206 protein-coding genes, 2 tRNA genes, 1 other RNA gene and 1 pseudogene (1 of these 210 running past the window's edge) are annotated in these 230,686 nt (G+C 43.1%); 128 read left to right on the top strand and 82 right to left on the bottom strand.

Annotation, left to right across the window (positions count from 1 at the left end):
- The first annotated feature begins 52 nt into the window (after window positions 1–52).
- The 4 genes from topA (at window position 53) to ffs (ending at window position 6,989) form a co-directional block, all read left to right on the top strand.
- Window positions 53–2,683, top strand: a complete 2,631-nt coding sequence (gene topA, locus ABUE20_RS01295) for a type I DNA topoisomerase (RefSeq protein WP_408617988.1) — start codon at window positions 53–55, stop codon at window positions 2,681–2,683.
- Window positions 2,684–2,936: 253 nt separating this feature from the next.
- On the top strand, window positions 2,937–4,973 hold the full coding sequence (locus ABUE20_RS01290; RefSeq protein WP_408617987.1) for a hypothetical protein: 2,037 nt from the start codon (window positions 2,937–2,939) through the stop codon (window positions 4,971–4,973).
- Between the two features lie 658 nt (window positions 4,974–5,631).
- Window positions 5,632–6,594: a 6-phosphofructokinase gene (gene pfkA / locus ABUE20_RS01285; protein WP_408617986.1), complete on the top strand. Its 963-nt coding sequence runs from the start codon at window positions 5,632–5,634 to the stop codon at window positions 6,592–6,594.
- 298 nt (window positions 6,595–6,892) lie between these two features.
- An RNA gene (ffs, locus tag ABUE20_RS01280) (signal recognition particle sRNA small type) lies at window positions 6,893–6,989 on the top strand.
- 188 nt (window positions 6,990–7,177) lie between these two features.
- Here ffs and ABUE20_RS01275 read toward each other — a convergent pair.
- Window positions 7,178–7,861 (bottom strand): FadR/GntR family transcriptional regulator, encoded by a 684-nt coding sequence (locus tag ABUE20_RS01275; RefSeq protein WP_408617985.1) that lies wholly within the window; start codon window positions 7,859–7,861, stop codon window positions 7,178–7,180.
- Between the two features lie 479 nt (window positions 7,862–8,340).
- Here ABUE20_RS01275 and ABUE20_RS01270 point away from each other — a divergent pair, with 479 nt between their 5' ends.
- The 4 genes from ABUE20_RS01270 to ABUE20_RS01255 are packed head-to-tail and all read left to right on the top strand — an operon-like array spanning window position 8,341 to window position 12,548.
- Window positions 8,341–9,483: a mandelate racemase/muconate lactonizing enzyme family protein gene (locus ABUE20_RS01270; RefSeq protein WP_408617984.1), complete on the top strand. Its 1,143-nt coding sequence runs from the start codon at window positions 8,341–8,343 to the stop codon at window positions 9,481–9,483.
- Window positions 9,484–9,507: 24 nt separating this feature from the next.
- Window positions 9,508–10,566, top strand: a complete 1,059-nt coding sequence (locus tag ABUE20_RS01265; RefSeq protein WP_408617983.1) for a tripartite tricarboxylate transporter substrate-binding protein — start codon at window positions 9,508–9,510, stop codon at window positions 10,564–10,566.
- Between the two features lie 5 nt (window positions 10,567–10,571).
- Window positions 10,572–11,039, top strand: a complete 468-nt coding sequence (locus ABUE20_RS01260) for a tripartite tricarboxylate transporter TctB family protein (RefSeq protein ID WP_408617982.1) — start codon at window positions 10,572–10,574, stop codon at window positions 11,037–11,039.
- Window positions 11,040–11,051: 12 nt separating this feature from the next.
- The gene (locus ABUE20_RS01255; protein WP_408617981.1) at window positions 11,052–12,548 is read left to right on the top strand and encodes a tripartite tricarboxylate transporter permease; all 1,497 of its coding nucleotides are present in this window, start codon (window positions 11,052–11,054) and stop codon (window positions 12,546–12,548) included.
- 181 nt (window positions 12,549–12,729) lie between these two features.
- On the opposite strand, the gene ABUE20_RS01250 is transcribed toward ABUE20_RS01255, so the two are convergent.
- A complete protein-coding gene (locus ABUE20_RS01250) occupies window positions 12,730–14,655 on the bottom strand; it encodes an oxidoreductase (protein ID WP_408617980.1) in 1,926 nt (641 codons plus the stop codon).
- A 482-nt stretch (window positions 14,656–15,137) separates the two neighbouring features.
- Here ABUE20_RS01250 and ABUE20_RS01245 point away from each other — a divergent pair, with 482 nt between their 5' ends.
- From ABUE20_RS01245 to ABUE20_RS01225, 5 genes are all read left to right on the top strand, one after another.
- Window positions 15,138–15,890, top strand: a complete 753-nt coding sequence (locus ABUE20_RS01245; protein WP_408617979.1) for an SDR family NAD(P)-dependent oxidoreductase — start codon at window positions 15,138–15,140, stop codon at window positions 15,888–15,890.
- 335 nt (window positions 15,891–16,225) lie between these two features.
- Window positions 16,226–17,080, top strand: a complete 855-nt coding sequence (locus ABUE20_RS01240) for an AraC family transcriptional regulator (protein WP_408618225.1) — start codon at window positions 16,226–16,228, stop codon at window positions 17,078–17,080.
- 78 nt (window positions 17,081–17,158) lie between these two features.
- Window positions 17,159–17,914: an AzlC family ABC transporter permease gene (locus tag ABUE20_RS01235; RefSeq protein WP_408617978.1), complete on the top strand. Its 756-nt coding sequence runs from the start codon at window positions 17,159–17,161 to the stop codon at window positions 17,912–17,914.
- The gene (locus ABUE20_RS01230) at window positions 17,911–18,228 is read left to right on the top strand and encodes an AzlD domain-containing protein (RefSeq protein WP_408617977.1); all 318 of its coding nucleotides are present in this window, start codon (window positions 17,911–17,913) and stop codon (window positions 18,226–18,228) included. The genes ABUE20_RS01235 and ABUE20_RS01230 overlap by 4 nt, the downstream gene beginning before the upstream one ends.
- 201 nt (window positions 18,229–18,429) lie before the next feature.
- Window positions 18,430–19,245, top strand: a complete 816-nt coding sequence (locus ABUE20_RS01225; RefSeq protein ID WP_408617976.1) for an HAD family hydrolase — start codon at window positions 18,430–18,432, stop codon at window positions 19,243–19,245.
- Window positions 19,246–19,628: 383 nt separating this feature from the next.
- On the opposite strand, the gene ABUE20_RS01220 is transcribed toward ABUE20_RS01225, so the two are convergent.
- Window positions 19,629–20,321, bottom strand: a complete 693-nt coding sequence (locus tag ABUE20_RS01220) for a pirin family protein (RefSeq protein WP_408617975.1) — start codon at window positions 20,319–20,321, stop codon at window positions 19,629–19,631.
- Between the two features lie 9 nt (window positions 20,322–20,330).
- On the bottom strand, window positions 20,331–20,771 hold the full coding sequence (locus ABUE20_RS01215) for a DoxX family protein (RefSeq protein WP_408617974.1): 441 nt from the start codon (window positions 20,769–20,771) through the stop codon (window positions 20,331–20,333).
- 161 nt (window positions 20,772–20,932) lie between these two features.
- Between ABUE20_RS01215 and ABUE20_RS01210 the strand changes: the two genes are divergently transcribed.
- Window positions 20,933–21,820: a LysR family transcriptional regulator gene (locus tag ABUE20_RS01210; RefSeq protein ID WP_408617973.1), complete on the top strand. Its 888-nt coding sequence runs from the start codon at window positions 20,933–20,935 to the stop codon at window positions 21,818–21,820.
- A 186-nt stretch (window positions 21,821–22,006) separates the two neighbouring features.
- Window positions 22,007–22,912: a GTP cyclohydrolase FolE2 gene (gene folE2 / locus ABUE20_RS01205; protein WP_408617972.1), complete on the top strand. Its 906-nt coding sequence runs from the start codon at window positions 22,007–22,009 to the stop codon at window positions 22,910–22,912.
- 82 nt (window positions 22,913–22,994) lie between these two features.
- On the opposite strand, the gene ABUE20_RS01200 is transcribed toward folE2, so the two are convergent.
- The 3 genes from ABUE20_RS01200 to ABUE20_RS01190 form a co-directional block, all read right to left on the bottom strand.
- Complete coding sequence (locus ABUE20_RS01200; RefSeq protein ID WP_408617971.1) at window positions 22,995–23,402, bottom strand: GFA family protein; 408 nt, start codon at window positions 23,400–23,402, stop codon at window positions 22,995–22,997.
- A 105-nt stretch (window positions 23,403–23,507) separates the two neighbouring features.
- Window positions 23,508–24,884, bottom strand: coding sequence for an aminotransferase-like domain-containing protein (locus ABUE20_RS01195; protein WP_408617970.1), 1,377 nt, complete (start codon window positions 24,882–24,884; stop codon window positions 23,508–23,510).
- Window positions 24,885–24,984: 100 nt separating this feature from the next.
- Window positions 24,985–26,814 (bottom strand): DUF3413 domain-containing protein, encoded by a 1,830-nt coding sequence (locus ABUE20_RS01190; protein WP_408617969.1) that lies wholly within the window; start codon window positions 26,812–26,814, stop codon window positions 24,985–24,987.
- A gap of 635 nt (window positions 26,815–27,449) precedes the next feature.
- Here ABUE20_RS01190 and ABUE20_RS01185 point away from each other — a divergent pair.
- Window positions 27,450–28,349, top strand: coding sequence for an EamA family transporter (locus ABUE20_RS01185; RefSeq protein ID WP_408617968.1), 900 nt, complete (start codon window positions 27,450–27,452; stop codon window positions 28,347–28,349).
- Window positions 28,350–28,409: 60 nt separating this feature from the next.
- Here the strand turns inward: ABUE20_RS01185 and ABUE20_RS01180 are convergent, their stop codons facing one another.
- The 8 genes from ABUE20_RS01180 to ABUE20_RS01145 are packed head-to-tail and all read right to left on the bottom strand — an operon-like array spanning window position 28,410 to window position 35,903.
- Window positions 28,410–28,706, bottom strand: coding sequence for a YciI family protein (locus ABUE20_RS01180; protein WP_408617967.1), 297 nt, complete (start codon window positions 28,704–28,706; stop codon window positions 28,410–28,412).
- 3 nt (window positions 28,707–28,709) lie between these two features.
- Window positions 28,710–29,261 (bottom strand): septation protein A, encoded by a 552-nt coding sequence (locus ABUE20_RS01175; RefSeq protein ID WP_408617966.1) that lies wholly within the window; start codon window positions 29,259–29,261, stop codon window positions 28,710–28,712.
- 56 nt (window positions 29,262–29,317) lie between these two features.
- On the bottom strand, window positions 29,318–30,127 hold the full coding sequence (gene trpA, locus ABUE20_RS01170; protein ID WP_408617965.1) for a tryptophan synthase subunit alpha: 810 nt from the start codon (window positions 30,125–30,127) through the stop codon (window positions 29,318–29,320).
- On the bottom strand, window positions 30,124–31,317 hold the full coding sequence (gene trpB, locus ABUE20_RS01165; RefSeq protein WP_408617964.1) for a tryptophan synthase subunit beta: 1,194 nt from the start codon (window positions 31,315–31,317) through the stop codon (window positions 30,124–30,126). The genes trpA and trpB overlap by 4 nt, the downstream gene beginning before the upstream one ends.
- 34 nt (window positions 31,318–31,351) lie before the next feature.
- The gene (gene trpCF, locus ABUE20_RS01160; protein ID WP_408617963.1) at window positions 31,352–32,731 is read right to left on the bottom strand and encodes a bifunctional indole-3-glycerol-phosphate synthase TrpC/phosphoribosylanthranilate isomerase TrpF; all 1,380 of its coding nucleotides are present in this window, start codon (window positions 32,729–32,731) and stop codon (window positions 31,352–31,354) included.
- On the bottom strand, window positions 32,728–33,732 hold the full coding sequence (gene trpD, locus ABUE20_RS01155; RefSeq protein ID WP_408617962.1) for an anthranilate phosphoribosyltransferase: 1,005 nt from the start codon (window positions 33,730–33,732) through the stop codon (window positions 32,728–32,730). Before trpD ends, trpCF begins: the two co-directional genes overlap by 4 nt.
- Before the next feature lie 16 nt (window positions 33,733–33,748).
- The gene (locus ABUE20_RS01150; protein WP_498038919.1) at window positions 33,749–34,330 is read right to left on the bottom strand and encodes an aminodeoxychorismate/anthranilate synthase component II; all 582 of its coding nucleotides are present in this window, start codon (window positions 34,328–34,330) and stop codon (window positions 33,749–33,751) included.
- A complete protein-coding gene (locus ABUE20_RS01145; protein WP_408617960.1) occupies window positions 34,323–35,903 on the bottom strand; it encodes an anthranilate synthase component 1 in 1,581 nt (526 codons plus the stop codon). Before ABUE20_RS01145 ends, ABUE20_RS01150 begins: the two co-directional genes overlap by 8 nt.
- Window positions 35,904–36,125: 222 nt before the next feature.
- Here ABUE20_RS01145 and ABUE20_RS01140 point away from each other — a divergent pair, with 222 nt between their 5' ends.
- The 6 genes from ABUE20_RS01140 to ABUE20_RS01115 all read left to right on the top strand — a co-directional run bounded on the left by ABUE20_RS01140 (window position 36,126) and on the right by ABUE20_RS01115 (window position 40,548).
- Complete coding sequence (locus tag ABUE20_RS01140) at window positions 36,126–36,962, top strand: PHP domain-containing protein (RefSeq protein ID WP_408617959.1); 837 nt, start codon at window positions 36,126–36,128, stop codon at window positions 36,960–36,962.
- A gap of 11 nt (window positions 36,963–36,973) precedes the next feature.
- Window positions 36,974–37,594, top strand: a complete 621-nt coding sequence (locus ABUE20_RS01135; protein WP_408617958.1) for an L-threonylcarbamoyladenylate synthase — start codon at window positions 36,974–36,976, stop codon at window positions 37,592–37,594.
- Between the two features lie 23 nt (window positions 37,595–37,617).
- A complete protein-coding gene (locus ABUE20_RS01130; protein ID WP_408617956.1) occupies window positions 37,618–38,454 on the top strand; it encodes a segregation and condensation protein A in 837 nt (278 codons plus the stop codon).
- Window positions 38,444–39,004 (top strand): SMC-Scp complex subunit ScpB, encoded by a 561-nt coding sequence (scpB, locus tag ABUE20_RS01125; RefSeq protein ID WP_408617955.1) that lies wholly within the window; start codon window positions 38,444–38,446, stop codon window positions 39,002–39,004. Before ABUE20_RS01130 ends, scpB begins: the two co-directional genes overlap by 11 nt.
- 26 nt (window positions 39,005–39,030) lie before the next feature.
- Entirely contained in the window at window positions 39,031–39,885 is an 855-nt protein-coding gene (gene rluB, locus ABUE20_RS01120) for a 23S rRNA pseudouridine(2605) synthase RluB (RefSeq protein WP_408617954.1), read from the top strand.
- A gap of 237 nt (window positions 39,886–40,122) precedes the next feature.
- Entirely contained in the window at window positions 40,123–40,548 is a 426-nt protein-coding gene (locus tag ABUE20_RS01115; protein WP_408617953.1) for an Hsp20/alpha crystallin family protein, read from the top strand.
- Between the two features lie 57 nt (window positions 40,549–40,605).
- Here the strand turns inward: ABUE20_RS01115 and ABUE20_RS01110 are convergent, their stop codons facing one another.
- Window positions 40,606–41,202: an isochorismatase family protein gene (locus tag ABUE20_RS01110; protein WP_408617952.1), complete on the bottom strand. Its 597-nt coding sequence runs from the start codon at window positions 41,200–41,202 to the stop codon at window positions 40,606–40,608.
- Between the two features lie 102 nt (window positions 41,203–41,304).
- On the opposite strand from ABUE20_RS01110, the gene ABUE20_RS01105 reads away from it, so the two are divergent.
- A complete protein-coding gene (locus ABUE20_RS01105; RefSeq protein WP_408617951.1) occupies window positions 41,305–41,889 on the top strand; it encodes a cysteine hydrolase family protein in 585 nt (194 codons plus the stop codon).
- 361 nt (window positions 41,890–42,250) lie between these two features.
- Here ABUE20_RS01105 and ABUE20_RS01100 read toward each other — a convergent pair whose 3' ends face one another.
- Window positions 42,251–43,612, bottom strand: a complete 1,362-nt coding sequence (locus ABUE20_RS01100; protein WP_408617950.1) for a Fic family protein — start codon at window positions 43,610–43,612, stop codon at window positions 42,251–42,253.
- 273 nt (window positions 43,613–43,885) lie between these two features.
- Here ABUE20_RS01100 and ABUE20_RS01095 point away from each other — a divergent pair, with 273 nt between their 5' ends.
- The gene (locus ABUE20_RS01095; RefSeq protein WP_408617949.1) at window positions 43,886–44,272 is read left to right on the top strand and encodes a DUF4870 family protein; all 387 of its coding nucleotides are present in this window, start codon (window positions 43,886–43,888) and stop codon (window positions 44,270–44,272) included.
- 7 nt (window positions 44,273–44,279) lie between these two features.
- Here the strand turns inward: ABUE20_RS01095 and ABUE20_RS01090 are convergent, their stop codons facing one another.
- Both ABUE20_RS01090 and ABUE20_RS01085 read right to left on the bottom strand, forming a co-directional pair.
- Window positions 44,280–46,112, bottom strand: a complete 1,833-nt coding sequence (locus tag ABUE20_RS01090) for a sensor domain-containing phosphodiesterase (RefSeq protein ID WP_408617948.1) — start codon at window positions 46,110–46,112, stop codon at window positions 44,280–44,282.
- Window positions 46,113–46,355: 243 nt separating this feature from the next.
- Complete coding sequence (locus ABUE20_RS01085; protein WP_408617947.1) at window positions 46,356–47,534, bottom strand: sugar efflux transporter; 1,179 nt, start codon at window positions 47,532–47,534, stop codon at window positions 46,356–46,358.
- Between the two features lie 1,218 nt (window positions 47,535–48,752).
- Between ABUE20_RS01085 and ABUE20_RS01080 the strand changes: the two genes are divergently transcribed.
- Window positions 48,753–50,921: a methyl-accepting chemotaxis protein gene (locus ABUE20_RS01080; protein ID WP_408617946.1), complete on the top strand. Its 2,169-nt coding sequence runs from the start codon at window positions 48,753–48,755 to the stop codon at window positions 50,919–50,921.
- Window positions 50,922–51,042: 121 nt separating this feature from the next.
- Window positions 51,043–51,393, top strand: a complete 351-nt coding sequence (bamE, locus tag ABUE20_RS01075) for an outer membrane protein assembly factor BamE domain-containing protein (protein ID WP_408617945.1) — start codon at window positions 51,043–51,045, stop codon at window positions 51,391–51,393.
- Window positions 51,394–51,450: 57 nt separating this feature from the next.
- On the opposite strand, the gene ABUE20_RS01070 is transcribed toward bamE, so the two are convergent.
- On the bottom strand, window positions 51,451–53,370 hold the full coding sequence (locus tag ABUE20_RS01070) for a methyl-accepting chemotaxis protein (RefSeq protein WP_408617944.1): 1,920 nt from the start codon (window positions 53,368–53,370) through the stop codon (window positions 51,451–51,453).
- Window positions 53,371–53,621: 251 nt separating this feature from the next.
- On the opposite strand from ABUE20_RS01070, the gene ABUE20_RS01065 reads away from it, so the two are divergent.
- The 4 genes from ABUE20_RS01065 (at window position 53,622) to ABUE20_RS01050 (ending at window position 58,209) form a co-directional block, all read left to right on the top strand.
- Window positions 53,622–54,116 (top strand): GNAT family N-acetyltransferase, encoded by a 495-nt coding sequence (locus ABUE20_RS01065; RefSeq protein ID WP_408617943.1) that lies wholly within the window; start codon window positions 53,622–53,624, stop codon window positions 54,114–54,116.
- 313 nt (window positions 54,117–54,429) lie between these two features.
- On the top strand, window positions 54,430–55,692 hold the full coding sequence (locus tag ABUE20_RS01060) for a hypothetical protein (RefSeq protein WP_408617942.1): 1,263 nt from the start codon (window positions 54,430–54,432) through the stop codon (window positions 55,690–55,692).
- Window positions 55,693–55,803: 111 nt separating this feature from the next.
- Window positions 55,804–56,937, top strand: a complete 1,134-nt coding sequence (locus tag ABUE20_RS01055) for a 5-methyltetrahydropteroyltriglutamate--homocysteine S-methyltransferase (RefSeq protein ID WP_408617941.1) — start codon at window positions 55,804–55,806, stop codon at window positions 56,935–56,937.
- Between the two features lie 240 nt (window positions 56,938–57,177).
- Window positions 57,178–58,209 carry a LacI family DNA-binding transcriptional regulator gene (locus ABUE20_RS01050; RefSeq protein ID WP_408617940.1) on the top strand — a complete coding sequence of 344 codons (1,032 nt, stop codon included), beginning with the start codon at window positions 57,178–57,180 and terminating at the stop codon, window positions 58,207–58,209.
- Window positions 58,210–58,247: 38 nt separating this feature from the next.
- Here the strand turns inward: ABUE20_RS01050 and ABUE20_RS01045 are convergent, their stop codons facing one another.
- From ABUE20_RS01045 to ABUE20_RS01025, 5 genes are all read right to left on the bottom strand, one after another.
- A complete protein-coding gene (locus tag ABUE20_RS01045) occupies window positions 58,248–59,330 on the bottom strand; it encodes an ABC transporter ATP-binding protein (RefSeq protein WP_408617939.1) in 1,083 nt (360 codons plus the stop codon).
- Window positions 59,323–59,520: a hypothetical protein gene (locus ABUE20_RS01040; protein ID WP_408617938.1), complete on the bottom strand. Its 198-nt coding sequence runs from the start codon at window positions 59,518–59,520 to the stop codon at window positions 59,323–59,325. The genes ABUE20_RS01045 and ABUE20_RS01040 overlap by 8 nt, the downstream gene beginning before the upstream one ends.
- Window positions 59,520–60,332 carry a carbohydrate ABC transporter permease gene (locus tag ABUE20_RS01035; protein WP_408617937.1) on the bottom strand — a complete coding sequence of 271 codons (813 nt, stop codon included), beginning with the start codon at window positions 60,330–60,332 and terminating at the stop codon, window positions 59,520–59,522. Before ABUE20_RS01035 ends, ABUE20_RS01040 begins: the two co-directional genes overlap by 1 nt.
- A gap of 1 nt (window position 60,333) precedes the next feature.
- On the bottom strand, window positions 60,334–61,212 hold the full coding sequence (locus ABUE20_RS01030) for a carbohydrate ABC transporter permease (protein ID WP_408617936.1): 879 nt from the start codon (window positions 61,210–61,212) through the stop codon (window positions 60,334–60,336).
- Window positions 61,213–61,275: 63 nt separating this feature from the next.
- The gene (locus ABUE20_RS01025; protein ID WP_408617935.1) at window positions 61,276–62,541 is read right to left on the bottom strand and encodes an ABC transporter substrate-binding protein; all 1,266 of its coding nucleotides are present in this window, start codon (window positions 62,539–62,541) and stop codon (window positions 61,276–61,278) included.
- 367 nt (window positions 62,542–62,908) lie between these two features.
- Between ABUE20_RS01025 and ABUE20_RS01020 the strand changes: the two genes are divergently transcribed.
- From ABUE20_RS01020 to ABUE20_RS01005, 4 genes are all read left to right on the top strand, one after another.
- Window positions 62,909–63,523 (top strand): methyltransferase domain-containing protein, encoded by a 615-nt coding sequence (locus ABUE20_RS01020; protein ID WP_408617934.1) that lies wholly within the window; start codon window positions 62,909–62,911, stop codon window positions 63,521–63,523.
- 186 nt (window positions 63,524–63,709) lie between these two features.
- Complete coding sequence (locus ABUE20_RS01015) at window positions 63,710–64,132, top strand: DsrE/DsrF-like family protein (protein ID WP_408617933.1); 423 nt, start codon at window positions 63,710–63,712, stop codon at window positions 64,130–64,132.
- A 1,126-nt stretch (window positions 64,133–65,258) separates the two neighbouring features.
- Window positions 65,259–67,445 (top strand): AAA family ATPase, encoded by a 2,187-nt coding sequence (locus ABUE20_RS01010; protein ID WP_408617932.1) that lies wholly within the window; start codon window positions 65,259–65,261, stop codon window positions 67,443–67,445.
- 1,183 nt (window positions 67,446–68,628) lie between these two features.
- The gene (locus tag ABUE20_RS01005; protein ID WP_408617931.1) at window positions 68,629–69,552 is read left to right on the top strand and encodes a hypothetical protein; all 924 of its coding nucleotides are present in this window, start codon (window positions 68,629–68,631) and stop codon (window positions 69,550–69,552) included.
- 318 nt (window positions 69,553–69,870) lie between these two features.
- Here the strand turns inward: ABUE20_RS01005 and ABUE20_RS01000 are convergent, their stop codons facing one another.
- Together ABUE20_RS01000 and ABUE20_RS00995 are read right to left on the bottom strand one after the other, a co-directional pair.
- The gene (locus tag ABUE20_RS01000) at window positions 69,871–70,212 is read right to left on the bottom strand and encodes a hypothetical protein (protein ID WP_408617930.1); all 342 of its coding nucleotides are present in this window, start codon (window positions 70,210–70,212) and stop codon (window positions 69,871–69,873) included.
- Window positions 70,212–70,526 carry a tlde1 domain-containing protein gene (locus tag ABUE20_RS00995; RefSeq protein WP_408617929.1) on the bottom strand — a complete coding sequence of 105 codons (315 nt, stop codon included), beginning with the start codon at window positions 70,524–70,526 and terminating at the stop codon, window positions 70,212–70,214. Before ABUE20_RS00995 ends, ABUE20_RS01000 begins: the two co-directional genes overlap by 1 nt.
- Before the next feature lie 1,156 nt (window positions 70,527–71,682).
- On the opposite strand from ABUE20_RS00995, the gene ppnP reads away from it, so the two are divergent.
- From ppnP to ABUE20_RS00970, 5 genes are all read left to right on the top strand, one after another.
- Window positions 71,683–71,964: a pyrimidine/purine nucleoside phosphorylase gene (gene ppnP / locus ABUE20_RS00990; RefSeq protein WP_408617928.1), complete on the top strand. Its 282-nt coding sequence runs from the start codon at window positions 71,683–71,685 to the stop codon at window positions 71,962–71,964.
- 345 nt (window positions 71,965–72,309) lie between these two features.
- Window positions 72,310–72,738 carry a MarR family winged helix-turn-helix transcriptional regulator gene (locus ABUE20_RS00985; protein ID WP_408617927.1) on the top strand — a complete coding sequence of 143 codons (429 nt, stop codon included), beginning with the start codon at window positions 72,310–72,312 and terminating at the stop codon, window positions 72,736–72,738.
- Between the two features lie 4 nt (window positions 72,739–72,742).
- Window positions 72,743–73,579 (top strand): alpha/beta fold hydrolase, encoded by an 837-nt coding sequence (locus ABUE20_RS00980; RefSeq protein WP_408617926.1) that lies wholly within the window; start codon window positions 72,743–72,745, stop codon window positions 73,577–73,579.
- A 323-nt stretch (window positions 73,580–73,902) separates the two neighbouring features.
- Entirely contained in the window at window positions 73,903–74,736 is an 834-nt protein-coding gene (locus ABUE20_RS00975) for an SUMF1/EgtB/PvdO family nonheme iron enzyme (RefSeq protein ID WP_408617925.1), read from the top strand.
- Window positions 74,737–74,848: 112 nt separating this feature from the next.
- Window positions 74,849–75,373 (top strand): carbapenem self-resistance protein CarG family protein, encoded by a 525-nt coding sequence (locus tag ABUE20_RS00970; protein ID WP_408617924.1) that lies wholly within the window; start codon window positions 74,849–74,851, stop codon window positions 75,371–75,373.
- Window positions 75,374–75,437: 64 nt separating this feature from the next.
- Here ABUE20_RS00970 and ABUE20_RS00965 read toward each other — a convergent pair whose 3' ends face one another.
- Window positions 75,438–75,605 carry a hypothetical protein gene (locus ABUE20_RS00965; RefSeq protein ID WP_408617923.1) on the bottom strand — a complete coding sequence of 56 codons (168 nt, stop codon included), beginning with the start codon at window positions 75,603–75,605 and terminating at the stop codon, window positions 75,438–75,440.
- A gap of 80 nt (window positions 75,606–75,685) precedes the next feature.
- Here ABUE20_RS00965 and rbsD point away from each other — a divergent pair, with 80 nt between their 5' ends.
- The 6 genes from rbsD to ABUE20_RS00935 all read left to right on the top strand — a co-directional run bounded on the left by rbsD (window position 75,686) and on the right by ABUE20_RS00935 (window position 81,633).
- Complete coding sequence (rbsD, locus tag ABUE20_RS00960) at window positions 75,686–76,105, top strand: D-ribose pyranase (RefSeq protein WP_408617922.1); 420 nt, start codon at window positions 75,686–75,688, stop codon at window positions 76,103–76,105.
- 40 nt (window positions 76,106–76,145) lie between these two features.
- The gene (gene rbsA, locus ABUE20_RS00955) at window positions 76,146–77,675 is read left to right on the top strand and encodes a ribose ABC transporter ATP-binding protein RbsA (protein WP_408617921.1); all 1,530 of its coding nucleotides are present in this window, start codon (window positions 76,146–76,148) and stop codon (window positions 77,673–77,675) included.
- The gene (gene rbsC / locus ABUE20_RS00950) at window positions 77,672–78,649 is read left to right on the top strand and encodes a ribose ABC transporter permease (protein WP_408617920.1); all 978 of its coding nucleotides are present in this window, start codon (window positions 77,672–77,674) and stop codon (window positions 78,647–78,649) included. The genes rbsA and rbsC overlap by 4 nt, the downstream gene beginning before the upstream one ends.
- A gap of 48 nt (window positions 78,650–78,697) precedes the next feature.
- The gene (rbsB, locus tag ABUE20_RS00945; protein ID WP_408617919.1) at window positions 78,698–79,573 is read left to right on the top strand and encodes a ribose ABC transporter substrate-binding protein RbsB; all 876 of its coding nucleotides are present in this window, start codon (window positions 78,698–78,700) and stop codon (window positions 79,571–79,573) included.
- A gap of 115 nt (window positions 79,574–79,688) precedes the next feature.
- Entirely contained in the window at window positions 79,689–80,621 is a 933-nt protein-coding gene (gene rbsK, locus ABUE20_RS00940) for a ribokinase (RefSeq protein WP_408617918.1), read from the top strand.
- A 4-nt stretch (window positions 80,622–80,625) separates the two neighbouring features.
- Window positions 80,626–81,633: a substrate-binding domain-containing protein gene (locus tag ABUE20_RS00935; protein WP_408617917.1), complete on the top strand. Its 1,008-nt coding sequence runs from the start codon at window positions 80,626–80,628 to the stop codon at window positions 81,631–81,633.
- A 29-nt stretch (window positions 81,634–81,662) separates the two neighbouring features.
- Here the strand turns inward: ABUE20_RS00935 and ABUE20_RS00930 are convergent, their stop codons facing one another.
- Window positions 81,663–83,048 (bottom strand): SLC13 family permease, encoded by a 1,386-nt coding sequence (locus ABUE20_RS00930; protein WP_408617916.1) that lies wholly within the window; start codon window positions 83,046–83,048, stop codon window positions 81,663–81,665.
- A 74-nt stretch (window positions 83,049–83,122) separates the two neighbouring features.
- Here ABUE20_RS00930 and ABUE20_RS00925 point away from each other — a divergent pair, with 74 nt between their 5' ends.
- The gene (locus tag ABUE20_RS00925; protein ID WP_408617915.1) at window positions 83,123–83,929 is read left to right on the top strand and encodes an AraC family transcriptional regulator; all 807 of its coding nucleotides are present in this window, start codon (window positions 83,123–83,125) and stop codon (window positions 83,927–83,929) included.
- 118 nt (window positions 83,930–84,047) lie between these two features.
- Here ABUE20_RS00925 and ABUE20_RS00920 read toward each other — a convergent pair whose 3' ends face one another.
- A complete protein-coding gene (locus ABUE20_RS00920) occupies window positions 84,048–86,462 on the bottom strand; it encodes a putative inorganic carbon transporter subunit DabA (protein WP_408617914.1) in 2,415 nt (804 codons plus the stop codon).
- Window positions 86,462–87,832, bottom strand: a complete 1,371-nt coding sequence (locus ABUE20_RS00915; RefSeq protein WP_408617913.1) for an NADH-quinone oxidoreductase subunit L — start codon at window positions 87,830–87,832, stop codon at window positions 86,462–86,464. Before ABUE20_RS00915 ends, ABUE20_RS00920 begins: the two co-directional genes overlap by 1 nt.
- Before the next feature lie 99 nt (window positions 87,833–87,931).
- On the opposite strand from ABUE20_RS00915, the gene ABUE20_RS00910 reads away from it, so the two are divergent.
- The 3 genes from ABUE20_RS00910 (at window position 87,932) to ABUE20_RS00900 (ending at window position 92,501) form a co-directional block, all read left to right on the top strand.
- A complete protein-coding gene (locus ABUE20_RS00910) occupies window positions 87,932–88,834 on the top strand; it encodes a LysR family transcriptional regulator (protein ID WP_408617912.1) in 903 nt (300 codons plus the stop codon).
- Window positions 88,835–89,091: 257 nt separating this feature from the next.
- A complete protein-coding gene (locus ABUE20_RS00905) occupies window positions 89,092–91,500 on the top strand; it encodes a glycyl radical protein (protein ID WP_408617911.1) in 2,409 nt (802 codons plus the stop codon).
- Window positions 91,501–91,571: 71 nt separating this feature from the next.
- Window positions 91,572–92,501: a glycyl-radical enzyme activating protein gene (locus ABUE20_RS00900; RefSeq protein WP_408617910.1), complete on the top strand. Its 930-nt coding sequence runs from the start codon at window positions 91,572–91,574 to the stop codon at window positions 92,499–92,501.
- Here the strand turns inward: ABUE20_RS00900 and ABUE20_RS00895 are convergent.
- Together ABUE20_RS00895 and ABUE20_RS00890 are read right to left on the bottom strand one after the other, a co-directional pair.
- Complete coding sequence (locus tag ABUE20_RS00895; RefSeq protein WP_408617909.1) at window positions 92,457–93,539, bottom strand: helix-turn-helix domain-containing protein; 1,083 nt, start codon at window positions 93,537–93,539, stop codon at window positions 92,457–92,459. The genes ABUE20_RS00900 and ABUE20_RS00895 overlap by 45 nt on opposite strands.
- A gap of 6 nt (window positions 93,540–93,545) precedes the next feature.
- Window positions 93,546–94,772, bottom strand: coding sequence for a sensor histidine kinase (locus ABUE20_RS00890; RefSeq protein WP_408617908.1), 1,227 nt, complete (start codon window positions 94,770–94,772; stop codon window positions 93,546–93,548).
- 867 nt (window positions 94,773–95,639) lie between these two features.
- Here ABUE20_RS00890 and ABUE20_RS00885 point away from each other — a divergent pair.
- The 3 genes from ABUE20_RS00885 (at window position 95,640) to ABUE20_RS00875 (ending at window position 98,404) form a co-directional block, all read left to right on the top strand.
- Entirely contained in the window at window positions 95,640–96,179 is a 540-nt protein-coding gene (locus ABUE20_RS00885) for an RBBP9/YdeN family alpha/beta hydrolase (RefSeq protein WP_408617907.1), read from the top strand.
- Window positions 96,180–96,240: 61 nt separating this feature from the next.
- A complete protein-coding gene (locus ABUE20_RS00880) occupies window positions 96,241–96,861 on the top strand; it encodes a LysE family translocator (RefSeq protein WP_408617906.1) in 621 nt (206 codons plus the stop codon).
- 496 nt (window positions 96,862–97,357) lie between these two features.
- A complete protein-coding gene (locus ABUE20_RS00875) occupies window positions 97,358–98,404 on the top strand; it encodes a pectate lyase (protein ID WP_408617905.1) in 1,047 nt (348 codons plus the stop codon).
- A 92-nt stretch (window positions 98,405–98,496) separates the two neighbouring features.
- Here the strand turns inward: ABUE20_RS00875 and aguA are convergent, their stop codons facing one another.
- From aguA to aguB, 3 genes are read right to left on the bottom strand one after another with little or no spacing between them, the layout of a single operon-like run.
- The gene (gene aguA / locus ABUE20_RS00870; protein WP_408617904.1) at window positions 98,497–99,594 is read right to left on the bottom strand and encodes an agmatine deiminase; all 1,098 of its coding nucleotides are present in this window, start codon (window positions 99,592–99,594) and stop codon (window positions 98,497–98,499) included.
- Window positions 99,591–100,985 (bottom strand): APC family permease, encoded by a 1,395-nt coding sequence (locus tag ABUE20_RS00865; RefSeq protein WP_408617903.1) that lies wholly within the window; start codon window positions 100,983–100,985, stop codon window positions 99,591–99,593. The genes aguA and ABUE20_RS00865 overlap by 4 nt, the downstream gene beginning before the upstream one ends.
- Window positions 100,978–101,871 (bottom strand): N-carbamoylputrescine amidase, encoded by an 894-nt coding sequence (gene aguB, locus ABUE20_RS00860; RefSeq protein WP_408617902.1) that lies wholly within the window; start codon window positions 101,869–101,871, stop codon window positions 100,978–100,980. Before aguB ends, ABUE20_RS00865 begins: the two co-directional genes overlap by 8 nt.
- Before the next feature lie 264 nt (window positions 101,872–102,135).
- Between aguB and ABUE20_RS00855 the strand changes: the two genes are divergently transcribed.
- Together ABUE20_RS00855 and ABUE20_RS00850 are read left to right on the top strand one after the other, a co-directional pair.
- A complete protein-coding gene (locus ABUE20_RS00855; protein ID WP_408617901.1) occupies window positions 102,136–103,038 on the top strand; it encodes a LysR family transcriptional regulator in 903 nt (300 codons plus the stop codon).
- 325 nt (window positions 103,039–103,363) lie between these two features.
- On the top strand, window positions 103,364–104,386 hold the full coding sequence (locus ABUE20_RS00850) for a PfkB family carbohydrate kinase (protein WP_408617900.1): 1,023 nt from the start codon (window positions 103,364–103,366) through the stop codon (window positions 104,384–104,386).
- Between the two features lie 130 nt (window positions 104,387–104,516).
- Here ABUE20_RS00850 and ABUE20_RS00845 read toward each other — a convergent pair whose 3' ends face one another.
- Window positions 104,517–105,653, bottom strand: coding sequence for a hypothetical protein (locus ABUE20_RS00845; protein WP_408617899.1), 1,137 nt, complete (start codon window positions 105,651–105,653; stop codon window positions 104,517–104,519).
- 395 nt (window positions 105,654–106,048) lie between these two features.
- Between ABUE20_RS00845 and ABUE20_RS00840 the strand changes: the two genes are divergently transcribed.
- The 4 genes from ABUE20_RS00840 (at window position 106,049) to ABUE20_RS00825 (ending at window position 109,356) form a co-directional block, all read left to right on the top strand.
- Window positions 106,049–106,393: a DUF4405 domain-containing protein gene (locus ABUE20_RS00840; protein WP_408617898.1), complete on the top strand. Its 345-nt coding sequence runs from the start codon at window positions 106,049–106,051 to the stop codon at window positions 106,391–106,393.
- Window positions 106,394–106,625: 232 nt separating this feature from the next.
- Complete coding sequence (locus ABUE20_RS00835) at window positions 106,626–107,555, top strand: LysR family transcriptional regulator (protein WP_408617897.1); 930 nt, start codon at window positions 106,626–106,628, stop codon at window positions 107,553–107,555.
- 77 nt (window positions 107,556–107,632) lie between these two features.
- Window positions 107,633–108,679 (top strand): putative urea ABC transporter substrate-binding protein, encoded by a 1,047-nt coding sequence (locus ABUE20_RS00830; RefSeq protein ID WP_408617896.1) that lies wholly within the window; start codon window positions 107,633–107,635, stop codon window positions 108,677–108,679.
- Entirely contained in the window at window positions 108,676–109,356 is a 681-nt protein-coding gene (locus tag ABUE20_RS00825; protein WP_408617895.1) for a cysteine hydrolase family protein, read from the top strand. Before ABUE20_RS00830 ends, ABUE20_RS00825 begins: the two co-directional genes overlap by 4 nt.
- On the opposite strand, the gene ABUE20_RS00820 is transcribed toward ABUE20_RS00825, so the two are convergent.
- The gene (locus ABUE20_RS00820; protein WP_408617894.1) at window positions 109,346–110,287 is read right to left on the bottom strand and encodes a LysR family transcriptional regulator; all 942 of its coding nucleotides are present in this window, start codon (window positions 110,285–110,287) and stop codon (window positions 109,346–109,348) included. The two genes, ABUE20_RS00825 and ABUE20_RS00820, sit on opposite strands and share 11 nt — an antisense overlap.
- A 102-nt stretch (window positions 110,288–110,389) precedes the next feature.
- On the opposite strand from ABUE20_RS00820, the gene ABUE20_RS00815 reads away from it, so the two are divergent.
- From ABUE20_RS00815 to ABUE20_RS00780, 8 genes are all read left to right on the top strand, one after another.
- On the top strand, window positions 110,390–110,851 hold the full coding sequence (locus ABUE20_RS00815) for a DMT family transporter (protein ID WP_408617893.1): 462 nt from the start codon (window positions 110,390–110,392) through the stop codon (window positions 110,849–110,851).
- A 4-nt stretch (window positions 110,852–110,855) separates the two neighbouring features.
- Window positions 110,856–111,326: a DMT family transporter gene (locus tag ABUE20_RS00810; RefSeq protein ID WP_408617892.1), complete on the top strand. Its 471-nt coding sequence runs from the start codon at window positions 110,856–110,858 to the stop codon at window positions 111,324–111,326.
- 381 nt (window positions 111,327–111,707) lie between these two features.
- Window positions 111,708–112,355: a hypothetical protein gene (locus ABUE20_RS00805; RefSeq protein WP_408617891.1), complete on the top strand. Its 648-nt coding sequence runs from the start codon at window positions 111,708–111,710 to the stop codon at window positions 112,353–112,355.
- Window positions 112,356–112,490: 135 nt separating this feature from the next.
- The gene (locus tag ABUE20_RS00800) at window positions 112,491–113,432 is read left to right on the top strand and encodes a hypothetical protein (RefSeq protein ID WP_408617890.1); all 942 of its coding nucleotides are present in this window, start codon (window positions 112,491–112,493) and stop codon (window positions 113,430–113,432) included.
- A 268-nt stretch (window positions 113,433–113,700) separates the two neighbouring features.
- Window positions 113,701–114,276 (top strand): DapH/DapD/GlmU-related protein, encoded by a 576-nt coding sequence (locus ABUE20_RS00795; RefSeq protein ID WP_408617889.1) that lies wholly within the window; start codon window positions 113,701–113,703, stop codon window positions 114,274–114,276.
- A 136-nt stretch (window positions 114,277–114,412) separates the two neighbouring features.
- Complete coding sequence (locus tag ABUE20_RS00790; RefSeq protein ID WP_408617888.1) at window positions 114,413–114,877, top strand: acyltransferase; 465 nt, start codon at window positions 114,413–114,415, stop codon at window positions 114,875–114,877.
- A gap of 37 nt (window positions 114,878–114,914) precedes the next feature.
- On the top strand, window positions 114,915–115,340 hold the full coding sequence (locus tag ABUE20_RS00785) for a GFA family protein (protein WP_408617887.1): 426 nt from the start codon (window positions 114,915–114,917) through the stop codon (window positions 115,338–115,340).
- Between the two features lie 76 nt (window positions 115,341–115,416).
- Window positions 115,417–116,004, top strand: a complete 588-nt coding sequence (locus tag ABUE20_RS00780) for a hypothetical protein (RefSeq protein ID WP_408617886.1) — start codon at window positions 115,417–115,419, stop codon at window positions 116,002–116,004.
- Between the two features lie 83 nt (window positions 116,005–116,087).
- On the opposite strand, the pseudogene ABUE20_RS00775 reads toward ABUE20_RS00780, so the two are convergent.
- Both ABUE20_RS00775 and ABUE20_RS00770 read right to left on the bottom strand, forming a co-directional pair.
- Window positions 116,088–116,260, bottom strand: a pseudogene (locus ABUE20_RS00775) (IS982 family transposase); the annotation flags it as partial.
- Window positions 116,261–116,451: 191 nt separating this feature from the next.
- A complete protein-coding gene (locus ABUE20_RS00770; protein WP_408617885.1) occupies window positions 116,452–116,916 on the bottom strand; it encodes a superoxide dismutase family protein in 465 nt (154 codons plus the stop codon).
- Window positions 116,917–117,393: 477 nt separating this feature from the next.
- Between ABUE20_RS00770 and ABUE20_RS00765 the strand changes: the two genes are divergently transcribed.
- Together ABUE20_RS00765 and ABUE20_RS00760 are read left to right on the top strand one after the other, a co-directional pair.
- A complete protein-coding gene (locus tag ABUE20_RS00765) occupies window positions 117,394–118,092 on the top strand; it encodes a hypothetical protein (RefSeq protein WP_408617884.1) in 699 nt (232 codons plus the stop codon).
- A gap of 171 nt (window positions 118,093–118,263) precedes the next feature.
- Entirely contained in the window at window positions 118,264–120,489 is a 2,226-nt protein-coding gene (locus ABUE20_RS00760) for a YgiQ family radical SAM protein (protein WP_408617883.1), read from the top strand.
- 86 nt (window positions 120,490–120,575) lie between these two features.
- Here the strand turns inward: ABUE20_RS00760 and ABUE20_RS00755 are convergent, their stop codons facing one another.
- Window positions 120,576–121,196, bottom strand: a complete 621-nt coding sequence (locus ABUE20_RS00755) for a LysE/ArgO family amino acid transporter (RefSeq protein WP_408617882.1) — start codon at window positions 121,194–121,196, stop codon at window positions 120,576–120,578.
- 147 nt (window positions 121,197–121,343) lie between these two features.
- Here ABUE20_RS00755 and ABUE20_RS00750 point away from each other — a divergent pair, with 147 nt between their 5' ends.
- Window positions 121,344–122,243, top strand: coding sequence for a LysR family transcriptional regulator ArgP (locus ABUE20_RS00750; protein ID WP_408617881.1), 900 nt, complete (start codon window positions 121,344–121,346; stop codon window positions 122,241–122,243).
- A gap of 230 nt (window positions 122,244–122,473) precedes the next feature.
- On the opposite strand, the gene ABUE20_RS00745 is transcribed toward ABUE20_RS00750, so the two are convergent.
- A complete protein-coding gene (locus ABUE20_RS00745) occupies window positions 122,474–122,680 on the bottom strand; it encodes a YaeP family protein (protein ID WP_408617880.1) in 207 nt (68 codons plus the stop codon).
- Between the two features lie 199 nt (window positions 122,681–122,879).
- Here ABUE20_RS00745 and ABUE20_RS00740 point away from each other — a divergent pair, with 199 nt between their 5' ends.
- From ABUE20_RS00740 to ABUE20_RS00720, 5 genes are all read left to right on the top strand, one after another.
- Window positions 122,880–123,434: a sugar O-acetyltransferase gene (locus tag ABUE20_RS00740; RefSeq protein ID WP_408617879.1), complete on the top strand. Its 555-nt coding sequence runs from the start codon at window positions 122,880–122,882 to the stop codon at window positions 123,432–123,434.
- A 318-nt stretch (window positions 123,435–123,752) separates the two neighbouring features.
- On the top strand, window positions 123,753–124,256 hold the full coding sequence (locus tag ABUE20_RS00735) for a P-loop nucleotide/nucleoside kinase family protein (RefSeq protein WP_408617878.1): 504 nt from the start codon (window positions 123,753–123,755) through the stop codon (window positions 124,254–124,256).
- Between the two features lie 374 nt (window positions 124,257–124,630).
- A complete protein-coding gene (locus ABUE20_RS00730) occupies window positions 124,631–125,182 on the top strand; it encodes a hypothetical protein (RefSeq protein ID WP_408617877.1) in 552 nt (183 codons plus the stop codon).
- A gap of 100 nt (window positions 125,183–125,282) precedes the next feature.
- Complete coding sequence (locus ABUE20_RS00725) at window positions 125,283–125,666, top strand: YybH family protein (protein ID WP_408617876.1); 384 nt, start codon at window positions 125,283–125,285, stop codon at window positions 125,664–125,666.
- Between the two features lie 197 nt (window positions 125,667–125,863).
- On the top strand, window positions 125,864–126,334 hold the full coding sequence (locus ABUE20_RS00720; protein ID WP_408617875.1) for a 2-thiouracil desulfurase family protein: 471 nt from the start codon (window positions 125,864–125,866) through the stop codon (window positions 126,332–126,334).
- A gap of 137 nt (window positions 126,335–126,471) precedes the next feature.
- Here the strand turns inward: ABUE20_RS00720 and ABUE20_RS00715 are convergent, their stop codons facing one another.
- Window positions 126,472–127,221, bottom strand: coding sequence for an outer membrane protein OmpK (locus ABUE20_RS00715; protein ID WP_408617874.1), 750 nt, complete (start codon window positions 127,219–127,221; stop codon window positions 126,472–126,474).
- Between the two features lie 769 nt (window positions 127,222–127,990).
- Window positions 127,991–128,452, bottom strand: a complete 462-nt coding sequence (locus ABUE20_RS00710) for an Lrp/AsnC family transcriptional regulator (protein WP_408617873.1) — start codon at window positions 128,450–128,452, stop codon at window positions 127,991–127,993.
- A gap of 163 nt (window positions 128,453–128,615) precedes the next feature.
- Here ABUE20_RS00710 and ABUE20_RS00705 point away from each other — a divergent pair, with 163 nt between their 5' ends.
- From ABUE20_RS00705 to ddlA, 3 genes are all read left to right on the top strand, one after another.
- The gene (locus ABUE20_RS00705) at window positions 128,616–129,629 is read left to right on the top strand and encodes a 1-aminocyclopropane-1-carboxylate deaminase (protein ID WP_408617872.1); all 1,014 of its coding nucleotides are present in this window, start codon (window positions 128,616–128,618) and stop codon (window positions 129,627–129,629) included.
- A gap of 150 nt (window positions 129,630–129,779) precedes the next feature.
- On the top strand, window positions 129,780–130,679 hold the full coding sequence (locus ABUE20_RS00700) for a homocysteine S-methyltransferase family protein (protein WP_408617871.1): 900 nt from the start codon (window positions 129,780–129,782) through the stop codon (window positions 130,677–130,679).
- A 200-nt stretch (window positions 130,680–130,879) separates the two neighbouring features.
- Window positions 130,880–132,019: a D-alanine--D-alanine ligase gene (ddlA, locus tag ABUE20_RS00695; protein ID WP_408617870.1), complete on the top strand. Its 1,140-nt coding sequence runs from the start codon at window positions 130,880–130,882 to the stop codon at window positions 132,017–132,019.
- A 67-nt stretch (window positions 132,020–132,086) separates the two neighbouring features.
- Here the strand turns inward: ddlA and ABUE20_RS00690 are convergent, their stop codons facing one another.
- From ABUE20_RS00690 to ABUE20_RS00670, 5 genes are all read right to left on the bottom strand, one after another.
- Entirely contained in the window at window positions 132,087–132,581 is a 495-nt protein-coding gene (locus ABUE20_RS00690; RefSeq protein ID WP_408617869.1) for a GNAT family N-acetyltransferase, read from the bottom strand.
- 73 nt (window positions 132,582–132,654) lie between these two features.
- Window positions 132,655–133,446: a PhzF family phenazine biosynthesis protein gene (locus ABUE20_RS00685; protein ID WP_408617868.1), complete on the bottom strand. Its 792-nt coding sequence runs from the start codon at window positions 133,444–133,446 to the stop codon at window positions 132,655–132,657.
- Window positions 133,447–133,590: 144 nt separating this feature from the next.
- Entirely contained in the window at window positions 133,591–134,307 is a 717-nt protein-coding gene (locus tag ABUE20_RS00680) for a haloacid dehalogenase type II (RefSeq protein ID WP_408618224.1), read from the bottom strand.
- A gap of 401 nt (window positions 134,308–134,708) precedes the next feature.
- A complete protein-coding gene (locus tag ABUE20_RS00675; protein ID WP_408617867.1) occupies window positions 134,709–136,037 on the bottom strand; it encodes a Na+/H+ antiporter NhaC family protein in 1,329 nt (442 codons plus the stop codon).
- A 244-nt stretch (window positions 136,038–136,281) separates the two neighbouring features.
- A complete protein-coding gene (locus tag ABUE20_RS00670) occupies window positions 136,282–137,154 on the bottom strand; it encodes an AraC family transcriptional regulator (protein ID WP_408617866.1) in 873 nt (290 codons plus the stop codon).
- A gap of 192 nt (window positions 137,155–137,346) precedes the next feature.
- On the opposite strand from ABUE20_RS00670, the gene ABUE20_RS00665 reads away from it, so the two are divergent.
- Entirely contained in the window at window positions 137,347–138,474 is a 1,128-nt protein-coding gene (locus ABUE20_RS00665; RefSeq protein WP_408617865.1) for an NADH-dependent flavin oxidoreductase, read from the top strand.
- A gap of 136 nt (window positions 138,475–138,610) precedes the next feature.
- Here the strand turns inward: ABUE20_RS00665 and ABUE20_RS00660 are convergent, their stop codons facing one another.
- Window positions 138,611–139,543 (bottom strand): LysR family transcriptional regulator, encoded by a 933-nt coding sequence (locus ABUE20_RS00660; RefSeq protein ID WP_408617864.1) that lies wholly within the window; start codon window positions 139,541–139,543, stop codon window positions 138,611–138,613.
- Between the two features lie 136 nt (window positions 139,544–139,679).
- On the opposite strand from ABUE20_RS00660, the gene ABUE20_RS00655 reads away from it, so the two are divergent.
- The 4 genes from ABUE20_RS00655 (at window position 139,680) to htpG (ending at window position 144,905) form a co-directional block, all read left to right on the top strand.
- On the top strand, window positions 139,680–140,900 hold the full coding sequence (locus tag ABUE20_RS00655) for an MFS transporter (protein WP_408617863.1): 1,221 nt from the start codon (window positions 139,680–139,682) through the stop codon (window positions 140,898–140,900).
- A gap of 21 nt (window positions 140,901–140,921) precedes the next feature.
- A complete protein-coding gene (gene menC / locus ABUE20_RS00650) occupies window positions 140,922–142,034 on the top strand; it encodes an o-succinylbenzoate synthase (protein WP_408617862.1) in 1,113 nt (370 codons plus the stop codon).
- Between the two features lie 330 nt (window positions 142,035–142,364).
- Window positions 142,365–142,844, top strand: coding sequence for a hypothetical protein (locus ABUE20_RS00645; protein WP_408617861.1), 480 nt, complete (start codon window positions 142,365–142,367; stop codon window positions 142,842–142,844).
- A gap of 147 nt (window positions 142,845–142,991) precedes the next feature.
- On the top strand, window positions 142,992–144,905 hold the full coding sequence (htpG, locus tag ABUE20_RS00640) for a molecular chaperone HtpG (RefSeq protein ID WP_408617860.1): 1,914 nt from the start codon (window positions 142,992–142,994) through the stop codon (window positions 144,903–144,905).
- 310 nt (window positions 144,906–145,215) lie between these two features.
- On the opposite strand, the gene ABUE20_RS00635 is transcribed toward htpG, so the two are convergent.
- From ABUE20_RS00635 to ABUE20_RS00610, 6 genes are all read right to left on the bottom strand, one after another.
- Window positions 145,216–146,004: a phosphotransferase gene (locus ABUE20_RS00635; RefSeq protein WP_408617859.1), complete on the bottom strand. Its 789-nt coding sequence runs from the start codon at window positions 146,002–146,004 to the stop codon at window positions 145,216–145,218.
- 506 nt (window positions 146,005–146,510) lie between these two features.
- Window positions 146,511–148,505, bottom strand: coding sequence for a methyl-accepting chemotaxis protein (locus ABUE20_RS00630; protein WP_408617858.1), 1,995 nt, complete (start codon window positions 148,503–148,505; stop codon window positions 146,511–146,513).
- A gap of 154 nt (window positions 148,506–148,659) precedes the next feature.
- Complete coding sequence (locus ABUE20_RS00625) at window positions 148,660–149,082, bottom strand: GNAT family N-acetyltransferase (RefSeq protein ID WP_408617857.1); 423 nt, start codon at window positions 149,080–149,082, stop codon at window positions 148,660–148,662.
- A 210-nt stretch (window positions 149,083–149,292) separates the two neighbouring features.
- Window positions 149,293–149,369: transfer RNA gene (locus ABUE20_RS00620), tRNA-Pro, on the bottom strand.
- A 96-nt stretch (window positions 149,370–149,465) separates the two neighbouring features.
- On the bottom strand, window positions 149,466–151,292 hold the full coding sequence (locus ABUE20_RS00615) for a DUF3413 domain-containing protein (RefSeq protein ID WP_408617856.1): 1,827 nt from the start codon (window positions 151,290–151,292) through the stop codon (window positions 149,466–149,468).
- A gap of 22 nt (window positions 151,293–151,314) precedes the next feature.
- On the bottom strand, window positions 151,315–151,545 hold the full coding sequence (locus ABUE20_RS00610; RefSeq protein WP_408617855.1) for a DUF1414 domain-containing protein: 231 nt from the start codon (window positions 151,543–151,545) through the stop codon (window positions 151,315–151,317).
- 73 nt (window positions 151,546–151,618) lie between these two features.
- On the opposite strand from ABUE20_RS00610, the gene yejK reads away from it, so the two are divergent.
- A complete protein-coding gene (gene yejK / locus ABUE20_RS00605) occupies window positions 151,619–152,644 on the top strand; it encodes a nucleoid-associated protein YejK (protein WP_408617854.1) in 1,026 nt (341 codons plus the stop codon).
- A gap of 63 nt (window positions 152,645–152,707) precedes the next feature.
- Here yejK and ABUE20_RS00600 read toward each other — a convergent pair whose 3' ends face one another.
- The gene (locus ABUE20_RS00600) at window positions 152,708–154,057 is read right to left on the bottom strand and encodes a dihydroorotase (protein WP_408618223.1); all 1,350 of its coding nucleotides are present in this window, start codon (window positions 154,055–154,057) and stop codon (window positions 152,708–152,710) included.
- An 82-nt stretch (window positions 154,058–154,139) separates the two neighbouring features.
- Here ABUE20_RS00600 and ABUE20_RS00595 point away from each other — a divergent pair, with 82 nt between their 5' ends.
- The 6 genes from ABUE20_RS00595 to ABUE20_RS00570 all read left to right on the top strand — a co-directional run bounded on the left by ABUE20_RS00595 (window position 154,140) and on the right by ABUE20_RS00570 (window position 160,068).
- Window positions 154,140–155,015, top strand: coding sequence for a 6-pyruvoyl trahydropterin synthase family protein (locus ABUE20_RS00595; protein WP_408617853.1), 876 nt, complete (start codon window positions 154,140–154,142; stop codon window positions 155,013–155,015).
- A gap of 258 nt (window positions 155,016–155,273) precedes the next feature.
- The gene (locus ABUE20_RS00590) at window positions 155,274–155,615 is read left to right on the top strand and encodes an HIT domain-containing protein (RefSeq protein WP_408617852.1); all 342 of its coding nucleotides are present in this window, start codon (window positions 155,274–155,276) and stop codon (window positions 155,613–155,615) included.
- Window positions 155,616–155,834: 219 nt separating this feature from the next.
- Complete coding sequence (gene nagZ / locus ABUE20_RS00585; protein ID WP_408617851.1) at window positions 155,835–156,845, top strand: beta-N-acetylhexosaminidase; 1,011 nt, start codon at window positions 155,835–155,837, stop codon at window positions 156,843–156,845.
- Window positions 156,846–157,096: 251 nt separating this feature from the next.
- Entirely contained in the window at window positions 157,097–157,672 is a 576-nt protein-coding gene (ycfP, locus tag ABUE20_RS00580; protein ID WP_408618222.1) for an alpha/beta hydrolase YcfP, read from the top strand.
- Window positions 157,673–158,138: 466 nt separating this feature from the next.
- Window positions 158,139–159,458: an NAD(P)/FAD-dependent oxidoreductase gene (locus ABUE20_RS00575; RefSeq protein ID WP_408617849.1), complete on the top strand. Its 1,320-nt coding sequence runs from the start codon at window positions 158,139–158,141 to the stop codon at window positions 159,456–159,458.
- A 76-nt stretch (window positions 159,459–159,534) separates the two neighbouring features.
- A complete protein-coding gene (locus tag ABUE20_RS00570) occupies window positions 159,535–160,068 on the top strand; it encodes an NUDIX domain-containing protein (RefSeq protein WP_408617848.1) in 534 nt (177 codons plus the stop codon).
- Window positions 160,069–160,072: 4 nt separating this feature from the next.
- Here the strand turns inward: ABUE20_RS00570 and ABUE20_RS00565 are convergent, their stop codons facing one another.
- The 3 genes from ABUE20_RS00565 to ABUE20_RS00555 are packed head-to-tail and all read right to left on the bottom strand — an operon-like array spanning window position 160,073 to window position 164,997.
- Window positions 160,073–160,915, bottom strand: a complete 843-nt coding sequence (locus ABUE20_RS00565) for a peptidoglycan binding protein CsiV (RefSeq protein ID WP_408617847.1) — start codon at window positions 160,913–160,915, stop codon at window positions 160,073–160,075.
- Window positions 160,908–164,381, bottom strand: coding sequence for a transcription-repair coupling factor (gene mfd, locus ABUE20_RS00560; RefSeq protein WP_408617846.1), 3,474 nt, complete (start codon window positions 164,379–164,381; stop codon window positions 160,908–160,910). Before mfd ends, ABUE20_RS00565 begins: the two co-directional genes overlap by 8 nt.
- Before the next feature lie 46 nt (window positions 164,382–164,427).
- Window positions 164,428–164,997, bottom strand: coding sequence for a PilZ domain-containing protein (locus ABUE20_RS00555; RefSeq protein ID WP_408617845.1), 570 nt, complete (start codon window positions 164,995–164,997; stop codon window positions 164,428–164,430).
- A 134-nt stretch (window positions 164,998–165,131) separates the two neighbouring features.
- On the opposite strand from ABUE20_RS00555, the gene ABUE20_RS00550 reads away from it, so the two are divergent.
- The 3 genes from ABUE20_RS00550 to lolE are packed head-to-tail and all read left to right on the top strand — an operon-like array spanning window position 165,132 to window position 168,248.
- Window positions 165,132–166,313, top strand: coding sequence for a lipoprotein-releasing ABC transporter permease subunit (locus ABUE20_RS00550; RefSeq protein WP_408617844.1), 1,182 nt, complete (start codon window positions 165,132–165,134; stop codon window positions 166,311–166,313).
- Entirely contained in the window at window positions 166,306–167,004 is a 699-nt protein-coding gene (gene lolD, locus ABUE20_RS00545) for a lipoprotein-releasing ABC transporter ATP-binding protein LolD (protein ID WP_408617843.1), read from the top strand. The genes ABUE20_RS00550 and lolD overlap by 8 nt, the downstream gene beginning before the upstream one ends.
- A complete protein-coding gene (lolE, locus tag ABUE20_RS00540; protein ID WP_408617842.1) occupies window positions 167,001–168,248 on the top strand; it encodes a lipoprotein-releasing ABC transporter permease subunit LolE in 1,248 nt (415 codons plus the stop codon). Before lolD ends, lolE begins: the two co-directional genes overlap by 4 nt.
- A gap of 73 nt (window positions 168,249–168,321) precedes the next feature.
- Here lolE and ABUE20_RS00535 read toward each other — a convergent pair whose 3' ends face one another.
- Window positions 168,322–168,837 carry a DUF2062 domain-containing protein gene (locus ABUE20_RS00535; RefSeq protein ID WP_408617841.1) on the bottom strand — a complete coding sequence of 172 codons (516 nt, stop codon included), beginning with the start codon at window positions 168,835–168,837 and terminating at the stop codon, window positions 168,322–168,324.
- Window positions 168,838–168,871: 34 nt separating this feature from the next.
- Here ABUE20_RS00535 and ABUE20_RS00530 point away from each other — a divergent pair, with 34 nt between their 5' ends.
- From ABUE20_RS00530 to dsbD, 15 genes are all read left to right on the top strand, one after another.
- Entirely contained in the window at window positions 168,872–171,118 is a 2,247-nt protein-coding gene (locus ABUE20_RS00530; protein WP_408617840.1) for a DNA internalization-related competence protein ComEC/Rec2, read from the top strand.
- 52 nt (window positions 171,119–171,170) lie between these two features.
- Window positions 171,171–172,925: a lipid A ABC transporter ATP-binding protein/permease MsbA gene (gene msbA / locus ABUE20_RS00525; RefSeq protein WP_408617839.1), complete on the top strand. Its 1,755-nt coding sequence runs from the start codon at window positions 171,171–171,173 to the stop codon at window positions 172,923–172,925.
- Entirely contained in the window at window positions 172,912–173,898 is a 987-nt protein-coding gene (gene lpxK / locus ABUE20_RS00520; protein ID WP_408617838.1) for a tetraacyldisaccharide 4'-kinase, read from the top strand. Before msbA ends, lpxK begins: the two co-directional genes overlap by 14 nt.
- Entirely contained in the window at window positions 173,882–174,070 is a 189-nt protein-coding gene (locus ABUE20_RS00515; RefSeq protein ID WP_408617837.1) for a Trm112 family protein, read from the top strand. Before lpxK ends, ABUE20_RS00515 begins: the two co-directional genes overlap by 17 nt.
- On the top strand, window positions 174,067–174,813 hold the full coding sequence (gene kdsB / locus ABUE20_RS00510; protein WP_408617836.1) for a 3-deoxy-manno-octulosonate cytidylyltransferase: 747 nt from the start codon (window positions 174,067–174,069) through the stop codon (window positions 174,811–174,813). The genes ABUE20_RS00515 and kdsB overlap by 4 nt, the downstream gene beginning before the upstream one ends.
- A gap of 467 nt (window positions 174,814–175,280) precedes the next feature.
- Window positions 175,281–177,230 (top strand): FTR1 family iron permease, encoded by a 1,950-nt coding sequence (locus tag ABUE20_RS00505; protein ID WP_408617835.1) that lies wholly within the window; start codon window positions 175,281–175,283, stop codon window positions 177,228–177,230.
- Between the two features lie 15 nt (window positions 177,231–177,245).
- The gene (locus tag ABUE20_RS00500) at window positions 177,246–177,767 is read left to right on the top strand and encodes an iron transporter (RefSeq protein ID WP_408617834.1); all 522 of its coding nucleotides are present in this window, start codon (window positions 177,246–177,248) and stop codon (window positions 177,765–177,767) included.
- Window positions 177,768–177,839: 72 nt separating this feature from the next.
- The gene (locus tag ABUE20_RS00495) at window positions 177,840–179,234 is read left to right on the top strand and encodes a Fe-S-containing protein (RefSeq protein ID WP_408617833.1); all 1,395 of its coding nucleotides are present in this window, start codon (window positions 177,840–177,842) and stop codon (window positions 179,232–179,234) included.
- Between the two features lie 2 nt (window positions 179,235–179,236).
- Window positions 179,237–180,526 carry an ABC transporter permease gene (locus tag ABUE20_RS00490; RefSeq protein ID WP_408617832.1) on the top strand — a complete coding sequence of 430 codons (1,290 nt, stop codon included), beginning with the start codon at window positions 179,237–179,239 and terminating at the stop codon, window positions 180,524–180,526.
- Complete coding sequence (locus ABUE20_RS00485; RefSeq protein WP_408617831.1) at window positions 180,513–181,649, top strand: FtsX-like permease family protein; 1,137 nt, start codon at window positions 180,513–180,515, stop codon at window positions 181,647–181,649. The genes ABUE20_RS00490 and ABUE20_RS00485 overlap by 14 nt, the downstream gene beginning before the upstream one ends.
- Before the next feature lie 2 nt (window positions 181,650–181,651).
- Window positions 181,652–182,329, top strand: coding sequence for an ABC transporter ATP-binding protein (locus tag ABUE20_RS00480; protein ID WP_408617830.1), 678 nt, complete (start codon window positions 181,652–181,654; stop codon window positions 182,327–182,329).
- The gene (locus ABUE20_RS00475) at window positions 182,316–182,807 is read left to right on the top strand and encodes a TlpA family protein disulfide reductase (RefSeq protein WP_408617829.1); all 492 of its coding nucleotides are present in this window, start codon (window positions 182,316–182,318) and stop codon (window positions 182,805–182,807) included. The genes ABUE20_RS00480 and ABUE20_RS00475 overlap by 14 nt, the downstream gene beginning before the upstream one ends.
- Before the next feature lie 34 nt (window positions 182,808–182,841).
- Window positions 182,842–183,249: a copper chaperone PCu(A)C gene (locus ABUE20_RS00470; protein ID WP_408617828.1), complete on the top strand. Its 408-nt coding sequence runs from the start codon at window positions 182,842–182,844 to the stop codon at window positions 183,247–183,249.
- Window positions 183,250–183,258: 9 nt separating this feature from the next.
- Complete coding sequence (locus ABUE20_RS00465) at window positions 183,259–184,059, top strand: FMN-binding protein (RefSeq protein ID WP_408617827.1); 801 nt, start codon at window positions 183,259–183,261, stop codon at window positions 184,057–184,059.
- Window positions 184,060–184,116: 57 nt separating this feature from the next.
- Window positions 184,117–185,847: a protein-disulfide reductase DsbD gene (gene dsbD / locus ABUE20_RS00460; RefSeq protein WP_408618221.1), complete on the top strand. Its 1,731-nt coding sequence runs from the start codon at window positions 184,117–184,119 to the stop codon at window positions 185,845–185,847.
- A gap of 92 nt (window positions 185,848–185,939) precedes the next feature.
- Here the strand turns inward: dsbD and folD are convergent, their stop codons facing one another.
- On the bottom strand, window positions 185,940–186,800 hold the full coding sequence (gene folD / locus ABUE20_RS00455; protein WP_408617826.1) for a bifunctional methylenetetrahydrofolate dehydrogenase/methenyltetrahydrofolate cyclohydrolase FolD: 861 nt from the start codon (window positions 186,798–186,800) through the stop codon (window positions 185,940–185,942).
- Window positions 186,801–187,086: 286 nt separating this feature from the next.
- Here folD and ABUE20_RS00450 point away from each other — a divergent pair.
- Window positions 187,087–187,163 (top strand) — tRNA-Arg (locus tag ABUE20_RS00450).
- Window positions 187,164–187,437: 274 nt separating this feature from the next.
- Here the strand turns inward: ABUE20_RS00450 and ABUE20_RS00445 are convergent.
- Window positions 187,438–188,394, bottom strand: a complete 957-nt coding sequence (locus ABUE20_RS00445) for an integron integrase (protein WP_408617825.1) — start codon at window positions 188,392–188,394, stop codon at window positions 187,438–187,440.
- A 352-nt stretch (window positions 188,395–188,746) separates the two neighbouring features.
- Here ABUE20_RS00445 and ABUE20_RS00440 point away from each other — a divergent pair, with 352 nt between their 5' ends.
- The 6 genes from ABUE20_RS00440 to ABUE20_RS00415 all read left to right on the top strand — a co-directional run bounded on the left by ABUE20_RS00440 (window position 188,747) and on the right by ABUE20_RS00415 (window position 195,213).
- Window positions 188,747–189,796, top strand: a complete 1,050-nt coding sequence (locus tag ABUE20_RS00440; RefSeq protein ID WP_408617824.1) for an SH3 domain-containing protein — start codon at window positions 188,747–188,749, stop codon at window positions 189,794–189,796.
- A 140-nt stretch (window positions 189,797–189,936) separates the two neighbouring features.
- Window positions 189,937–190,413 carry a hypothetical protein gene (locus ABUE20_RS00435; protein WP_408617823.1) on the top strand — a complete coding sequence of 159 codons (477 nt, stop codon included), beginning with the start codon at window positions 189,937–189,939 and terminating at the stop codon, window positions 190,411–190,413.
- Window position 190,414: 1 nt separating this feature from the next.
- Window positions 190,415–190,771, top strand: a complete 357-nt coding sequence (locus tag ABUE20_RS00430; protein WP_408617822.1) for a hypothetical protein — start codon at window positions 190,415–190,417, stop codon at window positions 190,769–190,771.
- Window positions 190,772–191,245: 474 nt separating this feature from the next.
- Window positions 191,246–192,223 carry a transposase gene (locus tag ABUE20_RS00425; protein WP_408617821.1) on the top strand — a complete coding sequence of 326 codons (978 nt, stop codon included), beginning with the start codon at window positions 191,246–191,248 and terminating at the stop codon, window positions 192,221–192,223.
- Between the two features lie 651 nt (window positions 192,224–192,874).
- A complete protein-coding gene (locus ABUE20_RS00420; RefSeq protein WP_408617820.1) occupies window positions 192,875–193,843 on the top strand; it encodes a transposase in 969 nt (322 codons plus the stop codon).
- Between the two features lie 500 nt (window positions 193,844–194,343).
- Window positions 194,344–195,213 carry an aldo/keto reductase gene (locus ABUE20_RS00415; RefSeq protein ID WP_408617819.1) on the top strand — a complete coding sequence of 290 codons (870 nt, stop codon included), beginning with the start codon at window positions 194,344–194,346 and terminating at the stop codon, window positions 195,211–195,213.
- A 106-nt stretch (window positions 195,214–195,319) separates the two neighbouring features.
- Here ABUE20_RS00415 and ABUE20_RS00410 read toward each other — a convergent pair whose 3' ends face one another.
- From ABUE20_RS00410 to ABUE20_RS00400, 3 genes are all read right to left on the bottom strand, one after another.
- A complete protein-coding gene (locus tag ABUE20_RS00410; protein WP_408618220.1) occupies window positions 195,320–195,955 on the bottom strand; it encodes an alanyl-tRNA editing protein in 636 nt (211 codons plus the stop codon).
- Window positions 195,956–195,975: 20 nt separating this feature from the next.
- The gene (locus tag ABUE20_RS00405) at window positions 195,976–196,548 is read right to left on the bottom strand and encodes a helix-turn-helix domain-containing protein (protein WP_408617818.1); all 573 of its coding nucleotides are present in this window, start codon (window positions 196,546–196,548) and stop codon (window positions 195,976–195,978) included.
- Window positions 196,549–196,905: 357 nt separating this feature from the next.
- On the bottom strand, window positions 196,906–198,369 hold the full coding sequence (locus ABUE20_RS00400) for a UbiD family decarboxylase (RefSeq protein ID WP_408617817.1): 1,464 nt from the start codon (window positions 198,367–198,369) through the stop codon (window positions 196,906–196,908).
- Between the two features lie 685 nt (window positions 198,370–199,054).
- On the opposite strand from ABUE20_RS00400, the gene ABUE20_RS00395 reads away from it, so the two are divergent.
- The 7 genes from ABUE20_RS00395 to ABUE20_RS00365 all read left to right on the top strand — a co-directional run bounded on the left by ABUE20_RS00395 (window position 199,055) and on the right by ABUE20_RS00365 (window position 204,998).
- A complete protein-coding gene (locus ABUE20_RS00395) occupies window positions 199,055–199,492 on the top strand; it encodes a MarR family winged helix-turn-helix transcriptional regulator (RefSeq protein ID WP_408617816.1) in 438 nt (145 codons plus the stop codon).
- A 186-nt stretch (window positions 199,493–199,678) separates the two neighbouring features.
- Window positions 199,679–200,299 (top strand): nitroreductase family protein, encoded by a 621-nt coding sequence (locus ABUE20_RS00390; RefSeq protein ID WP_408617815.1) that lies wholly within the window; start codon window positions 199,679–199,681, stop codon window positions 200,297–200,299.
- 17 nt (window positions 200,300–200,316) lie between these two features.
- The gene (locus tag ABUE20_RS00385; protein ID WP_408617814.1) at window positions 200,317–201,123 is read left to right on the top strand and encodes an arylamine N-acetyltransferase family protein; all 807 of its coding nucleotides are present in this window, start codon (window positions 200,317–200,319) and stop codon (window positions 201,121–201,123) included.
- A gap of 271 nt (window positions 201,124–201,394) precedes the next feature.
- Entirely contained in the window at window positions 201,395–202,303 is a 909-nt protein-coding gene (locus ABUE20_RS00380) for a DMT family transporter (protein WP_408617813.1), read from the top strand.
- Window positions 202,296–202,886 (top strand): Crp/Fnr family transcriptional regulator, encoded by a 591-nt coding sequence (locus ABUE20_RS00375; RefSeq protein WP_408617812.1) that lies wholly within the window; start codon window positions 202,296–202,298, stop codon window positions 202,884–202,886. The genes ABUE20_RS00380 and ABUE20_RS00375 overlap by 8 nt, the downstream gene beginning before the upstream one ends.
- Window positions 202,887–203,112: 226 nt before the next feature.
- Entirely contained in the window at window positions 203,113–203,334 is a 222-nt protein-coding gene (locus ABUE20_RS00370; RefSeq protein ID WP_408617811.1) for a hypothetical protein, read from the top strand.
- Between the two features lie 257 nt (window positions 203,335–203,591).
- Window positions 203,592–204,998 carry a DUF1593 domain-containing protein gene (locus ABUE20_RS00365; protein ID WP_408617810.1) on the top strand — a complete coding sequence of 469 codons (1,407 nt, stop codon included), beginning with the start codon at window positions 203,592–203,594 and terminating at the stop codon, window positions 204,996–204,998.
- Window positions 204,999–205,108: 110 nt separating this feature from the next.
- On the opposite strand, the gene ABUE20_RS00360 is transcribed toward ABUE20_RS00365, so the two are convergent.
- On the bottom strand, window positions 205,109–205,633 hold the full coding sequence (locus ABUE20_RS00360) for an NAD(P)H-dependent oxidoreductase (RefSeq protein WP_408617809.1): 525 nt from the start codon (window positions 205,631–205,633) through the stop codon (window positions 205,109–205,111).
- 31 nt (window positions 205,634–205,664) lie between these two features.
- Entirely contained in the window at window positions 205,665–205,979 is a 315-nt protein-coding gene (locus ABUE20_RS00355; RefSeq protein ID WP_408617808.1) for a DUF1330 domain-containing protein, read from the bottom strand.
- Between the two features lie 235 nt (window positions 205,980–206,214).
- Between ABUE20_RS00355 and ABUE20_RS00350 the strand changes: the two genes are divergently transcribed.
- Both ABUE20_RS00350 and ABUE20_RS00345 read left to right on the top strand, forming a co-directional pair.
- Window positions 206,215–207,183, top strand: a complete 969-nt coding sequence (locus ABUE20_RS00350; RefSeq protein ID WP_408617807.1) for a LysR family transcriptional regulator — start codon at window positions 206,215–206,217, stop codon at window positions 207,181–207,183.
- A gap of 156 nt (window positions 207,184–207,339) precedes the next feature.
- Window positions 207,340–207,672 carry an STN domain-containing protein gene (locus ABUE20_RS00345; protein WP_408617806.1) on the top strand — a complete coding sequence of 111 codons (333 nt, stop codon included), beginning with the start codon at window positions 207,340–207,342 and terminating at the stop codon, window positions 207,670–207,672.
- Between the two features lie 72 nt (window positions 207,673–207,744).
- Here ABUE20_RS00345 and ABUE20_RS00340 read toward each other — a convergent pair whose 3' ends face one another.
- Both ABUE20_RS00340 and ABUE20_RS00335 read right to left on the bottom strand, forming a co-directional pair.
- The gene (locus ABUE20_RS00340) at window positions 207,745–210,819 is read right to left on the bottom strand and encodes an efflux RND transporter permease subunit (RefSeq protein WP_408617805.1); all 3,075 of its coding nucleotides are present in this window, start codon (window positions 210,817–210,819) and stop codon (window positions 207,745–207,747) included.
- A gap of 1 nt (window position 210,820) precedes the next feature.
- The gene (locus ABUE20_RS00335; RefSeq protein ID WP_408617804.1) at window positions 210,821–211,954 is read right to left on the bottom strand and encodes an efflux RND transporter periplasmic adaptor subunit; all 1,134 of its coding nucleotides are present in this window, start codon (window positions 211,952–211,954) and stop codon (window positions 210,821–210,823) included.
- A 330-nt stretch (window positions 211,955–212,284) separates the two neighbouring features.
- Here ABUE20_RS00335 and soxR point away from each other — a divergent pair, with 330 nt between their 5' ends.
- Window positions 212,285–212,761, top strand: coding sequence for a redox-sensitive transcriptional activator SoxR (soxR, locus tag ABUE20_RS00330; protein ID WP_408617803.1), 477 nt, complete (start codon window positions 212,285–212,287; stop codon window positions 212,759–212,761).
- Window positions 212,762–212,939: 178 nt separating this feature from the next.
- On the opposite strand, the gene ABUE20_RS00325 is transcribed toward soxR, so the two are convergent.
- From ABUE20_RS00325 to ABUE20_RS00305, 5 genes are all read right to left on the bottom strand, one after another.
- Window positions 212,940–214,244, bottom strand: a complete 1,305-nt coding sequence (locus tag ABUE20_RS00325) for a methyl-accepting chemotaxis protein (RefSeq protein WP_408618219.1) — start codon at window positions 214,242–214,244, stop codon at window positions 212,940–212,942.
- 413 nt (window positions 214,245–214,657) lie between these two features.
- Complete coding sequence (locus ABUE20_RS00320; RefSeq protein WP_408617802.1) at window positions 214,658–215,611, bottom strand: class I SAM-dependent methyltransferase; 954 nt, start codon at window positions 215,609–215,611, stop codon at window positions 214,658–214,660.
- 51 nt (window positions 215,612–215,662) lie between these two features.
- Complete coding sequence (locus ABUE20_RS00315; protein ID WP_408617801.1) at window positions 215,663–216,601, bottom strand: DMT family transporter; 939 nt, start codon at window positions 216,599–216,601, stop codon at window positions 215,663–215,665.
- Window positions 216,602–216,899: 298 nt separating this feature from the next.
- A complete protein-coding gene (locus tag ABUE20_RS00310; protein ID WP_408617800.1) occupies window positions 216,900–217,613 on the bottom strand; it encodes a helix-turn-helix domain-containing protein in 714 nt (237 codons plus the stop codon).
- Window positions 217,614–217,783: 170 nt separating this feature from the next.
- Window positions 217,784–218,713 carry a LysR family transcriptional regulator gene (locus tag ABUE20_RS00305; protein ID WP_408617799.1) on the bottom strand — a complete coding sequence of 310 codons (930 nt, stop codon included), beginning with the start codon at window positions 218,711–218,713 and terminating at the stop codon, window positions 217,784–217,786.
- 173 nt (window positions 218,714–218,886) lie between these two features.
- Here ABUE20_RS00305 and ABUE20_RS00300 point away from each other — a divergent pair, with 173 nt between their 5' ends.
- Window positions 218,887–220,086 carry an MFS transporter gene (locus ABUE20_RS00300; RefSeq protein WP_408617798.1) on the top strand — a complete coding sequence of 400 codons (1,200 nt, stop codon included), beginning with the start codon at window positions 218,887–218,889 and terminating at the stop codon, window positions 220,084–220,086.
- A 158-nt stretch (window positions 220,087–220,244) separates the two neighbouring features.
- On the opposite strand, the gene nqrM is transcribed toward ABUE20_RS00300, so the two are convergent.
- The 4 genes from nqrM to ABUE20_RS00280 form a co-directional block, all read right to left on the bottom strand.
- On the bottom strand, window positions 220,245–220,454 hold the full coding sequence (gene nqrM, locus ABUE20_RS00295) for a (Na+)-NQR maturation NqrM (RefSeq protein WP_408617797.1): 210 nt from the start codon (window positions 220,452–220,454) through the stop codon (window positions 220,245–220,247).
- A 269-nt stretch (window positions 220,455–220,723) separates the two neighbouring features.
- Complete coding sequence (locus ABUE20_RS00290) at window positions 220,724–222,364, bottom strand: phosphoethanolamine transferase (RefSeq protein WP_408617796.1); 1,641 nt, start codon at window positions 222,362–222,364, stop codon at window positions 220,724–220,726.
- 313 nt (window positions 222,365–222,677) lie between these two features.
- Entirely contained in the window at window positions 222,678–223,175 is a 498-nt protein-coding gene (locus tag ABUE20_RS00285) for a DUF4865 family protein (RefSeq protein ID WP_408617795.1), read from the bottom strand.
- Window positions 223,172–223,564, bottom strand: coding sequence for a tautomerase family protein (locus ABUE20_RS00280; protein ID WP_408617794.1), 393 nt, complete (start codon window positions 223,562–223,564; stop codon window positions 223,172–223,174). Before ABUE20_RS00280 ends, ABUE20_RS00285 begins: the two co-directional genes overlap by 4 nt.
- Before the next feature lie 123 nt (window positions 223,565–223,687).
- On the opposite strand from ABUE20_RS00280, the gene ABUE20_RS00275 reads away from it, so the two are divergent.
- Window positions 223,688–224,581 carry a LysR substrate-binding domain-containing protein gene (locus tag ABUE20_RS00275; RefSeq protein ID WP_408617793.1) on the top strand — a complete coding sequence of 298 codons (894 nt, stop codon included), beginning with the start codon at window positions 223,688–223,690 and terminating at the stop codon, window positions 224,579–224,581.
- A gap of 57 nt (window positions 224,582–224,638) precedes the next feature.
- Here ABUE20_RS00275 and ABUE20_RS00270 read toward each other — a convergent pair whose 3' ends face one another.
- The gene (locus tag ABUE20_RS00270) at window positions 224,639–224,935 is read right to left on the bottom strand and encodes a Dabb family protein (protein ID WP_408617792.1); all 297 of its coding nucleotides are present in this window, start codon (window positions 224,933–224,935) and stop codon (window positions 224,639–224,641) included.
- Window positions 224,936–226,089: 1,154 nt separating this feature from the next.
- Between ABUE20_RS00270 and ABUE20_RS00265 the strand changes: the two genes are divergently transcribed.
- Together ABUE20_RS00265 and ABUE20_RS00260 are read left to right on the top strand one after the other, a co-directional pair.
- The gene (locus tag ABUE20_RS00265; protein ID WP_408617791.1) at window positions 226,090–227,217 is read left to right on the top strand and encodes an efflux RND transporter periplasmic adaptor subunit; all 1,128 of its coding nucleotides are present in this window, start codon (window positions 226,090–226,092) and stop codon (window positions 227,215–227,217) included.
- A gap of 267 nt (window positions 227,218–227,484) precedes the next feature.
- Window positions 227,485–228,336: an aldo/keto reductase gene (locus tag ABUE20_RS00260; RefSeq protein WP_408617790.1), complete on the top strand. Its 852-nt coding sequence runs from the start codon at window positions 227,485–227,487 to the stop codon at window positions 228,334–228,336.
- A gap of 93 nt (window positions 228,337–228,429) precedes the next feature.
- Here ABUE20_RS00260 and ABUE20_RS00255 read toward each other — a convergent pair whose 3' ends face one another.
- Both ABUE20_RS00255 and ABUE20_RS00250 read right to left on the bottom strand, forming a co-directional pair.
- Window positions 228,430–229,764 (bottom strand): amidohydrolase family protein, encoded by a 1,335-nt coding sequence (locus ABUE20_RS00255; RefSeq protein ID WP_408617789.1) that lies wholly within the window; start codon window positions 229,762–229,764, stop codon window positions 228,430–228,432.
- 19 nt (window positions 229,765–229,783) lie between these two features.
- A protein-coding gene (locus tag ABUE20_RS00250) for a purine-cytosine permease family protein (RefSeq protein ID WP_408617788.1) crosses the window boundary here: on the bottom strand, window positions 229,784–230,686 show its 3' portion. The gene runs 465 nt beyond the window's last position; the window shows 903 of its 1,368 coding nt (coding positions 466–1,368); the start codon falls outside the window, past its right edge; its stop codon occupies window positions 229,784–229,786.

Raw genomic sequence — 230,686 nt, 5'->3', positions numbered from 1 at the left:
TCCTTTTTAGAGTGGCCTGCCCGGTATGTGTAGGCTAATGGTATTTGAGAGCATGAGTAAATCACTGGTTATTGTGGAATCGCCAGCCAAAGCGAAAACCATCAATAAATATCTTGGCAATCAGTATGTTGTAAAATCGAGTGTAGGTCACGTACGAGACTTACCCACAAGTGGTTCGACAGGTGCCAAGAAAAAAACTGAACCCCTGGCAACCAAAGGTTTATCTGTTGAAGCGAAAGCGCAGTTAAAGAAGCAGCGTGAACAGCAGTCTTTGGTGACCCGGATGGGTGTTGATCCACTTCATGACTGGAAGGCCAACTATCAAATTGTTCCGGGCAAAGAAAAGGTCGTCAATGAGCTAAAACAATTAGCGGCTAAAGCTGATACGATTTATCTGGCGACGGACTTGGACCGCGAGGGGGAGGCCATTGCCTGGCACCTGCGGGAAATTATCGGTGGTGATGACAGCCGTTTTAAACGTGTTGTGTTTAATGAAATTACAAAAACAGCGATTCAGCAGGCTTTTGCTAACCCAGGCGAATTGAATACTGATCGTGTGAATGCCCAACAAGCCCGGCGTTTTTTGGACCGTGTTGTGGGATATATGGTGTCACCCCTGTTATGGAAAAAGATTGCCCGAGGGTTATCTGCAGGTCGAGTACAGTCAGTTGCAGTTCGGCTGGTTGTTGAACGAGAACGAGAAATTAAAGCCTTTGTTCCTGAAGAATACTGGAACATATTTGCGGATCTATCGACGGCTCAGCAAGCACAGTTACGGATGCAACTGAGTAAATATCAGGGAAAAACCTTTAGCGCGCATAGTAAAGAACAAGCTGATATTGCGGTTGCTGTACTAAAAGCAGCTTCTTATCAGGTCGTAAATCGCGAAGATAAACCTACTCAAACCAAGCCTCGAGCGCCATTTATTACCTCCACATTGCAACAGGCCGCTAGTGTGCGTTTGGGGTATGGTGTGCGACGGACAATGATGCTGGCTCAGCGTCTTTACGAAGCGGGTTACATTACGTATATGCGTACCGATTCGACTAATTTGAGTCAGGATGCTTTAAATGCGGTACGTGAATTTATCGGTAGTCGCTATGGGGAGCGTTATTTACCCAACAAGCCCGTGCACTATTCTAGTCAGGAAGGGGCGCAAGAAGCCCATGAAGCGATTCGTCCAAGTGATGTAAACCTCGTTTCTGGTGACTTGCAGGGTATTGAAGCTGATGCGAAAAAACTCTATGAATTGATCTGGCGTCAGTTTGTCGCTTGTCAGATGACACCTGCCGAATATGATTCAACAACATTAACGGTGCAGGCAGGGGACTATGAACTGCGAGCTCGGGGACGCATTCTGAAATTTGATGGGTGGACTCGGGTACAACCTCAAGCCAGTTCTAAAAAAGAGGAAGATAACCAGCTCCCATCGGTTCAACGTGGTGACTTCTTGGAATTAGAGGCTATTGATCCTCAACAGTTATTTACCAAGCCCCCAGCTCGTTTTAATGAAGCTTCATTAGTTAAAGAATTAGAAAAACGAGGGATTGGTCGTCCTTCCACTTACGCATCAATCATCTCAACGATTCAGGATCGTGGCTATGTGCATGTTGAAAACAGACGCTTTTATGCGGAAAAAATGGGAGAAATTGTCACAGACCGTCTGTGTGAGAATTTTTCAAATTTATTGAGTTACGATTTTACGGCTAATATGGAAGCCGAGTTAGATGCAATCGCAGAAGGCGAACAAAACTGGAAACAAACACTGGATCAATTTTATGATGATTTCAGTCAGAAGTTGCGGATGGCGGAAGATGATACCCAAGGTATGCGGACCAATGTTCCGGTTCTGACCGATATCGATTGCCCTGAATGTGGTCGTAAAATGGGGATTCGAACTGCAAGCACCGGCGTTTTCCTAGGGTGCAGCGGTTATGCGTTACCACCGAAGGAACGTTGTAAATGTACCATTAACTTGATTCCTGGCGAAGAAGTGATTACCGCGGATGAAGAGGAGATGGAGACCGAAGCACTCCGAGCCAAAGAACGTTGTCCTAAATGCGGTACAGCCATGGACAGTTATTTGATTGATGAACATCGTAAGCTTCATGTGTGTGGTAATAACCCCGACTGTGACGGTTACTTGATCGAAAACGGGAATTTTAAAATTAAAGGGTATGATGGTCCGGTTGTTGAGTGCGATAAATGCGGCCATGACATGCAATTGCGTACGGGGCGTTTTGGTAAATATATGGCTTGTACCAACGCCGATTGTAAGAATACCCGGAAAATACTCAAAAATGGTGAAGTGGCACCACCCCGGGAAGATCCGGTTCCGTTACCGGAGCTACCTTGCGCCAACAGTGATGCTTATTTTGTCCTCCGAGATGGAGCATCTGGACTCTTTTTGGCCGCGAATACATTTCCTCAATCACGTGAGACCAGAGCACCTCAAGTGGCAGAATTGCAGCGATTTGCAGATAAAATATCGCCTAAGTTTAAATACTTAACAGAGGCTCCAGCTCAGGATCCTGATGGTAATCCAGCTATTGTGCGTTATAGCCGTAAAAATAAAGAACAATATGTCATGACTGAGATCGATAAAAAGGCCACAGGCTGGAGCGCCCATTATGTGGGAGGAAAGTGGCAAGTGAGTGACAAACGTAAAAAAAGTAGTAAATAGTTTTTTAAACTTAAAAAGTTAAAGATAAAAATCCAATATCACCAGCGGGTATTGGATTTTTTATTTCATTGTTTTTGGAATGGATGATCCAAATAATCTAGCGTTTGGGTTCATAATCATTACCAGATGAGACCTATCGCTAAAATCGCCAAAATATTAGTATGTTAGGCGTAGAAAGCTTGCACAATAGCTATTTATAGGTCTTAATATAGTACATGGATTATCAGGAAATGCTCGACATAAGGATGATTAGATGAGCTCAGATAACCTCCCTATTGAACATCTTTATTTCACTGAAACGAATCTGGAACAGATCCTCGAAAACCTCGATGTGGTTCGTCAGCAGATATATCCTCGGTTACCTACTGAGGAAGCCTTAGAAAAAGAGCAAAATTTCCCATCCGTCTGTTTGATCGGGTTGGGGCGATGTGGTTCTAATATTGCTCTGGATGTGGCCACGCTGGTTTTTAATGCCCGAACTAGTTATATCCATGAAATGGAGTACCAGGAAAAAGTTGCCCAAGAACGGGAATTTGAACCGGTGCGTTGGATCCGTAAGCATCTTCCCATTGAAGACAAAAATCGGACAAAACCTGTCTTTTTGATAGAGCCGATTGTGATGCTGGGAGATTTAGATAAAGATATTGAAGGTCGGATCCGCTTTTCAAATCAGCAAGGGCGAGCTCGTTTTTTGAATGAGTATCGCAAGTTGCAGATTATGGATTTGTCAGAAGTTCATGCCGGTGGTGCCGGTAATGCCCCTATTTTAGGGCAGTATCTGGCCAAAATTATCTTAAATAAAGATACCGCTAGCTTTCAAAATGACAGTTGGCGACGGATGCATTCCTATTTAGTGGATTCTTGTGGCATTAAGGCTAACCAGTCTCGATTATATTTTTATATTTTCAGTGCTGGGGGGGGAACTGGATCGGGGATGGCCTCTGAATTCGGTTTAGCGCAGCAATTTTCATATCTGAGCAAAACGTTTGATTATCGCTCCGTTCAGGAACAGTCGTCAGATAAACGACATAGTTTTGTATTTGAACCTATTTTTACTTCTGGGATTTGTATTTTACCGAATATATCTGGGCATAATTTAGATATTTCTGAGGCGTTACACATTAATGCGGGGCGTTTGTTAACGAAATACATCTCAGAAGAGTGGAATTTTTCATACAACGAAGAGCGTGAGGATGATGAGATCCCTGCGGATGTGATGAAACGGATCCGTCCTTGGAATGCCATGATGTTGATATCGAATGATATTATGCGTTATGCCGAAGAGGAAAAAGGGACTGAGTCGGTTGATATTGATGTCAACACGATGGAGAAATATGCCAATCAGTATATTTCGCAGCAAATCTTTAATATTTTGACGGCTCAGGCAGTGACTTCCGATTATGACGAAGATTATTTCCGTCGAGCTGGTATTGATATTGCTGAAACCATTCGCTTAGACGCCAACGATTTATTCATGAGTTTGGCAGGGCCAGTTGCTGTAGCCTATGCCGAAAGTGTAGTGAGTGATTCAACACAGACTGAACATGTTGATATTGATGATTTATTCTGTCGTTCGATTGATTTACCTCACTTTAACAGTGAAACCTCAGCCATTGAGGGAATTAGTATTTTGCCGATAGAATCGGATCGTTATCGGGATGCGATTCGTGAATTTCGGGAAAAACAATTTGATGCTGATTATCTCAATCAACTGCATTTCTTCAAAAATTGTTCTTCAATTGTTTCGATTATCTCATTACCACGGGATTATAAACTGTCGTTTACTGCCTTAAATCAGTTAAAAGTGCATTTGAATCGGTTATGTCCAAATACAACATTGAAACGCTACGCCTTAGTGATTGGGGCTTCCGCTAACTTGTCTCTGACAACATTGATCGCTAAAAGTCCATGTTTAAGCGATGATTTTTTGACTTTGATGGTCGCTTACATGAAACGTTGCTTTGCGAAAGATGAATATCGCTATAGTGATGATATCGATAAGGCTGTGATCGATATGATTCGATCTAATGATTTTGATGATAGCCATGTTGAGAAATTTTTTAACACTTACGAAAACCCAGCCAAAATCTTAGATACTAACTGGTATGCCATTAAACCTATGTATGAGAAAAAATATCGCGAGTTGATAGAAGAGCAAGAACGCTTTGTTTCTATTAATGATATTCGTTTAGACATTACTAACGTTAAAAATGCGATTAAGTACCTTAGAGAGATTTATCGACATCGGATTAGTAAAACAAATATTTTGTCATTGAATGATGAAATGTGAATCGTGTGTTAAAATAAATAATAAAAAGGGTGATTAATTTCACCCTTTTTATTTAGGAAGAACAATAGATAAGGACATCAATGAGCTAGAGCTGTTGCTCTTCCATGGTTGATTTTGATTCAACTAAAGCGCTTTTTGAACAAGGTGCGTTCACTGGCTGGATGGGCTGAATGAGTTAAGTGCATAGGGAACAATCCAGTTCGGAAAGTTGTATTGAAACTTTAAGACAATTTGAGCTTGCGTGATTTGGGGGCAGATTGTGTTCAGGAGAAAGAGTGGGGTAGGTACAACGGTTGACTTATCTCAATCGGGTTCAAACTGCTGTAAAAATAACCATGAAAGATCGATAACTATTAGATTTTTATTTTATGATTTGGAGAAATTTGATCCAGTTTCGGATGAGATGCAAATTGTCGAGCAAAAATGATCGGAGCAATGTAATATTCTTACCATATTGTAAATATAGTTGTTTCTAGTCATGACAGTTCATCTGTTTCTATGGCAATATAGCACCATATTAATTGTGGGGTTAATAGGGTTTTGTTATCTATTTTCAGTAATGAAATGATTAAAGTTTAAGCTTACAAAATTTCGCGATAGGTAACAGGTGTAGTATTTTTTCAAAATTTCCAAATTGACTGATATTGAGAGGAAACCAATGGTCAAAAAAATTGGAGTGCTAACCAGTGGTGGAGATGCGCCGGGAATGAACGCTGCGATTCGAGCAGTGGTCCGTACCGCATTATCTTATGATATAGAAATTTATGGTGTCTACGATGGATACTTGGGATTGCATCAGGATCGTATTCAGAAACTGGAACGGCAAAGTGTTTCTGATGTTATTAACCGGGGTGGAACTTTTTTAGGGTCGGCTCGTTTCCCAGAATTTAAAGAAGAGCATGTTCGGGCTGAAGCTGTTGAAAACATGAAAAAACATGGGATCGATGCTTTGGTCGTTATCGGTGGTGATGGTTCTTATATGGGGGCTAAAAAACTGACCGAAATGGGATTCCCATGTATTGGTATCCCTGGAACAATTGATAATGATATTGCCGGTACTGATTATACAATTGGTTTTGATACTGCATTAAATACCGTTATTGATGCGATTGACCGTATTCGTGATACTTCCTCATCACATAATCGAATTTCTGTTATCGAAATTATGGGACGTCACTGCGGTGATTTGGCGTTGCAAGCAGCCATCGCTGGCGGTGCTGAATATTTGATCATCCCTGAACTGGGATTTAATCGTGATGACTTGCTTAAAAGTTTGAACGAAGGTCGTTTGAAAGGTAAAAAACACGCTATTATTGCTATTACTGAACATATCACTAATGTCAATGAATTAGCAGCGGGTATCGAAATGGCGACTGGCCGAGAAACGCGTGCAACGATTCTGGGGCATATTCAACGTGGTGGGGCTCCATCGGCTCGAGATCGTGTTTTAGCTAGTGCAATGGGCGGGTATGCCGTCGAATTGTTGTTAGAAGGTCTAGGCGGACGTTGTATCGGTATTTTAGAGAACAAACTTGTTCATCACGATATTATTGAATGTATCGAGACAATGCGTAGACCATTTGCTCAGAGTTTATATAACTTACAGCAAAAATTATTCTAAAAATAAAATAATAAACTTGATGGTGCTTGGTCTCCATCAGGCAGGTATGGTACTTAAGAAATAAGTAGCGTATACAATCGAAAATCCGATGTTTCATCATCGGATTTTTATATTTAGGCCGATAAATAAAAAGAATAAATAATAAAAGTCAGGCTGATAGATATAAAGACGGATAAAATTGAATAAAAAGAAAGCGATTAAAGCAATTCTTAGCATTCATCACTTGCAATATATCTCATGATTGCTAAGATCCATCGCACTGAATTGTTCATGCAGTTCAGTTCTTCTATGGTGGTTCTGTGGGTTCCCCCGCATCGATACTCTGTGAACTCGGTCAGGTCCGGAAGGAAGCAGCCGCAGCAGATGACTCGAGTGCCGGGGTGTGGCTTGCAGAACCGCCACCCACTGTTGCTAAACCCATATGCTGAACTAAACTTGGTTTTAGTTGACCTCTATACTGGGAGGTTCTTAGCGGCCGTTGGATCTTGGCTGATTTATCCTCATAAAACTAATTGTCCACGTCCCCATTAATGAGACAGCTCTAAAGTAGAGTTTTCTACACTAGCGCATCTTCACTGTCCAATTAACTTTTCAGTCTTGCCGTGAGCCGCTCTCGGCTACTGGATAGGTGTAAACGCATGGCCGCTCTAGCTGCATCAGGATCGCCTTGTTCGATGGCATGGCAGATTTGTTCATGTTCTTTTAAGGCTTGAATTTTAAGCTTAATAGGCGTGATCTGCTTTTGGGGGACTAAGCAGGTATCAATATATTTTAGTAGCCCAAGAAAGTGAGGATTCTTAGAGGCCGTTGCAATGGCATAGTGAAAGTTCAGATCGGGCTGAAGGGGGGGGATGTCCTCATTGATCAAGTTTTCCATTTCACGAATAGCTGCATTGATTCGCTCTAGATCTTTAATGGTTCGGTTTTTAGCTGCCATAAGTGCCGTTTCTGCTTCGATTGCAATGCGTAGATCTAAAATGTAGCCAAGTTCATCGGCGGCGGATGCACCCGAGTGGCTTAGCTGGAACATGTCTCTGGTTGGTTTTTGTAGTACGAAGGCTCCTTTGCCTTGACGTGTCTCGATTAAATGATTGGCTCGTAAATTTGCAATGGCTTCTCGTATAACGGTTCGGCTGACGCCAAATTTTTCTATTAACTCATATTCGGTAGGGATCCGATCTCCTGCTTGATAGATTCCATTCTCAATGTCGTTCGTAATCTCCTGGACCACTTGGATTGATAAGCGGCCATTTCTTGATGCTGTCATGCATATCTCTGATTCAATTTATTGGGAATATTTATAATACAAGTTTAATTTATAGTCAATTACTCAATCTGGATCAAATTGTGATGCTCATCATAAATATTGATAAATGATCTAAAAATAGATGTAAATATGGCTTTTATGCGATTTATACAGCATTTATTTGAGTTTTCGACTGTTAAATTATTTTAAGTGTTCAGTCATTATTTGTATTACAACTTGGCGAGTAATCTTTTTCCATACGATCGATCACGCTTAAACAAGCATTAAACGATGGTCTGAAAAATGAATAAACATATCAATGGGATATCGGATAAAAAGTAGTCGGTCTCTATATGGTTATTTGTTCCCGGTAGCTTCAGGTCAATTGAAGTGTTTAGAGCGCAGGATGCCGAGTTGTCGAACACAAAATTTTTATGAGTGATTTGTAATTAAAAATATTTAAATGAAAAAATTAATAACGATAACCGATGAGGATGATGATGTTTCGCTTTGATTTCAATGAAAAATTGAGCTTTCGTAAAGCAATTTATTATGAATTTGATCCTATTCCACTACCTCGTGTGTTTCAGGATGGAACAGGAGGGCTTGGCCAATTTGCTCCAGAAACAGGGTGTATAGAACTTTATGATTCAGAAGGTTTTGTTGCGCACTATTTGGCTATTGATAAAACATTTATTAATACGGTCTTGCCATTAATTCTGACGGGAGAGACTCGAACCTTTAATGAATGGCGTGAATTTTTATATTGGAAGGTTCGTAATAGCGGTTTCCAAAGTGAAAAAGCGGTTTGTTTAGGGAAAGTGGATACGTTAATGCTGGATTTATTAGCGCAGCGTAAAAATATGCCACTACACCGTTTTTTAGGTGCGACTAAAGATTGGGCTAGTGCCTATAAAGGCGGGGGATCTTTGTTATTAGAAGATTCAGAACTGATTGATGATATGCAGCGTTATGTCAGTGAAGGCTATCGGACCGTGAAGTTTAAAGTTGGCAGTGCTGATATTGAACGCGACATCCGCCGCATCGATAAGGTTCGTTCAGCCCTTGGTCCTGATGTAGAGATTGCAGTAGATGCCAACCAAAAATGGGATGTAGAAACTGCAGCTAAAGTTGCTGAGTTAACTGAACCGTATCATCTGGCCTGGTTGGAAGAGCCTATTCATGCCAATGATATGAATGGTATTCGTGAGTTAAAAGAAAGAGGTTTTAAAGTTCCTATCGCATTTGGCGAATCGATGCGTATTAACTATGAATTTGAAATATATGCTGAAAAAGGGGTCGATATTTTACAGCCATCGGTTGGTCGAATGACCCGAATGGATGATCTTATTGCTATTCGCGATTTGGCGCGTGAAAAAGGACTGCGTTTTATGTCCGGAGGCCGAGTTTATCTATGTGCACTATTTGGCACCTTATTTAATGAAAATGAGTTAGTTGAATTTCATGAGCCAATTAGCCAACCCATGAGTGACTATGCCTTAAATATTCCAGAGGAACGCCATGGGCGTTTTTACTTACCGACTGATATTCCTGGTAATGCTCAACGCTTAAATCTAGAAAAATTAGAAAAAGAAGGATTGCTGAAATCCAAACAATATTTTTATTCCAATAACAATAAATAGTACCTACTGTCACGAAGGATTTTAATGATGAAACCGATTAGAACATCTGTAGGGGTGACCCTGATATTAACGCTACTGACTACGATAGGATGTTTTGACCAAAAGTCAAATACAGCAGAACAGCCCAAAACTGAAAAAGGAGTAACTGTTCAGCCAGATAAGTCTTTAGCTTGGACTGACGATACTGTGACTTTATATGTTCCAGGAAAACCGGGAGGAAGTTCAGATTTAACAACTCGTTTCCTTGCAAATGGTTGGGCTGCAAAAACCGGTATTCGTTTTAGTGTTAAAAACTTTAATAGTACTGTCGCCAGTTTTACTCAGCTCTCTAATAGAAAGCCAAATGGAAATGAATTGAGCATAACTCACTCCGCTATTTTTACACAGTATGTGACAGGTGCTTCCAACATTGAACCCATAAATGATGTCACACTTATTGCGCATATGGGGAACAATGGATTACGGGCAATCGCTGTACGTAAAGATGCTCCTTATAATACTTTTGCCGAACTTATTGCCTACATGAAAAAACATCCTAATACAGTGAAAGCAGGGGTTTCTCCCAATGGGACTACCCAATTTTTATTGGGGACGCTGGAGCATAATCTGGGAGTTAAATTTAAATATGTTGAAGCATCCCAAGAGACGGATCGATTAACTAGCCTTGCGGGTGGATTTATTGATTTGGGAACTGTTTCTTTATCAAATGGGAAGGAATATGACCAAGCTGGTAAATTAAAAATATTAGGGACAGTCGGTGCCAATGGTGCGGTGATTAGTGATTTTCTTAGCAATGCTCCAGATAACTATAAGACGTTACAAGAAATGGGATATCAGAATTGTTATGCCGTTACGAATTATTATGTGATTGGTCCTAAAAATATGGATCCGGCGTTAGTCAAAAAAATTAATGCTTCATTGAAAGACTTGGCGAATAAAAATAATCCTTACTTTATTGGGATGAAAGGAATGGGACAAGTCGCACAATGGTATTCAACTGAAGATTCAATGATTCATTATAAAGATGAATATCATGTCAAAGAAACGGTAGCAAAATCTTTAGGTATCTATAGAGAAGAGTAAATAGTATGTTACTGAAAAAAGACAGAATTATCGGCGTATTTTTTCTTGTTGTGGCAGCTATATTTTTAGTATTCGTCAAAGATATAAAAATACCCAGCAATTTAACTGAGCCAGGTCCAAGAATTATGCCCTATTTATCTATAGGCTTAATGATTATTTGTTCTTTGGGCGTGATTTGGGAATCATTTAAAAAGAAAGAACAGGCAGAAAAACCATTTTTATCAGCTGAGGGGTGGAAGCGCCTTATTATTATGCTGGGTGTGTTGGTTCTATATTCAATTGGGTTAATGTATTTTGGATTTTTAATCGCCACACCGTTCATGGCATATGTATTAATTCATATGTTGAGTGGCCGGCATAAGATTTCGATTTTAACGGGGAGCATTGCCGCAATTATTGTTACTGCAATGATCTATCTCTTATTTGCTATCGGTTTTAACGTAATGTTACCACCGGGTATGCTACTTGATTAATCCGGAGGCTTTATGGACGCTTATTTCTCAAGTTTACTGCTCTGTTTAGAGCCGTTTAATTTAATGCTAATTCTTATCACCGCTGTGGTTGGTTTAATCTTTGGGGCCATTCCTGGCCTCAGTGCGGCTATTGGGATTTCATTATTGTTGCCAATGACCATCGGGATGGATACCACTCAAGCATTTTGTATGTTGTTATCTATGTATATTAGTGGTGTGTCCGGTTCCTTTATTGGGGCCACTTTGATTGGCATTCCGGGAAGTTCATCATCAATTGCGACGACTTTTGATGCCTATCCCATGACTAAAAGTGGTCAAGCAACCCGAGCGCTTACAATCGGCATCTTGGCTTCATTCTTCGGGACGATTGCGTCTATTATCATCGCGACTCTATTAAGCCCAGTGATCGCTGATTTGGCCTTACAATTAGGGCCTTGGGAATATGCTAGCTTATGTTTCTGTGCGATTACGCTAGTTGCTGCTTTATCCGAAGGGAGTATGTTTAAGTGCTTATTAGCGACTGCTATAGGTTTAGCATTAGGGAGCATTGGCATGGATAAAGTCTCGGGGGTGGCTCGATATACGTTTGGTTTGCATGAATTAGACGGGGGAATTAGTGTTATTGCCATTACATTAGGGATTTTTGCATGTCGCCAAATTTCCATGAATTATGCTAAAGGCAATCAGGAGCTCCCGGAGGTAAAAGATTCAAATATTAAAGGGCTTGGAATTTCAATTGTTGATATTACCCGCCATATTGGAGCGATTATTCGTTCATTTTTCATTGGATTATGGGTCGGTTTTTTACCGGGGATGGGCTCTGGGGTATCTAATATGATTGCTTATGCCCATGTTAAATCAAGTGACAAACATCCTGAAAAATTTGGTAAAGGTTATCCGGCGGGTATTTGGGCATCAGAGGTATCGAATAATGCTTCTATTGGAGGGGCTATTATTCCTATGATTGCGTTGGGGATCCCGGGGGATAGTATTACCGCTATGTTATTGATTGGTCTAATGATCCATGGCCTGCAGCCCGGTCCATTGATGTTGACCTCTAATCCTGATATATCCTATTTAATTTTTGCAGGCGTTTTAGTGTGCTGTTTATTGGTGTTAGCCATGCAGCTATTAACTAAACGTTGGTTTCCGCTTATTTTAAAAATTCCATATCATTTCTTATACAGTACCATTTTGATTGTGGCTTTTATCGGTGCTTATGGCACAGCCAATAGTATGTTTAGTATTTACGTGATGCTCGGTTGCTGTTTGCTGGGTGTGATCATGGGAGCTGCAAAACTGCCCACAAGTCCATTTATTTTGGCGTTCATTTTGAGTAAAAGTTTAGAAGAGTATTTTAGAAAAGGTGTGAGTTATGCCGATGGTGATTATTCTCAATTTTTCACACGTCCTATTTCTCTTATTTTTATTTCGATTGCGGTGGTTAGTGTGATATGGCCAATCATTAAAAAGTTTCGAGCGCTTAAAAAGCAGCAAGTGATTGTTTAAAGTGGGTAAAAGCCATCAGTATTGCAGATGGCTTTTTACTGTCATCCCCAAACGCCCACCAGTGGCAGTGATAATTGTTTGGGAAGGGTTATAACGATGAAAATTATTTAATTTTTAGTCATCGGATGTTGATTCAAGGCAGTTTTCAATCATGCATAGAACATTGCCAAACATTAATGCATTAGGCATGAAGGCCTGCCATATAGCCTTCTTCAATGGCTTCCATTGCTTTTCTTACTTGTTGGGCATCCCCGATCGTGATCACGTTGCTTACATTATTTTTGAGTTCTTCAAGCGAAAAGCTTACCGGTTTAGAACCAATCGCCATAACCACGCTATCCACCTGTTGCAGCTCTTGCTGTTGACCTGGTTTCGTTTCGATGACTACCGAATTTGAGCGTATTTCTTTGACCGTAGTCTCTGTCATAATGGTCACATGGTGCTGTTGCAAATCTTGCATCAGATATTGTTTGGTTGAGGAGGGAGTCCCCAGAAAAATATCTGAATTCATTTCAATAATGGATACCTCATGTCCATGGTTGGCTAAGTGCGCGGCGGTTTCGGATCCAACGAGTCCCCCCCCAATGATAACGACTCGTTTTCCTGGTTGAGCACTCCCTTGTAAAATATCATTGGCTGTGACGACATGTTCAAGGGTGTTCCCCGGGATATTGGGAATAAATGGAAGGGCTCCTGTGGCAACAATGAGCGAATCTGGTTGAATGGCTTGGATCATCTCTAGAGAGAGTTCTGTATTGATGTGAACACGGACCCCTAAATTCTGCAATTTATGAGTTTGCCAGGTGGTAAATGCACCCAGCTCTTCTTTGGTTGGTGGAATTGAGGCAAGGATCCATTGACCACCTAATCGATCACTTTTTTCGTATAAATCAACGCGATGACCTCTTTGAGCGGCAACGATTGCGGCCTCCATTCCCGCGATCCCTCCGCCGATGATGACGACTTTTTTCTGATGTGTATCGTCTTCAATTTGCCTTTCTGACTCATGACCCGTTAATGGATTGACCAAACATTTAATCGGTAATTGTTGTGCATTTCGCTGAATACAACCTTGTAGGCAACCGATACACCGAATGATACTGTCAAAATCACCTGCTTTAGCCTTATTGGGTAAGTGCGGATCGGCTAAGGAAGCTCTTCCCATTGAGATAAGATCGGCCTGATTGGCTCGAAGGACAGCTTCAGCGATCAGCGGATCATTGATGCGACCAACCGCGATGACCGGAATTGATACGACTTTTTTAATTTCTTCACTAATGGCGGCACTCCAGGCATGGCCAACCGCGGTTGGAGGAATAATCTTATCGCTCGTTGCATAGACCCCATTAGAAGCATGAATGGCATTCACGCCGGCATCTTCTAGCAGCATAGATATCACTTTACTGTCTTCAGTGGTTAACCCACCTTCAACGAATTCGTTAACGGACATACGATAGATAATCGGGAATTCGTTGCCGACCTTAGCGCGGATGTTGGCAATAATTTCAAGGGCAAATCGTGCACGATTCAGAATAGTTCCGCCGTAGTTATCGGTTCGTTTATTTGAAAATGGTGACATGAATTGGTTGATCAGGTATCCGTGTGCGCCATGAATTTCAACCGCATCAAATCCTGCTGCTTGAACGCGTAATGCCGTATCCCCAAATTGTTCAACAAGTTCGTGGATCTCTGCAACCGTGAGTGCTCGAGGCATAGCGTTGACAACTGGATCCGGAATCGCGGAAGGGGCGACGGGTTGAACTCCGGTAATTTCAGCACAGGTTTCTCGTCCGGCATGATAAATTTGCGCGGCAATTTTAGCTCCATGCCGGTGAACTCGATCGGTTAGTTCTTTATGGCTTTTTATTTGTCCATCATGCCAAAGGCCTGGTAGTTTTACGAAACCACCCGATTCGGGATTAATTTTATAGTCTTCAACAATAATTAATCCCCAGCCACCTTTAGCTTTTTCTTCATGATAAGCCATAAATTGTTCGCTACAGGTACCATCTTCGTTGGCATAGTTCGACACCATTGGTGGAACGACAAAACGATTTTTTAATTCTAAATGGCCAATGGTTAAAGGTTCAAAAACATTTTTTAGCATATATGATTCTTATATCAGGATTAATAATGAAATGTATGATTGTTTAATAATTAAACATGAAATTATTTTATATTTCATCGCTATAATTAGCTATATTAAAAAAATGATATGAATATAATTATATCGTTACTTATTTGTTTTTAATATTTAACCTTTAATGAGTTATTTCAGTGAAATCATTATAAATCAATGTGTTAAATAATTTATGGGTGAATATTTAATTAACAAAATGGTACTTTTAATCTTTATTGTGGCATGGAATTCCGATCTGATTTTCCTAAAGGTAATCTATTAGAAATAGTTGAATGAAGTTTAGATGGGATCTTATTTTATAGCGGGGTTAATTTATTCTATATTCTGGAAAATAATTCCAGTCTGTATGGAAATAAAACATATTTATTTACGATTTTTCTTTGCTCATAGTCACTTCTAGTCATAATTTCTTATTAGAATTAATAAATTAAAATATAAAAGGACTAGGTATGAACAAAGTCGTTATGGTTACCGGTGGAACCCGCGGAATTGGTTTTGAAACAGCTAAGAAATATTTAAATCAAGGTTATCAAGTCGCTATTGCTAGCATTGATACTAAGGAAGTGATTGAACAGGCCATATCAGAACTTTCTGTATTAGGGGATGTTGCTTTCTTTGAATGCAATATTGCCGATGCTGAACAGTGTCGATTGGCTGTCAAGCAAACCGTTGAAAAATTTGGATCGATTGATGTTTTAGCGAATGTTGCTGGGGTTGTGGGGCAGAGGGTTCCTTTTATTGAAGCGGATTTAGCGGATATTTTGAATACGATCCAGATTAATCTGATGGGGACTATTCAGCTGTGCCAAGAAGTCGGTAAGATTATGGTGAATAATCGGTCGGGCGTTATCATCAATGTAGGCTCGATTTGTGGTGCGATAGCAAATACCGAAAGTATCGGTTATCACGCTAGTAAAGGTGGTGTTCGTATGGTGACTCAGGCGATGGCGCGGGAATTGTCACCTTATGGAGTTCGGGTATTGTCCGTTGCCCCGGGCTGGGTTAAGACCGCAATGATTGACAAACCCATAGAAGAAATCGGCAGTAAACTCCATATGAAAGGGCGGATTATTGAACCGAAAGAAATTGCGGATGCAATTTATTTATTATCGTTGCCTGAAGCAAGTGCTATTAATGGGTCAACAGTGATGGTGGATGATGGTTACTCCTCTTTTAAAGGTGTTGACGGTTATATTGCGTAATCACTTAACGATTCAGAAGAATCGTCCGCAGTATCACGATCGATAAGTCTCCCCATTTGAAATGATGCCAGTACTATCATACTGACATCATTTCTTGTTCATTTAGCATTCTCATCAAGAGAAATCTGCTAGTCCTTGTGCAACGAATTAAAAAGCTCAAAAGTTCCTGTTTATGACTTTATATTCTGGATCCTGATGAGGCTATTCGCTGTTGTCTAGATGCAGAAGATCGCAATTTTGTACAAACATTTCGAATTATGTATCGTTATAATCGGAGTGTAATCTTGCAAATGAGAAATGGTAGATGACAGATGGAAAACCAGAACACAACAAAAATGCGAGATAAAAAAGTAGCATGTCCAAAAGAGCAGGCCACCTATAGTATCGCTCAGGAATTGGGGGGGATTGAGGTGCTTAATGCCCAATACCATTATCAGAACTTTTCTCGGCATAGTCATGAAGGATATACCGTGGGGGTGATTGAGCAGGGCGCTCAAGAATTTTTTCGTACGGACGGTAATTATATTGCGCCCCAAGGGAGCATCATTTTAGTCAATGCGGATGAAGTTCATACTGGACATTCGGCATCTGAGGGAGGTTGGTCTTACCAAGCCATGTATCCTTTACCTCAGCAACTAGCTTTAATTACTGAAGAACTGGGCCATGGTCGTTTAGGCAGGGATCCGGGATTACCGTATTTTCCATCACCGGTTGTTTATGATCCTGAGTTGGCCGATCAGTTTCGTTTGGTTTTTAACATACTGAAACAATCGGATAATCGCTTACTCAGAGAAACGCTTTTGTATAGTGTTTTGACTCGATTACTGTGCCGGCACGGTAAGTTATCGGTTACTTCGACAACGGTTCCTAAAGCTCAGCAACAGTTAAAACTGGTGAAAGAATTTATCGATGATTTTCCAAGTGCAAACGTTTCTTTACAAGAATTGGCTAACTTGGCATCTATTAGCCCGTTTCATTTAGTTCGCGCTTTTCAGTCAGCATATGGGTTTCCTCCTCATGCGTATCAGATCCAGGCCCGATTACGGCTCGCTAAAAAATTGCTCAAGCAAGGACATAAAATATCAGATGTGGCCCAAGAAGCGGGTTTTCATGATCAGAGTCACTTTCATCGTCACTTTAAAAAAGCAATGGGAGTGACTCCCGGCCAGTATTTTAAACAGGTTAATTGAGCAGTTTTGTACAAGTATACTTGTTCCCTTCCTCTTACTGTAAGTTGAGTCTAATTCTATAAAATCGAGTAATGAGTAATGCAATCAACGGCTTTATCAAATGATTTTAATCAGCGCTATTTAAACAAAAATAAATTTAAGTTGTTTCTACAAGGAGCTTTAGCTGTTACACCTCTGAGTATTGCTGTTATTCCGTGGGGATTGCTAGCCGGTTCTTTTGCTGTAGGAATCGGCCTTGATCTATTTCAGAGTCAGGCGCTCTCAGCGATTGTTTTTGCCGGGTCAGCCCAGTTGATTGCGACCGGATTAATACATGCGGGGAGTGGATTAGTCACTATTTTATTGACGACGCTTTTTATTGCGTCCAGACATTTTTTATACGGGCTTGCGATGCGCCATAAAATCAGCCCATTATCATTGGGATGGCGGGTGAGCCTTGGCTTTTTACTGACGGATGAACTATTTGCTATATTAGGTCATCAATCAGTTAAAACATTTAATCGTTGGTATGCGCTTGGGGCAGGGCTTTCGTTCTATCTCTGTTGGAATCTAGCTACTTTTGTGGGGATTGTTGCGGGGAAATTTATTCCGAACCTAGATTCTCTGGGGCTCGATTTTGCAATTGCGGCCACATTTATTGCGATTGTTGTTCCAACGATAAAAAACAAAGCTATTTTGATGTCTGTTTTAGTGGCGTTGGTTTTATCCGTGGTATTGCAGGCATTTCATATTGACGGAGGGTTGATGATCGCGAGTTTGGTGGCGATGTTTGTGGGCTATGGCTGGGAGAAACTATTCAATAGAAAAACAGATAAAGTTGGAGAAAAAGCATGATTTGGTTCACTATTTGTCTGATGTCGGTGATCGTTTTTGTGAGTCGTTATCTGTTTTTAGCCCCTAAATTACCATTGAAACTCAACGCTGAGGCACAGAAAATACTGAGCTATTCCAGCCCGGCGGTCTTGACCGCTATCTGGGCTCCCATTGTGTTGTTACATGACGATAAATTGGATATAAGCATTAGCAATCCATATTTGATTGCAGCAGTTATCGCAGCATTAGTGGCTTGGAAAACAAGAAATGTTTTAATCACGGTGGTATTAGGCACAGTTATTTTTTTCAGTTTAATGGCCTTTTTTGGGGAATAAATGATTCGCTGGACGCAATAAGCTACAGTGATGAAAGGTACCTTTGAATAAACATAAAGGATCCAACGCTTATTGAAACAGTAACCAATCTCTGATGATGGACCTTTCGTGTTTAAAGCACCTCGCATGGGCTATTTCTTGATATAATAGCGCTTTGTAATCGGTTACAGCATGTTCCCTGAACCAGTGAGAGAGTGAGATATGCGAGAAACACAGTTAGTTGCGACAGATATGGACCATACATTGCTTACTGAGATGGGCGAGATTCCTCCGATGTTTGAGTCGTGTGTCAAACAGCTAAAGCAGTTAGGCGTATCGGTAGCAATTGCGAGTGGTCGACCTTTATATACTTTGCGAGCTTTATTTCCTCGGTTGGCGGATGATCTGATTTTTATTAGTGACAATGGTGCAGCGATTGCTCACCAAGACGATTTCCTATTCAAAAGTATTATTGAGGCCAGTCGCTATCAGCAATTAGTTCGGTATGTTGAGCAGCATACTAGCGGTGTGGCGGTGATTTGCGGTTTGGATACCGCTTATGTTTCGCAATCTGGGTTGCCTCATATGGAGTTTTTGAAACGCTTTTACGCTAAAATTCAAGTTGTTGAAAAACTTAGTGCAGTTGACGCAATAGCGAATAAATTTACGGTTTATTTCCCGAATGCAGATGCACAAGCCAGTTATGAAAATGATTTTATGCCACGTTTCAATCATGATTATTCAATTACTCTGGGTGATACCATGTGGATCGATATGATGAATCCCGGGGTAAATAAAGGAACGGCCATGCATTTTATGGGCAAAGCATTACAAATATCTACCGAACAGATGATGGCATTTGGTGATACGTATAATGATATTGAGATGCTACAAGCGGTGAAATATAGCTATACCATGGCGAATGCACATCCAGATATGCGGCAATACGCTAAATTTATGACTAAATCTAATGATGAATACGGCGTGATTCAAATACTTGAGCAACTGATCCAAACAAAAACATCAGAATGGGTGTGATTGAAAGCCCAATGGATCGTTAAAGCTGTTATCCAATCCTCTCAATAGTCTGAATAAATGGTCTGTCGTGGGCCATTTATTTTATATGGCTCGGGCTAAGCGCATTTATTCATTTGCGATTCATATTAAAGATTATCTGGCTGCTACTTTGATTACGTCAATGCTGAGCAGACATACTCTTCCATAAGTATGCTTCTTTATGAAATGATCTGAATATGATGTCTGAATATTCAAGAGTTTTATCATAAGCCCTGTTAAGCTGTCGATTAAACCTAGCCAGATTTATGGGGTTCATTCACTCCTTTTATCTCATGAAATATCCAGTGGGTGGACTCTATTTATAATTGCACATAGAACATGACTATAGAGTCAATTGATTTTGTTTATGCTGGCAAATCAAATAACAGTGCTTCCATATTGGATTGAGCCAAGCATGGCACGGAAGATTCATCCTTTATGGTGATACCATCCCCGTCCTGAATCAATTGATCGGCGATTTGTAAGTTCCCCTGAACGATATGCATATAGAGTATTCGTCCCGCATGAATAGGTAGTGTGTAGTTTTGGCCTTGGGTTAGTTGTAAGCGGTAGAGTGATGTATCCTGTTTAATCGTCAAGGTTGATTCTCGTCCGTCAGGAGTCACAATGGCGGTTAGACCATTGGTCGATTCAAAAAACCGTTGTTGATAGCTGGCTTTTCCTCCTTGAACCGCGGGTTTAACCCAGATTTGTAAAAAATCCAGAGGCTGATTCGGTGACGGATTAAATTCACTGTGATAAATACCACTCCCAGCGGACATTAATTGAAATTCGCCAGCGGAAAGCGTGCGTTTGTGTCCATAGCTATCTTGATGAGCCAATGTTCCTGCCAGCACATAGCTGATAATTTCCATATTCTGGTGGCTGTGGGTTTCAAACCCACAGCCGGGTTTGACATGATCTTCATTAATGACTCGAAGAGCTGAGACCCCCATATGGCGAGGGTCATAATACTGCGCAAATGAAAAACTGTGTTGGCTCCGTAGCCAGCCTAAATCGGCTTGGCCACGAGCGTCTGCATGTCTGATGATAAGCATGACACCTCCTTATAATTTAGAACTAATTAAACGATCCAGTGATACTTTCCCTGCACCTGAAACTAGCAGAGAAACAGTCACCGCCAAGAGTGACAGAGCATATTCGTAACCATTGTTGGCCATGAATAAGCCGTTATGAATGTGGACTGAGAAGATTGCCACTATCATGGTAAAGGCAACGACAGCCGCTGATGGTCGAATGAGTAGGCCCAGCAAAATAAATAGTCCACCGAAGAATTCGGCTGAACCTGACAACAGAGCCATTAGGTAGCCTGGAGTTAGGCCGATAGATGCCATCCAATGTGCTGTGCCGGCTAAACCGTACCCACCGAACATTCCAAATAGCTTTTGACTCCCATGCGCCATGAGTGTGAGTCCGACTGGAACGCGTAGCATTAGAGGGGCAAAACTAGCATTGCTGTTGATGATTTTTGCAATAAGTGATTTCATTTTATCTTTCCTTAAATAAATTTGAATAGGGTTAACAACGTTTAATCTCGTTGTTTAGCTGTTGAAATGAAGTTTATCTGAGACTGGTTAAGCTTGAAAATCGGAATAATTTGAGTTTAATATTCAAATAATTTGAATAATATTGAACTGGACTTAACACCATGAATATCGATGCGTTAAAAGTATTAGATGCTATTGATAAAAAAGGAAGTTTTGCTTCAGCTGCCGAGTCTCTCTATCGTGTTCCTTCTGCACTGACTTATACCATTCAGAAACTGGAACAGGAGTTAGGGTGCAGTTTGTTTGAACGCCGGGGGACCCGCGCAGAGTTGAATGCTGTTGGGCGATTAGTTTTAACTCAGGGGCGAGAAATCTTAGCGGCTACCGAACGCTTGCAGGATGCGGTAAAGCAATTGGAAACTGGGTGGGAAACTCAAATTTCCTTGGCATTGGATACTATTTTACCCGAAGAGCCATTATTACAGGTGATTCATGAATTTACCCGCTTAGGTAAGCAGGTCACGATTAATATCTCTAAAGAAGCGCTGGGTGGAGGATGGGATGCACTGTACTCACATCGCGCGGATATCGCTATAGGTGTTTCAGGTGAACTGCCCCGGGGACAGTATGATGTTTATGAGTTGGGAAACGTTGAATTTGTATTTGCCGTTGCCTGTGATCACCCTTTAGCGCAATATGATATGCCAATCCCCGTAGATGCTTTATTGCAGTATCCTTCCGTAATTGTCGCGGATAGTTCGCAAGCTTTATTGCAGCGTTCCAGCGGAATTTTTGCCAGCCGCCAGCAGATCCGGTTGTCGTCTATGTCCGATAAAATTCGCTTACAACAACAAGGGACTGGCGTTGGGTTTTTACCTAAACATTTAATTCGACAACAGTTGGTGCAGGGCTCGTTGGTTATTAAAGCCGTTGAGCTGCCAAGGCCAATGCAAACCATTTATATGGCTTGTCGTAAAGGTGAAACAGGTCGTGCTCATCAATGGTTTATTGAACAGTTAAAAAGTCAGTTATGGTTTGGGAATAACTAGCATGGCGTGGGATTACCATGCTTGTTATTGAGTTTTGGTAAGGGTTAAGCCCCTATTCAAGTTGGTGTTATCTTCATTAATCATATGTGTTATAAAGTAACACTTTGTGAATTCATTTTATGTATTCAATTGATATAAGTCATCGGTTATCGAATCGTGTAATAGGTAAGTAAAGGTCAATAAAAAATGCTACCAGATGTAACGAGTAATCAATGTGCACAGCAGCCATCTTGCCTGCAGTGGGTCGGGATGGAAAAAATAGCTGTTCCTTTTTTAGTAGCTTCACAACAGGGAATATTCGCTAGTGTTAATGGACAGGTCAGTGTTTTTGTCAGCTTAGATAAGGCGAATGCGAAGGGGATCCATATGTCCCGTTTATATTTAAAGTTGATGGAACGGTTAGCTAATCAGTCGATTAGCCTGAATCGTTTGCAGTTGATCTTGGATGAATTAATTGAATCCCAACAGGGAATCAGTCAATCGGCTCGTTTAGTGCTGGCATTTGATCTTATTTTAAAACGGTCCGCGCTGATTTCCGGTGAACAGGGTTTTGCTGTTTATCCTGTCGAATTGACGATCGAAAAAAAGCATATGCATTATCAGTTGCAAGTTGATCTGACCATTGCTTATTCAAGTACCTGTCCTTGTTCTGCATCGCTTTCTAGAGAATTGTATAAAGAGGCTATTGAACAGCAATTTTCAGGGACTGTGATTGAGAAGCCTCAGTTACTGGAATGGCTGGTTTCTGAGCAGGGAACAGTGGCTACACCGCATAGTCAGCGTTCTTATGCTTATGTTTCGTTAACATTCAAACCGGAAACTTTTCCTGATTTTCCGCAGTTGATTGACATGCTAGAAGCTGCAATTGAGACGCCGGTACAAACAGCCGTTAAACGGGTGGATGAGCAAGCGTTTGCTCGCTTAAACGCTGAGCATCTGATGTTTTGTGAAGATGCAGCTCGTAAGGTAAAACGTTGTTTGGAACAGCATGATGCCGTGGTTGGGTATCAGTTTAAAATTGAACATCAGGAAAGCTTACATGGGCATAATGCAGTAGTGATGGATCGGCATTTCTCATCAGCTTTTGAATGATAAAGATAACAAAAGGGCTGTTTGCGGCCCCCTTATGAACCAATGGCGTTGGAGTGGCCCGTTATCTACCTTTACTAATTGATTATTCTGGAAATTTTGGAAATCGAGCGGCGGTCAGTCCTGCAATATGCCATTGAGTCTCTTCACTGCAAAAAATTTGCGCATCCGGAGTTTTACTGGGTTCGGTATTTAAACTACCTGCCGGAACAATTAATGCTTTCCCACTTTTTGAAACATAAGGGAGGCTGGATCCACAATGGGTACAGAAAACCTGCGAGAAGGTTCGGGTGGGATGCTCATAGCGTTTTATAAATTCTTGTCCTTCGGTCCATTGAATATTATCTGGACGAGTGAATAGATTGGTTGCAAAAGCAGATCCAGTCATTTTTCGGCATTGCTCACAATGGCAAAAATAAAAATGTTCAAAGTCATCTTCAACCGTAAACTGAACTTTGCCACAGACACATCCACCTGAAATGATTGTTTTCATGGTATCTCCTTAATTGGATTTGAGTGATAAACAGCTTCTAATGTAAAGTAGTTCATTCGGTTTTTATACTGATTTTTTGAAATGAACGATGAGCTCGATAAGTGCTTATTTTAAATTTTGCGTAATAAGTTGGATAAATGTTTTGAGGGCTGTTTGAACACTTTTTTGTTCGATTGGAAATCCGATATTGATCCGTAAGCAGTGTTGATAACGGGACGATAATGTAAACATGGGGCCCGTATAGATATCTAAGTGAGCTTGATAGGCCGCAATACTAAAAGTATGGGAGTTTAGCCGGGGAATATCTATCCACAAGACTAATCCTCCTTCGGGTTGGGTGACTGAACAGTCATTGGGCAGATGTTGTGCTAAATAAGTCAGGTATTGCTGTTGCCGAAGATGAAGTTGATAACAGGCTCGTTTCAAATGTCGGGTATAACTTCCAGATTGAATAAAATCAGCCAGCGTATACTGGATCAGTGTTGCGATTCCCATGCTTTTTTGTGCATAAGCTTGATAATAGCGACCAGGACGACACCAACCAATCCGATAACTGGGAGAAATACTTTTAGATATAGAACTACACCAGAGCATATAGCCTTGAGTATCATAGTAAGTCGCTGGCAGGGGATGATGTTGATTGTGAGATAATTCCAGATAGACATCATCTTCAATGATGGGGATCTGATAGTGATTAGCCAACCTAGCTAATTGTTGCTTTTGTTGTGTTGATAAAGTTAATCCCTGTGGATTCATATGTGTTGTACAAAATAAACCAACTTGTATGGATTGTTGTTTTAGTAATGCTTCTAGCTGGTCTAAATCAATCCCGTCCTCACAGGATGGAATTTCGATCACGTTCAAGGAGGATGCCGCCAGTAAGGCGAGTAAGCCATGATAGCAAGGAGAACTGACTGCAATGGTATCACCGGGTTTACTACAGACACTGAGTGCAATTTTTACCGCATCCATGCATCCGGCGGTAATAATTAATTCATCCGGATGGAATGAAAACCCTATTTGATTAAAGTGATTCGCAAGTGCTTCACGTAATTCAGGTTCGCCTTGTCCCTGAGGATATTGCATTAAAAGTCGTGCTGTTTTTCGAGTGGCTCGTTTTAAACTGCGGGCTAAATCTTTTTGCGTTGCTTCATCCAAATGCAGCATTGAAATTCCCAGTGGTCCGGTGACGGGTTTGGCTGCAACGATCTCCGTAATTTTGGGGCTGGTGGATATACTTTGAAAAGATTGCCAACGTAACGGTTGTAGTTTAGGGGTCGTTGTGACATAAAAACCCGCTTTCGGGCGGGACTGAATAATTCCCCGAGATTCGAGTTCTGCATAACAGCTGACCGCGGTTGACATGCTGATTTGATGTGATTTTGCAAAATGACGGAGTGACTGCATTTTATCTCCCGCCTGAAGTCTGCCTGTATCAATATCATTCAGTATTTTCTGAGCGAGTTGCTCGTATTTCGCCATGGTTCATCCCTATTGTACTTGCTGATACCACCCCAATTTTATGGGTACTGCCAGAACTCGCAAATGGCGACCAGAATCCGCTGATCGCCGTTGAAATGGATTATTCATTAAAGCGCCTAATTTGTTCAAAAGCAGCTTGAAGTTGGGCAAAATTTGGTTTTTTATTGGTAATAGGTCGATTTGTGGGATCTAACAGCTGGTAAGTCCCTTTTGACGATGACACTTCTAAAATACTTTGATCGGTAATGATGGCATAACCGCTGTACTTCGCGGAAATAATCCAGTTCCGTTGTTTGATCGGTTTCAGTAGGTCGATTCCGGTTGAATAGTCCGAAATAGGGCTCGTGACTCCTAAATAATGTTGTAACAAGGTCGGTGCAACATCCTCATGGCTGGTGAGTTTGGTTTCAATGCCTGGGGTTACATCCGGAGCTAAAATGATAAAAGGAACATGGACTTGATACTGGGTAAAGTTACTATTATGTCCCCAGTAATTTAGTTTATTATCATTGATTTCCTGCCCATGGTCCCCTGAAATAATGACCACGGTATGGCGGAGTGCGCCACTATTTTTAAGTTTATCTAATATTTTAGCCGCTAAACTGTCCGTGAAATGAACGGACGTTTTATAGCGATTCATAAAAGGTTTCGGATCAAAATCATTATTGAGTTTTAGATAATCGACGGGATCTAATATCGGTTTAAATAGCCGTGGATAATCTGATGGAAAATCGTATCCATGCGGTGAGTCATAGAAAATGAATGAAAAACTTGGTTTGGATTGATCGCGGTGTTCAAACCATTGTAGCCAATCGTGATTGACATCTTCATCTCGCTCATGAGGGGAGTTTCCATCTGAATGCTGGCGTAGGTGAGGAATGTTCCGAAACACGGTCTGGTTAAATTCAGGATTGGTCAGTTGAGCGGAGCCAAATGCCTGAATGTCATAACCGAGCTGTTGCAATCGATCCATCAGTAATGGAGAACGTTGGTTTGCGAGAAAAGCTTGCCAGTAGGTCGATGGGATCCCATAAAATAAGCCAAAAATACCGGCTCGAGTTGCATTTCCAGTCGAGAGGTGATGCTCAAAAATACGACCTTGCTGAGCATATTTCCAGATATTGGGGGCCACCTCTTTAGTGAAACTATCAAAGCGCCATGAGTCGATCATTAAAAAAACAATATTCAGCGGCTTGGTAACTGGCTGGGTTTGTAAAGGGTGTAAAGGATATTGCAAATCACCGTGTTTACGATGTCGAATGAGTTTTTTGTGCTTGAGCGCTTGTATATCAACCCATCCCATTTTTTTCATGAGGGCATTGGCGGATAAGGGGTAGAATAATGGCAGATAGCGATCTGTCATCAGTACCGATTGATTCGCATAAGCCGATCCCCAAGCATGGATACCATTTGAGGCTAAAAGACAGATAATGACGAGCCCACAAAAGGTTCGACCTAACTTGAATTTCATTTTCTTGAATTGGTTGGCGGCAATCCCCGTTAGCCACACCTCAAATAAGAAAATCAAGATAAAACTAAATAGAGCTTTTAACCAAGTGGCTAGCGCAAATGTCACGATATCTCCGGACATGACTAGTTCTAATACGACGGCGTTGATATGAAAACGGTATTGGGCAAAAACAAAGGTATCGATGAGGAGTGCGGTGATGGCTAATGTTGCGAGCAGTGCAATGATCCAGCGTCCAATCTTGAAGGGAAGGAGCATAAAAGGGATACCTGCCAACGCAACCACACCCGCTAAAAGTGACATCTGGCCGATAAGTGAAGAGACTAGAAAGGTTAGACCTGTAATATCGTTTGGTAGTGCAGGCAGATATTGGAAATATCGAATAGCGATAAGAATAGCAATCAATGCATTTAAAAGAGCAAATAACCCTAATGTTGTCAATTTATTCTTAATATTTTTCATCACAGCAACTCTTAATGATTATCTACATTTTTAATATCTGGCAAATTTTTGAGTTCGTTTCATTATAAGGAACGGTTTATTTTATCTACGAATGACATCCAATAGAGATTGAATGTGGTGCCATATAAAAATGATAATTGTTTAAACAATAAATATCGGAATAAGGTCAGCGTTTCAGTATGGAACGAGCCGGGTCAAATAGGGCACAACTTTGCTTAAAAAATAAACTTTTTTAAGCACAATAAATTAATTTGACCGACATGAATCACTAAATTAATAAACCGTTATAACGTTTATATTGATATTTTTAATATGTTTATGGGTCATAACTAAAGTCATTATTATAGTCCCTGATAATAAAATTGAGCAAACTAACTGTAACTCAGAGAGCTGTATTCAATTTTCAGGAGCCAGATATTTATGGCTGAACTTGGCAGGCATTGCCGGGATAAGATGCATATCATATTCTATGATGAGTTCTGGATGCCATTCTAGTTCCTGAAGCGTTTATCGTACATCACGAAAATTCAATCCCTAAAATTATAATCTGTACCCATAAAAACAACATAAATTGTATCTGTACTGAAATCATCTCACAAGTAGTATTCAAGAAAAGATGAAGGAGGAAAATACTGATGCAGTTTCGTGATTTATGCCTAGTGATTGCTCTCATGGCAATTTGGGGATTTAATTTTTCAATGATCCGATTAGGTGTGACGGATGTGGATCCATTTATTGTTGCGGCCGGACGCTTTTTTTTCGCGGCGGTCCCCGCGTGCTTTTTTATTCGGAAACCCACGGTTCCCTGGCGCTACTTAATTGGTTATGGCATCTGTTTTGGTATCGGTGTTTGGGGAATGGGGCTGTGCTCGATTCATTTCGGATTATCGTCTGGAATGGCGTCAGTACTGCAACAGGCCGATATTTTAACGTCGGTATTGGTCGGGGCATGGTTTTATAAAGAAAAAATAACAGCAAGGTTATGGCTGAGCATTATTGTTGCCACGATAGGACTGGTTTTTGCCAGTATCTATACCAATGGCAACGTTACGTTGATGGGCGGTGTTTTTATGCTGATATCGGTGATCAGTTGGCCTTTAGCGGGGGTAATAGTCCGGCAATCTAAGACTAAATCGGTTTTTGCGTTTAATATCTGGGGGATGGTCTTTGCCCCTTTACCCTTATTAGTCTTAAGTATGGTGACTCATGGTTCGCAGGTTTGGAGCTATGCTTTTCAACACTGGAATGGCAACACTTGGCTTTCAGTGCTGTTTCAGGCTTATCCGACGACCTTATTGGGGTATTGGCTCTGGAATAGAATGATTATTAAATATCCGATGAGCTATTTAGCGCCATTTACCCTGTTGGTTTCAGTATTTGCCTTGATGAGTGGCTATTGGATATTTGGTGAAACGTTATCCCCAATACAATGGGTTTCCTGTGGTCTCTTTTTAGTGGGGGTTGGATTGATTATATCTCCGCAATCGAGTCTGAAAAAAACAGACAAGCTCACAGATCAGGATGTGTCATGTTGAGTGGGGTATCCTGCCGGCCGTGAAATATAAAGGATCTGAGTCTTTCAGATCCTTTAACGATTAAAAAGCTTGTTTAAATGGTTTCACTGTGGTGGAAGCATACACGCCTGCTTCGACATAAGGATCATGATCGGCCCATTCCTGAGCTTCAGCCAGTGAATCAAACTGGGCGATGACAGTTGAACCGGTAAAACCATTTGGACCCGGTTCTTCACTGTCGATTGCCGGGCAAGGGCCTGCAACGAGTAGACGGCCTTCATTACGTAATAACTGAAGGCGCTCCAGATGGGCTGGACGTGCTTTTTTACGGGCTTCCAGACTATTAGTTACATCTTCAGAATAAAATACATACCACATGAATTAATCCTTTTTATTATTGAGAGACTGTTTAGGTAGGTAACGATACATATAGACCACGGTCCCAATTGTAAACAGTAAGGTCGCACCAAACAGACCAAATACCTTAAAGTCAACCCATGCCTGCTGACTCATGCCAAATGCCACGAATAGATTCGTAATCGCGCAGATGGCAAAGAAAATCGCCCAAGATAAGTTTAGGCGATTCCAGATTTTCTGGGGAAGCTCGATCTCTTTACCCAGCATTTTTTTGAGAACCGGTGCATTAAATCCAAATTGAGAAACGAGCAGAATAATCGTGAACAGTGTATAAATCACGGTCACTTTCCACTTGATAAACACATCGTTATGTAACGCTATGGTGAGTCCTCCGAAGACGGCCACAGCTAAAAACGTAATCAGATGCATTTTTTCAATTCGATGATATACCAGATAATAAATAACTAGCATAACCCCAGTGGCTAAGATCAGCGCACCACTAGCTAAATAAATATCGTATAGTTTATAAACGATGAAAAAAACGATGAGTGGAAAAAATTCGATTAATTGCTTCATAGTTATATCCAGGCTCTGTTTTGCCAGAGCCCATCATATCGTTTCAAAAATAAAGATCAATTATAAGCCGTTGCAGCTTTCATCGCGGCCGTAAAATCTTTGAGTGCTTCACACATTTGTACTGGCTGTTCCAAATTGGATTCAATGATTTTAACAACCGCTGATCCGGAAATAGCCCCAGCTGCACCAGATTTAAGGGCTGCTTGTACTTGAGCGGGTTCTGCAATCCCAAATCCAAGCAATGCTGGAGCAGCCTGATATTGGTTTAGCATGGCTAACAGATGCTCGACCGGTTTTCCCGCTTTGGTTTCAGTTCCTGTGACTCCAGCACGACTCACCAAGTAAGTATAGCCCTGACCGAGCTGTGCGATAGCTTGGAGTGTGGGATCATCCGCATTTGGTGGTGCGATGAAGATACAGTCGATCCCGTGTTTTTGAGCACTTTCTCGAAACGGAGCGACTTCAATGGTTGGAACATCGGCGATTAACACCGAGTCGACACCAGCGGCAGCCAGTTTCTGATAAAATTGATCAATGCCATTACTGTAAACCAGATTTGCGTAAAGCAATAAACCGAGTGGTAAATCAGGATAGCGGCGGCGAATTTCTGCTAACATTTCGATACATTTTCCCGGAGTGGTTCCCGCATGAAGTGCTCGCAGATTAGCTCCCTGAATGGTTGGTCCGTCGGCGACCGGATCGGAGAACGGGAATCCTAGTTCCAGTGCATCCGCACCCCCGGCGACTAATGCATCGATAATATTAAGAGATTGCTCAGGGTTTGGATCGCCTAATGTGACAAATGGCACGAATGCACCCTGTTGGGCTGCATTAAGACGGCTGAACATTTGTTGATAACGGCTCATTTGAATTCCTCCCGGTGAGCAAAGATTTCAGCAACTTGGAAAATATCTTTATCACCTCGTCCTGAAATATTAACAACTAACAATTGTTCTTTTTCTGGTTCTGCATGGATCATCTTCAAGGCATAAGCCAGTGCGTGAGATGATTCTAGTGCGGGAATAATCCCTTCATGACGTGATAACTCTTCAAATGCATGCAGTGCTTCATCATCGGTGACCGATACATAATCCGCACGACCGATGCTGTTCAAATAGGCATGTTGAGGGCCGACTGATGGGAAATCAAGACCCGCCGAAATAGAATAAGATTCTTCAATCTGACCATCTTTATCCTGCATCAGCAGTGAACGCATACCAAAGAAGATCCCTTCACGGCCATGTTTTAATGGTGCACCATGCTGACCGGTATGGATCCCTTTACCCGCAGGTTCTACGCCAATCAACCGGACGCTTTCTTCGGGAATAAAATCAGTAAATAGACCAATTGCATTGGAGCCTCCACCGACACAGGCAATAACAGCGTCCGGCAATCGGCCTTCTTTTTTCAGCAATTGTTGTTTAGCTTCTTCACCAATCATTTTCTGGAATTCCCGGACAATGGTCGGAAAAGGATGGGGACCTGCGGCTGTGCCCAGCATATAATGGCTGGTTTCATAAGTGCCAGACCAGTCTCGCAAAGCTTCATTACAGGCATCTTTCAGAGTGGATGAGCCGCTGTGAACCGGGATCACTTCTGCACCCATTAAGCGCATCCGGAACACATTCGGTTTTTGCCGTTCCATATCTTTAGCGCCCATGTAAACGCGGCATTTTAAATTCATCAGAGCACAGACAATCGCTGTGGCAACCCCATGCTGACCAGCTCCAGTTTCAGCAATGATTTCGGTTTTCCCCATGCGTTTGGCCAGCAATGCCTGACCTAATACCTGGTTGGTTTTATGCGCACCGCCGTGCAATAAATCTTCCCGTTTTAAATAAATTTTAGCGCGGGTATTTTTAGTGAGATTTTGGCAAAGGGTGAGGGGGGTTGGGCGCCCAGCGTACTCATTTAAGAGTTGTTGGAATTCAGCTTTAAAGGCTGGATCGTCAACTGAGTCAAGGAACGCTTGCTCAAGCTGATCCAGAGCGGGCAGCAATATTTGGGCTACATATTGTCCCCCAAATTCACCGAAATAACGATTTAATTTACTCATGTGGCTCTCTTATTTAAATACGTTTATATGTGATTTAGTACTGACGTAATTGATAAAATACTTGATTGATCTTTTCGGCCTGTTTAATTCCCGGACTCTGTTCGACACCGGAATTAAAATCAAGTCCCAGAGCACCTAACTGCGCAGCTCTGGACGCATTATCAGGGGATAGTCCGCCGGCTAGCATCGCTCTCGGCAATTGTTCTTCGACCAGTTGCCAGTCAAATGTTTGGCCGGTTCCGCCGGAATGGTGGCCCACCTGACAGTCAAATAAAACTCGGTCGGCATGGCTTTTGATTACTGGACGTTCATCGCTGACACCGATGGCTTGCCAGATTTGACAGGATGCAGGTAAGCTCGTGCGAAGTTCATCAATATAATCTTGATTTTCATGGCCATGTAATTGCACGGCACTTAGGTTAAGTTGTTGCGCAATATCGCTCACTATATGCTGGGATGCATCAACAAAGACGCCAACATAATTTAAAGGGGCTGCGGCTGCAATTTTCTTTGCTTGCTCAATACTGACTTGTCGTTTAGAGCCAGGGGCAAAAATAAGTCCTCCGTAATAGGCTCCGGCCTGATAAGCAGCTTTAGCGTCCTCAGGGCGGGTCAGCCCACACACTTTGTGCTCGCCTAAAATCATTTTTCGACAGGCCATTTCAATATCGGATTGCTCCATAATTGAACTGCCGACTAAAAAGGCGTTGACTAGAGGACTTAAGCGGCGCACATCCTGATTGGTATAGATGCCTGATTCGGAAACGATAATGCGATCATTCGGAATTTGCGGGGCCAGTTGTTCTGTCCGGCTGAGATCAATACTCATATCGCGTAAATTACGATTGTTTATACCAATTACTTTGGCATTCAAGGCAATGGCACGTTCCAACTCTTGCTGGTTGCTGACTTCGGTGAGCGTATCCAAACCTAATGAGGCAGCGGTTTGAGCCAATAGCTGGTAGAGCTCATCATCCAGTACCGAGAGCATCAGCAGAATGACATCGGCCTGATAATAGCGGGCCAGATAGACCTGATATGGATCGATGAAAAAGTCTTTACAGAGGACCGGTTGGTGCACGTGCTCACGGACAATCGGTAAAAACTCATGGCGTCCCTGAAAATATTTTTCATCAGTGAGGACCGAAATAGCGGCGGCATGATTTTTATAGACGGTTGCGATAGCGGCTAAATCAAATGATTCACGGATCTGTCCTTTGGACGGCGAAGCTTTCTTACATTCTAAAATGAACTGCGTCGGTAATTGGCTCAGCGCGTCAGGAAAACTGCGATCACTCAGGGTCAGTTGATCTTTAAAGCTTTCCAATGGCTGTGTTTCTTTCCGTGCGGCGACCCATTCCAGTTTATCCGCTACGATCTGATCGAGTACGGTTCCGGTTTCACGAATAATCACTGACTTTTCTCCGCTAAGTGGTGAACGAGTTCTAATGGGCGCTTCGAGCGCATTTCGCTAAGGGCTAATTCGAAGCCATCGGCGACATTATCGACTCGTCCGGCTAATTTAAGTAATAAAGCCACGTTGGCCGCAACGGCATTCAGGTGGGCGCTTTTCCCTTGTCCCTGTAACAGTTGCTCGGTGATCTGCCGATTTTCTTCCGGTGTCCCTCCGGTTAACTCATCAATATGCGCCACTGGCGCACCAAAGGATTCCGGCGTGAGCTGATAGTATTGAATGTCATCGCCATTCACCTCTGCCACATCGGTCGGGCCATGAATCGCAACTTCATCCAAACCGGCACCATAGACCACCATGACCTTTTTCATTCCCATCGTCCGGAAAGTTTCTGCAATCGGTCGGAGCAACGTTTGATCATAGACGCCCATGATTTCCATGGTTGGATGAGCCGGGTTAATCAGTGGACCCAGTACGTTAAAGAGCGTCCGTGTTTTCAGAGCCTTACGAACCGGCATCGCATGACGGATCCCGGCATGATATTGCGGCGCGTACAAAAAGCATAGATTGAGCTCATCCAGACAGCGCCGGGCTGTTTGAGGAGACATTTCAATATTGATGCCTAAAGCGGCCAGTAGATCGGATGAACCGGATTTACTGGAAACGCTGCGATTACCGTGTTTAGCGACTTTGACACCTAAACTGGCTGCTACAAAGGCGGAAGTTGTTGAGATATTAATGGTGTTATAACCATCGCCTCCTGTGCCCACAATATCGGCAAACTCATAATCGGGTGATGGAAACGGTGCCGCGTTGGCCAGCAGCGCTTTTGCTGCTCCGGCGATCTCTGCGGGTTTTTCCCCTTTGATTTTAAGAGCGGTCAGCAATGATGAGAGTACTAACGGATCCATCTGTCCGTTGACAATTGCGTCAAATGCTTGCTGACTTTGCTCAAGAGTCAGATCATGACCTTGGTACAATGTTTCTAAAATAGTCTGCATTGGGTTAAGCCTCCTGTTAACAACTGACCCAGTCGAGTGTTTGTTGTAAGAGTTGTTCACCTTGACTGGTTAAAATGGATTCGGGATGAAATTGAAATCCGATCACCCGATCATTTTGATTGAGAACGGCCATTGGCATCCCTTGGTACTGTGCACAGATTTCTAGTGAATCGGGTACTGATGTAGCGACCAGCGAGTGGTAACGAGCCACCGGCAATGGATTGGATAGTCCTTGAAACATGGCCGCTCCGGAGTGTTCAACTAATGATGCTTTCCCATGTACCGTTTCTGTCGCCTTGCCGATGGTTCCACCATAATATTCAACAATGGCTTGCTGTCCCAGACAAATTCCAATCATTGGGATTTGGCCACGACATAGTCCGATAAGTTCCAGCAAACATCCAGACTGAGATGGATTGCCTGGCCCCGGCGAAAGGACGAGCACAGGATCGTCCTCGTTGTCTAACTGACTTTTAATATGTTCGGCAGGCAGACTGTTTCGATAAATTTTAACGGGATATCCCATTGCTCGAAATTGATCGACCAAGTTATAAGTAAATGAATCAAAATTGTCGAGAAGATAGATTGTTTTAGCCACGAGAAACTTCCTCCAGAGTAGAGCCATGAGCCCGGGCGATAGCATTGATAACCGCGGCTGCTTTTTTACGGGTTTCGTTTGCTTCTTCAAGGGGGACCGAGTCATAAACAACTCCGGCACCGGCTTGAATTTGCGCAACTCCATCTCGAACAAATGCAGAACGGATTACGATGCAGGTATCCATTGTCCCTTCTCCGGTTAAGTAACCAACGGCTCCACCATAGCTACCACGTCGAGTTTTCTCGGTTTGACGGATTAATTTGGCTGCGCTGATTTTAGGAGCTCCGGTTAATGTTCCCATATTCATACTGGCTTGATAAGCGTGTAATGCATCTAAATCCTGACGTAGTGTACCGACGACCCGAGAAACCAGATGCATGACATGGCTGTAGCGATCCACTTTGAGTAAGTCGGCAACATGTCGAGTTCCTGGTTCACTGATGCGAGCAACATCATTTCGGGCCAAATCGACTAGCATCACATGTTCGGCGGTCTCTTTTTTATCTAATCGAAGTTCCAACTCCAGACGGCTATCTAAATCAAGATTGATGGAACCATCTGGATTGAAACCGCGGCCGCGAGTCCCTGCAATCGGGTAAATTTCGACCTGACGGGTTTTTGCTTCATATTTGATGGCGCTTTCAGGTGAGGCTCCAAAAATGGCGAATTGCGGATCGTTCAGATAGAACATGTAAGGACTGGGATTGGTTTCTTTTAATACGCGGTAAGATAAAAGAGAGTGTGGGCAATCGAGGAAAAAGCTACGGGATGGAACCACTTGGAAAATATCGCCGTTGATAATCGCTTTTTTCAATTGCGTCACGGCTTCTCCATATTCTTCATCACTCATATTGGAGTGCACATGACTTTGGTATTCACCGACTTCAACCGTTTGTGGTTCAGGTCCTTTCTCACAGGCTTGCTGTAGCGTGTCCAGACGAGCATTGAGGGCTAGCCGATATTGTGGATGATCGCTGAATAAACTACCGATGAGCTGAGTTTGTTGGGTCTGATGATCGATCAGTAACAGTGTTTCAGCGAGATAGAATTGAAAATCAGGAAATGTATTTTTACCTTCGGCTACTTCATCCAGTTGTTCAAAACTGGCAATGAAATCAAAGCTGAAAGCTCCTCCAAGGAACAGACCATTGCTGTGTGTCGCCAATGGGCCATATAGATGAATGAGTTCTCGAAGCGCGCTGACTGGCGACAGAGCCTTCAGTCGGCTGTCTTCATCTAATGTCGGATCAGGAAGTTTGAACTCAAGGACCAGTTGCTCGGCACTAGACGCTTTAATGAGTGGCGGTAAAAAATGTTCTGTCAGTGTCAGGATCACTTGTTTACCATTATCGGATAGTGCCTGAAAAGTAACAGTTTGTTCCTGACATATGATTTTGACGGCGCAGTCAGCAATGAGCAGACTTTTTAGATCAGTTTTACTGTGGATTTCAGCTGATTCTAATAGCATGCTTTCGCGGTCATCATGATGCAATTGTTCATACAGTGCCAACGGATCTTCTACATAGGCTACTTGTCTGATGATGTTGGTCAGGGTGGGTTGATGCCCTGTCATAATTTTGTCTCCTGCCGATAATAAAAAACCCGCTTAGAAGCGGGTTTTTGAATTTGATTAGCTTTTAGATACGCACAACAAATCACTCCCGCTTAAGTTGGAGAGTGCCACCACCAGACTTTAGAAATGATGATTGAAGTTGTCATGTTTATCCTCGACTGATTTAATAGTGTTAGTAAACCGGAAATGGCCGTAAAAAGTCAAGAATAAATTATAAGAATTATGCGAATAGACCTGCATTGTCACACCACGGCTTCAGATGGAGCCTTAACACCAGAAGAACTGGTATTACGAGCCGAAAATCAACAACTGGATTATCTGGCGATTACGGATCACGATACCACCGCGGCATTGGCCGATGCCGAGCAGGTTGCTCGGTCAGTTCAAATAATCAGTGGAGTCGAAATTTCCACAGGGTGGAATAGTTTTGATATTCATATTGTCGGATTAGGGTTTGATCGTCATCATAGCGAGTTACTTGAGGCATTGGTATTGCAGCGACAGAAGCGGGATGAACGGGCTCAGGAGATCAGTCGTCGTCTGGAAAAACGAGGGATTGAGCCAGTTTATCCTCGAGCACTGGCCTTAGCTCATGGCGGATCAGTCACTCGGGCGCATATTGCGCATGTATTATTGGAACGGCAAGTAGTTGATTCGTTTGAAAAAGTTTTTCAAAAATATATGACTCGTGGTCATCCCGGGTATGTTCCGAATCAATGGATGTCCATTGAGCAGGCCGTATCACTGATCCATCAAGCGGGTGGTGTCGCCGTATTGGCCCATCCGCTCAGTTATCAATTATCGAACAAGTGGTTACGGCGATTGATTGGTGAATTTGCTAAAGTAAAAGGGGATGCCATAGAGATTGGCATGCCTCAGATGAAGCCGGATCATCAGCGATGGCTGACGGAGCTGGCCAGAGAGCATCATTTGGATGCTTCGGTTGGGTCTGATTTTCACCGGCCTTCGCCGTGGCGGGAACTGGGGCGGTATTTAGCGTTGCCGGATTCTATTCGACCCGTATGGGAACGGCTAGCGTTATCGAATGTATTAAAATAAGGTAAATGCTTATGAGTCAATTTTTTCAGGTTCATCCAGAAAATCCGCAGGCCCGTTTAATGAGTCAGGCGGCCGCTATTATACGGGATGGTGGAGTCGTGGTGTATCCGACTGATTCCGGTTATGCGATTGGTTCGTTGGCCGGGGATAAACATGCACTAGAGCGTATTATTCGGATTCGTCAACTAGATGCTCACCATCATTTAACGTTGATGTGTCGGGATTTATCCGAATTATCGGTTTATGCGCGGGTTGAAAATACGGCATTCCGATTGTTGCGGAATAACACTCCGGGGCCTTACACATTTATTCTTCGAGGAACCAAAGAAGTGCCTCGGCGGCTACTTAATGCCAAACGTAAAACGATAGGGCTGCGGGTTCCAAATTCACCGATTGCATTAGCGTTGTTGGATGCATTGGGGGAACCGATGTTGTCTGGGAGTTTAATTTTGCCCGGCAATGACTTTACCGAGTCTGATCCGGAGCAGATCCGGAATCTACTTGAAAAACATGTCGACCTGATTATTGACGGGGGCATTATTGGTGAACAACCAACCACGGTGATCGATTTGTCTAATGAGCAGGTCGAAGTGATCCGCCACGGTAGTGGTGATGTATCTCCATTCATTTAGACATCAGAAGAAGGGAGAACGGATTGGGTAATGAAATCCCTGTGGCTTTGGAACATACGCCGCAGCAGTTGGTGCTGGCCACTGTTAATGGAGAACCGTGGCTAGAAATCCCGGGCGATCTTTATATTCCGCCGGATGCCTTAGAGGTTATTCTGGAACGTTTTGAAGGACCGCTGGACTTATTGCTGTATCTTATCCGCCGTCAGAGGCTCAATATTGTTGAACTGCCGATTGTAGAGATTACGCGTCAATATATGAGCTATGTTGCGACGATGATCGATTTAAAATTGGAGTTGGCGGCCGAGTATCTGGTGATGTCTGCACTTTTGGCAGAGATTAAATCCCGGATGTTGCTCCCTAAACCCGAATTGGATGAGCCGGAAGAAGATCCCAGAGCCGAACTGGTTCGTCGTTTACAAGAATACGAACTCTATAAAAATGCAGCGGAACAGGTTGATTTAATTCCCCGGGAGCAGCGTGATTTTTTTGTTGCCAATCTGGATAAACCGGAGCACTTGCCACAGCAAATAATGTATCCGGATGTGGACATTGCCGAATTACTAGGGGCATTGTCTGTTGTATTGGAAAGGGCTAGTCAGTTTGAGCGTCATGAAGTAAGCCGACAAAAATTATCAACCCGACAGCGCATGAGCGAAATTTTGGATAAACTTCAGGTTGGTGTATTAACGGAATTTTCAGCACTATTTACCGAAAGTGAGGGACGGATGGGGGTCATTGTCAGTTTTATGGCGATTTTAGAGTTGACTAAAAACCAATTGATTCGCTGTTTGCAGAGTGCACCTCTAGCGCCAATCCAAGTGACACTATACGAAGCCGAGAATCCCGTGCATGGTGAATAAAGAACGCCCTGATTTTGTCGCGTTGATTGAAGCTGCTCTATTTGTTGCTGGTAGGCCGTTAACCATCGCTGATTTACAGCAGAGTGTGTTGGCTGAATTTGGGCTAGCAAAAGGGCAAGTATTGATGTTATTGGAAGAAGTCGCTTCTCGTTATCAGGGCCGAGGTGTTGAACTTTTGGAAGTTGCCAGTGGCTGGCGGTTTCAGGCTCGGACAGAGTTTGCTCCTTATTTGGCTCAATTATGGCAGGAGAAACCATCGCGTTATAGCCGGGCTTTACTGGAAACACTCACAATTATTGCTTATCGGCAACCGGTGACGCGAGGGGAAATTGAAGCCATTCGGGGAGTTACAGTAAGTTCCGGTATCATTAGTACATTAAGAGAACGAAACTGGATTAAAGACGTTGGTCATAAAGAAGTTCCGGGGCGACCAGCGTTACTAGCAACGACCCGAGAATTTTTAGACTACTTTGGATTGAAAAGCCTTGATGAGTTACCACAATTAGATCAATCTTTACTTGAAAAAATTCCCGAGGACTTTCAGACTTAGCCCACTTTTTTAAGCGGATATCAAAAATGAGTGAAAAATTACAAAAAATCCTTGCCCGATGTGGCCTAGGCTCCCGTCGTGAGATGGAGGCGGCTATTGATGCTGGCCGAGCTAGTATTAACGGTCAAGTTGCAAAACTTGGCGATCGTGCGGAAGCTGAAGATGTTATTCGCTTTGATGAGCAAGTCGTGGATACACAGCGGGCTGCCAATGAGCCGTGTCGAGTGCTCATCTATCACAAATCGGATGGCGAAATTTGCTCTCGTCATGATCCGGAAGGTCGAGCAACCGTATTTGATCGCCTGCCGCGTTTACGGACGGGGCGGTGGATTGCTGTGGGCCGACTGGATGTGAATACTCAGGGATTGCTTTTGTTCACCAACGATGGTGAGTTAGCTAACCGGTTAATGCATCCTAAATTTGAAATTGAGCGGGAATATGCCGTTCGTGTTTTTGGTGAAATTACTGATGCCATGGTGCAGCGTTTAAGAATGGGGATTACTCTTGACGATGGTGAAGCTAAATTTACCAGTGTCAAACGCCAAGGAGGCGAAGGGATGAACCAGTGGGTTAGTGTGACACTCAATGAAGGTCGAAATCGAGAAGTCCGCCGGATGTGGGAAGCCCAGGAAGTTCAGGTCAGCCGCCTGATTCGGACGCGTTATGGTCAGATTGGTTTACCAAAATCACTTCCGCGTAGTGCCTGGAAAGAAGTCGATTTAGAGACTGTGAATTATTTACGCCAGATGGTTCATCTTCCCGCCGAGGAGAAAACATTACTGAAAGTAGGGGATAAGGTCCGTAATCGAAGTGCTCGAATCCGCCGTTCTGTGCGTAAATATCAAATTCAGAAACGCCAGAATGATCGCTCTGCGAATTAAAGAGTTATTTCTTTCGTGGTGCGTTTGGGCTCAATCTGAACGGATTGTTATTGCTGTATAAGTTTATAGCTTAATTCTTGCAAGCTAACGACCTCATTTTTTAGGCTAGAAAATCTAGCCTAAAAAATTACTTGAATTCCCCTTGAAATTAATGCGCTCATCCCCAAATGATAGATAGGCAATCATGGATTGCCTGACAAGTTAAATGATTGTGGTTTTCCAAGTGAGGAGGTTGTTATGAAATTACGTCCGTGGAATCCTACTGAAGAATTTGACGATCTATTTAGTCGGGTTGGTTCTTTAATGAATTGGCCAAGTCCGTTCAGTGGTGCATCTCGCAGTTGGCTTCCTGCGACTGATATCAGTGAAAATGCAGGGCAATATATGCTGAAAGTTGAGTTGCCGGAAATGCGTAAAGAAGACATTCAGTTGAGCATTGAAGATGGCTATCTGGTGCTGAGTGGTGAACGTAAACATGAAAAATCAGATGAAAAACAGCATCTGAGTGAACGTTTTTATGGGCAGTTCACCCGCCGTTTTCAGATCCCTGATAATGTTAAAGTGGATAAAATTGACGCCAAATTCGATAGTGGCATGTTGTATCTCACATTGCCGAAAACAGAGCAGAAAGCTGAAAGTCGTCAGCGAATTGATATCCACTAACGAACCCACAATGCCGCCTGAAGGGCGGCATTGTCACGTTTGTATTTTGGATCTGTCTTAAAGCAGTTGATCGGAACTTATGAGTATTGCCCCGCTTTCTAGCATCTTTTCCAGTGCTTGTTTCCCATCCGTTTCGCGTACGTTGACAGCGGCCATCGCATCGGTTAGTAAGTAACAACTAAATCCGTGTTTAAGTGCATCCAGAGTGGTTTGTAACACGCAATAATCAGTTGCTAATCCACAAATTAATAATCGAGTGATATTAAATTGTTGCAGTTGTTCCGCTAGATGAGTCCCTTGAAAGGCTGAATAGGCATCTTCTTGCGCTGCTCTGGCTTTGGAAACGATGAAGGCTTGGGTTGGCCAGTTAATTTGTCGTGAGAAAGCAGCACCATGTGTATTGGCAACGCAGTGACGAGGCCAAGGTCCTGCATATTCACTGAAAGAGCAATGATTTTCAGGATGCCAATCCCGACTGAAGATAATGAGCTGGTGGGTTTTTTCAAATAAAGTAATGGCCTGATTTAAAGGCGGAAGAATTCTATCAGCCTGGTCGATACCTAATGTCCCCCCTGGCAAAAAATCATTTTGCACATCGACAACAAGTAATGCATCCCCAGGTTGGGGTAAAAAACAATGGTCTGATTCAGACATCACAAATTCCTTATTTTGTGGAATAAAACCGATCATTACCTCTTTTGATAGTGCAAACATCTATGGTAGTTTGCAAGCATTTAGCTGCTGAAAGGGCTGCATATGACCTATGATCAAAAGTTGTATCAACAAAGCGCTTTATTAGTGATTGATGTTCAACAGGGATTATTTGATCCAGCGCCTGCAGATCGGGATGAAATTGTTGAAAACATTAATACCTTAATTCAAGCTTCTCATGCAACAGGTGTCCCTGTGATTTTGATTCAGCATCATACACCTAATAATGCTGAATTAGGTAAAGGAAGTCAGGCTTGGCAGCTTTATGATGGCCTATTGGCTCATGAGACTGATTTCCATGTGGATAAGAGCACCCCAGATTCATTTTTAAGAACATCTTTAAATTCGTTATTAGCTAGCCTGGAAGTGACTCATCTGATTGTGAGTGGATATTCGAGCGAATTTTGTATCGATACCACGGTTCGGCGGGCCGCCGGGCTAGGGTTCTATGTGACGCTTGCCGCCGATGCACATACCAGCCATGATAAAGTTCATGCGACGGGTTTCCAGATCCGTCAACATCACAATTTGACATTATCAGCCATGAGTAGTTTTGGGGTTCCGATTCAGGCATTGGATACGGATCTCATTTGTCAGCGGTATTTGACAGTGGTGCGTAGTCCTCACTAAGTGAGTTTTATTTCATGGTTTCTCGAAGAGCATTCTTGGATTTCATTTATCTTGGGGTCAGCTACGTGATTCGTACCATTTTTTGGGGCTAATGTTTGATATTTTTATCATACGATATCCTTAATGCAATAGTAGTATTTCATACTATGTGCATCTCTGATGAGTGTATGAAATCTCACGGTTACCAACTTATCAGAAGGACAAGTAAAGGAGTATGAAGCCTTAGGAAACGAAAATGTACCCGGATAAAATTGTTGAGGCTTTATACGGCTCAATTTAATTATTTTATATCAATTCAAACGGATTTTTGAACATGAACGTGATAGCGCTTATGCTCTCTGATACTTTCATCGGGTTAAGATTATATTTTCAATTGTTCTCTAAGGCTTGCAGGTGCTATATAAACGACACCTCTGTGACCTTTTTGATTTGTGGTCATTAAAAGGCCCTCATCCACTAAGGTATTGAGATATGTGCGGGCAGTGTTCTCATTCACATCTAAATCTTGAGCTACCAATTTTGCAGTAAAAGTGCGACCAGGTTGTTTTACTGCGGTTTTTAATATATCTATAGCCCCATTTTTGAGCCGTTTAGATACAGGGCTCTTATCAATCCATTCCTTAAACTGATAAAATTCGGTTCTCTTTTTCTCTATGTATTGATGCAAGGCATTAACAGCTTTGATAATGATTCCTGTTTGGTTATAAAGAAAATAGGTCAGATCATTGGAATCTGATTCCGTGTATCTATATGCCAAGTCATAGTCCGCTCTATTTTCCTGAATCAGCTTACTGATTGAAACGTATTCAAACAACCAATAACCACGTTTTAGCATGAACCAATAAAATAAGGCTCTTGCCGTCCTACCATTTCCATCACCAAATGGGTGAATATACCCAATCATAAAGTGGAGCATAATGGCTTTTAGAACAGGATGGATAAATCTGTTAGATTCTGGCTCGGCTGTGTTTTCATTCGCGAATTCACACAGAGAACTTAGCCTGTCCTTCAGCTCTTTGTAAGAAGGTGGAATATGAGCGACTTCATTGTATTGGTTCGATACGGAGACTGAATCATCTTTACGTAGTTCCCCAGGAATCGCTTCATTTTCTATTGCATTAAAAGTTGCAATAGAATGTAATTCAAAAATTAAGTCTATTGTTAATGGTTCATCTTTAATTTCTACCGCGCGCTTCATCAACCGGAAATTATTAACAATCATCTGTTCAGACTTATCTTGTGGTTTCCGCCTAGTTTTTAACATTTCTTTAGCTACTTTGCGGGTTGTTGATGCACCTTCAAGTTGAGATGAAGTAATAGCTTCTTCCATCATTAAATTGCTAACAAGGTATCTGTCTTTGTCTCGGGAGCTTACAAAGAGACTATCGCCAATTTTTTGACCACCACCAGTTTTTATATCAATATAATGTAAATTTGCCCATAAAGAATCAGGCACACAGAATTTGAAGTGCTCATCATGTTTGGCTGTTAATTTTATAAGATCTTTCGATATGGAATTACGTGAAAATTTTGTTCCAAACCATGCTAATTCCGCATCTACATCTTTGCCCTGACGCCATTTAAACTTATCCCAATGTAGATACTCACCTTGATCTGTAGTTGGTTTTGCCGCATTAGCGAGACGCAACATCTGTATGGCATCCAGCTTTCTAACTTTAGCTAAAACATCTTCTTTATTGGGTGGGGTTCTAAATCGGGCCATACCAACTCCATAAATCAATATGTTACATTAAAACATAATTTTTATTTTTTAAGTTTAAATTACACTCAATACGTTCACAACTTAATTTTAAAAATTTACGTTTTATAGTAATTTAATAATCCCATACACCATCTAAGACCGATGTGTTCGATGACAAAACAACGTTGTTCATTTCCATAGTTGTCCTTCATCGGTGGCGGATTGATTGGGCTCGCGTTAAGCATGCAGGATGTATATACTTTAAGGTAAGTTAGCTGCACGATAGGTGAAGTAATGAACCAATATGATCGAGCATACACGGTTCCTTATGTAATGTCGGAATATGAGATCGATGCCAAAAATCATGCCCTGGTTGCTTATATTTTAATGACTATAGGGCTGTTTACCGGTGTTTTATGGTTCGTCGGTGCGATTTGGGCCATGGTTAAAATTAGTGATGCAACGGGTACTTTATTTGAAGATCATTATCGCAATATGATCCATGTTTTTTGGTGGTGGATTGGTTGGTCGGTCGTTGGTTTTGCGCTGTCTATTATTTTAGTCGGGTATCTGGTCATTTTTCTGACTTGGCTTTGGTCTCTCTATCGCATTATTAAAGGATTAGCCAGAATAACGAGCAATCGTTCATACAAAGGTGCCTGTTTTCAGCCCGTTATTTAATTTTAAATCACGGTTGTTCTGGGGGGCGATAGTTCTCTAGCATGCCAATGGGCACCGGTTTGGCATAAAACCATCCTTGGGCATATTCAGCATGATGTTGCCGTAAAAAGTCGGCCTGCGCTAATTCTTCAACTCCTTCTGCTATGACGTGTTTATTCAGACTGTGGGCCAGAGCAATCGTGGCTCGGGTGATGACGGCATCCCTTTCCATTGTAGTGACCCCATTGATAAAAGAGCGATCAATTTTTAGGATCCCTGCGGGGAGTAGCTGCAGATAACGCAAGGAAGCATGCCCAGTACCGAAATCGTCAATCGCGAAGCGGATCCCGGAATTCTGTAATTTTTTCATCTGACTGATGGCAAGATCAATATCATTAATGACCGAATGTTCTGTCACTTCAAATTTCAGACACTGAGCCGGAAGCTGATATTTAGATAACATTTCCAATACAAAATCAGTAAAGTTTAAATCCAATAGATCAGCGCTACTAATATTGACGGACATATAGGTTGGTTGGGGCAGTTTTTGGTAAACGGAGGCAAACTCCTTACAAGTTGTTTCAATGACCCAACGGGAAAGCAACTGAATAATGCCACATTCTTCGGCAATCGGAATAAACTCAACAGGTGAGAGATATTCCCCTTTTTTCCATTGCCAGCGAATTAGTGCCTCGACTCCAATCATTTGACCATCGATCAAACGAACAATGGGTTGATAGACCATCTCAAAACCATCTTCATGGATTGCTTCTCTTAGCCGTTTCTCTATTTCAATACTTCGTTCTAATAGTAATTCTTGTTTAGGATCATGACTTTCAAAGCTGATCCCGTTGGGCAGTTCCGGGGCTGAACGCATGGCAGTATTGGCGCGATTTAGGACTTCATCAGCGATATTAAAGTCTTCAGAGATTGATGCCATTCCGATGGAGCAACAAATTAATAGCGAGGGTTCTCGTATGACTAGAGGGGCCTCCAGTAAACTACGTAATCTGAGCAAAAATTTAGATTGAGATGAATTTCCATTGGACTGAAGCAAAATAGCAAATCGATCATCTCGCATCCGGGCAAAGAGTGCATCTTGGGGCAATAATGGTTTGATCTCTTTAACTAGGATCCGTAATAACTCATCACCAAATGCTCGGCCATAGATTCGATTAATCACCCGAAAGCGTTGGATATTCAATAAAAATAGTTGGTAGCCCTGATCGGCCATATTACGACAGACTATTTCTAGACGATGAATTAATAATTGCTGGCTGGGTAAGCCGGTTAACGGATCATACAAAGTTTGCTCTAAGAGCTCATTTTGTGATTCGACAATTTTCTGATCGCGCCATAGTTCGCCACTAATGACTTTTGCAACAATCATCATTTGCTGGATTTGGTCCGGCGTAAAGTGATGGGGACGACTATCTAAAACACAAATAGTGCCAATAGGCAGTCCATTAGGACTAACGATCGAACAACCGATATAACTGCGAATATGGGGGGCATCTGTGACCAGTGGATTTGCATAAAAGCGTTTATCCTGAGTCGTATCTTCAATGACGAGAAAACCGGATTTTTCATTGATGGTATGAGCGCAGAACGACCATGATTTAGGATGTTCCTGATGTTGCAATCCTATTTTAGATTTAAACCATTGTCGTTTATCATCTACCAATGTCAGCAGGGCACTTTGGCCTCCGGCAATATGTTTCGCCAGCTTGACCAGCAAGTCGAAACGGTCTTCTGGTGCTGTGTCCAAGACATTTAATTTCTTGAGTTCAGCCAGCCGAAGTTCTTCCTGCTCGGTACTCATCGCTGCAATCCATCCAGGTTTGATCTCCTGATAGGTCATAGACTCCAACTCATCTTTTTTAATTTTGAAAGCTAACCGTACAGAAATCATAGCTAAAGACAGCCATAATCGCCTGATAAATTACCTGAGAAATTATTTTTGGTAGAAGATATTATGCAGGATCGAGAGCAGGGGCCTTTATGCTTTGTTTTTATAGCAATCTGAGCTAAAGCATGTATAGATTGCTGCAAAGATAAGCATAAAGAACGCTAATCCCTTGGCTTTGGTCGACGCTCTTAAGCATTAAATGGGTTTGATTCTGGATAATGTGAATGCGGCAATGGCGACAAAGCCGCCACCGACCCAGAATGTCGCGCCATAACTCACGTACTGAGCAATGATCCCAGCCAAGGCTCCTGCAATAACATTTCCGGTATAAAGTGAGTTGGAAAATAAAGTGGTAGCCTGGCCACTTCGACCGGGCATGAGATCTTGAAAGTAGATCATGCCCAATCCCCCTAGAATACCGATAAAGGCTGCATTCCCAAGTTGGATGACGATGAGTAAATGCGCTGAGTGAATGAAGTCCATACCAATGTAAAAAAGCAGGCCCGCTACACAAGCTAAAATTAATAGTGTTTTCATCCGCCAGTATTTGGTCAAATAGCTGGCAATGAGCATGACTGGGATCTCTAGTGCCGCCGCTGTTCCCATCATCCAACCGGCCAATTCCTGAGGTAAGTGCAGCTGGTGACTAATATAAAGAGGCATCGAAATGATGTACATACTATTGCAACCCCACATCAGCGTGGACGCAATAAATAATTTGAAAACATCTTGGTTGGTTTTTAAATGATGTTGATGAGTTCCTCCCGTGGCACTTTGTTTGGGCATATCGGGTAATTTGAATAAGGTAACGACAAAGGCAATGATGTAAATGCCCATACCTGCCATAAATAGTGTTTTAAATCCATAAGCCGCGACAAGTGCAAAGGCAATGGTGGGTCCGATGACCCAAGCTAAAGAGAGTTGAGAGCGCATGACCGAAGTGAACATGACTGAACGTTCTCCAGCATGATCTTTATAGTCTCGGGCCAGAGCGAAAGTTTGAGGCATCGCTGATGCTCCGATACTCATCAAAAAGATCCCTAAACTGATCAAAATATAATAGTTACGACACCAATCGAAAAGTAGGCAGTTTAAGGCTCCCATAAGCAGGCAAATGAGAATGATGCGTTTTCGGTGGCCTTTTCGATCAGAATAACGGGCAATCAGTTGACTAAAAATAATGCCACCGATCGCGTTAATGGTATAGAACAAACCGACAGCAAAGGGGGAAACATGGACCTGATTGGTCAGAAATAGGCTTAGAATAGGGGCAAAGAGAGCACTTCCTAAGCCTGAAAAAAAACTCAAACTCATGAATGATAATAGCACGGCACTTTGATGGCTCCGAAAATTGCGCCAATAAGTAGCTAACATCTTTAAACCTCAAGTGATGATGGGTTGCAACTGAATGTAATTGTCGGTGATCAACCGTTACAAGATATCCAGAGACTAGGCCGCGGCATACCAGAACAGGCGTGCCGTTAAGGGTATTTATTGTGCCTGATTTTATCGCTGTCGGCTAGAGGCCGTGCGGCTTTATTGATTGAATTTCATTCAAATTTACCTACTGGAATACCATAAAATTCAGAATAGATGATTTGAGTCTTGGGCGTATACTAGGGATTAATTGATTCAGATATTAGAGCTTGGAAATTAAACATTAGCAGATGATGAGAGGCCTGTTGAGTCTCAATATATCTAAGTTATCAATAAAATAATTAGTGAGCAGAGTAAGAGTTAAAGTTTTCAATTATTTATTTGTTCGCTTACGATCAATTAAATGAACCGATTAAACATAGAGTGTATTATTTTTAGTCTATCTCTAACTTCATCATCACCTTGCTTAAAGGTGTAGCAAGAACATCTGAGACGATCAAGATACGCAAAGTAGAACAGCTCAAAGCTAATATTGTGCAGAAGCATCGATTAATAACTTAAATGTAAATAATGATATGAAAACTCACAAGGTTTATTTTTAGCGTTTTTATCCATAAATTATAAGATCTTGGCACTGGCAACATACAGCAGGTTGGGGCCAAATTAGCATAAATGAAAAATATTTAATGGAGATTTTAAATCCATATTAAAAATGATTGATTTTGATAATTAAGCCAAAAAATTATTTTTTCAAAATGGATTCTATCTACTACACTTATGAAAAAATATATAGGCAGGGTTCCATTTTACTATTGATGTAGCGAAATGAAACGTCATAGCAGAAATGATTTTGATAAACAGGTAGCCATAAATGGTTATAAATGATGATTGCATCAATTTAACGACTGTGACAAGTAATATGAGAATCATTTTCATAATCTAATTTAAATGTTGGGAAATAATATTTAACTAATTTGTATATGTTTTTGAAGTCAATAAATATATTTTAGTCATTAATAGAATAGATTATAATTAACAGAGCGTTAATGAATGCATTGATAATTACTCATTCCCAGGAAGTGAAAAACTAAGAAGTAACAAGCCATAATTGAGTAATAATAAAATAAAAGAGCAATACCAGGGTCGTGTGTTTTTATTGAGCTTCTGATTATTAATAATTTCTGTTTAAGGATATTAATTTAAGGAAATTCACCTATGAAGTTGAAATCAATACAGGGAAAGATTGCGGTCGTTGCTGGGCTCTGTTTATTAGTTACTGCCAGCATCTTAGTCGGGTACAGTGTTTATTCAGCCTCAAATACACAAAAACTTGTATCAAATCAGGTAACCACCCTAGTTGAGCAAAGTACTCTGGATGGACTTAAGAGCACTGCCGATGCATATGGGCATGCGATTAGTCGTCGCTTAGAGCCTAGTTTGACGATTGCCCAAACTCTGGCCACGATGGTTGAAGCGAAAAAACTTTATGACCAGAATAATTGGATGCACACCGACACCCGGGAATCGTTTAACTCTATTTTACGTAGAGTGTTAGAGCAACACGAAGATCTGAATGGGGTTTACAGTGCTTGGGAACCGGATGCCTTTGATGGGCAGGATGCTCAAAATAAAAATAATACGATGGGCAATAATGCTGAAACAGGTCGCTATACACCGTATTGGACCCGAGATCAAAATGGACATATCGATGTTCAACCTCTCGTTGAATATGATACAGATGCCAAGCATCCGAATGGTGTTGCTAAAGGTGGTTGGTATCAAGAACCTAAACGAACACTCAAATCGGCAGTCACCGCACCACTTCCTTATGTGGTTCAGGGAAAAAATGTTTGGTTAGCTACTTTATCAGCACCCGTGGTGGTGAATGGGAAATTCTTAGGTGTCGTCGGGAGCGATTTTAATTTAGATTTTATTCAGTCTTTAAGTAAGCAAGTCGCGGCTAATTTATACGATGGCAAAGCGGAAGTCACGATCGTTACTCATCAAGGGCTTGTGATTGCCGACAGTCGAAATGCGGGCAGTATCGGACAATCGATGCAGAAGATTTTTAGTGATGACTATAACAAGGTGCTGCAGATTGTTCAGAAAGGCCAATTAGAAGTCTTTAATGATCCGAAATTAAATCAACTAACTGTTTTTTCACCGATTACTTTAGGTTCCAGTAATAGTTTATGGTCGGTGATTATTCGGGTCGATCGTAATGTCGCTCTGGCGAGTGTAGAACAGCTCACTCATCAGATGGATATGACCAGTGACAGAGCGATCACTTGGCAGGTTGTTATTGGGTTTATTGTTTTAGTCATTGCTATTTTGACAATGGTAATGATGGCTCGTAGTCTGTCGCTTCCTATTTTACGTGCGGTTCGCATGGCTAAAACCATTTCCCAAGGTGACTTAAGTGAACGGCTGAATTATCACAGTCATGATGAAATCGGCCAGTTAGCCAGTGCGTTGGATAATATGACGGATAGCCTGCAAGCTCAGGTGACCATTGCCGAACGGATCTCGAAAGGTGATTTAGATTTATCGGTGCAATTGGCTTCAGAAAAAGATCAGTTAGGTCGGGCACTGTCGCAGATGGTGGATGATCTGAATAATATCGTTGGCGGTATTCGTCAACGCTCCGATATGATCGGGCATAATGCCGGAGCTGTCTCTGACTTGAGTCATGATCTGGCTAGCGGTGCAACGGAATCAGCCGCAGCCGTCACTGAAATCAGCGCGACCATCACGCAGATAGCTGAGCAGATTAAACAAAGTTCTCACAATGCGGATAAAGCCAGTGAATTATCTCAGCAATCAATGGATTCTGCTGAAAACGGTAATGAACTGATGAGTGAACTGCAGCAAGCAATGCAGGAAATTGAAAATTCAGGTCAGGATATCAATAAAATTATTCGCACGATTGAATCGATTGCTGAGCAGACAAACCTGTTAGCATTGAATGCAGCTATTGAAGCGGCGAGAGCGGGGCAGTATGGACGAGGCTTTGCCGTGGTGGCTGATGAGGTTCGTCAGCTAGCCGCTCGCAGTGCTGAAGCGGTGCAGCAGACCTCCGCGCTGATTGATACTTCCGCTCAGCGAACTCAGCGTGGGATCGTGTTGTCTCAGCAAACGGCTGAAGCGTTGGGCTCTATTGTTGAACGGGCTAGTGAGTCCGCTTCTTTGGTGAATGAAATTGCATTAGCCGCAAGTGAACAGGCGCAAGGTGCTGAGCAGGTGAGTTTAGGTATTCATCAAATTGATGAGGTGACTCAACAGAATAGCAGCAACTCCGAACGTTGTGCTGAAGCCGCGAATCAATTATCGAAAGAATCAGAACAATTAACCGATCTGATCCAGCAGTTTAAATTAAAACGTTAAAATGTGGGGGGAATCTTCCCCCCTTTTCCTTCTTTATTCACTCCATTCATTAGTGTTTTTCGAATGGCTCTGGTAATTTAAGAGGATAAGCTTGAATTATTTATGAGATATTGGATCTGCGATGATGAATCGACGGATGGCCTTGTTAGGCATAATTTTCTGGATGATGGCTCTGAGTGGATGTAGTTCTCTTCATCTGAATGAAACCTTAGCCGGCAGTGCATTTCCAGATCGCCAAGTCCAGCAAATTCAACGACATTACACCACTGAAAGTGACATTATTCAGCTGTTTGGTCAGCCTTATATCACGACTAGTGCCGGTAATAATTATCAGCGTTGGACTTATTATTATCAGCAGCAGCCGAATCGGGAGAGTTGGCTTGGCCGTAACTTTGGGAAGAGTTACCAGAAAACGCTGATTATCGTACTTAAGAACGGTATTGTTGAACGGTATCGTTATTTTCATCAATAGATAGTGATTTGATACGCCTACCGTTCGTTTCAAATATTATTTATCCGTTATTTAGTCTCACACTTTGTAATGCGACAATTGTTTCTGAAAATTATTGACCAGTTCATTTAGTTTTTGACAAGCCTCAGCGGTTGCTTGGTTATAGCCTAAATTCTGATGGCTACGTTCTCGGATCTGGTCAATATTTTTACTCACCTCTTCTGCAACACCGCGTTGTTGCTGGACTGCCTCTGATATTTCAATATTGAGCTGAGAAATGCGTTTAACGGATGATAAAACCGTCTGAATTCCTTGCTCTGCCGCCTTAGACTGGCTGACGTTTTCATCGGCCATTTGCTGGGTGATAACCATCTGCTCAGATGCTTCATGGCCACTTTGTTGGAGCCGAGCCACGACTGTTTTAATCTCTTCTGTCGAAGTTTGGGTTCGGCTGGCTAATTGGCGAACTTCATCGGCTACGACCGCAAAGCCTCGTCCATACTGCCCCGCTCTTGCCGCTTCAATGGCTGCGTTGAGCGCTAACAAGTTAGTCTGATCTGCGATGTCATTAATGACCGCTAAAATTGTATCGATGCCTTGACTGGCGGTAACCAGTTCCTGAACAACACGACTGGCTTGAGTCATCGAATGCGATTGCTGCTCGATATGCGAGATAGTGGTACTCAAAGACTCACCAACCTGGCGAACTTCATGATTGGCTTGATGTGCATAGTTCTCGGCATCGGTTGTATTTTTATCGATTTCCTGAGCTGAAAGATTCATCTCATGGGATGCCGTAGCCACGTGTTCCGTCTCTTTATTTTGAGCTTCAGAGGATGTGAAAGTTTGTTCAGTGAGTTGTAAAAGGTTATGGGCTGATTGATTGACGGTTTCTGCCATCGTTTTAGCTTCGGTGATGGTTTCATGGATCCGATCCAGCAGCCGGTTAAAGCCGGCTGCCATATCGCCCAGTTCATCCTTGGTTTTAAAATTAAAACGTTTGGTTAAATCACCTTCACCATCCGCTAAATCATGAATAGTATTCACGTAAATAGCTAAAGGGCGACCAATGATTCGGCGGATTAATAATGAAATAACCAAAATTAAAATCACACCAATAATCATAATTGTCATCACGCTTTTAAGAGAGGTGGCCCAGACACTAGAATTTATTTCTGATTCTGGATAGGCCGTTACTATTTCATAGCCCCACGGTTTGAATTCTGTTCGTTGGATATGCCAGTTTTCAGGATTCGACATAGCCTGATTTACCGCTTGATCACTGATATGATCTGAGTGCATCCGTAATTGACCGTGTCCGTCATATAAAGCGATAAACCCCTGATGGAGAACGCGAGACTGGTTAATAAATGTCATGATGGTTTGCATATCGGCTGAATAACCGACGTACCAAATACCAATGACCTCCTGATGATCTAAAATTGGTTCATATCCGGCTAAGTAAGGTCGACCCAAAATATCGATTTGACCATAGTAGGGCTGATGATCGCGAATCGCTTTAATCACTTTACCGGTTGGTGACAGGATGGTGCCAATCGCGCGTTGGCCATCTTTTTGAACATTTGTCGAAACACGGACAAAATTTTGTGACTGATCTCTGGAGAATAAGGTCGCGGTTCCCCCCATGATTTGGGTGAGTTGATCGACTAACGTAAATTGATTGGTTTGATTTTCAGTGCCAAACAAGAGGGCCGGAACCTCTTTCCCTGCGACCGACTGTGATTCCCCCTGATGGGGATCTCCAATGGCTTGGCTACGCATGATTAACAGCTTCATACTACTGTGGACCCGTTTTAACATGATGTCATGAGTCGTATTTAGGAGCTGAATGATATTTTGAGTAGATTGCTGTTGTTGTAGTTGGGCATTTTGTCGAATCGCTTTGATATTCTCGATGACTTGATAAATCATCACGACGGCTGCAAAAAAACTGATCAGGATTGATATGCTGATGACAAATTTTCGATTTATACTCATCCAAAATCCTTTTGAGGGTTGCCTGAAACATGAACCATTGTGATTGAGCCCTAATTGCTACAATCCATTGCTGCAGAATGTACCTGATAGAATAGCCGATGGTGAGGTACCTCCGCTTATATCATTACTTAAATTAGATCTCTGTTCAAACAATGAACAAAATATTAACCTGAATAGGGAAGGCTCACCAGTCGTTTTATGTTTAAAGGCTATTATTTGATGAATAAAGCGCTACAGGTGCTGGAGTTATTGTGAATATTGAAATAGTGATCGCCGATTATCAAAATCCCCAACACGAGCACGATATTGTGATGCTGTTAGATGCTTATGCACAAGATCGTATGGGCGGGGGTGAACCGTTAGCTGATTTTGTGAAAGCTAATTTAGTACCGCAGCTTGCACAACGTGATGATGCATTTAGTCTGTTATGTTACGTAAATGGAGAACCCGCCGGGTTAGCCAATTGTTTTGAAGGATTTTCAACCTTTGCATGTCAGCCATTACTTAATATTCATGATTTTACGGTTCATCCTAAATTTAGAGGGCATGGTTTAAGCCAGCGGCTTTTAAACCGGATTGAATCATTGGCTCGGGAAAAAGGCTGTTGCAAGATGACTTTAGAAGTTTTAGCTGAAAATTTTGTGGCCCAGAAAGCTTATTCAAAATATGGGTTTGCTCCTTACCAGTTAAATTTGCAAACAGGTTGCGCTTTATTTTGGCAGAAAAAATTGAATAACCATTTTTAATATAACGAGCGGTTGTGCTGGCAAGCATGATTGGCGTGTCCCATATTTTGAATACGACTGCTATTGAATGAGACCGTATGATTTGCACGGATCTTGTTTCTTTCTTTTTATCTAATCCTACACCAATCATATTGCCTTTATTCTCCGCAAAATTGCGTCAATTGATTAAAAATGAACTAATTTGATAGATAGAGAAATAAAAAGCTGACGCATTCATCATATATACAGGTTTAATCAGTCAGTTACCTGTCATCCGTCTGTGATGTATTTGATTATTTATTAATAAATTCAGTCTGTTATACATGGTGGCATAATGTGGATTATAGATAAATGCATTTTTTATGGCATATCCGATCAACCGTTAGCCTTTAGTGATGGTCTGCCTATTTATACGCCGCGAGGGGAAAACGGGAGTTCCTGCCGGCTGTTTATTGGCCGATTGGGTTTTCTTGATCTAACCGATTTAGGCACCCTTCAATCTGGAGAGGATTCATCGGGGATCCTGATCAACGGCAAGGTTCTTTATTATAGTGGAGCCGTCAAAGCAAGTAAGTTAACCGTGACTATTTCGGCAAAACACACCGCTCATATTCAAAATGAACGGAGTTCGGTGATGGTTGCACTGATGAGCTATCCACAGATTAATCCAGCTGATATTCAGACCATTCACCAGATGGAGCAGGGGGGATATATTCCCTTTCGCAATGATCCGAATACCTACAAAAATCCCGCAGAAATTCGAAAAAGATTACAGCAGTTAGGCGAGCAGTATTTCCCGTTTACCGATGATAGTTATGAGTTAGCACTTTCTATTTACGATTGGACGACCGCCGATTTCTTTCGGATGGATTTATTTCATTTGTACTGTTACACAGCGATGGCGGAAACCCCTCGGAATCTATCGGAAATGGCAGATGGCTTAGCAAGTTCAGATTGGGGTACCTATAAAATCACCAATGCGGATTTTATGAATTCATTTATGCTGCCAACGATGGAGCATCCCGATGAAGTAATGGATGGGTTACAAAAAGTTGAATCAGTGCTGGGGGCAGACTTAAATGCATTAGCTCGGGTGACGATGGCGGCTAAATATTTATTGCCGCGGATTTCACTGACAGTCGCTCCCATGCTATATAGCGGACAAGTCGCTATTCAGAACTTGGGTAATGATGCAATGGCCGCCTATTTTATGGAATGTCCCTGCAATCGGGGGCCTGTTGGTATGCCGATATCGATGGCTATTGATCTTGCTTTAAATGGCTTTATGGCTCCGGGGAAAGTTGTGACGTTGAAATCATTTATTAGTTTTACGGCTGATCCGTCGGAGGCCGAGCAATACAGCAACGGTTTGCTGCTGGTTTTACAACCTAAACCGGATACGTATATTTGGGGGGAGGGGATCACGAACATTACGCCATTTTCTGATGCGCCTACGACCAAAAATGAATATACCTTTTCACCCGGCGCACAGCTTAAAATTGAACGTCATGAGAATAAAATCATTAATAACAGAGAGTTAACGGTTATCTATATGACTTATCTGGATCAGATTATTCTCGTTCCCGGAATAGGTTAACTATGAAATTTATTCAAGTTGATGATAAATGAAATTAAATGACCTTAACAGACGTCTAGCCATTCATTATGATGCATGCATTATTCAATGATTCTTTAAGAGGTTTTATTCATGGCTATTCGTCCTCCTTTTCGTGCTGACGTTGTGGGCAGTTATCTTCGGCCGGATTATTTGCACCAGGCGCGCCGTGACTATAAAGCGGGCCAAATTTCAAGAGCTGAACTGACGGCCATTGAAGATCAAGCGATTCGGGAACTGGTTTCCCAACAGAAAGCAGCTGGTTTGCATGTGATCACCGATGGTGAATTCCGCCGAGGTTTTTGGCATATCGATTTTCTGGAAAATTTAGTCGGTATTGAAGGCTATGTCCCTGAGCAGGGTTACAACCAAACGTTTCATGGTAAAGCTGCACCTTCTTATAATGTGCGTTTAACCGGGAAAGTTGGTTTTAATCCGGAGCATCCGTTTTTGACCCATTTTAAATTTTTAAAAGAGGTGGCAGAAACAGAAGATGGCTATGTGGCGAAAGCGACGATCCCCAGCCCAACCATGATTTTACGTCAGGAAATTTTAGCCAATGACGGGTCGTCAAAAATGGCTGAAATTTATCCTGATCGCCATGATTTTTATCAGGATCTGGCAACGATCTATCGGGATGCGATTCAGGCATTTTATGCGATCGGCTGTCGATATTTGCAGTTTGATGATACCAACTGGGCCTTTTTAGCTGATGCGGGTAAACGGGAATCTTTACAGCAGAAAGGAATAGATGCTGATGCGATGGCGGATATCTGTGCTGAAATTATCAACAATGCGTTAGCTGAAAAACCAGCGGATATGGTAATTACTACCCATATTTGCCGGGGGAATCATGCCTCTTCATGGCTATTTTCCGGAGGTTACGAACCGATCTCGAAAGCATTATTTGCAACCCAGTATGATGGGTTTTTCTTAGAATACGATAATGATCGCGCCGGAGATTTCGCGCCATTACGTCACTGGTCAAATCCGAATAGTCGGGTTGTATTGGGATTGATTACTTCAAAATTTCCGGAACTGGAAGATAAAGTTCAGGTGAAAGCCCGGATACAGGAAGCGACACACTATGTTCCATTGGATAATCTATGCCTAAGTCCACAATGTGGTTTTGCCTCTACGGAAGAAGGTAATAAATTAACCATCGATGATCAATGGGCTAAAATTCGGTTGATCCATGAGATCGCGGCTGATGTCTGGAACGATTAACAAGGTAGCGTGATGCACGCTATCCCGCTGTAGCTCGGACCTCCTTTGTGTGTCCGGGCTGTTAACTCCCGCCCCTGATTACCCATTTTGCCGCATCTATCAGCCGTTATGGCCTGGAATAGTTGTTCGTTGTCACACCTTGGGTATGTCGGCTCATCTCTTCTGTAGCGAATGATCCCTAGATCACAGCACCTAAATTCCAACTCAGTAAAAATTAAGGAAAAATTAGGAAAATTTTCCGTGGCAACAATTAAACAAATTGCGCAACAAGCGGGTGTGGCTGCGTCTACAGTTTCTCGGGTTTTAAGCCATGACATCACCTTATCGGTGAGTAAAGAAAAGCGTCAGCGTATCGAACAAATTGCCAAACAATTGGGATATTTATCGCCAACGCAGCGAAAACAACAGCAAAACACCGATGTAGGGGTCGTGGCTCGTTCTCATTTTCAGACACCTTCGATGACGGATTTACACCTATTGGTTGTGCATTTTTTAACGCCGACTCAGGAACTAAACGACCCTTATTTCACCTCGATCCGAATTGGTATCGAGAATCGCTGCCACCACTTTAATATTGGTCTGCGCAGTAGTTTTACCAATAACTTACCCAGTAACATGCGATTTATGGAGCAGGCGCAGGGAGTTATTTGTGTAGGACACTTTAGTTTGGAACATATTCAATTGATCCGCTCTATTAATCGAAACCTAATTTTTATCGATTCCAATCCATTGCCGAAGTTAGCCGATGCCGTCACTTTTGATCGCAAAAGTGCTGCTCGGGAGATTGTGCGTTACATCATTGAAAGTGGAGCAAAACGGCCGGCCTTTATTGGCAATCAGGAAGATCGCTTATATGTCTTTCGACAGATGACACAAGAAGCCGGGATTTACTGTGAACCTCTTTGTAAAATTAGCCCGAATTTTTGTATCGATTCCGGGTATCAGGCAATGGCTGAGATCTTAGATTCGCCATTGCAACCGGATGTGGTTTTTGCCGCAACGGACATTATTGCTATCGGCGTATATCGGGCCATTCAGGAACGAGGGATCGATATTCCGGGGAAAATTCAGGTGGTAGGGATGAATGATATTCCAACCTCTCAGCATTTGAATCCGAGCCTGACCACGATGCGACTGTATCCGGCAGAAATGGGAGAAGCCGCAGTTGATCTGTTTATGGAGTTGGTGGAAGGCCGAAGTTACAAAAAGAATGTGCAACTTGGATTCGATATGATCTGGCGAGAAAGTTTTGAACGCGTTACATATCGATAACAGCCCCTGAGGGCTGTTATGATCCGAGGCCAACGCGATTAATTAATGCGTAGACCCTGTTCATCAAACAGATGAACATGCTCGCTGTTGCAACTAAGTTGTAACTCACCGTAAGGTTCCGGATTCGAATCTAGTGCGAGTGAGACTTTAAAATTATCGACTCCAGAAAAGCTGCCGAACAGATACGTGGTATTACCAAGCCACTCGGTGGCTTCATTACGCATGGTGAGTTTAACATCGCCCGCGTCCCCCAGAGCCAGGTGTTCCGGCCGGATCCCCACAACCACGGATTGTCTGGCTTCGATCATTGGTAAGGTACTTTGTAGCGTAATCGTTTGCTGGTGATTAATCTGAATTTTGAGTTGATCCGGAGCAACAGAAACCACTTGTCCCGGGAGTAAATTCATACTGGGTGAACCGATAAAGCCGGCAACGAACAGGTTTTGCGGGCGGTGATAGAGCTCAGCTGGAGTTCCCACTTGCTCGATATTCCCCTGATTGATGACGACGATTTTATCCGCCAGCGTCATTGCCTCCACCTGATCATGGGTCACATAGATCATTGTGGTTTTGAGTTCCTGATGTAATTTAGCAATTTGGAGTCGCATTTCTACACGTAATTCTGCATCCAGATTGGATAAAGGTTCATCGAATAAGAATACCTGTGGATGACGTACAATCGCCCGACCAATCGCCACTCGTTGCCGTTGGCCTCCGGAAAGTTGTTTTGGAGTTCGGTCTAAGAGTGCATCGAGCTGCAATGTGGTACTGGCCTGTTGTACTCGTTTTGCGATATCTGCTTTAGGATGACCGGTCATTCTTAATCCAAAACTCATATTTTCACTGACGGTCATATGCGGGTAGAGCGCATAAGTCTGAAAGACCATCGCAATCCCTCGTCCGGCCGGATCAATGTGATTGACGATCTGATCGCCAATTTGGATGGTCCCATCGGTAATGGTTTCAAGCCCGGCAATCATTCTCAGCAGTGTGGATTTCCCGCAACCGGATGGCCCGACAAATACGACAAAATCACCGGAGTCAATGGCAAGATCGATATGGTGGATAGTTTCTGTATTGCCGTAACGTTTCACCACGTTATTGAGTTGAATTTCAGCCATGTAACACCTCCGGATTAGTTAATTCAACGGCTTGGGGCAGATCAGATAGAAACAGTATCATCGGGATCTGTTGCCGCATGGATGTCGGTAGCGTCTGATGCTGATAATCCCGGATTTCGGTCCACTCATAATCGGTTTCCGATCCATCTCTGAAAAAAGTAGGTCGAGTGAAAAATTGAGTACTAAGCATTATTTGACGGCTCCGGTAAGACTGGCAATAAACTGTTTTTGCATCGCAAAAAAGATAATCAGACTAGGGATCGTGGACATCACTGTTCCAATCATAATTAATCCATAATCTGGTGCGTAGGCTGAGGCAAAGCTGGACAGGACTAGGTTAATGGTTTTTAGCTCATTGGATTGCAGCACAATCAAAGGCCATAAAAACGCATTCCATGAGTTCATGAACACAATGATGAAAGCGGCCGAGTAACTCGGACGCATCACCGGCACATAAACATGTAAAAAGATTTTCCATTCAGCAACACCCTCAACGCGGGCCGCATCGATTAACTCTTTTGGAAAACTCTTTGTACACTGGCGAAAATAAAAGATGATAAATGCGACCGATACCGTGGGCAGGATTACCGCAAAGTGGGTATCAAGTAATCCGGCTTTACCGAACATGGTAAATAACGGGATCATCAGAGCCGCAAACGGGATCATCATGGTCGTCAGTAGTGCGACGTAGAGTTTTTCCCGGCCTTTACTTTTATAAACCTCAAAGGCATACCCGGCCAGTGAGCAGATCACCAATGTGGCAACGGTATTGACAACCGCAATTTTAGAGGTGTTCCAGAAGATCCTCGGTAGATCGACCTGACTGGTTAGGGTATGAAAGTTTTTCAGCAACTGATCGCCAAAAGTAAACTTACCAATATTGATCTGACTGGTATTGTTGGTACTGGAGACCACCATCCAATAAAATGGAAACAGCGAGATCAGACTCATCACCAACAAAAACAAATGCATGATGGCATTTTGAAACGTACTTCGTCTCATATCATTGATTCCTCGCTGCTTTGAATTGGATCAGTGCCAATATGGCGGCAAATACCACAATCACATAGGAAACCGTGGCCGCATAACCAAAGTTAGGTACGAACTTGAACGATAAGTTGTAGATATACAGCGAGAGCGTCAATGTTGAGTTGGCTGGCCCTCCCGCGGTGATATTCATCACCTCATCAAACAATTGTAAAGTACCAATGGTCGAGGTGACGCTGGTGAATAGAATCACCGGTTTTAAAAGGGGAACCGTTAAGTGAAAAAATTGCTGGATCGGGCTAACGCCGTCGATGCGTGCCGCTTCGTAGATTGACTTATCAATGGTTTGCATCGCGGATAGATAGAAGATCATATTGTAGCCCGTCCAGCGCCAAGTAATTGCAATAATAATGGTTACTTTGGACCAAAACGGATCGGCCAGCCACGGAATCGGCTCACTGATAATATGAGTGAAGAGTAAGAATGAATTAATGACGCCATCGAGCTGAAACATACTTTTAAACAGGATCGAATAGGCCACAAGTGAAGTAACACAAGGCAAGAAGATCGCCAACCGAAACAGTTGCCGACATTTGAGCCGAGGTGAGTTCAGGCAAGATGAAATCGCCAGTGAAAGCAGGATCATAATCGGAACCTGAATCACTAAAAAGAGCAGTGTATTACTCAATGCCTGCTTGAACATTGGGTCATAAAACAGGCGCATGATATTGCCAAACCCGACAAAGTGCATCACTACGCCGCGTCCGGAATGGAACGAGAGCCAAAGTGAATTGACAATCGGGTAGAGCGTCATCAGGGCAATCAGCGCCACCGCAGGCAGGACAAACATCCAGCCGTTGACATCATAAAGTCGATGGAGTTTTGCTTTATTCATTATAAATCCATGAATGGCAGTCAGCAGAAAATCGAGGAGGCATCACTCGCCTCCTCATCAGAGTTATTGCATGATCTGATAGCGCAGGTTGGTTTCGACCCGACTGAGAATTTTGTCAATCGATTCCCCATTGAGCAGGGCTGGGATTTCAGCTGCAATGGCATTATCGACTTCCTGAGTGTACATGCCGTAGGAAACCTGTGGAATTTGAGCCACCCATTTAGAGAAATCAGCGAAGACCTGCTGTCCTCCAAAGAACGGGTCTTTAACTTGGTAAGCATAACCATGATTGGCAGGGAGATAGGTGGCTAGCGCACCGCGATCAACCAGCAATTTTTGATAGAGATCGGTATCGTGAGCAAATTCAGCATTAAGAAATTCAATTGCTTCTTTGGTGTTTTTCCCTTTGGTTAAAACATACCAACTTGACCCGCCTTGGTTGGAAGCATGAGTGGCTCCGGGAATATTTAAACTTGGGATCGGCGCGACTCGCCATTTACCGGATTGATCGGGAACACTTTTAATGGAACCGATAATCCAGACGCCAGAGACTACCGAAGCAAGTTTCCCGGAATTAAAACCACCGACAAAATTAGACCAGCCCGAAGTTGGCCGGACAATTTTGGCATCATTGATTTTTTTGATGGTTTGTAGCGTTGCTTTAAGCGCGGTGTTATGAGCAATATTTAATTTACCGTCTTTATCGAAATACCATTGGCCGGCAGATTGCATCATGATGTGGGGGAGGACGACATCATTAATATCATAGGCAAGCATCGCAACCCCAGTTTTGGCTTTGACTTGTTTACCGATTTCAATAAAGCGATCCCAACTGATATTTTGCAAATCTGCATCACTAAAGCCGGCTTTTTTCAGATAATCACTGCGATAGAACATACCGGCAACCCCAGAGTCGAATGGAACCCCATAGACCTGATTCCCGACGGTCATGACTTTGACTTTATACGGTGCAAACTGGCTGTAATCGATACTTTTTTGTAAGGGAACAAATGAACCTGGATAGGATTGTAGATATTTTTGCGCGTTATAGTCTTCAATGAGCACAATATCAGGCAGAGAGCTGGTAATGCCTGAAGCGAGCATGGTTTGCAACTTCTGTTCAATATCTTCTTTACCGGAATCAATGACTTTGAGATGAAAGTCGGGATGACCTTTTTCATAACGGGCGGCGGCTTCATTCATTGCTGCAACGTTAAAGTTAGGGTCCCATGCCCATACTGTGACATTGCCAGCAAAACAAGATCCTGAGATGCCGGCTGTGAGTAGAGTCGCCGCACAGAGTGAACGTAATTTGGTGATATTTTTCATAGTAGGATGCCACTTGATGTTCTTTATTATGTGTCTTCCAGTCTATGCATTCTGTTTGTTCAGACAATGAACGAATTAACGTATTTACAACATGTTAGTGATACCGATCACTCTTGGTAGGCAGAAAATTTAGAATTGTCGATCAGAGTAAAAAAATTTAAGGAAATTTTTACTTAATTGTTGTGAAAATATTTCCCTCATGAAAATGACAGACAGATATTCAACACAAATACTCGATCAGAGTAAGCCAACAGGCGATAGAATAGGGCAACCGTTTTTCATCAAGTGTTTCAAAGATAGTTGGGAATGACATGAAACTGCGATAGGGTGGAGCTTGTGTTCACTCAATCAGGGGAGAAACTGGGGAATGTCGGTAAATAAAGCCTATTTTGATGCACTGGCGGCACAGTGGGATAACAATCCGGAAAAATGGAGACGCGCCTCAGTGGCTGCTCAGCGGATTGAACAGTTGAATTTATTGCCGCATGGAAATTTGATCGACTATGGCTGTGGTACTGGATTATTAGGCTTGCAGCTTCTTGGAGCCTTTCAGCATATTTATTTAGCTGATGCATCCGAAGCTATGCTTCAGGTCGCTCAGGCTAAGATTAATCAGGACCGTATTCATAATGCATCGGTTTGTCAGGTGGAACAGCTTGCTGACGTTCCGGTGAATGCTTCGGCTATCACCATGCTGATGGTCTTGCATCACATCTTGGATCTAGAGGCCTTTTTTCAGCAAGCATATCGTAAACTGGATACGGGTGGGGCCTTTATTGTCGTTGATTTAGTCAAAGAAGATGGTTCGTTTCATCAAGATCTGCCTGATTTTGATGGGCATAATGGGTTTGAACTAGAGCAATTATCGAAGCTGGCACAAAAAACAGGATTTAAAGTCGGCTTTAACGAAGCGTATGATGAAATTTACAAACAAAGCTGCAAACGTAGCTATCCGCTCTTTATGCTCGTGGCTTATAAATAAGCCGAAAAGTAACAGCCTCAGTTTATGGGGCTGATTCAGGTGAGTGATCCTTGAGCAGATGACCCATAGCTGGACAAAATCGCTAAAAAATTCTTTATTTTCATCACCGTCTGCCGATATAAAACATGATGTATAATCACCTTTATGAACAACCGACATGTTCATCCTGAGTTTCAGGAGGACTATATGAAACCTATTTCTCACTTATTATTAACCGTTATTTTAGGCCTGACGGTGCTGTTGTCTCCAGCGATGGCTGCCGATGCTTCAGGATCGTTACTTATCAATGTCACCAGTAGCAATGTGCATAAAGCCAATATGGCTATCTCATTTAGTGTGGCACAATTACAACAAGGCCAGCCGCTAATCATTTTACTCAATAAACAAGGGGTTCTACTGGGCTCAAAAGCCAATGCCGCTAAATTTCCCGGAGTACAGAAAACACTACTGAATTTAATAGATAAAGGCGTTCCCGTGATGATGAGCCCTCAAGGGATGCTACAATATGGTATGACCCGAGATGATGTCCTCCCTGGTATTTTAGTCGGCGCCGCAGAAGCAAACAAAGCCGCTCCACTTCCTCATATTAAGCAAATGCTAACCTGGTAATCACCCCACCAAGTGCTCTGAATTAAAGCCATTTCATTATGATTTGAATCAGAGCCTATTGATAATCATTTATGTTTATAAAATTATTACTGAGTAAAGTGACTTATTCTATAAATAAAATTTTTATATAAAGAAGACGCACTTTATTCACTAAGATAATAAATATAATTATTAATACTTAGTACTTTTCTAGAGCCAACAGAATGGCACACGATATAGATCAAAAACCTTGCACATCTGGTTTAAAAATCGGGCAAATTGATTGCTAACTAACCATTTTATCGCTAATGTTAAAAATAAATTTATCATTTTTAGGTAGTTCCCTGTCATGACTGATGAATCATCAGTGCGGTAGCGTGGGTGCCTAAAATTAACAAGTGATGAAAATCTAGTCCCCATTAATTCTATAGATAAATAAATTAGATATCGAACAATCACTTATTCAGCACAGATGTTGAATATAAATAATATTTTATCAGTATTGAAGTTATTATTATGGGAGTGAATATTCTACTGAATTTCTATTTAAAATGGATATCAGTTATTTTTGAATATCGGTATTTAAATCAATAATAAATAGGGCATAGACCACGATAACCTGTGGTGATAAGTGAAGGATGGGTTTTATTTTTAAACGCCTTGAGCCAGGTTAATGTTTTTAGCGTAAACACTGTAACCGTGAAGGCTAATATTTGATCGAATGCCTTCTAGGGAAGAACTTTGATTTATCCCAGACATCGATTAACGGGGTTCTGTATATTCATACAGTGTTATATTTCAAGATGCACAATCGAGTTTGTTTTGTCCTAAGAGGTGCACACTTTGTTTTTTAACATCGTATAAAATAGTATAAATATCAATCTATTATGAAATTAATGTGGGAGCTATTGTGAACTATTGGGGGGAATATTGAGCACGCGTATTTTGCGATCAAAGTATATCAGAAAAGTGCTCATACTTCATTGATAAATATAATTTTATTAGATTTTTAGATAAAAATTCGCAGGTAGTTTTTGAGTGTGCGTGATGTACAACTGTTAGCAATATTTGTGGTATCTCAAACATAGTGGAAGTATTACACTAGAAAAATAATATTTAAATTTTATATACAAATTTATGGAAGAGTATGATGTCAGAAACAATAACATTAAAAAATGTTGCTAGTTATACCGATGAAGAACCGCAGATTATCGATATTACTAAGCCATATGGTTTTATTTATGGCCTTAACGGTACTGGAAAATCTACCATATCAAACCTATTTTATAATTCAGATGATGAAAAATATAATGACTGTATAATAAATTTAGAAAGAGAATATAAACCATTCGTTTATAATAACAAATTTGTAGAAGATGTTTTTTATAAAAATAACGAACAGGCTGGAATTTTTACATTAAGTAAAAATAATAAAGATCTAAGTCATCAAATCGAAGTGAAAGAAAAAGTTCGAGATGATTTATTGAAAAAATATAATAATACTAAAGATAAAATTGTTAGTGAAAAAGAACGGACAGATAAAAATATAGATGGTGCAATTAATAATGTTTACAAAAAATTAAATATAATAAAAGATTATCGTATTTACGATTTTATTGAAGGTTTTAAAAGGCCAAAACAAAAATTCTATTCTAAGTTAATAACTATTCCTGTTGATAATTCTAAAGTAGATATTTCAAAGTTAGAAGATGAATATTTACAATTAATGAAATTTAAAGATATAATAGTTAACACGATAAATATTAATGAAATTCCGCAACTAACAGATGAGGAGTATAAGGTTTTAGAAGAGCCTATAATATCAAGTTCTCATAGTCAATTGTCTGATTTAATAGATGTTCTAGGAAATATGGAATGGGTTAAATTAGGAAGGGATAAGTTTTTAAATAACTCTAAAAATATTTGTCCGTTTTGCCAATCAGAAAGTATTGATGATAATTTTAGGCTGCAATTATCAAAATTATTCGATAACTCTTTTGAAAAGCAATTGGAGAAATTAAATGAGTTGAAAAATTCTTATAGCGAAAAATGGAAGATGTTTATTGATGTGTTAAAAAACTCAATTGAATCTTCTCCCTTATTTGATAAGGATAACTATAATCTAGATATAATAGAGCATAAAATTTTAAATGATATTCAGAATAATATTAATATAATAGATAAAAAATTACATGATACATCTATCCAAATTAAAGAAAATTTAAATGTTGACTTGTCAGATTTAATCTCAATAGTAGATGAGATTAACCTTAATATAAATGAAATAAATAAAAAAACAAAACAGATTACTAAATCAAAGTCGAATATAAAGTCTAAGGTTTGGCAATACTTACGCAACGAAAGTGAGGATATCATTAATATTATTAATGATATTTCAAATAAGAATGAATCTAATATAAATCAGTTGAAATTAAATTTAGATAAAATTAAAAAAGAAGGGGAGGAGAATACTAAAGAAATAAAGAAACTTAGATCTCAAATGTCAAACATTGACGATACTATTATCAAAATAAATGATGGCTTAAGGTGTTTGGGTGTAACAAATTTTGAAATAGTAAAGTCTTCCAGAGATTCTAAATTATTTTCAATTCAACGTGATAAAACAGATGAAGTCAATGTTTATAAATCATTAAGTGAAGGTGAAAAAACATTAATAACATTTCTGTATTTTCTAGAAATGTGTAGTGGTAGTCAAACAGCTACTGATAGCATTTCTGACTCTGAAAAAGTTGTCATTGTAGATGACCCAGTTTCTAGTTTATCACAAAACTATATTTATGAAATAGCATCACTTATTCATTCTAAATTATTAGTTAATAAATCATATTATAAAGTTATTGTGCTAACTCATAGCTTATTTTTCTTTCACGAATTGATTAAGTTATCATCCAATCATAAAGATAAGTATTCTCTCTACTGCATTAAAAAACATAAGCATTCTTTAGTTCAACCTATTGGTTTCTCAGAGTTGAAAAATGAATATCAATCTTTATGGCAAATTTTAATTGATGCTAAAGAGCATAAAATTAATCCAGTTGTTATACCTAATGTGATGAGAAATATATTAGAGCATTATTATGGCTTTGTTCATAAGAAAAATTCATTGGGGCAGGTGCTTAATGAATTGGTCGAAAAAGAGTCAACTCAAGAATTGAAGTCTTTTTTCCGTTATATCAATCGGCAGTCCCATTCTGATCCTGTAAATCTAGGATTGATTGCTGATATTGATCCAGACGTTTACCTAGATAAATTCAAAGAAGTTTTTTGTAAAACAGGCGATGAGGGACACTACTTAAAAATGATGGAGGTTTAATGTTACCACATGGGCTTTAGGACTTAACGTCTAGGTAGTGAACGCAAATGCTTGCACACTGCTTCTTTTCTACCAAAGCGAGTTCGAGTATAAGCTCGTACTTTAACCACTTTTTTCATTGCAGGTTCTCCTGAACCGATGCCCGCCATCGGTAGCCTTATCACACAATGTAACAAGCTGTACTTGGTGTCAGACCGGAGTGCCTATGTGGTAACGGGGTTATATTAGAGTAGTGGAATATTGACTGCAATAAAAAATGTTATTTTTTAACCATCTAACGCCGAGTGTGACGTTAGCCAATTGCTAACAAGGCGAAGAGCCAAATAAACAGGCCCCCCACCCATAAAGCCAGTATTCACTCGGTACTTATGAAATTTAGAGCGAACAAAGTAGCCGAAGGTATCGTTTTGAATTTTGATCAATTTTGCTGGTTAATCTGCTGTCACTTCTGATTAATTTGAACTACTTTGAAAAGGAAGGCCAAAGAATCACTGCCGTGACTGAGTTTCTACGGTGGGTGTCCTAACTATAACCTGATGCATAAAAATAAAATAATAGGCCACCCACCTTATAAAGCCAGTATTCATGCGGTTCTTATGAAATTTAGAGGGAACAAAGTAACCGAAGGTATCATTCTGAATTTTGATCAATTTTGCAGGTTAATTTGCTACCACTACTGATTAATCTGAACTACTTTGAAAAGGAAAGCCAAAGAGTCCTATCATCACTGAGTTTATGTGGTGGGTCTCCTGATTATTAGTGTTTGCCAAGGCAACGGCGCCGCGAGCCATATTCAAATAACGCCCCCGCAGGTTTGGGGGCACAATAGCATTGCGCTACCTAGCTAATAGGTTATTTTATAATTAGAAACTCGATAAATATTGACGCTGCTGATGGAAAAAATAAACAGGCCACCCACCTTATAAAGCCAGTATTTATGCAGTTCTTATGAAGTTCAGAGGGAACATGGTAGCCGAGAGTATTGCCCTGAATTTTGATCAATTTTACCGGTTAATCTGCTGTCACTTCTGATTAATTTGAACTACTTTGAAAAGGAAGGCCAAGGAGTTCTATCATAACTGAGTTCATGTAGAGAGTGTCTTGATTATTCATTATCTCGCACAGTTAATTGGGAGTGGTGTGCTTTTCAGTATTTGAATTAACTATTAAATAAGGAAGCTATATGGGTGCAGATGAGTCAAATAGACGAATAAAGTTTGCTTATCAAATGGAACATTGGAGCTACGAAAAGGGTAATCCTGCATTACTCAAAGCTAATGCAAAGAAAATTATTCCGTCTGAATATAAAACTGATATGGATGGAAGCTTATTTTGCCCAGGTTGTTTTACTAATCTTAACCGGGTGCCAAAAGAAAAAGAGCATTTTACCAATGGGCGAGAAGCATATTTTGCGCATATTAAAACTTATAAAAACGTGAAATGCGATTTAAAGTCAATTAAACCAGAGGGTAAGAGGTACGAAAACTGGGAAGAAGCTAAGAAAGCAATCGATGATGAAAACTTGGTTATTATAAATAGTTTTCTAAAAAATAAACCTGAACCCAAAGAGGATCAATCTGTAATTTATGATGAAACTCCTGTAGAAGATCAGGTTGGACCAATAACAGAAGTAGCAATTGGTCGTCATAATGGCGAGACATTTGCCTTGCCTAGTAGGATCAAAACTGTAGCTGGTCTCTGCCGTAATTTTGACGAAAACTTATATAAATACTTCCACTTACCTGATAAGAAATATGCTATTCGACTTATAGACCTTTTTAAAAGTGTTAAAACAATTTCAGAAGAAACTGACATCCCAAGTTTTTATTACGGAAAAATTGTAAGCACAGCACATTTAGGTGAGTATAAAAGGCCAACTAACTTTAGAATGACTTTCCTTGAAAATAATGCAGAAGGTGTTTGTGATTTTTGTTTAAAGTCTCAAGATAAAGATCAAAAAGAACATGGCATTGATGATAATTCAGTTGGTCGCATATTAATTGTTTATGGCACAGTAAAACAAAATGGAACTGGCTTATGCTTCCAAGGTTTAGGCTGGGGAGAATTTAGTTTACTCCCTGAAAAATATAACCATTTGTTGGATTAAGCGCATAAAAAATATAAAAATAAATAGGCCACCCACCTTATAAAGCCAGTATTCATGCGGTTCTTATGAAATTTAGAGGGAACAAAGTAGCCGAGAGTATTGCTCTGAATTTTGATCAATTTTGCTGGTTAATCTGCTGTCACTTCTGATTAATTTGAACTACTTTGAAAAGCAAGGCCAAAGAATCACTGCCATGACTGAGTTTCTGAGGTGGGTGTCCTGGTTATTAGTGTTTGCCAAGGCAACGGCGCCGCGAGCCATATTCAAATAACGCCCCCGCAGGTTTGGGGGCACAATAGCATTGCGCTACCTACCTAGCTAATAGGTTATTTTATAATTAGAAACTCGATAAATATTGACGCTGCTGATGGAACACTCTTCGTCCGATGAGATGTTTTGAGTGATCAGATGGTACGCGTTACCTTTGTAATCAAAGAACGTAAAAAAATAGACATCAGTGTATTGGCCGCTTTCCAATTTTTCAGAGGCTAACAGTCTAAATTGGGTTTTATCGTCTACAATCAGTTTTTCAGCGACGATGTTTTTATCCTGCAACCAACTTTTTGCCATATTCATCGGCCAAGTATGGCAGGTAGTATCTAATTTGGCATAGGAGCAGAAGGTCGTAAAACATAGACATAGAAACAATAATTTTCTCATTATTCAACAACCTCTATTTCTCTTTCATTACTCATCCATATACTCTTTCTAACCCAGAATGGGAGAATTATGCAACCTTCAGAGGCTTGCCCCGGGTGGGCACGGCTATCGCCGTGAATCATAAATCCATCTCGGCCAAACATTATGTTACTAGCATTTGGTTGTAATCGTAAGGTATAGATGCCTGTGTGAGGGTGTTTAAAGGGGGTTCCGATAATTGTATATTTTCCTCTCGGGATAGGACCTGTACTTTTTATATTCTGCATTTCAGGGTTATTTTTTCCCCGACCTTGACCGGAATATCCTTCCGACATTTTTATTCCATTCCTACTAATGTAGTGATCTTTTTGATGATAAACCCACGTCATAAATGCCAATATTTTTTATGCTATAAATATATGAAGATGAATTGTAGACTTGTGAGTAGGTGTGTTGTTGATAAATACCACTATTATGTTTTTTATCATATTTTTGGATGTGTCGATAATTAAATTTGACCTATGTCAATAGGTCTAAATCCTGATGTATGTGAGGATATATGATTCTCATTTCAGTTATTTCTAGTTTTTATACAATTTTCAGAAGATATAAAAGAGATAATTTTTAGAAGAGTATGGAGTATTAATGTAAAATAATAGGCCACCCACCTTATAAAGCGAGTATTAATGCGGTTCCTATGAAGTTTAGAAGGAGCACGGTAGCCGAGAATTTTGATCAATTTTGCTGGTTAATCTGCTGTCACTACTGATTAATCTGAACTACTTTGAAAAGGAAGGCCAAAGAGTCCTACCATGACGGATTTTCTGCGGTGGGTGTCCTAATTATCTCGTAATGCTTTAATTTTTAGTGTGTTATTGCGCAGGATAAGCGGGGTGGTGTTTTTTTCTCGTGATCGGTTTTGGCTAGGTCTTGCGAAAATGATTCGGATAGCGTAAAAGCATAAGCCTGTCAGCGGGCTCAGCCTTATGACGTGTCGCGCCACTTGGGTAAGGCTAAGGGCAAAATAAATAGGCCACCCACCTTATAAAGCGAGTATTAATGCGGTTCCTATGAAGTTTAGAAGGAGCACAGTAGCCGAGAGTATTGCCCTGAATTTTGATCAATTTTGCTGGTTAATCTGCTGTCACTTCTGATTAATCTGAACTACTTTGAAAAGGAAGGCCAAAGAGTCCTACCATGACGGATTTTCTGCGGTGGGTGTCCTAATTATCTCGTAATGCTTTAATTTTTAGTATGTTATTGCGCAGGATAAGCGGAGTGGTGTTTTTTTCTCGTGATCGGTTTTGGCTAGGTCTTGCGAAAATGATTCGGATAGCGTAAAAGCATAAGCCTGTCAGCGGGCTCAGCCTTATGACGTGTCGCGCCACTTGGGTAAGGCTAAGTGAATATTTGGAGTGAGCGAGTCATTTTACTGAGTTGCAACGTCTTGGTGCACTTCATCATTTATAAAATCTCGAACAAGGGAGACGTATGATCAAAGAGAATAGTTATTTCGATGAGACGGTTAAATCTTTGGGTTTTGATCAGGATGGCCATTCAGTCACCGTTGGTGTGATGCTGGCTGGTGAATACACTTTTTCAACGGCTGCGCCGGAACGAATGACGGTTGTGAAAGGCCAACTGATTGTAAAATGTGCCGGGGAATCGGAATGGCACACATATAATAGTGGTGATCTGTTTGAAGTGGCTGGCAACTCTTCTTTTGATCTTAAAGTGAGTATCAATACAGCCTACCTGTGTGAATACCTCTAAAATTGGTTGAGCCAGAAACCTGCGATAAGGTTGTCTCGAAGGCGTGATCGCTCATCTCTTCGGGACCATCCATATTGAAGCCTTTATATAAAAAGTCACCCACCGAATGACGCTGGTTATAGTCTGAGTTACTTTTAACTGAGCCGTCTCTCTTCCCAATTAACGCCATCATAGACACACCATGATTGAACAGATAGGGACGGTTTATGGGGGGCGCTTCCTTTTCGTTGTTACCCGGTTTATTTCCTTATAAGCGTACTAGCTTACATCTACTTGCAAGATGTTTGACATCTCAAGTAATCATCCATAAACTTGAGTACTCAACTAGTTATCAAGGAATTCAGCGTGTCTGAAATTAGCGAAAGTGAGTTGGTGATTCATCTCATTGGTTTGCATAGTAAAATGCAGAAGCGGATGAGCCGTGCTCTCTCGGTACATGGTCTTGGGGTGAGCGAATATCTGGTCCTTCATCAATTATATACAGCGCCCACTCAAACTCTGCGACGTAGTGATTTAGCTGAGCTGGTCGGTTTGAGTCCATCGGGCGTTACGCGATTGATTAATCCGATGGAAAAAATGGGGTTAGTTCAAAAAGAGGAAAATCTTCGGGATGCTCGAGTGAGCCTGGTGACTTTATCGGCAGCCGGGAAGCAAATTTATGAAGAGGCACAGGTTTCATTTGCACATGTTGCGGCGGCTTTATTTGAGCCTTTAGGTGCAACCCCGCTGGGGACATTGGCTGAGTTGTTGCTAACTCTTACGAAGGGGAGTTAATCAAATGCAAACGCAACGTGACCGGCAAACGTTAATTGATCGGATTGGTATCCCGGTGACCCAAGCTAAGGTCCGGGTGGGGTCGGTGAATAGTGCCTATTTATCCGCCGGTCGCGGTGATCCTGTTATTTGTCTGCATGGCGGTGGGGCGGGAGCCGTAACTTGGTATCCATCCATCGCTCCGTTGGCAGAATATTTTCAGGTGATCGCCCCGGATATCGTGGGGTATGGCGAGTCGGATAAGCCCGATGCCGCTTATGATAAAGCTTATTTTGCATCTTGGCTTAAGCAGTTTTTAGCGGCGCAAGGGATCGCCCGAGCGCATATCGTCGGATTATCTCAAGGTGGAGCAATTGCGCTGCAATTCGCGCTCGATTATCCGCAGATGGTCGATAAACTCATTGTGGTTGATTCTGGTGCGCTAGGAGCAAAGCCGCCTAGGATGGCTCTTGTGGGGATGCTTTGGTTGAACATTTTGCCCTCTGCTCTGGCCAATCGTTTCTTTTCTCGCTATATCTTGTTCAATCCAGCTCATCGCGATGAGGCGCATGGTCGTTATTCTGTGGCAGTGTTGAAGCGTAAGGGCGGGAAAAAAGCGTTCACCCAAGGTCGTGGTGCGGCGGTTTCTGCGTTACCAGAGAGGGTTCTTCGTGGGATCCAACATAAAACATTGGTGGTTTGGGGGGAAAATGATCAGCTGTTTCCGCTTGAATTTGGCGCTAAGGCTGCGGCGATCATGCCAAATGCTCAATTTGTGAGTATCAAAGATGCCGGGCATCTTCCGCTGATGGATCAGCCTGCTGTTTTTAACCGGATTATAGTGAATTTTCTATTAAATTAAATTTAAGCGGTTTATGTCGTGGCTATTTAATATGATGGGATGAACTATCTTAATTTCTGGTATAGGAGCAATTGAATAGCGGGTGCATTTTAAATCATGCTTTATTTGACGTAATTGCAGTCATGTTCGACGCTGTTATTAAAAATAGTTTATACGGAACCGCATTATTTATCATTGGAATTGTTTGATTAGAATGTGACTTAGTTTTTAAACGATTTTAATCGTTATTTTTCACCTTGAATGAATTTTTCTTGACGAGTACAAAGTCTATCTTTTACTGTGTTGCCTTTTTGATTATTTTATTTAGTAGAGGTTATTCGTTGATGCGAGTGTTTTTATGTCTGTGTATTTATCTGACTAGCTTTTTTGCTTTTTCATCAACAGATGATATCCCACGAATAAAAGAAATACTTGTTCAGTCGGGGGATTATTATGTTGGTGGTGTGTTTGGTCAACAGCCCTATCAAGAACACCCTAATGTGACAGTGAAATCATATTATATGATGCAGACTGAAGTGACCCATGTGTTGTTTCACCGCGTCACAAGCTGGGCGATTAAACAGAAACTAGTTCAGGGAAAGCTCAATCAGCACCTGCATCAGGAAGAGTCAAATATCGCGGTTGCCAGTGTGTCGTGGTGGGATGCGATTATTTTTGCCAATATGATGAGCCGTTATTATCATCTATCGCCTTATTATTTAGATCAGTCGCAGCAACCGATCTTTAAGCGGCCTAAAAATGGGGTTGTTATCGTGAATGCGGCGGCTTCTGGGTACCGTCTTCCGAGTGTTGTTGAGTGGCAAATTGCCGCACGAGGCGGCCGGCCTGCATTGCTACATCAAACGTATGGGACATTGTTTGCTGGATCGAATCAGCGAGATGCGGTGGGGTGGTTCCCAACTGATGACCTGTCTCAAAAAGAAGTGCCGCATATCGTTGGGCAGAAAAAACCGAATGAACTTCATTTATTTGATATGTCGGGGAATGTGGCCGAATGGACCGGTGAGTTATTTAAGTTAGAAGGTAACAACGATCTTTATTTTTACTGTGGAGGAAGTTTTATGCTGGTTGATGACTCTTTGGCAAGTTGCGATATCCATTCCCGTGGTCATAAACGCCCCGATTTAGGTTTCCGATTAGTGAGAAATGCTGCTTAGCTTGAAATCTTCTTCAAATGAACAGAGCTGAATGAAGTTAAATTCGGCCTGTTTATGATCTATGGTTATTATTCAAATGAGTATACCAGTGTACTTTCAAGGTTTTTAATCCATGAAACATCTATGTTTGCTAATTCTGATGTTCAGTTCTTTTCATGTTGATGCCACTGCGCGCTTTACTGAATTAAATTATGGGCCGAATCATTTAGATTTAAACTCAGATGGTATGGCAGATGTTGTCTTTTATTCGAACTTTGATAATAACACCTCGCATCCTGATCCGGCGCTCTCGGTTTATATTAAAAATCATGATGCAACTTATTCTATTGTCCCGATACCTTCAGGTGATCGATTTACGCTATTCGGTGTGAATGTCTCTGTTTCAAATGTTTTACTCAGGAGTTTTGGTTTGATCCATACGTCTAAGGGGGTGTATCTGGTCATTTCAATAAAAACTGGGAATTCACCTCACTTAAATCAATTTTTTAAATTTAGGCTTTACCGTATTGAAAGCAATACGGCTTATCCCGGGGTTCCGCTTTATAGCTGGGTCAAACAAGGGGAAAAAACAAGTAAAAATCAATATATGTCAGCCGATGAGGCAATCCGCGAGTGTTTGCAAACATGTTTTGAGTAGGCAATATCCCGTGCGGTTTCATGAGTGAATGACATTGCATCACGAGGTTTTTTAGTTTAAAAGGTCAACAGCCCCTAGATAACCATTCCTTTTTAAAATTGATTGTAATCTGTTTTTTATCATCAGTGACTCCGGTCACTAATTCATGGTCGTGATCCCCATCGTTACCGATCCAACTCACATTCTTAGCGCCACTCTGGTGCAAAGTCGAGGGTTGTTCTTTATGATCCATCGAAACGTTTCGATGGGATTTCCAACCTGTTCTTACATGTGACTCATCGGTTTTAAACAACAGCTTTGAAGGTGGATGTGATGAAAAAAACAGCACTGCTGAATGCCGAGTTATCTCATCTGGTAGCGACGCTTGGGCATACGGATGAATACACGATTTGTGATGCGGGTCTGCCGATCCCGGAGTGTGTCCAACGGATTGATTTGGCATTAACCCACGGGATCCCGGCATTTATCGATGTCGTGAAAACCTTGCTGTCAGAATCGCAGATTGAAGGGGTGATTATGGCTGAAGAGTTTCCTAAAGTCAGTCCGGATCTACACGCGCAGGTGATGGCGTTGTTACAGGCAGAAGAGCAGCGCTGCGGTAAAACGTTTACGCTGAGTTATGTGCCCCATGAAGCCTTTAAGCAGCGTACTCATCAGAGTCGGGCGATTGTTCGTACCGGTGAATGTACTGGTTTCGCCAATGTGATTTTTCAGGCTGGTGTGGTGTTTTAATGGGAAACGCAAGTGAGCCGACCCAATTGGAGGAGATGTTATGACTTCGCCTGTTCTGGCCTTAACGGATATTGATAAATCATTTCCGGGCGTGAAAGCGCTGAATAAGGCAAGCCTCGCCGTTTATCCCGGAAAAGTGATGGCTTTGATTGGGGAAAATGGCGCGGGTAAATCGACACTGATGAAAGTGTTGACGGGTATCTATCAAAAAGATGCCGGTAGCATTGAGTATCAGGGATTATCGGTCAAATTTAAGGGCCCTCGGGAATCCCAAATGGCAGGGATTAGTATTATCCATCAGGAACTTAATCTGATCCCTGAACTAACGATTGCAGAAAATATCTTTTTAGGACGTGAGATTGTTTCGCCATTGGGACGTATCCAGTGGAAACAGATGTATCAAGAGGCCGATAAGTTGCTGGCTCGGCTCAATGTGACCCGCAGTTCCAGTACGCTACTGGGCGAGTTGAGCTTAGGTGAGCAGCAAATGGTCGAAATTGCCAAAGCACTTTCGTTTAACTCCAAGGTCATCATCATGGATGAACCGACCGATGCACTGACCGATACGGAGACCCACTCTCTGTTTAAGGTGATCAATGAGCTGCGCGATAAAGGAACCGGTATTGTTTACATCTCACATCGCTTAAAAGAGATTTTTGAGATTTGCGACGATATTACCGTGCTGCGGGATGGCAATTTTATCGGCCAATGCAAAGTCAGTGATATCGATGAAGACGGGTTGATCGAAATGATGGTGGGGCGTCGGTTGGATGAGCAATACCCTCGGGTACAGGTTCCGCAGAGCCAGGTTTGCTTGCAGGTTGAAGAGCTATCCGGTGCGGGGATTGATCACATCAGCTTTAAGTTACATCACGGTGAAATTTTAGGGATCTCGGGGTTGATGGGGGCAGGGCGTACCGAGTTGATGAAGATGATCTACGGTGCGCTGCCTAAAACACATGGTCAAATCCGCTTGGATGGACAGCTCATTGAAACGCGTACACCTCAGGATGGGCTCAAGGCGGGGATTGCCTATATCTCAGAAGATCGTAAGGGGGATGGTCTGATTTTGGGGTTGTCGGTCAAAGAGAATATGTCCCTATGTTCACTGAAATTATTAAGTAAAGGTATGCAGATCCATCATAGTGAAGAGCAGTTGGCGGTGGATGATTTCATTAACCTGTTCAATATCAAAACCCCGAAGCGAGAGCAGATTATTGGCAATCTCTCCGGGGGAAATCAGCAGAAGGTGGCGATCGCTAAAGGGTTGATGACTCGCCCCAAAGTGCTGATTCTGGATGAGCCCACTCGCGGGGTGGACGTGGGTGCCAAAAAAGAGATCTATCAACTGATTAATAAATTTAAAACTGAAGGGATGAGTATCATCCTAGTGTCATCAGAAATGCCGGAAGTTTTGGGCATGAGTGACCGTATTCTGGTGATGCATGAAGGCCGTATTAGTGGCGAATTTAATGCCGATGAGGCGAACCAAGAAAACTTATTGGCCTGTGCCGTAGGCCGGAGCAGTGCGATTGTCGCCGATAATGTAATAAATGAGGAACCAGCATGAGTACCCAAAATCAATCGACATCGGTAAAACCCAGAAAATGGCTCAGTAAAGAGCGGCTGGTTGAACAAAAATCACTGGTTGCACTGTTGCTGCTGGTTGTGGTGGTCTCATTTTTGAATCCAAACTTTTTCACGGTAGAAAATTTACTGAACATTCTGCGTCAGACTTCCGTGAATGCCATCATCGCAGTTGGGATGACACTCGTTATTCTGACCGCAGGGATCGACTTGAGTGTTGGCTCGGTGCTGGCGCTTTCCGGTGCGTTTGCGGCGACGATGATCGCATTGGAAATACCGGTGATGATTGCGGTGCCAGTGGCTTTGCTCGCTGGGGCGTTGCTGGGGGCTGTGAGCGGTGTGATTATCGCTAAAGGCAAAGTGCAGGCCTTTATTGCGACCTTGGTCACCATGACCTTGCTGCGCGGAGTCACGATGGTTTATACCGATGGCCGACCTATTTCGGTTGGGTTTACCGATACGGCCGATGCGTTTGCGTGGTTTGGTACGGGGTATGTGTTCGGTATTCCGGTTCCAGTCTGGTTGATGGTCGTGGTTTTTGCCGGCGCTTGGTATCTGCTGACGCAGACTCGTTTTGGGCGCTATGTTTATGCGCTGGGGGGCAATGAATCGGCGACTCGGTTATCCGGGATTAATGTCGACCGAGTCAAAATTGGTGTGTATGCCATCTGTGGTCTGTTGTCTGCGCTCGCGGGGATTATCGTGACGTCTCGATTATCGTCTGCACAGCCGACTGCGGGGATGGGGTATGAGTTAGACGCTATCGCAGCCGTTGTGCTGGGTGGCACCAGTCTGATGGGAGGTAAAGGTAAAATTATGGGCACGCTGATAGGCGCCCTGATTATTGGATTTTTGAACAATGCTCTGAACTTGCTGGATGTATCGTCCTATTACCAAATGATCGCAAAAGCCATTGTGATTTTGGCAGCGGTATTGGTGGACAACAAAAACAAATAACTGTGTGTCTGGCATGGACCAGACCGACCCTACAAAAGGACCGTAATTATGAAAAAACTGGCAACTTTAATTTCAGCGGCACTGGTCAGTTCACTGGTGTCAGTGGCGGCACAGGCCCAGGAAAATATCGCAATTGTGCTCTCGACTTTGAATAACCCGTTCTTCGTGACGATGAAAGAAGGCGCTGAGGCGAAAGCTAAAGAATTAGGTTACAACCTGATTGTGCTCGACTCGCAAAATGACCCGAGCAAAGAACTTTCAAATGTTGAAGATCTGACGGTTCGTGGCGTCAAAGCGATTTTAATCAATCCAACGGATTCCGATGCGGTGTCGAATGCGATCCGTTTGGCTAATCGTTCCAAAATCCCGGTATTGACGTTGGATCGCGGAGCCAGTCATGGGAAAGTTGTGGCGCATATTGCCTCAGATAACGTCGCCGGTGGTGAAATGGCTGGTAAATTTATCGAAGAGAAAGTTGGTGAGAATGCCAAAGTGATCCAGTTGGAAGGGATTGCCGGAACTTCAGCGGCTCGGGAACGGGGAAAAGGCTTCATGCAGGAAGTTAATCATTCCAAAATGCAGTTGTTGGCGAGCCAGCCGGCGGATTTCGACCGGACTAAAGGTTTAAATGTGATGGAAAATCTGTTGGCAGCGCATCCAGATGTGCAAGCGGTATTTGCCCAGAACGATGAAATGGCATTGGGGGCATTACGTGCGGTTCAGGCTTCCGGTAAAAAAGTTTTGATCGTTGGTTTTGATGGCACTAAAGATGGTATGGCAGCGGTTAAACGTGGCAAACTAGGCGCTACGATTGCGCAGCAACCCTATCTCATCGGAGCATTGGGTGTTGAAACCGCAGACAAAGTGTTAAAAGGCGAAACCGTGGCAAAATCAATTCCAGTTCCACTGAAAATTGTTAAATAATCCGGTTCATTGCAAATTCTGCCCCGAGTTTCACGAGGCAGAATTTGTATCTTCGCGTGTCATCATCAATGAATTGAATGATCAAAGGGTTCCGTTTTCGGCGAGATAAATTGATATGAATAGGTTAGTTGTATTAGGTAGTGTTAATGCGGATCATGTGCTGCAGGTCCCTCGATTCCCTCGGCCCGGAGAAACCCTGCATGGCCATAATTATCAGGTGATCCCCGGAGGTAAAGGCGCGAATCAGGCGGTTGCGGCAGCGCGGTTGAATGCCGATATTGGCTTTATTGCTTGCGTGGGGGATGATGCTTTTGGCATTGGGATCCGGAACAGTTTTGCTGATGATGGGATGGCTATCGAGAGTGTCCGTATTGAACAATGTTGTCCAACCGGGATTGCGATGATCCAAGTTTCTGATGAAGGAGAAAATACTATCTGTATTGCTCCGGAAGCGAACGCTCATCTAAATGCACAAGTTGTGGCGACTTATCAGTCCCTGATCCAGCAAGCCGACTATTTGCTCATGCAGTTGGAAACGCCTCTGGATGGCGTGATTGAGGCTGCTGTATTAGCCAAACAGGCCAATACGCAAGTGATCCTTAATCCGGCTCCGGCCCGAGCACTTCCTCGTGAGTTGCTGGCCCATGTGGATATCATTACCCCGAATGAAACCGAAGCCGAGGTTTTAACGGGGATTGCGGTGACCGATGAAGTCTCGGCAGGTCAGGCGGCCAGTGCTTTGCATGATCTCGGCATTCAAGTGGTGATGATTACTCTTGGTGCGCGTGGCGTCTGGGTCAGTGAGAATCGAAAAGGGCGATTGATTGCCGGGTTCCGGGTTCAGGCTACCGATACCACTGCCGCAGGGGATACCTTTAATGGTGCATTGGTCACCGGGCTTTTGGAACAGATGTCACTGGATTCTGCGATTCGTTTTGCTCATGCGGCTGCCGCGATTTCGGTCACTCGTTTTGGGGCGCAAACGTCCATTCCTCATCGCGATGAGGTGGATGAATTTCTTCGTGCGCAAGCCTCAATAAGGAGTTGATATTGTGGCGACCATGAAAGATATCGCTAGACTGGCGGGAGTCTCGACATCTACGGTGAGTCATGTCATCAACCAGACTCGGTTTGTTAGTGAGGAGATCGCAACACGAGTCAATGCAGCGGCTAAGACGCTAAATTATACCCCTTCTGCGCTGGCTCGAAGTCTGAAAATGAATCGAACCAAAACGCTGGGAATGTTGGTCACCACCTCAATGAATCCATTTTTTGGTGAGGTGGTCAAAGGGGTTGAGCGGAGTTGTTATCATCAAGGCTACAACCTGATCCTCTGCAACACGGAGGGGGATAGTGAGCGAATGCGCGCCTCTATTGATACGCTATTGCAAAAGCGTGTGGATGGTTTGATGTTAATGTGTACCGCTGCTGAAGGCGAAACGTTAACTGAATTCGAGCGTTATCCGGATATTCCGGTTGTGGTGATGGATTGGGGGCCCACGGTTGCGATCAGCGATAAAATTTTGGATAACTCCTATCGCGGTGGTTATATGGCGACTCAGTACCTAATCCAGAAAGGGCACCGTGATATCGGTTGTGTAACAGGGCCTTTGTCGCAGTATCAGGCTTTGAGTCGTTATCAGGGGTTCCAACAGGCTTTAGCGGATGCTAAATTGCCTGAAAACAAAGCCTGGGTGATCGAATCCAATTTTGAATGTGAAGGGGGTTATGCGGCATTTAAGCAGCTGCTGGCATCGGGATCACTGCCTACAGCACTGTTTGTCGGCAATGATATGATGGCGATGGGAATGATCAGTGCTGCAAATGAACTGGAAATTAAAATCCCGGAACAGTTGTCTCTGATTGGTTATGATGATATCCGCATCGCTCAGTTTATGACGCCTCCGCTGACCACGATCCATCAGCCGAAATATCGGCTGGGTAAAGCCGCTGTTGAAGCGTTGCTAGTAAAATTGCAAAACCCGCATAGTGAACCGCAAATCATTCAACTGGAACCCACGTTAGTGGAACGTCAGAGTGTGTTGGATTTACAGTCATAATCGATGGGTGTTTCTCTGATAAGCGGTGATTAGAACATGCCTAAGAATTTCCACCACACATAATCCATCGGTGCAAAAACCAGTAATGTGATCAGGGCTACTGGAATGGTAATTTTCATCACGTGTCCTAACTTTTCTTGAGACAGCTGCATTCCGACTGTTAAAGGGCCTGACTGAAAGGGAAATAACACAGTCGAAAAACCAATGACTTGGGTCATCAAAACGGTGGTTAAACTTAAACCGGTAATGTGTGATAACTGCTGGGCCATCGGTGTTAATACGGCTGGAACCCCGGGTAGGGTGGTGACAATGCCGGTGATAAATGACATGACACATAATGAAATAAAATTAGTGAAATCAGCACCTTTGGTTAACGGTAAAATATGGATCAGCCACTGTGCAATCACATATCCCAAACCGGTATATTTCATGACGGCGCTGAGCCCAAGAATACCGGCAATAAATAGTAATAAACCAAAATTAATGCTCTTTTGAAATTGAGCCGGATCGATTAATTTCATGCCTGGGAGCATCAATAGACTTGAGGCAACCAATCCAATCCAGGCTGGGCTGATATGATGAATCGAATCGGTCATCCACAAGCATAAAGTAATCAGCAAAATGCCGCTGATCCAGTAGCGTTTACGCTGGTTTTCTCCCAAATCTGTTGATGTTTGGTTCGTCATTTTTGCAAGATGGGGCACTGGTTTATCGTGAAATAAAAAGACGATTAATCCAGTGATAACGATGCTTTTGGCAATGCCAAGGAGCGGGTAGTGCAATAACAGATAATGGGCATACGTAAAATTCAAGCCGTACAGGGTCTGTGCAGCACCGGTTAATACAATATTAGGGACATTTGCCGGTAAAATTGCAAAACTTGGAACATGACAGCCAAAAGTTAAGGCTAGCGCTATGCCGGTTCGGCCTTTGGTTCCGGGGGCAAATCCCACTTGATCGGCTAATGCCAAACCAATCGGAACCATTAAGACGGCCCGGCCCAGTGACGAAGGCATTAAAAATCCTAGCGCCATTGTAAATAGCATCATTCCGGAGATTAAGGCAACATAACTGTGAGCAAAGTAGCATTGAAAAATCCGACTAATTTGGTAACTCAGTCCTACATTTTTAATCGCAGCCGCCATAATGAACCCGGAAAATACCAGCCAGATGGCCGCTGATGAAAAACCAGAAAAAACGGTTTCTGGAGGAGCGATTTTAAAGATCAGTAAACATGAAAAGAAGATAAGGCTGGTCAGATAATTAGGAATAATTCCCGTTCCCCATAAGCTGAGAACTAAAACGACTAAACCAAATGTTTGTGATTGTTGCGTTGTCATGCCTTGAAAAGGCAACCATGAAATGGTCGCTGCAAACAGAAAGACAATGACGACAAATATTTTTTTATAAGACATAAAGTGACGCTATTTCGATCAGGCTCTTTGGGTACTATTCTAATTTTTCACCGAAAATAAGAAATATCGATATCATGACAAAATATACTGAGAATCCGACATTAACTCGTGGCCCAAGTCCGGGTCACATCGACGATCCTGAGCAGAATATTATTGTCCATAGTAAAAAATTTAGTTCTGGAGAATTAAGCCGACCCGCACATTCTCATCCCCGAGCGCAGTTGGTTTGGTCCAATCAAGGCATTATGAAGGTAACCGTTCCGGGAGCACAATGGTTAGTTCCTCCCAGCCATGCTATTTGGGTTCCGGGGGGAATGGAACACGAGATGACGGCCAATACCGAGGTATTAACCTGCTTTATTTTTGTGGATCAAAGAGCCAGTGATTCAATGCCAAACCGGTGTACGGTGTTGCATATGACGCCATTGATGCAACAGTTGTTGATCCATTTTTTAAACTTGTCGACGCCCCATGGTTCCAAACAACGTTTACAGCGATTGTCTTGGGTGATTATGGATGAATTGGCTGAACTGGATGAAACGCCGTTGGATTTGCCGGACGGACAAAGTGAACGTTTTAAGCCAATTACCCATTACTTAGTACAGAATCAAACGAAAAACCCGACTTTGAGTCAACTAGCGAGTGAATTTGCATTAGGGGACAGGACTCTGGAACGCCTGTTTAAAAAAGAAACAGGGCTTACTTTTTCAGAGTGGAATCAACGGCTCAAATTCATCCGGGCGATCGAGCTGCTAAATGAGCATAAAAGCAGTTTTGAGATTGCCGCTCAATTGGGTTATCGCTCTGCTAGTGCCTTTACTGCTGCCTTTAAAAAACAATTTGGAACAACACCGCAGCTGTATATGAAATCATTTATTTGAACGAAAACGGAATCTGAAGCCTCAAGGCCCCACACTTAGTCGCTGATAGAGACCTCTGTGGTGGATACCTTGTTTTTATCGCTGTTTTTATCGAATGGCACATTATGGCTCGTCTTCATTAAACGGTTAACCATTGATGCTGTTGATAGCGACTGATTTGCTGGCTTTCGTCAATGTGATAGAGAAATAACCAACCGTTATTGACCAGTGAGGCAACATCTTCATGACGAGCCATAATGGCTTCGATAGCTGTTTTAGGTGCTTGAATATAGGCACTTAATCGAATCGGTTGGTGGCGATATTGCTGCCCATCATGCACGGACTGTTGAGATAAACCAATGCGCAGGTCTCCGCCATTGCCTTCGAATACGCCAATATGTCCTCCGACCACATTATGCAGCAGTTTGTTGCCACTGCCATATTTATCGGGTAGTGCGACGGATGCGTAATACTGTAAGTTAATCCAGTTCATCACCAGCAATGGGGCGGTCATAATTTTTTCCAGTTGAGAAAACTGCGGATCCTGGCTGACATGATATTCATGCAGGAAGGCTCTCCCGCCAAAATCGAGACGCCGTGTGAGTGCCCGAGGTGCAATAAAAACAGCCGCATTATTACATAATCCCCATTCCGGACGCATTTGGGCCCAGTTAGTGGCTCGTTGTTTGAAGAATCGTTTCACTTCAGTTTCCGATGGCACATTGGCGTAACCAAATTGTTTCGCACGTTTTAGTCGAGCTGCTTGGCAGGCCTGTTCGATCTGTGCTCGCCACGGCGCTTGAGGTGCATCGAATATGAGAATTTCGTCAATCGTCGTGTTATGCATGGCGGCATAAAATTGGGTATCGTCAGGAATGGTGACCTTAAACTGGGACATTTGGGCCCGCACATCCCGATCATTCAGTAGTGAGGCCAGTACTTTAACGTTCACTTCCCCGGTTTGGCCGCCACAGGCTCCACAGTCGAGGCTGGATGCGGTGTGATTGTTACACGTTTGGCTTCCATGTCCGGTGAGTAGCACAACTTTGGCCAAGCGATCTTTGATGCCCATTGCTTGGATTATCCCGGCCGCTAGCTCCGCTTTTTCAGTGATTGTTAACGGTTTTTCATTGCGCTTGAGTTCCCATTTTTCATTGGGTCGGGCATCTTTGTTGACCGGATTTTTGCTTCCTTGTTGTAAAACGGCACGTTTAAACAGACTCACAAGTTTAAGTAGGCCACTTGCTTCAATCATCCCTAAGTTTGACGATGGTTTTTCCAAGCTACTTTGCCAGCCCAATTGGGTGAGCCGAATCCAGCGTTCTGGTTGTAAACGTGTCTGTTGAGCAATCAATGAGGGGGCCATTAAACCGGGTAATTGGGGGCGAGTAATGCTGCCATCTTGAGTTTGATAGGCCATTGGAATGCCGAAAAAGCCCGCAAAGCCAAGGGTTTCGATCTCGGGGCTTTGTGCCTCAAGAGCACGGCGCATCGGTTCTGAACGAACGTCGATACAGAACACGGCCTGAATTTTGGGGCGGGGTTGCTCCGGTGCAGGTGTTGTCTGTTGCAGTTGTTTTGCCCAAGGCATTTGTACACTCAGTTCTAATGCGCGTTGCCAGGCCCAAAGTGGCTGCAGTTGTTGGGCCGCTTGTTCATAGAGGCTGTTAATTCTTAAAGCTTGATGATGCAAAATTTGATTCAACAAGGTTGCAATATTGGGATGGTGTTGCTGTAACCAGCGCATCAGCACTTGATCCCAAGTTAATAAAATAGCGAGTAACCCTAGGGTATGGGGCATCTGGAGCTGTTGCTGATTAAGTCCGGCTTGCCAATCGAGCCATGACTGCCAACCGGCCCAACCCGAAAGTTGCTGCAGGCATGCACGCATATACGCTTCGGCTCCGTCATGGTTATCCCATATCGGTTGCCAGAAGGGTTCCAGTTCAATAAATAACTCAGAAATGGTCGTCGGCATGGCGCGGAAGTCATGGAGTAGATCGACACCTAGCAGCGTTTTAATGCCTTTATCTCGGGTGACTACTTCCAACCAACTTTGATAAAGGTGCTCACCATTTTTACCATTAGCATCGAAGCGTTCAGGATATTTATGATAGAGCGCGATGAATTGGCTGACCTGCGCGATAATTTCTTGTTCCCAACTGTGCCCTTGTGGTGAGGGAATTGCCTCATCCATGAGCATGGCCAAAGTTTTCCAACGCGTGTGCAAGGGGCTTTCGCGCTGGAGATCTTCTTCTAATTGAGGCACGGTGAAGGGTAATTGCAGTTGCTCCAAAGCCCGCTGAAGATGTTCTGGTTGGATTTGCTGTCGCCACAGGCTGCGATAATAGCTGCGGGGCATTAATCCGGTTTGCCCTGTGAGTACCGCTTGTTCAGCAAAAGTGCGTTCAATCGGGGCATGTCGCTGTGGCCACCAAGGGTTGACGGCAACGGCTTGATCCAAAGGCCAAGCGGGGGCAATGGAGGCCGCTGCTAATTTAGCAATGGGCCAGGCAGGTACTCGTTTTTTCGAAGTGACCGTGTTGCTTTTCATCAGGATTTAACCTCCGAGTTCAGAGAAAGATGCGCATGCTGTAGTTTCAGTAGCGATTGGCTTGGCCATAGTTTTAGTGTTAAACGCGTGGCCCATTCATCGAGATAGGCTCCGGCGTTAAGCCAAATAAATAATCGTTTGACCCAACGAATGTGAGGCCAGTATTGCAAAGCTATAGAGAACGCAAACAAAGCGATGAACAACATGGCCACCCAAGTATCGGCCGCATGATCCAGCGGTGCATCAAGGCCCATCAATACCATGAGATGATGTTTAGCTGTGGTATAAAAGGTTAGCAGGGCGCAGGCCACGATTAAGGTGATCAAAATCCGCACCGGGCTGGCTCTATCCCAGCGAGTCACACTAGGAAGAATTAAAGCCGACAGGGCAAATAGCACGAGCATGGTGGCTGCTAGACTCTGGGTCACGGTAAACTGCCACTGAGCCATGCTGAGAATCGTCATAGCTAAAACCAGAGCAAAGACCCAATGACGGACTTTGGGCTGGCATTCCCCGCTGAGTTGGGTCGACAGATAGCTATTGACCGTGCTGCCACTGTTCAGGAAGGAATACGCTTTATAGAAGGAGTGGGCAAAGAGATGTAGTAATGCCATTTCATAGAGGCCTAAAGCGATTTCAACCAGCATTAATCCCATTTGGGAGCTGGTTGACCAAGCTAGTTTGACCTTGATACTGATGCGAGTGGTGGATACGAGCCCCGCAATGACAGTGCTGATCCCCGCCCAAACAATTAAGAGCCAACAGGCCGCTGAGCTGGCCGCTAGCACTGGCGCGAAAAAGAGCAATAAGATCCCACCTAGGTTCACAATCCCCGCATGTAGCAGTGCTGAAACGGGGGTGGGGGCTTCGACAACTTGGATCAACCAGCCATGGATCGGGAGCTGAGCACATTTAATAAGCGCCACCAGCGCCAGTAGTACGGCAGTGATATGAATATCCAAATGGGAACCCGCAGTGGGAACTTGCTTGATGATGGCGCTGATATAAGGTGTTTGAAAGTGAAGATAGAGTAACAGTAGAGCAACTCCCAGAAGCAGTTCACTTAAACGAGCCAATAGAAATTTTTTATGAGCTGCAAGCTGAGCCCGGGGACGTTGCGGATAGAATAAAATTAGTCGATGCAGTGAAAGACTCACGCTAATCCATGCCGCCCAGAATAACAGCATATGATTGCTGATAATTACCATCACCACTGCGGCAATCGTCATCATTAAAGCGCGCAGAAATCGTCCGCGATCCGCTTGTCCACTGAATGCAACCCAGCTATAGCGAAATATAGTAAAGCCTAGAATAGCGACTAAGCCGAGGAGCATCAGCTTAAGTGGCGTGATTAAAAACAGGGAAAACATGACCGACCTCACATTTCAAAAGATAGTGGCTATTGTGAGACGAGGTTAATGTTAAGTAAAATATATAATAATTAATCAATCATTCTTTTTTATAGAACAATGAGCCGACTTAATTATCATCACCTTTATTATTTTTGGCAGGTCGCCAAACTGGGGAATCTGACGCAGACTGCGCAGAAATTACATATTTCACAATCGGCCCTCTCTTCGCAGATCAAACAGCTTGAGCAAGCGCTGGATGTTCAGTTATTTATGCGTAAGGGGCGGTCATTGGTATTAACTGAGAGCGGTTATCATGCTTTGAATTATGCCGATGAGATCTTCAAAAATGGTGAGGAGCTGGAAAATTTACTCACCAGTGGTGAAACTTTGCCGGGAGCGACTATTCGGATTGGAATGCTATCGACGATATCCCGGAACTTCATTGAACAGTTTATTCAACCTTTGATAAAACAGAACGATTGCCGGTACACCTTACAATCGATGAGTCAGACCGGGCTTTTAAATGCACTTTCTGAGCTGCAGATCGATATTGCATTAACTAATATTCCGGTTCGAGGTTCTAATAAACAGAGTTGGCAGAGTCGTTCGTTAGCGCGACAAGCGGTGGCTATTATTGGTCAGCCGGGCTTAGCGCTCTCTGCTGAATTAGATGATAGCTATCGAGAGCAGCGTTGGGTGCTCCCTTATGGCGAAAACCCACTGCGAGCTGCATTTGACGCCTTTGCTGCTCAGTATGAGTTGCAACCGGAGGTCGTGGCAGAATCAGATGATATGGCAATGCTACGATTGTTAACTCGGGATACCGGAGCTCTAGCGGTGATGCCAGATGTTGTGGTGAAGGATGAGTTGGATCAGGGAATATTAAAACGCTACCTGTTGCTGCCGAATGTCTATGAGAATTTTTATGCGGTGACGGTGAAACGTCGCGTAGTGCATCCGAAATTGGATATGCTGATCCGGCCTTTTTTGGATCTCAGTGCGCCAACCAGCGGAGCCTGATGGTGGATCGACCATTGTGCTGATGGGTTAGAGATAGCATTTTTTTGTCATGAATCGAGATGGTGCACAAATTTATGCTAGTACTGGACAAAACATTTTGGCAAGGCTCGCTTACGATTAAATCATAAGAGTAAAAAGGTCATCACTGACGGGTTAAGGGTAGATATATCTTCAAGTTTGTAGAATGTATGTAGCGATGGATCCCACTCGCACTGATGGCTCTTCGATTTTTTGATTAATCTTTGAGGAGCAAGACTATGTTAGCAAAAGGCTTTTCTCAACCGACTGATCGTGTACTGCGCTTGAAAAAAACAATTCTTAGCGCAACCCCTTATGTCGAATCGGAACGGACGGTGTTAGCCACTCAGGCTTATAAAGAGAGCGAAGGGCTGCCGGTCATCATGCGCCGGGCTCATTTGGTGAAAACAGTGTTTGAACAGTTACCTGTCACTATTCGTCCGGATGAGTTGATTGTAGGAGCAACAACTAAGCATCCCCGTTCGACCCTGATTTGTCCGGAATTTTCCTTTGATTGGGTCGAAAAAGAGTTCGATACCATGGACGCACGTGTTGCTGACCCGTTTGTGATCCCAAAAGAAACGGCAGCCGAGCTGCATGAAGCGTTTAAATATTGGCCAGGTAAAACCACCAGTGATTTGGCGGCTTCATATATGTCACCAGAAACCCGTAGCAGTATGGCCCATGGTGTGTTTACCGTTGGAAATTACTTCTATGGTGGGATTGGCCACGTCTGTGTCGATTATGGCAAAATCCTGAAAATCGGTTTTCAGGGTGTGATTGATGAAGTGCAATTAGCGATGAGCCGACTGGATCGTAGCGATCCTAGTTACATTAAAAAAGACCAATTCTATCAGGCAGTCATTATCAGTTATCAGGCTGCTATTCGTTTTGCCCACCGTTATGCCGACAAAGCGCATGAATTAAGTGAGCAGGAAACTAATCCAACCCGAAAAAGTGAACTCTTACAGATTGAACAAAATTGTCGCCATGTTCCGCAATATGGTGCCAGTAATTTCTGGCAAGCTTGCCAGAGCTTCTGGTTCGTTCAATGTATGATCCAGATTGAATCAAGCGGTCATTCAATTTCTCCGGGACGGTTCGATCAGTACATGTACCCTTATTACCGTGATGATCAGTCGATTAGCCATGAACAGGCGCAGGAGCTGGTGGATTGCTGTTGGATTAAACTCAACGATATCAATAAAACCCGAGATGAAGTTTCGGCGCAGGCCTTTGCGGGCTATGCCGTTTTCCAAAATCTTTGTGTCGGCGGGCAGACTCCAGAAGGGCTCGATGCCACTAATGACATGAGTTATATGTGTATGGAAGCGACCGCTCATGTGCAGATGCCACAACCTTCATTTTCAATCCGGGTTTGGCAGGATACCCCTGAAGAGTTTTTATTCCGAGCTAGTGAACTGGTTCGATTAGGTCTTGGTGTGCCCGCGATGTATAACGATGAAGTGGTTATTCCATCACTGCAAAATCGAGGCGTGTCGCTGGAAGATGCTCGGGATTACTGCATTATTGGCTGTGTGGAACCTCAGGCACCGCATAAAACGGATGGTTGGCATGACGCCGCATTTTTCAATGTGGCTAAAGTATTGGAAATTACCCTCAATAATGGGCGGATCGGAACTGAGCAGTTTGGCCCGGCAACCGGTGAAATGACCTCGTTTAAAGATATTGAAGCTCTCTTTAGCGCCTTCCAGAAACAGATGTCGTATTTTGTGTATCAATTGGCTGAAGCTTGTAACTGTGTGGATTTAGCGCATAAAGAACGCTGCCCATTACCTTTCTTATCGGCGATGGTCGATGATTGTATTGGCCGTGGTTTAACAGTGCAGGAAGGCGGTGCTATTTATAACTTTACCGGCCCTCAGGCATTCGGTATTGCCGATAGTGGTGATTCGATCTATGCCATGCAAAAACATGTCTTCGATGAACATCAGGTCTCGTTAACTCAGTTGCAAGAAGCCTTGGCCGCCAACTTTGGTCATCCTGTCGGCGATAAAGGTGATAGCCGTCAGGGCATTTTAAATGTATTTGATGAAGTGCGTTATATCATGGAAAACACCCCATGCTATGGCAATGATGTTGATGACGTGGATATGCTGGCACGGCGTTGTGCTTTGATTTATTGCAAAGAAGTCGAAAAATATAAAAACCAGCGGGGTGGTCAGTTCCAAGCCGGGATTTATCCGGTATCGGCCAACGTGCTGTTTGGTAAAGATGTTATGGCAATGCCGGATGGCCGTTTAGCGAAACAACCGCTTGCCGATGGGGTTTCACCGCGTCAGGGCAAAGACACCTTAGGTCCGACTGCTGCGGCCAATTCGGTGGCTAAACTCGATCATTTTATCGCTTCCAATGGGACTTTATACAATCAGAAATTCCTGCCATCGGCTTTGGAAGGTGATAAAGGATTGATGAATTTTACCCACTTGGTGCGCAGTTACTTTGACCACAAAGGGATGCATGTTCAGTTTAATGTGGTCGATCATCAGACGCTACGTGAAGCTCAGCAGCATCCAGAGGAACATCAAGATCTGGTAGTCCGAGTCGCGGGTTACAGTGCTCAGTTTGTGGTGCTTGCCAAAGAGGTTCAGGACGACATTATTAGCCGAACCGAACAACATTTCTAATTGAAATTAATCCAAAACTCAGGGGGAAACCCTTGAGTTTTTCATTTTGATTTGGCTTTTAGGAGCGCAATATGACGGTTGATGACGATATCCGTTATGAAACTCGCGGCGTCATTTTTAATATTCAACGCTATTCATTGCATGATGGTCCTGGGATCCGGTCGATTCCTTTTTTCAAAGGATGTCCGCTTGCGTGTCAGTGGTGCTGCAACCCAGAATCACAGCATCCTTATCCTGAAATTGAATACAATGCCATGAAGTGTTTGCACTGTGGCCGTTGTGTGTCGGCTTGTCCTAAACAGGCGATTGATTTAAATAATCCAGTGCATGTAGATCGGAGCCTTTGTAATCAATGTGGCGAATGTGCCAAAGTCTGCCCTACGAATGCCTTAGAGATGAAAGGGCGCGAAGTGAGTGTGGCGGAAGTGATCGCTGAACTGGCGAAAGATAGTGTGCAATATCGGCGATCAAATGGGGGGATTACGCTATCGGGCGGGGAAGCGTTAATGCAGAGTGATTTTGCTTGTGAATTGCTCAAAGCTTGTCAGTCCAAAGGGTGGCATACGGCGATAGAAACGACTGGTTGCGGAGCATCCCGTACCACAATCCAGAAAGTATTTCGTTATGTCGATTTAGCACTGGTTGATGTCAAAATGATCAATTCCGATTTGCATCAAGAGTTTACCGGGCGAGATAATCGAAAATTGCTGGAGAATATCAGATTGATAGCCTCTTTAACCGAGACGATTGTGCGAGTGCCCGTGATCCCCGGGGTCAATGATAATGCAACGGCGCTTTCAGAAATTATCGATTTCACTCGAACATTAGCAGGGGTTAAGGCAATTCATCTATTGCCTTATCATAGTTATGGTGAAAATAAGTATCAGTTGTTAGGTCTCGATTATCGGTTGGCTGATCGAAATACGCTACCCGAGACATTGATGACTGAGCTCAAATCACAAGTTGAAGCGGCCGGATTCAGTTGTGAAGTCGGCGGATAGCGATGGCGGTGATGTTTGTCGTGATCGTTCTCGATATTCTAAAGGGCGGATGCCTGAATATTGTTTGAAGATCCGGCTAAAGTAGTTGGCATCCTGATAATTTAAATCCAGTGCAATATGTTGAATGGATAGATCGCTAAATTCTAGGAGTGATTTGGCCACTTTAAGGCGTCGCTCACTGACATAGTGAGTAAATTTCATTCCACATTCTTTTTTAAACATACGGCTTAGATAACAAGGGCTAACGTAAGCATGCGTTGCGGTGTCTTCAAGGGTAATCGCGTGAAATAGATGGGTATCGATATATGTTTTAGCCCGCTGCATAAAGGCCTTGGATTCAATCAATGGATCGCTTTGGGTATTTGCAGCCAGTTGAATATTAAGCGCGAAAAGCCCTTTGAGATATGACACATAGCTATGACTGTTGAGTCCTGTTTTGCCAAATTGTTCGAGTCGTTTGGCCAGTTCTGCCGAGAGCGGGCCGTTTTGGGGGCCGGCGAGCTGCGAATCCAGCGCGTGTAGCAGGTCTATAATTGCGGTGGAAGTTGGGGGGCGCATGGCACCTTCCAACTGCTCTAGCATAAAATCATTCCAGTCGATCAAATCATGCTCGATAAGCCGTTTTTGCAGTTGGGTTAGGCGTGTATCCTCTGAGGCTAACTGCTGAGTATTTACCTCCAGATATTTTTGGAGCGTTTCAATGAGTAGCTGTGTTTTCACCGGTTTGAGCAGATAATCATCGATTTTAAGATTGATCATTTGGCGCATTAACGCAAAATCATCATTGGCGGTAATGACGATCACTTTGGCTGGAAGCTGCTGTGCCCGTAACTGTTTAATAATGTCGACACCACTAGGGCGAGGAATATTGATATCGACCAATACCATATTTAAATCGGGCCGGTCATTCAGCACCTGCATGGCTTCACGCCCTGTGCTTGCAAGAAGGATCTCTGCATGATGAAACGTGGTGGTAATTATTTTTTTTAGTGATTGTAATTCAATCGGTTCATCTTCAATGATCAAAAATTTAAACATAGGCGGTTACCGGGCATAAGCCATAGGAAATTGAATTGTAATAGAGGTTCCCTGATTGGGTTTATACGGGCTAGTGATTTCAAATCGGCCCTGTTCTCCAAACATTAAACGAAGTCGATTTTGAATATTGTTGATCCCAATACCGGTTTTATGACGGTTATTCTGCCCTTGTTTGATCTGCTGGATTTGCTCAGGGGCAATGCCATCCCCATTATCTTGTAATGTGATCGTTAGATGACTGTCATCAGGATAAGCGCGAATGGTGAGAGTGCTTTTTCCTTCCCGGGGTTCCACCACATAGTTAAAGAAGTTTTCAACCAATGGCTGTAGTAACAGAAAAGGACAGATGATAGCTAGACATGATTCTGGAACATCAATGTTATAGTCGAAACGGTGTGGCATCCGGACTTTTTGGATGGCAATGTAGTTTTCAACATAGGTGAGTTCATTGCCTAGAGTAATGACGCCGGTACTGTTATTTTTTTGCAGCAGATAGCGCATCATATCGGAGAAATTGAAGACCATGGTTTCTGTTTGTGGGGCATCCTCTAAATAAGCTAATCGACCAATAGTGTTTAGAACATTGAATAAAAAGTGTGGATTTATTTGATAGCTCAGGGCCTTAAATTCCGCTTCGTGTAGTGAAAGTTCCATCTCGACGCGTTTTTTGTACTCATTATTGAGTGCAATTTCTTTTTGATGCAGTTCGCGTTGAATGTTATTCGCATAAGCTTGTTCAACTAAATAGGATGCGACATGTAACAACGTATAGGCGATTGATTCAAAGCGCTGGTAGGGCAATGAGTGATCAGCCTCGCGCTCTGCAATGGTTACATCGGATGTTTGAGCAAGGGGTAAGATAAACGGGATTTGCTGTTCTTTATTGGGTTCGACCCGAATTTGACCAGAGATAAATGCCCCTAAATAGTGTCCATGGATGAGGATGGGAACTGCAAATTCGACAAAGCCGCAATGGCAGCGGTAGACCACCGGTTTAGCGGCTTTCATTGCGGCTCTTCCGCCCGCATCGTCGCATTGATAACAGTGTGGTGCGAGTGTTGGTTGTTCTCGAGCGTTTAAACAAAACTGGCAGAAGCCACTGGGTTGGGTCACGGGAACACCTTGTTGGTCGACGACGACTAAGGCAATCGTCATCGATTCACTAAAGTAATCCTGAAGGGTTTGCAAACGTTCAACATCCAGAAATTCATTGAGTCGATAGAGGTTTTTCATTGCGGTCTCTCAACATCGAAGATCATTGAAACATGCCTTACATTGTGGATCATTCAGCGTTGAGCATGTTGTTATTGAATACCATAGCACCGGAAACCTTTTGCATTTTTAATGAAGGTTCGGACTTTGTCTATTTTAATTTCTATGGTGTCAATAACCGTGATCTCAGTTGAAAGTGCTGCAACTAGATGAAATTTTATATTCTGACAGAATAAGGCCGTGTCTATGTTTTATATGATGAAATAATAGCCTTTTAACACGCGAGGAAGCATGCAGTTGTCTGATACTGTATCCACCTAACTAGCTGTTTGGTCCTAGTGCTCTACTTAAAGGAATGGCCTCTGAGACCTAGTCTTAGGAATACTTCTTGAGTGGCTTAAGTCAGGCCTTGGGATATGATGAGAACCGATGTGATTTAAAGACTTTTACCATCGCATCGACAGCGGGAAGATTGAATAAAGGGGAGGGATTCGCACTTATGAATACTCGTTTTTATTGAAAAAGCTATAAATATAATATTGAGAATAGTATCACTTTGTCAGTGTGTCCTCATTTGCTGGTTTGGAATAGATAGCCAACTCATTAAAAGGTTAGAACCGCTATTTAGATTTTATTTTTTTGATGGGAAAACTCTATTTTAATAGAGTTCTAGTATTGGAATTTACGATATATTTTTCATGTCCATGCCGAAGAAGTCACCACGAAAAATGAATATGAGATGATTTAATATTACAGGATACAAATAAAATATAGGGAACCGATAAAATTAAGTATCATCGTCATCGGAGCTAATAAAACTAAAGCTTGATCATAATATTAAAACATGTAAAAAATAGAAATGAACAGTACTACATTGAAGGAGTATATATGCATTTACTGTTTTTAGCCGGGATTGGTAATTCGGGATCCGAACATTGGCAACGCCAGTGGTATTTGGAATCGGAACAAGCTACATGGGTAGAACATTCAAATTGGGAACAACCGGTTATGGAACAGTGGCTCGATGATTTCGAGCATGCATTAGTATCTATTCATGAACCTGTGGTCGTGATTGCGCATAGTTTGGGATGTGTTTTGTTTACCGAATGGCTACGGTGTCATGACCTTGGCCAGGTATCAGGGGCTATGTTAGTCGCCATGCCTAATGTCTTAGGCCCGGAATTCCCCGAACAGGCCGTTCATTTTAGTAATTTGGGAACGTATTGTGATTGTTGTCCTGCGGTGATCGTGGCCAGTGAAGATGATCCCTATGCTTCTATTGAACATGCTTATAATCAAGGGCGAGCGTTAAATGCCGCAGTGCATAACATTGGTGCTGTTGGGCATATTAATGGTCAATCTAATTTAGGGTATTGGTTAGAAGGCCAAATGATTCTTCGAGATTTGATTCACCGGGTTGATAGATAGAAGTTGGCGTGAATTGATGTGATGGAACTTGCCCGATGGTGGCAATTGATATTCAGGAGTGATGATGACATATACCTCTTCGTTAGCTTTATTTGGTGCGATGTTAATTTTGGCGTTAATCCCGGGGCCCGGGGTGCTGGCGGTTGTAGCCCGCACCTTGGCTGTCGGTATGAAGCATGGTTTTTCAACGGTTGTTGGTATCGTTGCGGGTGATTTCGTTTTTATTACACTCGCGTTATTTGGATTGACTGCTTTGTCGCAACTGATGGGGAGCTCTTTTGTGATTATTAAATATATAGGGGCAGCCTATCTTATTTGGATGGGAATCTCTTTTGCTGTTGCTCGTCGTTCGCATGATGAACAAGTTACGTTAATTAGAGAACCGAGTCATTTTGCAAGTTTTACCGCGGGTTTGGTGACGACGCTGAGTAATCCTAAAGCTATTTTATTTTATCTTAGTTTTTTCCCGGCATTTCTTGATTTATCCCAAGTGAGCGTTCTGGATGCGGTTGTGCTATATAGCATTGCAACCGTTGCGGTAGGCGGCGTGATGTTGGGGTATGCCTATGTTGCATATAAGGCGAAAAATTCGTTTCGTTTTGCTAAAGGAAACCGAACTTTACGCTATGGGTCGGGTTTATTACTCGCTGGCAGTGGCATTTTTATGGCGGCTAGAGGGTAATTGAGAAAATGATTCCATTGGTCATTTAATTATAAAATGAATATATGGGATAATATCTTAAGTAATAATTCAAACAGATATCATCTATCTGACTTGTATATTAAATGACGCGTTTAATATACAAGTTGGCTATATCAAAGTGATTGCATAGCAGACGTGTGCTGCACCAATAGATCTAATTCCTCTTAAAGTCGTTTTATTTTATATAAAACGTAGTCGATTTAATATTGTATTTTTAAAAAAATTAAAATATAAAAATCCAATATAAATATATTTATCATTATAGTTTAAATTTGTGATCACACCTCTATTTTTATATTTGTTAAAAATGAAAAGCTGTTCTAATGTTGTTGAGCTATAGCTCATTTAATGTATATGGATAAGCTTGTAGCAAGACCGAATAAGATTCAAGAACATGATAACAATATGATGTTTAAGAGTTATTTATCGGAAGATTGTTATTAGCAGTACCCGAACTCAAGGAATGGAGATCATAATGAAGAGAACAGTAATGACGATGTTGATGGCATCGCTTTTAGCTTCACCAGCAGTTATCGCTGGTGATTTAAGTTTGATGCTGTATCAAAATCAAGAACAGACCATTTTGACTTGGTCGAATGATAATACGCATGTCCTGCGTCAGGAAGTGTATCGCGTCAACGGTATGTCAGGGCCACAAAAATTAATTGCGACACTGACTCCGGATGAACGCACCTATGAAGATGCCGATGCAGTTCCTTACGCGGATTATTCTTATCAGGTGAAAGCGGTGACGGATAGCGATAAGGTGATCGAATCTAATCTATCTAACACTTTTGCGGATACTTCAGCACCTGTATTGCTAAAAGCATCAGCTAAATCCGAATGCTATGCAGGGGCGACTATTCAGAATAAAACGGTTGATTGTGGTGGAAAGACCATTGGATTGTCATGCAATGGTGACGATGAACACCAGAAACCTGTTTTAACGCTGATTAATGCGACCGTTAAAAATGTTCGGATTTCCAAAAATGGAGGCTCGGATGGCATTCATTGTAAAAGCGGTAACTGTACATTGGAGAATGTGATCTGGGAAGATATCTGTGAAGATGCAGCCACTAACAATGGTAAAAAAATGACGATTATTGGTGGGGTTGCTTATAACAGTAAAAATGGTCCTGGTGGCAAACCTGATAAAGTATTCCAGCACAATTCGAAAAATAGTACGGTTGAAATTAAAGGTAATTTCACGCTAACCGGTGAACATGGCAAGCTTTATCGTTCATGTGGGAATTGTACTGATAATGGTGGTCCTCGTTATTTGACTATTAATGGCGTTAAAATTGATGCCAAAATTGGCTCTGTTGCCGGCGTGAATGGTAACTTTAATGATCGTGCAACTATTCGTAATTTAAAAATTAAAAATTATCAATCCGGGAAACCCCATGTCTGTGTTGTATACAAAGGGGTTCAGCATGGTCATGAATCACCCAAAGTTGGTGAAAAATGGAGCAATAATAGTACCAGCTGTAATGTGTCTAAATCAGATGTGACAAAACTTTAGCAATGTTGCCGTTGAACTGAAAAACACCTCCTTATATGGAGGTGTTTTTTATGGGAGACGATAATAGCCCCAGTGTCTCGACATTAGGCGTATCAGCGGATCCTTTGCGGAACCTGCTGAGTAATGCAATGGATATTCCCTCCGCCGAGTAGGATTTCTCGGGCCGCTACGCCAACCACTTGATGCTCGGGGAACGCTGATTCAAGGACTTGCTTGGCGGTCGCATCATAGCGTTCATCCAACAGTGGGTAGACGATTCGCTGGTTGGTGATCAGAAAGTTAGCATAAGAAGCGGCTAACCGTTCACCGGCCTGACGCATCATCCCATCACTGCTATCGATATTCTGCGCTTCAGCTTCAGTCATATATAGAGGTCCAGGCATTGGCATTTTATGGATTTTAAGCGCACGGCCTTTAGCATCCCGTTCATTTTCTAACACTTGAAGAGCTTGCTGACTCCATAAATATTGTGGATCCTTTGGATCATCGCAATAGGCCAGAATAACTTCTCCGGGTTTCACTACATGTAAAACATTATCGACATGTTCATTGGTTTCATCGTTGAATATTCCATGCGGTAACCAAATAATTTTCTCAACGCCCAGATACTGTTTTAAATGTGCTTCGATGGCCTGTTTTGATAGTTCCGGATTGCGACTTGGATGAAGCAAACACGCTTCTGTAGTAAATAATGTTCCTTCACCATCTGTATGGATTGAGCCCCCTTCGAGAACTAACGGTGCTTGATAGCGATCATCGTTGGTCAAACTCAGCATTTTTTCAGCGACCTGATCGTCTAAATTCCAAGGGAAGTAAAGCCCATCAACCAGTCCGCCCCAAGCATTAAACTGCCAGCTTACCCCGCGGCGCTGACCTTGTGAGTTGATCACATAAGTCGCACCAATATCACGCATCCAACTGTCGTTATATGACATCTCGATCACTTTGATATGGGCCGGTAATTGTTCCCGGGCATTGGCATATTGTACCTGATTCACGACCATGACCACCGGGGTTTCCTCGGCAATGGCACAGGCGATATCTACAAATGTTTTTTGTGCGGGTTTGGCACCATTGCGCCAGTTATCGCTGCGAACTGGCCAAGCCATCCAGACCTCGCATTGAGGATGATGCTCGCCTGGCATGTAGAACCCTTCTTCAATGGGTAATTGGGTGATGATGTTGCTCATGCCAAGTCTCCTGTGTTTACCGATTCATGTTTATGCATTGTGGCTCGTTTTAGTAGTATTTCTCCGATGGCCACAGTGATGAGTACCCCGGATAAAATAGGCAAGGTATAGGACCAATCGACCTTACCGGATAATACATCGGGGAAGATAAACAGAACGACGGCCTGTAAAATGATGAGGAAGCAGATGACGGTCATTATTTTCTGAACCAGTATACTTCCGGGAACTTTAAAGGGGCGCGGTTGATCGCCATCCGTTAATCGAAGTTTTAGATATGCCGGGAACATCAATAGATAGGGCACTAGAAAAACACAGCTTGAGAATGCAAACATGGACCAAAATAATTCATCATTACTGCTGGCAAAGAAAGCATAAATGATAATGACCAGTGTTGAAACGAGCCCGGTAAACACATTGGCTCCGACGGGCGTGTTGTGCTTGTTGGACGTTTTTCCCAATACTTTAGGTAGTTCGCCGTCACGAGCCGATTCGCTGGCAGCTCGACTCGATCCCATCGTCCAGCTGACCATGTTGCCAATGAAGGTGAGTAAGGTCATTACCCCTAAGGCATCGGTCATGAACTGGCCCCAGGCATCGGTGCCGAACAGCACTTTTAAGGTGTCGACAATCCCAGCTACCAGACCCACTTCTTTTACCGGTAAGGCTAGCAGAATACCCAGTGTCCCTATGATATAAAGTAGTGCGGTAACGCCCATGGCCAGAAAAACTACTTTGGGCATCTGTTTGACATCTTTCATCTCTTTGGTCATGGTCGCGACCAGTTCAAAGCCCATTAGGTTAAAGACTAAGGCTGGCAGAAAGGCTACTCCGGAATCAAATGATGGCAGCATTTCTTGTATAGAGAAATCATTGGCCACGCCATGTTTTGCCGCATAAACAAAACCACCGATCCCCAAAACAGCAATAATCAGTACTTTTAATAAAGCGCAGAAGTTGGTGACCCAGACACCGATATCGATAGAGACGTTACAGACCCAGACGGTTATCCATGTGAGCGCAATGCACATGATGATCTGGATCGTGAGTGGCAGATTAGGCGCGAACAGTTCGGTAAAGGTTCCGGCGAACAGAATATAAACTGCAGGCATCCACAAACCGACATTAATCCAGTAGAGCCATGTAGTTCGAATTGCCCAACGAGAGCCAAAGGCACGTTTGACCCAATCGTAGATCCCGCCTTCACCGGGGTAAGCGGCACTCAACTCCGAGGTGATTAGGCCATAAGGTAGTACAAAGATTACCAGAATCAACGCCCACCATCCCAGAGCACTGACGCCAATAGAAGCCGATGCGGTGAGTGTATCAACCACAAGAACCGTACATAAACTAAACAGAGCCAGTGGTGCGATCCCCATTTTTGGGTTATTCATGACCACCATCCTTGACCTGTCCGTCCAGTGTTAATAGACCGCGGTAATGTTCTGGTCGTCTGTCTCTGAATAATCCCCAAGCCCGGCGTTGAAATTCGAGTTCATCGAGATCGAATTCGTGAGTCAGAATGCTTTGGTGCTCACGATCCGCTTTGGCCACAATTTCGCCAGTACCATCGGTGATAAACGATGAACCAAAGAAGGTCAGTGACAGGTCGCGGAATTGAGCAGTTTCGGTGCCAATACGGTTGGATGCGATCACTGGGATCTGGTTTGCAGCGGAATGGCCCTGCATGGTACGTTGCCAGTGCGGCTGTGAATCAAGTGCGGGTTGGCTGGGTTCGCTCCCTATGGCGGTAGGGAAGAATAACAATTCAGCCCCTTGCAGCGCCATGCTGCGAGCGGTTTCGGGGAACCATTGATCCCAACAAATACCAATACCGATTTTAGCATAACGGGTGTTCCAGACTTTGAATCCGGTATCGCCAGGACTAAAGTAATATTTTTCTAAGTAACCATCACTATCGGGAATATGCGTCTTGCGGTATTTTCCCAGCAACGAGCCATCGGCATCAATCACTGCAATGGAATTAAAACTGACGTTCCCGGCGCGTTCATACCAGCTAAAGGGAAGCACCACTTGTAATTCTTTCGCTAACTGAGATAAACGAGCAAAAGCTTCATTATTTTCTAATGTTGATGCGAGTTTATGATAGGACTCGCTGATCTCAATGCAAAAATAGGGGGTTTCGAATAGCTCCTGCAACAGGATAATTTGCGCGCCTTGTTTAGCCGCTTCGCGGACCAATGCTTCGGCTTTATCGACATTACTTTTGACATCCCATGAGCAAGCCATTTGGGTTGCTGCAACCGTTACTTTTTTCATCTCATCTCCTTATGGAAAATATCAATTAGAGGGGTGATTGGCCGTGATTTGTTTCGCCACTACTCAGCCTGATTTAGGTCAAGAGCAGATGTAGTTCTAAATTCTCTACAAATGGCATCTAACGTTAAATAGTGCTGTTGTATGGCGTCATTGAACCAAAATTTAAGCATGACCATTCAAAAGTTCTTGGCACCTTTTTACTCGGGATTAGGTTATTATGAAAATGCATTTTTTTTATTTTCATATGAGAGATTTCGATAACTTATGGATATTGATATTAATCAGCTGCGTCTGTTGGTCGTTTTAGAGAAGGAACGACACCTCTCAAAAGCGGCCCAAAAGATGTTTATGAGTCAATCGGCCGCCAGTCACGTATTAGCTAAACTGAGGAGCCGCTTTGATGATCCCTTGTTCATCAAAACCAAAACTGGGATGGAGCCGACTCCGTTAGTCAAACAGTTATTACCGGGCATTCAACAAGGGCTGACGTCTATCGATATGGCCCTAGAAAGAATGAAGCCTTTTAATCCGCGACTGGATGCTAAAACTTTTTATGTCGGGGCCATTGATTACTTTGAATTTTATGCCTTACCAAGGTTGGGTCGGGCATTTGAGAAGAGTGCTCCGAATGTTCGTATTGCCATCGAAATTCTCTTTGAAAATATGCAATTTGATCATTTGGAACAAGGGCATATTGATTTGATGTTGGGCGTCGATAATCTTCAGACCATTCCGCGTTACTATCATCGTTACCACTGGTTAACCGACAGCTATGTGGGGATCGTCGCTAAAAGCACTGATTTGCCAAGCAAGATTGACTTCAAAACTTTTTTGGCAACGCCTCAGATCCACTTACCTCTCATTAATTCCGGAGCTGACTTGATTGACCGTTGGTTATATGAGCAACATCAAGCCCGGCAAATTGCCATGATCGTGCAAAGTTTTGCGGTTGGTGGGTTGGTAACTGCCAGAACGAGTAATTTGATGTGTGTGCCTCTGCGTATCGCTAGAGAATTAGTACAAATGTTGCCTCTTAAAATTGTTGAATTGCCCCCGGATACACCTTTGTTATCGTTAAGTATGTTTACTCATCAGCTATATGATAGCCAAGAGAGTGTGCAATGGTTAATCCAACAGGTGCAACAGTGCGTAGAGACCATCGAGTAGCTGACCCCGTAGGCATGGTCCCATCATGATGATGGGCGCGATATCGATTTTAATTTTGCTCTGGGCTGCTCTTGATCTGCTGTTTGAGTGAGTTCGGTGGTGACGTCAACATGGGTTATTCCTCTTCAATATGAAAAGTTGTTTCATAATAAGACATATCACCGAATATTGGTGTAGAATCAACGCATTGATGGCTTTACACCATTGCAATTGACCATTTTCGTGCACGATGAACAGAACGGGTACAGGGTATGATCGTTATTTTAATTGACGCCAGAGCGCAATATTACCTGTAGCCAAAACGTATGAGGATAAGGATAACTTAATGAAAATATTAACATTTGGCGAAATCATGTTGCGTTTAAAACCGATCGCATTCCAGCGCATCATACAGACCACGGGTTATGAAGCGGCGTATGGTGGCGCAGAAGCCAATGTGGCGGTTTCTCTGGCTCAACTCAATCATGATGCCGCTTATTTAACGAAGCTCCCTGATAATCCATTGGGAGAAGCCGCTCTTGGAACACTAAGACGCTATGGCGTGGATACGAGTCGCATTTTACGCGGTGGCCCAAGACTGGGGAGTTATTTTTTTGAAAAAGGGACCGGGGCTCGCTCTACTAGTGTGGTGTATGACAGGGCAGGGAGTTCGATTGCAACGGCAGCGCGTAGCGAATTTGATTGGCCTACATTGCTTCAAGATGTTGGCATCTTTTATTTTTCTGGGATTACCCCGGCTATTTCACCGGCATTAGCAGAAGCATTACAAGATGCGCTGCGTTACTGCCGGCAACAGCAGATTACAGTTGCTTGTGATTTGAATTATCGTGGAAAAATGTGGTCACCGGAAAAAGCACAACAAGTCATGGCTGAATTAATGCCATGGGTTGATATTTGTATTGCCAACGATGAAGATTTTGAAGCGGTACTTGGTATTCAGGCATTTGATGGAAACTTATCTCATGGTATTGATCAGAAAGATGATTTTTGTCAGGGAATGAAAGCCATTACTGAGCGCTACCCAAATTGTAAAATTGTAGCGAGCGTGCTTCGCAATATTCACTCGGTTGAACAAAGCGATTGGATGGCATTGCTCTATCAAAATGAACAATTTTACGAAACGCCTATTCATTCGATCAATGTGATGGAAGGGGTTGCGGCTGGGGATGCCTTTGGTGCCGGATTATTGCATGGCTTAGCCAATCAATTACCCCCTCAGGAAACCATCGAGTTTGCTATTGCTGCCAGTGTGCTTAAATTATCGATCAGTGGCGATCTGAATTTAGTCACCGAATCAGAAATTCGCGCCGCCATGTCGAAAGGGAGCCAGGCTCGTTTAAATCGATAATACAGCGCATGATCGAGTGAAGATCAAAAGACTCTAGGACAAGATAAATCCGATTGAGAGTACACGTGCTCCGAGAGAGGCCGTTATCTTGTCCATTTTGATCAAACACTCATGAATAATGGGTATTCATTTAATGGCTGACTGATTGAGTCATTTGAATCGCCTGTGCTAACCCGCTGATATAAGAGGCAAGTAGGTCCGCAATGGACAACTGACGGTCATAATACCCAATCCATATTAGAAAGCAGATTGCCAGAGTTACCAGATCGTCCTCAATGGGGTTGCTGTTATTTTCTAATCCGGTTAATAGGTGTTGGGCAAATTCACATTGTTGCTGGCTCAGCTGCGCACTATTGAGTGCTGTTTTAAGATCCGTGGTTAAATGTTCAGTTGGCGTTGTTTGGCGCGTGAGGTGTAGTCCGCGATCTTTAACTAAATAAAAAGCGGTACAGGTTCGTAAATTGGGAAGCTGTTGCTTGAGCCAGACTTCTCTATTCTCAAATGCATTATCCTTCCAATTCAAACCTATCGATGTGGCAAAATCTAAATAACGTGATGATTTGAGCTGAGAACGAAGCCCCGCTTCGGGAGTTAGCCCATAATAGGCCGTAAAAATATCGGATAATTTTTGACCATCCTTTGTTAGGAGATCATAGTGCTGTGTCATCACCATGCCATCAACATTAGCCAGATTTTTATAATAAGCACCAAACTGATCGACAATCGCTTGTTTAGCGCCCACGTTATTTGCGTTTTGTTGATAAAATTGCCCTGTGATTTCAGATAAATCACCCAGCCATCCGGCAGCCATCAGTCGATTCTGCACGACAGGAATGAGTTCTTTTAAAGCTTTAGGGAGGTCGGCAGGGATTAAATGTTCAGGTATCGGGCTTAGAGGACCATTGTGATTACTCGCATCAAGAATGGCAAAGATATGGGCCGCATCATATAAATCCCCATTAGTTAATATCACTTCATGACTACGTTGTACTTTCTGGGTCGCCGCTGAAGCGCTAAACGTGGCAATATTGGCTGTTTCAGGAATCAGTAAATCATTCCAGCCTCGAGAATTATAATAAAGCTTTCGATACTTCGTGATCATTAATTGAGTATCGGTCGCTGTGGCGGAATTATCCTGATCGATGGTGACCAGATCATGGATATAATCCGTCATCGTGTAATATTCAGCCGGATTGGGTTTATTCTTGGGTTCGGATGCAGCGAAATCAAAATTAAAAATAGGCGTGTTACTTGTATTATCTATCATAGGTAACCCTTTATTTAAGTTAAGATAATGAAGAGCCTTCTTCAATTATTTTATATCAATAACAGTTGCATTATGATGTCGCAATTGTCGCCAACTACGACCTGCGAAGCGTTTCGTATCTTCAAGGTCAGGCAAAAAGCCGAAACATCTGATGCAGGGGCGTATTATTGATTAGAGTTTCTCATTATTATTTTCATTATGCATTACCTAAACATCGCTTACATCCTCAGGCTCGTTGGGGAGCTTAAATCTCGGAGATCAATTCCGGGGAATATTTGAAAGAGATTGCTCGAAGATTAGAAATAGTAATTAAATCCGATCTACCTCACAGGGTCTTGCTTAAAGGTTGGCTAAAATTTAATCAATCCTTTCAAGTTATCGTGAGTTCATAACCAATGAATCTGAATCGATTACGACCTTATACAACCGTTATCATGACACTTAGCTTTGTATTGATTAGTTTTACGGGGGTGATCCTATTTTTAGCTCCAGAAGGCCCAATGGGGCGTGGTTGGAATTGGCTAGGTATAAGTAAACATGAATACAAAGATATACATCTGTATCTCGGTGTATTGGCGATGATCTTGGTATTATTTCATGCCTATTTGAATAGCCGTCCATTATTTCATTATTTACATCGAACAACCGCTCTATGGAAGCATCCATTGTTGTGGGGGGTCATGGGGGTGTTGATCGTGATCAGTTGCGCATTGTTTTTCTCTGTCTCTCATCATCATTAGGTATTTTAGTGTCATTAAAGGGCTGTGTTTAAATATGTTTAAGTTGGATAAATACAATCGCTAAAGATCGTTGCTCTGGATGGAGCATCATCAAGCTCACACGATTGTTTTTGTTCGCAATTTAGGCTAAATGGCTTTTGACACCAATATTTTAACCCAGATACAGTGATCCATTGTTGGAAGATCGGCGCTAAATCTTTTAGGATTTTCAAAACAGCTTTGGAATGGATTGATGAAAGTTGATGGGACGTTACTCAAAGAACTGCAAATATTCAAGGTCGTTAGTCTGAGTGGTGGATTGACGAATGCTCAATATCCACTGAATAAAGATGCTTCGGCGATCAGTCGGGCGATCAGTTCACTTGAAACTCGATTAAAAGTAGTTTTATGCGAAAGGGGACGTAAAGGCTTTAAACTTACTCGTGAAGGAGAGGCGGTTTTAGCTCATACCAAACGGTTATTTGCCGCGTTAGAGCATTTTGAAAAGCAAATATTAGAGCTGGGGGATGAGCTTTCGGGAGCATTAGTTCTGGGTATTATTGATAATATTATTGCCGATCCCAACTGCCCGCTGGCCGGTACTTTAAAACGGCTGTCCGATCAGCGTATTCAAGGGGTTGCTCATTTAACAATGGATGTCTCTGTGTATACCCCCTATGAACTAGAACGACTGCTTTTGGATCAGACCTTGGATCTGGCGATAGGGATCTTCGAACATCGGCATAATGCGCTGAATTATATAGAACTTTATCAGGAAACCGATGCGCTTTATTGTTCGCCACAAAGTCAATTATGGGCGATGTTTAAGGCGCAGCATTCACATGCTGAACGTTGTCAACTGCTCTCTAAGCAAGCCTTCTTTGCGCGTAATTTTCTCAATCAAAGTGATATTGAAAGCTTAGGATTCCCAACTCTTGGTCCTGTCTGTTATACCGAAAATCTTGAAGCGCTTACTTTCCAGATTATTTCAGGGGAATCGATCGGCTTTATTCCAATGCATTATGCTAAAACATTCGAACAGCGTGGCCAGTTGGTGGCCATTATGCCGAGCCATATTCAGCGTCGCTCATCTATTCAGTTGGCCACTCGGAAGGGGGATATGGGGAACCGCGCCACATTGCAACATATAGTCCAGTGTTTACTTGATCAAAACAGCAACTGAATGTGCAAGATTTATCATTTTTCAGTGTATTAGAGCCATTTAAGCTAACAATAGACGCCAATAATAAGGAATTTACGATGAAAAAATCGCTATTGTTGCTATTGCTCTTGATCGGTAGTTGTTTTGTTGTTCAGGCTGCCCCTAAACCGACCTATAAAATAGCGTGGACTATTTATGCTGGCACGATGCCTTTAGGTTATGCGCAAGAGCATGGGATTTTAAAAAAGTGGGGAGACAAATATGGATTTGATCTCGAAGCCATTCAATTAAATGATTATATGGAAGCCCAGACCCAATTCACTGCCGGACAATTGGCTGCATCTGTTGCGATGACTCTAGATGCACTGACGATCCCTGCTAGTTCTGGTGTGGATACCACCATCTTAATGCCGCTGAGCACTTCTGCTGGTAGTGATGGCATCATTATGAAAGGGAAACAAAGTCAGCTGAGTGACATTAAGGGGAAGACCATTAATTTAGTGGAGCTATCCGGCTCCCATTATATGTTGGATCGTGCTCTGGCTAGCGTGGGTCTGAATGAGCGGGATGTTCATCTGGTCAATACTTCTGATAGTGATATTAGTGCGATATTTGCGGATGCCAATAGTGATGTGGTTGTGACTTGGAAACCTCAGCTTTCTGCAATTTTAAATCAGTTCCCTGATGCTTCTTTAGTTTATGACTCTTCGAAAATATACGGTGAAATCGTTGATGGAATGATGATCCGGACGGAGTTGCTGAAACAAGAACCTAATTTGGGGAAAGCGATCATTGGCGCTTGGTATGAAACCATGGGGATTTTGCAAAACCAGCATGATCCGCGTCATCAGGAGATGATGAGTTATATGGCCGAAGCACTGAATACAGATCTGAAAGGCCTTAAAAGTCAGTTGGCAACGATTGATTTTTTTACCCCCGCTCAGGGGATCCACTATGTTCGGTCCAATGATTTTAAACTGAAAATGACGCAGATTGCTCACTTTGCTTTTGCACATGGTTTACTCGGAGAAACGGCACCAAACGCACAGTATATTGGTATCGAAGCAGGTGATGATCAAGTGATTGGGAATGCTTCTAATTTGAAGTTGCGCTTTCCGGCTAAATGGATGGAACAAGCACAATGAACCGTGATTATCATCCGATTGAGGCAACCCCGTATACATGGCCGCTCGTGGGGCATTGGTCAAATGAAGACACTGCAGCTATTGTGATTGATATGCAACGCGATTTTTTAGATCCCAAAGGGTATTTCGCGTTTCTTGGTGAATCGAATCAGCATTTAACCCAGTCTCTTCCCAAAGCGCAGCAACTCTTAGCATGGCTGAGAAAGCAGAATTTATTGATTATTCATACACGAGAGAGTCATCGTCCTGAGTTAGTTGACCTCAATCTAAATAAACGTTTAAAAGCGGAGCATAGCGCTGCTATTGGGAGCCGGGGGCCTTTAGGTCGTTTTTTGGTTCGCGGTGAATATGGCTGTGATTTTTTAGATGAAATGACCCCGATTACGGGGGAAATCGTGATTGATAAGCCTGGGAATAGTGCCTTTTATGCGACTGATTTAGAACATATTTTACGAGTGCAACAGATCCGCCAATTAATTATTTTTGGCGTTACAACTGATGTCTGTGTCTCATCAACAATACGTGAAGCAAATGATCGCGGTTATGATTGTTTGCTCGTTGAGGATTGTTGTGGCGCTGCCAATGCCAGTTTACATCAAGGGGTCTTGGATACGATGCAACGTGAAAATGGTATTTTGGGTGCCTATTGTCAGGCTAAGCGACTAGTTATCGGTTGAACGGATGCTTATTGATGTCATTTTCATAATTTTTTCGATAGTCAGAGTTCTCATTAAAGCGTGTCGTAAAGAAAGTGAGTAGCCGACGCATTTTTTCCGGCATGAACCGCCTTTGTGGATAAACGGCAAAAATATGATGCAGAGGAAGATGATAATCGGGGAGTAAAGAAATCAGGCGACCATCGGCTAGCGCTGGACCCACAATAAATTTCGGCATTTGGCCGATGCCAATGCCAGCCAATAACGCATCATATAATACATCGCTGTTATTCGCCTTATAATTGCCTTTGGGCAGAATACGTTCCTCTTTGTCAGGACCGTTAAAATTCCAGGATAAACCGCCGCGATAGTAGCTATAGAGCAGACAATTATGCTGATGCAGTTCCTCTGGGGTATGTGGCGTTCCATGTTGTTGAAGATAATGAGGTGCGGCGCAAAGCACGCTGGTGCAAGGGGATAACGTTCGGGCGATCAGTGACGAATCGTTCAAGTGTCCGATGCGGATCCCCATATCAAATCCTTCCCCGACTAAGTCAACGACTCGATCATCCATGCATATCTCTAGTTCAATCTGGGGATTTTGCGCCAGAAAATCAGGAATGATAGGAGAGATATGCCGTATGCCGAACACCATCGGTACGGTAATTCGCAAGAGTCCTTGAGCGCTGTCTTGCATGTTTGAGATGGCATCTTCACCTTCTTTGGCGAGCTGATGCGCAGCCTTTACATATTCATAATATTTAAAACCGGCTTCGGTCAAACTGAGCTTGCGGGTAGTTCGATTGATTAACTTAACACCGAGTTCACTTTCAAATTGGCTGATACGTTTGCTGACTGCTGATTTCGTCATCATTAGCTTTTTAGCAGCACTGGAAAAACTGCCGGTTTCTACCACAGCAATAAAAAATGGAATTGATGAAAATTTATCCATTATTTTGTCAACCTTACATCAACAATATGTTTCCTATGAGCAGGGTTATACCAAATTTGATTATTTTTTAAAATTCAGAATGGATTATTTGGAAGGGTTTTAATGATGCATTCAACACGTCATATTTTTTTGATGGCATTTGGTGCGGGGGGATTATTGACAACCATGATTGCGGCCAACAGCACGCTGGCAACATGGAGTTCACCTTGGCTGGCCTCTTGGTTTGCACATGGCTCTGGTGCCATTGTCGCTTGGTTACTATGGGTAAGTTTGGGGGAGAGAAAAAGCGGCCTTAAAAAAATTATTGTAAGCAAGCCACCGATTTGGAGCTATCTAGGGGGAATCCCCGGAGCATTCACGGTCTTACTGGCCTCGATAGCTGTAAATAGCCCATTGGAGCTAGCCGGAACACTGGGATTGATGCTTACCGGTCAGATTCTATTTGGATTGTTATCCGATTTAGGAGGCTGGTTTGGGGTGATGAAATGCCGATTCAGCCTGTTGGATTTTGGGTCTATAGTGCTCATCCTTTGCGGTAGCACACTTTTGATATTTTATAGATAACCTTATGATTATATTTGTTATGATTGCTTGGGTTAATGGTATTTGCATTAGCTTGAGTCGTGCTATTAATGGCCGACTGAGTATGGAACGCAATGCTTTTTATGCGTCATTGTGCAACCATATCGGTGGTTTTGTTTTTTTAACATTGATGATTGTGGTCTGGGAAAATGGTATTCCCTCATTTCATTTGAATGCTCCAATTTATGCTTATTTAGGCGGCGCAATGGGCGCTTTTTTTGTCGCTATTAATAGTTATGTTTTGCCGCGGATGGGATCGACACAGGCAGCCATGTTGATTATGAGTGGTCAGATGATCGTGGGTGTTGTTATTGACCAGTTCCGTCATCCTGCATCTGCACTTTGGAGTCACCTATTGGCGGTTACTCTGATTATTTTAGGTATTTGGGTTGCAAAAGTTTCAGCGGCCAGTAAAGCGGCCCAAAGGCTACATGCTGGGCGGGGTGACCTTTCGTGACGAATCTTGAAGTGTTTATTTAATTAAGTGTTCCTAAGACGAGGTCACAGAGGCCAGCAAGGCCAACGGCAACACGTATCACCGCTCTCTATGGAGCCCCAGCAAGTCATCCCCGACGCGGGTGGAACGACTTATCGGAATAACTTCTATTCTTTGGGTGGAGCACAATGATGAACCGCGATTTAGTACGACTTGAATAAGATATTTTTTAACTAAATATATTCAGGTGCACAGCAGGCGATAGGTCTTTTATCTTTCCGTAAACATTTATGGATGTTGCAATCTGATGGAATGATTTGATATGGGATCTTCATATAGCCAGCAAAAGTAGAGTGAAGTCACTATAATAGCGTTGGTGAAGTAACACTTATAAAGACTGATATGGTTCAATCTGATCCTAATTTTGCTGAATATTTATTAAATCGGCTCATTGAAAACTTCGGTGTGACTCATTCGAACAAAGATGGTGGGTATATTTTGCCTGATGGTCGGCTGCTTAATTTGCAGCGATCTAATCTGAGTCTAAAGCAGTATCATCGTGCGGTGGCTGCTTTATTACCCGAGGATATGCAAGGGATTTGTGATGAAATCACCATTGTAAATTTGATGGTGGCAACAGGTGTCATTCGTTATGAAGCGCGTGGCCGTGTGCATGTCGCGGTAAAACCAACCCAACCGCAGCGACAAAAACTATTTAATATTATGAAATATAGTGAGCATGATTATTTAGTATTAGTATCGGATAAAACGGCGGCCACTATTGGTGAACAGCGATTTAAATCCCCCCAAGCTCATGAACTTCTGCAGTTCTTTGAGCGTTGTTTTAGTGAACAGGGAAAACAATATCGTGCCGATGAGTTTTCACTCTGCCCGGAAGAGGATGGTTATGGATTGATTTTTCGCCCGGGGCAACAGCAAATCGCCCGTTATTTTTGTACCACGGGGGCATTTGTGATTCAGTCTGATTTTACGGGGGTTAAGGCGTTGTTCAAACAGAAAATTGCAGACCAGTCTCGTCAATCTAACTAACAAAGAGTGATGTCTTGAACGTGAGGCGAATGGGGAATCATGCCTTTAACCTTATTTAAAATTCATTTCACTCAGTAAATTATTCAACCGAATTTTAAACTATAGGGCAATTGTAAAATTTGCCGGTTCATTGATATGCCTGATCCTATTATAAAAGAAGTTACGCCAGGAGCCCTTAAGAATAATTTTTATCCAACAATCTACTCTGAAGTAAAGCGAATATATGATGAGACTCCAGAGGGGGAGATTTTAAATGTCATGGCGATTATTGGTGATGCTCATGATAAACCGTTGGATTATCTAACTCGTCCGACCTTGAATGTAGCTGAAGCTGATTCCAAAATAGCCTTAGAAAATATCTTTCAGATATATGCCTATGATGAAGATGATAAGCAATGGGAAATTAAGAAAGAGGATGTTTTTAAACAATATAGTGCTCAGGAGAGTATCTCTGTTACTGGGTGGGAACTTCCTAGCTATGGGCTCCTTCTACAGATACTAGAAAAATATCTGGCTATTAAAAAAATATTACAAGAACATCCAAATAATAAATCTAAAATTTGTTCATTATTAAAAGAAATTGATGCTTGTTTACTTCAAAATTATAAATACAATCACAAAAATAATGATGTCACACCACAGATGAAAAAATCGTTAGAAATATTGTTAGGTAATATTCGGTCTTATATCGCCAGAGAAACCCCGAATAAGCTATTGAAAGTCTTTAGGCAACCTAAAGAACCACATGAGATTGATAAAATATGTGAACCAATATATCAATATGCTTTAGATACCCGTATTTGGCTCAATACTGCTATTGCTAAACATTTAGTTGAACTGGTGATGACTCATATTAAAAAGAATATTCATCGAAAAGTAAACTTACATCTTATCTCAATTGGCCGTGATCATATGGTGGTAAAACCTAAAATTCAAGATTGTCTTAAACAATTGTTATCCCAAGAACAGGAGGGATCATGGGCTATTATTTATGACTTATGTCGCCCGGGAGAAGGTAGAGACATTCAATTGACAGAGCGATTAGAAAGGTCCAAAGATCATGATGTTTCTCTTTAAAAATAACGTTTTTTGACTGAAAAATAATCGATAGTTATATTCCCGTTAGGGTAAACCGAGTAGGTTGTTTGATGTTCTGTTGGAATATATGAGATAGCGAGGAGTATCGCGCTGCTTATGTCTCGACTTAGTTGATGGCGCCGATAGTTTTTTAATCGATCAAGATAATTTAGGTTTAAATCATGATCTCAAATGTGTATCGTCCTATAAATGTCGTGATCTGAGTTTTCATCATGAGTATAAGCTCGGTAAATAAGAGAGATTTGATATGGATTTGAAAGAGTTACTTGAACATTTCAATCAAGGGCTTCCCATTAAGGAAGGCGATGGAGCCCATCAACTTCTGGTGAAATATAGTAATGAAGCAATGCGTATCACCGCTAATTTAAATAATGCATATCACTCCCCGGATGAAGTTAGAAGTTTATTTTCTGATCTGACCGGTAGCGAGGTTGATGCTTCGTTTACCTTATTCCCTCCTTTTTATAGTGATTTCGGGAAAAATATTCACGTTGGAAAAACTGTCTTCATCAATGCGGGATGTAAGTTTCAGGATCAGGGCGGCATCCGGATCGGTGATGGGACATTGATCGGACATAATGTGGTTATGGCTACGGTGAATCATGGTCTGAGCCGAGCAAAAAGACATTGGAACTTTGTTGCCCCGATTATTATAGGTAAAGATGTGTGGATAGGTGCGAATGTCACTATTTTACAAGGTGTTACGATTGGCGATGATGCGGTTATTGCCGCTGGAGCCGTAGTGACTTCTGATGTGCTACCGGGAACCGTGGTCGGGGGCATTCCTGCAAAATTTATCAAAGCAATTGATGCGGATGAATAGCCGTCATGAATGATTTATTGACACTCTAATATTGCAGACATCAGCCGCGATTACAGAGACTTAAATCTCGGCTGATTTTAGTTCTGGATGCATGAGAACATTTATTTAGATTGAATCCTTATCATGGAGTTGAGCCATGCCCGAACCTCATTTATTAACATCTGGTCTGGTAGACGTCGCATTAGGTGAAAACGTCAAGATAGTAGAACCATGTAATATTTATGGTTGTCGATTAGGTGACGATGTTTTTATTGGTCCATTTGTCGAAATTCAAAAAAATACCGTGATTGGTGCACGTACGAAGGTGCAATCGCATAGTTTTATTTGTGAGTATGTCACTATCGGTGAAGATTGTTTTATTGGGCATGGGGTCATGTTTACGAATGATCTCTTTAAGAATGGTCATCCAGATCCCAATCCGGACCACTGGGGGCGAGCCCAAATCGGTGATCATGTTGCGATTGGTTCTAATGCAACCCTTCTTCCTGTCACAATATGTTCCGGTGCCGTCATTGGCGCTGGAAGTGTTGTGACCCAAAATATTACCGAGAAAGCAATTTATGCCGGAAATCCAGCGAGAAAAATAAGGGTGTTGGATTAGGCATCGCATCGTGATTCAAGCGCAAAGGAAAATACTAATGAATGACTCAAATCATATTGTAACGTTGCAGGGCGGTTGTTTATGTGGTGCGATTCGCTATGCCATCGATGCTATTTTAATTGATGCCGGGTTTTGTCATTGTAAGCTCTGCCAGAGGGCCAGTGGTGCACCTGCGGTTGCCTGGTTGACGATTCCTTTTACAGGATTTTCTTATACCCAAGGTGAAATCGGTGTGTATGCCTCAAGTGCAAATTATCAACGGGAGTTTTGTTCCCACTGTGGCACGCCATTAGCGTTTAGAGCGATGCAAGATCCAAAAACGATTGATGTGACGTTATGTTCGCTGGATGATCCGACTGCGGTCAAACCGCAATATCATATTTGGTGTCAAAGTAAAATAAACTGGCTCCATCTGGATGACGATCTCCCCCAGTTTATGGATGCAGGGCCAGATGAACTGTAGCTATTTCTTACGGTTGATGGCATCAATATGATTGAGAATCAATAGAAAAGGAATCATCGGTTTAATTGTGAAATATATGACTATTTTGAGCATGGCGCTGTTATTGGGTGGATGTGCCTCCGGAATTGTTGATCATACTGACGATAAACAGTATCAGCCATTACGAGCCGCCTGCTTTACAATAAAGAAGCCTGCTTTTTTATATGAAGCACGTTGTGCTGATTTACAGGCTGGGCGTTTTGGTGACAGTAGCTTTTGTACCGGCATTCAGGGATTTGCTCCCAAAGCGTATCAGCAAGGTATCCACACATATCATTATCAATATCCCAGTTCTTGGCGTGAGTATTTAAGTTCACGCCATTCATGGGATAAAAAGATGTTTCCCAAATTATTATTTGAAAAACAGCGGAGCATGATTGCACCGGTGGGCGTGGGGACTCAATTAAGGATCACGGGGATCTATGAGTATCCTCGAGGTGAAATGGGACATGTGCCGATAGTCAGAGCTAAATTAATCAGTGGTCAATTTAAGAACACTGAAGTTGAGTTACCTTCTCAGCATGGTTTTTCTGATGCAGGCCCTGATTGGATCTCGTCGTGGTTTCAGCATTCGGCACCTGATACTCGCTTATCCAGTGAGTATCTTCAACCGTGCAACGATTGATGGGATTACGGAATTCTTAATGCTTTTTTGAAGATTTCATGAGTATGAAAATCGATAGTGAATCTAAATAACCTCAGAGCGGTTTAAGCCATCAGCTGAGATTTTTCAGTACTTGTGATATTAAGCGGTGGCTTTGGGGTTTCAGGCAGTACGCGATTAATCCGCCAAGTAAGTTCAGCATGAATCCGTGTAAACTCCGATGGCAGGAATGTTTCATTTGGGAGATATTTTTCAGTTGGTCATTCATCGTCTTGATATAACAGGTTCCTTTGCGAGGGGTTAATCTTGGTCGAAAGAGCTGATCGCCAAACCAGCTTATTGTTCCCCTTTTTATCTCGATTTCAGGTTAAATTGAATATCAAATAAGCTCGCATTGATTGTTCAGATTTTTCTTTGCGAGCTTATGTAAGCATTCTTGATAGGGTAAAACTGATGTTATTTTGAGATTTACCCCTGCAAAATACCGCAGCCAATGCGGTCGCCGTGACTGTCATGAACGACGACGGCATGATGTAAATTATCTTTACGATCTAAGCCCGACAGCAGTCGGAAACTACCTTTGGCATGGCCTTTCGAATCGGATACCCAGTTGGCATTTTTCCAATAATCCCCTTGATCTTTGGGAGCGAAATAATGCCCCCCGACCTCTTTGGCCGTTTTACAACTGGTCCCAGCATGGATGTGTAGCCCACCGTTGGCATTCGGAGTTAAGCCAGTCAGGTTGTATCTGATGGTGACGTAACCCGAGTTAAATTTTGCAGCAACATGGCCACGGACTTTCGCATGGGTGTCTGGATAAGCGCTAATTGTTGCTTTTAGAGCATCAGCAGCTTGAGCAACGGTTGAGGTGGCTAGTGTTGTTCCGAATAGTGTAAGAGCAATTAAAGTTTTGGAAAATCGGATATATGACATCTGTACTGTCTCCGTCTTTATGAATTGGCACAATTTCGTCAGAGTAAAACTGGCGAATCAGAAGGATTGCATATGGCGGGGTTCGTTTTGCTCAACGCTAAATCCATTTAAATTTAGCATATTCGATTCCGTGATTTATAACGGGCTCCGACAGGTTTTTCAGTCTACTCTCGCATAAATGTAAAATAAATGTTTTATTTGTGTTAGATCTTTCAAGCTCTCGTGAGTAGTTTTGCCACGATTTGAGCTGGATTTAGACACCGCCGTTTTATGAACAAACCTCATTGATTCGGTTTTAATGCCACGTGCATATTAGTCTGAATAATTGAGCCTGGTTCGCGCACAGCGCTGCCTAAACTATTTTTAGGAAGAGCTGTCTTACATCTCATATGCGGTACGTCATGAGTCATCAGGTTTACAGTGTTTTATCAAAACATAGTCAAGAAAAAAGTAGGGTGATAACCACAAGGAAAGGGTATGAAGTCCACTATCTATTTGATCTTAACGGTGTGGATCATAGCGGCCTTAAGTGGCTGCTCAACTGCAGGGCAGCATCCATTCGCCTTTAAAAGTTTGGCGAAGACGGATGTGGATATGATGGCTGATGCCAATTGTCGGGAGATCGATAAGTTGCTGCGAAAATTGACGCTGAAACTTTACCGACGCAATCCCCGGGAATTAGCCAAGGGGGGCCCGTATGAAACGGTAGATAGCCGCATGCAACAGATCTTCGTTCAGTCGGCCGTGACCCGCTTTGCCGAATTGAATAATAGCTATGGAACCAGCACAATTCCGTTGGCATTTGATCCCGAATTTGGAGGGGATCGTGTGTTTGCACTGATGACTGGGATCCGTCAAATGTTGTATGCGTCTTATGGTTATCGTAATGATTTTTATATAAGTAATGAGTTGGATGGACAAAAGTTATTTAATTCAGCTCGTAATCTGGAGGCGATTTCCTGGCGGTTGAATAATAAGCGTGATGCCAGTGGTCATTTGTTTTTGTTGAGTAACGGTTATAGTGAGGATGGGGTTGCTAATTTTAGCTATGCTCGTATCTTCGGTAAATTGATTGCGTATCAGGAAATGTTAGCTTATATGATGGCAGATAAGAATAATCGCACCATTAAGAACGTTGTGGTTAGTGTGGCGTCAACTGCATTACTTCCTATCTGATGGTGAGCAATGTTCTTTTCAAATGGGTTTAAAATGAAACTAAATTTCGTGATTGGTTTGGTTTTAGCGTATAGTGGCGGCCGTTTCGTAGCTGACATTTGAGCTCCCGAGCGCACAAATGCGATAGCTTGCGTGATCAGCACCTTGAACGTAATGACGATAATTTAACATATGACGATTCAGAAAATTAACGAATACCCGAAATATTGGGCCGAATGTTTCGGCACAGCCCCTTTTTTGCCTACCAGCAGAAAAGAGATGGATCAACTCGGTTGGGATAGTTGCGATGTTGTGATTGTAACTGGGGATGCCTATGTGGATCATCCGAGCTTTGGTATGGCTATTATCGGTCGTTTACTTGAATCGCAAGGGTTCCGGGTTGGAATTATTGCGCAGCCAAATTGGCAGAACAAAGACGACTTCATGGCTTTGGGAAAACCAAACTTATTTTTCGGGGTCACATCGGGCAATATGGACTCGATGATCAATCGTTATACTGCTGATCGTAAATTACGTCATGATGATGCCTATACCCCAAATAATGAGGGGGGAAGGCGACCGGATCGAGCCACGTTAGTCTATTCGCAACGTTGCCGGGAAGCTTATAAAGAGGTGCCGATTGTATTAGGTGGAATCGAAGCGAGTCTGCGGCGAGTGGCACATTATGATTATTGGTCCGATAAAATCCGCCGTTCTATTCTGATGGATGCTAAAGCCGACATTCTGCTGTTTGGTAATGCCGAACGCGCATTGGTCGAAGTGGCGCATCGTCTAGCACAGCGTGAATCTATCTCCGAGATGAAGCATATTCGCGGCACAGCGGTCATGCTTTCGGAATTGCCCGCTGAGTTTACGATTATTGATTCCTCCCGGATTGATAAGCCCGGACGTCCCTTTGTACCGACCAATCCATATGAAACTGAGTCACAGTGCCAAGACCAGAAAGAAGAGAAAGCACAGCCCATTGTGGTTCGTGCATCGCGGCATGATGCTAAAACCAGTGCCGTGCGATTACCGTCTTATGAAAAGCTCATCAATGATCGGATTCTATACGCGCATGCCAGCCGGGTATTGCATTTAGAAACCAACCCTTATTCAGGACGGGCGCTGGTTCAAAAACATGGTGATCGTGAATTGTGGGTGAATCCGATGCCCATTCCGCTGACGACGGAAGAGATGGATTTTGTTTTTGGGCTCCCTTATGCCCGTCGCCCTCATCCGCGCTATGGGGATGCTAAAATTCCAGCCTATGACATGATTAAGACCTCCGTAAATATTATGCGAGGTTGTTTTGGTGGCTGTTCATTTTGTTCAATCACGGAACATGAAGGCCGAATCATCCAAAACCGCTCACAGGATTCAATTATTCAGGAAATTAAAGAGATCCGGGATAAGGTGCCGCGTTTTACCGGAACCATTTCTGATCTGGGAGGACCAACGGCGAATATGTATCGCCTCGGTTGTAAAGATCCCAAAGCCGAGGCCAACTGTCGTCGCCCTTCGTGCGTATTTCCGGGGATCTGTGCCAAATTGAATACCGATCATAAATATGTCATCGATCTCTACCGGGAAGCTCGTAAAGTGAAGGGGATTAAGAAAATCTTAATCGCCTCGGGAGTTCGTTACGATTTAGCGATTGAATCCCCTGAATATATCAAAGAGCTGGCGACGCATCATGTGGGCGGTTACCTCAAGGTTGCTCCGGAGCATACCGAAAAAGGGCCGCTGGATCTGATGATGAAGCCTGGTATGGGCAGCTATGATAAGTTTAAAGAGCTGTTTGAAAAATACAGCAAAGAGGCTGGTAAAAAACAGTATTTGATCCCTTATTTCATCTCGGCTCATCCGGGCACAACCGATGAGGATATGGTGAATCTGGCATTGTGGCTCAAGCATAATCATTATGAGTGCGATCAGGTTCAGAATTTTTATCCATCGCCGATGTGTAATGCGACCGCAATGTATCATTCTGAGACAAACCCACTGAAAAAAGTGAAGTATAAACGCCGTGAAATAGTTGCAGTTCCCAAAGGGGAACGTCAGCGGCGTCTGCATAAAGCATTACTTCGCTATCATGATCCGGAAAATTGGCCGTTGATCCGTGAAGCGCTGGTGGCGATGGGTAAAAAATATTTGATTGGAGATAAACCCGATTGTTTGATCCCTGCTGAAGATGTGAGTCGACAGACTCCGGCGCAGCGTCGTCGCTCCGGGCGTCATGGTTCAAATCGTTTTGCAACGAAGCACACACAGGCTCAGTTTAACCCCTCAAAAAATAACGCATCGTCAAACGCTCAGAAACCTGCGCCATCTGGGGAAAGTCGAGGAAACCAACGGTCGCAGAATTCCCGGCGAAAAAAAACGACCGGCGCCGGGCGAAGCAGGCAAATTCAGTAAGATCCATAGTCGCAACCGGATGTGTCCGGTTGCCATTGCCGCTTTGGAGGATATCAATCACTTCTGAGTTGCCGGAGTTGGGTTAGCTATCCGGTTATTGGGGTCGTGATGAGCGATACACTAAAATAAGCTAGCATCACAGCGACCATGATATCCAGAATCCGCCAGGCATGGGGACTATGAAACAAAGGCAATAACAGCTTGGCGCCGTATGTGATGGATATAAACCAGATAAAACTGGCCGTGAGAGCTCCAATGCCGAATTTCCATTTTTCAACGCCGGAATAATGCATGGATAGACTGCCTAGTAGCAAGATGGTATCAATATAAACATGTGGATTGAGCCACGTATATCCCAGACAGGTGAGCATGATCTGCGTTCGTTTCGATACTGAGGTCGATGCCGCTTTTAACTGTCCTCCGCCATCCCAAGCCCGTTTGGCGGCTAAAATTGCGTTCACTGCCAGAAAAATTCCACCCCCATAGCGAATGAGTTCAATGAGTTTAGGCCATTGCTGAATCAACATACCTAATCCGGAAATTCCGCCGGAAATCAGAATGATATCGCTCAAAATACAGATTGAAGCCACGACAAAAAGGTGATTTCGAAGCAGTCCCTGACGTAAGACGAATGCGTTTTGTGAACCGATGCAAACCAGTAATCCCGCGCCAGAAGTAAAACCGGTGATGAGTGTGGATGTCAGCATGTCGTTCTTGTTCCTATATTGATACCCGATAAGGCTGGTTGAATGATTGGTTAAGCGCTTCGGTCGACGTGGAAATTATGCAGGCTTTGGTAGGATTAGAAAAATGATATAATCTTAACTAAGTTAAGTTTTTCTAAAGAGGTGAGTGTGAGTCTGTTATCCCCTCAGGTGGTTGCTTTTATTGCCATCATTGAAGAGACCAGTTTTGAGCGAGCGGCTAAGCGGCTGAATGTGACTCCTTCGGCGATCTCACAACGGATTAAGCAGTTGGAAGATCGGGTCGGGCAGTTATTAATCATCCGTCAGTTTCCCTGCAAGCCGACGCCCGCCGGGGAACGGCTTCTCAGCCGGGTCAAGCCGATGTCGTTACTGGAAGCCGAAGTGATGGCGGATTTTCTCCCGGAATCCGAAACTTATTCCTATTCCAAAACCTTTTCGATTGCGGTCAATGAAGATTCATTATCCACTTGGTTGTTACAACCTTTAGCCACTCTGTATCAGGAGTATGGCTATCTATTTGATATTCAAGTTGATAATGAAGATTTTACTTTGGAACATTTGAAAAATGGGACGGTGATCGGCGCGTTAACATCGGAGAAAAAATTATTACAGGGCTGTGTGAGTCAACAGTTGGGAAACATGCGTTATTGTGCGATTGCATCACCACAGTTTTACCATCATTATTTTAAAAACGGGTTGACGGCTGCCGCGTTTCAGCAGGCTCCGATGCTTGATTATGACCATAAAGATCTTTTGCAGCGCAAATTTTTAGAGATGATTATTCATCAAACCGTGCTACCCGCCAGTGTTCATTATTTGCCAAGCGCACTTAGCTTGGTGGATGCGGTGAAATATCATATGGGATGGTGCGTGACTCAGGAAGGGTTATTAGGTGATGCGATTGAAAAAGGGGAAGTCATAAATATCGCTCCGGATATCTTTATGGATGTGCCGCTATATTGGCAGTATGCCGGGATACGCTCCCGAGTGTTATCGCAAATTACACAAGCCTTTATGACAGCGTCTTCAGCCGTGCTTTACGCATAAATAACGGGCTGTTGAGCGATACAATGACAAAGTCTGAGTCCCGCTGACAAATAATTAAATAAGTGTTCCGAATACTAAGGGGTCCTCTGCGTCATCCCTGACGCAGAGGGGAGACTTATCACAATAGTCTCAAGGCTTGGATGGGGGCACAATGAGAAACACCGATTAGCCTAGTTGTAGTGCCCGAACCTGAAAAAGAAGCTCATCCCAAATATTAAAAAACATGGCCTCTAGTCATCTTCGAAATCAGAGATTAATAAATTGGCCGCGGCAAATGCAGCTTGCTCGCGGATCGTTTTCGAAAGAGTTGGATCGGCTGCGATATCATTTAATGTTTTGAGAACGCAGCCAATGGCTTGTGGAATATAGCCCTGATCACCACTGCCTATTTGTGCATAGAGTTCACGAACCAAATCGCAGCAATCATATACTTTCATGATTTTTTTACCTTAAGAGTAATTGTTGGGCTCAATATACAGGGTTGGTTAAGGAATGACAAAATTGCGGCGGTTGTTATATCGTCGTTTTGGGTACACCGCCATACGCACAAAGTGTTTTTAAGTGACCTATTTCTCTTTGATAAATGGCTAATTAGCTATAATGAGATATCTATGAGTTGCCTGCAAAGGAAATGGTATGAGTGAGTTTGAAAAAATGGGGCTGGGTTGTGATTTTGATGCTAATAGTCCTGAATTTGCGTCACTCAGAAATAGAGCTTTTGATCTACTTTTGAAGATTAATCAGCGACAATTTGAAGCAGCTAAACCATATGTGGCGCAATTATTTGCATCCATTGGTGATAATAGTGTGGTTTGCCCGCCATTTTTATGCGAATACGGTAAAACGATTACCGTCGGCCATGATACGTACATTAATATGGGGGTGACGATGTTAGATAATGCCCCGATTACAATTGGTCATCATGTATTAGTGGGCCCTGGAACTCAGTTTTATACTCCGACCCATTCACTGAATTATAAACAACGCAAAAAATGGGAAGTTCAATGTAAACCGATTGTCGTAGAAGATGATGTCTGGATTGGTGGCCATGTGGTAATTTGTCAGGGGGTCACGATTGGGGCTCGTTCTGTTATCGCGGCAGGTTCAGTTGTGACTCAAGATGTCGCTCCCGATACTTTAGTAGGTGGAACACCTGCAAAATTTATTAAGATGCTGCAGTTTAGTGAATGAGAGCATATAAAGTGAAAGCTTAAATATGAGTCATTCATTGAAGTTATCGCTAAGAGTTGATAGATTTATCTAAAAAGTTATAAATCTTGAGATTTGAGGCTAATTTTTATTGAGTTGAATCAGGGAAAATATCATCTGAATCATCTTGTGCAGGTTTCATAGCCGAAAATAATTAAAGGTTTATGTATTTAAAGATTAAAACTATTTGTTTTATTAAAATGATAGCATCGCTGGTCTGTCAAATAGAAATTTACACCTATTCCTATCATTTATCTGCCTATCTTATAGGTATTAGTATTCTAAAATGTGAGTGGCTATATGACATCCGTAAATGAGTTTGATACAGGAACTTTGATTTTTTTTAGTGGCAAAATGGGTGCTGGAAAATCAACTCGATCTCAGAAAATTGCATTGGAAAGGCATGCAGTATTACTTTCGGAAGATGAATGGCTCGCTACATTGTATCCAGATCAAATATCATCGGTAGCCGATTATATAAAATATTCTAATCGGTTAAAGCCCCAAATTAAAAAACTAGTACAGTCTATATTAGTGGCTGGTACCGATGTCGTGATGGATTTCCCAGCGAATACTCGTTTACAAAGGGCTTGGTTCAGGGAAATTTTTACAGAAGTTCAGGCACCCCATTGTCTGATATTTGTTGATGTAACGAATGAACGTTGCTTAAGACAAATAGCGCAAAGGCAAGTAGAGCAACCAGAACGAATGAGCACCGATACTGCCGAAATGTTTGAGCAGATGACAAAGTATTTTGTGGAACCAACATCGGATGAAAATTTCAATATAACTATTATTTCGTAACAATGGTCCTTTTTTATGATGTATTTTATGCTCGATATATTATTATATCAGTTCTATAATCGTTATTTTGTAACTGGATCTTACATAAGGCATTTTATATCAATATAAAATAGACATGTAGTCATTAAAATATAGAATTTAGGGAGTGATTTACTGCGAAAAATTTTAAATCGTTTCTAGGTATTTTAATAAAAAGTCCAAAGATAATGGATGTTGGTTTTAAAAATTCTAATGGATTATCAGTATGAATATACTAAAATATTCTTTTTGAGTAAAAAATGTTCATTCGGAATACTTTAGGTAAAATTTAGTTTTGAAGCCACATTGCATGGGGTATGATAATTAATCAATAGTGATAATGGAATATAAAATAAATGGATAATCATGAACAAAGTGAACCATCCAAGCAAAGGGTAATAGAAAATAAAAGTAAATTTTTTCAAATTTTTGGAAAATCATGTGGTTTGATCATTATTATTTGTATCCTTCTTTGGAATGCAGATGGTTTTTGGCAGACAGAAATTAGTCCGTTAAAAAATATACAGAAAAAATATTTCCCAGCAAAATATGTATCAGAACAACTTAAGCTCTCAAGAGTCACGGATAACAATGAGATCATTGCCAATATTCAAAAGCGACAGGATAATAAAATTCAAGACTATGAGTTACAGCTAGCTCAGATGAAATATGAAGAAAAACGTGCGAAAGAAAAAGAATTTATTACACAACAAAAATTAGACGCATATCTTGGCGCAGAAAATAAAAAATGTAGATATTATGAAACGTCACTCATGATTATAAAAAATTTGCGAAGACATTATTCTGAGGATGATATTCAAAAAATAATTACGTGTACAAATCACGAATGTGAAGACATTATGAGTTTTAAACCAGAAGCCTTAACTATTTGTAATATCAAAGATTAAATTCATTTATCTATGGGTAAAAATTAGGCGGCAATAGTCGAAGTAGCTAAATACTTATTTATAAAAGCTAAACTTAACGTAATAATTCATGAGGGAAAAGATGCCACATCCAGTTATTGAGCAGATTGCAAAGGCCGATAAGGCGATTGTCGCTGAAGATTTCGAAACGTTAATGGGGATTTATACAGAAGATTCGATACTGGTGATTGAGCCTGGTCGTCATGCTGTGGGGAAAGATGCGATCCGTGCTGCATTTGAAGCGATTGCGGTTTATTTTCAAAATGGATTGAAGGTGCATCAGCAGGGTATGGAAGTCTTGGAGGCCGGTGATACCGCTTTAGTTTTAGCCAATACAGTTATATCAGCGCCTAACTGTCCTGAAGTTATTCGAAAAGCCACTTATGTTTTTACCAAAAATACGGATGGTGTCTGGCGATGTTCGATTGATAATTCCTATGGACATGAAATTATTGGTAAATCGTAATCGTATTTTTGAGTATTAATACTCGCTGAGCTGTTCGGCTATTATTTTTATCTTGACGTTGGGCCCTTAGATGAGACTTTTTCAAGAATGCGAAGGTATGTCTGTCATTTAAATGAGTCGCCTTGTGTGTTGAAATGGAAATTTAAAGCTGAAATTTTGAGTGTCTATATCTTGATCGGACTGATAAGGATGAATAAATGTCAAAAGTGCTGATGAGTGCTTGTCTACTGGGAGAACATGTTCGCTATAACGGGGGGCATCTTAAGGTGGACACGAGTGAATTTCAGGAGTTTATCGATACACATGAGATCGTCCCTTTTTGTCCAGAAATGGCAGCGGGATTACCATCACCACGAATTCCGGCTGAGATCAGTGGTGGCTCTGGTTGGGCCGTTGTGGCTGGCGAGGCTAGAGTGCTGGGAGAAGATGGCTCTGATTTGACGGCCACCTTTCTTAAAGGGGCTGAACTTGCGTTACAAATATGCCAGAAGCAGCAAATCACCTGCGCTGTTTTAGCCGAGTCGAGTCCTTCATGTGGCAGTTCAACAATTTATAATGGAAAATTTGAAGGTATTAAAACGGCCGGGCAGGGTGTGACATGCGCATTACTTGAAAAGCATGGCATCCAAGTGGTTAGCCCGCTGCATGTGGCTGAACTCAATTTATGAGACTGCTGTGGCTTAAATTGTCATTCGAATTTTGAAAAAGATTCGATAGGTATCAGACAAGACGCTCAAGCATAAGCGGTTTATATGGATGAATATGGCAGCCGTTGCTGCCATATTTACTATTGTAATTTTCTAGATTAAAAATGGTATTTTACGATAACAGAGTAGGTATCCTGATCGACGCTGTCGACACCATACTTGTTAGCCCAGTAATCGTATTCGATACCGACCATGAGATGGTTCTTGAATTTTTCTCCAGCGATCAGCTGACCCAAGTCATATTTTATCTGAGGGTTAAAGTGGAAGTTTGTTTCGTATCCACGATCATGATCAGATGCAAAAACCCAGTCCAGATAACCATCGATTACGATGTTGCTACTTCCTACAGGGATGTCCATACGCCATGTCGGAGTTAACTGCCAACCACTTGAATTATTGTTTTTTGCATCCCGACGATAAGTGTTTAATTGAAAATAAGTGAAATATGGAACTTTAAGATCAATGCCAAGACCATATAGGTAGCTCTCAACGTCTCCTTCACCATGTTCATAGGTAAAAGCCGCTGACAGATCTGTAATTGGGCCGACACTTAAGTTTGTTCCAAAAATTTTCCCGGCACTTAAACGGGGAGAAAACTCACCATAGTTTGTTTTTGAATCTACAGATGCACCATCGTTGCGAATAAAATCTTCAAACCAGAACCAGTCTCCATATTTCCAACCACCTGCAGATTCGAACGTGATGGTTGTTTGTTCGTCAGAAGAAGCCAGTTTATAGTTATGCCCATACAAAGCAGTAAGACTTGTATCCGTCCATTGGATAAAATCTGCTGAGAAAGCGCTTGATGATGCAGATAAAAGAGCTAAACAAAGAAGGGTTTTTTTCATTAAATTATATTCCTTTATATGATTCGTCGTTATTAATCCTTAACGACGGCTATTCGACATAGACCTACTATACAAACCTGAATTAGTTGACCATTGTTAAAATAGAGAACCTAAAGCGCAGCATACAAAAACAAGGCTTGTTTTTGGGTCTGCTGATCTTTGCGGGTTGAATGCGCTCACCGGGATCCTACAAAGAAGCATTAATGCATGATTTTTCAGCATTAGGACATATTTATTGAAACTGTCTGAATATAGCCTGCTTTATCTAAATTAAGGTCGGTTTACTGTAGAAACAATCAACAAAGATCAACAGACCTGTCATGTTGCATCTTTAGCTATCTCTGCGAAAGGCTTGAGTTTAGACTTCGTCAGATTTCATGCCAGAATGTATACTAACTGATATATAAGAGAAAAATCTACTTAAAATAGCGGAAATATTTTACAAAAAAATGAATTTAGAAGTAGATATGAAAAATTTATCTAGAAATATAGGTTAATATGCTGTGTATTGATCAAATTTCAGAATCGAAAATTTAAAAATCAGTGTCAGTAATTTTTTATTTTCATATATAAATCAATTATTTGAAAAATAAATAGTACTGACAGTTTAAATATTATTTTCAATGCATCTTTAGTACCAAAATAAAGTAGACGTTTTAGCAGTGCATAACTATTCAGCATATTGTTATGAGGTTTTATTCGTTTAGCTCATAAAGTGCCACCGAACACATTGCGATTAAAAGATGATGAATGGGATAAAATCCAGTGATTAAAACTGAAGTGGTGCATTGCGGATGACTTCTTTCATAACAAAAAAAGTTCGAATTTGTCGAACTGCGGGTAATGCAATGAGTTCTTTGGCGTGTAATTTGTTGAAATCTTCAATATCTTTGACGCGTACCCGCAATAAATAATCAAATTCCCCCGCGACGAGTTGGCAATCCAAAACGACGCTCAGCTGGGTAATGGCTTTCTCAAAATCTGCAAAACTTTCAGGTGTTGAGCGATCCAGCATGACCCCTACAATGACTAACGCCCCTAATTCAACGGCTTTCGGTTCTATCTGAGCATGGACGGCTTGGATGATTTGATGTTCAAAAAGGCGACTCACCCGACGATAGCAAGTCGCTGGACTAATATGCACACGTTGCGCTAGCTCGGCATTGGTTAAGCGTCCGTCGGCTTGTAGAAGACGTAATATTTGTTGATCAATCTTGTCTAAATCATACATTGATAAATCCTTTCATTTTTTAACATTTAATGATGCTATTTATAATAAATAAAATATAAAAAAGAAATTTTTAATTTAAAAATTCTTAAAAATAGAAAGCACATTTCATTCGAATGACGATAATCTGAATAACGTTAAATTTGTTACCAAAAAGGGAATGGATATGTTAGAGAATTTTGAGCGTTATCCGCTGACGTTTGGACCAACACCAATTGAAAAATTAAGCCGTCTTTCGGAAGCGTTAGGGGGGGATGTTGAAATCTATGCGAAGCGTGAAGATTGTAATAGTGGTTTAGCTTTTGGTGGAAACAAAGTCCGTAAGCTCGAATATATTGTTCCAGATGCCATTAAAGCAGGAGCCGATACACTGGTGACCATTGGCGGCGTGCAGTCCAACCATACCCGCCAGGTTGCAGCGGTAGCCGCTAAAATTGGCATGAAGTGCCGTCTGGTTCAGGAAAGTTGGGTTCCCTTTAATGATGCCGTTTATGATCGGGTTGGGAATATCTTGATGAGTCGGGTGTTGGGTGCTCAGGTCGAACTGATTGATGAAGGTTTTGACATCGGGATCCGTGAAAGCTGGGAAAATGCATTGGAAGATGTGAAAGCTAAAGGTGGCACTCCATATCCAATTCCTGCTGGGGCATCAGAGCATCCTCTCGGTGGTTTAGGGTATGTTAATTTTGCGGAAGAAGTCAGACAACAGGAAGCTGATTTAGGCTTTAAATTTGATTATATCGTCGTTTGTACCGTCACTGGTTCAACAATGGCTGGGATGGTGGTTGGGTTTGCTGCGGATGGTCGTGCGCGTCATGTAATTGGCATTGATGCTTCTGCAACGCCTGAACAGAACCATGCCCAAGTGCTGCGTATCGCTCAGCATACTGCCGATTTAGTTGAACTGGGACAGCCGATTACCAAAGAAGATGTTGTAATTGTTGATGATTATGCTTATCCCGCTTATGGGGTTCCATCTGACGAAACCAATGATGCGATTCGAATGGTGGCTCGCCTTGAAGGTATGATGACCGATCCTGTATATGAAGGAAAATCTATGCAAGGGTTGATTGATCTGACCAAAAAAGGTTATTTCCCTAAAGGATCCAAAGTATTGTACGTACACTTAGGGGGTGTTCCAGCCATTAATGGATATAGCTACTTATATCGTAATGGCTAGTCGTAGTGATGGCCTAATTGTTTCATTTTGAATCAATATATTAGGTTCCTCTCTGTTCCTAGTGATAAGTGATTGCATCCTGGCAGAGAATCACTTATTTTGCCATCCTCTGTAAACTAATACGAGGGTGGCTTTTTTGCCTCAATAGCAATGACAAAACCGTTGATTATTTTAGATGGTGGATTAGGACGAGAACTGGCTCGGCGAGGTGCTCCGTTTCAGCAGCCTGAATGGTCTGCTCTAGCGATGATTGAAGCACCGGAACAGGTGCAGGCGGTGCATGAAGATTTCATTGCTGCGGGTGCCCAAGTGATCGCCACTAACAGTTATGCTTTGGTTCCTTTTCATATTGGTGAACAGCGTTTCTATGAACAAGGCCCGGAACTTATTGAACGCTCCGGAAGAGTGGCTCGGGCTGCCGCCAAAGGTAGTTCAGCATTAGTCTCCGGTTCATTACCTCCTTTATTTGGTTCTTATCGTCCTGATTTATTTGATCGAGAACATGTCAAAGCGATTGCAACGCCCCTCATTGAACATTTATCCCCTTATGTTGACCTATGGCAGCTTGAGACTCAGAGTCTGATTGCGGAAACTGAGGCAGTATTAGAACTGCTGCCTGATGATGGTAAACCCCGCTGGGCTTCATTTACATTAGATGATGAACACCCAGAACGAATGGCTCAGTTACGCTCCGGAGAGTCGGTTCGGGACGCCGTGATCGCGATGGCTAAGCAAAAGGTTGCTGCTATTTTATTTAACTGCTGTCAACCTGAGGTCATCTTAGCAGCGATTACACAAGCGAAAGCGACATTGGATGAATTGGAATTGACGGATCAGATTCGCATTGGCGGTTATGGTAATGCCTTTGCGGTCGCTCAGACTTCTGAAGCAACAGCTAACGAAGGATTGGATGATATTCGCCAAGATCTGACGCCGGCAATGTATCTTAAATTCGCGCAGCAATGGCGTACCGCCGGGGCATCGATCATCGGTGGGTGTTGTGGGATTGGTCCGGAACATATCGCAAAATTGGCAAGCGATTTACGCTGATTCTTGAGCGTTATAAACTTTAATAATCGGGTTATGACGCTGTCTCTATAACGAGTCACTGTCCGGTGGAACACCGGGCAGCGTTCATCTCGTTCGTTTCAGAATAAGACATATATCAACATGTCATCGAAGTAAAAGCATGCACATCGTTTGGATTGCATGCTAAGTTGATGTATAAACAATGATGCAGGTGGCCAGATATGGCCCGTTGTATAGTGTTAAGTGATATCGGACAAATTATGCTCAAAAAAACGCGTGTGGCGGTGCTCTTTGGTGGGCGTTCCGCGGAACATGAAGTATCGCTCCAGTCTGCTGTTAATGTTATTGCCGCGATTGATCCTGAAAAATATGAAGCTGTTCTGATTGGCATTGATCATCAGGGAAACTGGTATTTAAATAATCCTGATAAGCCATTGTTGAATTCACCACACCCGGCGGCTTTAAGTTTTGATGCACAGACTCAGCAGGTGAGCTTCGTGGTCAGTGAACAGCAGGGACAGCTAATGGTGATAGGCTCGAATGAGCGTCTGGCGGTGGATGTGATCTTTCCCATATTACATGGTCCTTATGGTGAAGATGGCTCTGTTCAAGGGCTAGCTCGGCTGGCTAATGTTGCTTGTGTCGGAAGTGATATCTTAGGTTCGGCCGTGGGGATGGATAAAGATATTGCCAAACGATTACTGCGAGATGCGGGCCTTGAAGTCGCTGATTTTATCGCGCTGCGTCACTCTCAGTTGAATGCTGAATTGCCTAACCGAGTGACACAACAGCTTGGATTCCCAGTGTATGTAAAACCTGCCAATATGGGATCATCGGTTGGTGTTTCTAAAGTGAGTTCTCCCGAAGCATTGCTGAGTTGTTTAAATAAAGCTTTTGAATATGATACGAAAGTCATGATCGAAGCCGCTGTTACGGGGCGTGAAATTGAATGTGCCGTGTTAGGCAATGATGAGCCTCAGGTTTCGGAGGTTATCGGTGAGATTATTACAGACGATCAGTTTTACAGTTATGATCGGAAATATATCGATGAAGATGGGGCTAAATTGCAGATCCCGGCAGATGTCTCCGCAACTGTTTTAAACAAAGTTCAACAGGTTGCATTAGCGACTTATCGTTGTTTAGAAGCACGGGGAATGGCGCGAGTCGATATGTTCTTAACTGATGATGAACATGTTATTGTTAATGAAATCAATACATTGCCTGGATTTACGGCGATTAGTATGTATCCTAAATTATGGCAGGCTAGTGGGATGTCACCCAAAGCTTTAGTCAGTGAGTTGATTGAGTTAGCGCTGGCGGAACATGCGGCTAAAAATGCACTGAAGCAAACGGAACATTAGTGGATCGTTGCTCTTGGTGTGCGAAAAGGTAAAGAGCCTGTGATGTTTGAGGCTCTTTTTATGCCTACTAGCCCTGTGAATGCTCCAATTTTCGGTACATCATTTTGGCATTTTCTCCGTAATCTGCACTGACTGGCGTATGAGGAGCATGGGAGAAGTTCATTTTCTCCCAAAATTGAAATGAATCCTGAACCGAGACGAGTCGGATTTCATGGCAGTTCTGATTGATAGCCGCTTGGATGCAGTGCTGAGCCAGTTGAGAACCAATTTTCTGCCCTGAAACACGTCGAGAAACCGCTAAATCATGCAAGAACAATATCGGCCCCTCACATTGCTCTGGTAACGCGGTGTGCAATTTGGGCGGATGTTCATACCGCCATAAATGAGAGATTAAATAAGCGCTAACTTGCTGATTTTGTTCGTAGACAAAACAGCAGTTTGGCGCAGATTCCCATTTACTCTGCAAAACTGATAGTGTTTCAGGAGCCACGTCAGAATACATGTCATTTTGGATCCTGAGTATTTCATTCCAATCGGTCATTTGAATTGTTCGGATGGCCATGATGTTTTTTCTTATCCATGTTGATCCCCATTTAATTTTCTAAACTTCAGGGGGTATTTTATAAAAATGTCGGTTATAAAAAGATTTTTCCTTGCATATATAAAACGCCGAATCCGGACACGGAAATTCGTTCCTGAGCGACATGGCAATATAAAATTCCACCCCGTAAAGAAGCCTGATAAGCGACTAAATCGCTTTGATTTAACTGCTCAGCCCAATAAGGAGCTAATCCCGCATGGATAGAGCCTGTGACCGGGTCTTCATCTCCACCATTGGCGGGCCAGAAATAACGGGAGATAAAGTCGTAATCCTTGGCTTTAGCGGTGACGACGACATCCAGTGGGGCAAGTTGTTTGATAATTTCGGGCTTATACACCAGGTTTTTAACGTCCTCTTCTGAGGACAGCACGGCAAAGTAAGCCTGCCGATTTTTTAATACTTGAATCGGTTGAGAGGAAAGACCTTGTGTTAGGGCTTGAGGAATTTGCTCTACAGGCGTTGGGATCTGATTTGGAAAACTCATTTCAATTCGGCCATCATCAAGTTGATTCACCTGTAATGCCCCGACCTGTGAGGTTAAAAACTCAATTTCCCCCTGATGGCCCAGCTGATTAAAAATGACAAATGAAGAGGCTAGTGTGGCATGCCCGCAAAAGTCGATTTCTGTTAGTGGCGAAAACCAGCGTATTTGAAATTGATGAGAAGAGAGTGGTTTAACAAAAGCCGTTTCAGAAAGGTTATTTTCTGCGGCAATATTTTGCATGACTGCTGATTGTGGCCAGTCTTGAACCAGTACTACTGCAGCTGGATTACCTTTAAATTGTTGCTGTGTAAAAGCATCGACAATATAAATATCTAGTTCCATATAAGCTCTCCATTTGTGTCTAGTTAAACTATCAAAGCTTTGTGATGGAAGCTATCTAATAGGGTTTATTAGTTTGAACATCTGCTCTTATCGCGCTCCAGCGCGTCATCCCTGAACGGAGGAGCGACTTATCGGAGCCGCTATTTAGCGATGGTGATGGGGCAAATTTAAAATTTGACTGACAATCTCATTCATATCGGTGCTTGATATATCGGGTTGTTTGTAGAATGGATTATAAGGTGTTCCGTTTCGGTTAATATAAGCCGCATGGAGTCCGGCAGACAGTGCGCCATGGGTATCCCAGTCATGAGTGGCAACCAGACGTAACTGATGGACCGGAGCCTCTAATCTTTGAGCGGCAAATCGATAGACATTGGGGTCGGGTTTAAAGCTACCAGTTGCTTCTACAGAAATAATCTCATCGAAATAATCCGTGAGTCCGCTGTTTTTAATTTGGGTTGAAATCAGTTCCTGAGATGAGTTGGAAAAAGCCACGGTTTTTAATCCATGCGATCTTAATTTCGCTAGAGCCGGTTTGATATCAGTATGGGGTTGCAGCTGTGCAAATGCAGACAATAGGCTAGAGCGAGTTTGTGATGTTAAAGCTATACCCAATCGCGCCGCGATGGAATCTAAGCAGACGGCTGAAAGTTTGGCAAAATTAGTTTTAATCTGGGTTGCTATACAGACGGTTGACGTGTGTAAAAGCAGTGAAAACCATAAGGGTAATGCGCTCTCATGATGAAATGCATCAATGAATTTAGGTTTGAGCGTAGATAAATCCAGTACTGTTTCGTGAGGGTCTGTTGACCTTTCGTGATTAGTTTTGCAGCCATCCGAGTCTGAATTTAGGCAAGGCAGACGTTGTGCCGTGTAGTTATTCTCCACAAACGACGTCTAACGCCGCATAAATCAGACTCAGACGCTGCCCTTCGGGTTCATTTAAATCCATCCTGAACGGTGTTGCGCTCTGTTCGCTTAACTCATTAAGCGTCACAGACCGCGCCTTGTTCAAAATGGATTTAACTTGAACAAAATTTAACCATGAAAGATTAACAGACCCTTATATCAAATAAAATAATTTCCTGTTCCATTTGTTTTTCCCGGTAAGAGGGTGATAAAACGCCTGACTCAATGCTATTGATTTTACCGGAAATTAATGAGGAGAGTGGGATTATTAGTAATAAAGAAGTGAACAAGGCTTATTCTATTCGCATAAACCTTGTTATCAATAGCGATGAATCAATCATCGGTTGCAAGGATTACCCACGTTGGGTTCCCCGATGACGGATAAACAACGTGATGAGTGCAACAACAGCCAAAACCAGAGGATAAACGGCCATACTGATCACGTTGAGCGGTGTGATTTTAAATAACGAACCAAGTAACAGAACCTGAGCGCCATAAGGAATGAGCCCTTGGATCACACAGGCGAAGATATCTAGAATGGATGCGCTGCGCCGTCCAGAAATATGATGTTCATCGGCGACTTCTTTTGCTACCCCGCCTGCGACCAGAATGGCAATGGTATTATTAGCCGTACAGATATTGGTGAGCATGACTAAAACAGCAATACCCAGTTGGGCACTTCCCTGACCACGACCTAAGCGATCCACCAGTTTACTGACCCACTTTTGTAAAAAGGCCAATCCACCTTGATGGCGCATCAGTTCGCTGAGTCCCCCGATGAACAACGACAGAATAAAGATTTCTTGCATACCCGTGAAACCTTTATAGATGTCTTTTGCAAAGACCATCAGGCTGTAATCACTCCCAATGATGCCATTGAGTCCAGCTAAAAGAATACCTAAGGCCAATACCACGAACACATTCACACCGACAATCGCTAGAATCAGAATAATGATGTAAGGAATGGCCGGTAAAATGGCTAAATCTTTCTGATCGGGGACGGAAGTATTTCCACTTAAGTACCAGAAGATCAATAGTGCCAGAATAGCGGCTGGGAGTGCGATTTTAAAATTCTCCCGGAATTTATCCTTCATCTGACAATTTTGAGTGCGGGTCGCGGCAATCGTGGTATCTGAAATGATGGAGAGGTTATCCCCAAACATGGCCCCACTGAGCACAGCTCCGGCCATCAGTTCGGGTGATACACCTGCGGCATGACTTATGCCAACAGCAATTGGACCTACAGCGGCAATGGTTCCCATAGAGGTTCCCATGGCAGTCGCAATAAAGGCTGAAACGATAAAGAGTCCAGGGACTAAAAACCAGCTGGGAATAATGCTTAAGCCGATACCGACCACGGAATCGACGCCTCCTGTAGCTTTGGCGACGACACTAAATCCACCAGCCAAAAGAAAAATGAGACACATCGTTATAATGTTGTTGTGTCCCATCCCCTGGATCATTTGCTCAATGGCTTTGTTGAGTTTGTTTTTACTGAGCAGCAGAGCGAGTGCCAGTGCGGGTAAAATAGCGACAGGAGCTGGAAGCTGATAAAACGCGAAATGGGTGCCTTTTGATTGTAAATAGGCCCCTACGCCAATAAATAACACAAGAAAAACAGCAATAGGCAATAAAGCGATTGCTCTAGGTTGGATTTCTGTATTCTTTTGGTCTTGGTTCATAAATTTTACGGTACCGTGATTGCAAAAACTGGGGCCATTGTATAACCCAATAGACGTTTGTCAATCTAGACGTCTAGAAATCTGAAATTATTTTAGAGGCTGGGACCTCTTTGCATGAACAGGGCCGTGATTCTGAATGCTCCCAGATTGAGCTTCTTCTTTAATAGGCATGAATGAAGCGCTATTGCCGCGCTTCTTGGCTATTGATCAACTGTTAAAGGATGATTTTGTGGGCAGTCATGACTTAATTATCCCAGGGTGCCGTAATTAAGCCTTCGGGACTAAATCCTTGATGACGTAGGCGTTGACCATCTGCAGATGGTGCCCGGTTAAACATTCGCGCATATTCGCGGCTAAATTGTGATGGACTTTCATATCCTACTTGGTAGGCAATTTTAGCGACGTCTAATCCGGTAAGCAGCAATTGCCGGGCTTCTTGTAGGCGTAATGTTTTTTGGTATTGCAGCGGACTCAGGCTGGTGATCTCCTTAAAATGACGATGTAATGTTGAAGAACTCATTGCTACTTGCTCAGCTAACTGCGCGATAGTAAAACTGTCGCGGTAATGCTCACGGATCCATTGAATGGCCAACCGGATTTTCTGTAATGGAAGGGTTCGGGTTGACAGCTGTTTGAGTAACCCCAGTTGTTGATCCTGCAGGAGTCGGTAGAGGATTTCCTGTTCAATCATGGGAGCAAAGAAATCTAGATCACTCGGTGTGTCTAATAATTTTACCAGTTTAAGCCACGGCTCCAGAAAACTTTGATTGGCGTGAAAAACCTGTATTCCGGAGTGTGCTTTTGTGCTCGCTATGGGGGGATATTTTGCGGCCAGTTGTACCAATTTTTCTGGATTGATAGGAACAGATAGTGCCATGTAAGGGTGCTCTGGGCTGGCGGAGGCAATACGGCTTGATATAGGTAATTCCACCACATTGATAAAATAACTTCCTGGCGTATATAGCAGCTCTTGCTGACCTAATAAAAGCGCTTTGCTACCTTGTAACACCAATCGAAGGACAGGTTCATATACTGAGGTAATTGTACATGTACTATTGCTGGGAGTATTACAAGCATAAAGAGAAAATCCAGCGGAAATTGACTTATTCTTACCCATAACTATATGTTTATTAGCTATTTTTTTAATTTGTTCTAATGTATCACACATTGTTTAAGTCTCATTTGTTTAGCCAATGGTTATTCATGATTTGAGAGAAACAGGCAGAGGCTAGAGAGTATCAGGTTCCCGAAGAAAATGACAACTCGTGTACATTACCCGGACAATGAAAATCACATAAAGAGGGTAGTGATGAATTTAAAACGCTTATTTAAGTCTCAAGCTTTCGCCAAAGGATTAAAGCTTCGTAACTCGATTATCATGGCACCCATGACCACATGGTCGGCTAATCATGATTTAACCGTATCAGATGAAGAAGTCCGTTATTTTGAACGAAGAAGTCAGGATGTGGGACTGGTCCTCACCGGTTGCTCACATGTTTCCGCTAACGGAATCGGTTTTACGGATGAATTTGCCGCTTTTGATGATCGCTTTATTCCTGGCTTAACAAAACTTGCGAGTGCCGCCAAAAGCGGGGGCGCACCGGCTATTCTACAGCTTTTTCACGCGGGGAATAAAGCCGTGGCTGATTTGATCGAGCAGGGGGATGTGGTCAGTGCGAGCGCCGTGCCATCTTCTTCCGATCCTTTTAGTGCTCAGCAATTGCCTCGAGCCTTAACAGAGCAGGAAATCCAACAGTTGATTGTTGATTTTGGTCAAGCTACTCGGCGTGCGATTGAAGCGGGGTTCGATGGAGTAGAGTTGCATGGTGCGCATGGGTTTTTACTCCAGAACTTTTTCTCTCCCTATTTTAATCGTCGTGATGATCGTTGGGGTGGAAGTTTGGAAAATCGCCTGCGCTTTCCATTGGCCGTTGTCGAAGAAGTACAGCGGATTGTTGCTGAATATGCGGATCGTCCATTTGTCGTTGGTTTTCGGATCTCTCCTGAAGAATCACAGGATGGGGGCTTAAAAATAGATGACTTTAAACCGCTGATCGATCACCTGATTGAAGGAGGCTTAGATTATCTACATATCTCTCAACCGGGGGGGATCTTAAAAACTCATCCATCTATTGCTCCCCAAGGCCCTGTTATTACCGCTTTATTGGTGACTTATATTAACCACCGGTTGCCGGTGATTGCTGCCGGTGGGATCCGTACTCCGGAACAGGCCGAGCAAGCTTTGGCATTGGGAATTGATTTAGTCGCTGTCGGACAAGGTTTAGTGATCGATCCGGATTGGGTTAAAAAAGTGGCTCAGGGTGAAGCATTCCTCACGGATTTAGGTGAAGGTGATGCGATTGCTCGAAGTATTCCCAGCCACATGTGGCAAGCAATAAAAACCACGCCTGGCTGGTTTAACCTTCGAAAAGAATGAGTTAGCAACTAAAGCCGTCCGGAAGGGCGGTTCTACGTTAAACAAATGGTAAATCGAGCCACATTGTGCATGTAGCGGTCTCTGGGTGAATAAGGATAAAGGTTGGGCCGACCCATTTATGTCCCATAGCGTTGCATTAGTTTAACTCCGCTTGCATTGCGAATTTGAGGTGCTCAACAAATGTAGAAACCGCTTTGGGAAGGGTTCGACCCGATAACGTATTAATTTCAATATCTAAACCGTTGATATCAACGCCTACAATCGGAACAGCCACTAAGTTATGGTCTTTTAGATATTGCTTGACAACCAAATGCGCCGAGATACATACACCATTGGCATAACGGACAAAGGCTAACAGACTACTAATCGATGTGGTTTCCAGCGCAGGTTGGATCATCAGGTTTTGTCGGCTACAGCAGGCATCGAAAAGACGCCGGGTGAGAATATGACGTTCTGGTACGGCGATGGGATAGCCGCTGAGTTGATTTAGTGTCACTCTTTTTTTATGAGCTAATTGATGATGGTGAGGAACCACTGCCATTAAAGGGGAGCTACAACGATACGCAACATGCAGATTTTCCATTGGGATTTGACTAAAGGTGACTCCTACATCACATTCTCCCTCTACAATGCGACGTACCACTTCTTCAGCAACGGCGATCGATAATTTGAAATTGATATGAGGGTATTTTTCTCTAAAAGAAGCAATGACCTGAGGGATGAAGTCCAAACTAAATCCGGCGGTACACACTAGTTTAATTTCACCTCGTTGTAAGCCTTGCAGTTCTTGGATTTCTTTGGCGACTTTCTCGGTTTCTAATTGGTTGCGAAAAGCATAGGCGGCCAAGAGTTCACCTGCCGCAGTGGGGATCATACCTGATTTACGACGTTCGAAGAGCGGCGTATCTAATTTATCTTCAAGCCCTGATATTTGACGACTAACAGCGGATGCGGCGACATTCAAACGGCTAGCCGCCTCGCTGATTGAGCCACTACGAACCACTTCCAGAAAATAGCGCATGGTAGTGTCTTGTAAATATTTAGATGGAATGGATGCGCTCTTATCCATTTGTCGCCTCGTTAAGTTTGCTTTTTTGGCAATGACTTCGTGATTATTTTGAAATAGAAGTATGCATAACCAATCGTTAGTATTCAATAAGTCGTTTTTACCGACATTTATTCCTTGATCATTTGGAGCTCCATGGATGATGGATATCACTTCAAAGAAAAAGCGCTATTGGATATTTAGCTTACTCTACCTGGGTTGGTGTATTGCCTTTATCGATCGTGTCGTTTTATCAATGAGTTCAACCCATATAGCCAACGATCTGTCACTCAACTCCACTGAAATCGGGTTGATCATGAGTGCTTTTTATCTGGGCTTTTGGTTGATGCAATTTCCTGGTGGTTGGCTTGCGGACCGATACGGCGCCAAAATTATTGTCATGGTGTGTATTGGCTGTTGGTCCGTATTTACGTTCACGACCGGGATCGCTTGGTCGCTTGTTTCATTATTAGTGATCCGTTTTCTCTTCGGTATTGGTGAAGGTGGCTATCCTTCGGCTTCTATTAAAAACGCTGCAGAGCATTTCCCTATCGAACAAAAGCCGAAAATAAGCTCGTTTTTGATCTCGTCGAATTATATCGGCAGTATGTTGGCACCTATGTTGATCGCGCCTTTAGTGATCTATCTGGGGTGGCGGCATGCCTTTATGTCGATTGGGGTGCTAGGGATTATCTTTGTGATCCTCTATGGTTTGACCGTTCCTAATAAAAAATCGCTCAGTCAAAGTGGGAAACAATATGGTTTCAATGATGTGAAATCCGTGTTGTCGAATAAAGTGTTATGGGGTTTGGCTGCAACTTGGTTTGGATTAAGTCTGGTCAATAAAGGTCTGGATTCTTGGATGCCCGTTTATCTGATGACAGAACGCCATCTCGATATTAAACATGTCGGTATGGTGTTGCCATTCCCCTATATTTTTGCCGGTGTCGCCACTGCGATTGGGGGATGGGTGATGCTTAAATTTTTTGATGGCCGTGAAAAGTACATGTTGATGGTCTGTGCATTATTAACCGCTTTCTTCATCTTCCTGATGTACCGTGCCAGCACCATTACCGAGGTGATTATAGCTCAGTCATTGGCCTACTTTTTTAAATCATTTGTTCTGGCGGTTGCTGTCGCTTTACCGACCAAAATGATGCCCGGACATCAAGTCGGCAGTGCCATTGGTGTCATTAACGTTGGGGGTCAAGCTGCCGGGTTTATCGCACCTTTGACCATCGGCATCATCATTGATCACTTTAATTTCTCGTCTGCGTTTTTATTCCTCATGGGGGCGGCTCTGTTTGCGGCGGTGATGAGTCTGACGATTCATACCAAGAAACTTAAAAAAGAAGTGACCTACGTGGATCAGTCAGCCTAACTTGTTGGATGAAGGTGAATTATGAAAATTGATAAAATCGTATTGCGTCAAATGAAGATGACGCTGAAAAGTCCATTTACGACTAGCTTTGCGACCATGACCTATAAAGATTTTACGGTAGTTGAGGTTCATGTCGGTGATGTGGTTGGTTATGGCGATTGTTCTGCGTTAGCGCTGCCTTTTTACAATGAAGAAACCAATATTGGTGCCTATCACATCATGAAGGATTTCTTGATCCCCATGCTCAAACAAGCCGGGGAGATCCGCTATCCAACGGAAGTTCGGGATATATTCGAACCCATAAAACGGAATAAATGTGCAAAAGCTGCAGTAGAAGGTGCCGTGTGGGATGCATTCACCAAATTAAAAGGTATTCCTTTGTGGAAAGAGCTGGGCGGCGTGAAAGATAAAGTTGAAGCCGGGGTGAGTATCGGTATTCAACCTAGCCCGGAAGCCTTGGTTCAGTCGGTGGCAGGTTATCTTGAGACCGGCTACAAGCGCATTAAAATTAAGATCAAACCGGGCTACGATATTCGATACGTGCAAGCATTACGTAGTGAGTTTGGTGACATTACTTTAATGGTTGATGCGAACTCTGCTTATTCGTTGGATGATATTGAATTTTTCAAAAAACTCGATTCATACCATCTTTTGATGATTGAACAACCTTTAGCACATGATGACATTGTGGATCACCGCAAATTACAACAGGCGATTGAAACCCCGATCTGCCTTGATGAGAGTATTCACACGGCAGAAGATGCACGTAAAGCAATAGAACTGGGCAGCGGCAAGATCATCAATATCAAAGTGGGACGTGTGGGGGGTATTACCGAAACCCTGATGATCCATAATCTCTGCCAAGACGCTGGCATTCCCGTATGGTGTGGAGGAATGTTAGACACGGCCATTGGTAAAGCGCATAACTTGGCTGTGAGTACGTTGCCAAACTTTAAGCTGGCCAATGACATTCCTCCATCCGCGCGCTATTGGGAACACGATTTTATGCTGCCAGAAGTGACGATGGATCGTCAGAGTCTGGTGCAAGTGCCCAACACACCGGGAATCGGTTTTGAGATCAATCCTGAGTTGTATCAAGCTTATTGTTACCATGAAGAAGCGTTTGCTTTTTAGCTTGATTGAGAAAGACTTGTTGTGACTGTGATGCGTTTGCGACCGCCGCATCACGTCATCAGACTTTTAGAGTTATTTTATCGCTGAATCGCGAGCGAGTACATGCTGTGCCTTAATGAGCCTATATCATCTATAGCAATTTTATTAGAGCATCGTCGTTGCAAAGTGGTCCATTTATGGGATGAGAAAAAATTCTGAATTTCTGGCATACTATCGCGCACATCAGTAGGAACAATATCAGGTTATCTGAAGCCGTGTCTGACGGTTGATCTGTCATGGTCGCTTCATTCAAGGATATGGCTGCTCCGCATGAGATTGGAATAGAGTAGTATGGTCGAGAAGAATGACGCATCACTGGTAAAAATCAGTGAATATTTAGAACATTATCATGTGTTGACCGTTGCAGGGCAGGATCATGATGGATTGTGGGCTGCCAACTGTTTTTATGTTTGGGATCGGGAAAACGTACGCTTTATCATTTTAGCTGATCTGAAAACCCGGCATGGACGCATTATGCAGGAAACCAGTCAGGTTTGTGGCACGGTAAGCGATCAAGAATCCAATGTGTCTCATTTGCAAGGGGTACAGTTTGTCGCTCAGAGTGAACGACTGGCTGGGGAGTCAGAGAAAGCCGCCAGAGCACTTTTCTATCAAAAATTTCCAATTGCTAGAGCCAGACCGAGTCCTATCTGGGGAATTTATGTTCAATCAATGAAAATGATGAATAACCGCCTTGGATTCGGAACTAAAAAGATCTGGACTCGATCATGGGATGTGAACCTGGATGGAAATGATTGTTATAACGGGTAGTTCTGGTCAATATTGTAAGTTTCTGGCTAAATATTAGCCATTCCAATAAATTTATTTTGCATTGCTATTGAAAACAGACTTAAAAACCCTCAAATAGACTCCATCAATCCTTACATCTAAGCCAGATATTGTGGAGATTTGCAGATAATGGCAGAACAACACACTGAAAGTCATAAATTTAATGCGCATACAGAACAACTGTTGCATTTGATGATTCATTCTTTGTATTCGAATAAAGAGATTTTTTTACGGGAACTCGTTTCGAATGCTGCTGATGCCGCGGATAAGCTTCGTTTTAAGGCATTGGAAAATAATGCATTATATGAAAATGATGCAGCCCTTCATGTTCGCATCAGTTTTGATAAAGATGCTAAGACGATTACATTAGATGACAACGGTATTGGTATGAGCCGTGATGAAGTCATCGATAACTTGGGTACTATTGCAAAATCCGGAACCAAAGAGTTTTTTGGAAATTTGACAGGCGATCAAGCGGCTGATTCTCAGTTGATTGGTCAGTTTGGGGTCGGGTTTTATTCAGCATTTATTGTCGCTGATAAAGTGACTGTTGAAACTCGTGCGGCTGGTGCCAGTGCGGAACAAGGTGTTCGCTGGGTTTCTGAAGGTAAAGGTGAATTTGATATCACTGATATCGAGAAGAAACAGCGAGGAACTTGCATTACTCTACATCTTCGGGATGACGAAGAAGAATTTTTGAACGATTGGAAATTGCGTTCATTAGTGACCAAATATTCTGATCATATCAGTATTCCGGTTGAGATGTGGAAAGAAGCGGTTCCTGAGTCGGACGGCTCTGATGGTGAAAAAATTCCAGGGGAACCGGCACAGTGGGAATCAATCAACCGAGCTCAGGCGTTGTGGACCCGAGCTAAAGGTGAGGTTTCCGATGATGAGTATAAAGAATTTTATAAGCACATTTCACATGATTTTGCGGATCCAATGACTTGGAGTCACAACAAAGTTGAAGGGAAACAGCAATATACTAGCTTATTATATATTCCATCGAAAGCGCCCTGGGATCTTTGGAACCGAGAACATCAGCATGGATTGAAATTATATGTGCAGCGTGTCTTTATTATGGATGATGCTGAACAGTTCATGCCGAATTACCTGCGTTTTGTGAAAGGTGTTTTGGATTCGAATGATCTGCCTTTGAACGTCTCACGTGAAATTCTTCAAGATACCAAAATTACCGCCAATCTTCGTCAGGCATGTACTAAACGAGTACTTAGCATGCTGGAAAAATTAGCGAAGAAAGAAGGGGACGACTATCAGAATTTCTGGAAAGAATTCGGAAATGTTCTCAAAGAAGGTCCGGCTGAAGACTTTGCCAATAAAGAACGGATTGCGAAGTTATTACGCTTTAGCTCGACTCATGAAGAGAGCTCAGCTGAAACGGTGTCGTTAGACGACTATATTAGCCGGATGAAAGAAGGACAGGATAAGATCTACTATATTACCGCCGATAGTTATGAAGCGGCGGCGCATAGTCCTCACCTAGAAATTTTCCGTAAAAAAGGTATTGAAGTATTGTTGATGCATGAACGCATTGACGAATGGTTGATGAGTCATCTGACTGAGTTTGAAGAAAAAGCCTTCGTTTCTGTCACCAAAGGTGATCTGGATTTAGGCGAGCTAGAAGATGATGAAGAACTGAAAAAACGTAAAGAACAAGATGAATCTGAATATAGTTCATTTATTCAGCGGGTTAAAGATACCTTGGGTGAACAGGTCAAAGATGTTCGTCTCACTTATCGTTTGACTGATACACCATCTTGTATTGTGGTCGGTGAGCACGATATGAGTACTCAGATGTTGAAACTGATGCAAGCTGCCGGACAGAGTGTTCCTGAGCAGAAGTATATCTTTGAGTTGAATCCTGATCATCCATTGGTGAAACGCGTTGCCGATGAACAGGATGAGCAACAGTTTAAAGAGTGGACTCAGTTGTTACTACAACAAGCTGAATTAGCTGAACGAGGAAGTCTGGCTAATCCGGCAGATTTTGTTCAGCGAGTGAATCGTTTACTCAATGTTTAATCTGAAATTATCATAAATATCCGTTTAGATACGATGCCGCTTACGATGAAGTCAGCGGCATTTTTTATGTTTGGGTTATTAAGCGAACAGGGCACCACACCGTTCAGATTGCTGTAAAAATAATCATATAAGTTCAACAAACCCTAGATAAGTCAAGATAGTGCCTATCGATTAGGTAATTGCCAAAGCGATATAGATTCGTGGTTTAATGGTTAAACATCTAAGTGGGGGAAGGTTGATCCTCGTTCCATGAGGAAATTAAAACGGAGTGTTAAATCTGTGAGTTAATCTATGACTGAATTGTCAGCCATCACATTGATAAGATAAAAGACAATAAAGCGCAAACACTCATAACATCATGGCCTAAGTAACTACGAGCGGAGATAAAATCGATACTTTTTAGTAACGGGGTGGTTTTCCGGGCCATATTTTTTAATCGGTCTCTAGTATCTGAGTTACCTGTCAGAGAACGATATAATTCGATAACTTCTTGGTAAATAATGTTGTTATTGAATGAAGCCAACGAAAACAGAAAGAGAAAGAAATCGCGAAACTGAATATCTTCTAAGCGATATTTATCTGAAAAGCTGTCTTCAAAATCGATCGCCGAAACCTGATCGTCTTGGATCGTATAATTTTTGATTTGAGCTCCGGCATGATAGCAGCCGTTATTATGGATAGCACATAACACTTTGAGCGCTTTCGTGATGATGATTTCTTTTTCGCCCTGGGTGAGTACGGTTTGTTTCAGATAGTCGCGCAAATCCGTACCACTATCACTCAAATAGAGAAAGTGAGTATCGTAACCAATGACTTCTGGAACAGGGATCCCTTGCTGCGCCAAAAAACGGAGTTTATTGGCTTCAAAATGCAAACTTTCAGAGGGAGTTTTATTTTCCACTGGCATCAGAATTTTGAGTTTAGTCATTCGGTAGACTAAACGGTGAAAAAGATTCGAATGAGTGGATTCTGAGCGTTTGACCCAAACTTTTTCATGATCGATCTCAAGCTGGTCAATTTTTTTATGATTTTCCAGCATCTGCTCAGTGACATGGCTATTTTGGATCGCTTCTAAACGAGCTTTATTTGATTCAATCATCTGTCATTATAATTAAATATTTATTCAATCAAGATACACATGTCACTCACCCGCGTCGATATATAATAATCTATATATCGTGGCTGCAGTACATGATGTTAATGAAGAACAAGTTCATAAAAATCATATTAAATTATGGTGTGTCAATTGTCGTCAAATAGCCCAAATACCTGTAGGACAGTTTATTACCAGCATAATAATGTTCCATCAGGAAAGCTCTTGAGCTCAAAGCTATTGATCAATCTGATGGTATTGTATCACTGTTGAGGACCATGTTGCACACCTGATGCTATAAATGATCTTAACTGTAGAATGGAGAAAAACCGATAATTTGTAAACAAAATTTACAAATTATCGGTTTTTATAACATCACAGTGTTGACGTCGCATGACTGCAGTGCATCACTGAATGTTTCATATAATGATGTCTGAACTTAAAGGCTTGGTTTGCTCGATTAAGCAGACTGTATAGAGCATATTTAAACCGTATAAGTTCCCCTCAGTCAACTAGGCATGCTTATATAGCAATGCTTTCAATTGTTGGATCAGGTGTACCTCATTTTCAACTTCATCCATTTCTTGATAAACCGAATCTGCATCTTCGATACTGGTTCGGGCGAGTTGTGCCATCTGGGTGGTCTCAGAAGAGAGGTCGGTTAGTTCAGAACTAATTTGTGAAGAGGAATGAGTCATCGATTCTAACATTTGATTGATACCTTCGGCGGAGCCACTGATATCATCAATAGATTGAGAAACCAGATCGATTGTTTGTCCAGTTTCTTTCAGACTAACTTGTGTTCGTTGCGAAAGCGCTCGGACTTCATCAGCTACCACGGCAAATCCCCGGCCAGCTTCCCCAGCTCGAGCAGCTTCAATCGCCGCATTTAAGGCAAGTAAATTAGTTTGCTCTGCGATGCCTCCAATGGCCTGAATAATATCTACAATTTTTTGAGAACTCTGTTTGAGTTGTTCCATCCCACTTGATAGTGCCTGACGTTGCTCTGTTTGATTATTGATGACTGTGATGAATTGGATTAGATCGTTTTTCAGGCTTTCCTGTCGCTCAGCCGAATGATGAGTATTCTCAGCTACTGCGCGTAATTGTTCGGTGGATGCTCGTAGTTTGGGTTGATAATCGATTAATCGCTGAATGAGATCATTCTGTAGGGTGTTAATTTGGCTCATGCTAATGAGCTTGGTTTGTAAATGATAATACTTAAATGTTGCAAAATGGGTTGGATAGTTACTTGCATAATCGTCATAAAACCTCTCGCCGGCATGCACATTAAAAAATGCGAGAGCTGTTAGCGTTTCGTTCTGATGAACGCCTAGAAATTCACCAAATGAAGAAAAACCGGAGCTGCAACACTGGTTAAACGAATTGATTTGATTGAGTTGATTCTGGTTGTTGAGACGGCGCAAAATACAATCATTGGCAATCAGCGCAATCGGGGGCTTTGGTTTTCCTTGAATAAATTTTTGATAATCTCGAGAAGTGGTATCACTCAGACTTTTAGCTTTGACTAACTGTAATTTTTCACCAAATCCCATATCGCCAAAGAATTGAATTGAACCATCGTTGTTAATTGCGGCAACTGAACGGATATAAATTGATTCACCGATCTGTACTCCGAATGAATAGCCTTTCAAAGCTTCACCAATGCTTTCAGTCGGGCATTTAAAATGGTGAGCTAGAAATTCTACGGGTGTAATCAATTCTTTGTTTTGGTTTAAAACGGAATGCAGGATCCGTTCAAAGGGATCAAATTCTGCGACATCCATTGCAATCCCAGTTGGTTCAAAATTATGTGTTTTTAAGATGCCATATCGATATTCCGGAGCGATTTTACAAAAAGCTAATATGACTTGTTTTGACTTTATCTGCCCGTCTAAAGCCACATTGGCTTGTTGAAAGTCAAGTTTTCCTCCGGCGCTTCCTCCAATGAAATAACAGGGAAATTTAGAGGTTTTATAGAGTGCTTCAGTGAAAAAGTTCTCACTGCGGGTTAGTCCGTCAAAATAGGTAAATGCGATCGTATTGTTACTATCAACAGTAAAAGGGACACTTATTTTGTTGAGCGCCTGACTAATAAAATCAATACGCTGATTAATGGTTGGTGAATGAGATTCTGTTATAAGAGGAATGGCATGGGTCGATACGGAGAGCAATAGTCGTTTGCTAAAACCGTGGATGACAATACTATCCCATTGCGACGGGGTTTCATGATAGAACTGCTGACTTCCTCCTCCTAATTCTCCAGCGGTCATGATGGTAATGATATGTTCAGCGAAAGGCATGGCCTGAGTGAGCTGTTGATTTACTTTGTTAAAATCACAATGAGGAGATACGAATGCTAAAATTAAAGCGGTACCATCAGCAAATTCGAAAGGTTTAAGTTTTTCACGGGTGAGCCCGCTCGTTGAAAATGTCTGCGATAATGTGACTTGGTGTGGAACATGATCTTTTTTATGATTTGCTGCTGTTCGTGCTTTAAAAAACATACCCGATCCCTTCCTTATCAGAATACTGGATCAGAGTATAGTTTAGGGTTTTAGCTTTTGCGCAATCTGGGATCTCATTGTTTACAAACTATTTATTACTTGAAGAAATTCGGTCAGTCGATGTATTTAACAGGGGGAAGACCCACGATAAGGATTACGTAGTTTTGACCATTGCCATATAAAAAGGTTTGTATCCCTGACTGGCATAAAAATAGATAGCATTCTTATTGTGCATTAGAACGTCGAGTTTTATCTGCTGATCTGCACCTAAATATTTTTCCAGATGTTTCAGTAGAGTCGAGGCATAACCTTGGCGCCGATAATTGCGCTCTGTAATGAGCTGACGAACGTAAACAATGGATTCACTCTCATAACAAGCGAGTAAGTAGGCCACAAGTTGTCCATCATCATTCAGGCCACCAAAGCCAAAGAATTGCTTGTTTTCTAACCAGTTTTTCATGCGTTGATAAAGATATTCGGTAGAGAGCGATTTGGTATTTCCTTCATCTTCAAGTAACTGATGATTGAGTCGCGCTAAATCACTTAAATAATCCGAAGTCAGTGGGATGATATTCATGTACCTGCTTGTTGTGATCCATAACGGTTTGTCTATCATATCGAATTCGATGTGAGCAAGCTGCAGTTTTTATTATTTGGGCACTGCAGGGGCAATAGTGAACTATAGACCGATTATGTTGGATAGAGATAAAGTGCTAGTCGCACAAGGACTATTGTTTTGCAACGGATAAAAACAAAAAAGAGAGCTTAAAGCTCTCTTTTGAAAAAATGGTCGGAACGAGAGGATTTGAACCTCCGACCCCCGACACCCCATGACGGTGCGCTACCAGGCTGCGCTACGTTCCGAACGCAGCCGTTATATTACTGCTTTTTACTAAGGGTGCAACCTCTAATCTTTAATTCTCGGATTGTTTGCTCAGCTTTTAGCCAGCCTCGTTTTATTTAGGAATTATCCTGATAAAAACGTCGTAACTCATTGAGTACCTGCAAAATAACCGGCATATCTGCGCGCAGATGTTTGCGGCGATAATTTCGATCCCGAGTTTCATAGTTGCCGTTACTCGTGAGTACCGTGATTTGATCCGGTTGATAGATGGCTTGTTCATCTTCATCCCCGATAATGATCCAACGGTGAGTAATGGGTGCGAACAAATCATTACCAATAGTGTAATCACTGAGTCGATTTTGTATCCCCAATAAATGCTTGCTGAGTGTAGCCGCTACATCGAGATGGCTGGTATCCACATGGATGGTTTCCGGCGCTTTATCCGGCCAGTATATGAGCAATGGAACTTCGGTCTGAAACCTTGAAAAATTGTTACCGTAACCCAAACGGTTGCTCTGTTGATCGGCAAATTCTTGTCCATGATCTGAGGTAATCATTACAACGGTATGGGCCAGTGCTCCAGAATCTTCCAGTTGTTTAAGAATACGGCCAATCTGTACATCCGTTTGTTTCACGGCATTTCGATACAGCGAAACCCACTGCGTAATATTGCTGATCTTATGGGGAAGTGGGGCATTGGTGCTGCTTAAATTCACCACAGAATTTAGGTCTAGATAACTAAACCAAGGCGTATTCGTAGCGGTTTGTGCTTGCCACGTTAGCCATTGGTTGGTGATATCGGCATCAACCTGATTCGGTTCTTGGGTTTGCGGTCCATGTAAGTTTTGCTCCGGAACATGATTCCAGACGGTTGTCCTCAGATCGGAATTATCAAATGGATTGCTACTAAAAATGCCCATTTCATAACCGCGTTGGCGCAGTCCGTCCATCAATACCGGTGAAATTTCTGCTTCATGAATACTTTTCCAGTAGGAGGTTGGTAATCCATAAAACAGACTATATACGCCCAAGGTATGCTGATTGCTGCCACTAAAGTGTTGTTGGTAGCGTAAGGTCTGGTGACTGAACTGATATGTCTCAGGCATTAACTGAGGATCGAGTGAATCCGCCCGTAGTCCCTCGACCATAATAATTAATAAATTAAGATGGTTTGCGCTTTGATTCTGATAATGTAATGTCTGTTCTGGGTAATTCAGAGGATTGCCATTATGTACGCCATCCTGCCGCGATTGTTCCCGAATCCGTTCAACATCGATAAGTCCATATGAATTGAGCAAATTTCTGGCCGTCATTGGATAGAATAGCGGGTAATTTATTTTCTGTGCCGTAATCGGGCGATAGATGGTTGCATCAGCCCAGACATGCACGACGTGCGTCAAAAAAAAACAGATGAAAAACACAATAGCAATGGGTTTGCCAATATGTTTGCGCTCTAGTCGCCGAAAACGAAGCCAACAAATCCGAGCTAGCAATAATTCCATGAAGAAGAATAGTGGAACTAAAATGAACATTAAGTTCACATCGGTTCCCTGACGATTATTTTCTTTATCGATAAGTAGTTGCCAGAGCATCGGAGTAAGGTGGACGTAAAATCGGGCAAAGACTTGTGTATCGATGGCTAGAGCACTGATGCCCGTTGTTGCAATAATGGCTCCGATAAAGCACATCGTCCGATTGCTAGGCAACAAAAAGCTCAGTGGAAATAGTGTCAGTAAAAAGACAATAAAAGGCAAAAAAGAGAATTGCCCAAGCCAGCTGATGAGCATATATCCCTGACCTAAAGTGGTATCAGGCCAGTGTGCGATGGTCAGATAACGAATAGCAACCAATAAGGTGATTGCTATATTACCCAAACAAAACCAATGTCCCCAGCTGATCAATTGGGAGACTTTATCTCGATAAGTAAGCGAACCTTGAACCATATTGCTGGTTATCCCTTTGAAACTATGATTGTTTCGATTCTTCTTCGATAGAACTAATCAATGCTTTTCCAAAACTCTGAGCAAGGGCTTTTCGCTGAGCGGAGGAGACTCGGGTATTTAATAATGTGGTGACCGCGTTCCCCATTACCATTAAAGATAGATCAGTTGGAGCCTTATGGTTATCCAATATAGTTAATACTTCTTGAAGTATTTGCTCAACTTGTTCAGATGGATATTTTGAAATGATAGCCATGTTGTTAATCTGATTCCAAAAGAAAAGATGCGTATAATAGCGCACCCAAGACACAAAAACTAACAAAACGACTATGAGCCTATCAGTTAAACATTTAGTTTTGCATTTAATCGGTCTTAATGATCAAGGTGATGTTGCTTTAAATCTGCGTGATCAGGAATCAACATTAACTGAAAATGCATTGGAACTCGTTGAAGATCTGCATTTAACTTACAATGCGAAAGGCAATAAAAGCTTTGGCTTTTTTGCGGATGCTTCGCATGAAATGCCGCAAGCCATTGAACAGTGGCAATCTGATTCAATTGATTTTATTACATTTTCTAAGCAATTAGCGGAAGCATTAGTTTCACGAATTAATCATTATGAATTAAAAGAGCAGGGCATTTTACTCATTGCTCACTATGAATTTGTTGGGGCGGATTACCTTCAGGTTATGCTATTGCAGGATAAAGTTTCACCTGCAGTGAATGATGCTATGGAAATTACGGCCAGTCATTATCTGGAAACATCTTCTATTCAATTGGCGGCTCGGATTGAGTTGACCGAAATGCAGCGGAATCGTGAATCGAGACGTTATATTTCGTATATTCGGGGACGCGCTGGCCGTAAAGTCGCTGATTTTTTTGTGGATTTTCTGGGGTGTGAAGAAGGTTTAGATACGAAACAACAAAATGCATTGTTGATGAGTGCCGTTGATGAATATTGTGATGTGGCCCAGCTGGATCCTGAAGAAAAAACTGAATATCGCAAACAGGTGAAAAGTTATTGCGATCAACAGATTAAAGATGGAGAAGAAGTCCAAGTCAAAGCGCTGTCACAGGCATTGCCTCAAAGTGATGGAGATACTCCTGATTTTTATTCTTTTGCAGCGGAAAATTTTCCGATTGAAGAACAGTTTCCGGCTGATCGGACTACGTTAAAAAAATTAACCAAGTATTTCGGTCAGGGGAAAGGGGTTACGATTAGCTTTGATCAGGGATTATTTGGGGAACGGGTTCAGTACGATCCTCAAACTGATACACTGACGATTCAGGGAACACCGCCTAATTTAAGAGAACAACTCCGTCGGGTGAGTGGTGTTGCTGATGACGAATCATGAGTAAACAGTTTGATGGATGATGGGCGCATCGTCCCTGAAATAGGGACGATGACTGGCTGCACCTTAGTTTCTGGTGAATTCTAATCGTTTCCCTTGAGCCTCACATTGTAGTTGCCCCTGATCCCAGACCACGTTCCCATTAATAATGGTTGTTTTTACCGCATTGTGGAACTGTTGGCCTTTAAAAGGTGACCAGCCGCAATGGTAGAGAATATTGTCATCAGTTACCGTGGATACAGTATTCAGATCAACCAAGGTTAAATCGGCATAATATCCTTCACGAATATAACCCCGATCTTTGAGCTGAAAACGTTCAGCAACCGCATGTGAGGTTTTGCGGACGATGGTTTCCAGTGAGAAGATCCCTTGATGATATAACTCCAATAGTGCTGGAAGCATATGCTGAACCAGTGGCAAACCGGAAGGCGCTTTAAAGTAGCTGTGTTGTTTTTCTTCAAAGGTGTGGGGGGCGTGATCGGTTGCAATCACGGCAATCCGGTCATTATTGACGGCTTGCTGTAACGCGTGTTGGTCACTGGGAAGTTTGACGGCCGGATTGCATTTAATCAGGCTTCCTAACGTGGCGTAATCGTTCTTGTTAAACCACAGATGATGCACACAAACTTCAGCGGTTACGTTGGCACTGGCTAACTGGTTGAGTTGAGTAATGGGTTCAAATTGATCCAGTTCTTCAGCCGTGGTTAAGTGCAGGACATGCAAGCGGGCCTGATGTTTTTTAGCCAGAGCAATGGCAGTTGATGAAGATTGATAACATGCTTCCCGGCTGCGGATCTCGGCATGCAGTTCCATGGGAATATCATCGCCATATTTAGCTCGGTATTGCTGTTCGAGCTTTTGGATCATCGGTGTGTTTTCACAATGAGTAGCAATTAAGACCGGTGAGTTGGCAAAAATACCGGCGAGAACCTGTTCATTATCGACCAACATATTTCCGGTGCTGGCTCCCATAAAAATTTTAACGCCACAAGCCGCATTTGGATCGAGGGCTTTAATCACGTCTAAATTGTCATTGGTTGCCCCCAGATAAAAACTGTGGTTGGCAAATGCTCGACCTTGTGCTCGTTGATATTTTTCTTCTAATGCTTCTAACGTGGTTGTTTGCGGATTAACGTTTGGCATTTCCATGAAACTGGTAATGCCGCCAGCGACAGCCGCTCTGGATTCTGTATGGATATTTCCTTTATGGGTCAGACCGGGTTCACGGAAATGAACTTGATCATCAATGACTCCCGGCAGTAGATATAGACCGGTGGCATCGATGACTTTTTCATTCGCTCTCGCATCTAAATTGGGTGCGATGGTTTCAATGCGTTCCCCGACGATCCGGACATCGGCTTCAAAGGTCTGGTTTTCATTTACAATTAATGCGTTTTTAATCAATAGCTGTTGCATGAAAGTTACTGGATTCAATTGTTGTTGGGTGTAGGTATAATACCGAATATAGATGTGAATCACAGAGTAGTCGAACGACTTCATGAAACTTTTTGTTAACGATTTAACGGTAATCGATTCAACTTTCCTGTGCCCTGATCGCGGATTAGTGGGAGAAAGCTGGATTGTAGATATAGAGCTGGCCGGACAGTTGAACCAAATGAACATGCTATTTGATTTTGGTTTAGTGAAAAAAACAATTAAGCGCATTATCGATGAGAATGTTGATCATAAGTTGCTAATCCCAAGACGTTCTCCGCAGTGTTCGGTGAGTCCACTCGATGCTGATGGGCGGATTGGTGTCTCTTTTATGCGTCCAGAGCAGCGGCACATTCAGCTATGTTGTCCTCAACAAGCATTTTGTTTTATCGATTGCATTGAAATCACCGAAGCAGCCATTATCAAATATGTTGTAGATGTGCTGACGCCGCATATGCCGGATAATATTTCAGGACTGACGATCAAACTGCGTAATGAGCAGATTGAAGGGCCTTATTATCATTATAGCCATGGCCTTAAGAAACATGATGGCAATTGCCAGCGGATTGCTCATGGACATCGCTCGATGCTTGAAATTTTTATCGATGATGAAGCCGATGAGGAGCTGGCGGCCAGTTGGGCGATGAAATGGCGGAATGTTTATTTGGGATCTCAGGAAGATGAGTGTCCATTAGCTGATTTGAGTTTTAATCCAACGTTGGCTCATAACGATTCGGTCGGGTTTGCTTATCAGGCTCCTCAAGGTTTTTTTGAATTGTTACTTCCTCGAGCAGAGTGCGATTTGTTGCCCTGTGATACGACGGTCGAAAATTTAGCTTATCATATCGCTTCAAGCATTAAGCAATCACACCCACAGCAGGAAGTTCGAGTGCATGCCTATGAAGGGGTTGGTAAAGGTGCCATTGCTGTTTTAGCCTGACTGACTTTTTTGGATAAAGTGCGTTGATTTTCGGATGCACTTTATCCGCTCTATATTCTTTTATAAAAGTGAAGAGGACTCACAATACATCCATACAAAATTTTTGTTTGGGGAGCGCATAAAAAGCCATAGATATGCCTCATATTTGCGGTGATTTCATTCCTTTACTTTATTCTTGTGTCAATTGGGTGTTGGCTTCTGAATAGGAGTCGATTAATCTTATAAGTCATCGTCTTTTATACTTAATGAGTAACTGTGATGGCAGAAGAAACAATTTTTAGTAAAATTATACGTCAGGAAATTCCTACCGAATTGTTATATCAGGATGAACTTGTCAGCGCCTTCCGTGATATTTCTCCAAAAGCTCCCGTACATATTCTGATTGTCCCCAATAAGCTGATCCCAACGGTCAATGATGTCACTGAAAGTGATGAACTCACTATCGGGCGGATGGTAACCGTTGCCGGTAAACTGGCCGCACAAGAAGGCATTGCCGAAGACGGATATCGTTTAGTGATGAATTGTAATGAATTTGGCGGACAGGAAGTATTTCACCTACACATGCATTTGCTAGGTGGTAAACGTTTGGCTCCATTATAGGTGGGGTAGGCGGTCATTGGTTATCGTTATATCATCGTGTTCAATGATTTGTTGGGTATTGTGAGCTCGAACAGCGATCAAAAAGATGTATTTTATAAAATAATAGGGCGTTGCCTGATTGAGTCATTGAATCAACAGGATGTACCAGTAAGCGATTACCTGTGAAATTATTAAAAATAGCGAGTGAGTTGATAAGTCGCGCATAACTTGAGGAATATAATGGGGCCGTTATTTATTGATCTGGAAGGAACTGAGCTTGAACCGGGTGAACGTGAACTTTTAGCCCATCCTTTAGTGGCAGGTGTCATTTTATTTAGCCGTAATTATTTAGACCGGGAACAGTTAGAAAATCTGGTTAGGCAGATTCGACAGAGCCGAAGCGAACCTCTTTTGATCGTGACTGACCATGAAGGTGGACGCGTTCAACGTTTTCGAAAAGCTTTTACTGAACTGCCTAGCCCCGGAACGATTCAATTTATTGCACAAGAACATCAGCTTACGGCGACGGAGCTCGCTCGCGAATTGGGTTGGCTAATGGCTGCAGAATTGCGGGCTTGTGATATCGATTTGAGTCTGGCTCCGGTTTTAGATTGTGACGGTATTAGTGACGTGATAGGCGACCGGGCTTTTTCTGCCGTTCCCAGTGATGTGGCTGATATCGCCGGAGCTTGGATCGATGGGATGCATAGCTCGGGAATGCGCTCCGTGGGGAAACATTTCCCAGGGCATGGCAGTGTAAAAGCGGATTCTCATGTCAGTGTAGCCATTGATGAGCGTTCGTATAATGAAATATTTGCAACGGATCTATTGCCGTTTCAACAATTGATTAATCAGCATAAGTTAGATGCGATTATGCCGGCTCATGTGAGGTATCCGCAGGTCTGTGAACATCCTGCTGGTTTTTCAGCCACTTGGCTTAAAGATATTTTGCGCCAGCAGTTTGGATTTACAGGTGTGATCTTTAGTGATGATTTGTCGATGAAAGCGGCATCGGTGGAAGGTGATATTCAGGAGCGAGCTCTTCAGGCATTGAATGCCGGGTGTGATCTATTACTCGCTTGTAATGATCGTCCCGGAACTGAATTGCTATTGGATCGATTATCAATCGAGTGGAAATCGGATAAAGCGCTATTGCTTGAGCCCAAGGCTACCGCCATGGCATGGTCTGAACTAACGCGGCAGAGTCGTTATCAAAAAGCCCAACAAATACTTGCAGGTTTTGGGAAGTGAGGATTACTCTTAAGGGAATTAGGCGCTGTTAATTTTGCAAAATTCATTCTTACTTTATCTAAAATCGTTTTATGAATGAATATGAGATAGGATGATTTTAGATAAACTTATTTCCGTCTGTGGTTCTGGTCGGCGGCGGTGTTGATACATGAGATATACCGTTTGTTTTCGATATGGATTCAGGGCTACCACGCGAGGAATGAAAGATTAATAGGTCTTTGTTTATTTATTTTTGTTAGCGGGAGAGGATGATGATTATCTATCTACACGGTTTTGATTCAACAAGCCCGGGTAACTACCAAAAAGTCATGCAGTTGCAGTTTATCGATCCCAACGTGCATGCAATTTCTTATAGCACCATTCATCCTAAACATGATTTGAGTCATTTGCTGAATGCTGTAACTGAAGTGATTAGTCATTGCTCTCCAGATGAACCGATTGTAATCGTCGGCGTGGGTTTGGGGGGATATTGGAGTGAACGCATCGGTTTTTTATGTGGCATTCCCTCGGTTTTGATTAACCCGAATTTACATCCTGAGACAAATATGGGTGGTAAAGTCGAACGGATTGAAGAATTTGAACATATTAAAGGTAAATGTGTGCAAAATTTTCGGGAATTAAATCAACATAAAAGTTTGGTTGTTTTATCCCGAAACGATGAATTATTGGATACTGAAGCTCTTGCTCAAGAATTGCAGCCATTTTATGAAATTATTTGGGATGAAGTACAAACCCATAAATTTGCTGATTTAGGGGCTTATTTATCTCGAATTAAAACGCATCGGAACAGGCAATGTCTCCCTCAGCTACATGCCGTTCAAATCTAGCATAACTTCCCCAAAACCAGTACCGGTTTGTTATCAATTTTTATAAGAGATGTTAATTCCCTTATAAAAATTGATATTTCTCAAAAAATGTGATGAAAGTCACCCGTAAATCTTTATAATCTTCCTATAGGGCCTGTTGACCTTTGTTGATTATTTTTTCAATAAATCAAAGGTAATACAAACAAGGCAGACGCTGTGTCGTGTAGTGATTCTCCACAAAACACATCTAGCGGCGGATAGTTGTGCTCAGATGTTGCCGAAAAGGTTCATTGAAACGCATTCAGGATCTGCATATCTCCCGACTTACTTTAGTTAAGTTGTGTAGAGGTATTACGTTTAAAAAGTGTTTGATGCGAACAAAATTCGAACATCAAAGATCAATAGGCCCTCATAAATAAATGACAGCAGTAGCTACTTTTGTCATGAATAACGATTGGATTAATTCATATATTTTGGAGATGAACCCATGCTGAAGATTGTCGTCGTCGGTGGTGGTGCTGGTGGATTAGAACTGGTGACTAAACTCGGGCGGAAGCTCGGTCGGAAGAAAAAAGCACTGGTCACACTGGTAGACCGGAATCGGACTCATTTATGGAAACCGTTGTTGCATGAAGTCGCGGCCGGTTCTCTGGATTCGGGGATCGACGCACTGAGTTACCGTTCTCAGGCTTCCAATAGCGGCTTTGATTACCAGCTGGGTTCGATGGTTAGTTTAGATCGAGAAAACAAAAAAATTGAATTAGCTCCTGTGATTGATGATGATGGCGTCGAATTATTACCATCTCGCCAGATCGATTACGATATTCTGGTGATGGCTATTGGCTCTATTTCGAATGATTTTGGGACCAAAGGCGTTAAAGACCACTGTATTTTCCTCGATAACCCACAACGAGCCCAGTATTTCCATGAGCGGATGTTGAATCGATTTTTACAATTTTCTGTAGAATCCGGCGTTGATCTGCAAAATCCGAAAAAAGATGACGATAGAGTGCGCATTGCTATTGTTGGGGGCGGAGCCACCGGCGTAGAGTTATCGGCGGAGCTTCATAATGCAGCCCAGCAATTAAAAAATTATGGAATGCCTTACGTGTCTAATGACTGCCTAGATGTCACTTTGGTTGAAGCGGGTCCTCGTATTCTGCCTGCATTGCCAGAGCGAATCGCCGGGGCTGCACATCATGAGTTAAGTAAAATGGGCGTTGATGTCCGTACGGCAACCATGATTACAGAAGCTTCAGCGCAAGGGTTGATGACTAAAGAAGGTGAGCTGATTGCTGCGGATTTGATGGTTTGGGCGGCTGGGATTAAATGCCCTGATTTTATGAAAGAGCTGGGCGGACTCGAAACCAACCGTATTAATCAGCTTGTTGTGCGTAAAACATTGCAAACGACTCAAGATGATAATGTGTATGCGATTGGGGATTGTGCCAGTTGTCCGATTGATGATTCCGGTAAAACAGTTCCTCCTCGGGCTCAGTCTGCTCACCAGATGTCCGATTGCGCGTATGCGAATATTTTGGCCTCTTTGAATCAGAAACCGCTAAAAGAGTATGTTTATAAAGATCATGGCTCGTTAGTGTCATTGAGTCATTATAGTACCGTGGGTTCACTGATGGGGAACCTGATGAAAGGTTCAATGAAAGTGGAAGGGCGTATTGCTCGTGTCGTTTATATTTCATTGTATCGAATGCATCAGATTGCGCTATATGGTTATTTCAAAACGGGTTTGATTATGCTGGTTGGGCGTATTAACCGCGCTTTGCGACCTAAGCTGAAATTGCATTAATGCAATCATGATATGCTGAAACGGGACTTATCAAAGTCCCGTTTTTGATCCAATCGAATTTAGAGAGACATCTATTATGGGCTGGGAAACAAAATCATCAGAAGTTGTGTATGAAAATCCGTGGATCCGTGTTGAGGATCGACAGGTCATTAATCCTGCCGGGCATCCGGCAACGTATGGCATGATCCATTTTAAAAATACGGCCGTGGGCGTGGTCCCTCTCACGGATGATGGCGATGTCTATTTGGTTGGACAGAGTCGCTATGCTATCGATCAGTATAGCTGGGAACTCCCGGAAGGCGGTTGCCCGCAAGGCGAATTACCTCTGGATGCAGCGCATCGCGAATTAGCTGAGGAAACCGGCTTACGCGCCGATCATATGCAGCCTTTGTTGCAAATGCATTTATCCAATTCAGTGACTGATGAGCTCGCACATATTTTTATTGCAACGGGTTTGCATCAGGGTGAACAACAGTTAGAAGAAACCGAAGATATTACAGTGCGCCGTCTGGTTTTGGATGATGCCTTGGCCATGATCCAGCGCGGCGAAATCACTGATGCGATTACGATCGCCGCACTACTAGCTGTGGTTCGATTCCAGATGCGTTAAATGGCTATTCGTCACTATTTTGCCCGTTTGGTTCCGTTTCTGGAATTTTGCGAATTTGGATGATCATGCCCAGTTTGGGATGGTCAAAATAATGAATTTCTCCGGAGCGAACTCGCCGCTTTTGATCAAATTTATAGCTCACAAACTGCATTTGCGGCAGGGAAGTGTCTTCGTTGGGGGCGGCTGTATTAGATGTGATTGCAGCATTTCCTTCAGAGGAAGAGTCTGAAGGCGTTGATGTATTTTCCTGATTCGGTGCGGATAGACTTGGCTGCAACGGTTGTTGCTCGGTTAATAGTAACTGCGAATCAATATATAAATAATGTTGTAAATAGATGCGAAGTCCGCCTTGCAATTCCCACTGAGGTTGTTGGTTGTCTGTCGTTTGAATTATAGGAAGCTGTTTACCTGCTTCTATTCCTAAATAGGTTGAACGGGCTCGGGACGGAATATTTTCACGCCAGAGCATATGTAGCAGGGGGGTAAATGCGGCGTGATGACGAATGACATTCCATTGTTGATTCAATCCGAATTGAGAGGCCGGTAACATTTGTACTCGGATGGGACCTTGCACTGGCCAGCCGCTGCCATTGATTTCAACCGGCAGTTGCTGCGGTAAATCACAGTTATCCGGGCTGCACTTGAGAAGGGGAGCGAGCAGTTGCTGAGTTGGGGTGATCGAGAGCTGTTGTTGGCTCTGATCCCAATATTCTCCAGTGGGCTGTGGGTCATTGCGTTTAAACAGGATCAGTTCGACATCAAAGGTACGAGCTTGTGCAAATGAGACGCAAAGGCTAGTGAGTGCCACCAGAGAAATGAAGGTAGTCGTTGTAAATTTTTTAAGCATATTGGGCTTCCGGCAGTTGATGTGCACAGAGATCTCTAAGCAAGGATTGGATCTGATCGATTCGTTCCCGTCGGTCAATGCTGTGAATGGTAAATTTAAGGCGGTTTGGGCTGGTCATCTGATAATCTTTGGGCTGATGTTGGAACAGTGAGACCAAATATTGTGAGTCAACCGTGGTGTTCTGACCAAATTCAATGGTTCCTGATTTAGCGCCTGCCTCAACTCGTTTAAGACCTATCTGAGTTGCTAATTGTTTCATCTCTTGGATCATAAATAAATTTTTAGCGGCATCAGGGAGTAGTCCGAAGCGGTCAATGAGTTCAATCTGAAGCTCTCTTAACTGGGTGTCATCGTCACAGCTAGCCAGACGCTTGTATATGGATAGCCGCGAATTGACATCCTGAATATAGTTATCGGGCAGTAAGGCTGGGATCGCTAATTCTACCTCGGCATGGTCTGATTCAAGCAGGTCCAGCGATGGTTCTTTTCCAGATTTCAGCGCATTGACGGCCCGTTCCAACATCTCCATATATAGTGTAAATCCAACGGCCTCGATTTGACCGCTCTGTTCGTCCCCTAACAGCTCTCCGGCACCACGAATCTCCAGATCGTGGGTCGCTAAGGTAAAGCCTGCACCTAGATCTTCTAGTTCCGCAATGGCATCCAGTCGCCGTTTCGCATCTTTAGTCATCGCTTTGGGCGGTGGTGTGAGCAAATAAGCATAGGCTTGATGATGAGAGCGACCCACCCGGCCTCGTAACTGGTGCAACTGCGCCAGCCCAAAATGGTCAGCTTGATCAATGATAATAGTGTTCGCGTTGGGAATGTCGATCCCGGTTTCAATAATCGTTGTACAAACCAGCACATTAAATCGCTGATGGTGAAAATCCGACATAATCCGTTCGAGTTGGCGTTCTCGCATTTGACCATGACCGATCGCGATACGAGCCTGAGGGATGGACTCTTGTAATTGCTGAGCCACTCGCTCAATGGTTTCAACATTATTATGTAGGAAGTAAACCTGCCCACCGCGGGTGATTTCCCGGATGATCGCTTCTTTGATTAAAGCATCATCGTGACGACGGACAAAGGTTTTAACAGCCAATCGACGTGCTGGGGCGGTCGCGATAATGGACAGATCTCGCATGCCGCTCATCGCCATATTCAAGGTCCGAGGGATCGGTGTTGCCGTTAACGTTAAAATATCCACGTCGGAGCGCATGGCTTTGATTTGTTCTTTGTGACGAACCCCAAAGCGGTGTTCTTCGTCGACAATCAACAACCCTAAGTCACTAAACTTGATATTTTTAGCCAGTAACTTGTGAGTGCCGATGATGATATCGATTTTACCTTCGGCAAGTTCTTCAAGAATTTGGGTCTGCTGTTTGGCCGTTTTAAAACGGGATAAGACCTCAATTCGCACCGGCCAGTTGGCAAATCGGTCACAGAAATTATCATAGTGTTGCTGAGCTAACAGGGTGGTGGGGACTAAAACTGCGACCTGTTTGTTGTCGTTGACGGCGACAAAGGCGCCGCGCATAGCGACTTCAGTTTTGCCGAACCCAACATCACCGCAGACCAGTCGATCCATCGCCAGAGGTTGATTCATGTCAGCCAGTACGGCTTGAATCGAGCGCATTTGATCGTCGGTTTCTTCAAAGGGAAAATCGGCACAGAACTGCTGATAAGCCGATTCATCCAGTTTGAATGCGTAACCGGGTTTAGCCGCTCGGCGAGCATAGATATCTAATAGTTCAGCAGCAACATCACGAACTTTTTCAGCGGCCTTATTACGGGCTTTTTGCCAGGCATCACTTCCCAGTTTATGGAGTGGCGCCGTTTCATCATTGCTGCCGCTATAACGGCTGATCAAATGCAACGAGGATACCGGAACATAGAGTTTGGCATCGTTGGCATAAAGTAGGGTTAAAAATTCAGTTTGAACCGTTCCGGTGTCGAGTGTGGTGAGCCCTTGATAACGGCCCACACCATGTTCTAAATGGACGACGGGTTGCCCGATGGACAGCTCTGCCAAATTTCGGATCATGGCATCGGCATTAGTCGATTGATGAGCCCGTCGGTTTCGGCGTCGGACAATTTGTTTCCCCAGTAGGTCGCTTTCCCCAATGATCGACAACTGTTGTTCCTGAAGCATAAATCCGGCTTCAAGCGGCGCTATCATTAGATAAAAACGCTGTTCTGGGGTGATTTCTGTGAAATGCTGAATGACTTTAATTTGGATCTTAAGTGGTTTCAGTAAGGACTGTAACGCTTCCCGACGCCCGGCTGTTTCAACGACAAAACAACATTGATCCGACGATTGCTCGATAAATTGGCGAAGCGGCTGAGTGGGTTCACTGAGCTGATGATTGAACGCAAGCTCGGGTAATGGTTCGATGGCTAAGTTGGTTCGACCAGGCGCTGGGGTGACGGCTTCGGTTTTCAGATTAATCCGGGGATACTGCTTCAGACTGGCAAAGCACTGATCTACATTCAGATAAAGATCTTCAGGATCGAGCAGGGGCCGTAATCGGTCATAGCGGCCATTTTCAAACCGCTGTTGGATGTTCTCCCAAAATTGATTGGCTGACGTTGTAATATCACCAATCGCCATAATCTGAATATGCGCAGGAAGCAATTCACTGAGCTGAGCTGTTTTCTCATGAAAAATCGGGAGATAATATTCGATCCCGGCGGGCCATATTCCCTTGGAGACCTGCTGATAAATAGATTCATCTTCACGAGGGGTATCAAAGCGTTGCCGCCAGCGGCTGCGAAATGATTCGATGGCTTCTGCATCCGTTGGAAACTCATGGGCTGGAAGTAGCTCAATTTCGGAGACGGTATTTTGGCTCCGTTGGTCATCCGGGTCAAAACTGCGGATGGTATCCACTTCGTCATCGAAAAAATCGACGCGATAAGGTTCGGTACTCCCCATCGGAAACAGATCTAATAATCCACCGCGGACGGCAAATTCGCCATGTCCCAAGACTTGATCAACTTGCTGATATCCTCCGGTGACTAGATTTTGGCGAAACTGTTCTAAACGAATCGTTTGTCCTTGGCTGATTTTAAGGCTTCGACTTTGAATATACTGAGCTGGAGCTGTACGCATCATCCAGGTCGCAACGGACATGATGAAGACCTGCGAGTCATCACCGTTGATCATCTGATACAGAGTCCGTAATCGGTTTGAGATAACATCCTGATGGGGTGAAAAATTATCGTAAGGGAGGGTTTCCCAGTCCGGTAGAAATTTCACTCGTTCCGCGCCGAGCAATCCGTTTAATTCATGTTCAAGACGTAAAGCGCCGGATGTGTCTTCCGTTAAGATCACCAGAGGTTGATTAGTTTGTTGGATATATTCACAAGCAACCAACGCAATACTGCTACCGGGCAGATGACCTATCGTTTTTTGTTCCCCCGCTTGTCGCGGGATAGGGAGGTTAGAAAACAGTTGATTCATAACAAAAACAAGACTGTCCTTACATTCATTAATTTAAATAATCTTACTATTCATCGTGGGACTGTCGGGCTTTAGCCCTTGCCTGGAGCAATTTCGACTGGACATGAAGACTTGCGCGAACCAGTGCTTCACGATCTTCTTCCCGAATTAAAGCATATTCACACTCAATATTGAATGGGCTCGTTGAGGAACATGCTGTGACTCGCCCATAGCAGTAAATCGCAGTCGCTTCTTCGGGTAAAAATACCTTGAGTTGAAGCTGTTGCCCTGTTGCCAGTGGAGTCTCCCAATGAAACCGCAGCTGTGAACCGCCAAAATGGGTGGTTTGGGTTCGTGCGGCTGGATCATCCTGTAATGATAAGACATAGGAAAGTAACATATCGAGCTTATCTGCTTGGCTTTTTAGGTAGCGTTGTAACATGACTCCGGCTTCACCGAGCGATTGCAAACTGGATGATAGATCGGTGCTATAGCTATGAGGACTCGTCATCCGGAATGACTCGGGGATCTCTTCTAAAAATGTACTATATTCAGGCAATGGTTGTGATGCTGGTAATACAGATACATTAATGTTGAGTTGATAAGCGACACTAAAATAGCTGGTATCTTCATTCATTCAGTTAGGACTCCGAATCATTAGGTCAGGAGATCCCATAATAGCAAATTTCTGAAATTTGCGGTGCTGGCGTTGTTGGAATCTGATCGGCAAGGTATGATGATCGCTCTTTTTCGATGGGGTAACTTGCTCACGTGCAATATCAATGGCAACTGGACTTTCGAATCGCCTGGCGTTTCTCAAGAGGTAGTAAAAAACAGCGGTTTGCTACATTTGTGAGTGGTTTTTCCACCATCGGTATTACCTTAGGCGTCGCTGCGTTAATTACGGTTATCTCAGTGATGAATGGGTTCCAGAATCAGCTGGAACAGCGCATATTAAATGTCGTCCCTCATTTACAAATTCCCCCTGGAGTCAGTGTTCCCCAGCCTTTAGCCACTCTTGCGCATGCACCGTTGGTGTCTGCGGTGGTTGTGGTGCAAAGTGCCTCACAGCTACGGGCCGCTCAGTTGCAGGGGATTGCGCCATCGCTACAACCGGATCACTTATTGTTGGAGCAGCATCTGGTTGCCGGAAAGTTGACCAGTTTGCAACCCGGACATTTTCAGGTCATTTTAGGGGGATTATTAGCCCGACAACTCAATGTCTCAGTCGGAGATTCGGTTCGGCTTATCGCAACTGATAAACTCATCTATACCCCATTGGGTGAGATCCCATCACAACGAATGTTTAAAGTCGCAGGTATATTTAGTTTTTCGGCTCCGGTCGATGAACAGTTTATCTGGGTCAATCAGCAGGATGCCGCCCGGTTACTGCGCTCTCCTCTGGCCAAGGTGCAACAGACACGGTTGTTTATTTCCGATCCTTTAAATATTGAACATTACAGCCAATATTTACCCGCAGGAGGCAGTGACTGGCGGCAATATTATGGGCAGCTATTTTCAGCGGTCAAAATGGAAAAAACGATGATGAGCTTGTTGTTCTGTTTGGTCATCGCGGTGGCTGCTTTTAATATTTTATCATCGTTGATCATGATGGTGGGGGATAAACAGTCGGATGTGGCTATTTTGCAAACTCTGGGACTTCGTCGGATAGATTTACTTCGTATTTTTATGATCCAGGGAGCATGGAGTGGTTGTCTGGGGGCTATTGTTGGCGTGGGTGCCGGCATTTTGTTAACTCACCATTTGAATCCGGTGATGAGTCTGTTAGGACTTAATTTAACTTTAGGCACCGCTGGTGTACCGGTGGTCGTCAATTCGATTCAGGTCATGAGTATTGCCATCTTGGCGATGCTGCTCAGTATTTTAGCCACCTTGTATCCAGCTTGGCAGGCCAGCCGAATTTTACCCGCAGAGGCGCTTCGTTGTGAGTGATATGATTTTAAGTTGTCGTCAATTAAGTAAACAGTATCAGGATGGATCGCAGATTACGCCGGTACTGAAGCAGGTTGACCTATCGATTGTTAGTGGTGAAGCGGTTGCGATTGTTGGAAGTTCCGGCAGTGGCAAAAGTACCTTGTTACATTTGTTGGGGGGACTGGATCGGCCCAATTCAGGTGAAGTGATTCTGGACGGACAATCTTTGTTTTCACTGCCAGAACGTAAAATAGCGCGATTGCGGAATCAACAGTTGGGTTTTGTTTATCAGTTTCACCATTTGCTGGGTGAATTTACTGCTGAAGAAAATGTCGCCATGCCACAGTTTATTGCCGGAGTTCCCCGTAAACAGGCGCTGTTGCAGGCCCGAGAATTACTGGAGCGGGTTGGCTTATCGCATCGTTTAAAAAATAGACCGGCTGAAATGTCAGGGGGAGAGCGCCAGAGAACGGCGATAGCTCGGGCACTGGTCAATCATCCCAAAGTGATTCTAGCGGATGAGCCGACCGGTAATCTGGATAGTCAAACGACGGATGCAGTTTATGATCTGTTGTTGGAACTGAATCAGGAGCGGCAGATGGCATTTGTAGTCGTGACTCATGATCGGCAGTTAGCCCATCGCTTTGATCGCATTTTGACCATGGCGGATGGGCGGTTGCAGGATGTGGGTGCCGAGGCCTCGTTATGAATCGTCATCTGGCTCTTTTTATTGGGTTACGGTATCACCGTTTTGGTCGAAGACGCGGTCTGGTTGCGTTTATTTCCCGTTCTTCAACGATTGGGATTGCCTTGGGTGTGGCTGTTTTAATTATTGGCTTATCCGTTATGAATGGCTTTGAGCGAGAACTGAACCAGCGATTTTTATCTGTGGTGAGTCATGGTGAGCTCCCTGCGGTGAAACCGCCACTGAGACATGCTTCACAATTGGTTCAGATTGCGGAACATACTCCGGAGGTGCTGGCGGCCGCACCGTATATTGAGATGCATGGTTTGATCACCCACAATGGATTACTGGCTCCCGTTGGAATTCGAGCGATTGATCCGACCCAACAATTACAAGTGACGAATATTCGTCCTTATATTCGAGAAAATGCGCTGGCTAAATTGACCGCTGATTCGCCGGGAATTATTTTAGGGGCTCAGATTGCTAAAAAAATCCAAGTAGCTCCCGGAGATTATGTCACCTTGATGTTGGCCCAAGACTTACCTAATCAACATCAGTTAACCGCACCTCGACGGGTTCGGGTTCCCGTAGTGGGACTTTTTCAGATTAATGGTCAGCTTGACGGTGAGCTGGCGTTTATGCACCTGTCTGAAGCTCAAAAAATACAGCATTGGCAGCCTGATGAAGTTTCTGGGATCAGTGTCCGAGTCACCCACCCCTTACAGGCTGCCGCCATTGTACGGCAGATCGGATTGCAATATCCACAAATGGTCTACGTAGAAAGTTGGATGCAGCGCTATGGCTATCTTTATCAGGATATCCAGATGGTTCGGACTATTATGTATGCCATTATGTTACTGATTGTGGCTGTAGCCAGTTTTAATATTATCTCGACACTGATTCTGGCTGTAGCCGATAAACGTCGGGATTTGGCTATTCTGAAAACGCTGGGAGCTCCGAATCATTTGTTAGTGCGCTGTTTTATTGTCTATGGTGGATATAATGCAGTGATGGGATGTTTTTGGGGATGTGTGTTTGGAATTGCCGGTAGTTTATGGCTTCCCAATCTTGTGAGTTTTCTGGAGCAGCTCTTTGGGCATCGATTATTATCACCGGATGTGTATTTTATCGATTTTTTACCCAGTGAATTAAACTTCTGGAATGTTCTGGTTGTGGCTGCCAGTGCGGCTGCTATTGGTTTATTGGCCACTATATGGCCTGCATTTCGGGCTCGGCACATTCAGCCTGCACAGGAACTCAGTCGGTAGCCTATTAAAGGCAGATCCAATTCCAACAAGCGCCTTTGAGAAGGGCTTGCTGGACTGAGTGAATGGCAATGTATTAGCGGCGCAGTTTGCGCCGTTTTTGATATTTGCGAAGTGTCGAGAATTTCCACAACTGGCTGATAGCCACATAACCGACTAACGCACTAATTAAGCCACAGATTAAACACCCTAATAAAAAGGGGGGACCAATATGTTCCATTGTGGTGACGAACCATTCCCAAGACAGATGAAAAGAAAATTGTTCGGCTGGAGTTCTTAACGTGGTTGCACCAACCCGATAACAAAAATAAAAAAGAGGGGGCATCGTTAATGGGTTGGAGACCCAAACCAGAGCTACTGAAAGGGGTAGGTTAACCCGCAATAAAATGGCTCCGATGGCTGCTAAAATCATTTGAGAAGGCAATGGCACAAAAGCAATAAATAACCCTACGGCAAAGGCGCCCGCAGCGGCGCGGCGATTGAGTCGCCAGATATTCCCATCTTGTAACCAACGATTCAAAAAACGGAGATTCTTATTCGCTTTTAGTTGTTCTGGATCAGGCATTATGCGCTGTAAAAGACGTTTCGGCATGCTATTATACTGTCAAATATATCAATAGTGTGTTATGAAGTACTTTCTCATAGGGTGGTTATTCACCCTGATGTCGTCTCTTATATGGCCGACGTTACCATCTGTTTTTCTTTTAATGGGTTGTCTTGTCGTAAGCATTTTATGCATAAAGCACTATCCATTTGTTACAGGGTGCTGTTTGGCACTCTGCTGGTTGAGCTGGCAGGCACATACCTATCAAAAAGCCGTTTATCAACTTTCCCTGTCGGGACGTTACCATAGCATAGAAGGTACGGTGACGGCTGTATCTAAAAATACCTATAGGCAACATTTTTTATTAAAAATAAACCAAATCGATCAAACTACAGTTTCTTTATTCAGCCATCGAATGATTCGCCTCAGCCAGTATCATCGTAATCATCAACCGTTGACGGATTTAAATATTGGCGACAGAGTGCTCGTACGGGCTTCATTAAAACCTGCACATGCGAGTCTTGACCAAGGAATATTCAACTATCAACGTGCATTGGTGGCTCAGAATATTATAGCTCTGGGGACTACTTATAATATCACTATCCAGACCGTTTCCACTAGCTATCGATCACAACTTATTAAGCGATTACAAACGGCTTTTCAAAATATACCACAGGCATCGGTCATGCAGGCGCTGACCACTGGGATTAAATCAGATATCCCTTATCGGGAGCGCCAGTTATGGATGCAAGCTGGAGTGGGACACTTATTAGCTATCTCAGGTTTACATCTTGGTATTCTAGCTTTCTGGGGCGGGCTTCTAGGACGGCTGTGCAGTCGTTTTTTACCTTTTAAATGGCGAATTTGGTGTGAAATGCTCGGTGCAATCTTATGCGCATTGGGGTATGGCTCACTGGCTGGATGGCCGGTTTCCGCTCAGCGAGCCATGATCATGCTTTTGATTTGGCTAATGGTCAGACGGTGCTGGTTATGGATTAGTCACTTGGATTGTTGGTTGATCGCTATTTTTGGCGTAACGCTGCTATGGCCGCTATCGATTCTCAGTGGTGGTTTGTGGCTTTCGTTTGGGGCGATTCTGCTGATTTATTTTTTGTTGTGGCTCTGTCCGTGGTCCGGATGGCGGAGATTGCTATTTTTGCAGATGGGATTATGGATTGGTTTATTGCCGCTGCAGGTGAGCTTATTTGGGTATATCTCTTGGCTGGCTCTGCCACTGAATTTAGTAGCGATCCCATTGTTTAGTTTTGTCATTATCCCGTTGTTGTTATTAGGCGTGATCTCGCTTGTCTTAGGTGGATCTTTTGCAACCCTGTTTTTTAGTCCGGTTGGTATTATTTTAAGTCTTTTAAATAAAGCACTATTTATTGTTTTTGCACAGGTTCCGGTTATGGTCCCGGTTCCAAAAGCAACCGGGCTGCTATTTTCTCTTATATTGATCATCGGTTTATGTGGATTGGCAAAGCCGCATCGCCGTTGGTGGATTGCGCTGTCGATTTGGTTACTCTGGCCAGCGAAACCCGCACTATTGGATGGATGGTGGGTCCATTTTTTAGATGTCGGTCAGGGCTTGGCCGTGGTTGTGGAGTCGAATCATCATGCGATTTTATATGATACGGCAGCTCGTTATCCTTCTGGATTTTCATATGCTCGCTCTGTCATCCAACCGTTTCTCATGGATCGAGGGGATCTCACTGTTGATAAAATTATTTTAAGCCATGCTGATAATGATCATGCCGGTGGTTATCCGTTTTTACGGCGTCACTATCCCGAGGCTCAGGTTATTCGGGGTGCGGATCCGCGTTTTAAAACTCACAATTGTCAGGGGAACTATCACTGGCAACAACTGGTCTTAACCTTGATACAGCCAGAGGTAGTGGCCGGTCATGTCAATGATCAGTCCTGTATGTTGCTTATTAGTGATGGTTTTCATCGAATTTTATTAACAGGCGATATTGAGAAAGACGCCGAAGATTGGTGGGTTTTACATCGTTGGCAGCAAGTGGATGGCATTAGTGTCCCCCATCATGGGAGCCAAACATCGTCCAGTTCCATTTGGTTAAAGCAGCTGCAGCCGCATTGGGCGGTGGCCAGTAGTGGTTTTTTAAATGCCTATCATTTACCCGCAGCATCGGTTGTAGAACGTTATCGTAAGCTCCATATTCCTTTTTATAATACGGCAATGTTAGGGCAGGTTTCAGTCCATTTATATACCTCTGGTAGTGATTTAGTAAGTTATCGTAAGGATATAGCCCCTTTTTGGTACAATCGCGGTTTCTTACTGGAGAATTCTCATGGAAGCGGTTGGTGATTCCGGTTTAAACCGTTAGAATGGCCGCCAATTATTATAAGTTGATCTATATATGGCCTCAGAAAAACCAGAGCAAAGTAAATCGAATTTCGCGCGTCTATTAAGTTATGTTGCAGAGCGTAAAGCGGGTCTAGTCGTCGCGATCGTGGCAATGATTGGGTATGCCGCTGTTGATACGACTTTTGTCTATTCCATTAAACCACTTATTGATCAGGGATTGACTGGCTCTAACCCATCCATTCTTAAAATCATGCCATTTTTTGTCATTGGCATCGTCATCGCTCGTGGCCTCTGTAACTTTGTTTCCAGTTATTGTATGGCTTGGGTCGGGAGCCATGTGGTGATGAAAATGCAGCGACAAATTTTTGCTCATCTCATGGCAATGCCGGTCGCGTTTTTTGATAAACATTCGATTGGCACACTGCTATCAAAAATTACTTACGACACCAACCAAATTGCATCGGCCTCCACCAAAACATTGGTCACGATGGTGAAGCAGGGAGGGCTCATCGTGGGTTTGTTAGGGATGATGTTTTATAACAGCTGGTTGTTGTCATTGGTCTTTTTGGTCATCGGTCCACTGGTGGCCGTTGCCATTCGGATTGTGAGCAAACGATTCCGCCGTATCAGTAAGAATATGCAAGATGCGATGGGCTCTGTAACTTCGGTTTCAGAGCAGATGCTGAATGGCCATCGAGAAGTCCTCTCGTTTAATGGTCAAGACAAAGAATCGAAACGCTTTGATAAGGTCAGCAATCAGATCCGTCGTCAGCAAATGAAAATGTCGGCCACATCGGCGATTTCGAACCCGATCGTACAATCTGTTGCAACGCTGGGTTTGGCTGTGGTTCTGTTTGCGGCTTCATTTCCTGAGATCTTAAACGATTTAACCCCCGGAACCTTTACTGTTATCGTGACGTCGATGATGATGTTATTGCAACCGATCAAATCAATTACCCAGTTGAATAATGATTTCCAGAAAGGAATGGCTGCTTGTACCAGTCTGTTTTCGGTATTGGATACGCCAACGGAGGACGACCCCGGGAATTATCAGCCAGAGCGGGTGAAAGGACATATCCATTTTAAAAATGTCACGTTCACGTATCCGACCAAAGAAGAGCCAGTGCTCAAAAATATTAGCTTTGAAGTACCAGCCGGTAAAACAATTGCTTTAGTTGGACGATCCGGAAGCGGAAAAACCACCGTCGCCAGCTTACTTCCCCGGTTTTATGATATTGATGACGGGGATATTCTGATTGATGGGCATGATCTCAAAGACTACACATTGGCCTCTTTACGCAGCCAGTTTTCGATGGTTTCACAAAACGTCCATCTATTTTCTGGAACGATTGCTGAAAATATTGCTTATGCCAAAGATGATGCTACCGAGGAAGAGATTCTTCAGGTTGCGACCATGGCTAATGTTATGGAGTTCGCGGAGAACCTGCCGGATAAATTAGATACACTCATCGGCGAACGGGGAGTGATGCTCTCTGGTGGGCAGCGGCAACGAGTTGCCATAGCCCGGGCATTGTTGCGAGATGCGCCGATATTAATCCTTGATGAAGCTACCTCGGCACTGGATACCGCATCCGAGCGGAAAATTCAGGAAGCGATTGAACGAGTATGTAAAGATCGCACCGCTATTGTGATTGCACACCGGCTTTCGACGATTGAAAATGCGGATGAAATTTTGGTTGTTGATTCCGGACATTTGTTGGAGCGGGGAACGCATCTGGAGCTGTTAGCGCAAAAAGGCGCCTATTATCAGCTTTATAAAATGCAGTTCGGCGATGATGATGCTTGATCATCTGTGGTACCAACGGTCGCTATGGCGTTGGTTTTTATGGCCGTTATCCTGTCTATTTAAAGCGATTGCATCGCGCCGTCACCGCCGCTTTCTAAGCGGCGAAGCTTCTAGTTACCGGCCCCCTGTGCCGGTGATTATCGTTGGTAATATTAGTGTCGGCGGCAATGGTAAAACGCCGGTCGTTCTCGCTTTGTGTGAATATTTAAGTGCGCGTGATTATCACCCGGCTGTGATTAGCCGGGGCTATGGGGGCAGTTCGAAACAGCCGCTGTGGGTTGAAGCCGAAATGGATGCGTCGTTGAGTGGTGATGAACCGTTATTAATTCGTCGTCGTAGCCAGTGTCCGGTGGTGGTGGGGGCTAATCGTCAGGCATCGGTTGAGTTAATCCTACAACGTTATCCTGAATGTAATGTCATTATTTCGGACGATGGCATGCAACATTATCGCTTAGCTCGAGATATCGAGCTCTGTGTGGTCGATGCAGTGCGTCGTTTTGGCAATGAAATGTGCCTGCCCGCCGGTCCACTGCGCGAGCCGGTTTCGCGATTGCATTATGTGGATCGCATTATTGCCAATGGTTCTGAATTACCGGAGCTGGCCTGTGATGTCATGACGCTACGCGCACAGAATTGGCGGCGCGTTAGTGATGATGACATTATTCCTAATATCCCCACAACCGGATATGCCCTTGCGGGAATTGGCAATCCCCAGCGTTTTTATCAGACACTGAGCCAACAGGGATTGAAGCTGGATGGTTATATTGAGATCGGCGATCATCGGCGATTGTCCGCAGCTCAAATTAAACAATACCAGCAGCAAGTTGTTTTTATGACCGAGAAAGACGCGCTAAAATATCGAAAACTAGCAGGGCCAAATTGGTATTATTTGCCGGTAACCGCGTCACTGCCTGAAGAATTCTATATGTTTATTCAAGAAAAACTGGAGCAACTCTATGCCGTTGGATCGTAATTTGTTAGAGATCGTTGCATGCCCGATTTGTAAAGGAAAACTATATTTGGATCAGACTCATGAAGAGTTGATTTGTAAATTTGATCGGCTGGCTTATCCAATTGATCAGGGGATCCCTGTCTTACTTGAAGATAAAGCCCGTGAACTGAAAAGTGATGAGTTGCCTAAATGAGCTATACCATAATTATTCCGGCCCGCTTTGCTTCAACGCGGCTTCCCGGAAAACCGTTGCTGGATTTGGTTGGGAAACCAATGATCCAGCGAGTGGTTGAGCAAGCTAATTTATGTCAGGCTAACCGAGTCATTGTTGCGACGGATGATCAACGCATTGCCGACGCAGTGACCCCTTATGGGACGGAAGTCTGCATGACCCGCAGTGATCATCAGTCTGGTACGGAACGACTAGCGGAAGTGGTCAAGAATGCTGGAATCGCCGATGATGAAATTATCGTTAATATTCAAGGTGATGAGCCATTAATTCAGCCGCAGTTAGTCGATCAGGTAGCGCAATTGTTACTTGATGATCCGAGTTCCCCAATGGCTACTTTAGGGACGGCCATCAATGATGCTGAACAGATCCAGGATCCGAATGCAGTGAAAGTTGTCGTCGATAAAAATGGTCGGGCGTTGTATTTTAGCCGTGCACCGATTCCTTTTTCTCGAGAAGGCGAGTGGCCAGCCGAATATTACCTGCGGCATATTGGTATGTATGGATATCGGGCTGGATTTTTAGATCAGTATATTCATATGGAAGTATCCCCACTGGAGCAAATCGAAAAGCTAGAACAGTTGCGGGTGCTTTGGCATGGCTATTCGATTAAATTAGCCAAAGCGGTCATTGAACCTGGGTTAGGGGTGGATACTCAGGCGGACCTTGAGAAAGTTCGAGCGATTATTCAAGCCTCTCTTCGTTAGTCTCTTGCTATTTATCCTTCAGGGTCATGTCTTATAGCAGATGGATAATTCATGACCTGATCGTGCGTTGCTCCATACGCATGTTGGGTGTTCTGCATTTTATCAGCGCTGCTCAATAGTGTTTTTTATATATGATGCTTTCATTGCTGCCGATCATTGTGAGCTAGGCGTTGCCAGTTTGATCCGCTGCTTTGTGAAATCCTGTACCCCTCCTTAAGATAAATAAGAATCATTTCTATTTTAAGTTTTTTGCTAATTTGCTATAGTTGTTTTTGAAAGTAGAAAACAAATAAGAATCGTTATCATTTTTATTGATCTGGATCTATTACTTCCTGTTTTTCTTCTTCATAATCATTTGGGCATTCTGAATGGGGTGTTTGGATGTGTTTAATAAACGGGTTGGCTGTCAGTTGCTCAAGATTGGGTAACGTTTTTAAAGCCGATTGTTCGTCATAAGGGATAAGGGCATGCATTGTGTCGTGAAACGGATTGTTCTTACGGTCTGTTGTTTTCTGTTTAGTTTTTCTGTCGCTGCTGCGATCATTGATTATCAAAAAGCAGCCGATGAAATTAATTCACGTCTTGATAAAGCGTTGACACTCTATCAAAACGGCGATGTAAATCAGGCTAAGCGCACCGTTCAGATGGCTTATTTTGAGATCTTCGAAGGTCTCGAAGGTCCGATTCGAATTAACTATTCCCAACAGTACAGCTATCAGCTTGAAGCTAAATTTGGCGAAATCCGCAAAATGATTGCCAATAATGCATCTCAGGAGAAAGTCTCTGAGCAAGTCGATTGGCTGAAACAAAAAATTGCGGCGGTGCCGGAGATCTTAAAATCCGGGCATCAGCTGGTTGCGGAAACTCAAAACATTAATAAAGATTCGATTTTGCCTTACTGGCGCGATCAAGTCGTTAAAATTGAAACACTATTGAATCAAGCGCTGGCGAGCTATCGGGAATCAAATCAGGCGGATGATTCAAAAGCTAAACTCGATCATGCCTACCAACTGTTACAGCAAGCCCAATTTCAAGGGTACAAAAATTCAGATTTAGAAACGGCGATTCGTCTGAATCGTTCATCGACCAAAGCCGCTGATTACAACAGCCGTTTTCAAGCTATGGAAACGTTGGTTCAGCAACCTTATAGCAATCAACAATTGGTGGCCTTTGGCTATGATGTCGCCACCATTGTGCAAGACCTTAAAGATGATCTGCCGAACCTACCTGCGACTCGAGATTCGCAGAAACAAGCACAGCCACAAACCGCTTCAGCAGATACATCGGTTAAAGATTGGAACAAGGTTTCTGCACAAATCAATGATGCTATTGCAGCTGCGATTGCAATTTACCGGCAAGGGGATGTTGAGCGGGCGATGGGTGCGGTTCAAGATGCCTATTTTGACTTGTTTGAATCAACCGGAATGGAAAATGCGGTTGGTGCTCGAGATTCAGCCTTTAAAGCACAGCTCGAAGGCTACTTTACTCGTATCGTGAGTTTGATGAAAGCGAAGCAACCGGTGGCGACGATGGATGAGCAGCTGAGCCTGTTATCGGCTGATTTAGCCAAAGCGACGCAGATGATCGGTGACGGAAGTCAGGGGAGTTGGGGTATTTTCTTAGCCAGCTTAACCATCATTCTTCGTGAAGGTCTGGAAGCGCTATTGATTGTGGCCGCTATTACCGCTTATCTGATTAAAAACGAACATCGTGACAAGCTGTACATTGTTAAAAATTCAGTGGCCGTCGGATTAGTTGCGAGTGTAGCAACTGCGGTTTTATTTCAGTGGTTGTTTACCAATTCAGGGGCGAGTCGGGAGGCTCTGGAAGGCTTGACCATGCTGATCGCGGTGGTGGTGCTGTTCTTCATGAGTTATTGGCTCCTTTCCAAAGTAGAAGCGACCCAATGGAAAAAGTATCTGCAGAGTAAACTCGCGCGTTCGTTGACATCCGGTTCCATTGCCGGGTTGTGGTTTGCCAGTTTTCTTTCTGTGTATCGGGAAGGGGCTGAAACCGTTCTGTTTTATTATGCCTTGGGAGCAAATTCTGATACCGCATCCTTAATCGCACTGTTTGCAGGGCTCGCGCTGGGGATTGTGATATTGCTCATTATCTTTGTGATCATGCGGTATAGCGTTGTGAAGTTGCCACTCAAGCCATTCTTCATGTTTACCGGTGGCTTTATGTATCTGATGGCATTTGTATTTGCCGGTAAAGGGATTTTGGAATTAGTCGAAGCGAAGTGGGTGAATCCCACCCTGCTCACCGGAATGCCTCAAATTAGCCTCTTAGGTATTTACCCGTATATAGAAACATTAATCCCGCAAGTTATTTTGGTTTTAGCTGCGATTGTGGCACTCGTTGTCATAAAACGTCGCAGTAATTTGGAGATGGAGTCTACCTCCACGAGTCGATAAAGAAGGAATGAGTCAATGTCAAAAAAACTACTTGTATCTGCCGCTGTGGCTTCATTGTTAGCAGCATCTGCAGCCCAAGCTGGTGAAACACCAGCCGGTGAAACGGTTGTGATGAATGGAATGCAACTCGCCGCTGTTTATTTAGAACCGATCACAATGGAACCGCAAGGCATGATGAATGCTGCATCAAAATCTGATGTCCATTTAGAAGCTGATATTCATGCAACTAAAGGGAACAAAAACGGTTTTGGTGCGGGTGAATGGATCCCATATCTGACGGTTGGCTACAAAATTGAAAACCTGGATACCGGTAAAACACAATCAGGCACTTTCATGCCGATGGTGGCTTCAGATGGTCCTCACTATGGTTTGAACGTTAAAATGCTAGGTGTCGGTAACTATAAAATGACCCTGCATATCGATCCACCATCCAAAGCAGGCCTGTTGCGTCATACTGATCCTGAAACAGGCGTAGGCCGCTGGTTTAAACCATTTGATGTGACTTACAACTTTAAATATGTAGGTCTGAATAAATAAGCAATTCGCAACAGAATAATGTGCCAGTGGCTATCTTAAGTAGCCACTTTATTCATTGCGTTATGGAGTCTCATGAGCTTTTATCTGTCGCAGGTGGTTTCACATTTTCTGCTCATCGCGGTATTTATGGGTGTGTTATGGGCAGATGTTAAAATTCGGCGCTATCGAGCGCAGTTTTGGTTATTTGTTATTGCCGTCGTTGCCGGAGCCACGCTTTATCTGTCGCTTCCCTATAGCCAGATTTACGTGCTCAGCGCAAGTGCCATTTATGCGGTATTGCTGTGTCTGTTAGGCTTAGTTAATCTCTTCTTTAAACCCAATTCACAAATTCTGCTTTACGGGCAAAGCTTGCTGGTGTTACTGGCCAGCTTTATGTGGGCGCGTGTTGCCAAACTCGGGATGCTAAGTGTCACGTCGGTCATCAATACGGATCTCATCTTAAACGCGGCTGCTTTGGTGGGCGGATTTGTTTTGATCCTGTTCGCACAGCTTCTGACCACGCTGAGTGCGAGTTGGCGCAGTCGCCGTTTTAATCGAATTTTTTCATTCGTCTTGTTGATCATTGCGTTACTACCTCTTTCGGGCGAGTTGCTACTGGCGGGGATGAAACTGCAATTGATCGGGCTGTATCGTGAACTACTCAGTTATGTATCGAAAGTGACCAATTTTTATTGGCTCTATGCTTACGTGGTATTGATTCTTGCCATTTTGTTGGCGGCTCTTTTCGTGATCCGCAATATTCTTCCAGCGAAACGGCACTATAAAAGTATGGCGAGAGGCGTTGAACAACGTAAGCAACATGCACATTATCAAAGTCGATTGCATTTATTTCAGGGCTACGCTCTGACTCTGGTACTGGTTTTAGCCTCCATCAGTTATTGGGATTTAGTGGCTTCTCGGCCACCCACTCGATCAGCCGCACTTCCGGTTGAACTTGCGGCGGATCATGCGGTGCATATTCCCATTGAAAAGCCGCTGCTGGATGGAAAATTACATCGTTATCAATGGGTCGCCAGTGATGGCAAAGTGGTGCGCTTTTTTATTATTGACCGCTATCCGGGTCAGCAAAAATTTGGCGTGGTCTTCGATGCCTGCCGTTTGTGTGGCGATGCCGGTTATATTCAGCAGGGAACGCAGGTGATCTGTTTAGCCTGTGGCGTACATATTTTTATCCCATCGATTGGTCGCGCCGGTGGTTGTAACCCGATTCCCATTGAAAAATGGACGATGCAAGATAATCAGATCGTGATTTCACAAAAAATGCTGGAGAGCGGTTTACAGTTCTTCAGCGAAGTGGTCGAGATCACAGCAACGGATCCGGTCAATGGTGACCACGTCAGTAATTTAAAAGCACCATTTAATTATATGTATGCCGGGAAAACTTACTTTTTCACAACCCAAGGTTCATACGATAAGTTCCGAGATAATCCGGAGCAGTATATAGCGTCTGAACAAGTGGGAGGTTAGCCATGTTGGGGACAATGCTACGCCAGTCATGGCGCCATGATTCAAACCGAAAAATTCTGGCCACAACCACGGTCTTTCTGGCAGCCAGTTTGATTTCGGCATTGCTGGCTATTTCGATCAATATCGGTGACAAAATGTCACGCGAGATGAAGACCTATGGTGCGAATATTGAGATCACACCCGAAGGGCAAATTCAGTTGCCACAGATGCTGCATGGTGCAACCGATACTTTGGATAAAGCGGATCTATTAGCCGAAACTGAACTGCCGAACATTATGGATATTTTTTGGCGCAATAACATCATCGGGTTTGCGCCATCGGTGCAAGGTGAGGCCGAAGTGGTGGCTGGAACCGAACATTCGGATGTGGATATTATCGGCACTTTTTTTGATAAAAATATCCCAGTTTCAGATGAACCGGATTATCACACCGGCAATAAGATCATTGCCTCTTACTGGCAAGTTCAGGGGAAATGGCCCGATGATGAAACAGCGCAGGCATTGGTCGGGCGCAGTCTGGCGAAAGCACGTGGTTGGCAGGTAGGGGATGAGCTAACCGTGACCGGCAATGGGCAAACCCAGCGATTGCAGGTAACCGGTATTTTAACCGATGGTGGCGCTGAAGAAGATGCGATTGTAATGCCATTGCATCTGGCTCAACGATTGTTAGGACTGGAAGGTCGGGTACAGTCGATCCGGGTTTCAGCGCTAACGGTCCCGGAAAATGACCTCTCAAAAAAAGCACGTAAAGATCTGCAGTCATTGGATTCCGATGAATATGATCGCTGGTATTGTACGGCGTTTGTGTCTTCGATTGCTTTTCAGCTGGAATCTGCATTGAACAATGCATCGGTTCGACCTCTGTGGCAAGTTGCTGCATCAGAAGGCGTGGTCATTAGTAAAATTCAAACGTTGCTGTTTATGGTGACTTTTGCCGCGTTGATCTCGGCGGCAATGGGCATTGCCTCATTGATGACCAATGCGATTTTACAGCGAGCTAAAGAGATCGGGTTGATGAAATCACTCGGCGCACATAATTGGCAGGTATATTTGTTGTTTTATTTGGAATCGGCCATTTGTGGCGTATTAGGTGGGGCACTGGGCTGCGTCGCCGGATACGGATTATCCAAAGTGATGGGCTATGCGTTATTTGACTCGGCGGTAAATTTCCACTGGATTATCGTCCCCGTGGTCTTGGTGGTTGCGGTGTTGATTACACTGCTGGGAACTTATTTCCCCGCACGGCGGATTGCAGCGCTCTATCCAATCGAGGTGTTGTATGGCCGCAAATAAAACAACCTCAATGAATTCTTTGCTGGTCATCCGCTCTTTGAAGTTGCGCTTGCGCCGCGTCTTTGTGGTGTTTCTAGCACTCACGGTGGGAGCCGCGATTATTACGGCGATGGCTGGTGTGTATTTTGATATCAACCAGAAAATGAGTTATGAACTGCGCAGCTACGGCGCTAACTTTTTCGTCGGGCCCGGCAAAGCCGCGTATCTGGATCAACATGACTACCAGCAAATGTTAAATCAGGTCCCGGCACACAGTTTAGTCGCTTCCAGCCCATATTTGTACGGCATGGTGCAGTCTGATCTGGAAAAAGTCGTGCTGATGGGCGTCGATTTTTCACAGCTTAAAAAACTGGTGCCCTATTGGCAGGTCCAGGGGGACTGGATCGGTGTCTCTTTTGATGAACGTAATGCGATGATCGGAACCAAATTGGCTAAAAAGCTGGAGCTGAAATTAGGCTCGGTGATCCATGTGATTAATGGCAATGTCCGTCATCAATTTACCATTAAAGGGATTATTGAATCGGGTGAAGATGAAGATAATTACCTGATTGTTAATCTGCCTTTCGTCCAAAATTGGTTGGGGCATCCGGGAAAGATCAACTATGCGATGTTCAGTATTGATAACGATCATGATCAGGTGGCGCAGTTTGCCCATACCTTGCAACAAAACTTTCCGAAATTAACGGCGCGCCCGATCCGCAAAGTGTCGGCTTCGGAAGGGAAGGTTCTGGATAAAATTAAACTGTTGATGGGGTTGGTTGCCGTTGTGATTTTGATCTTATCGACGCTGTGTGTAAATACGACCTTAACGGCGATGTTTGCTGAACGGCGCCGTGAATTTGCACTGCAAAAAGCGTTGGGAGCATCCAATAAAGCGATTACTGAACAGATTTTAAAAGAGACGATCATCATGACGGTTTCTGCGATTGTGGTCGGATTGGCACTGGGGTATCTACTGGCACAAGTTTTAGGTGAAACCGTATTTAGTGCCTCGATTGATCTGCGCCTTCCGGTCTTCTTGATCACGATTGTACTGTCATTTTTAGCCGCGCTCGTGGCCGCAACCATTCCAACGCTGCGCGCCATTCGTATTGATCCGGCCAAAGTCTTAAAAGGGGAATAACGATGTCTGATTACGCAATTCAAACCATAGGGCTTTGCAAACATTTTGATCAAGTCAAAGCGCTAGATGATATTAATATTGCGATTAAATATGGTGAGTTTGTCTCGATCATGGGCTCGTCCGGTTCAGGCAAAACCACATTGATGAACATTTTAAGCTGTCTGGATACGGCAACGGCCGGACAGGTCTATCTGGATGGACAAGATGCCGCAGGGCTGGATGAAGATGGCCGCCGTGCTTTTCGCGCTGAAAAAATTGGCTTGCTGTTCCAGCAGTTTCATTTGATCCCTTATTTAACCGCATTGGAAAACGTGATGCTGGCTCAGCACTATCATAGTGTGACGGATAAAGAAGCGGCAGCGGCGGTACTCGAACAGGTAGGACTAGGACACCGCATCGATCACTTGCCGAATCAGCTGTCCGGTGGTGAACAGCAGCGCGTTTGTATTGCCCGTGCTTTGGTCAATGAATGTCCGATCATCTTTGCTGATGAACCCACTGGCAATTTAGATGAAAAGAATGAGCAAATTGTCTTGGAAATTTTCCAGAAACTCCATGCGCAGGATCGCACCATCATTATGGTGACGCATAATCCGGATCTGGGGAAATACACCGACCGGATTATTCGGTTGCAACATGGCAAATATGTGGGCGAGGAAGTGCTCAATGAAGTGGCTTAATTCAGCTTGGATAGTCGCAACCCTACTGGTGCTGGGGGGATGTCAGCAAGAGCGAGTGCAGATTGGCAAAACGGCCCCGCCGCTAGCGACTTTTGATAGTGCTCAGCAACAATTTGATCTCCCTAAAAATCCCACTAAACCGGTGATCTTGGAGTTTTGGACTGAGGATTGTGGAGCGTGCATCGCGATGATGAAATCTTTGAATAAGGTTGCCATGTCTCGATCAAAACAAGTGGATGTGATTGCCGTTAATATGGATAAGCGAGCGGTTGACTTAACCGCGGTTCAAAATAAGTGGCAACTCCATTTTCCACTGGTTCGTGATCAATTGGGGATTACTCAAGAGCGTTATGCCGTTGAAGTGACGCCGACCACCTTTTGGATCAATCGGGATGGGGTAGTGACACGAACAGAGATTGGTTTTTCTGCTTCAAGGGATTTAAACCGTGATGTCGACCGGCTTTTGCAAAACCATTAGGTATGTTTTATTACTCGGTAGTTTTTGGGGTTGCTTGACCTTGAGCCCTGCTCAGGCCGTTGAACTCTCGGCGCAACAAGTCGATGTGGTAGCACCAGTTATTTTTATGTTGCGCCCACCGGCGAAAGCAACGGGTTCAAGGATGGCAATTATCAATCATCTAGATAAACCGCTGCAGATATTATCGGTCAGTTGTGAAGCGTTTTCGCAGGTGATGTTCCATTCGGTCCATTTTCGTCAGGGGCAACAGGTAATGGAACCGGTCAAACAGCTTCAGGTGAGCGCTCATGGCCGGTTAGTGCTGACACCGAATACCACCCATTTGATGTTTATGGCACCGAAGCGTGCTTTATCCAAAGGGGAGTATCTCCAATTAATATTGCATACCAGCGCGGGTGATATCAAAACGATTGCCCAGATTGTTCCTTTTCATTTGAAGTAAGAATTAGTGATGACGTATTCAGCCAAACTGCTTTGTGCAGTACTTTCGACAACACTGCTTCTGAGCGGTTGTTTTGATCATAATCCCAAAGAGGATGCAAAAATTCAGGCCCTGCGCGATAAAATTAGCGGCCGCCATGAAAACGAAAACAAAACGGTAAAACGCGATCCGCAGCGTGTTTTAGCCGAAACAGCCGGTTTATCGGTGCAGGGGAACTTGTCAGATACGCTCAAAGCACGCATAACGACGCAGTGGGTGAATTTGGATAACGATAGCTTAATTACAGATGACAGTGCGATTGCAAAGTATCAACAGCTATCGCAACAAGGCCTGATTCAGCCGCATGCTCTGGATCCTAAAGCCAATCTGGCGGGCTTAAAAGAGCAAGAAAAAATTGCCAAAGTTTATTTAGTTAAAGCTGCATCCGGCGACTACTCCGAGATTGTTTTGCCAATCCGGGGCATGGGCTATTTTGATATGCTCTATGGCTATCTGGCACTCGATCTTCATACCCTCAAGATCACTCGCATTGGTTTTTATCAAAATGCCGAAACGCCCGCGTTGGGAGGACAGGTGATGACCAATCAGCAGTGGGCTGCAAAATTTGCCGGGAAGTCGATCTTTAAGTCAGGACAGCCTGACTTTCGCCTAACCAAAGGGGGCGAACAGCAGGATGATTACAGTGTTGATGGTATCTCCGGCGCAACCCATACCAGCCGTGGCGTGCAGAATCTCATCAACTACTGGTGTGGCAATCAGGGGTATGGACCGTTGCTAACACTTCTGCAATACCAATACACCAAACAGTAACTGCGGTCCGAGCTAGTGATAGAGCAGCGTAAGATCATCGCACGATGTTATCACCTGATGCTGATGATGACGCTGCTATGCTCTTGCGTAACCCAAGCTACGGTTGTCGAGCCAAATCGCCCGGTTACGTCGGTGCTACCGGTGAGCCAGGTTTTCCAACTGGACGGGGTCTATCACGATGCTCAGTTGACGCTGAACTGGCAAATTCACCCCGGTTTTTATCTGTATCGGGACCAAATTAAAGTTCGTTATCACGATCATGAATTGCCAATAAACTTCCCCACAGCACAGCACCATCATGACCCGATTTTCGGTGATGTTGCGATTTATACTCATGGTTTGTTATTACATGTCGGTGCCGAGGCTCATGCCGGTGATTTGATCAGCATTGAGTATCGGGGCTGTGCGTTCTCTGGCTTTTGTTATCCGCCGCACACCCAAACTTTTCAGGTGAATGCCAACCTGAAGCAAGGGGGGCAATTTGTTCAGCCATCGACATCTAAAACGACGGCATCACATTATAGTGGCCAGTGGATTGCCAACTATTTAGCCCAGTATTGGTGGAGCCTCGCACTGATGATTGTGCTGGGAATGGGACTTGCGTTTACTCCTTGTGTATTGCCGATCTATCCGCTGGTGATTGCCTCTATTTGGGCTGAGAATAAAGCGTCACACGCACATAGTTTTTGGGGTGCTCTGCTTTATGTGCAGGGGATGGCGCTCACGTATACCGTTTTGGCCCTTATCGCAGGACTTGTTGGAATGGCCTTTCAGAGCCTGCTGCAATCACCCGTCGTGATCGGCGTGATGAGCCTTTGGGTGATAGCGATGGCAGGAGCCATGTTCGGCTGGTATTCGCTGAGTTTACCGGTTGGGTTGCAAACGCAATGGGCGCAATTGAGCCAACGGCTGCATTATCCGCGGTGGTTGAACTTATTGCTGATGGGCGCACTCTCAGGGATGATCAGCTCGCCATGCACCAGTGTACCACTCTCTGGTATTTTGTTGTTTATTTTGCAAAGTGGTCAGTGGTTGAACGGTGTTATTGCGTTATATCTGCTGGCTGTAGGGATGGGGATCCCCTTGCTTATCGCTGCTGTCGGAGGGCGAGCCTTATTGCCTCGGGCCGGGCATTGGATGCAGCCGGTGCAAACCGCTCTGGGATTGGCACTACTCAGTTTACCTATTTTATTGATGGCACGGATTTGGCCCGTCAGTTGGGTCAATGCCCTCTGGTTGCTGCTGGGCAGTATGGTGTTGGGCTGGCTCAGTTATTTAGTGCTATCTTCCTTGCGAAAAATGCGGCGCCTTGTGGCCGCTGTCGTAAGCCTTGGCATATTCGTGTTGGGGATGCATCTTTTTGCTGCGCAGCTTCCTTTTAGCCGCTCCGGGCCACAGCCGAGTGCGATTGATTACCGTGTGAGTCAAAGCCATGAACTGGATACTCACCTGAGCCAAGCCCGGCTTGCAAATGCCCCGGTGATCCTCGATTTTTATGCCGACTGGTGTGTGGCTTGTCGGGAACTGGATCAACATACCTGGACGGATCCCGCTCTGATACAAACGCTCAAATCGGTGACGGTCATTAAAGTCGATGTGACCGAGATGAGCCCTGAACAACAGACGCTGTTAGCCCGCTATCGGGTGATCGGTTTACCCACACTAATTTTTATATCGGCAACGGGGAATCTGGAGCCTGAGAAACAGGTCGCTGGTTATATCTCACCTTTAGCATTATCTGAACAGCTTACAAGCAATGCGGCAAGTTTGAATGAGAGGTCGCTTTAAAAAATCGTTGTGAGAGGGGAGTTAACTGCCGAGAAATAGCCTATAGAGCAACAAAAGGTGATTGCATCAAAGACAATCACCTTAAAATGAGCTTATTGAGGATCGTGATACTTTTCGCAGGCTTCCAGAGTATTTTCAATTAAGCTAGCGACGGTCATTGGGCCAACCCCACCGGGGACCGGTGTGATCCAGCTGGCATGCTGGCTGGCAATATCAAACTCGACATCACCGACCAGTTTGCCGGATCCCAGACGGTTAATGCCGACATCGATCACAATGGCGCCATCTTTAATCCATTTACCGGGAATAAACTGGGATTTCCCAATCGCGACGATCAATAGATCCGCGCGGCGAACTTCGCTTTCTAAATCTTTCGTAAAGCGGTGACACGTTGTTGTCGTGCAACCGGCCAGCAATAGTTCTAATGTCATCGGGCGACCCACAATATTGGAAGCACCGACGATCACCGCATGCATCCCGTAGGTATCGACACCCGTAGATTGAACCAGCGTCATAATCCCTTTTGGAGTACAAGGGCGAAGCGCAGGAATACGCTGTGCCAACCGGCCGATATTATAAGGGTGGAAACCATCGACATCTTTATCCGGACGAATCCGCTCGATCACCTGTGTTTCATCAATCGAATCGGGGAGCGGCAGCTGTACTAAAATACCATCGACTTCATCGTCATTATTCAGCTGATCAATCAGCTCAAATAACTCTTGTTGTGAGGTTGTAACGGGTAAATCATAAGAGCGAGAGATAAAACCAACTTCATCACAAGCACGGCGTTTGCTACCGACATAAACCTGAGACGCGGGATCTTCACCCACTAAGATTACAGCTAATCCGGGAGCGCGAAGTCCTTTTTGCTGGCGCTGAGCCACTTTGCTAGCCACTTCAGTTCGCAGCGATTGAGCGATTTGTTTTCCATCAATAATCTGAGCAGACATAAACTATTTAGCTTGGGGGGTTATGAATTCAGTGGCGATATTGTCGCAGAAAAGGAACGACTGGGCTAGATTGATTTTGGTGCATCAATTAAAAACAGTTGTTTTATCAATAAAAATGTTCCGGATATAAATCGTAATGAAGTATTGAGAGGCCAGGTGATGAATAATTAGTCATTGGTGTGGCATTTGGACAAAAGTATTTGACGCTACGGTGACATCTCAGTAATATTCGGCGTCGTTGGTTGGGGACAGAGTATAATCATACGCGCTTCAGCCACTCAAAAATGCACCCTTAGCTCAGTTGGATAGAGCACGTGCCTTCTAAGCATGGGGTCGCAGGTTCGAATCCTGCAGGGTGCGCCACTTTTATTCCCTTTAAAATCCCTCGATTTCGTAAATAACGATTCACAAGCATTATTTATCTCATACCTTTGTATTAAGCCAATTCAGTAAATGATTCAGCCGTCTGATTTTCATCAAAAAATCGACTCGTTAAGCTAGCATTGATTATCAATTTAATTAGAATGGAAAATATCAGCAGTGGCAGTTATTTTGTGCTCATGGTTGAAACATGACAGCCTGTTTAAGTTGAAACTACAGGGATGCGGTGAGCATTCTTGGGGCGGTAGCGTGCTTGCTAAAGCCGATCCGCAGGGCTCATAACTCCGGCATAGTGTTGACCTAACACATGAGTATAGATTTGAGTCGTTTTCACATCGTTATGACCGAGTAATTCTTGAACGGTTCGAATATCTGCTCCCGTCGCTAAAAGTTGCGTAGCAAATGAGTGACGAAAAGTATGGCAACTAACCTTCTTAAATAAACCAGCCTGTTGAACCGCTGCCGATAGGGCTCTTCTAATCGATGAACTGTGCAAATGATGCCGACAGGCCTCGCCGGTGATGGGGTGTGTGCAAACAGTTTGGCTGGGGAACCAAAACATCCAACCGGGCTGGCGAAATGCATTTGGATACTTATGACTTAATATACCGGGTAGCGATGGTCCAATCCCGTTTTGATTGTCGGATTTTTGCATGGCCAGTACTTGATTGAGCCGAGCTTTTAACTGCTGGGAGCATTGGTGGCTTAATAACGTTTGTCGATCTTGACGTCCTTTACCATCACGGACTGTTATGGATAATTTATCGAGATCAACGTCTTGTACTCTTAAGCGTAGACATTCACTAATTCGAAGGCCGCTACCGTATAGGATCCGAATAATTAACGCAGGCTCTGGTGAAAGAAGGGATAGGATTCGACTGACTTCTTCAGGCGTCAGTACCACAGGTAATTGACGTTGTTTCGTTGCTAAAGAGAAACCGAGATCCCCTAAATTTTGATGAAGATATTTTTGATAAAGAAAAGCTAATGCATTTAAAGCCACTTTTTGGGTGTTAACCGCCACATGTCGTTGGTTAGCCAAAAAAGAGAGAAATTGAGTGACTTCAGGTGCGCCCATAAGTGAAGGATGGGTCTTATTTTTGAATAAAATAAAAGCTTTGATCCAGTATAGGTAGCTTTTTTCGGTACGAATACTATATCCGCGAAGCCGGATGTTTTGCCGGATATCTTCTAAAAATGGGCTATGATCCATTGAAATCTCTCACTGATAAAATACTGTATATACATACAGTATTATCTTTATGCATGAGAAATCAAGCACATTTTGTAGCACATGATGCACACTTTATTTTCATCAGTTTTTAAAAAATAAATTTAAATCAATAAGTTATTTTTTATTTGGGGGAGTTATTACGCACAATCAGGGGAGATATTGCGCGTGCGCGTTTTGTCACTCAGGATGATTTTAAAAAAATCATTTATTCTATTGAAATAGAATGAGTTAGCGACTTATTGGATAAAAGTGTGCGGGTAGTTTTTGAGCGTGCGTGATATACAAATGTTAGATTTTTGTGTGCTAACTAGGAATGAGCAACGTATAAAGTATGAATAAAGAGCTTGAGAGGCTAGTCAACCCTCCTTGGATGAAGTCTATTCAAAGGTTTCAAAAGCAGACTAATATAGCTGCGTTGGTATTCCAAGAATCTGAAGCCATGTGTTCAATCAGAAAGCTTAGTGAATCTACCAAGTTGGCTTCGTTAGCATTTAATGAGTCGGAACTGATGAAATCTGCGCGCATGGTTGCAGAAAGTAGTAAGTTGGCTTCGCTCGCACTCCGTGAGTCAGATGCCTTGAGAACTATCAGAGAGTTAACTGATTCAAGTCGCTTTGCTGCACTGGCATTGCAAGAATCAGAAGCATTGAAATCATTTAGATCTATTGCAGAATCGACTCGATTGTCTGCTATTGCATTCCAGCAATCTGAAACGGCAAGGCAACTTCAAAGTCTGGCCGTATCAAGTCAATTAGCATCAATTGCTTTGAAACAATCGGAAGCGTTTAAACATATATCACAGCTGAGCAATCTCGCATCATTTAAAGCCTTATCTAACTTGGAAAACTCGCCGTTTTTTGAAAACTCAGCTTTAGCTTTCTATCCTGAAAAGGCTTTTTCAAAAGCTATTGATGAATCTCTTATAGAAATAGATGCGGAAATAAGTGAAGAAATATCTTCGGTAACTGATTTTAATGCTCTCTCGGAAAAAACAAAGAGAATTTTACTTTACTTGTACCACACTTATTTTCTTCCTGTTTTTTTGAGTTGCCTGTCTGCTTATGTAATGACAAATGTAATTGAGGGCAGAAAAGAGACCGTTTCTATAACCACGCCGTCAGAGGCCAAAGCTTTTGTTAAGGAGCCGAATGAAAATTTCGATCGTGCTGCTCTAAAAGGGTTTCGTGTTGTTACTGCTAACACCCTGAACTTTAGAGAAAGTCCAGGAATGAAATCTGAAATAGTCACAACGCTACCGGTTGGAACATTGGTCGAAGTTATTGATAAATCCGACCGGTCATGGCTTCTAGTTGAGGTTGAAATTGACGGTGTTCTTGAGCAGGGCTGGATCTCTAGACGTTACACAGCTTACTTTAAATAAATCTAACAAAGCGCTGCTGTCGGACAAACTTTCCGCTGCGCTACAAGTTTGCCGCAGAGCGCGGCGTTATGAGCCAAAAATTATCATCGATTCAAGGTGCGGTTTACATTAATATTTATCAAACTATAAGGTAAGAGAAATTGGAATTATTTATACAACTTTGGGAACCTATTAAGGCATTATCTCTATCTGATTATGGGAGTTGGGCTTCAATTATAGGATTTTTCATATCCATATTCACATTAATCCTTATTAAGCGCCTAAAAAAGAGTTTTATGTTTAGAGCTAGAGTTGATATTCAAGGAGATTTATTACAAAAGCTATCATCAGAATTATCTAAATTGCTAGGAACGTATACTGCAAGTATTGATGATATTACTGAAATATTAACTAAAGTTAAAGTTAAATTAAGAGCATTGAAAAAAGGTGCTAAAGGTGACTTAGAACATGATATTGTTAATGCTATTTCTAAAATAGAGGTATTTTTAGAGACGTATTGGGGAAAGTCGTCCTCTCCGATACCCCCAGAAAAAAATGCTCGTGAAATATACTCTTTGATAAATATAATTGTAGAAGAAATTAGTAATGTTAAATCTGAATTAGTTGTTGGAAATTAAAATGAAAACTGTTAGAGACTGGATATTACTTGTAGATAAGCTAACTGAATTAACTCAGTATAATAAAATTAACTGGGAAAGAGATGATGCACCAAATTATTTACAAAGTTCAATAAGTAGAGTGGATTTTGTTTATTTCACAACATTTAATAATCAACGATTTCGATTATTTGAAGAGACTTATAAATATTTTACAGATGAGCACCAATATTTTTGGGAAACTCAATCACAATTGGATCTAGTAGATAGTTACGGAAATTCTATCTTTGATATACCAAAGACAAAAAATATGTATAATTTGATGCAGGCTGTTAAATATCAGTCTTCTAATATAAGTCAAATTTTCGATGGGTGGTAATGGCTCATAACAAGTCGCAGCAATTGACAAAAATACATGTCACGAATTTTGGTACCCAAAATGTAGCGCCATGCATTTTTAACAAATAGGCCACCCACCATATAGAGCCAGTATTCATGCGGCTTTTATGAAATTAGGGGAAGCAAAATGGCCGAAACCTTCACTTTGCATTTTGATTCATTTTGTTGGTAAAACTGTGGCGTTTCCGATTATTTGAATGACCTTGAAAAAGGAAGGTTCAAGGATCCTGTTATAACAGAGAAATAAATAGGCCACCCACCGTATAAATCCAGTATTCATGCGGCTCTTATGAAATGAGAGGAAGCAAAATGGCCGAAACCTTCACTTTGTATAAAATAAATAGGCCACCCACCTGATGAAGCCAGTCAATATGGGAAGTGTGGTTCGGGCTTGACGAATTGACAAAATACTGTATAAATATACAGATGTATTTATCAGTAGTGGTCGTTATCCATGCCAAAGCCGAGATGTCAGCAGATTAGTCTGAGCGATACACCCTATTATCATTGTATTTCCCGATGTGTCCGGCGTGCCTTTTTATGTGGTGAGGATAGCGTGACGGGAAAAAGCTTTGAGCATCGCTGTGGCTGGATAGAAGAACGGCTCCTGTTTTTAGGCGGTGTGTTTGCGATTGATATCTGTGCCTATGCCATCATGAGTAATCATTTGCACGTGGTTTTGCATGTCAATGAATCACAGGCCGAGAGCTGGTCCACACAGGAAGTGATTCAACACTGGCATCAATTGCATCAGGGCACATGCTTTACCCGACAATTTGAGCAAGGTGAGTCTCTGCCTGAATTCGCCATGAATCTTGTTAATGCTTCGGCAGAAACTTATCGGGCCCGGTTACAGGATATCAGCTGGTTGATGCGAGAACTCAACGAACCCATCGCAAGACAGGCGAATGCTGAAGATAACTGTACGGGTCGATTCTGGGAAGGTCGGTTTAAATCACAGGCGCTGCTGGATGAAACCGCATTAGCGGCGTGTATGGCCTATGTTGATTTAAACCCGCTGCGCGCAGGCCTGAGTTCAACACCGGAGGACTCTGAATTTACCAGTTTCAGACAACGGGCCAAAGCGGCTCAGCAACACCGGCAACCGAAACGGCTTTATCCGTTTACAGGTAATCCTCGTCAAAACAGGCCTGAAGGGCTGGCCTTCAAACTGACCGATTATCTGGAACTTATCGACCTGACTGGGCGCATCGTTCGACCGGATAAAAAGGGTTCGATTGATATTTCATTGCACCCTATTTTACAGCGTCTTCATATCAGCTCTGCGAGCTGGCTCGATATCATCACTTCATTTTCAGCGCAATCTAAAGGACTGGTCGGGAGCCATGAGTCACTGGTTCAATATGATTATCGCCATCATTGCCGCAGGCATCATCGGGGTGGCTATCAGCCAAGTGCTTCACACGCTTAGGGTTTAATTTTTACTCCTAGAAGGATAAATTCCTCATTATTTTACTCCCAAACAGAGCGACCTCGGCGACCCTCAATTATACGATTTACTCCACGTTTCCTCAGATATGAGCTTAAATATTTATTCTGAGAGCTCCGACAGGATTGTCATCATTTAATTCATTGAAATGGTATGCGTATTAGCCGTGTGAGATTTAATGTTCTGTTATTGTGGCTGTCCTATTAGTTCTCTCTATTAGTTCTCTTTAGTTCTTTTGAATCGAGGGTTGGTTTGGAATTTTTTGATAAAAATGATTAAGTCTGATGGCATTGATGAGGAAATTTCATGAGTTTGTTGGAATAAAAGAGATAAAAGTTTGATCTCAATTGGGGTAGTCTAGAGCCTAAGAATATACGTATGAAACGCTGTGGTGTCTCGTTAGGTTCAATTGTTGTCCTTACTTTTATCGCAGTGATATTGAGAGCGCAGAGTAACAAATAGGCCACCCACCATATAGAGCCAGTATTCATGCGGCTCTTATGAAATCAAGTGACATAAATAGGCCACCCACCTGATGAAGCCAGTCAATATGGGAAGTGTGGTTTGGGCTTGACGTATTGATAAGATACTGTATAAGTATACAGATGCACTTATCAGTAGTGGTCGTTATTTATGCCAAAACCGAGATGTCAGCAGATTAGTCTGAGCGATACACCCTATTATCATTGTATTTCCCGATGTGTCCGGCGTGCCTTCTTATGTGGTGAGGATAGTGTGACGGGGAAAAGCTTTGAGCATCGCCGTGGCTGGATAGAAGAACGGCTCTTGTTTTTAGGCGGTGTATTTGCGATTGATATCTGTGCTTATGCCATCATGAGTAATCATCTACACGTGGTTTTGCATGTCAACGAATCACAGGCCGAGAGCTGGTCCACACAGGAAGTGATTCAACACTGGCATCAATTGCATCAGGGCACACACTTCACCCGGCAATTTGAGCAAGGTGAATCTCTGTCAGAATTTGAGACGACTCTGGTCAATGCTTCGGCAGAAACTTATCGGGCCCGGTTACAGGATATCAGCTGGTTGATGCGAGAGCTTAATGAACCCATCGCAAGACAGGCCAATGCTGAAGATAACTGTAGCGGTCGATTCTGGGAAGGTCGGTTTAAATCACAGGCACTGCTGGATGAAACCGCATTAGCGGCGTGTATGGCCTATGTTGATTTAAACCCGCTGCGCGCAGGCCTGAGTTCGACACCGGAAGACTCCAAATTTACCAGCATCAGACAGCGGGCCAAAGCGGCTCAGCAACACCGGCAACCGAAACGGCTATATCCGTTTACAGGAAACCCTCGTCAAAACAGGCCGGAAGGGCTGGCCTTCAAACTGACCGATTATCTGGAACTTATCGACCTGACCGGGCGCATCGTTCGACCTGATAAAAAGGGTGCGATTGATATTTCATTGCAACCTATTTTACAGCGCCTTCATATCAGCTCTGCGAGCTGGCTCGATATTATCACTTCATTTTCAGCGCAATCTAAAGGACTGGTCGGGAGTCATGCGTCACTGGTTCAATATGATAATCGCCATCATTGCCGCAGGCATCATCGGGGTGGCTATCAGCCAAGTGCTTAACATGCTTTGGGTTTGATTTTTACTCATGAAATGATAAGTTCTGATTACTCCCAAACAGAGCGACCTCGACGACCCTCAGTATACTGATTTACTCCAACTCTCCTCAGATATGAGCTTAAATATCTATTCTGAGAGCTCCAACAAGATTGTCATCATCTAATTCATTGAAATGGGATGTGCATCAGCCGTGTGAGATTTAATGTTCTGTTATTGTGGCTGTCCTATTAGCTGCTCTCTTTTGAATCGAGGGTTGGTTTGGAATTTTTTGATAAAAATGATTAAGTCTGATGGCATTGATGAGGAAATTTCATGAGTTTGTTGGAATAAAAGAGATAAAAGTTTGATCTCAATTGGGGTAGTCTAGAGCCTAAGAATATACGTATGAAACGCTGTGTTGTCTCGTTAGGTTCAATTGTTGTCCTTACTTTTATCGCAGTGATATTGAGAGCGCAGAGCGTTTCATCGTATTTCATTCAACATCATCATGGAGATACCCTACCGTGGAATATACTGAATTAAGTAATGGTCTTAAGATGCCGATGGGCGGCTTTGGCGTTTTTCAGGTAACCGATAAAGAAGAATGCAAACAGTCTGTGATCAATGCTATCCGCGCTGGTTACCGTTTAATTGATACAGCAGCCGTTTATGGTAATGAAGATGCTGTTGGTGATGCTGTTCGTGAAGTGATTGCCGAGGGGGTGTGTACTCGTGAAGAGTTGTTCATTACCTCAAAATTATGGGTACAGGATATGGAAAACTACGATACAGCTAAGGCTGCTATCGATGCTTCCTTAAACAAAATGGGCCTTGAATATTTGGACCTCTATTTATTGCATCAGGCTATGAGAGACTATTTTAGTGCTTGGCGCGCGATGGAAGATGCATACCAAGAAGGCAAACTGAAAGCGATTGGTGTTTCCAACTTCTATGCTCATGTGTTAACGAACTTTTGTGAAACAGTAAAAATTGCACCGATGGTGAATCAGGTTGAACTGCATCCTTATTTTGCTCAGCCAGATGCTGTTGAAACGATGAAACACTACCATGTTCAGCCTGAAGCCTGGGCTCCACTGGGGGGCGGTCGTTATCAACCCTTTGAAGATGAAATGTTGCAGGGGATTGCGAGTGCTCATGGTAAATCGGTCGCACAGGTTATTTTGCGTTGGAATGTACAACGTGGTGTGACCGTCATTCCTAAATCAACCCATCAGAACCGTATTGAAGAAAACTTTGATATCTGGGACTTCACGCTGACTGATGAAGAGATGGATAAAATTAGTGCTCTTGATTTAGGTTATGTTGGCCCTGCGGTGAAACACTTCAATCCGGAATTCGTTCGGGGTTGTTTAGGTGTGAAAATTCATGACTAAGTACTAAAGAATACAGGCTCTCACAGGATGACTTGTGGTTATGCAGTGAGAGCCCCGATGGCTCTTGAATAGGCCCGGAGGGTGGCTGTTAGTGCTGTTCATTCGTTTATTCAATGGTAATTTCTACTCTTTCTTTCCCTTTCCCGATGTTTTTCCGTTTTAGCTGAATTGTGCCTATTTCGGATGTTCGCCGTAAATGCGTACCGCCACATGGAACTTGAGCAAATTGATTAATTTTCCAGTAGCGTTGCTCTGCTGCAATATCTGAAAAATCACTATTAATCGGAAGATCGGCATTAATAAGTGCTTGAACACTCGTTTGGATATCATTAAGTAGTGGTGTGATATTCCCATCAAATAAGAAGTCGATTCGGCTTTTCTCTTCAGAAATATGAGCTCCAATTTTCTCAATCGTATATTTTTTATAAAATGATTCGAGTATTAGTTCGGCGGCAAAATGTAGCTTCATGAGCGAATATCTTCTGGGCCAATTGATCTTTGTTGTGACCAAGCTTCCAACGGTAAAGGGTGGGGGCGTTGCAAGCGTATAATAGATACGGTTGCCTTTTTTGTTCGCTGTGACGACTTCCACGCCATTGATTGTTCCTGCATCACTTTCTTGTCCGCCCGATTCGGCATAAAAGATCGTCTCAGATAACTCGATAGTGTTGTGCTCGAGGCTGATCACATACGAGTCGAGTGTGGTTTGATAGGGATCTTCCCAAAATAACTTTGTGGTGATGGCATGCATCGGCTCAATTCCTAATTGTGATTTTGTGGGTAATAAATAATGTCGTGGAATACAGCGTGTCCGTTTCCAATATTTTTATATGAATGAGTTTGAGCGCCGCTGAAGCGAATTGCTTGTCCATTGCCCAATACGTGCCAAGTTCCATCGCAGTAAACGGCCATTTTCCCTGAGATGCAGATGACATGTTCAATGACACCGATGTTATGTGGATCAGATTTATGTTCATAGTTTTCTTTCAAACCCAGTTCATAGACCTCAAATCCAACGGAAGCTTCAAATGGAAAGATAACGTTGACATATAAATCATCATTGACCCAATTTTCTAAGGAATGAATAGCGCTGACTGTCGCATTGTTTAAATTCTCAACGGGTGACGATTCATTACTGATAAAGCTAGAGAACGAAACATCTAATCCGTTCGCAATTTGCCAAAGTCTTGCAACGGTGGGGCTGGAAACACCTCGTTCAATTTGGCTTAGCATTGCTTTACTCACCCCGGTTAACTCCGAAGTTTTTTCTAGGGTAAGCCCTTTTGCTTTTCTGATCCGACGGAGGTTATGACTTATCTGTTGGTCAATATGCATAGAAAATCTATAATATGCTATAACATAAAAATGGATTATAAATTTATGCTATAACATAAACTAAGGGTTGTAAACACGCGTACGTATTAAGACACCCACTTGATTGGCGTAGAAAAACAGGGTTTTTGAGGAATGAATAAGGTGAGGCTTACAAGAGGTTATATCTGTTATAACATAATTTTATGGAAAGATACTCGCTCATTGGGAGCTGTATGAAGTTAATATGGGATGATCATAGATGATACTGCGAGTTAGGGAGATGCTCGCAGTTTTATTAAATGAATAGAAGTGGTGTTTTACTTGGTAATTACCGGGGGAATACACGAGAACGTCATGTAACCCCCGGTAATGATAAGGCTATTGATCCCAATATTTTAGAACACGGTCTTGGATCTCTTTTGGATACGCCCCACGGAATGAACTATGTGGCTGCCGACCAGCTTCCGGAGCGAGTTGTAAACAATCATGTACGATACGTTCACCGGTATGGGCATGGCGTTCTTCATCGGTATAGCAAGCTAAAAGAGGTAATATTGGACCATAATCAATGACATGCCGTTTTGTTGGATGGCAACGAGTCGCAACCGCCCACAGATAGTCATGTGGATTACTAGGGTCGATATCGTCATCTAACACATAGATAATGGGACAGATTGAACCGAATTTAGTATTCCAAATTGTTTCAGCGATTTTTTTGCAGAACGCTTCGCTATTGACTCCGGGAAGCTGTTCGCGCCAGTTGGCCGGAACGGTCACAAATACCCAGTGATTGGCAGTTTCTAGGGGAGACCAAACGGTTGTAATGGGCAATTCAGCATCTCTTAGTAAAGAGAGCGTTTGTGCACTCATAGCAACACCAACCGCAGTGTGGTATTCATCAATCGGTCGGCCTTCTGGAATAAATGGCCAGATCGCACCGTCCCGGTAACTGATACATTCAATATGATAAACGGGTTGCATGCTGGTATCGGTGACAACGTAGCCCGGATATTCCCCAAAAGGACCTTCTTCTGCATCCCGATCAAGTGATACATGGCCTTCAATCACGATCTCAGCGCTAGCGGGGACTTCCAGATCAATCGTTTCACAACGAACGACTTCAATTGGTTCGCCAAAATGCCCACCTAGATAATCGCCTTCATTTACGTAATCCCCAAGAGGCATAGAAGAGACAATCGGTAATGCTGGTTCACACCCTTGTACCAGCGCAAAAGGCATCGGTTTGCCAATTTTTCGCCATTCTTCCCAGACCATCGCAATATGTTGTGGGAGCATAAATAATCCAGTCATACGATGAGCATCCAGTTTTTGGATGCGGGCAATAGACCAGTTGGTCCATTTACCATCTGGGGTTCTGGCCACGATGGTTCCCCAAGTATTACAGTACGGGCCACCATCCCCATCATGTAAATAAGGGATAGGGAATAGGTCGAGGCTCGCTTCATCACCATGAAGTATATGTTGTTTACAAGGGGCGGTTTCGACAATACGAGGGGCAATAGGTTCGGCCTTAATCGATCGGGTTAGACATTCAACGATATCCAACCAAGAAGCCGATGCCGGCAAACCAACTGATAAAGCGACACGGGCAGCAGGTTGGCTGGCCATTGAGCTTACAGCTGCAGGCGCTCCAAATGCGCGCATGCCTTTTGCTGCGCCTCGAATATTGTTAAAGAGTGGGGCTGGGGCATGGAGATCGTAACCTCGGCGGGTCACGGCTGCCATTTCTAGATAGGGATCAACTTCTCGGGTTACATTTTTTATATCGCCTAATTGATCAAGTTCATCAATATACTCGCGTAAGTCTTTAATTCGTTTCACATGTATTTCCTTCATTTAAACATCAAAAATTGAGTCATAGTGGGGCAGGATTGTTCGGCCACGGGCATTGAATGGATCACCCTGTAATGGCAGGGTATGAATTGCCATCCGGCTTGGGTCGAAATATCAATCTTTCATATTTGAAGAAGATGAGAATGTTCGGGTAGAAAACTTGATTGCAAGACAGAACATGACGTTTCCTTCAATGAGATACCCAAAATACACAAGAGCAGTTTTATGAGCTGCTTACCAACAATAGTCATACGGCGGTTATCCATCGCGATGGGCATTTCATAGCTCAAGTGCTGAAACCATTCATTTTTATAGGGCCATTTCAGTCGTGTTACTTAGGCCGAATAGGTTGATTACAGCAACAGAGTCGATGTCTTTGAATCAGATGGGATAGTTCAGAGATGACACTTATTGTTGACAATACAGTCTATAACTGTGTACGTATACGGACAAGTGAATTGCACTATAAATATGTAAATTTACGGACACACCGGTAACGCATCATAGATTAAAAAATAGTTTGAAATGGAATCCTACTTGGTTCGAAACAAGGCAATCGCAAGAGGATGGTGATTGATACTGCACATGATAAAATGATTTATGGTCATACCATGAATGGTGTTATCCGTGGTATGTGGAGATACATTATCTTGACTAGGGATCTGGCCATATTATGAAGAAAACGGCAGTGGAATGGACCTCTGTAGCGGATATTGATCAATCGCCGCTGCATCTATTACGTAGAGCATTACAAACCTACACTAAAACTTGGCAGCAAAAAATCCCGATGTTATCTCCCCCTCAGTTTGCCTCATTGCTTGCGATTAATGAGCTCCCCAAACTCAGTCAATCCAAACTAAGTAAGATCACGGCTATCGATTCATCTACGATGGCAGAAATGCTATCTCGTATGGAAAAACGTTCACTATTAGTACGAACGGAAGATCCAGATAATAGCCGACGTTACCTGCTGAGGTTGACGAACGAAGGCCGGGAGCAAATAGAGCAAGCCAAATGTATTGAACGACAAGTTCGAGAAGAAGCGCTCAGTGAGTTAACCGCAGATGAAATTGAAACGTTAGTCATGTTATTACGCAAAATAGCGGGCTAAATGGGGTCTGAATTCATCGCCTTTTTGGCTGCCTGCAAGAATAGAGAATAGGCGCATAAATGAGGGATATCGTTTCACTGCTGGCGATTGCTTCTTTTTTTTCGAAATTAACTTAAGTTAATTATTCCCCAAAAAAGTATCGCTATACTCGCTCTAAATCTTAAATAGAAAGATAAGGGAACATCGATGAGTATTATACCTGCATTACAATGGCGGTACGCTCTGAAGCATTTTTCTGATAAAAAAGTGGATGATGGCATGATCGAGCAACTCATTGATGCTGCGCGTTTGTCTGCATCAGCATATGGCTTACAGCCTTTTCAGGTCTGGGTTGTTGAAGATGAAAGCATGCGTGCAAAATTAAGTGAAAATGCTTATGGACAAACTCAACTTCAAGAATGTTCACAGTTGTTGGTGTTTGCCAGCGAAACATCCGTATCGGATGATACCATCGATCAATATTTCCAGCGTTATCATCAACAAACGAATACCCCAGTTGGAAGTTTAAATGGATACGCAGCCCACATCAAAACAGCGATGAGCTTGAAATCCGATGTCGAGAAACAGGCGTGGGCCGATATGCAGGCGTATATTGCGCTGGGCTCCGTTATGGTTGAAGCAGCTATGTTGGGGATTGATGCTTGCCCGATGAGTGGGTTTGACCGAGCCGCATTTGATCGGACCTTAGGGCTTACCGAGCACAATTTAAGTGCCTGTGCGATCTGCGCCGTTGGCTATCGCCCCGAGGATGTGCCACAACCGATAAAAGTGCGCAAAACCCGCGACGAATTTAGCCGTGCCATCTAACCAGAAGGAATGATAGTGTGATTTTTGATGCTTATTTAAATGAGCTTGGGCTCGAAGCACCGACACAACCGGATTTCGATTTTTTAAGTCGTTATATTGCACGGCATATGGAGTTATTTACTTTTAATAATCTATCGGTCTTGCTCAAAGAAGATATCTCTCTGGATATGGATACGCTGCTGAGCAAAGTGGTGCGGCGCAAATCCGGTGGATATTGTTTTGAACACAACAAGCTAGCCTATGAACTGTTGAACTCTCTGGGATATTCGGTGCGTTTGGTGGTAGGGAAAGTACTCAATAATTTTGTGCGGCCTGTTCCCCGAACCCATCGCATCACACTGGTAGAAATTGATGGAAAGTCTTATTTAGTGGATGTCGGGTTTGGAGCAAACTGCCCAATCACACCGATTGCCTTGAATCACCCTCAGCCGCAACTCTCAGGTTTGGATCATTACCAGATCCATGTTTTGGAAAATGGTGAATATGATCTGGTGCGATATGATCACGGTCAGCCCTTTATTTTATATCGGTTTGATTTAGCCCATTACACGGAGGCTGATTGTGAAATGGCACATTTTTATTCGCACAAACATCCTAATGCTGTATTTACCAAAAACATGGTCGTGAGTCAGAAAAACAAAAATGAAGTCAAAGCTATAGTTAATCAAGAATTTACTCATCGAACTGCCAATGGTGAGGTGACGCAACTGATCCCGTCGGGAGCCGTCTTGTTTGAGCTGTTAACCGATCAATTTGCGCTCAGCGTGGATCGAGAAGTCTGTGACTTTATTTTTGAGCGCACTATTTTGCCAAAACTAACTTAAGGTCTGTGGATCTTTCACGATGATGCTTGTAGCCATCAGGGGCTGAGTTAACTAAGACGGTGGGTGGCTGCCCGAAAGGGTCATTTAAACCAATTTTGAACTTTGTTGTGCTCTGGACGCTTTCTTCATTAAGCGTCACAGGCCTCGTTTTGTCCAAAATATGTTTAATACAAGATCCAAGCATGAAAGTTATACAGCGCTCAAGGTTTATCGCGTTCATTTACCTATTCACAACATGTCACAGTATTTTTATTGAGTGAGGAATCAGAGTATGAATTCTATCGTTCCGGCTTTGTTATGGGCCTGGCTTATGGCCTCATCGTTTATTGTCTCGGGCTATGTGACCGCTTATGGTTCACCGTTAGCGGCTACTGGACTTCGTTTTTTGTTGGCGCTTATCATGATGACCCCTATTTATTGGTATACCCGCAAAGAACATTCGGGTTCACTCGTCATGCTCTTGTTATCGCCTAAAATATTGCTACAACAACTTTTGATTAGTGGGGCATTAGTTAGTTTTTTTATTGGCTTATTTGCCGCGCTTAAAACGACCACATCATTAAATACATCCGTGTTGTATTCCCTTCTCCCGTTGATTGCTGCGCTGTTGGCGGGTTGTTTTGGCATAAAAACTCGCAGATCGCAATGGTTGGGATATGTATTGGGAGCCAGTGGCGCGATCACTGTGCTGCTGTTCTCAAGAGAAGGTCTCTTTATATGGCATGTGGGAGATACGATCTACCTCGTTGCGTGTTGTTTGTTGGCTTTTCATGTGGTTGCCGTGCAATTGTGGAATACGAATGTCTCGCCATTTGAGGGGGCCTATCGCATCACTTTTTTTGGAACATTATGGTTGCTGCCATTGGTCTTTCTGTGGGGAGAGCCGCAAAACTTGCAGTGGCATATTGCCACATTCTGGTATGGAATCATTTATTTAGCTACATTTACCACATTATTAACCTTTGTATTGCAACAGATCGTGGTTCGAAATGGCGGGGCATCGCGGCTTTTAGCCTTTAGTTATACGATTCCCATTTGGGTCGCATGTGTTGCTTATTTTAGTCAGGCTTCACTCGGGCTTTTATCAAAGGGCTTTATCATAGGGACGGTGATGGTGATCATTGCCTTGGTCATGATTGATGGTCAGTTTAAATGGTTTAAACAGAAACGGCATGGATAAAAAACACTTTAGGGAATTATTGGCGGCTTTTTTTGAACAATATCAAACCGGGATCGATTGGAGTTTACTGACCATTGATTTTCAAATGCATACCTTGAAAAAAGGTGAATGTTTTTTTAATCAAGGGGATATACCTCAGCGCATGTATTTTTTAGGCAAGGGGCTGGTGCGTTATTATAGTGTGGCGGAGTCGGGGAAAGAATATACGCATGCGATCGCCAAGGCGCCCAGGCTGATTGGTTCAACACGAGCTATGACCATAAATCAGCCCAGTCCATTTAGCATCCAAGCCCTTGATGATTGTCTCGGGATTTCATTTTCCTGGAACGTATTTTATGAGCAAATGAGTCAGGATTTAGCCTTCGTGAAGGCATATGCTAAATTTCTGGAAACAATTTTTCTGTTTAAAGAATTAAAAGAATGCGCGATGGTCACGCATTCCGCTACACGCCGCTATTTGGATTTCTGCAATGATTTCCCCGAACTTAAAAATACATTACCGAAGCAGCAAATCGCATCCTATATTGGGATTACACCGGTCGCATTAAGTCGTATTCGGGCACAGCTCAAGTTTCCTAACTGATAATAAAAGGCTAATAATAGGCCACCCACCCGATGAAATGAGTGATAGCAGGGATGATGGTTGTATCGGGTCAATCAAGAGAGGGGGCTTGTCCAATGAGTTTTATCAATGATTTGTTTTTTGTAAAAGGTGGGTGAGCTACTCTTAATGATGCATGGAAGTATCAAATCGGCTTAGGTATCGCATCGATCAAACTGTATGCACAGTGGTTTGTGAAGGAAATTTAATGACAATGTTTAACAACAAAAAACAATGGCGGGGGATTTGTTTTTTAATCTTGGGGATTTTCTCCATCGGAGCTTTTGCAGATGAACCTCCTGTGAAAAAAAGTAAAAGTGGAATTTGTCATGCCAGAGGAAGTACTTATTACGCTAAAACAAAGCACTATACTTCGTTTCAAACAATGGATGCTTGTTTAAAAAGTGGCGGACGTCGGCCCAGACGCTAAGGATTGCTGACCTTTCATGATTGCGTTTTGTTCAAGTTAAACGCATTTTGAACAAACCACACCATTGGAATTTATGACAAAACTCACAGTGGTGTCGTCAGGCTTCAGGTATGGTCACCCGTGTAAATTTGATGGTTCAGGATTGTAACTTCAAGGCAAAACCTGAAAGGCATAAAGATGATCATGGTCTTTATTCCTTTCAGGTTTTTTTATGTCTTGAATTCGTCATTGGGACTTCTCTTAAAGGATGATACGCGATGAAGCAGAAAAGGTTGTTATGGCTGGTGGTGACAGTATTACTGGCAGGGATCAGTTTTCCTAATTGGGCATCTACACCCGAACATACGGATAAAACGCGGATCCTTATTTTAACGGATATTGGAAATGAGCCAGATGATTCAGAATCATTTGTGCGATTCCTAACCTACAGTAATGAATTTGATATAGAAAAAATAATTGCTACAACATCGACTTGGCAAAGAGATGCCGTTCATCCAGAAATGCTCCATGAGCGAGTTGCGGCGTACGCGAAGGTTTATTCTAACTTAATGAAACATGCGGATGGATTTCCAACACCAGCCTCATTAGATCGTAAGATCATGAGCGGTCAACCGGGGTATGGGATGAATTATGTTGGGAAAGGCAAAACCACCCAAGCATCACAAAGTATTATTGCGGCTATAGATAAAGTTGATGCGCGGCCGTTGTGGATTACCGTTTGGGGTGGGTCTGTGGATTTGGCCCAAGCCTTATGGGATATCCAACATACGAGAACGGTGGAGCAAATAGAAGCCTTCATTCATAAGATCCGTGTGTATTCGATTTCTGATCAGGATAATACTGGGGCTTGGATCCGACGTAATTTCCCGACCATGCGCTGGATCAGTAGTCTCCATGCTTATAATGATTACTGGCTTTCAACTTGGGTTGGAATATCCTCACCCATGGTTGCCGGAGGGGATATGAGTCAGGTCAACAACAACTGGGTTCATCAGTATATTCAACTGGGCGTACTGGGGCAAAAGTATCCGGATATCATGTACATCATGGAAGGCGATTCCCCATCATTCCTTTATCTTTTGCACAATGGGTTAAATGATCCGGAGCATCCCGAATTTGGTGGATGGGGCGGGCGTTACGCGGCTATCGCCCCAGATGACGAAACCGGTTTAAGAGTGAGCACCTCGGATAGTGTGAAGGGCATCGATGGGAAAATGTATCGGACCGCTCCTGCAACTATCTGGCGCTTTCGTCATCAATTTCAAAATGATTTTGCCGGAAGAATTCAGTGGACGCTGAAAAATAATTTTGCGGAGGCCAACCATAATCCCATTGTGAAGTTAAATGGTCATGAGGGGCTAAAACCTGTCAACATGACCGTATCATCAGGTGATGAGGTGACGTTATCAGCTCAGGGAACGATGGATCCTGATCGGGATAAACTAACTTATCGTTGGTGGCAATATGCAGAGCCCACGGCTCAGGCATTGGAAATTCATTTCGCACCAACGCTTAAATTAATTGATGAGACCAAGATGGTTGCACACTTTATTGCCCCAAAAGTTGTTAAGCCGACCCCTTTTCATGTGATTCTAGAAGTTCATGATAATGGGCAGCCAGAATTATATTCATATCGGCGGGCGATCATCACTGTGCAGCCTTAATAAGGTTATTTCCTGCATGACCTCATGTCGAAGATGTGCGGGCGAGCCTCGATGATCCAAAAGCCGGGTATAGATTTAACCCGGCTTAATCAATGATTAATATCGCCTAGTTAAGCAGACAGACGCTGTGCTAATTGTGCTTTCAGATCCGCGATTCGTTCTTCAGAAACACCCATTGCATCGAGAAATACTAACGGTTGAAGGTATTTCATGCCGATATATAAGGCACTGGCTTTCATTGGGGTTAACACTTCATCCATTGTGCTCTGAATGAGACCTGAATGTGAGTAAGTGCTTTGGCTGGCTCCGGCTGAAACGACCACTAAACACTCTTTATCTCTTAGTGCATTTCCTTCTGGTCCAAAAGCCCATCCATAGGTCCAGACTTCATTCAAATATGCTTTCAGCATAGGAGTCAGGTTAAACCAGTGGATTGGGAACATAAAGACAATACGATCCACGTCTTCGCAAGCAGCCTGTTCTGCTGCAATATCAAAGTGGTTTATATCCGTGCCGTAGAGGGTATCCAGATTGCGAACGGTGACATTTTCGGCAGCTACGGCAACTGATTCTAAGGATTTGATGACATGTGATTGGTCTGGATAAGGATGAGAGACTATAACTAATGTTTTCATAGAGTTTCCTGAATTTAAAAATGAATATAACTTACTGGATAGGTTCAATGAAGCCTTCGACAAGCCAGGCGTTCGTTTTTGCTGAGGCTTGCCGATAAGGAAGAATGGCCTGATATTCGGGCGATGCATGCCAAGCTTTGGCCTGCGTTAAACTATCGAATTGCAATATGACGAGGTTTCCTTGTGAAGGTTGACCTTCGAGTGTTTCCACCGGCGCCCCCAGAACAACTTTGCGGCCTTTGAATGCTTGGATTGTGGCTGCAACTTGCTGTTGATATGGGATCATCCCTTCGGGATTTTCAACGTTCACATCAAAAATAATATAAGCGGGTTTATCATCTGCCATCGCCATTTCCTCATCATGGTGCTGTTTATCGGAGCCACTCTGTGACCCATCTCCATAGTATGAATCGATTTATTTGTAACTTTAAGTGGATCTGTGGTTGAACATTTATCAACTAAAAGTTAATTATGGTGCTAGAGGCTTGCCTCTGGCGTATGTCATCATCAATAAGCATGTTTATAAATTGGCTTTATCTTGAAAGAGATAAGTGCATGATTTTATCGACTCTGGAGAGTTCATGGATATCTCACAGCATGTTCGTGCCGTTTTGTCATTTGTTGAGGCGGCAGAGGCAGGCAATTTTTCACAAGCGGCGCGACGCTTGGGGGTCAGTACGGCGGCAGTTAGTAAAAATGTTGCGGGTCTGGAACAGGTGCTTGGGGTTCGGTTAATGAATCGAACTACCCGAAAGATCAATTTGACTGAGGAAGGGAGCGTTTTTTTGGCTCAGGCTAAAATTGCGCTGAGTGCATTAGAAACGGCCGTGGATAGTATTGTCGCCCGAAAAGTAGAAACCAGTGGTGTGGTTCGAATTTCAACCAGTGCTGCTTTTGGTCGAGACTATTTACTTCCGGCACTTCCCGGATTGATTGAACGTTATCCGAGTCTTGCTGTGGAAGCTGATTTTGATGACCGGGTAATCGATTTGGTGCAGGATGGTTACGATATTGCTATTCGTGGCGGGAGAATTGTGGACTCTTCGCTTATTACTCGGCCGATTTGTCACTTGAATATGGTCTTAGTTGCTTCAGCGGAGTACCTATCTTTGAATGGAGTCCCTCAACATCCGAGTGATCTGAGTCATCATCGGCTGATTGCCAGACGTTTTCTTGGCGGGCGGGTCAATCCTTGGGAATTTAAAAGTGAAGACGGAAGCTTGTCATCGGTTGATCCGCAACCGGCGGTTGTCACGTTGTCTGCTCCGGAAGCATTAGTTCAGGCGGCTTGTGCCGGGCTTGGAATTGCTCAGGTGGGGATCCATCATGCGATACCATACCTGCAACAAGGAATTCTAAAAGTTGTCCTATTGAGCCAACATAATCCGGGGCACTATGAACTGGTGATTCAGTATCCTCACCGGGCACTCGTGGCACCCCGGGTGAAAGTAACCGTGGATTATCTTCTGCAGGCATTTCAACAGGCTGCGACGCTCCATTATACGCCGGAGCAACTTGTGGATTATCAGTATCAGGGATCATTTATTTAAAGTACGTTTCATCCGAACCCTTCAACATGTGTTTTAATGAACGGATAAGCGGTGTGATATCACGAGGCTGATGGGACTTGCTTGAGTATCATCGCTTATTATTTATGGTTTTTGGGGACAACGGTCATTGGTTGTTTCATTCATGAGGAGAATACCTTGAAATTATATGCTCTTATTGCACTGATCCCAGTTGCTCTTGTGGGATGTTCGTCTAATCCTCCGGCGCAACAAACACTTACTAAAAGTTGTGACACAATGGCGCATTACGACATTCATTTTGATCGTTTTGATGAGGTCGCTCAGCAGGTAAGCCATGCGACTGGTTGCTTTATTGAAACCGATCTTTCGCAAACGGGGAGTGTGAAACCCAATCCGGTGGTCGGTTCTATGTCGATTCGACAGGCGATTAAAACGGCTATTCAGGGGACTGATTTGATGATTGTCAGTGAAGATAACCATGTGATTCGGGTCAAAAAAAAGCCTGAATAAACAGGCTTAAATCATATGACTGCGAGTAATATGCTTGTTACTTCTTATGTGTTGTTATCGTGAGGCGGGCGATTAAACGCGCGCCACTTCTCCTTTGCTTTGCTGCTCTTCTTCACTGGAAACTTGCGGGCGATGATCTCCGGCAAGCAAACTGTAAATGGTCGGTAGAACAAATAATGTAAATAATGTTCCGATCAACATGCCCATGACGACGACAATGCCAATGGCAAAACGGCTAGCCGCACCGGCACCTTCGGCAAATAGTAGCGGAACCAATCCGGCGACCATCGCGGCGGTTGTCATTAAGACTGGCCGTATCCGCACTGCCGCTGCATGACGGATTGCATCTATTCTGTTCAGATTTTCATGAAGTTGCATTTCATTAGCAAATGACACCATCAAGATCCCATGTTTGGATATTAGTCCGATCAACGTCACCAGTCCGATCTGGGTATAGATGTTGAGTGTGGTAAACCCTAAGTAGAGGGGCACCAAGGCACCACAAACCGCTAACGGCACCGTTACCAAAATCACTAATGGATCCCGGAAGCTTTCAAATTGGGCGGATAGCACTAAGAAGATGACAATCAGTGCAAAGATAAAAGAGACGGTGAGTCGATTGCCTTCATGAACAAACTGTCGGCTACTCGACATCCAATCTACAGTCATGCCATCCGGCAAGTGCTGGTGTTGCAGGAATGCAACCGCTTGTCCCATTGTGACCCCTTGCATCAGCACTGCGGAAAGGGTGGCCGAATTCATCTGGTTAAACTGAGGCAACTTATTTGGCTGTGGTCGCACATCGACTTTGACCACTGTCGATAAGGGAATCAGCTGACCTGTCGCTGTTCTGACATAGTATTGACCAAGGTTTTCGGGAGTCAGTCGATTTTTTTGCGGCACTTGCGTGATCACATCATAGGAGCGATCAAACCAGTTGAATCGGTTGACGTAGTTTTCCCCAACCAGAACCGCCAGGGTATTGGCGATTTCAGACATCGAGATCCCCATTTGGCCTGCTTTTGCGCGATCGATGCTGATATGAGCTTCGGCATTATCAAATGCCAGATCATTGTCCACGAAGGCAAATAAGCCACTTTGCCAGGCTGCTCCTTTAAGAGCCATTAATGTTTTATAGAGCGAAGCATAGTCATCAGTCGAACGAATAACCATCTGTACCGGTAGTCCCCCGGTGGAGGCCGGTAATGGGCTGTCTTGAAACAGAGAGGTATAAACGCCGGTGACACCTGCTGTTCGTGCGGCCAGATCGGCTTGGATCTGGTCCGCCGTTCGCTGGCGCTGCGACCATTCTTTGAGCAGAATCCCTCCAAAACCCGTGTTGGCATTATCACCGCCGACAGAGAAAAAGCTGCCTTCAAATTCGGGCATTTCCTGAAAAATATGGTCAACTTGTGCACTGAATTTTGTGGTGTAATCCACATTGGCATATTGTGGCGCTTTGGGTTGGGCAAAGATATACCCCATATCTTCCGGGGGCGCTAATTCTTTTTGGGATCCGGAAAACAGCAGGACAATACCTCCGAGGATCACGATCCCAACGAGTAAGACTGCACTGCGAGCGGCCAGTGTTTTATCCAGTAGTCGGCCATAAATATGGGTTAACCGTTCCATGTAGGCTTCGACCCATTTCGCCAATTTAGTTTCGGTGAGCTTGGGTTTAAGTAATTGACCACTCATCATCGGTGATAGCGTCAGTGCGACGATTCCGGAAACGATCACTGAACCGGCTAGGGTAAAGGCAAATTCCTTAAATAAAGCACCGGTCAACCCGCCCATCAGACCGATGGGGGTATACACAGCAGCTAAGGTGATTGTCATTGCGATAACGGGGCCGATGATTTCACGAGCGCCCTTGATCGCGGCCTGAATCGGTGAAAATCCTTCTTCAATATGGCGGTGAATATTTTCAACCACGACAATTGCATCATCGACCACCAGCCCAATGGCCAGCACCATTGCCAACAATGTTAACAAATTGATGGAGAACCCAAACATCATCATTAATGCTGCCGTTCCCAACAGCGAGAGGGGGATCGTGACTACCGGAATGATAACCGCTCGGAATGTGCCGAGAAATAAGAAGATCACGATAATCACGATCACAACGGCTTCAATCAGTGTGTGTTCGACTTCTTCAATGGAGGCATTGACAAAATGTGCCACATCAAATCGATTGATGACTTTAAGCCCTGGTGGAGCCACACGCTGAATATCGGGTAATAATTGGTTCACTTGTTTGACAATGTCTAGCGGGTTTCCATCGGGGGTTGGCGTAATCGAAATAAATACGGCTCGATGGCCTGACGAGAGGGCCGCTGAATCATAGTTTTTCCCACCTAACTCCACGGTCGCGACGTCTTGTAAACGGACAATGCCATTTTGACCGCGTTTTAACACCATCTGTCGAAATGCATTCACATCGCGCAGATCTGTACCGGCCGTGACATCGATGGTTGTTTCGCTGCCTTTCAGCTGCCCGGGCGCGGCCTGAATATTGTTATTCTGTAAAGCTTGAGAAATATCACTGGCGGTTAATCCCCGAGCCGCCATTTTGACTGGGTCAACCCAGATCCGCATGGCATAAGCGGCTCCTCCGGCGATATCGGCTGAAGCGACGCCAGGGACGGATGTAATGAGGGGTTGAGCGACTCGTGTGGCAAAATCAACAACCTGTGATGATTTGAGTGTATCGCTAATAAAGGCAACATACTGGATGGCAGAAGCTCCATCCGTTATCTTTTGGACCACCGGATCGGTGACGCCATCAGGCAATTTGTATTTAATCGACTGGACCTTGGATAAGATCTCGGTCATGGAACGATCCGCGTTGGCATTGAGTACCAACTTGGCCGCAATATGACTTTTGCCCTGACTCGAAGTCGAGGTAATGTATTCAATGCCACTGGCCGTCGATATTGCTTGTGCAATTGGTGTGGTCACAAACCCCTGCATCATATCCTGAGTTGCTCCCGGCAACGTGGTATCGATCGTAATGGTGGCACTTTGCATCTGTGGGTATTGTCGAATCGGCAGGTTGTAGGCTGCACTGATCCCTACCAGTAAAATTAACATACTAACGACGATCGATAAGATCGGGCGGCGAATAAATAAATCAGTAAAATGCATCTTACATCTCCTCTTTATCCACCAATTTGGCGACTGTTAATTCAGCACCGGGCATGATCCGATTCTGGCCTTCGGTGACGATCACATCGCCGCCTTTAAGACCTTGTGTGACCACAACTCGATTTCCGATACGCTGACCTAATTGGACACTGAGTACCTCTGATTTTCCGTGTTTGTCGGCATCGTCTCCCCGGATAATGACGACGCTGTATCCCTGAGCCGAAGTCTGAACGGCGGTACTTGGAACAAGAATAGCGCCTGACTGTGGAGGTAAGGCCAGAGATGCCGTGACATACATCCCTGGACGCAGAGCCCGATCATGGTTGGGGAGTGTCGCCTGAATGAGAATGTTGCGGGTATCCGTATTGATTTGTGGTTCAATGGCTGTCACATGCGCGGTAAACTCGCGATCAGGATAAGCATCACTAGAAACATGGACGATTTCCCCATCTTTGATCGATGTAAAATCTTGTTGTGGCAGCGTGAATTCAACATGAAGTGTCTCGAGCTTTGTTAAAGTGACCACCGCTTGTCCCGGATTTAGATACTCCCCCAAGTTGACTTGGCGGATCCCAAGTTGACCGGCAAAGGGGGCCCGGATCTGTTTCTGTCGCAGTCGAGCATCTAGTTCCTGAATGTCGGCTACCGTCTGATCATGTGTGGATTGGCGCTGCTGCAACATATCCAATGATTCAGCACCGGCGGGTACTAGTTTCTTAGAACGCGCTAATTGATGTCCGGCTAATCGGGCTTTGGCTTGTGCGGATAATCGTTCTGCTCGTTCGGGCCCATCAAATAGCTGTACGAGTAACGTATCTGCTGCAACAGTTGCCCCCGATTTAAAATTAATTTCCGAGATCCGCCCAGAGACTTCAGCCGACAAGGTCACTTGCTGGACTGCTTTGAGGTTCCCGATCGCGTGTAGACTCACGGGCAATTCTTGCGGCGTTAATTTCATCGCGGTGACCGGCGTTGGTTGTGCATGCCAACCTTGAGGTTGGGCTCGGCCATAGTTTTTCCAGAGGAACAGACCTCCAAAAATAACTACCAATAAAACCACTGCGACCAATAATGATCGAATTGGGTGATGTTTAGGTTGGTCCGGCAAAGCAGACCGTGGCATAGGATCGCTCATGGCTTCCCTCCATTTGAGTAAAACGTCATTGTGTTTAATGGCCGCAATTGACAAGCGAGTACAGCATCCTTGCGGAGCATGGCGAAAAGTCGATCGAGGTTGGATCCTACGCAGTACCTGATGGGATATACCGGGCAAATTGCTAGAACGGCAGCATAATGTGGGGGGATCAATGAGTAAGCGATAGGTATTAAACGTAACGCGCGGCTCATTTTCATCATACGGCTCATGTCGGCTCCTTGAACGAGGTTTATATCATTTTTGAACTTGCAAATGCAGGCCGACATTCATAATATGACCTCAAGTATACTTGAGGTCAATACTCATTTTATGATGAAATCGTCGACGACATTAACGGTGGGGGAAGTGGCAAAACGCAGCGGTGTTGCGGTTTCAACACTTCATTTTTATGAGAGCAAGGGATTGATTAGCAGTTGGCGAACCGGAGGTAATCAGCGTCGTTATCCCCGTGGAATATTGCGTCGTATCGCAATTATTCGTATTGCGCAACGAGCTGGGTTATCACTAACCGAAATTAAAGAGCATCTGGATAAATTGCCGCAAAAAGCTATCTCGACCAAAGAATGGCGGGAACTTAGTCAGGAATGGCACAATATGCTGACTGAACGGATCCACACCTTACTCCAGTTACGGGATCATATGGAAGGTTGTATTGGTTGTGGATGTTTGTCGCTGACGGATTGTCCGCTCCGTAATCCTGATGATGTTCTTTCCCAACAAGGTCCGGGGGCGCAGCTGCTCATCGATACCCATTTAACAGAAGATGATGATATAGAGGGTGAGTAAATTTCTACTATTGATGATTTATTCTGTTATATCTATTTCATACTCATGGGGGAAGTACAATAGCATCGTACGGAATCTTTGGTGCAGCACCTTGTCCTAATGACAAGGTGCTGTAGTGAGCTTGTTTCTATCTTATGATATGGTTAAGTGCTTTGGTTATCCGGTTTGAGCTCTGGAGCTACATTTTCCCGGATACCAGAGCAGTCGCCTGTTCGGTAGCATTTTGAGTCCGGGATGCGAGCGTTCGGACTTCATCAGCAACAACGGCGAAGCCTCGACCTTGTTCACCGGCTCGGGCGGCTTCAATGGCGGCATTGAGTGCTAATAAGTTCGTTTGTTTGGCAATATCATTAATGATGGTGACGATTTCTCCAATCTTCGTGAAATTGTCCTGCATCTGTTGCTGGTGTTCTAGTTCTGTTTTTCTTAAATGATCCTGCTTCATTTGGGCATCGATGTCTGTGAGCGCTCCGACCACACGAAGTGGATTTCCTTTCGGATCTCGTTTAGTTTCGCCTTTGGCCCGAAACCAGCGGTATTCACCCGATTTCATTTTCAGACGATAAGTGACATCATAAGGGGTTTTCCCGGTTTTATCCGTGAGATGTTTAAAGAACTTCTGGGTGGATTGTTCCGCATCCTCGGGGTGTAAACGCGAAGCCCAACTATCCAGCACATTGGGAAAATCCTGTTCATTTTCAAAACCAAGTAATCGACGAAATTGATTGGACCACCAGAATGGATTATTGGGATTTACTGGATCGCCAGCAACGACTTCCATATCCCATAAACCATCGGATAACATTTCATTGGCTAACTCAAATCGGTCAATAAATTTGTCTAATTCGATCTGCCGTTGTTTTTCATCATCGATATCAGTTAACGCGCCAGCAACACGTAAAGGATTGCCTGAGGCATCTCTGAGTGTGGCTCCGCGAGCCCGAAACCAACGGTATTGACCATTTTTTAGTTTTAATCGATATTCAATGTCATAACTCGTGTGGCCGGTTTTATCATTCATATGCGCAAAAAAAGCATCGAAAGTGCGTTGTTTATCATCGGGATGTAAACGATCAGACCAACTCCTGGCAATATTAGGAAAATCTCTCTCACTCTCGAAGCCTAGCATTTGTCGGAATGCCTGTGACCACCAAAAAGGGTAATCTTCATTAAACTCTTTGCCTCGGATGAAGGTTAGATCCCAGAGCCCATCGGAAGTTGCTTCACTCATTAAGTTAAAGCGTTGTTCAATATCCTGAACTTCTTTTTGGTGATCAGAAAGCAAGGCGGTGACTGAATTTAGTTCTTGTTCTAGCGATTGTTTGTCTGCTTCTAATTGATTTATGTGTTCAATGAGACTCTGAGTTACCTCGGTAAGTGAGGTAAATCGATTGGTGTTATGCGTGTTTGGGGACGGTAACACATTGCTTATGGTGTGTAGAACCTCGTCGAGGGTTCGGCTATTTTTCCCACTTAGAAACATCAAGGATACCTCTTCTTGTTTAAAGGCATAAAAACAATATATTAACAATATATGCCTAAGTATAGTCGGAATTTTGAGGTGAAAATAAAAACAAAAAATGGCTCAATCTATCGCTACAAAATAATTAATAAGATGTTGTAATTTAAAGAGAATAATTTAATTTTTTAGACTAAATCAAATCCTGAATCTCGTCGCTGTCAAAGAAGCGTGCGGCGAAAATGTGATATGGCGCTTCGGTTGTATTGTGCCGCATTGAGTTGCGGTGTGATGAAATTTGAGATCTTGGTTATTTAGAATTCTTCCGGGTTACAACGATAAAAGGTGGTGTTGTCGTCCGGAAGAAAAAGATTAAATGACCCCCCGATAGTCTCATGATGATGAGAATACGGGTAGGGACTATTTATATATGAATATCAGTAATGACATTTCAGTACGACCACAGTATGACCAACGGGTACGCCTTTATTGGTTAATCTAAGGGCTTCCTCCGAGCTTAATTCATAGGGTTTGAGGGCTGTTTCCATTTTTATGGCTTCATCCTGACCTGTAATATAGCTTTGATCCGTAAATACTTCTTGCAATTTTTCGACAGGGTAAAAATGAAATTTCATGTAGTCATTTTTTTCCCATTCAAGATATCCATTTATGACATCGGTCGCTTCAGACTGAATTTTCCAGGTCATTAAAATAATTTCACCATGACTATGGCACAGTTGAGGGATTGTCAATATTTCTGATAATGGAATTCTTCCACCAATGACAGAAATAATATCACCTTCCGGATTCAGTAATTGTTGAGAATTTTTGACGGCTAAATAATGCAGTGAAAGCAAACTTTTAGTGATGCTATCAGGTATTTTTTCGATTCTATCAGCGATAAATGTTGAACTATTTTGGCTATCCAACAGATTGATATCATTTAATAGTGGAATATTCGGAAGGTTTTCATAGATTAGATCATACTTAATCCCTAAGTCTTCAAGTGGATAAGTTAAATCTCCCGCTTTACCGATGACTTCGATCGCATTGTTTTGAAGGTTATTTTGTATATTGGACGTAGCTAGTTTAACAACATCTTCGTGCAGATCGGTTACGACAAGGCGTTTACTATGTAATATTTGGCATGCGGCTAATGCATCTAATCCGGCTCCGGTTCCGAGTGATGCAAAGTTATCCTGAATTCCTTTTTCTTTAAAAATATACTGAAATGCAGGGACTGCCACACTAGAAACCCAATCACTTTTAGGATCAGAGATTTTAGGTTTATAAGTATGATCAACAATATTTAGTGATACATTTTTTTTTATATTTTCAAAATCAGATGAATGAAAAAATTGTTCAATATCAAAATTGATGGCCTGTTCCATAAGGAGATCCTTTTTTATAAAATATAATCCTATATTTGTTGAGGTATATCGCTATCGTCTAATCATATCTTTACTAAAATTTAAATTTTTTGATTTTCTCTCTTTGTGATATAAAATTATGGCTACACCGCTTAATACTAAAATCCCACCGATATAAAATGAAATAGAGGGGATTTCACCGAGTATTAAGAATGAGAATATTCCAGCAAATAGTGGAATAAATAAAGAAATAATAGATGTAATTAATGCCGGTAAATACTTTGAAGCAAGCGCAAATCCTAATGAGGGAAATGCCGTTGAAAATATCCCTAAGCCTATTAATATAGTAATGTCGTGAATATTAAGCGTACTTATTCCTGAGTGTTTGGGTAATAAAAGTATGACAGGAATAAGAATAATGCTACCTTCTAAAAAGGTGAGTGTGGTTACGGCTATTGTTTCTGGGCTTTTACTACGCTTTCTGAGTATCTGATAAATATAGGCATATACAGCTGTTAGTCCTGCAGCACATATGGCGAGCAGATCACCGAATAATCGAAAATTAGAAACTTGATCCGTAAAGGAAATTTTAGGGGCCAAAATAGTAAAGAGTCCGATAATGGCAATAATGGCTCCGAGAGTATCCCGGGAAGATGGAATATCCCCACTTATTCGACGAAACATAAGAATAAACAAAGGGGGCGTACTCAGGAGTAATGCTGCTTCAGCGACGGGAGCCAACTGAAAGGCTGCCGTCGCTAATAGATAATATCCAGCTAGCAATAACGCTAATAAATTCGTAATCGGATTTTGGATGGCTTGCTTGAAGTTTTTTCGTTGATTGGCCAATAGGCATACAATGGGGAGAACAAATATTAAGGCTACAATAAGGCGTCCAGCAGTGACGGCAAAAGGTGATAATGAAGGTAAAAAACGCACGAAAATACCCGTCGCTCCCCACATTAGCGAGGTCATCCCAGCAGCCAATATAGCATTTTGTTGTATTTTCATTGTCTAATAAAGATAGATGAGGATGAATTATCATAATTTATAGCTTAGTCAATAAAACTACTTTGCTATTTGGACGCTTTTTTTAGCACGTTGGACGTAATTGTAATGATATATATATCACTATTAAATAAATCCTATTCCATAATGACATATCTCGAGTAATCTCTGTGGCAGATTATGATTTATCCGTAACTAATTTGAGTTATTTCATGCTGTACAGATGACATATGTTTAAAACATAAGAGGTTGGTTTTGAATTTACAGATAATGAATGATAGTTCGGTATATATATATAGAATTAATGTCTAAATTTTGATGGGGCAAGTCCAAAATAGGTTGAAAATCGCCGACTGAATGCGGTGATATCAGTATAACCTACTATTTCACTGATGGCTTGAATTGAATAGTCCGTATGAACTAAGAGAGCTTCCGCTTTTTCCATCCTGGATTTGGTAATGTATTCAGTAACCGTGAGTTTTGTTTGTTCTTTAAATAATTTTTTAAATTGAGTTTGACTTAAACATGCAATGTCTGCTAACAATGGATTGGATAGGTGCTGCGATAGATTTATATCAATATAATTCATGACATTTCTAATTCGACGATCAAATTGTCTTAGCGTACGCTGATCACTTAATAGGTAATAAAAGGTATCGTAGATTAATTTTTCAATATGCCCATTGACCTGATATTTAAGCTGCTGTTCAATAAAGTTTAAATAATATAATAGCGGGGGGGTTATAGAAAAAACAATCGTTGCGGTATGGGCGATTTGATCGGGAAGTTCTTTTAGATCAGCGATGACAAATTTGGCATTGCTCTCGGCAGAATAATAATGCATTTCCCCTGTTTTTACGACGACACACTCTCCGACGCGAACCTTTCCGGAAAATGTATCGACAGCTATTTCAATGGTCCCTTTTACCGGAAGGATTAGCTGATGATAGGGATGACGATGACCATTGGTTTTCAGACTATATGAACGTATTGAAATCCCTTCAATTTTTTGCATTCGCTAGCTCTCGATACCAGGTATAGATAAGAATACTGATGATTCTATCATTTTTGATCAAAATAACTATAGAGCAGAAGATTTGAATACTTTAATTTTACTCTGGATTTTATAAGTATCGCTTGGCTTCTCTAGGCTATGAAAGATGTTCGTTGTCCGAATGATAGCGCTTAGGACCCAAGTGTTTTTGATTCCGTGAGCGATTGTGCAATGGCCAAGTGATTGGTTTTAGCTGCTTCTTCTAAAACAAAATCGCGAAAGGTCTGATTCGCCCGGGAGAGATAGCTATCTTTGCGCCAGGCGAGGCTTACGTCTACTTCAAAGGGTTCCGCAAATTGACGGGTGATAATTTCATCGTCATTTTGAATGGCCACCTGCCACATCGGGGAGATCGCATAACCCCGTCGAATGACTGTCTTTATCAGAGGTAATAGATTGCTGGTAAAGGCGATTTTGGGTTTAATCTGCTCTTGACGGCTAATTTTGTCCAGCAGTAGGTGATGGTAATAGCCTCGGCGAAACAGAGCTAGATCATGTGATAAAAAATCAGCATATTCGATGGTTTCTTTTTCTGCTAATGGATGATCAATGGCCATACAAACCACCATTTTCTCCCGGAGCAATGGCCCACTATTTAACTCGCTTGTGACATCTTTGGTTGCGACGACACCTAATTCAATTTCGCCATCTAAAAGTAAGCGCAGGATATTTCGAGTTCCGGTATCTAGTATGTTTAGATCGATGTTTGGATATCGATGGCGAAAGGCCATTAATAATGGAGGAAGGTAATACGATCCGAGCATACTGGGTACAGCAATATCCACATGTCCTTGGTTGAGCCCTTCAAGGGATTCCATTGCCAGTTTGGCATCACGGGCCTGATTTAAAATTTGTCGGGCATGCGGGAGAAATTCAAGACCCGCCTGGGTAAGTTCGATGCCGCGATCTCGACGATTAAACAATGGCATTTTTAAATCATATTCTAATTTTTTAATGCTACTGCTGATAGCTGGTTGAGCTAGATTGAGAGTCCGAGCCGCACCAGAAATTGATCCTTGTTCAACGACCGATACAAAATGTCGTAGTTGTCTTAGTTCCATTTGGCTAGCCCTTAATCCTTACTTTGGATGAATGTCAATGGCTGATTATGGGGTATAAATTTTAATTATGGTCACGATAAATACAACATATTTTATTTATTAATACTCGCGATCTACTCTACACGTATCGATGATTAGGTTTTTTATTATTTATAAGTTTGCAGTAGAGCACAGTGAAAACATTACCCCATTATACTCGTTTCGTTATATGCGTTTGTCTTTTCTCCGTTATCACGTTCGCCAATATTTATTGGTTACAGCCGTTGTTACCGGTACTTCAACAGGATTTTCAGATTAGTTCTCTGGCCGCTAATTTTGCGATGTCTGCACCGCTGCTCGGAATGGGATTAGGATTAGTGATTTTTGCCAGTTGGTCTGATGCGATCGGGCGTTGCCCTATTCTGCTGGGGGGAACTGCGGTCGGTGTTTTTGTTTCGGCATTGCTGCCACTTGTTGATTCTTACTCCGTATTTTTAACGTTACGTTTTTTTCAAGGAATGTTTTTATCTGTTTGTCCGGCATTGGCGGTTCCACTTCTTGGGGATGAGTTACGTAAAAGTTGGTTGGCTGGAGCGGTGGGTCTATATATTGCTTCAAATACTTTGGGTGGGTTGTGTAGTCGTTTACTCGGTGGCATTAGTGCAGAATATTTCGGTGGATGGGCTAATGGTGGTTTGATCTTAGCCGGAATTAGCCTGATTTTATTTGGTATTGTTTACTATTTGCTGCCGCAACAGCGTCATTTTAAACCCGTTCCGTTGCGTCTTGATCGCTCTTTTAAAGCATTTGGCGAACATCTGAAGCGGCCCCAGTTGTTACTGATTTATATTCTAATTTGTTTGGCATTCGGCACCTTTGTGAATTTATCCAATTACCTGATGTTGGTATTAGGTGATGCGCCTTATCATCTCCCAAGTGATTTGCGTAGCTTGATGTTTTTGACAATGTTGGGCGGAACCACGAGTTCTTCATTAGCGGGTAAATTTGCCAGAAAACACAGTCAGATCAGCGGGATTGTGCTAGGGATCGGGATCATGCTGGGGGCAAATTTATTCATGTGTTGGTCTAACATTTATTCTCTGGTCATTGGAATGGTGTTGGTTGCATTTGGTTTTTTCTTTTGTCATGCCAATGCGAACACGCTGATTGGGCGTACCGTCACTGGCAATAAAGGCAGTGCTCAGGCTTTATATAGTCTGTTTTATTACTCAGGAGCTAGTTTAGGGGTCTTTTTCCTTGAACCTTTTTATCAAGAGTTTGGGTGGCAGGGAATACTAGACGGTACTCGAATTGCCCTAGGATTATGTCTAGTTTGCGTTGTGATTTATTGTTGGCTTGCCACTTTAAATCATGATCACTCTCATGCATTGTAATTTGAATAGTAAATGAATGAGCCATATAGCATCTCGGATTTCTGATCATGACGAAGAAAAGCGGCATATCTGAAACCCGAGTCCCTCGGTAGTTCTATTTTGAAAACCCAGCATCGATAGCCTTGATGCCAATCCGGGAAAGCTATGATTTAAACTGGTTATTCCTCTGTCTGTGATGAGCCCGGTTCTTGTAACTGATAAAGTTTTGCATGCTCTTCACAGGGCGTTTTACACCCACATGATTGTTTGATCCCGATACTAGAGAGGCCTCCGCAGCTTCCCTGAATGGGTTTACGGTGAGCCATCACACCAAGAGACATGAGTAGAATACACACCAAGAAAATTATAAATGTCAGTATATAAATCATGAGCTGTCCTTATATTCAGCATTTATCACTATAATCACTCATTGTAGCATATGCTATTTATAAGACGATGGTTTTCATAGCGAAAAATAGGCGTAAAGGCTACAGCGTCTAGGGATGATGCGAGCTAGTTTTATTCTTATCTCCCTGAATAATTTTAACTGCACCTGAATGGTATTCGGTTATGTGTGATCCCACGCGTCAAAAATGACACGCGGATTTTATGATGCGACTATTTACTTCTGTTTGTTCTTAACCCCCCAACGAGGGCATTAAGATTTCCGGCAACTTGCGAAAATATCTTGTTGAGGACGGTAGACAGAAGTTTGAACATCCATCAAGCCCAGAATGGAGTCAAATATATTATCCTGACTCCAACCGCTATGATGGGCTTCCTGTTTTAGACAGTCCAACTGGATATGTTTTTGAGCCATGAGGCCATTAGATAGCCAAATCATCAGCGGAACCCGGCGTTGTTCAATGGGGGCAAACTGATAAGGTGTTCCATGTAGGAACATTCCGTTCTCGCCTAATGATTCTCCGTGATCAGAAATATAGATTAAGGCCACATTGTATTGCTCTTCGAGCGATTGCAATGTATCGATCGTCTGTTTTAAAACGTAATCGGTATAGCGAATGGTATTATCGTAGGTATTAATGATTTGCTGTACGGTGCAGTTTTCAATATCTGCACGATCACAATTAGGGGCAAAATACGCCATAGTCTTAGGATAGCGCTGGAAATAAGTAGGGCCGTGACTTCCTATAAAATGGAGCACCACAACTCGGTTGCCATGCATGGCATTGATCTGTTGTTTCAGATTTTCAATCAGAGCCATATCTTGGCAGGTATGCCCATCACATAATGGGGAATCCTGAGATGCATCGATAATTTGTTCTTTAATTGCATGAGCCACATGCTTATCTCCGCCATCGTTTTCTCGCCAGAGCACATCAACATTGGCTCGGTTTAAAATATCCAACGCATTATCCTGTTGGTCTGCATGATCACGATTAAAATGTTCGCGGTTCATTCTAGAAAACATGCAGGGGACAGAAATAGCGGTTGAGGTTCCACAACTGGCTACATCTCTGAAATTGATCATATTTTTAAGTGACTGCGTATAGGGAGTCGTTTCCCGATCATAACCATTAAATGGGTAATTTTGAGCACGGGCTGTTTCGCCGACGACAAAAATTAAAACAGTTGGCTTTTGAGTTGCTTGAGCAAGAGATTGTGGTGTTTGATGCGCATCCATGCCAAGTTTTGTGTAAGGAATGGGATCTGACCAGTATTCATCCCGAAGATAGCGATAGGTATTATGTAAAAATGCAGTCGGAACAATCCGTTTCTCTAAAAACTTATTATTGCGGACGACCGATGCGTAATCCTGATAAAAGAAGTGAGCGATGAGGAAAATGACCCCACCGGATACCACAATATAGATCACTTTTTTGAGCAGAAAGCGTATAACGGATTCTGATTTGATGGTGATCATCGATAAAGCGACGGCAGGTAAAACACCGGAAATCAGGATCCAAAAAAATAAAAATCCACTAAAGTAAGAGCTTGCTTCACTGCTATTAGTTTCAAATAAATTACGGATCATAGTTTTATCAAACATGATGCCGTAATTAAATTCAGCATAACTGAGCAAGCTGGACATGAGAACCAGAATAACGAAGAGTGGTTTAGTGATGTAGGGCCAGCTGATCACATTGAACAGGATGTTAAGTGCTAGAGTAAAAAAGATAGGGATCGAAATGACGAAACCGATGCTAAACGCATCTAATTTAGACAATATTTTATAAAGATCTGAATAAACCGGAATATTCAGGACAACTGCAAAGAAAATCGCTAGCAATAAAGTGATATTAGCGTTAGTTAATTTAAACCGAGATATGTAGTTCATTCGATACCCGTGTGACTGCCTGACCTGAACCGCATCTGCTCAAAATGATTGCTCAGGACTGATTATTAATACTTAAGTCTTTATGCATATGGAAAGTTGTTAACACCGCCATATAAGGCCGTTGAAGATCGCTACTGGATCAGGGTGTTAACAGACTCCGCACGGGTGGGACGATATCAGTCAATGCTTAAGATATACTGAAGGAAAAACTTGGATTTAATCATCATTACTCATCTATGGGATGGTTTTTATACTGGGGTATACTTGAGTTAACCACAATATTTATTGTGATTAACTCTTTATTAGACCAACGTCAACCTTGGGCGATATAACCAATCCGATAATGTTGTTGGTTGGCTTTGAGATGTTGCTGACTTTCGTCGGCAGTTAGTCGCAGTGTGCGCCAGGTATGATAGTCATGTGCCGTACAAAGAGGGGACTCAATTGAAGCTGGTTCATCAGCCGCTTCGATGCATCGAGTGATCACAGGGCATTGTGACAGTTGCTCCAGTGAGGCCTGAGTCGGGATCCAAATATCAATCGCTGGGCGACCAAACTGCTGACACAGCGCTTTAAAACCATCACAGGCTAAAAATTGGTTCATACCGGCACTTTCATACCAAAGGTAAAATGGCGCGTAGAGATTATGCGATGAGCGGCATTCCGGGTCATCGGCTCTGGCATAGAGATAGAGCTTTAAAGCCAGATGAGCAAAGCCATCTAACTTTGCACCTTGCAGGCGTATTCGATCTTCAATACGCTGCATTTCATAATCGGCCGGTAAGGTAAAACTATATTGCATTGCAATCATTGATTGTCCTCCAGAGTAAATAATTGACCATTTGCAAAAGACCAGTCACAGGGGCGGTTATATTGGATCGTGACCATGACATCTGCGCCATTAATTCCCATTTGTTCTGTGAGTTGGGTCACGAGGGCACTAACCCAGCGTTGCTGCTGGTGGTGACTCCGGGGTTTGCCCGCGAGCACCTGAAATAAAATGAAGTTGTCAGTGCGCCCCGGACTTAAATAACGCGGATGAATCACGCGGTTTTCGGATGCTATAGGCTCAAACAGTTGAAAACAGTCGGCTTCAGGAACATTGAATTCGGCAACTAGTGTTTGCTGTAGTATTTGAGAAATCTGTTGGCAATGCGTCTGCTGATAAACTTCTCCGATGGTGATACGTGTTAATGGCATGGTTCACTCCTCAAACGGCGTTGTGTCCGCTAAATATTTCAATGACACTATCTTGCATTATCTGATACATTCAAAAAATCAAAATGTTTTAAACTATTTGTCCTGAAATTATGGATTATTACTATGCGAGAACATCAACACCTTGATTTGGATGCACTTCGCTGTTTTGTCCTCGGGATTGAGCTAGGCAGTTTTGCACTGGCCGCTCAACGGTTGCATCGTTCAACTTCGGCTGCCAGTGCACAACTGAAAAAGTTGGAGCAGATGAGTTCAGAACCCTTGGTACAAAAGCAGGGGCGGAATCTGCAACCGACAGCAGCGGGTGAAAAGCTTTTAAGTTATGCCCGGCGGTTGTTGGCACTCAATGATGAGGCGGTCAGTGCATTGAGCACACCGCAACAGGGGGAGGAAATACTCCGGTTTGGAATGCAGGAAGATTTCAGTGAGATGTTGCTGCCGAGTATTTTAGCGCAATTTGCCAGAGCCCATCCCAACGTTCAGCTTTCAGTTCATGTCGCTCGTAATCGGGAATTATTTCAGGCAATTGAGCAGGCAAAGCTTGATTTTTCATTAAGCTGGGTCAGTGCACAAACGCCTGCCTATAGTGATATGTTAGCGCAGTTGCCGTTGTGTTGGATCACGCCGGCTGATTTGGCTTTGCAAGCTGTATTATTACGTTGTCAGCCGCTGCCGTTGGTGATGTTTGAAGCGCCTTGCCTGATGCGACAAATTGCAACGCAAGCTTTGGATCAGGCGGGGATCAAATGGCGTATTGTGTTTGAGAGTTCTAATTTAAGTAGTATCTGGAAGGCGGTATCCGAAGGATTAGGAATAACGCTGCGTTCGTCATTTGCATTACCAGCATCGGTAACGAGCTGTCAGTCCCCGTTACCTGAATTACCCCATATTGGGATTCGGCTGGATCGGGCTCATGAATCTGCCTCTATTTTACAACAGCAATTCAGAGAGTTTTTGCTACAACAACTCAGCCCTTATCTGCATATGGTTGAACAATAAAAATATATCCAGCCAGTGCACATGTGCTTGGCTGGATTAGCGGGGCTCAAGTCGTGTTTAGAGATCCGTTTGCGTCATCACCATATGCTCAACATCTAAAAATGGTGTGATGGCTTCGCCAATGGCAAGATGATGTTCATTCTGCATATAGGCGTGCCAATCCGCTTCAGTATTAAATTCAGCCATTAACACAAAACCGGGACGTTCATTGGATAGACCCTTGCTTTTTTCAACTGAAAAGGAAGGGATACCCGGAATATGCGCTTGGAGGGAACGAAGTTGTGTGACAACGTCGTCGAATTGTTCTGGGGTACAGGTTGCTGCGATAGGGCAGATTACAAAATGTCTTAACATCTGGAAGATCCTAGGCTAGGGATAAGAGAACTTATTTTCCACTTAAGGCGTTTGATAGCAATCAGAAATTTTAGGCTCAGATATGGCATTGATAGATGGGGGGATGTTCACGAGCGATTAGGCCACTGAGTATCCCTATTTGGGAGCGCTTTGGAGGAGCTATCGCAAGGGGTATTTTAGGTTTTTAGTAAGTGAATGCTAAAATGGGAATAACGTGATCCATTGTGATAAATCATGATATTACCGAATGGAGTTACTTCAACATATATGTGCATTAGATTTTCTAGGGTAATTGATAAATATAAATAATAGGTGTTTTTATTTTATTTGAATATAATATACTCCATATGAATGGTGAATAATTCTCTGCCTGAAATTGTAGTCATAACAATTGTTTTTCATCAGTGTAAAAATAGTAATTCAATTCATTAATATATCTAATATAACCTGTACCTATCTTCATATAGCGCAATTCTAATAGATTGAGCCATTATGATTATGACAGCGCAGAAACGTTTTTTAATTTTAATTATTAAATATCAATTGGTTAGGTTGTTTTATGGTTTTGAGTTATTTTTAAATTTAAAATGAATTCTTTTATATATTAACGATCATTGCTAGTTCTTATCGTTGTATTTATGTTTGTCACGAATGGTTTTGTATTAATTTTATGCGGCTATTTATACGGATTAATCTATGTAGATACCCATATTTAAATATATGTAACCGCATAAATAAAATAGCCGATATAGAAATATGTTATTAATTAATAAATGATAGTAATGTATTTGTTAATGAAGTTGATATATATCGAAGTCTTTTTATTTAAATTATTTTTATGATTAGGTCTTGATGATGGCTTTTATGGGGCAGAGAACGCTTAGTGTCATACGCTAAAAACAAATAGTTGTTCTACGATCACTCGCGGGTGTCTAAATAAGTGTTCCTAATACGAGGTCACAGAGGCCATTTCCAACATCGACACGCATCATTCCCTCCATGGGGCTCCACTGCGGCATCTCTGACGTGGTGGGTCGACTTATCGGAATGCCTCTATTGCTGGGTGGAGCCGCATGATAAATAGCTATTTAGCGTGGAGAGATCATTGAGATGTTGGGTCATCATGTCGTTCGGTAATAAGCAATGGAGAAAAAATGCTAAATCGAGTTATTTTTATGCTCGTATTGAGTGCTGTTTTGACTGGTTGTGGTGGAAATCATGAACAATCCACCCATGCTCGGGTCTCGGATGAACAGCGGGTCGATGTTATTGCCGCTCAATCAATCCCATATCAACGTCAATTTTCGTATACGACTCAGTTACGCTCTTCGTCGTCTATCGATCTAAAACCCCGAATCAGCGGTATTGTTCAGTCGATTCTGGTTCATGATGGTGACCCGGTGCGGCGAGGGGATCTTTTGATTCTCTTAGATGCAAAACCTTTTCGAGCTGAAGTACAGCGTTTGAAAGTACGCTTACAATCGGCTTTGGAGGCACAAGAACAGGCGAAAAGGGAAGCCCGATATGTTAAAAAATTAGTAGCATTGAAGGTAATGTCAGTGGCTGCTGCTGAGCAGCAATTATTTAAACTTCGCCAGCGGGAAGTTGAGTTAAATAAAATTCAGTCAGAGTTGATAACGGCTCAATTTAATTTAGATAGCACTCAAATTCGAGCACCAATGGATGGTGTTGTTTCTAGTACTGATCTTATGAAGGGGTATTACGTTCAGTCGGGAATGACAACATTAATGACTTTGATGTCACCCCACCATATACAAGCCTACTTTAATATGGATGAACAGATTTGGAATTATTATTTTTCAGGAATGAAAGGGGATAGTTCTGTTCGGGTTCATTTATCAGTTGCAGGGAGCTCACGGGATTATTCGGGACGATTGAATGTGAGAAATGATCCTATTCATCTATCCAAGGGGACCCTTCAGGTTCGGGCAATTTTTGATGATGAACTTTCTGGTGTGACGCCGGGGTGTTTTCGCCGAGTGACCTTGATGGCTCCACATGTTGACAATCGAATTGTCATTCCTGAAAAATCTATAAGGGCCCGTCAGAATGAACGCTTTGTGTATCTCGTTGATGCAAATCGCAAAGTAGTTTATCGCAAGGTTATCTTGGGTGAACGTATTCATGCTGTTCGGGTGATTAAATCTGGATTAAAAGCCGGGGATACCGTGATTCTTAATGCTCCGGTGAAAGTTGAGTTGGGTCGGGTGATCGTCCCCCAATTGACTGAAACTAAAGCGTGGCTTGAGCATCAGTCATAGAACCTGTAAAGACGACTATCAGTGAGGGTCATCGAGGGCTGATTCTTGTAAAAGCCTCGAAAAAAATTTTGCTATTATAATCCATGAACCCAGCATGATTTTTTGGGATCGTGTTCATTTGCATATTATAAATAGTCATAGATGTATTCAGTTATGCTGATTAATCATCTGTATTCAATCTGTGTTTGGGTCTGTAAAATCGATCAAACGAGTCAGGGATGATGCACTGGAGCCCTCAAGATTGCTGTACTAAAAAGGAGAACACTTATGCATTTTGTTACATTGAATAATGGTATTAAGATGCCTGCCTTAGGATTTGGTGTTTATCAGATGGAGGACTTGGCTCAATGTGAGCAAGCAGTCCTTGATGCATTGAATACGGGCTATCGGTTGATCGATACTGCGGCTGCTTATAAAAATGAAACGGCTGTCGGACAGGCTATTCAAAAAAGTGCAATTCCCCGAGAGCAATTGTTTATTACAACTAAACTATGGATTCAGGATGTTTCTTATCAATCAGCTAAAGAGGCTTTCAATTGCTCTTTAGAACGTCTCGGCCTTGATTATTTAGATTTATATCTGATTCATCAGCCATTTAATGATGTACATGGAGCTTGGCGTGCAATGGAAGAGCTCTATGCCGCAGGTAAAATTAAGGCCATTGGGGTTTCTAATTTTAAACCAGATCGATTAGCTGATTTGATGGCTTTTCATAAAATTATTCCTGCTATCAATCAGATCGAGGTTAATCCATTTTGCCAGCAAATTGCGGCACATAATTATATGGATGATAAAGGGATCCAGATCGAAGGTTGGGCTCCCTTTGCCGAAGGTCGAAACCACTTATTTGAAAATAAAACCTTGGAATTAATAGGTCATAAGTATGGTAAATCGATTGCTCAAGTGATTGTGCGTTGGCATCTTGAAAAAAATATTGTGGTGATCCCTAAATCTGTGCATAAAACTCGAATTGAAGAAAATTTTAATGTCTTTGATTTCAGATTGACACCGAATGAAATGCAAGAAATTGAAGCTCTCGATACTGGGGTCAGCTGTTTCTTTGATCATGGTGATCCAGCGATGGTTGAGATGTTAACTGAAATTAAATACGAAATTTAATCATGACATGATTGGATGTCGTTAGGCTTATGGTTGGCAAATATCCGGCCAGAAACTGGCCGGATGGATCATGGGCAGTGAAAATCTAGGGGGTTATTTGTAGGCCTCTCGACGTTTCATCCAGTCATCGCCTTGATCCTGAGCCCCGAGAATAATGTCTGATTCACTTGCTTGAGTGAGTTTCCGGTGACGCATCAGAATGTTACCCTCAACCATGACGGTGTCTACATTTTCACCTTTGGCCGCAAAAATGAGGTTCCATAGGAGGTTTGTTTGTTCTGTTTCATCCCAAAAAATGGGGTGTAAGTTGGGCACAAACGTATCGACCATAATGAGATCGGCACTTTTTCCAAGTTCAAGTGATCCAATTTCACGGTCCATCCCCAGCGACTTAGCCCCATTGATGGTTGCCATTCGTAGCATCTGCGGAGCACTCATCAGAGAGGCGTCACAGTGACTGGCTTTTTGGATGAGTGAGCCGAATTTCATCTCCTGAAATAGATCTAGGCTGTTGTTATCAATCATGCCATCAGAACCGATAGATACATTGACTCCTTCGGCAAGCATTTTCGGGATCGGTGCAATACCACAGCCTAATTTCGCTGCGGATGTGGCGCAGTGGGCCAGATTGGTTCCCGTTGCTGCCATTTTTTTTATATCGTCATCATTCACCCAAACACAATGTGCTAACAGTGTTTTTTCACCCAAAATGCCCCGTTGTTCCAGCATATCAATTGTCGACATGCCAAACATTTGAATGATGGATTCTTCTTCCTCTCGTTGTTCACAGCCATGAGTATGAATACCAACTCCGTATTCACGCTGTGCGATAAGTGCGGCATCGTACATCGCTTTACTACAGTAATAGAGATTTTCTAGCCCCATCCAGACGCGAACTCGGCCATCTTGGCTCATATGATAGCGGTTCAAAAGCTGCATATTGGATTGGGTACTTTCGAAGAATGTGTAGGGTTCGATATCTGCTGCATAGGGAGCTAGATGGACCCTTAATCCAAGCTCTCCCGCAGCTTCAGCACTTCGGTCCATGAAACGGTACATGTCCATAATGGTCGTCGTTCCGTTTTTCAGACATTCCAAGTAGGTTAGTCGAGCGGCATGATAGGCATCATCCGGATTGCAAGCTTTGTGCTCCAGATCATAGATAGGCAGCCATTCGACAAGCCGCATATCTTCAGCAACTCCCCGCATCAGACTGGAGTGGTTGTGGGTATCAATAAGCCCTGGTAAAACGGCCATTGTGCCATGACCATCAATGATTTCATCTGCATCAGCAGGCAGCGCGATGGCTTCTTTGCGGCCGATAGCAGAAATTTTACCATCTTCGATGATGAGGGTGCCGTTACGGATCACGGTGTTGTTCGGATCAACTGTAAAAACAATGGCATTTGTAATAATTGTCTTTTTCAATGTGCTGTACCGTATTAGTTTAATGAGCTATTTCAATATTGGGTTGCTTATTTTGGCGAGCTTTGGATGGAAAATAATAGAGCGCAAAAGCCACGATGATGCCGACGACCCAAGCCAAATCAACCCCATCGAGTGCCTGGGCGACCGGGCCAACATAAAATGAACTGTTGATAAATGGGATCTGTACGACAATAGCGGCCAGAAAGGCAAAAATGGTAATTCCATTAAATTTTCCATAGCGACCCAGAACATCAAAAATGTCTGCAATATGGTATTGACCATGCCGCAGCATAAAAAAATCGACCAGGTTGATCGCTGTCCACGGGATCAAGAAATAGCTCATAAAGTAGATGAAATTAATGAAAAAATTAATGAAGTCACCGGCGCCGCTTAAAATACTTAAGATGATATTTAAGAGCAGAATGGCACCTAAAATCAGTACCCGGATTTTTGGGGTCACGTTTAAGGATTTAAACGGCTGAATTGACGTCACAATGGACATAAAAGCGCCATAAAAGTTGAAGACGTTAATGGCGAGTAGTCCAAATGCCAGTAACAGATACATGATCCAACTATACCCTCCGAACAGTTGCGCTAATCCCTGACCGGAGCGATCGGCAAAATGCGGGATGACCACAGCCGCCGCAGCCCCAATCAGCATCATCCAGATCCCTGAAATGGATAATCCGCCATAGGTGAACCAGAAAACCTGTTTGGGTGAGGCGTTGGCCGGTAGGTAACGGGAATAATCCGCTACATAAGGCGCCATCGCTAAAACATAGGTTGCGATAATGCCGACACCCGAGGCAAAAAGCGTCAGGTTAAATTCACTCAGATCCCAACTAGATAAGGCTATTGGCTGGAAAAACAGCACGAAGGTTGCAATACCTAAGATGATAAAAGCACTGATTGAAAGGCAATT

The organism is Celerinatantimonas marina, from assembly GCF_046054165.1.
Classification (GTDB): domain Bacteria; phylum Pseudomonadota; class Gammaproteobacteria; order Enterobacterales; family Celerinatantimonadaceae; genus Celerinatantimonas.
This window is presented reverse-complemented; position numbering and strand designations above follow the sequence as displayed.

Coding starts and splice junctions, on each gene's coding strand:
- msbA (WP_408617839.1), top strand. CDS start 171,171: ATGGCCTCAGAAAAACCAGAGCAAAGTAAATCGAATTTCGCGCGTCTA.
- ABUE20_RS00820 (WP_408617894.1), bottom strand. CDS start 110,287: ATGGATAAATTTTCATCAATTCCATTTTTTATTGCTGTGGTAGAAACC.
- ABUE20_RS00360 (WP_408617809.1), bottom strand. CDS start 205,633: ATGAAAACATTAGTTATAGTCTCTCATCCTTATCCAGACCAATCACAT.
- ABUE20_RS00485 (WP_408617831.1), top strand. CDS start 180,513: ATGGCCGCAAATAAAACAACCTCAATGAATTCTTTGCTGGTCATCCGC.
- ABUE20_RS00565 (WP_408617847.1), bottom strand. CDS start 160,915: ATGCTTAAAAAATTTACAACGACTACCTTCATTTCTCTGGTGGCACTC.
- ABUE20_RS01145 (WP_408617960.1), bottom strand. CDS start 35,903: ATGACAGGGCATCAACCCACCCTGACCAACATCATCAGACAAGTAGCC.
- ABUE20_RS00710 (WP_408617873.1), bottom strand. CDS start 128,452: ATGTATGATTTAGACAAGATTGATCAACAAATATTACGTCTTCTACAA.
- ABUE20_RS01055 (WP_408617941.1), top strand. CDS start 55,804: ATGGCTATTCGTCCTCCTTTTCGTGCTGACGTTGTGGGCAGTTATCTT.
- ABUE20_RS00880 (WP_408617906.1), top strand. CDS start 96,241: ATGATGACATATACCTCTTCGTTAGCTTTATTTGGTGCGATGTTAATT.
- ABUE20_RS01060 (WP_408617942.1), top strand. CDS start 54,430: ATGTGGATTATAGATAAATGCATTTTTTATGGCATATCCGATCAACCG.
- nqrM (WP_408617797.1), bottom strand. CDS start 220,454: ATGATTTATATACTGACATTTATAATTTTCTTGGTGTGTATTCTACTC.
- ABUE20_RS01010 (WP_408617932.1), top strand. CDS start 65,259: ATGATGTCAGAAACAATAACATTAAAAAATGTTGCTAGTTATACCGAT.
- ABUE20_RS01220 (WP_408617975.1), bottom strand. CDS start 20,321: ATGCTTATCATCAGACATGCAGACGCTCGTGGCCAAGCCGATTTAGGC.
- ABUE20_RS00740 (WP_408617879.1), top strand. CDS start 122,880: ATGAGTGAGTTTGAAAAAATGGGGCTGGGTTGTGATTTTGATGCTAAT.
- ABUE20_RS00690 (WP_408617869.1), bottom strand. CDS start 132,581: ATGGCCATCCGAACAATTCAAATGACCGATTGGAATGAAATACTCAGG.
- ABUE20_RS00305 (WP_408617799.1), bottom strand. CDS start 218,713: ATGGAACTAAGACAACTACGACATTTTGTATCGGTCGTTGAACAAGGA.
- ABUE20_RS00390 (WP_408617815.1), top strand. CDS start 199,679: ATGAGTATTATACCTGCATTACAATGGCGGTACGCTCTGAAGCATTTT.
- ABUE20_RS00965 (WP_408617923.1), bottom strand. CDS start 75,605: ATGGATCATAAAGAACAACCCTCGACTTTGCACCAGAGTGGCGCTAAG.
- ABUE20_RS00495 (WP_408617833.1), top strand. CDS start 177,840: ATGAGCTTTTATCTGTCGCAGGTGGTTTCACATTTTCTGCTCATCGCG.
- aguB (WP_408617902.1), bottom strand. CDS start 101,871: ATGAAAAAAGTAACGGTTGCAGCAACCCAAATGGCTTGCTCATGGGAT.
- rbsA (WP_408617921.1), top strand. CDS start 76,146: ATGACTTCGCCTGTTCTGGCCTTAACGGATATTGATAAATCATTTCCG.
- ABUE20_RS00465 (WP_408617827.1), top strand. CDS start 183,259: ATGACGTATTCAGCCAAACTGCTTTGTGCAGTACTTTCGACAACACTG.
- ABUE20_RS00315 (WP_408617801.1), bottom strand. CDS start 216,601: ATGAAAATACAACAAAATGCTATATTGGCTGCTGGGATGACCTCGCTA.
- ABUE20_RS00280 (WP_408617794.1), bottom strand. CDS start 223,564: ATGCCATTAACACGTATCACCATCGGAGAAGTTTATCAGCAGACGCAT.
- dsbD (WP_408618221.1), top strand. CDS start 184,117: ATGCTGATGATGACGCTGCTATGCTCTTGCGTAACCCAAGCTACGGTT.
- ABUE20_RS00840 (WP_408617898.1), top strand. CDS start 106,049: ATGAATCTGAATCGATTACGACCTTATACAACCGTTATCATGACACTT.
- ABUE20_RS00700 (WP_408617871.1), top strand. CDS start 129,780: ATGACAAAACCGTTGATTATTTTAGATGGTGGATTAGGACGAGAACTG.
- ABUE20_RS00810 (WP_408617892.1), top strand. CDS start 110,856: ATGATTATATTTGTTATGATTGCTTGGGTTAATGGTATTTGCATTAGC.
- ABUE20_RS01015 (WP_408617933.1), top strand. CDS start 63,710: ATGAAACCTATTTCTCACTTATTATTAACCGTTATTTTAGGCCTGACG.
- ABUE20_RS00735 (WP_408617878.1), top strand. CDS start 123,753: ATGACATCCGTAAATGAGTTTGATACAGGAACTTTGATTTTTTTTAGT.
- ABUE20_RS00555 (WP_408617845.1), bottom strand. CDS start 164,997: ATGAATGAAGATACCAGCTATTTTAGTGTCGCTTATCAACTCAACATT.
- rbsD (WP_408617922.1), top strand. CDS start 75,686: ATGAAAAAAACAGCACTGCTGAATGCCGAGTTATCTCATCTGGTAGCG.
- ABUE20_RS00890 (WP_408617908.1), bottom strand. CDS start 94,772: ATGAAAAACCTCTATCGACTCAATGAATTTCTGGATGTTGAACGTTTG.
- ABUE20_RS00515 (WP_408617837.1), top strand. CDS start 173,882: ATGCCGTTGGATCGTAATTTGTTAGAGATCGTTGCATGCCCGATTTGT.
- lpxK (WP_408617838.1), top strand. CDS start 172,912: ATGATGATGCTTGATCATCTGTGGTACCAACGGTCGCTATGGCGTTGG.
- ABUE20_RS00445 (WP_408617825.1), bottom strand. CDS start 188,394: ATGGATCATAGCCCATTTTTAGAAGATATCCGGCAAAACATCCGGCTT.
- ycfP (WP_408618222.1), top strand. CDS start 157,097: ATGATTATCTATCTACACGGTTTTGATTCAACAAGCCCGGGTAACTAC.
- ABUE20_RS00830 (WP_408617896.1), top strand. CDS start 107,633: ATGAAAAAATCGCTATTGTTGCTATTGCTCTTGATCGGTAGTTGTTTT.
- mfd (WP_408617846.1), bottom strand. CDS start 164,381: ATGAATCAACTGTTTTCTAACCTCCCTATCCCGCGACAAGCGGGGGAA.
- ABUE20_RS00930 (WP_408617916.1), bottom strand. CDS start 83,048: ATGTCTTATAAAAAAATATTTGTCGTCATTGTCTTTCTGTTTGCAGCG.
- ABUE20_RS01185 (WP_408617968.1), top strand. CDS start 27,450: ATGCAGTTTCGTGATTTATGCCTAGTGATTGCTCTCATGGCAATTTGG.
- ABUE20_RS01260 (WP_408617982.1), top strand. CDS start 10,572: ATGTTACTGAAAAAAGACAGAATTATCGGCGTATTTTTTCTTGTTGTG.
- htpG (WP_408617860.1), top strand. CDS start 142,992: ATGGCAGAACAACACACTGAAAGTCATAAATTTAATGCGCATACAGAA.
- ABUE20_RS01090 (WP_408617948.1), bottom strand. CDS start 46,112: ATGACCTATCAGGAGATCAAACCTGGATGGATTGCAGCGATGAGTACC.
- ABUE20_RS00265 (WP_408617791.1), top strand. CDS start 226,090: ATGCTAAATCGAGTTATTTTTATGCTCGTATTGAGTGCTGTTTTGACT.
- nagZ (WP_408617851.1), top strand. CDS start 155,835: ATGGGGCCGTTATTTATTGATCTGGAAGGAACTGAGCTTGAACCGGGT.
- trpB (WP_408617964.1), bottom strand. CDS start 31,317: ATGAGTAAATTAAATCGTTATTTCGGTGAATTTGGGGGACAATATGTA.
- ABUE20_RS00760 (WP_408617883.1), top strand. CDS start 118,264: ATGACGATTCAGAAAATTAACGAATACCCGAAATATTGGGCCGAATGT.
- ABUE20_RS00675 (WP_408617867.1), bottom strand. CDS start 136,037: ATGAACCAAGACCAAAAGAATACAGAAATCCAACCTAGAGCAATCGCT.
- ABUE20_RS00575 (WP_408617849.1), top strand. CDS start 158,139: ATGCTGAAGATTGTCGTCGTCGGTGGTGGTGCTGGTGGATTAGAACTG.
- ddlA (WP_408617870.1), top strand. CDS start 130,880: ATGGCCCGTTGTATAGTGTTAAGTGATATCGGACAAATTATGCTCAAA.
- ABUE20_RS00625 (WP_408617857.1), bottom strand. CDS start 149,082: ATGAATATCATCCCACTGACTTCGGATTATTTAAGTGATTTAGCGCGA.
- ABUE20_RS00755 (WP_408617882.1), bottom strand. CDS start 121,196: ATGCTGACATCCACACTCATCACCGGTTTTACTTCTGGCGCGGGATTA.
- ABUE20_RS00685 (WP_408617868.1), bottom strand. CDS start 133,446: ATGGAACTAGATATTTATATTGTCGATGCTTTTACACAGCAACAATTT.
- ABUE20_RS00780 (WP_408617886.1), top strand. CDS start 115,417: ATGACTATTTTGAGCATGGCGCTGTTATTGGGTGGATGTGCCTCCGGA.
- ABUE20_RS01240 (WP_408618225.1), top strand. CDS start 16,226: ATGCGAGATAAAAAAGTAGCATGTCCAAAAGAGCAGGCCACCTATAGT.
- ABUE20_RS00790 (WP_408617888.1), top strand. CDS start 114,413: ATGCCCGAACCTCATTTATTAACATCTGGTCTGGTAGACGTCGCATTA.
- ABUE20_RS00815 (WP_408617893.1), top strand. CDS start 110,390: ATGATGCATTCAACACGTCATATTTTTTTGATGGCATTTGGTGCGGGG.
- ABUE20_RS00715 (WP_408617874.1), bottom strand. CDS start 127,221: ATGAAAAAAACCCTTCTTTGTTTAGCTCTTTTATCTGCATCATCAAGC.
- ABUE20_RS01070 (WP_408617944.1), bottom strand. CDS start 53,370: ATGAGTATAAATCGAAAATTTGTCATCAGCATATCAATCCTGATCAGT.
- ABUE20_RS01250 (WP_408617980.1), bottom strand. CDS start 14,655: ATGCTAAAAAATGTTTTTGAACCTTTAACCATTGGCCATTTAGAATTA.
- ABUE20_RS01030 (WP_408617936.1), bottom strand. CDS start 61,212: ATGAATAAAGCAAAACTCCATCGACTTTATGATGTCAACGGCTGGATG.
- ABUE20_RS00505 (WP_408617835.1), top strand. CDS start 175,281: ATGCATTGTGTCGTGAAACGGATTGTTCTTACGGTCTGTTGTTTTCTG.
- ABUE20_RS00720 (WP_408617875.1), top strand. CDS start 125,864: ATGTCAAAAGTGCTGATGAGTGCTTGTCTACTGGGAGAACATGTTCGC.
- ABUE20_RS00490 (WP_408617832.1), top strand. CDS start 179,237: ATGTTGGGGACAATGCTACGCCAGTCATGGCGCCATGATTCAAACCGA.
- ABUE20_RS01270 (WP_408617984.1), top strand. CDS start 8,341: ATGTTTCGCTTTGATTTCAATGAAAAATTGAGCTTTCGTAAAGCAATT.
- lolE (WP_408617842.1), top strand. CDS start 167,001: ATGAATCGTCATCTGGCTCTTTTTATTGGGTTACGGTATCACCGTTTT.
- ABUE20_RS00355 (WP_408617808.1), bottom strand. CDS start 205,979: ATGGCAGATGATAAACCCGCTTATATTATTTTTGATGTGAACGTTGAA.
- ABUE20_RS00770 (WP_408617885.1), bottom strand. CDS start 116,916: ATGTCATATATCCGATTTTCCAAAACTTTAATTGCTCTTACACTATTC.
- ABUE20_RS00590 (WP_408617852.1), top strand. CDS start 155,274: ATGGCAGAAGAAACAATTTTTAGTAAAATTATACGTCAGGAAATTCCT.
- ABUE20_RS01085 (WP_408617947.1), bottom strand. CDS start 47,534: ATGTTAGCTACTTATTGGCGCAATTTTCGGAGCCATCAAAGTGCCGTG.
- topA (WP_408617988.1), top strand. CDS start 53: ATGAGTAAATCACTGGTTATTGTGGAATCGCCAGCCAAAGCGAAAACC.
- ABUE20_RS00745 (WP_408617880.1), bottom strand. CDS start 122,680: ATGAAAGTATATGATTGCTGCGATTTGGTTCGTGAACTCTATGCACAA.
- pfkA (WP_408617986.1), top strand. CDS start 5,632: ATGGTCAAAAAAATTGGAGTGCTAACCAGTGGTGGAGATGCGCCGGGA.
- rluB (WP_408617954.1), top strand. CDS start 39,031: ATGAGTGAAAAATTACAAAAAATCCTTGCCCGATGTGGCCTAGGCTCC.
- ABUE20_RS01115 (WP_408617953.1), top strand. CDS start 40,123: ATGAAATTACGTCCGTGGAATCCTACTGAAGAATTTGACGATCTATTT.
- ABUE20_RS00475 (WP_408617829.1), top strand. CDS start 182,316: ATGAAGTGGCTTAATTCAGCTTGGATAGTCGCAACCCTACTGGTGCTG.
- ABUE20_RS00375 (WP_408617812.1), top strand. CDS start 202,296: ATGGATAAAAAACACTTTAGGGAATTATTGGCGGCTTTTTTTGAACAA.
- ABUE20_RS01265 (WP_408617983.1), top strand. CDS start 9,508: ATGATGAAACCGATTAGAACATCTGTAGGGGTGACCCTGATATTAACG.
- ABUE20_RS01100 (WP_408617950.1), bottom strand. CDS start 43,612: ATGGCCCGATTTAGAACCCCACCCAATAAAGAAGATGTTTTAGCTAAA.
- ABUE20_RS00310 (WP_408617800.1), bottom strand. CDS start 217,613: ATGCAAAAAATTGAAGGGATTTCAATACGTTCATATAGTCTGAAAACC.
- ABUE20_RS00910 (WP_408617912.1), top strand. CDS start 87,932: ATGAGCCGACTTAATTATCATCACCTTTATTATTTTTGGCAGGTCGCC.
- ABUE20_RS00725 (WP_408617876.1), top strand. CDS start 125,283: ATGCCACATCCAGTTATTGAGCAGATTGCAAAGGCCGATAAGGCGATT.
- ABUE20_RS00270 (WP_408617792.1), bottom strand. CDS start 224,935: ATGTTAAGACATTTTGTAATCTGCCCTATCGCAGCAACCTGTACCCCA.
- ABUE20_RS01235 (WP_408617978.1), top strand. CDS start 17,159: ATGCAATCAACGGCTTTATCAAATGATTTTAATCAGCGCTATTTAAAC.
- ABUE20_RS01005 (WP_408617931.1), top strand. CDS start 68,629: ATGGGTGCAGATGAGTCAAATAGACGAATAAAGTTTGCTTATCAAATG.
- ABUE20_RS01200 (WP_408617971.1), bottom strand. CDS start 23,402: ATGAAAACAATCATTTCAGGTGGATGTGTCTGTGGCAAAGTTCAGTTT.
- ABUE20_RS00925 (WP_408617915.1), top strand. CDS start 83,123: ATGACAAAATATACTGAGAATCCGACATTAACTCGTGGCCCAAGTCCG.
- ABUE20_RS00655 (WP_408617863.1), top strand. CDS start 139,680: ATGATGGATATCACTTCAAAGAAAAAGCGCTATTGGATATTTAGCTTA.
- ABUE20_RS01225 (WP_408617976.1), top strand. CDS start 18,430: ATGCGAGAAACACAGTTAGTTGCGACAGATATGGACCATACATTGCTT.
- ABUE20_RS01025 (WP_408617935.1), bottom strand. CDS start 62,541: ATGAAAAATATCACCAAATTACGTTCACTCTGTGCGGCGACTCTACTC.
- ABUE20_RS00610 (WP_408617855.1), bottom strand. CDS start 151,545: ATGGCTATCATTTCAAAATATCCATCTGAACAAGTTGAGCAAATACTT.
- ABUE20_RS01000 (WP_408617930.1), bottom strand. CDS start 70,212: ATGAGAAAATTATTGTTTCTATGTCTATGTTTTACGACCTTCTGCTCC.
- ABUE20_RS00795 (WP_408617889.1), top strand. CDS start 113,701: ATGGATTTGAAAGAGTTACTTGAACATTTCAATCAAGGGCTTCCCATT.
- ABUE20_RS00995 (WP_408617929.1), bottom strand. CDS start 70,526: ATGTCGGAAGGATATTCCGGTCAAGGTCGGGGAAAAAATAACCCTGAA.
- ABUE20_RS00350 (WP_408617807.1), top strand. CDS start 206,215: ATGGATATCTCACAGCATGTTCGTGCCGTTTTGTCATTTGTTGAGGCG.
- ABUE20_RS00800 (WP_408617890.1), top strand. CDS start 112,491: ATGCCTGATCCTATTATAAAAGAAGTTACGCCAGGAGCCCTTAAGAAT.
- ABUE20_RS01105 (WP_408617951.1), top strand. CDS start 41,305: ATGACCTATGATCAAAAGTTGTATCAACAAAGCGCTTTATTAGTGATT.
- ABUE20_RS00975 (WP_408617925.1), top strand. CDS start 73,903: ATGCGAGTGTTTTTATGTCTGTGTATTTATCTGACTAGCTTTTTTGCT.
- ABUE20_RS00420 (WP_408617820.1), top strand. CDS start 192,875: ATGCCAAAACCGAGATGTCAGCAGATTAGTCTGAGCGATACACCCTAT.
- ABUE20_RS00645 (WP_408617861.1), top strand. CDS start 142,365: ATGGTCGAGAAGAATGACGCATCACTGGTAAAAATCAGTGAATATTTA.
- ABUE20_RS00535 (WP_408617841.1), bottom strand. CDS start 168,837: ATGCCGAAACGTCTTTTACAGCGCATAATGCCTGATCCAGAACAACTA.
- ABUE20_RS00785 (WP_408617887.1), top strand. CDS start 114,915: ATGAATGACTCAAATCATATTGTAACGTTGCAGGGCGGTTGTTTATGT.
- ABUE20_RS01230 (WP_408617977.1), top strand. CDS start 17,911: ATGATTTGGTTCACTATTTGTCTGATGTCGGTGATCGTTTTTGTGAGT.
- ABUE20_RS01275 (WP_408617985.1), bottom strand. CDS start 7,861: ATGACAGCATCAAGAAATGGCCGCTTATCAATCCAAGTGGTCCAGGAG.
- ABUE20_RS00875 (WP_408617905.1), top strand. CDS start 97,358: ATGAAGAGAACAGTAATGACGATGTTGATGGCATCGCTTTTAGCTTCA.
- ABUE20_RS00285 (WP_408617795.1), bottom strand. CDS start 223,175: ATGATTGCAATGCAATATAGTTTTACCTTACCGGCCGATTATGAAATG.
- ABUE20_RS00615 (WP_408617856.1), bottom strand. CDS start 151,292: ATGGTTCAAGGTTCGCTTACTTATCGAGATAAAGTCTCCCAATTGATC.
- ABUE20_RS00440 (WP_408617824.1), top strand. CDS start 188,747: ATGAATAAAGAGCTTGAGAGGCTAGTCAACCCTCCTTGGATGAAGTCT.
- ABUE20_RS00900 (WP_408617910.1), top strand. CDS start 91,572: ATGACGGTTGATGACGATATCCGTTATGAAACTCGCGGCGTCATTTTT.
- ABUE20_RS00980 (WP_408617926.1), top strand. CDS start 72,743: ATGCAAACGCAACGTGACCGGCAAACGTTAATTGATCGGATTGGTATC.
- ABUE20_RS00805 (WP_408617891.1), top strand. CDS start 111,708: ATGGTTCAATCTGATCCTAATTTTGCTGAATATTTATTAAATCGGCTC.
- ABUE20_RS00370 (WP_408617811.1), top strand. CDS start 203,113: ATGACAATGTTTAACAACAAAAAACAATGGCGGGGGATTTGTTTTTTA.
- ABUE20_RS00915 (WP_408617913.1), bottom strand. CDS start 87,832: ATGTTTTCCCTGTTTTTAATCACGCCACTTAAGCTGATGCTCCTCGGC.
- ABUE20_RS01140 (WP_408617959.1), top strand. CDS start 36,126: ATGCGAATAGACCTGCATTGTCACACCACGGCTTCAGATGGAGCCTTA.
- ABUE20_RS00480 (WP_408617830.1), top strand. CDS start 181,652: ATGTCTGATTACGCAATTCAAACCATAGGGCTTTGCAAACATTTTGAT.
- ABUE20_RS01215 (WP_408617974.1), bottom strand. CDS start 20,771: ATGAAATCACTTATTGCAAAAATCATCAACAGCAATGCTAGTTTTGCC.
- ABUE20_RS00595 (WP_408617853.1), top strand. CDS start 154,140: ATGAAACTTTTTGTTAACGATTTAACGGTAATCGATTCAACTTTCCTG.
- soxR (WP_408617803.1), top strand. CDS start 212,285: ATGATGAAATCGTCGACGACATTAACGGTGGGGGAAGTGGCAAAACGC.
- aguA (WP_408617904.1), bottom strand. CDS start 99,594: ATGAGCAACATCATCACCCAATTACCCATTGAAGAAGGGTTCTACATG.
- ABUE20_RS00335 (WP_408617804.1), bottom strand. CDS start 211,954: ATGAGCGATCCTATGCCACGGTCTGCTTTGCCGGACCAACCTAAACAT.
- ABUE20_RS00380 (WP_408617813.1), top strand. CDS start 201,395: ATGAATTCTATCGTTCCGGCTTTGTTATGGGCCTGGCTTATGGCCTCA.
- ABUE20_RS01080 (WP_408617946.1), top strand. CDS start 48,753: ATGAAGTTGAAATCAATACAGGGAAAGATTGCGGTCGTTGCTGGGCTC.
- ABUE20_RS00705 (WP_408617872.1), top strand. CDS start 128,616: ATGTTAGAGAATTTTGAGCGTTATCCGCTGACGTTTGGACCAACACCA.
- ABUE20_RS01195 (WP_408617970.1), bottom strand. CDS start 24,884: ATGGCGAAATACGAGCAACTCGCTCAGAAAATACTGAATGATATTGAT.
- ABUE20_RS00290 (WP_408617796.1), bottom strand. CDS start 222,364: ATGAACTACATATCTCGGTTTAAATTAACTAACGCTAATATCACTTTA.
- ABUE20_RS01135 (WP_408617958.1), top strand. CDS start 36,974: ATGAGTCAATTTTTTCAGGTTCATCCAGAAAATCCGCAGGCCCGTTTA.
- ABUE20_RS00825 (WP_408617895.1), top strand. CDS start 108,676: ATGAACCGTGATTATCATCCGATTGAGGCAACCCCGTATACATGGCCG.
- ABUE20_RS00570 (WP_408617848.1), top strand. CDS start 159,535: ATGGGCTGGGAAACAAAATCATCAGAAGTTGTGTATGAAAATCCGTGG.
- ABUE20_RS01175 (WP_408617966.1), bottom strand. CDS start 29,261: ATGAAGCAATTAATCGAATTTTTTCCACTCATCGTTTTTTTCATCGTT.
- ABUE20_RS00920 (WP_408617914.1), bottom strand. CDS start 86,462: ATGAAAAGCAACACGGTCACTTCGAAAAAACGAGTACCTGCCTGGCCC.
- ABUE20_RS01040 (WP_408617938.1), bottom strand. CDS start 59,520: ATGCTTAGTACTCAATTTTTCACTCGACCTACTTTTTTCAGAGATGGA.
- ABUE20_RS00885 (WP_408617907.1), top strand. CDS start 95,640: ATGCATTTACTGTTTTTAGCCGGGATTGGTAATTCGGGATCCGAACAT.
- rbsC (WP_408617920.1), top strand. CDS start 77,672: ATGAGTACCCAAAATCAATCGACATCGGTAAAACCCAGAAAATGGCTC.
- ABUE20_RS00665 (WP_408617865.1), top strand. CDS start 137,347: ATGAATTTAAAACGCTTATTTAAGTCTCAAGCTTTCGCCAAAGGATTA.
- ABUE20_RS00630 (WP_408617858.1), bottom strand. CDS start 148,505: ATGTTTTTTAAAGCACGAACAGCAGCAAATCATAAAAAAGATCATGTT.
- ABUE20_RS00365 (WP_408617810.1), top strand. CDS start 203,592: ATGAAGCAGAAAAGGTTGTTATGGCTGGTGGTGACAGTATTACTGGCA.
- ABUE20_RS00340 (WP_408617805.1), bottom strand. CDS start 210,819: ATGCATTTTACTGATTTATTTATTCGCCGCCCGATCTTATCGATCGTC.
- ABUE20_RS00320 (WP_408617802.1), bottom strand. CDS start 215,611: ATGGAACAGGCCATCAATTTTGATATTGAACAATTTTTTCATTCATCT.
- bamE (WP_408617945.1), top strand. CDS start 51,043: ATGATGAATCGACGGATGGCCTTGTTAGGCATAATTTTCTGGATGATG.
- folD (WP_408617826.1), bottom strand. CDS start 186,800: ATGTCTGCTCAGATTATTGATGGAAAACAAATCGCTCAATCGCTGCGA.
- ABUE20_RS01045 (WP_408617939.1), bottom strand. CDS start 59,330: ATGGCTGAAATTCAACTCAATAACGTGGTGAAACGTTACGGCAATACA.
- scpB (WP_408617955.1), top strand. CDS start 38,444: ATGGTGAATAAAGAACGCCCTGATTTTGTCGCGTTGATTGAAGCTGCT.
- kdsB (WP_408617836.1), top strand. CDS start 174,067: ATGAGCTATACCATAATTATTCCGGCCCGCTTTGCTTCAACGCGGCTT.
- ABUE20_RS01210 (WP_408617973.1), top strand. CDS start 20,933: ATGAATATCGATGCGTTAAAAGTATTAGATGCTATTGATAAAAAAGGA.
- ABUE20_RS00260 (WP_408617790.1), top strand. CDS start 227,485: ATGCATTTTGTTACATTGAATAATGGTATTAAGATGCCTGCCTTAGGA.
- ABUE20_RS00730 (WP_408617877.1), top strand. CDS start 124,631: ATGGATAATCATGAACAAAGTGAACCATCCAAGCAAAGGGTAATAGAA.
- ABUE20_RS00325 (WP_408618219.1), bottom strand. CDS start 214,244: ATGTTTCTAAGTGGGAAAAATAGCCGAACCCTCGACGAGGTTCTACAC.
- ABUE20_RS01190 (WP_408617969.1), bottom strand. CDS start 26,814: ATGAAAAATATTAAGAATAAATTGACAACATTAGGGTTATTTGCTCTT.
- ABUE20_RS00600 (WP_408618223.1), bottom strand. CDS start 154,057: ATGCAACAGCTATTGATTAAAAACGCATTAATTGTAAATGAAAACCAG.
- rbsK (WP_408617918.1), top strand. CDS start 79,689: ATGAATAGGTTAGTTGTATTAGGTAGTGTTAATGCGGATCATGTGCTG.
- ABUE20_RS00765 (WP_408617884.1), top strand. CDS start 117,394: ATGAAGTCCACTATCTATTTGATCTTAACGGTGTGGATCATAGCGGCC.
- ABUE20_RS00835 (WP_408617897.1), top strand. CDS start 106,626: ATGAAAGTTGATGGGACGTTACTCAAAGAACTGCAAATATTCAAGGTC.
- ABUE20_RS00845 (WP_408617899.1), bottom strand. CDS start 105,653: ATGATAGATAATACAAGTAACACGCCTATTTTTAATTTTGATTTCGCT.
- ABUE20_RS01180 (WP_408617967.1), bottom strand. CDS start 28,706: ATGTGGTATGTATTTTATTCTGAAGATGTAACTAATAGTCTGGAAGCC.
- ABUE20_RS00405 (WP_408617818.1), bottom strand. CDS start 196,548: ATGCATATTGACCAACAGATAAGTCATAACCTCCGTCGGATCAGAAAA.
- menC (WP_408617862.1), top strand. CDS start 140,922: ATGAAAATTGATAAAATCGTATTGCGTCAAATGAAGATGACGCTGAAA.
- ABUE20_RS01095 (WP_408617949.1), top strand. CDS start 43,886: ATGAACCAATATGATCGAGCATACACGGTTCCTTATGTAATGTCGGAA.
- ABUE20_RS00530 (WP_408617840.1), top strand. CDS start 168,872: ATGAAGTACTTTCTCATAGGGTGGTTATTCACCCTGATGTCGTCTCTT.
- ABUE20_RS00660 (WP_408617864.1), bottom strand. CDS start 139,543: ATGGATAAGAGCGCATCCATTCCATCTAAATATTTACAAGACACTACC.
- ABUE20_RS00970 (WP_408617924.1), top strand. CDS start 74,849: ATGAAACATCTATGTTTGCTAATTCTGATGTTCAGTTCTTTTCATGTT.
- ppnP (WP_408617928.1), top strand. CDS start 71,683: ATGATCAAAGAGAATAGTTATTTCGATGAGACGGTTAAATCTTTGGGT.
- ABUE20_RS01110 (WP_408617952.1), bottom strand. CDS start 41,202: ATGTCTGAATCAGACCATTGTTTTTTACCCCAACCTGGGGATGCATTA.
- ABUE20_RS01020 (WP_408617934.1), top strand. CDS start 62,909: ATGTCGGTAAATAAAGCCTATTTTGATGCACTGGCGGCACAGTGGGAT.
- ABUE20_RS00895 (WP_408617909.1), bottom strand. CDS start 93,539: ATGTTTAAATTTTTGATCATTGAAGATGAACCGATTGAATTACAATCA.
- ABUE20_RS01035 (WP_408617937.1), bottom strand. CDS start 60,332: ATGAGACGAAGTACGTTTCAAAATGCCATCATGCATTTGTTTTTGTTG.
- ABUE20_RS00395 (WP_408617816.1), top strand. CDS start 199,055: ATGAAGAAAACGGCAGTGGAATGGACCTCTGTAGCGGATATTGATCAA.
- folE2 (WP_408617972.1), top strand. CDS start 22,007: ATGCTACCAGATGTAACGAGTAATCAATGTGCACAGCAGCCATCTTGC.
- ABUE20_RS00865 (WP_408617903.1), bottom strand. CDS start 100,985: ATGAATAACCCAAAAATGGGGATCGCACCACTGGCTCTGTTTAGTTTA.
- trpA (WP_408617965.1), bottom strand. CDS start 30,127: ATGAGCCGTTATCAACAAATGTTCAGCCGTCTTAATGCAGCCCAACAG.
- ABUE20_RS01245 (WP_408617979.1), top strand. CDS start 15,138: ATGAACAAAGTCGTTATGGTTACCGGTGGAACCCGCGGAATTGGTTTT.
- yejK (WP_408617854.1), top strand. CDS start 151,619: ATGAGCCTATCAGTTAAACATTTAGTTTTGCATTTAATCGGTCTTAAT.
- ABUE20_RS00275 (WP_408617793.1), top strand. CDS start 223,688: ATGCGAGAACATCAACACCTTGATTTGGATGCACTTCGCTGTTTTGTC.
- ABUE20_RS01255 (WP_408617981.1), top strand. CDS start 11,052: ATGGACGCTTATTTCTCAAGTTTACTGCTCTGTTTAGAGCCGTTTAAT.
- ABUE20_RS00855 (WP_408617901.1), top strand. CDS start 102,136: ATGGATATTGATATTAATCAGCTGCGTCTGTTGGTCGTTTTAGAGAAG.
- ABUE20_RS01290 (WP_408617987.1), top strand. CDS start 2,937: ATGAGCTCAGATAACCTCCCTATTGAACATCTTTATTTCACTGAAACG.
- ABUE20_RS00670 (WP_408617866.1), bottom strand. CDS start 137,154: ATGGGTAAGAATAAGTCAATTTCCGCTGGATTTTCTCTTTATGCTTGT.
- ABUE20_RS00850 (WP_408617900.1), top strand. CDS start 103,364: ATGAAAATATTAACATTTGGCGAAATCATGTTGCGTTTAAAACCGATC.
- ABUE20_RS00635 (WP_408617859.1), bottom strand. CDS start 146,004: ATGATTGAATCAAATAAAGCTCGTTTAGAAGCGATCCAAAATAGCCAT.
- ABUE20_RS00425 (WP_408617821.1), top strand. CDS start 191,246: ATGCCAAAGCCGAGATGTCAGCAGATTAGTCTGAGCGATACACCCTAT.
- rbsB (WP_408617919.1), top strand. CDS start 78,698: ATGAAAAAACTGGCAACTTTAATTTCAGCGGCACTGGTCAGTTCACTG.
- ABUE20_RS00500 (WP_408617834.1), top strand. CDS start 177,246: ATGTCAAAAAAACTACTTGTATCTGCCGCTGTGGCTTCATTGTTAGCA.
- ABUE20_RS00430 (WP_408617822.1), top strand. CDS start 190,415: ATGAAAACTGTTAGAGACTGGATATTACTTGTAGATAAGCTAACTGAA.
- trpD (WP_408617962.1), bottom strand. CDS start 33,732: ATGCAGACTATTTTAGAAACATTGTACCAAGGTCATGATCTGACTCTT.
- ABUE20_RS00905 (WP_408617911.1), top strand. CDS start 89,092: ATGTTAGCAAAAGGCTTTTCTCAACCGACTGATCGTGTACTGCGCTTG.